Raw genomic sequence first — 230686 nt, 5'->3', positions numbered from 1 at the left:
GGCCAAGAAAGATGCGCCGTCAGCACCCGTGCCGCCGAATGAGCGGCCACCACCAGCACCACCGCCATCCCAGCCGCAGGGCAAGCCGGTGCCGTCAGAAGTCGCCAGGCAGCACATCGAGCGGCTGCGCAACCTGCTCGCCAGCAAGTGAGCGGGCCTGCAAGGCGGTGAAGTGGATGCCAGTGGCTTCCAGTAGAGCTATCCCCAGGGGATAGTTCTACTGACGGCTACACGTCGAACCGCTGCACGCCAAGCCCCGATCGCCTGCGGCGGGATCGGCCTTGTCCGCGCTTGATCCGGGCGTGCAGCGTTCCTTGGCGCTCCATGGAACTATCCCCTGGGGATAGCTCGCACCACATGCACCCGCCGCGCCGTGAACCGGGGACTGGCGGGTTTCGGTTTGTTGACTGACTGCCTTCCGCCACCTGCCGAAGCTGTCCGCTCTTTTCCAACAACGAGCGGACACCATGGCAACCACCAACGAACCCCTGCAACTGAATCTCGGCTCCTTGCGCAGCGCGATGTCGCTGACGCTGCACACGCACCACGCCTCTCGCATCTGGCACGGCCGCGCCGCCGCCGAGGGGCGACCGGGCATCGTCGGCCTGAACGGCTACATCGCGCAGATGAACAAGATGCGGCGCGGCTCGGAGCAGGACGACCCGTACAGCGACTTCTGGATGCTGCGCATCGAGGACAAGCTCGACCAGACGAAGGCCACGCTGCAATCGCTGCGCGAGCAGGTGGACCAGGCCCTGGCAAGCGTGCCGCCGGCACTCACCCTGGGCGAGAACCTCAACGTGCAGCCCGTCAAGCTGCCGCTGTTCGTCAATGCGCAGTTGGGTTTTGCCGCGGTGTACTTGCTGGCCGACTACGACGACATCGCCCGCAAGCTGATCCTCGCGCACCACACGGCGTTGATCGATCGCTCGACGCTCGAACGCTGGCTCAACGAAGGCGCGCATGCGCTGCGCAGTCTTTTCAGCCTGGCCCACCAGTACCGCTACTCGGGCTGCACCCGCGACGACTTCGCTTCCAAGAATGCGGCAGCGCGGGCGGCGCTGGAGAAGTACGGCGAGTTGCCGCAGGACGTGCTGGAGGGCACGCGCCGCTCGAAGTTCGCGCCGCCCATCGTGCGCCGTGGCCTGCAGCAGCGCGGTGACGGCCCTGCCGCAACCGCATCGCCCAGCGACGAGGCCGCCACCACCCAGGCACCCGAGACCACCGCGGGCGAGGACGCGCAGGCATGAGCGACCCGAACCGCGACACCCGCTATTTCCGGCCGCTGCAACAGACCGCCTTCATGCGGCTTGAACACGCAGGCTCTCAAAAAGGCCTTTTAAGGCCTTTTAAGGGTAAAGGGGACTTGGAGGCCTGGGCCAGTCAGTGCTTCGCCATGCGCGACGAGTTGATTGGCTTGGCGCAGCGACAGGTGCTGCCACAGGCCCTCGGGCATCCCTTCCACCTGCTGCCCATCGAGTTAGCCCAGCAGACCACCGGCGCAGGCACGGTGTTTTTGCGCTGGCGCAAGCACGACAGGTCAGCCATGGGCGTGGCCCTGTGGCAGGAGCTGATGGCGAGTACCAGCACGCCGGTCAACCTCCTGGCCGACCTGCACGCGATCGAGCTTCAGCGCATCACGCTGAACATGCAGATCAGCCTGTTGCACACCTTGGGCAGGCAGGCCCAGGAGTGCGCCAGCAAGGCCGCCGAGGCGGAAGACGCCTACCTGCGCCGGCTCAAGTCCACACCGCCCACCCTGCGCGATCGGTAATCGCGCAGGGCACCCCAGCACGCGCCCGCCGCCAACCAGGTGCGGGTATTCAACCACCACGGAGATTGCAACATGAGCACGCATTTTTCTGGCGAGGGCAACATCGGTTCGCCCCCCGAGTACCGGGAGTTCCCCAACGGCAACGACGAGCCCAGCCGCCTTCTGCGCCTGAACGTCTATTTCGACAACCCCATTCCCAAGAAGGATGGCACCTTCGAGGATCGCGGCGGCTTCTGGGCGCCGGTGGAAATCTGGCACCGCGACGCCGCGCACTGGAAGGACCTGTACCAGAAAGGCATGCGTGTGCTGGTCGTCGGCCGCATGGAACGCGAACCCTGGACGGACAACGAGGATCAGCCGCGCGAGACCTGGCAGATCAACGCGCGCAGCGTCGGCATCCTGCCGTTCCGCATCGAGTCCGTGACCCTCAGCCCCAGGCAGCAGGAGACCGCGCAGGAGGCGCAGCCGAAGCCCCAGGCCGCCCAGGAACCGACCGCGCCGAAGGAGCCGAAGCGCAGGAAGTGATCCGGCATGGGGCGGCGGCAGTCGTCGGTCGCCCCATGCACTCGCGAGCTATCCCCAGGGGATAGCTCCATCAACGTCCACCGGCTTCCACGCGCTCCCGAAAATCGCGGCTCCCGGCCGGCACACGCCCGGCCGCACGCCACTTCCGTCCCGACCATTCCATCCCGTGAAAGTGGTCGCCACCGCATGCGGCTTGTTTGCTGCTGCCCCTGGTGGTTCTCGGCATCCTCGATTCCAGCAACTCAATGAACCACGGAAATCGGATGGACGGACATGCGGCTGTTCTTGTGCGAGAAGCCCTCCCAGGGCAAAGACATTGGCCGGATTCTCGGCGCGACGCAGCGCGGTGAAGGCTGTCTCAGCGGCTCCGGTGTCACCATCACATGGTGCATCGGCCATCTCGTAGAAGCGGCAGCCCCCGAGGTCTATGACGCGGCACTCAAGCGCTGGTCGCTGGAGCAGTTGCCCATCGTTCCCCAGCAATGGCGGGTCGAGGTCAAACCGAAGACCGCCACGCAGTTCAAGGTCGTCAAAGCGCTGCTGGCGAAGGCGACCCATCTGGTCATTGCAACCGACGCCGATCGCGAGGGCGAGCTGATCGCCCGCGAGATCATCGACCTGTGCGGCTACCGCGGCCCCATCGAGCGCCTATGGCTGTCGGCGCTCAACGATGCGTCGATCCGCGCCGCGCTCGGCAAGCTGCGGCCGTCGTCCGACACGCTGCCGATGTACTACTCGGCGCTGGCGCGCTCGCGCGCCGACTGGCTCGTGGGCATGAACCTCAGCCGGTTGTTCACCGTGCTGGGCCGGCAGGCAGGTTACGACGGCGTGCTGTCGGTCGGGCGCGTCCAGACGCCGACGCTCAAACTCGTCGTGGACCGCGACCGCGAGATCGCGGCCTTCAAGTCGGTGCCGTTCTGGGCCATCGATGTGTCCTTTTCCGCAGGTGGACAGACTTTCAGCGCGCAGTGGGTTCCGCCCGATGGCTGCACCGACGACGCCGGCCGCTGTCTGCAGCAGCCCATCGCCCAGCAAGCCGCGCAGCAGATCCGCACTGCGGGCAGCGCCCAGGTGGTATCGGTCGAGACCGAGCGCGTGCGCGAAGGCCCGCCGCTGCTGTTCGACCTGGGCACGCTTCAGGAGGTTTGTTCCAAGCAGCTTGGGCTGGACGTGCAGGAGACCCTGGAGATCGCCCAGGCCCTGTACGAGACGCACAAGGCCACGACGTACCCGCGTTCGGATTCCGGCTACCTGCCCGAAAGCATGTTCGCAGAGGTGCCCACGGTCCTGGACAGCTTGCTCAAGACCGATCCCTCGCTGCGCTCGATCATGGGCCAGCTCGACCACTCGCAGCGCTCTCGCGCCTGGAACGATGGCAAGGTCACGGCGCACCACGGCATCATTCCGACGCTCGAACCCGCGAACCTCTCTGCCATGAGCGAGAAGGAACTGGCGGTGTACCGGCTGATCCGCGCGCATTACCTCGCGCAGTTCCTGCCCCACCATGAGTTCGACCGCACTGTCGCCGAGCTGTCCTGCGGCCAGCAGAAGCTGGCGGCCACCGGAAAGCAGGTCGTCGCCCAGGGTTGGCGGCTGGTGCTGGCCGAGCCGCAAGCGGACGAGGATGGAGAAGCCACGGCGCGCAGCCAGGTGCTCCCCGCGCTGCGCGAGGGCATGGCGTGCCAGGTGGCCGAAGCCGAGATCAAGGCGCTCAAGACGATGCCGCCCAAGCCCTACACGCAGGGCGAACTGGTCAAGTCCATGAAGGGGGTCGCCAAGCTGGTGACGAACCCGCGCCTGAAGCAGAAGCTCAAGGATACGGTCGGCATCGGCACCGAGGCGACACGGGCCAACATCATCAGTGGGCTGATCGCCCGCGGCTACATCGTGAAGAAAGGACGCTCCATCCGTGCATCGGATGCGGCATTCACGTTGATCGACGCCGTGCCCGCGGCGATTGCCGACCCCGGAACCACCGCCGTGTGGGAACAGGCGCTCGACATGATCGAGGCCGGACAGCTCACCCTGGACGTGTTCCTCGGCAAGCAGACTGCATGGATTTCGCAACTGATCGTACAGTACGGCAGCACCTCGCTGTCCATCAAGGTTCCCCAGGGTCCCGCTTGCCCGCAGTGCGGCGCACCGACGCGCCAGCGCACCGGCAAGACCGGCCCCTTCTGGTCGTGCAGTCGCTACCCCGACTGCAAAGGCACGCTGCCGGTCGATTCCGGCACGTCCAAGCGCGGTGCCTCGCGCCCGCGCAGTAGCGGCCGCAAGGGCTCCTAACCGACCCCGCTCCCCGAGAGCCGTGCCCGCCATCGGCGGCGTGGCCCATGTCCCGCACGCCCTGCGGGACGCCCAGCGCGCAACGCCTTCTCTTGTCCGTGTGCGCGTCCCGCTCGGCCGCCCCCGGCCGCGGGGCCTGAAGGTAGCTTCTCCGCGAACCGTGTCCGGGGTTTCCCGGCGCATTCTGCTGATCTGCATTTTTCCGCCTCTGCGAAGGGTCCCCCGATGGCTTGCCAGGCTGCGAGCCACCCGGAGACCCTTCGTGGTCAGCGGTATTCGATGCCGTGCCCAACGGCGAAAAACTGGGCTCCTTTTGTGCGCGGATGTGCGCCAGAAGATGCCGGCGCCAACCACGATATGCGCCGGGTGCGATTGCTTGATGAGCAGACGGTTCTAGCGACGACCGGGCCTGCCAATCAGCCCACGGGTGGTTCCGTCCTCCCGAGCCGGAGGCCGCAAGGCCTTCGGCGCCTTTCTCCTGCCGATCAACGGCCCGGCAGGATCACACCTGCAGGTGACCTGACATCTTCATCTCCTTATCCTCGACACCTCACAGCAATGCAGTTGCTCTCCAGCAGCGTACGCAGCGACATCGAGGTGATGAGTCCACTTGATAACCCCTCACGTCGAAGCTGGGGGATAGCACACCGAATGGCTACTTTGCAGCGGAAGCCGTCAGACGCCTCCAATTTCAACTGGTCCGCATAGCCGGCTCCTGCCAGCTATGACCAGCAGGCTGAGCGATCAATCGGGGCTCGGCCAGATGCCGTTTTCCAACTGACGCGGCGCGCCCCGCGCACGAAGCTGCCCGCATGTTCGCTGATTCGTCAGCACATGCCAGCAGCCAGGGTTCCAAGCTGCCGCGGATCTCTTCCGCGTTGCCCGCCAGTCCGCATCGCATCAGGTCTGCGGACGCGCGTCCCCCGTGACGTCGATGCTTTTTATCAACCGCGTGCGGGAGCTGCCATCCCGCGAGGGACGAGGCCCCGCTTTTCCAAGGAGCCCGTCCATGTCCCAGCAAGCATCTTTCGGCCAATTGGCCTCGACCTACTGCGGCAAGTTCCTGCCGCTCGAAGTCCTGCAAAGCGCCGCCGGTCACTACATCGGCACGCGCGATGCCGAAGGCCCCGTTTCGCGGGAATCCCGCGAGTACTTCCGCAGCTACGCCGCGGCTCAACGTGCCCTCGATAGAGGCGGCTGGTCCCAGCTCGCCGTTCCTTGATCCAAACTGGAGGAATCACGTCATGAACCAGCTACTGCCGCAGGAAGTCGTCGATCAGATCATGCGGGAAGAGCAGCATTTCGCCGCCGCGCCCCAAGCCTTTTTCGAGGCATGGAAGCGCGGTGTCGAGATCGCTGGCCCCGAGTGGTTCGGCAACGGCACCCGTGAAGGTCTAAACCTGTCCAAGAGCAAGTGGGATCTGCGCCCCAACATGCTGCGGCTCAACGACGCCCTCGGCGTCCTGAGCAGCGGCGAACGCATGTTCCTGTCCGCCATGGTCAGCTTCTACAACGCGCGCGAGGGCGGTGCCATGCTCAAGCGCTGTCACTTCAACGGGCTGTCGGACTTCGACGGTCTCGACCTGCAACGCCGCAAGGTCATCGCCGACCTGCTCGTGAACTACAACGGTTGGTGATCCGGTCTCCGGCACACCACCACGTCTTCGTTCACTCCCCACGAGGGGCATGCGCCCACGAGGCCGTGCCCCTCATTTTATTTCCCGTAGTCCAGAGCAGTGCTGACAACGCCATGGTCGGCGCTGCCTGACACTTTTTCCATTTTTCAACCCACCGGGTCCAATTCCCGGTGGCGGGAATTGGCTCCATTATTCAATCTGGAGAGTTCCCATGTCTCAGAAACCTAATCCCTTTCTTCGCGGCTACTGGAATCTGAAAATCGTCCGCACGCTGTGCATCAGCTACGAGGACGGAAGCCCGCATGTCTGGCGCAACATCCATGCGAGCCAGCAACACCTCTCCGACGAGGAACTGGTTTCATCGTCCTGCATCGTCGCCAGCGATTTCGCCGTGGTCAGCAATGGCCGCGAAGCCGTGAGCGCCGAGGTACTGGCCGAATGCGATGCCGGTGAAGGCGTCAGCGGCGAAGGCGTGATCGGAGCCGTGGTCTATGCCATCCATGGCGAGGACTTCGACGGCCGCCCAGTCCACGTCGGTGATGCCTATTCGGCCGAGGCCGCGCGGGAAGCCGTGCAGCGCCTGAGTTTCGAGACCGGCAATTACAGTCGGTGCTGGGAAATCAGCCGTGAGCACATCACCGTCGATACCTGGCACTACCTCGCCAACCTGGCGGACCTCGCCACGCCGGAGGCCTTTCTCTTCGTTGCATTCCGGGTGCCGTACAGCCCGGCGATCGGCGTCAAGCTGATTTCCACGCCCTGGACGGACCAGAACCTGGAGCACGCCGAAGGCATCACCGCCGAGCAGCTTCGACAGGAGCATCGGAACAAGGGCATGCCGGATGATCTGGCGAACATCCTTGATCTGGCTGGCCGGGCCGATGTGCGCATCCTGATCCTCGACGCCGACGCACCCGCGCTGCTGGGCCTGCCACTGGCCGAGTCCTAGCAGCCGCACGACGCGCCAACCTTCCTCTTTGTCTCCCCCAAGCCGGCCCGTCTCCCGCCAGGAGCCGGGCTGGTCCATTTTCATAGGAGCAACCTCATGTTCCCCGACCTCATCTCACGCGCACCCGACTTCGAGCACCAGCTTGGAGCCTGCGTCAACGCCATGGGCCAGGACGACGCCATCGGCCAGATCCTGGTATTCGAGCGCACGCACGGCACGCTGCACATGCGCCATATCGCCGGCGCCGACTTGGTGGACACCGACATTGACGACTACGAGATGGTCGTCTTCGACGGTGGCAACACCAGCGGCGACACGTGGAAGCATGTGTTCTTCCCGCGTCAGCGCGAGCACTACTTCGTGTACGAAGCCTGACCCAACCAGCCCCTTTCGAGGGGCTTCTTCTTGCCCGCAGCGCAGGAAAACCGGGTGCGGCGAAGTGCCGTTTCATGCGGGCGGGTAGCCCGGCCCAGGGCCATCCTTGCCCCCATGTTCGTCGGCGTTGCCGACACATGCCCAGGCAGCCGAGACCTTCGAGGCTGCAAGTGCGGAAAACCGTGCTGGTCGTTTTTTCCTGTGGACGTACCGCGTCCATCCACCCACAAGGGGTCTCTCCCTTGCGGGCCGGGATTCCCTTGTTCTTCCCCAAGGAGATTCCCATGGATCGCTCTCTCATCAAGACCCTGATGCCTTCGCTTGTCGCAGGCCATGTGCCCCGCAACGTGCGGTCGTTCAAGTACCGTGTGTTCGATGATCAGCCGCAGTCCTCGACACTGGGCTTCGTCATCGATCCCCAGCCCTTCAACGGCAAGGTGGTCGCGGCCAACGACAACGCCATCGTCGTCAAGCTCAAGCCCAGCGAGTTCGCGGTACTCGATCCCAGCCTGGTATCCATCGTTCCCAGCGAAGGCGCCAAGGTGCATGTCCAACCGTATGCCCGCCGCCGCTTCGACGGCCTGCGTGCGGACACCCCGGAAGAGCGCACGGAGATGACGTCCGATGGCACTCCCTACACCGTCAAGACGCACATCCTCGGCTCCGCACCGGCCAAGCTGCCCATCCCCGAGCCAGAGTGCCTGGAGTTGGGCCAGCTCATCCAGCAGTTGGAAGAAATGCCAGCACCCGACGGGTTCCGTCGCATCACTCACATGCTGGTCGATGCGGGCGCCCGCGACTTCACCTGGGTCGATCCCACGCCGTCCAAGATCATCGAAACGCCTCCGGCAATCAGCTTCACGGTTTCGACCACGAAGTTCGAGGGCCGGGTGACGATCCTGTACGACCGCGCGGGCGACACCTACGTGGTGGAGCTGCGCCGCGACGGTGAACTCGATCGGCACGACGAGGTGTATTTCGACATGCTCGGTGACGTACTGGAGCGGCTTATCGACGACGGGCGCTGGCGCCTGATCGACGTGAGCGTGATCAACGCCAAGGCCAACCGGCGACGCCAGGCGGTTGCAGCATGACGTCCAAGGCAAATGACTGCTGGGTGGTGTATTCGCCCAACGAGTCGGCCACCAGCGACAGCGCCGGTTTCTGGTCCAACGAGTTCGGCTGGGTCCAGTTCGACCAGGCGACGCGCTTCTCGCTCGAAGAAGCCTTGTACGCAGAGATTCCGGTCGCAGTCGGTCGGGATACGCGCTTCGTCCCGTGGCAGGAAGCCCGGCAGCACTACGGCTGAGTCCGCAGCCTACCGGCGACTTGCCCCATAGGCCTTTCATCCGTTCGGGTGGAGGGCCTTTTTTTCAGGAGATGAACCATGTCACTTCGATTCAAAGGCAGCGACCTGCGCCCCGTGCTGGCCGAGGCCGTCGCCAACCAATGCCGCGTCGTCCTCGCCAAGGACCAGGGCGTGTACTTCCTCGCCGAGCAGGGAGAGCGCCGTCCCGATGGCCGCGTGAAGCTGCTGGCCTATGCCGTCGGCTGCAACCCGGATACCGACCCGTTTGACGACTGGTGGGAGCTGGCGCGCGCCGAGCTGGGCGGCGACGACTTCGGCGAATTCTTCGACCCGAAGGAAGGCGTCTTCGCACGCATCCTGCACGGCACGGACGATCTGATGCTGTCCGCCACCACGACGCACCTGTCGCTGGAGGTGGTGCCATCGGCGTAGCGCGGCTACTGCCGTCCCCTCACGGCGGCTGGCCCGGTCGAAGTCCAGCAGCGTGAAGCCCGGCTCGATGGACAGGTATTCCAGCCAGTGGATCGGCACCTGCCAGTGCGCAGCGCAGTCCCGCACGAAGCGCAGGGTCGCTTCCACTTCCTTGCCGGTGTTGGCGAAGCAGACCACGGTGTCGGCAGGCAGGCCGCCATTGGCCTGCAATACGCGCCAGAGCATGTAGGCACTGGTGCGCCCGCCCGAGAAGCTGATGCAAGTCGGTTGAGTGATCTTGAACGGGTCGTGCATGCGGTCGTCTCCGTGGGCATGTCGGCGGGCATGCCGACGAGGCGGGCCAAGGCGGCCGGAGACGAGCGCGCACACGCAGCAATGGCCGCGGTGCGGAGAAAAGAAAGCCCCCATGAAGGGCGCCAGGGCGAGCCGTTCGAGGCTCTGATCCGCAAGCGCCAGTACCTGCCCAACCCCGTCGCGCGCGGCTGCACGACCAGCCTGAAGATTCGCCCGATGCACGGCTACCTGCGGCATCTGGGCTGGACGGACTGGGACCAGATGATCGGCATCCGCGCCGACGAGCAGCGCCGCGTCGCCAAGATTCGCGCGCGCGGCCATTCCACCGAATCGACCCACGAGACCATGTGCATGCCGCTGGCGGACGCCGGCGTCACCGTGCGCGACGTGGGCACCTTCTGGCAGGCGCAGCCGTTCGACCTCGACCTGCTGACGGTCAACGGGCGCACGCTCGAAGGCAACTGCGACCTGTGTTTCCTGAAGCCGCGCGGGCAGCGCCTGGCCCTCATCAAGGCGCGGCCCGAGGCCGCCGTGTGGTGGGTTCGCATGGAGTCGCTGAACCTGGCGAGCAAGCCCAGCGGCGCCCGGTTTCGCGCCGATGGCCCGAGCTACGCCGACCTGGCACGCTTCGCCGCCGACCAGGGCGATCTGTTCGACACCGCCGAGGAACCGATCGCCTGCTTCTGCGGCGATTGACGCACATGGGCGGGCCATCGACTTCGCCATCGCTGCAACTGCTGCCGGTGTCCTTGCGCTGTGCCAATGCCTTCGTGCAGGAGCACCACCGCCACCACCGGCCGGTTCAAGGGGCGAAGTTCGCCATCGCGGTCGCGCTGTCCGGCAGCGACGGCATCTGCGGCGTGGCCATCGTCGGTCGCCCGGTCGCCCGCCACCTGGACCATAGCTGGACGCTCGAAGTCACTAGGCTCTGCACCAATGGCGCACCGAACGCCTGCAGCAAGCTCTACAGCGCGGCCTGGAAGGCGGCCAAGGCCTTGGGCTACACGCGGCTGATCACCTACACCTTGCCCGAGGAAGGCGGTGCCAGCCTGCGCGCCGCCGGCTGGCGGCTGGTCGGCATGCGCGGCGGCGGTGCCTGGAGCCGCCCCAGCCGTCCCCGCACCGACACCCCCGAGCACCTGCGCGGCCCCAAGTGCCTGTGGCAGGCGCCAAGCGGCGCGGACAAAGGGAAGCGCCCGGATGCCGATTGATTGCTGCCGCGCGCGCGAACCCCGCCCATGCTGCCCCCATGCCTCGCTGACAGCCGTCAGCAGCATCCCAGGTAGCCACGATCTTCAAGGCTACGGCGCGGTTCCACCGCGTTGATCACCCAGCTCGCACCGCATCCGTCCGCGAGCGGCCACCAATCTTGGTGGCGGATGCTTTCGCCTTATCAACCCACCGCGGGGTTACGCACCTTTCCCCGCATGCGTGGGCCGGTGTGTCTCCGCTTCATCCCTATGGAGATTCACCATGAACACCACGTCCAACGAGAAATCGTATTTCGACATCCACACCTCGGGCATCGGATATATCCAGCGTGCTCGCGAGGTTCCCGTCCGGGGCGGCCGCCGCGCGCAGCCCTTCCTGGCATGCACCATCGCCGCGCTGGTCGGTTCCGCCAAGGACCCGACCTACCGCTATTTCGACGTCAAGGTGTCCGGTGCGGATGCCAAGAAGCTGGTCGAGCGCTACATCGGCGTTGACGATCCCAAGCAGCGCCCGCTGGTGCGCTTCCGCCTCGGAGACCTCTGGGGCGATGCGTACATCCGCGACAAGGGCGAGCACGCCGGCAAGCCGGGCGCCAGTCTCAAGGCGCGTCTGCTCAAGGCCGAGCCGCTTGACCGGGCCGAACTGGCTTCGATCAGGCAGCACGAGCTGATCACGCGCGGCATCGGCTACCTCAGCCGTCCGAAGGACGTCACCCCCAAGGATGGCGATCCGTTCCTGTCGTGCTGCGTCGCGGCACTGGCCGGGCCTGTCGGTGAACCGGAATATCGGTACATCGACACCATCGTCGCCACCCCCGAGGCCGAGCACCTGGTTCGCCGGTGCGTGCAGGCCATCGAAGGGGACCGAAAGGTGCTGATCGGCTTCAAGTTGAACGACATGAAGATCGATCCGTACATCCGCACCAAGGGCGAGCGCGCCGGGGAACCGGGAGCGAGCCTGGAATCGACGCTGATCCACATCGGTCTCATCAAGATCGACGGCAAGACAGTCTATTCGCCGAGCCAGGCGCAAGCCGAAGCGCCGCAAGCCGAGGACGCACCCGCGCCCGAAGCCGAGGTTGCCGCCGACACCGCTGCCGACCAACCTGTCGAGCCCGCCGAGCGCGAGCCCGCAGAAGAAGTCGAGGAGCAGGAGCCGGCGATGGCCGAGTCGTTCTGATCCGGCATGGCCCCTCACGGGGCCTTGCTTTTTCCTATTTCCCAAGGAGAACCATCATGGCAGCCACATCGGCACCTGCGAGATCAGTCCTGCCCATCGTCGTCCCGGGTCAGCTCACATTGCGGACCATCCGCGGCAAGAACGGCCCGTTCACGGTCGGTCGCCTGACCACCCCCATCGGCGAGTTCGCCGTCAAGGACGCGGAACTGGAGCAGTACCCCGAAGGCAAGTACGACGGGGAGTTCGTCATCCGCTACATCTTCGCGAAGTCCTATCCGGTCGCGGGTGGCGCGCGGTTTGAAGTCCGCGCCAACCTCGATGGCATGACGCTCAACGGCATCGAAAAACTGAGCCGTGACGAGGCCCGCAGCTTCGCCACCCAGGAAATCGATCCGCTCGATGAAGAGTTGGGAGCGCAGCCAGCGGCAACGCCGGCCAAGCCCGCCAGAACGTCCAAACCCGCGAAGCCCGCACCCGTGCAGGCATCTGCGGACCCGCTGGTCGATACCACGCCCTTCGGTGTGGATGCGCCGACGCCCACTGCGGCTGCTGCCACCGGCAGCGCCGAAGATGGCGACGCCGTACTGTTCGGCATCCTGTGGCCGCTGGGCGAATCCGTCCGACTGGATTCGACCATTGACCGTCGCACGTTGCGCGCGCAGGTCGCCCGTCTGGGCGAGTTGGGCTACAGGCACCAGTACCAGACGCAGGAGTGGAGCCGTCAGGCCGCACTGGAACCTGCGTGATCGCAAGCACCGCATCCGCGGTGTTCTTCATCCACCCGCCGGGGTTCCTTCCCCATGCGGGGGATGCTCCGGCATTTTTCTGGAGGTCTCCATCATGTCCACCATCGCTTGCGATACCCCCCGTTCTACGCTGGACGAATCCGCGTGGCAGGCTGTCTGCAAGACGGCTGCCGAGCACGCCCAGCGTGGTTGCGGCCTAGCCTGGGAACACTGGGTCACGCTTTTCAGTTCCGAGATCGACGCGCAAGTCAGTCGGTTGCCGGAGAGCCAGCGCGTTCATGCACTGGAAATCGCTGCCCAGGAATGGGACTACGCAACACCTGCCGAACGGCAGGAAACCCAGGAGTGGCTCGCCGAGAACGGCTGCTGCTCGCACGGGATCGAGTTCGGCTACTGCCCGGCCGGTTGTGATCGTGACGATGACGACTGGGACTAAGGGCAGAGCATAGGTTCCTTCGCCGCAATTGCGGCTTTTCATCACCCGCTGGGGGTCTTCCCCATGGGGAGGCCTCCGGCTCCACTTTCCAGGAGGCCTCTCATGGGCTGGTATTTCTCTTCCCAATCGCGATCCGAGCTGATCGCGGAACTGGTTGCACCCCAGGAGACCGAGCGCGTCAGCGCCAAGGTCATCGCCCACACCCTGCGCGGCAACGTGCTGTGGTCTGTGGTCGAAATGACCGCCAAGGTCGAAGGCGTGCATCGTGATCTCTCGCCGGGTCAGTCCCTGCGCTACATCCGCTGCGATCTGCTCGAATGCAGCGGCGGCCAGTGGGGCTACAAGCCGCTGGACGAATCCATGCACCCGTACTACTACTCGTGCCCGCTGTCCTATCTGGATCTCGCACCGGAGCAATCCGCCGACTGGCGTGCAGGCGTTCGCGCCTACCACGCACGACGGCGTACCCCGACCGCCGCCATGGCATCCGCTACGGCGCTGACGGTCTGAATCTCTTCCTTCCACCCGCCAGGGCAGCACTTGCCCATGCGGGCGGTGCTGTTCCAGCTCATCCAAGGACACCTCCATGAGCCAGCACCACTTCGAGACCCATCACAAAGGATTTCCCATCACCGTCATGCTCGGCTGGGATCGGCCACTGCGCTATTTCTTCATGACGATCCGCAAGCCTGCCGAGCTGATCGACAGCACCATGAAGGTCGAGGACGAGGATTTCCTGTACAGCAACCTGCACGAGGAAGACCCGTTCGGCCACGGTCTGGACTACTACCGTGCAGTCCTGGGCCATTTCCACATCGACGTGCCGAGCAGCATGTTCACCGAAGTCCAGAAGGACTATGCGGGGAACGTCGGCAATCGCGTCGTCAAGCATGAGGCCGATGGTTCGTTCGCCGAACTGAGCGCCTGACGTCACCTGCGACGCAGCCGAGGCATTCGCCCTGGCACTACGCGTTTTCATCCCTAACGGGGCATTCACTGCCCCTGCGGGCGGTGCGCCCCTCACATCGAGGAAACCACCATGCCTGCCATTTCATCCGACCCGCAGCCCTTGTACCGCATTGACGAATGCAGCGACCTCATGGCCGATGCCTGCGTCTGCGGCGACCAGGGCGATCTGATCTTTCTCTCGGTCTGGGCGCGCGACACCGCCATCCAGCAGTTCATCGGGCGGCTCACCCTGGGCCGAAGCGAGGACGGCCTGGACCAGTTCCACGTCGTCACCGACCAGGGCGGTTCGCTGCCTGTGTTCGTCGGCTCGGTCGAGCGCCTTGAAAAGCGCCTGACCCGCAGCTATCGCCGCACGCTGTTCGGCTCGATGGTCAATCTCTGGCTGTTCGACCGGCGCTGCATCCGGCCCGACAAGAGTTCGGCCAGCGCCTTGGCGCTGCTGCCGCGCTCCGCGGCCGATCCCACGTCACGCCTGTGGCACCTGGTCAAGGACACGTGCCCGCTGCCGCTGCTGGACCACTGGCAATCGCCAGTCCTGGCGCTGCTGCGCGAGCGCGAAATGCTGTGCTCCCTGCGCATGGCCCTCGGGCCGCTGCAAGGGTTCCGGCTCGCCATCGACGTGCCCGCGCTCACCGAAGCGCTGGGCGACCTCATCCGCCAGGGCGTGCTCACCGCCTATCCCTATCCGGCCAGGATTTGGACGCCGGAAGTGGAATCGGTTTGACCCACCGCGGAGGCATGCATTGGCGTGCTTCCGTCCTTCATCCCCGCCAGACAGGAGACTTCCCATGGCACTCATGTTCCCCAGGCTCGCTCGGAATTTCGCCAAGAACGGGTACTACCCGACCGACGAAGCCTCCCTCGAAAGAACCCTCAGCGCGCTCGCGCCCAGCGATGGGCCCATGTGCATTTGTGATCCCTGCGCTGGCGAAGGCGTTGCCATCGCCGAAGCCGCCCATGCCCTCGGGCCTGAGCTGACCAGCGCCTATGCCGTCGAGTTCGATCAGGAGCGGGCCACCCACGCCCGGCTGCTGGTCGATCACTGCATCCACGGTGACCTGATGGACACCATGATCTCGCGGCAGGCCTTCGGCCTCCTGTGGCTCAACCCGCCCTATGGCGATCTCGCAAGGGACACCAGCGGCAACCTGGGCTATGAAGGCAAGGGCCGCGCCCGTCTGGAAAAGCTGTTCTACCAGCGCACGCTGCCCCTGTTGCAGTACGGCGGCATCCTGGTCTTCATCCTGCCGTCCTACGTGCTGGATAAGGAGATGGTCGGCTGGCTGACACGCCATTTCGCGGACCTGTCCGTATTCCAGGCGGTGGACAAGCAGTTCAAGCAGGTCGTGGTGTTCGGACGTCGTGTCCGGCAGCGCGACCAGGCGGGCGATGACGTGAAAGCGTCACGCGCCCGGCTGCTGCAAATCGGCCTGGGCGAACAGGAGGCGGACGAGTTGCCGCCCGAATGGACGCTGCTGCCGTATGTGGTCCCCACGGCCCCCGCCGAGCCGGAGCATTTCTACCGGATCAGCATGGAGCCCGAGCAGTTCGCCGACGAAGTACGGCGCCTCAAAGGCCTGTGGCCCGCGTTCGAGACCCATCTGGGCGCGACCCAGCAGACCTTGCGTGCTCCGGCACGCGCCTTGTCCCAGTGGCACCTGGCACTGGCCCTCGCGGCCGGCGCGATCTCCGGTGTCGTGCAGTCACCCACCGGCCGCACCCTGGCCGTCAAGGGCGACACGTTCAAGCAGAAGTCTTCCGCCGTGGAGTACCGCGAGCGCGACGACGGCTCCTTGGCCGAGACCCGAATCCTGACGGACAAGTTCGTGCCGGTGATTCGGGCCTGGGACCTCACACTCAGCTCTTCCACGCTGGGACAGGTTCTCACCATCCACTGACCCCGCAGGCGGCCTGCCGCCTGCTCTTCAACACCTGCAAGGAGTATCCCCATGCTGTCCATCTTCCAGGGGCGCAAGCCCCAGGTTCCACCGCTCTTCGCACTGGGCACGCTCAAGCTGAGCGAGAAGGTGCATTGGCTGGCAAGCAAAAGCCTCATCGACCCTTTGCCCTACGTGCAGCGCCATGTGCGCGGCGACTGGGGCGAGGCCAGTGAGGCCGAGTGCCAGATGAACGACGTCGCGCTGGAACAAGGCGCACCCATGACGTCGCGTTTCAAGATCACCCCGAGGCTGTTCCTGCTCGTCATCACCAGTGACGACCAGTGCACCACGGTCGTGCAACTGCCGGAAGAAAAGTCTTGATCTGACGGTTGTAAATCACCTATCCATTCACCCTGTCGGGAACGATTCCCGATCGGGAGATCGCTCCCGCCAATAGAGAAGGAGCATCTCCATGGCTACCGTCCATCCCAACGGGTACCGCCGCACTCTGCTGTTTCCTATTGGGGCACTGGTCTTCAGCGAAGGCGTCGATCGCCTGATGCGCGAAGGCCGCCTCGATCCCATGCCGTACTTCCAGCGCCATACCCGTGGCGACTGGGGCGAAGTCGCCGACTACAAATGGCAAGCCAACAACGCTGCCCTGATAGCTGGCGAGCGGCTCGAATCCATGTACTTGGTCCATCGGGAACTGCGCATCTGCGTGGTCACCGAAGCCGACCGCAGTGCTACGCACATCCTGCTGACGACCGAACGCTAGTCCGGCGTCTTTTCTTCCACCCACCGGGGTACTTCGCCCCGATGGGGCGAGGTGCCTCTTTTTCTGAAGGAGCCATCTCCATGTCCACGCCTGCACAGCACGCTTTTCCCAGGTTCAACCCCGGCCAGGTCGTCATGACCTCGGGCGTCGCCAGCCTGGTTCAACAAGGCCAGCTCAATCCCCGTCCGTACCTGTTGCGGCATCTGTCCGCCGACTGGGGTGACCTCGACGACAGCGACCGGCGCCAGAACGACGCCGCGTTGAAGTCGGGAGAAGACCGCCTGTTTTCGTCCTACGAGGTCGGCCCGAGCCTGAAGGTCTGGGTCATCACCGAATGGGATCGCAGCGTCACCACGGTACTGCTGCCCAGCGAGTACTGATCGTCTCCACCACCGGCACGCGCGCCGGAATTTCCTTCCCACCCGGGGGCATGTCACCGCCCTTTGGGGAGTGGTGCATGCCCCGTTCTTCTTTTCGGAGCATCACCATGAACGCACAAGTCATCGACGCGGCCTCGGCCGCTGATACCTCGTCCCCGATGGACGACCTGCTCGAACAGGAACCGTCCGAGCTGTCCATGAGCCTTCAGGACTTCGTTTCCGAGTTCGGAGACGAGCTGCTGGAATCCCTCAACCGGGCGAACCCGCCCGTCTATAGCGGCACGCCGCGCCCGCACCGGCAACTGGTGCTGGCCGGGCTGAAACGCCAGTTGTTCCCCGCCCAGGCCGAGGTCGTGCATGCGGCCTCAGAACTGCTCGTCAACCAAGGCGAGCGGGCCGTCTTCGTCAACGGCGAGATGGGCACCGGAAAGACCACGATCGGCATTGCGCTGGCCGCGGTCCTGCATGCCGAGGGCTATCGCCGCACGCTCGTCCTGAGCCCGCCGCACCTTGTTTACAAGTGGCGCCGGGAAATCCTCGAAACCGTCGCGGGCGCAAAGGTCTGGGTGCTCAATGGCCCGGATACTCTGCTCAAACTGATCAAGTTGCGCGAGCAGCTTGGCGTGCCTTCGCCGGCGCAGGAGTTTTTCGTCCTCGGTCGTGTCCGTATGAGGATGGGGTTCCACTGGAAGCCCGCCTTCGCGCGCAAGCACACCCGTCACGGCGACGTGGGGGCCTGCCCGCACTGCGGAGAGGTCGTCACCAACCTCGACGGTGAGCCGATCACTGCTCAGGAGCTGGAGGCGGAAGAGTTTCGCCGCAAGTGCAATGGCTGCGGCGGCGCGCTGTGGACGCTGATGCGTCCGCGGTCACTGTCCGGCAGCGACCAGTCCTCGGCTGTGCTGCGTGCCTTGAAGCGTATTCCCACCATCGGCGAAGCCACCGCGCAGAAGCTGATGAAGACCTTCGGGGACAGCTTCCTGGCCTCGATGCTCGGCGACAACCTGCACAACTTCATCAACCTGATGGACGCGAGCGGGAAGCTGGTCTTCTCCGACCGCCAGGCGCATCGCATGGAGCGGTCCATGGCGAACATGGAGTTCGGCTTCGGTGAAGGCGGCTACCAACCCAGCGAATATGTGAAGCGGTATCTGCCGCGCAGCACGTTCGACTTGCTCATCGCAGACGAAGCCCACGAGTACAAAACGGGCGGTTCGGCGCAAGGCCAGGCCATGGGCGTCATCGCGTCCAAGGTCCGCAAGACGGTCTCGCTCACTGGCACGCTGATGGGCGGCTACGCCGACGATCTTTTCCACTTGCTGTTCCGCGCGCTTCCGGGCCGCATGATCGAGGACGGCTACATCCCCGGCCGCAACGGCAGCATGAACGCCGCCGCCATGGCCTTTATGAGGGATCACGGCGTCCTCAAGGACATCTACTCCGAGTCCGACGGTCCGGCGCACAAGACGGCCAAAGGCAGCAAGGTCACGGTCAGAACGGTCAAGGCCCCCGGCTTCGGCCCCAAGGGCGTGCTGCGGTGCATCCTGCCGTACACCATCTTCCTGAAGCTGCGAGACATCGGCGGTGTTCTGCCACCGTATGACGAGGAGTTCCGGGACGTGGCGATGAGCGCCGAGCAAGGCGAGGCGTATCAGAAGCTGGCTTCCAGCCTGACGCAACAGCTCAAGGAGGCCCTGCGCAAGCGGGACACCACTTTGCTGGGCGTGGTCCTCAACACGCTGCTGGCGTGGCCCGACTGCTGCTTCAGGGCAGAGACGGTCCGCCATCCGCGCACGCGCGAGGTGCTGGCATTCACACCGGCTCAGTTCAACGAGCTGGAGGTGATGCCCAAGGAACGCGAACTGATCAACATCTGCCGCGAGGAGAAGGAAGCGGGTCGCAAGACCCTGGTGTATTCGGTCTATACCGGCACGCGGGACACCACGAGCCGGCTGAAGATGCTGCTGGAGCAGGAAGGTTTTCGGGTGGCGGTACTGCGCGCGAGCGTGGATGCCAGCCAGCGCGAGGACTGGATTGCCGAGCAGATCGACCGGGGCATCGACGTGCTCATTACGAACCCCGAACTCGTCAAGACGGGGTTGGACCTGCTCGAATTCCCGACGATTGTTTTCCTGCAGTCGGGGTGGAATGTGTACACGTTGCAGCAGGCTGCACGCCGCTCGTGGCGGATCGGCCAGAAGCTCGCCGTGAAGGTGATCTACCTGGGGTACGCCGCCTCTTCGCAGATGGCGTGCCTCGCGCTGATGGCCAAGAAGATCCTCGTGTCCCAAAGCACGTCCGGCGATGTACCCGAATCCGGGCTGGATGTGCTCAACCAGGACGGTGATTCCGTCGAGGTCGCACTGGCCCGGCAACTGGTCGCCGCCTGATCCCACGCCAATGCCGGCCTCGCGCCGCCGGCTTTCCGTTGTTCCCACCTTGCAGCCACGCCCACGGTCTCCGTGGACGTGGCTGCGCCTTTTTATCCCAAGGAGATTTCCATGAACACCCATACCCAAGCCACGTCCGAAACCGTGAAGGCTCGCATGACGCTGGACGTGACCTGTCTGCTCGACGACGAGGCCGCGTCGGAAGTACTGGCACGCCTACAACGCATGTGGGTACGCGCCATCGGCGAGAGGTTGCTAATCGATGAGACCGCCGCGAAGGTGGATTCATGGTCGATCGAGGTGACCGAGTTGCCCTCGGCGCCTAACAGCGATGCGCTCGAATCCGAGATCGCCGCCTTCATGCAGCAGCGCATCGAGGACGGCAACCTCGGTGCAGAGGACATTCCCTTGCGCCTGGCGCGCTATGGCCTGATGGCCCCCGAGGATTTCATCGACGAAATGCGCGAGCGCATGGGCATGGCCGACGAAGTGCCCTCGGGCCAAGCCATCATCCCCTCGACCGAACCTGCCGACGGCGGTGAGATCGAGATGCAAGTTGCGGTCGCCTGCGTCGATGCCTCCGGCAGTCCCGACATGCCGATCTTCAAGGTCAGGATCACCCAGGAGGAATACGACCTGGGTATCCACTACGACAAGGCCAGGGAACTGGCCGAAGAAGCCCGGTACGAAGGGCCGTTCGTCTGCTTCGACGCTGCCGAATATGTCCCCATCCTGTCGGCCGCCCGCGAACTGGGCCTTGTCCCGCAGGTCGTCGTGGTCGATATGACCGACGGCCAGATCCACTCCATCCGCTGCGACAGCGGCGAGATCAAGGTCATCTGCTACGACACCAGCGACACCGCCGAGTATTCGGCGGCGGTGGCGAACCGGCCGCTCGGCGAGAACGGGCAGTTCGTGCGCTGCTGGTCGCACACCCAACTGGCACAGGTCGATCCCGGCCTGAAGCTGGCTCGGGAGTGAGCTGGCGAAGTCCGATGCGTCTTCACTGGCCCCTTCGGGGGCCTTTTTCTTTGGTGGGAGGCTGTCGGGAAATCGGGCGCTGCCTGGTTCGCATTGTTTGCTGCCGCTCGTGGCCCGAGCGGCGATGGTGAGGGCTCGATGTTTCAGGACGACGCGCCATGTGCCCCTCTCCACCCTGGTTTCACCATCCCGAACGCCGCCTGCTGGCGGGTTTTCTCGGCCTGCTTTGGTCGGTGCTGGCTGGCGGCTGCGCCACGACCAGCGCGCCGGTCGCGCCAGACACCATCGAGGAAATCTCGGCCGCGCCTGTACCCGAAGCGCCCGAGTACATCCCCGTCGTGCGCTACGGCCGCTACACCCTCGTGGAACTGGCACCGACAGCAGCGCAGCGCGACCTGCTGTTGCAGACCATCGATGTCGCCATGCCGGAGGACGCCCGCGCCACGGTCGGCGACGGGCTGCGGCATGTGCTCAAGCGCAGCGGCTACGGCTTGTGCCAGACGGCGCACGCGGTGATCGAGCTGTACGCACTGCCGCTGCCGGCGGCGCACTTGCACCTTGGCCCCATGACTTTGCGCGATGCGCTGCTCACCTTGGCTGGCCCGGCCTGGGAACTGCACGCGGATGACCGCGCGCGGCAAATCTGCTTCCAGCGTCCCGGCGACAGCATGACCGCCGACAACACACCCGCGCCGCCCGCCACCGAGGCGGCGCAGACGTTCCCGCTGGCGCCCGCGGCATCGGGAGGCCAGCCATGAACGCCCCGCAACCCGCCCAGCGTTCAACCGCCGCCGTGGTGGTGCAGAGCCTGATGTGGCTCTGGCTGTTCGGCCTCAGTGTCTTCGTGGCCCTGGGCTACCAGGCCATGAACGACCAGGCCGACCAGGAGCGCCTCGAATCCCGCCTGCAACGCCTAGAAGCGCAGGCAACAGGCCTGGCCGAGACCGTCGAAGCCATCCAGCAGCGTCCGGCCGTCGCCACGGCGGCAGACCTCAAAGACACCCGCCAAATCCTGGAAGCACGCGCGGCCCAGGTCGAGAAATCGCTGAGCGCCTATGCCGCCGCCGACGACCTTCAGGCACTGCGCGCCGAAGTCGAGCAGGTCAAGGCGCGGCAGACCGCTGCGCGCGCCGCTGCACCCGCCCAGCCGCGCACCAGGAACAAGCCCGCCGCCAAGCCCGAACCGCCGCCGCTCCCGTTCCGCATCGTCGGTGCCGAACTGCGTGCCGGCGAGCGCAGCGTGTCCGTCGCGCCGAGCAGTGGCGACTTCACGCCCGACCAGCTTCAGGTGCTGCTACCCGGCGATGCGGTCGGCCCGTGGCGCTTGCAGGCCGTCAAGGGCAACACCGCGGTGTTCCAGGCCGGCGACCAGACCCGCCGCGTGGCGATTCCCTGACCGGAGCAGATCGCATGAAGCCATCGATCATCCTTTCCGTGCTCCTGCTGGCGTTCGCCCAGTGGCCCGTCTGGGCGCAGCAGCCGCCTGCGGCTCCCGCCCGCAATGCGCAGAGCCAGGAGCGCCCGCTGGTCGCCCGCATCCTGGACGACCGGGTGGCGAGCGACTGGGGCCTGCAACCGCAGGAATGGGCGCGCTACCGCGAACTGATGGACGGGCCGCTGGGAATTTATTCGCCCAACCTGGACCCGTTGTCGGCCTTGGGCATCGAAGCCCGCACCGACGAGGAACGGCGCCGCTACGCCGAGCTGCAGGTGCAGGTCGAAGCGCGCCGCGTGGAGAAGCTGCTCGCCTACCAGAGGGCTTACGACGAGGCCTGGCAGCGTCTGAACCCTGGCATGCAGCGGGTGAACTTGCCCGACGACAAGCCGATCGCCGGAGCTACGCGCGGCTCCGGCCGCACGGCGGTGTTCGTCAAGGACGGCTGCGAAGCCTGCGGACAGCTCGTACAGCGCCTGCAATCCTCGGGGACCGAGTTCGACCTGTACATGGTTGGCAGCCGCCAGGACGATGCGCGCATCCGCGACTGGGCCAAACGCGCGAACGTCGATCCGGCGCGCGTGCGCAGCGGCACCATCACGCTCAACCACGACGGCGGCCGCTGGCTGTCGCTGGGCCTGCCCGGCGACTTGCCCGCGGTCGTGCGCGAGGTGAACGGCCAATGGCAGCGCCAGCCGTAGTCGCCACCTCTGTTTCGCAGTTCTTGCGCGCACTGACGCTCGCCGCTGGCCTGTGCGCCTGCGTCGCCCAGGCCCAGGAGGTTCCGCCACCGGCCTACCAGCTCGCCGCACAGCGCGCAGGCATCCCCTCGACGGTGCTCTACGCAGTGGCCTTGCAGGAAAGCGGCATCCGGCGCAACGGGCGCATCGTCCCGTGGCCGTGGTCGCTCAACGTCGCCGGCCAGTCGCGCCGCTATGCGACCCGCGCCGACGCCTGCGCGGGCTTGCAGCAGGTGATGCGCTCCACGCCGCACACGCGCATCGACGCGGGCCTGGGCCAGATCAACCTCGGCTACCATCAGCAGCGCTACGCCAGCGCGTGCGACCTGCTGGACCCGTACCGCAACCTCGCCATCGCTGCCGAGATCCTGCGCGAGCAGCACACCCCCGGCGAGGACTGGTTGCTGGCGATCGGCCGCTACCACCGTCCTGCGGGCGGCGAGCCTGCCGCCCGCTACCGGCGCAGTGTGTCGCGCCACCTCGCCCGGGTGCAGGGCGCGCGCCCAACCGCCGCGGTCCTCGCCGCGCGTCAGGAGACATCCCCATGACGACATCCCATCTGGCCTTTCGGGGTCTGCTCGTGCTGCTGGCAGGTCTGCCGCTGGCCTCGCGTGCCGGCGAGCCGCTGATCGTGGTCGAAGACCGTGGCGGCACGTCGGCGCTGCCGTATTACGAAGCCCTGAACCTCCAGCCGCGCGCCAACGCGCCGGCCCGGCCGCCGATCCCGACACCCCAGGGTCCCGCCACGCCGGCGGACGAGGCCGCGATGCTACCCGTGCGCAGCGCCAAGCTCACGCCCGGCACCGTCGCGCGGCGGGTCATCGAGGCTCCGGGTCTGCGGCCTTTCGTGGTCGTCGGCGACGACGAGGCGTCCCATGCCTGGCTGCGCCGCCAGGCGGCAGCGCTGCGCGAGCGCGGCGCGGTCGGTCTGGTAGTCAACGTCGAGACCATGCAGGGCCTGGCGCGGCTGCGCAGCCTGGTGCCCGGTGTGCCGCTCGCGCCTGTGTCCGGCGACGACCTGGCCGAGCGTCTGGGCCTGCGGCACTACCCGGCGCTGATCACGGCCACCGGCATCGAGCAATGAAGCCATGTCGGGGAAACAGCCGGTCGAGGTACTGCTACGCCCAGCGGTGGAGCTATACACCGTTGCCGCATGCGCGGGCGCCGCGTTCCTGTGCCTGGTGGCCCCGTGGTCGCTCGCGCTGAGCCCGTCGATGGGCGTCGGCAGTGCCCTGGCGTTCGGGGCCTACGGTGCCATCCGCTACCGCGATGCCCGCGTCATCCTGCGCTACCGGCGCAACATCCGCCGCCTGCCTCGGTACGTGATGACCAGCAAGGACGTGCCGGTCAGCCAGCAGCGGCTGTTCGTGGGGCGCGGGTTCCTGTGGGAGCAGAAGCACACCCATAGGCTGATGCAGACGTACCGGCCGGAGTTCCGCCGCTACGTCGAGCCGACGCCGGCCTACCGGCTGGCGCGTCGCCTGGAAGAACGCCTGGAGTTCGCGCCGTTCCCGCTGTCCCGGCTGTCCGCGCTCACCGGCTGGGACGTGCCTTTCAACCCGGTGCGGCCGCTGCCGCCTGTGGGCGGCCTGCCGCGCCTGCACGGCATCGAACCCGAAGAGGTGGACGTCAGCCTGCCGCTCGGCGAGCGCGTCGGCCACTCGCTGGTGCTGGGCACGACGCGAGTCGGTAAGACCCGGCTGGCCGAACTGTTCGTGACGCAGGACATCCGGCGCGTGAACGCTGCGGGCGAGCACGAGGTCGTGATCGTCATCGACCCCAAGGGCGACGCCGATCTTCTGAAGCGGATGTACGTCGAGGCCAAGCGCGCGGGCCGCGAAGGCGAGTTCTACGTCTTTCATTTGGGCTGGCCGGACATTTCCGCGCGCTACAACGCCGTGGGCCGTTTTGGGCGAATCAGCGAGGTGGCGACTCGCGTCGCGGGGCAGCTTTCCGGCGAGGGCAACAGCGCGGCCTTCCGCGAGTTCGCCTGGCGCTTCGTCAACATCATCGCCCGCGCCTTGGTGGAACTGGGGCAGCGCCCGGACTACATGCTGATCCAGCGTCACGTAATCAACATCGACGCGCTGTTCATCGAGTACGCCCAGCACTACTTCGCGAAGACGGAGCCCAAGGCCTGGGAGGTGATCGTCCAGATCGAGGCCAAGCTCAACGAGAAGAACATCCCGCGCAACATGATCGGGCGCGAGAAGCGCGTGGTGGCGCTGGAGCAGTACCTCTCGCAGGCGCGCAACTACGCCCCGGTGCTGGATGGCCTGCGCTCGGCCGTCCGTTACGACAAGACGTACTTCGACAAGATCGTCGCCAGCCTCTTGCCGCTGCTGGAGAAGCTCACCAGCGGCAAGATCGCGCAGCTCCTGGCCCCGAACTACTCCGACCTGGCCGACCCGCGCCCGATCTTCGATTGGATGCAGGTCATCCGTAAGCGCGCCGTGGTCTATGTGGGCCTGGATGCACTGTCCGACGCCGAGGTCGCCGCAGCGGTCGGCAACTCCATGTTCAGCGATCTCGTGTCGGTCGCCGGGCATATCTACAAGCATGGGATCGACGACGGATTGCCGGGCGCATCGGCAGGCACGCGCGTGCCGATCAACGTCCACGCCGACGAGTTCAACGAGCTGATGGGCGACGAGTTCATCCCATTGATCAACAAGGGTGGTGGCGCAGGCCTCCAGGTCACCGCGTACACGCAGACCCTCTCGGACATCGAAGCCCGCATCGGCAACCGCGCGAAGGCCGGTCAGGTGATCGGCAACTTCAACAACCTGTTCATGCTGCGCGTGCGCGAGACGGCCACCGCTGAACTGCTGACAAGGCAGTTGCCGAAGGTCGAGGTCTATACGACCACCATCGTCAGCGGCGCGACGGACAGCTCGGACATTCGCGGGGCGACGGATTTCACGTCGAACACCCAGGACCGCATCAGCATGTCCAGCGTGCCGATGATCGAGCCGTCGCATGTCGTCGGCCTACCCAAGGGCCAGTGCTTCGCGCTGCTGCAGGGCGGTCAGCTTTGGAAAGTGCGTATGCCGCTGCCGGCGCCGGACCCGGACGAGGTGATGCCGGCAGACTTGCAGCAACTGGCCGGGTATATGCGCCAGAGCTACAGCGAAGCGACGCAGTGGTGGGAGTTCACCAGCGCCCCGGCCTTGCAGGACACGGGCTTGCCCGATGACCTGCTTGATGACGTCGCTCCAGCCGAACCTCTCACGGTGACCCCTGCCACCAGCGATGGCACGGGCGACGAGGCCTCGCCATGAAGGACGCCGCCTCGACTGCGCAACGGGAGCAGAACCAGCGCCAGGGCCTGATCGTCGGCACCATCACCTTGCCGTTCCGGCTGCTCGGGGTGCTGATCGGCTCGCTACTGTTCTCGATCGTCGTGGAGTGCATCGGCATGCACCTGTTCTGGAAGGACCAGGGCTGGCGGCACTCGCAGCAGATGTTGCAGTACGAACTTGGGCACCTGTCCAGCCACTTCACGCGCAGCGTGGTCGTGCAGGAGCCGGGGCGCACTGCGCACGAACTGGTGGATACCGGCTACGAATGGGTATTCGTTCGCTCCGGGCTGCTGGAGCGCATGAGCCAGACCGCCGAGCGCGCCCGCGCACCCAGCCACGGGCAGACGCGCAACTTCCGCTACCACATCAGCCAAGTCTATGTCTGGGCCGAGAACTACCTGATTGCCGCGGCCTTCACCACGCTCACGTTCCTGGTGCGCCTGCTGGTTCTGGTGCTCACGTTGCCACTGATCTTCACTGCGGCGTTCGTCGGCCTGATCGACGGTCTTGTGCGGCGGGACGTGCGCCGGTTCGGCGCGGGCCGGGAATCCGGCTTCATCTACCACCGCGCGAAGGCGAGCCTGATGCCGCTGGCCGTGCTGCCGTGGATCACGTACCTGGCCTTGCCGATCTCGGTGCATCCACTGCTGATCCTGCTGCCCAGCGCCGCCTTGCTGGGACTGGCCGTGAGCCTGACTGCGGGTAGCTTCAAGAAGTACTTATAACCACACACAGCACCGAATATCGACGTTCGGTGCATATTTAGAACCGAAGGAGATCAAGAGCTCTCCGTCCGGAGCAGCCACTCAATCTGTCGCCGTGCTGTGGAGATGATCTGTCCAAAGATTCGCTCCTCAACATCCGGCTCACGATTTCCAGTAGGAAAGTCGGCAGACCTGCCTCCACCGACCAACAAAACCTGAACAGCAGAGCCAACGTACTTTGTCAGTTCATGCCTATAGCCGATTGCCTGTACGTAATCACCGTGATTCAGCGCGTGGCTTGGCCGTTTGAATTCGATCAATAAGTACTTGCCGCTCAGATTCTCGTTGAGAAGCAGGTCAGGACGTTTGTCGGCCTTGTCTCCCGTATAGACCTTCCCAAGAACATCTTCCACTTGTCGCCGCAATGTGCTGTTTGAGCTGAACAGGGAATACTCCGGACCAAACACCCACAAGTTACGTTCCAGGGCTTTGTGCAAGACGGCCTCGGTAGTTGTTGCGTCACGAACAAGCAGTTCCAGTTGATCAAGAAAAACTTGGCGCGCTGCGGCTTGCTGAACCAGGAATGCCATCTCTGCCAAGCCAAACTCATCCAGCCGCTCGGCTACCCCTGCAACGTCGCTCGAAGTTGCTTCCGCAATGTGCTCAAGAAGAATACGGTAATCGGATCGTTCCATTGCCTCCAGCAACACATTCACCACCGGCTCGACCTTGCTCTCCGGTTCGCCGTAATACTTGTCGAGGATTTTCTTGATCGCCCGATCTGCAAAAACCCTTTTGTGTTCCGGCAGCGCTGAGAGTCGAGTAAGGATCGCTTTTTGCAGTCGAGCCTGTGCAAGCTGGATCTCTTGCCGGTACTGCTGCTCATACGCCTCCCGGAGAATGGGCTGGACGTATGCCTCAACCTCCTTCAAAAGTTCACTATTCTCAACGGCAGCATCCCAACCAGCCGTGATGTGATCGCGCAGTCCGTCCGCCTCGACTTCGCCGTAGAGCTTGCGAAGTAACTTGCGCGGGAAGTCATCCCGTTGATCCAAGCCAAAGAATCCTGGCCGCCCCACGGCCTTGCCATCCACGCGCAAGGTAATGCCAGGCTGACGCAATCCTGACTTGCCATCGCTGATAGAGAACCGCAGTTTCACCTTGCCCACATTTGGCAAGGACTGATCCTGCTCTGCATAACGCCCTGATACGTCGTCAACATCCAGACGCTTGTCGTCAACCGTGATCGCGAAGTCATCCTGCCGACCGTAATCCTGTAACAGGATCTGGCGTAGGCGGTTGGCATCCGGGTAAGCCAAACCCTGGTGCAAGTCGTTGAGCGTAATGGTTGTCCCGTGGAGTTCGGGCGCGCACGGTTCGCTGTGCAAGCTGATATCCAACTGCTCGATATCTTCAACGCGCGCAAGGTCATCCAAGCGCAGCGAAATCCGGCACAGGCGGCCGCGCGCACGCGTTTCGAGCATCATGGTGGCCGCCGCCATGAGGCCAGAAAACTTGCCGATGCCTTTTCTGCCCTTGACCGGGCGGCTCTTCCCGGCGGTACGTTCTCCGCGCCGTGAGCGGCGATCGGATGCAATGGCCAAATAATGCCGCCGCAGCTCCTCTTCGGTCATACCGCTTCCATCGTCCTCAATGTCGATGGAGCCACCGCTCAGTGGCTTCGGGAGAGTGACAGATACGTGCTCGGCGTCGGCATCCCACGCGTTATCGACGAGCTCCTTCAACGCCCGCTCTGATGACGGGTATTCCTGACTCAGCAATGTGGCGAGTCGGGAATCAACCTGAAAACGCAGCTGGGCACGGCTCATATCAACGCTCCTTCAAATCAGTCCTTCACTTCGAACCGCAGGAAATCGGCCAGCCGCTTCGACTCTGCGATTTCATCGTGTGGCACCAGGATGTATTTCCACGGCTTGCCACCGACGTTTCTGGCGTGATCTGAAGCGTATTTGCACCAGCGCAATGCCGCCGCAGCCTTGGCGACGACTTCATCCGATTTCAGATCGTCGCGCTTCTTGGTCTCGGCCAGCAGGATGAACGCATCCATTTCCACCACGAAATCCGGCACGTACTCCGGCTGCTCGGTGCCGAGCTTGTAGTAGATCTGGAACTGTCCCTTCGCGGGCTTGAACCACTTGTTCGCGTCGCGTTCGAGGATGACGGCGAAGCGGCGCTCGGTGTCCGAGTCGAACTTTTGCAATGGGTAAAGGCACTTGGTGAACCCGCCGAACAGCATCTGCTTGATGCGGCCCACGTCCTCCACCGTTTCGCGGAAATGGCGCGGGGCTTGTCCCGCCGTAGCGGTGTAGTTGCAGGCTTTCAGTTCCGTGAAGCCGCGACTGACCTGCACCTCGAACTCGGTCGCTTCCTCGAAGAAGTGCGCCATCATCTGCGAGTGGATTTCCTTTGCGATGGTCTTGCGCTGCCCATTCAGCACGTTGACCGCCTCGGATTCCGAGAGGTAGCTCTGCAGGTGCCGCACCATCTGGCCCGCCAGGTCATAGAGCAGGTCGGCGTGGGTGAAGTAGTCGATGTCGTCGAAGTCCACCAGCGCGTGGACGATGTAGTCCTCCGGGCGCTGTTCTTTCAGGCCGATTTCCGCCGCCAGCGTAAATTGTTCGTTGGTGCGCAGCATCTGGCCGACGATCTCGCGCTCGCCCGGTTGCAGGCGAAGCTGGCTCACGTCCAGCAAGAACGGGCGAAAGCCGGTCGTGACCTCACCCTTGGGTACAACGGCAATGCGCGGGATGTCGATAGTCTGTTGCACCACGATCTCGGTGGTCTTGGCTACCACTTTGGTCAGATCAATCACCGGTGCCGCATCGTCCGCGCCTGCCAGCAGGTTGCCCTGCATCGGCTTCAGGCGTTCTGCCACCTCCGCTTGAATGACCTTCTGCACCTCGGGCGTGAGCAGTGCGCCACTGGTCGGCACTAGATCACGCTGCGTCTCCAGCTTGCCGATGACTTCGATCACCACGCGCGCCGCTTGCTTCTCGGCCTCGGTGGTGAACACCGGCGTCGGCGCGGGTTTTGCCTCGCCACCATCCGAGTCAGAGTAGGCAGCCGCCGAGGCTGGATCAACTGCGGGCGCGGCATCCGCCAGTCCAAGCCGCGCTGCAGCACCGGAGCCGACCTGCACGCTTACCTTCTTGTCGTCGGCACTGGGCGCGTCGAGGATGATCTGCTTCAGGCGAATCGGCGAATCGCCACGGTTGGCCTCGTCGATGATCTCCTGAAACTTGTCGTGGGCAACGATGTTCAGGCGATCCACCGCCGCCACGCCGGTGCGCTTGCCATAAGGCAGGCGCAGGCCGCGCCCGATGCTCTGCTCGATCAGCGTGCGCGCGTTGGCGGCGCGCAGCGGCACGATGGTGTAGAGGTTGGTCACGTCCCAGCCCTCCTTGAGCATGTTGACGTGAATCACGATCTCGGTCGGCTCGTCCACACTCTCCACAGCCAGCAGGCGCGAAATCATCTCTTCCTCTTCCGCGCCGGTGCGGCTGGAATCGACCTGGATCACCTTGCCCGCGTAACGCCCTTCGTAGAAGGCTTCCGATTCCAGAAGTGCCAAAAGACTCGCAGCGTGCGTGGTGTCGCGTGCGATGACGAGCATGAAGGGCTTCACCGGCTTGACACCGTTCTCGCGGGCATAAGTGAGCAGCTCGACCTTCGTGGTTTCGTGCAAGCGCACGCCGTCTTCCAGCTTGGTCTTCTCCACTTCTTCCGGCGTGTGGTCGCTGGCCTTGAAGTTGCGTTGGGTGACAACCGCAGGCTCCTTGACGAAACCATCCTCCATCGCCCGCGCCAGCGGGTAGTCCATCACCACGTTCTTGAACGGCACCGGCCCCTTGCTGCTTTCGACGAACGGCGTCGCCGTTACTTCCAGGCCGAACAGCGGCTTCAGCTCGTTGATGGCACGCACGCCCGCGCTGGCGCGGTAGCGGTGCGATTCGTCCATCAACAGCACCAGATCGGGCAGGTTCGCCAAGTGGTTGAAGTAGCTGTCGCCCAGCACTTCCTTCATCCGCTTGATGCGCGGCTCCTTGCCGCCGCGCACTTCGGAGTTGATCTTGGAGATGTTGAAGATGTTGACGCGCACGTCGTGGGCGAAACCCTGCGGTTGGTCGTCCACCGCTGCGCCAGTCTGGTCGTAGTTGTCACCGGTGATGATCAGCGGTGGCTGCTGCGCAAACTCGGCAATGCCCTTGAACACGTACTTCGGCATGTTGCGTGTGAAGTCCGTGATCAGCTTGTTGTAGATGGTCAGGTTGGGCGCGAGCACGAAGAAGTTGTTGATGCCATGCGCCAGATGCAAATAGGCGATGAACGCGCCCATCAACCGCGTCTTGCCGACGCCCGTGGCCAGCGCGAAGCACAGCGAGGGAAACTCGCGCTCAAAGTCCTCCAGCGTGGGGAACTCGGCCTTCAGCGTGGAAAGAACGGCGGCGATATCCCGCTCATGGCCCAAGAGGTCAGGCGAGGTTTCGAGCGCGCGAACCAAGCGTTTGAGAGATTCCTCCTGCGGCGGGCGCAGCGACAGACGACCGGTGACGGCGTGCAGGACACGGCTGTTCATTACTCGTTCTCCCCAAACAGACCGCCCTGATTCAAATGCGCAGCGGGCACTTTCCTGCTCTTGGTTTTCTTGTTCGCTCCGGCGGCTGCCGAGGCATCAACGGGATCGGGCTTGGCCATCGGCAGGTTCGCCACGTTGAGGCTGTAGTCGTCGTGGCCCCATTCGCAGCGGGCCAGCACCATCTTCGGAATCTTCTTCAAGGTCAGGTTCGGCCAGCGTTCTGCCGCCTTCGCCGCTGTCACGCCTCGGAAGGCAGAGCAGCAGACCAGCAGGCTCCGGTCGGAACCCACTTCGTCGGAGAGTGCCTGCAACTGGTCGGCAGACAAGTTCTGCGTGGTGACGTAGATGAAGTCGCGCTCGCTGGAGTGGCCGTGCTGCCACCACTGCACCTCGGAGGGTGCGTAGGTAAAACCTTCCACTTTCGCCAGCGCTTCGGCTAGTTGCGCGGCGTTGTATTCAGGATTGATGACCGGGTTGCCCCAGCGGTCGTTGACGATCAGGCTGGGCGCGAGGCTGTAGTAGCGGAAGCCGCCTCCGCCTTGCCAGTTCACGCTTTCCGTGACGCCGCCTTTGTCTTCACCGGCGATGACTTTCTGCAGGCGCGGAATGATGTGCGTGTGACAGTGCTCTCCCAGTTCCACCATGATCCAGCGAAGGCCCATTTTGTGCGCGACCGCGCCAGTGGTTCCAGAGCCGGCAAAGGAATCGAGGACAAGATCCCCGGGGTTAGTAGACATATCAAAAATGCGCTTCAGCATGTCTTCTGGCTTTGGAGTATCAAAAACATCTTCTCCAAACAATGTCTTTTGATGCGCCTTGGTTTGCCGTGTTGTGTCGAGGTCATTCCATATCGTTGGATAAGGCCGCGATGGACTATCCGGTGCAAACTCTCGGGTATACGGAATCCAGCCGGTTTCGCGCTTTTTCCAAATCAACTCGTTTTTTTCAATCAAATCCTCAACAGAGGTTTTCCCCATTGCCCATCGTGCCTCCCTGCCATCATCGTGAATCGGCAGTACTTCCGTTCCGTCAGGAGCGGTTAATGGAAAGAACATCGACGGACGGTCAGAGCGAAGGCTATTCTTGCCGTTCTTTTTCAAGAGACGGTCGCGATACGGTCTGTCAGATTCGGCATCTGGCTTACGGTACGCCGCCAATATCGAATCATCGTATTTCTGTCTGAATGGGCGAGATCCAGGAGTTTTCGTAAAACACAACAAATACTCGTGATCTGGCGTGATTGGTACTTTGTTATCGTTCGGGCTATCTACCTTTTTCCAGATAAACGTCGTGACGAAACAAGCTCGTCCAAACACCTCATCGCACAGCACCTTCAGGTATTGCGCTTCGTTGTCGTCAATAGTGATCCACAGCGAACCATCATCTGCTAGCAATCGCCGAATGATCTCCAGCCGGTCGCGCATCAGCCCCAGCCAAATGGAGTGTTCTAATCCATCGTCGTACTGCTTGAACGCGCTGCCTGTGTTGTAAGGCGGGTCAATGAACACGCACTTCACCTTCCCCGAGAACTCTTGCTCGAGAGCCTTCAGCGCCAGCAGGTTATCTCCGAAGATCAGCCTGTTATCGAAGATATCGTTCTCTGTAACGCGATGCGGGGCGTGGTACGACTTGTCCGGGTCTTCGAGCAGAATGCGCGGCTCCAGCTTGGGGCGCTTTTCCTTGCCGATCCATGTCAGTTCTAGTTTTTGCTTGCTCATGGCATCGCTCTCATAGTTGGGGGGCCTTGCCCGACAAGTAGTCGAGCAGGCGCTTGCGCGGATAGGCATCCGCCGCAGTATCGATATTGCGCAGAGTGGGTAGCGTTGGATCGGCGGTCAGCGCGAAATGCGTTTCCATCAGGTCGGCCATGAACGAGGCGACGCTGCCCTGATTGCGGAAGTAGGCCAGTGGCCCCTCGCCGAGCAGGCGTTGCCGCCCGAGGTCGAAGGTCTGCTGCCGCAACTCGTCGAGCGGCTGGCTGATCAAGCCGGGAATTGCTGCGGCGTCCATGACCGTCGCCGCGCCGATGCGTTGGCGCAGGCGCTTCATCATCACAGCCGTGATGACATGAGTGGCGTGGCGGTAGATCAGCTTTTCTTGGCTGCGCGCCGCCGCCTTCTGCTCGTAGTCGACCACCAGCGTGCGGATGGCCCGGTGGCACAGCACGGCGTTGAGCAGGGCCACGCCGGTCAGGGTGGCCGGGAACAGCGCCTGGTATTCGGCGGATTCCGGATTGGCCAGCCGCGCCGGTTCGCTTTTGAGCCAGACCGCGTAGCGCGGATCGTCCTGGCGCGAGGCGAGCGCGCGCAGCGCCTCGTCGAGCGAAATAGCCTGGAGGCCGGTGGCCGAGGCTTCCGGACGGTAGTGGTAGGCGAAGCCGAGATGCGCGATTTCTTGCCGCAACCGCTCCTGGTTTTCGTCCAGCGAAGCGAAGTTCGCTGTCTGCACTGGGTTCTGGTGGTTGCGCGCCTTGGTGACGCGCTTACCGAACGGGCCGTCCGCCGGGGCCTTGATCAAGGTGAGCATCACCTTGGCATCGTCGATGTTGCTGCCTGGATGCTGGGCCACGAACTCGGCGGCGGACGCGACCGTCTGCGCGCCGTTGATGATCGACAGGCCACGAACCTTGAACTTCCGGAACCCACTGCTGGGGTTCTTTCCCTTCAACTCAATCTCGTCGCAGACCGCCGTCACGCCGTTGTTGAGGTAGAAGAAGCTGCCGGGATCGTCGCGCAGGGTCGTCTTGATGGCCTTGTTGACGTCGGATCGGCTGCTGCCGAGGAAGTAGCGGATGTTGCGCTCGTACAGCGCCTTGCCCTTGTCCTTGTGCAGCGCGACCAGGTCGGTCAAACGGGCGATGCCGTAGTACGTCGTGCGCGGGTTCTCGACCTTCGCGTGCTTCTGCAAGGCGATGTCGGTATGAACCGGCGGATAGGCTTGCTCCGCCAGCAGGTCGCGGGTGATGTCGACTGCCGCGTAGTAGTCCACCTGCTTGTCGAGCCGCTCTTCGTCGAGATCATCGTCGTCCAGCAGCACTTGCAGCGCATCGATGGCCGACTGCGACACACCGTCCCCAGTGTAGGGCACGACCAGTTTGATGCGACTGCACGCATCGAGCGCGCCTTCGATCTCGGCCTTGCGGTTGTGGACGTTCCCATTGAACCCGGTGAAATCCTGCTTCAGCAGCAGCCGGATGCCGGTGCAGAACGATTGTGCTTCATCCTGCTTGAACTGCTCGGATTCCTTCAGCTTGGTTTGCAGGAGGTAGAGCGTTTCCGTGGGGGCGTGGTAGTGGATCGCATCCAGCCCCTTGTCGTTGAAATCGTCCACCACGGAAGCGGCGGCGTCCTTTGGCGTGATGTTGAGCAGCTTGTTCAGGGCGAAGGCGCTGAAGGCACGCGAGAGCTGCTTGGCAGCCTGATCCTCCGGCTTCGCCGCACCCAGGAGGGGCGGAAGGAACGGCACGAAGCGCTCCGCCAGAATCTTCTTCAGGACGGTCATGTGCTGTGGTTCAAGGGCCGCCATGTCAGTGGTACTTCCCGTAGCGGTTCTCGAATGCGGGTTTCGTCCCCTCCAAGATGGTCACGACAGCTTCGTTCAGCCCCGTGTTCTCGATGGCTCCCGATTCGTAGCGGATAGTGGAGTCCGATGCGCGGTCGAATCTTGCGTGGATGATTTGTTCGGCGTCGCACACAACCGCCAAATTGGGGTTGTGCGTGACCATGATGATCTGCCGCTGCTTTTTGGCTTCGGAGAGAACGGGAACGAGCAGACGGAACACCGTCTCGTTGTCAAGATTCTCTTCCGGCTGATCAAGAATGATGGGGGTTTTTCCCTTGTCCACCAGCAAGTAGAAGATCAGCAAGAGCGCGCCACGTTGACCAGGGGACAGTTGCTCGATCTGCGTGTCCTGGAAGAGGAGCGAGTAGCGAGGCTCAAGGAAGTTCAAGCCAAAGATGAGGTCATAGACGGCCGCGGCCGGCTGCCCCTTCTTCAGCAAACTGAATATCCCGGCATCCGAGCCGGAGGCCTTCGCCGCTGCCAAAACCTTCTCCTGCAAGGAGGCAATGAAGGCTAGCGCCCCATCCTTGCTGTTCAGGTCATGGCCATCGAACAATCTTCTGATGGTCGCCGGTGCTTCGTCCTGCCCGCGAAAGTCACCTGCGGTCTGCTTGATCAGAGCAAACAACTGGTCGGCGATGGCGTCGGCGGATGCCGCCAGCGTTGCCTGGAACTGCAGCCTGTAGTCCTCGCGTATCAGGACATTTTTCTGAATCAGGTCTTGCACCGGCTTGAACAGTTCCGCACGTGCACGCCGCTGTGCATCGAGGGTATCGAAGATTTCCCCGGACAACTGCAAACGCCTCGCTTCCAAAACCTTGAGCTGCTGCGGAAGCTCCTCGATCTGCTCGATTCTGGTTTCCAAGCCGACCTTGGTCTCAGGGTCGGTGATTGAGCCGATGAGTTCGTCGCGCTTCGTGTTCCATTCCGCAAGCTGGCGCTGGTAGGCCTCATATTGCTGTTGCGGCGCGTTCAACTTTGCGGTGAAACCTTGCTGGGTTGCAGTGGCGGAATTGAGGACTTCCGCCAGTTTTTCAGCCTCGATCTTTATCTCGCCTTGCTTCGTCGCCAACTCGGTCGATTTTTCTTCCAGAACGGCGGTCTTGATGTCGATGGCGGCAAGATCGGACCAAGCGAAGCCAAGAAGATTGAGATCGTCGGAGACGGTTTTTTCGGCTTGATCGAAAGCACGTTGCAGCAATCTCAACTGCTCACGAATATTTCCTATGGCCTTTTGACGTTTGGCCAGTTCAGTGGTCTCGCCAGCGATCTCTTGGCTGCGCTTTCTGGCAGCGTCCACCTGTTGACTTGCTGCCGCCAAGCCTTCAGCCGCTTGTTTCTGCTCGGGGCTCATAGCTTCGGTCGGCACCGCAACCTCCGCAGGCTTCAGCTTGTCGTGTTCCTCGATCTGCTTGCTCTTCAGCAGGAGCAGATCAGTGAGTTTTTTCAGTTCAATGGGTTGAAGCTGCTCCTCGATGCGAACGATGGTTGCGTTGGTCGATGTCAGTTCCTTGCGGTATTCACCCAATCGGTTCCTGAGCGATTGCTCCTGCTGCTCGGTCAACTGATCGAAGTCGAGTGCGCCAAGCCTCATTTCTTCGCTCGCATGGGAGAAGATCACTGACCTCAGCTCTTTCTCAAATGCGTTCGACTTACCCGATACGTGCTCATTGCAAAGCTCTTCGAAATAGCCCTGCGGGATGTAGCGAACAAGCTCGGCCTTCTCCTCTGAAGGTGACTCATTCAACGGCCTGGACTCGGTGCTTTCGTCTCGCCAGGTTAGCGTTCCGGTGAAGTGGCGAGCGGGCTCGCCGGTCTTGCCCCAAAAGCGATCCCTCTTCAAGAAGCTGAAGTGCTTGGACTGCTTGGAGTTGCCGAGCGTCGCGATGACATCCGCCAATGCACTCTTGCCACTTCCCTTGTTCCCAATAACGGCGACAAGATCGGGGTTCAGCAGGATGTCACAGCCATGCAGCCACCGCCCAACGCCAGCCTTGTCCCCTGTTTTGGTGATCTCGATCGACTCGATGTAGAAGGTCTTGTTGGACTCGACTTCTTGAACCTTGGGCGGCTTGTCACCAATGAAGGAGCGTTTCGCTGGCTCAAGAATGGCTTGCTTGAGGCCGTGGAACGTCGGGTCGGCTTTGATCCACGTCCTTTTCCCGGAGGGGAAGTCGCCATAGCCCCGCTTGTTGTTGTCGCCAGGTGTTCCAACGAAGCAGTGGGCGTCGCTTCCTGAGACTGCCAAGCGCGGAATATTATTCAGACCTGCTTGAAAATTCTTGAACCACTTGGCGTTGCCGGCTGTCTGCTCGCCAACAAATGCGCCACGCAGGTCGGTGTCTCGTGTCTCGAAGATCGGAGAAGTTTGAAAGAGGTTCATGGCATAGGCGTAGTGCTCTTGCCACCCAACCTCGGCCAGTCCGTCATTCGTATCAAACGGCATAAGGCCAATCGCGTGCTCGTTCGGGACCTTCCGAATCGCTTCCCTGTATGAGTCAGCGTTGATCTCCGCAATCACCGCCCCAGCAAGCAGAGCCTTCTCGTCGGAAGCATCTACATCGGCCTTTTTGAAGCCGTGATGCTTCAACTTGTCCTCGCCGACCTTCCTGGCAAGCTCTCTCAACGCAGGCTCGGAAAGTGGCCTGTCCACTAACTCAATGCGCAAGGCAGATATGAAATCCCTGAGCACCTGTTCATCGACCTCGTTCGAGAACAGTACGTGTGCATTCAGTCGCCCCTTCATTGGCGCGGCAAGCCGAAGTTCGATCCCTGGAAGGACGGTTTTTTTCAGGACGGGGGCGTCCTCGTCCTTGAGGCGCTTTCGTAGTGCAAGCCAGCCGTCAAAGGTCCAGTAATCCATGATCGCGAACACAGCCGGTTCTGCCTTGTTCATGGCTTCGATCATTTCATCGACCAGCTTCTTGCTCTTTGCAGAAGAGAGATCGACATCGAACCTATCTCCCGACCAATGAAACGATGCTGGTGTATGGACATGCAGATCCCACTGCCGCCAAATTGCACCCCGAGAAATATCTCTTTTTGTCATCATGTCAGCCCCCACTCGATAGTGAACAGCGTGCGCTCTTCCACCCGTTGATGGAGCTGCACCTCCAACTGACTGATCAAGTCGTTGCGCTGCGCTTCGACCTCATCCTGCCGATTGAACAGTTCCCGCCGCAGCTTGCTGCGCTTGCCTTCCAGTTCGCGCTGCTTCTTCTGCCATGACAGTTTTTCTTCCAGCGTGGGCGAGGTGGCTGCCGTGCGGCGAACTTCCTTGATCTCGCGGTCGATCTCCTTGATTTCTTGCTCAAGGCCGAGTTTCAGGTCATCGGCCCAGGCGTCCAACTTCTGCACTTCCTGCTCGAAGTAGCCAAGGTTGCGTTGGTTGATGTCGCGCAGCAGCTCCGTCTTGCGCGTTGCCACGTTGGCTACCAGCGTGGCATCGCCTGCGTTATTGAACAGGCTCGCTGCCTGCGTGGTCGCGGGCAGACGCAGCAGCTTCTCCGGGTCTTCTTCGTCCAGCGACACACCGTCAGTGGTGGTGGCTGCAACCAAGAGATGCTGCTCCTGATTGCCCAGGGCTTCGACGACAAGCAGCTTGAGCGTGAGCCAACCAGCCTTGCCGCGATACGGCTCCAGGGTGCTGACCTTGCTGCCGTAGCCGTCGTAGTCGAACACCAGCTTGGCCCCGCCGAGCGGGCGGGTCTTGGCCTGCTGCGCGATCCACAGCGCCAGCGGATGATTGATGCGGTACAGGTGCGCGTCGCCGGAGCGGCGTGGCAGTTCATAGCGCCCCAGTTCGATGCCTTCAATGCCGCTGCCTTCGATGCCATCCGGCGCGCGCCGCAGGTGAAAGCCGTCGTCATCGAAGCTGGCGCAATCGCCCAACTCTGCCCGACTCAAGTCCATCAGCATCCGCTCGAAGCGGCTGCGGGCGCTGCGGCTGTCCTCGGCGCGGACGCGGAGTTTGTCCTGCACTTCCTCGTCGAAGTTCTCCAGCAAAATCTGCCGGGTCTTGACCATCGCTTCGCTGATCTCGCCGGAGAGGTCAAGTTGGAGCTGTTCGAAGCTGGCCTTGATTTCGCTCGGGTTGCGGCAGTTCTGGTAGATGTCAGCGATGCGGCGTTCAAAGTCCACGCCGGAGCCAATCGTGCCGAGCACTTCATCGCTGGCCCCGAACACGCCGTCGAACAGTTGGAATTTCTGCTCCAGCAGTTCGTACACGCGGGCGTCGGCCTCGTTGCTGCGATCCACAAAGTTGACCACTACCACGTCGTGCTTCTGCCCATAGCGGTGGCAGCGCCCAATGCGCTGCTCAATGCGCTGCGGGTTCCACGGCAGGTCGTAGTTGATGACCAGTGAGCAGAACTGCAGGTTGATGCCTTCCGCGCCCGCTTCGGTGGCAATCATCACCGTGCCGCGTTCCTTGAAGTGCTCGACCAGTGCGGCGCGCGTGTCGGCGGTCTTGGAGCCGGTGATGTGGTCAGTGCCTTCGTGGCGTTTGATCCAGTCCTTGTAGATGGCCTGCGCGCGGGCGTCGCTGTTGGTGCCGTTGAAGAGGACGATGCCGTCGCCGTAGGACGTGTCCGCCAGCAGGCTCAGTAGGTAATCCTGCGTGCGCCTGGATTCGGTGAAGATGATGGCCTTCTTGGCCGCGACCAGCCGATTCAGTTCGGCGAATGCTTTGTCCAAGGCGGTGAGTAGCGCCTTGCCTTTGGCGTTGTCGCGGATGCTGGTGGCCAGCGTTTTGAAGTGGCGCAGCTCGTCGATCTCGTTGGAGATGGCGGTGCGCTCCTCTTGGCTAGGCCCGGCAGCATCCGCTGCCGGGTCGTCCTCGCCGTCGGCGAACTCCTCGGCGCCGCTTTCGTCAGCAACCTCATCGAGCGACTCGTAGTCTTCGTCCAGCTCGTCCGTCAGATCGACCACCGGCGATGCATCGAGCACGCCTTGCAGGCGCTTGGCCATCGTTTCCAGCGCGCCCGCAATGGCGTGCGTGCTGGACGCCAGCAGCTTCCACAAGACGAGGGAGATCAGTTGCCGCTGGCTTTGCGGCAGCGCTTGCAGGTTGGGGCGGCGCAGGTAGTCGGCGACGAGGCGGGACAGTTCCTGCTCCTCGTTTGACGGGGTGAATTCCTGCACGATGGCCTTGCGCGCCGTGTAGGAGACGTAAGGCTGCACCTGCTTGCGCAGGGTGCGTTTGCAGACGGTGGCCAGCCGTTCGCGCAATGCTCCGAAGGCTTGATCGCGCCCGCTGGAGGTGAATTGCGCGCGGAAGCTGTCGAGGTCGCCGAATACACGATCATCGATGATGCTGACGAGACCATAGAGTTCGACCAGCGAGTTCTGCAAAGGCGTGGCAGTGAGCAGCACCTTGGAATGGACGTGCGCCATTGCGTCTTTCAACGTCTTGGCGATGACGTTGCTGGTCTTGTAGACGTTGCGCAGGCGATGGGCCTCGTCCAAGACGACCAAGTCCCACTCGATCTCCTTGATGTCCTTGGCCTTCGCCTTGGCGAACTGGTAGGAGCAGATGATCGGGCCGGAGGACATCAGAAACGGGTTTTTCCGCTCCTGCTTGCGGATGGCGTTGTAGCTCTTGGCTTCGAGGATCAGCCCTTGCAGGCTGAACTTGTCCTGCAACTCCTGATGCCACTGTTTGCGCAAGTTGGCCGGGACGATGATGAGCACCTTGCGCCGTCTCTCCGCCCAGCGCTGTGAAATCACCAAGCCTGCCTCGATGGTTTTGCCAAGACCCACTTCGTCGGCCAGTATGACGCCACGCGAAAGCGGGTTGCGGCAGGCAAAAAGGGCGGCGTCAACCTGATGCGGGTTGAGATCGACCTGCGAATCGACCAGTGTCGAGGCCAGCGATTCAACGGTGTCGCCCGCCGCGCGACGGGTGAGCAGCCACGCGACGTACTGGCTTTGATACGGCGTCAAAGGTTGCTGCGTCGTCAACGGTGATTCTCCCCTTGTCCTGTCCCGGACTTGATGTGGTGGCAAGTGTGGCAAAAACTCACTCAAGCCCCCGGCTTCTGCTTGTTGGTGCTTTCGGCAATCCAGCGCTCAAGATCAGAACGACAGAAGCGCCAGGTTCCCCCCAGCTTGAACGCGGGAATCTCTCCCTTTTGAGCCAGGCGATAGACCGTCCTTTTTCCTGCTTTGAGGTAAACCGCCACCTCTTCAAGTGTGAGGATTTCGTTTTCGGCATCAGTCATCTGCAAACCTTCTCGGTTGGTCTTTCATAGCCTTAGTTTGCCAAGTCTGCTCAATTCTACTAACGAACACTTGTTGCAGGCCACTATTCAGTTGGCGAGTTTCGAAGCTCTCGATAACCCGGTTACCGCGCAGTTCCTATTGTTTGCAGCATGAAGTCGCCCTGATCTCCACGATCAAGCCATTGCTGATCACACAGGAATGGCGCGATGTTGGCTCCGGTCTGGCAGCGCGCCGCGCATCGCGGCGTGCCCATTTTTCTCGTGACGGCCCTGCTGCTGGGTCAGTCCCCGATGGCGTTGGCCGAGTCCCCCGCACAGCGCCAGGAGCTGGTCGCCGCGCTGCGCCAGCTCGATGCGCTGGAGCGCACCGTAGCCGACAGCGCCGCGCGTGCCCCCATCCAGCCGGGCGAGCGCTACCACTTCGATTACCCGCGGCTGCTGGCTGACCTGGCGCGCGTGCGCGCCGGCATCCAGGCCCATCTCACACCGTCGCGTGCCCAGCCGCGCGACCCCTCCGAACTGGCCGGCGACTACCGCACCGAGCGGGCCGCCTCGCCATCGCCGACGACTACGGAAGCCAAGCAATGAACGGCGCCCAGGTCTCGGCATTTCAAGCCAACAGCGGCATCGCACCTTCGGCGATGGCGACCGTCCTGGTCGGCGTCGTGTTCGCGGTCCTGCTCGTGTGGGGCGTCTGGGCCATCCGAACGGCCTACGTGGGGTGGTCCGAGAGCCGCCTCAACCAACGCCAGTTCCTCGGAGTCTGCATCCGCTTCGTCGCGATGTACCTCGTCCTGAGCTTCTTCCTCCTCTCCTGACCTGAAAGGCACGACCATGCAAAACCGCATCCTCCATTCCCGTCTTGCCCAGCGCGCCGCTGTGGCACTGGGCGCCGCCGCGCTGCCCGCGCTGTCGTTTGCGCAAGGCTTGCCGCAGTTGGAGAACCCGACCCGCGGCACCGGCAACGGCATCATGGAAACGATCAGGAACTACGGCTACGACATCATCATGCTCGTGGCGCTCCTGGTCGTGGCGTCGATGTTTATCGGCGTCTGCTACCACGCCTACGGGACCTACGCGGAAATCCACACCGGCCGCAAGACCTGGGGCCAGTTCGGCCTCACCGTCGCGATCGGTGCCGTGCTGCTCGTGATCGGCATCTGGTTGCTCACCGAAGCCACCGGCATCCTGTAAGGCGAGGCCGGTATGTCCGAGCAGCAGCACGTCCGTGCGGACGGGACGGTCACGTTCCTTCCGCACCGGCTCAACCGCCATCCCGTTGTTGTGCGCGGCCTGACCGCCGACGAGCTGTGGATCTGCTGCGGCCTGTCCGGCGCCGCCGGCCTGCTGGTCGGCGCGCCGCTGTCCTGGGCGTTCCGCACGATCGCCATCGCGCCGACGTTCGTCGTCCTGGGTGTGGCCCTGGGCGTCTTCATCGGCGGCGGCATCCTGCGCCGGCTCAAGCGCGGGCGTCCCGACACCTGGCTGTACCGGCAACTGCAATGGCGCATCGCCACGCGCCATCCGCTGATGGCGGGCTGGGTGAGCGGCCACGTGCTGATCTCGCGCTCCGGCTTCTGGACCACCCGAAGGTCTGCCTCAAGGGGGACACGATGAGCCGCTTCAAGAACGAGATCACCCACCTGCAGGCGCACATCAAGACGCTTCGCCTGGGTGCTGGCGCGCTTGTCATCGTCGCCCTAGTCATGGGCGGTGGATGGTGGAGCGCGCCGCGCGACCTGACCATCCACGTCCCGCCCGACCTGCGCTCCGGCAGTACCCGCAAGTGGTGGGAAGTGCCGCCCGAATCGGTCTATGCGTTCACGTTCTACGTGTTCCAGACCCTCAATCGCTGGCCGACGAACGGCGAAGAGGACTACCCGCGCAACCTCCATACGCTCTCGCCGTATCTCACCCCGTCCTGCCAGGCCTTCCTGCGCGCGGACTACGACTACCGCCGCAGCACGGGCGAACTGCGCCAGCGCGTGCGCGGGATTTATGAAATCCCCGGCCGCGGCTACGGCGACGACCCCACGGCGCGCGTGCGCGTGGTCTCTGACCGCGACTGGGTGGTGACGCTCGACATCACCGCCGACGAGTACTACGGCGCCGAGCAGGTCAAGCGCGCGCTCGTGCGCTACCCGGTGAAGGTCACGCGGGTGGACGTCGATCCCGCCCGCAACCCGTTCGGCCTGGCGCTGGACTGCTACGACGGTGCGCCCCAGCGCATCAGCGCCCCGGAGCCGACGCGCCCGGCGCCTGGCGGCCTGTCTCCGCAAGCGCCCCAAGGAGGAAACACCCCATGAAGCATCCTGTACTCGTGCTGCTGGGGCTGCTGGCCGCGGCCGCGGCACCCGTCTCCCATGCTGTGGAGATTCTGCGCTGGGAGCGCATGCCGCTGGCGGTGCCGCTGAAGGTCGGCCAGGAGCGCATCGTGTTCATCGACCGGAACGTCCGCGTGGGCGTGCCTGCGGGCGTGGGCGAACGCCTGCGCGTGCAGAGCGCGGGTGGCGCGGTGTACCTGCGGGCCAGCGAGCCGATCGAGCCCACACGGCTGCAATTGCAGGACGCCGACACGGGCGCGCTGATCCTGCTCGACATCGCGGCCGAGCCGCCCAAGGACGGCGAAGCCGAGCTGGAGCCGGTGCGCATCGTCGAGGGCAGCAGCACCCTGACGCGCTATGGCGATCAGGCAGGCGGTGCCGATGAGGCCCCGGCGCGCGCCCAGGGCCAGGCAGTCGCTCGGGCTGCGCGGCGCGAGACGCCGATTCCGGTCGTCCTGACGCGCTTCGCTGCGCAGAACCTCTACGCGCCCCTGCGCACCGTGGAGCCGCTGCCCGGCGTCATGCGGGTGAACCTGCGCCGCGACCTCGACCTCGGCACGCTGATCCCGACGCTGCCGGTGCGCGCGGTCGCGCTCGCGTCGTGGCGTCTGGAAGACCAGTGGGTCACCGCCGTGCGTCTGATCAACAGCAGCAGCGGCTGGGTCACGCTCGACCCGCGCGTTCTGCAAGGCGATTTCCTCACCGCCACCTTCCAGCACGAAGCGCTCGGCCCCCGCGGGACGCCCGAGGACACGACCGTCCTGTACCTGGTGACGCGCGGGCGCGGCCTGGCGCAGTCAGTGCTGCCGGCGATCCACCGCTTCGACCCGGCTGCGCACCTGCCACAGCCGGAAGCTGAAGCCGGCGACGGCAAGGAGACCCGCCATGCGCAGTAACGGCTTGCTCAAGTGGCTGATGATCCCGGTCGCCTTGCTGGTGCTGTTCGTTGCCATCCGGCTGTTCTCCGGCGGAAGCACGTCGGCACCGCCCGCCGCGGATGCCGGCTCCAAGCTCACGCCGGAGGAAATGAAGGCGTTGGGCATCGAAGGCGATACCCCCCGCGATACCGTGGCAACGCTCGTCGCCCAGGTGAAGCAGTTGCGCACCGAGCTTCAGACCGCGCTGACCGACAACAAGTCGCAGCGCGAGGAAAACCAGCGGCTGCGCCAGCGCGAGAATTCCATCGATCAGCGCATCAATTCGGCCCTCGAATCCGAGCGCTCCAACCTGCGCCGCGACCAGGAACAGGCGGCCAGTGCGCGCCAGCAGACCGAAGGGCTGCTCGCCGACCTGCAGCGGCGTCTGGACAGCATCGGTGGGCGCGGCGGCGGCCATGCCGATCTGCCCGTGGGCCTGGGGCTGCGCGATGGCGACGAGGCCGGCATGGAAGGCGGCATGCGCTGGGTCGAACCGGATGATGCGAAGAAGGCCGAGGGCCGCAACAACGGTCGTGGCGCGGGCAGCGGCATGAGCTTCCCGACGAGCTTCGGCCCGGCGCAAAGCACGCTGGAAACCACCGCGGAAACCGTGGCGAACGCCGGCGCACGTACGGCAGGCGTCAAGAGCGCCAAGCCGGTCTATACCGTGCCGACCAACTCGACACTGATGGGGTCGGTCGCGATGACGGCGCTGATCGGCCGCGTGCCGATCGACGGGACGGTGAACGATCCGTACCCCTTCAAGGTGCTGGTCGGGCCGGACAACCTCACGGCCAATGGCATCGACATTCCCGACGTGGCCGGTGCCGTGTTCAGCGGAACCGCCTCGGGCGACTGGACGCTTTCATGCGTGCGCGGTCAGGTGCGGAGCATCACCTTCGTCTTCCACGACGGCACGATCCGCACGATCCCCGAAGACCGCGAAGGCAATCAGCAGAACAACCAGCAGCGCGACGGCCTGGGCTGGATCAGCGACCCGCACGGCATCCCCTGCGTCAGCGGCGAGCGGCGCAGCAACGCCCAGCAGTACCTCGGCTCCCAGGCCCTGATCACCGCGGCCGGCGCCGGCGTGGCCTCGCTCATCGAAAGCGACAGCGGCCGCATGTCCTACGTCGGCCCGGACGGCGCCATCGGCACCGTGGGCATCAGCGGCCAGGAAGCAGTCGGCCAGATCCTCGCGGGCGGCGTGCGGGACATGTCGGCCTGGGTCAACAAGCTCTATGGCCAGGCCTTCGCCGCCGTGTATGTGCAGCCTGGCGCCAAGGTCGCCGTCCACCTCGAAAAGCCGCTCGCCATCGATCACGACCCCGAAGGCAGGCGCGTCGATCACCGTGCAGGAGAAAGCCATGCGCTCGAACTCGATTAAGGGCCTCGCGCTGGCCCTCGCCGTCGTCGTGCTCGGCGGCTGCGCCACCAGCAAGGAAGAGCTGCTGACCCATAGCGACCGCACCATGATGGACGTCTGGCAGCAGGAAACGGGTGGCGGCGGCAGTGGCACCGGCCAGGTCGCCCGCCGGCAGTTGCTCGACGCGCGCCAGAGCCTGCGCCGGCCGCTGACCGACGCCAATGTGCAGGCCGCGCCCGCCGAGCAGATGCGCTACACGCGCACGGCGCAGAGCGAGGTCTATCGCCAGTTCCAGCGCCTGCCCAATCCCGATCTCGTCATGTACGTGTACCCGCACCTGGCGGGCACGGACCCCGTGCCGGTTCCGGGCTACACGACGGTCTTCCCGCTGTACCAGCGCGTGCAGTACGCCATGCCCGGTGAACGGCTGGAGGACTATTGATGCGCTGGAAACTTCCCTGGCCGAAGCTGGCCGCATCCGGCACCGGCGACGAAGAGAAGCCGGACGGCTGGCAGCGCCACGTCGAGGCCTTGCGCCAGGCCGGCGTCCCCGAACCCGGTGCAGCGGTCCAGGGCCGCAGGCCGGCGACGGTAGCCGACGAGCAGGCGCTGTACGACGTCGCACCGTCGTTCGCGGAACTGCTGCCTTGGGTGGAGTTCCTGCCGCAGTCGAAGTCCATGCTGCTGGAGGATGGGCAGTCGGTCGCTGCCTTCTACGAGCTGGTGCCGCTGGGCACCGAGGGCCGGGAACCCGGCTGGCTCGCGCATGCCCGCGACGCCTTGGAGAACGCGCTCCAGGACTCATTCGATGAGCTGGACGAAAACCCCTGGGTGCTCCAGCTCTACGCCCAGGACGAGCCCAGCTTCGACCAGTACATGCAGACCCTGCGCGACTACGTGCAGCCGCGCGCCCGCGATACCGCGTTCACCGAGTTCTACCTGCGCTTCTTCGGCCACCACCTGCGCGCGGTCGCCAAGCCGGGCGGCCTGTTCGAGGACACGGTGGTCACGCGGCTGCGCTGGCGCGGCCAGACGCGGCGGGTGCGCATGGTGATCTATCGCCGTGCCACCGGGCAGGCAAGCCGCCGCGGCCAGACGCCCGAGCAGATGCTGAACATCGTTTGCGACCGCCTGTGCGGCGGCCTGGCGAACGCCGGCATCCAGGCACGGCGCATGGTCGCAGCCGACGTCCACGACTGGCTGCTGCGCTGGTTCAATCCGCGCCCCGCGATGCTCGGGCCGAGTGCAGAGGACCGGGAGCGCTTCTACGCGCTGGCGCGCTACCCCGACGAGGCCGAGGACGGCGAAATCGAGCTGGCGAGCGGGCGGGATTTCAGCCAACGCCTGTTCTTCGGCCAGCCGCGCTCCGACGTGGCGCACGGCACCTGGTACTTCGACGGCATGCCGCACCGGGTTCTGATCACCGACCGTTTGCGCATGCCGCCTGGCACCGGACACCTGACCGGTGAGACCCGCAAAGGCGATGCCATCAACACGCTGTTCGACCAGATGCCAGAAGACACCTTGATGTGTCTTACCATGGTCGCCACGCCGCAGGATGTGCTGGAAGCGGATCTCAACCACCTGGCGAAGAAGGCCGTGGGCGAGACGCTGGCGTCGGAACAGACGCTCAAGGACGTGCAGGAAGCTCGCTCGCTGATCGGCAGCGCGCACAAGCTCTACCGCGGGACGCTGGCGTTCTACTTGCGGGGGCGTGACGAAGCCGAGCTAGACCGGCGCGGCCTGGACCTGGCGAACGTGATGCTCAACGCCGGCTTGCAGCCGGTGCGCGAGGACGACGAGGTGGCGCCGCTCAACAGCTACCTGCGCTGGCTGCCGTGCTGCTACAACCCCGGCCAGGACCGGCGCAAGTGGTACACCCAACTGATGTTTGCCCAGCACGCGGCGAACCTGGCGCCGGTGTGGGGCCGTGCCCAGGGCACGGGGCACCCCGGCATCACGATGTTCAATCGCGGTGGCGGGCCGATCACCTTCGACCCGCTCAACCGCCTGGACCGGCAGATGAACGCCCATCTGTTCCTGTTCGGCCCTACCGGCTCGGGCAAGTCAGCGACCCTCAACAACCTCTTGAACCAGGTCACGGCCATCTACCGGCCGCGGCTGTTCATCGTGGAGGCCGGGAACTCCTTCGGCCTGTTCGCAGACTTCGCCCGGCGCCTGGGCCTGACCGTGAACCGCGTCAAGCTGGCTCCTGGCTCGGGCATCAGCCTCGCGCCATTCGCCGATGCGCGCCGGCTGATCGAAACGCCGAGCGACGTGCAGACCCTCGATGCCGATGCGCTGGACGAGGACCTGCCGCCGGATGCTTCGGCCATGGAGGCGGACGAGCAGCGCGACGTGCTCGGCGAACTGGAGATCACGGCACGGCTGATGATCACCGGAGGCGAGGACAAGGAAGAAGCCCGGATGACGCGCGCAGACCGCTCGCTGATCCGCCAGTGCATCCTCGACGCCGCCGAGCACTGCGTGGCCGAGAAGCGCACGGTGCTCACGCGCGACGTGCGCAACGCGCTGCGCGCTCGGGGCCAGGACCCGACGCTACCCGAGATGCGCCGCGTACGGCTGATGGAGATGGCGGACGCGATGGACATGTTCTGCCAAGGCACCGACGGCGAGATGTTCGACCGCGATGGCTCTCCGTGGCCCGAGGCAGACATCACCCTGGTCGATCTGGCGACCTACGCGCGGGAGGGCTACAACGCGCAGCTCTCCATCGCATACATCAGCCTGATCAGCACGGTGAACAACATCGCCGAACGAGACCAGTACCTGGGCCGGCCTATCGTCAACGTCACAGACGAAGGACACATCATCACCAAAAATCCATTGCTTGCGCCCTACGTGGTCAAGATCACAAAAATGTGGCGCAAGCTCGGGGCCTGGTACTGGCTGGCTACACAAAATATCGACGATCTGCCGCGCGCTGCAGAGCCCATGCTCAACATGATCGAGTGGTGGATCTGTCTCAGCATGCCCCCCGATGAGGTCGAGAAGATCGCGCGGTTCCGCGAACTTTCGCCCGCGCAGAAGGCGCTGATGCTGTCGGCACGCAAAGAAGCGGGGAAATTCACCGAGGGCGTCATCCTCTCCAAGAGCATGGAAGTGCTGTTCCGCGCCGTGCCGCCGAGCCTGTACCTCGCGCTCGCGCAGACCGAACCCGAAGAGAAGGCCGAGCGATACCAGCTCATGCAGCAGTACGGCTGCACCGAACTCGAAGCCGCCTTCCGGGTCGCCGAGAGGATCGACCAAGCGCGCGGCATCGAGTCGCCGGCCTTGGAACTGTCGTAAGCCGGAGAGTGCCATGGAGCAGAAACGTCCTTCCATCCCGATGCAGGTCCAAGCGTTCCGTCGCCGCCACGTGCGGCCCCGCTGGCCTTGGGCCTTGGCCGCTGCACTGGTCGCGCTGCTGCTGATCTGGGGCGTGTCCCGGTCGCCCGACGAATCCTCGCCGCAGCCGTCCACGCCGGTCAGCACGGCCCAGGTCGCCGGGCCGCCCTGGCAGATGGGCAACGCCGAAGGCCGCTTCACGCTGACGCTTTATGCCGACCTGGAATGTCCGTTCTGCCGGGAGTACTTCCCGCAGCTCAAGCGCTGGGTCGGCAACAACACCGACGTGGCACTGCAATGGCACCACCAGCCGCTGGCCGCGCACGAGCCCGCCGCGTCGGCCGAGGCGCGCCTGGTCGAGTGCGCCGCCGAAGCGGGCGGACATGCCGCGTTCTGGCAAGCCGTCGAGTGGGTCTATGCCCACACGCGCAGCGATGGCCAGGGCCTGCCCGATGGCCTGCGCTACCCCGAATCGACGCCGGCCGTCGAGCAGTGCCTGGCGAGCGAGCGGGCCGATGCGCTCATCCGCGCCCAGGCCGCGGAAGCCACCAAGAGCGGCGTGAACGCCACGCCGTCGCTGCGGCTGCTCGATCGCCAGACGGGTCAGGCCATCCTGCTGCAGGGGCCGATCGAGGGCGATGCCTTGCTCTCGGCCATGGACATGCTGGCAGCCGAGGACCCGACCAGTGACGTGGCGGCCTCGCCCGCCACCCCCACATCCGAAATGCCTGCCGACGCTGTCGGCGACATGCCCAGGTAGCCCTCGGTCTTGGAGGCTACGGCGCGGCTTGCCACGCTGACCGCGACCCGTTCGCTTCGCATCCTGGCTGCGGACAATCACCGCTGCGCGGTGGTGGATGCACCTTGTTCCGCTATTTCCATCCCCAGGAGGGCTTGCCCTCCCAGGGGGGGCGCCCTCCGTTCACATTCTGGAGGTTTGCCCATGTCTCTCGTCGCCAATGACTCCTGCGTGGAGCCACGTTTTGCACCAGCGTCCCAATCCGATGACTGGATCATCCGGCAAGCCATCGCGCTGCTGGAGCAGCGTGTCTTCAAGAAGGGGCCATCCCTCGAACGGCCCGCCGCCGTCAAGGACTACTTGAACCTGAAGCTGGCAGCCGAGCCCAACGAAGTCTTCGCCATCGTGTTCCTCAACAGCATGCACGAAGTGCTGGCCTACGAACCGATGTTCAAGGGCACGGTCCATTCGACCACGGTGCATGCGCGCCCGATCCTGCAGCGCGCCTTGGAACTGAACGCCGCCGCGGTCATTCTTTCGCACCAACACCCTTCGGGCTGCACGGAGCCGTCAAGCGCGGACCGCGCGTTGACCCAAACGCTGAGGGCTGCGTTGTCGCTGATCGACGTGAGGGTGCTGGATCACCTCATCGTCGGCCAAGGCACGCCGTACTCGTTCGCGGAATCCGGCCTGCTGTAGCAACGGCATCGGCTCCTTGATCCACGCGGAGGCTTCGGCCTCCGCTTTTTCATGGGCGCGAGACAAGCAGGTATGCGGGCGGTGCGCGATGCGCATTGTTTGTTGGGGCCGCATCGGCTTCGCGTTTGACTACTGCTCTGATCAACTTCAAGGGCGCGCGACATGCCAGCATCTCTTTCCAGGTTCGCGTCAGGCTGGCGAACTCTCGGCCTGGCCGTTGCGCTGCCGGCCGCGCTGGCCGTTTTCAGCCCGGCCGCCTTCGCCGCAGACGTGGTGGTCGTCACCGACAGCCGCCACCCGTTCAAGACCATGGGTGGCGAGCGGCTGATCGAGCTGGACGAGCCCCACCGGATTGAAGCGGAGCTTTCAGCGGAGCTGCCCAACGACCCCGAGCAGGCGACGGCCATCGTCAAGCGCCGGCTGTCCAGCGGCGGCACCGACCTCCAGCGCCGCCTCGCTTCCGCGTACCAGGGCGTCACAGACGCTTGGAGCCTGGGCATCACCAGCCTCCCGGCCGTCGTGGTGGACCAGCGCTACGTGGTCTATGGCGAGCCGGACGTGGCCCGCGCCGTCGCGCGCATCGAACAGCACCGGAGGCCTCAGCCATGATCCGAGCATTCGACCTGATGCGCCGCCTGCGCGCTGGCGTGGCGTCCGTGCTGCTGCTCAGTGCCACCGGCAGCTACGCCCTCAACACCGCCACCATCGTCGGCTCGGTGGCGTCGCCCGACTGCCTCGAATACCGCGTCGTCGGCATCTGCTACTGGCTCTACTGCACCTGGACCGGCTGCACGGTGCGCACATCCATCAAGGTGCGCCACTACATCCCCGATGCGGTGGTGTCGTCGTACTCGAACACCGGCGAAAACCCCTGGGTCGAAGTCCGGGCGATGAGCACGCCCAACCCGTCTGCCCAGGCGGGCGGCGACGGGACGACGAACGAGGACCACGAAAACAACCTCGCCAAGTTCAAGAACGCCGACGTGATCGGCCACCCTGGTGTCGAGGTGTTCAACCAGTTTGTCTCATCGTCGGGCTACTTCTGCGAGGGCGCGGGTACGGCGTTCATGCCGTACTTGCTCAGCACCTTGGACACGCTGGCCTGGCGCTACAACGTGCCCGAGATGGCCTACCCGGAAGCGCTGATTCCGGGGCTGCGCGAGGTCGGCGCACGTACCACGATGAACCTCTGGGGCAATGTGTATCCGCGTGGCGGCTTCCTGCACCAGACCGACGACCACAAGGCCGGTGCAGTCGTCGCCCAGCGTGCGGGTGATGTCGTCACGCGCCGCGGGCAGATCCACGTCTATCAGCCGCTGCTCGCCAACTCGCGGCCCGGCTACTGGCCGGCCGGCGCGCTGATGGAAGGCGATGCCTCGACAGGCAAGTGGCAGGAACTCACGCCCGTCCTGTCTTCCTCCTGCACGGTCTTCCCACGCAGCGGCTTCCTGACACAGGCCCAACAAGGCGACTACGCCTGGGCGTTGTGGCGGCCCTATGCGTGCTGCGAACGCCGCGGCCAGGTGTTCCTCGGCAGCGTCGATTTCTATTGAGGGTACGGCAATGAAACGTCCAGAACTGATGAACCTCCCCGCCCAAGCTCGTCGTCTGCTGCGTCCGACAGCGCTGGCCGGGGCGCTCACCTTGGGCTGCGGCCTCGCATGGGCGCAGGCTGGATTCCAGACCAGCGGCCCCATCCTCGGCGACGAGGTGATGTATTCGATCGGCGGCGGCAGCGCGGTGTCGATGGGGCGTGCGGCCGGCATGCGCTCGATCGGTGTCGGCGTTGGCTGGAACAGCAACCTGATCTGCGGCGACATGAGCATCCAGACGACGTTGCGCAACCAGCTCAACGGCATCACCAACGGCTTTCAGCAGATCATGAGCAACGTGATCCAGAGCGCCACAAGCGCCGTGGCGTCGCTTCCCGCACTGATCATCCAGCGGGCCGATCCCGGCCTCTACAACCTGCTCACCAATGGCGTGCTGCAGGCACGGCTGGACTTCGACCGCTCCAAGCTGGCGTGCCGCGCCATGGCCGAGAAGATGGCCGACATGGCAGGTGGCCAGTTGGGCTGGAGCCAGATGGCTGAGGGCATGGCGCTGCGCGACGCGGTGTCGAGCACTGACGCCGTGTCGGCGATCGAACAGGCCGAGACGCGGCGCGGCAACGACGGCGTGCCCTGGGTGGGCGGCAGCAATGCCGGCGGCGCGGGCCAGCGTGCGATCCGGGTGGTCGGTGACGTGACCCGCGCCGGCTACAACCTTGTCAACGGCCGCGGCGTGACGGACACGTCGTCCATCGCGCCAGCCAGTTGCGCAAGCCTGTCCTGCCAGACCTGGACGTCGCCCCAGCAAGCGGTTGAATGGGCGACGCGGGTGCTCGGGGAACAGGAGCAGCGCACCTGCGATTCCTGCACAAAGACCGAGACGGTGCCCGGGGTCGGGCTGACGCCGCTGATCCAGGAGGAATACGAGACGAAGCTGGAAGCCCTTCAGGAGCTGATCTCGGGGACGCGCAACACCACGTTCGAGAACCTGCGCGCGGCCGGCAGCGCGTCGCTGCCCATCACGCGCGGCGTCATCGAGGCGCTGCGCGACGAACCGGATCAGGACCTGCTGGCACGCCGCCTGGCGTCGGAGGTCGCACTGTCGTCCGTCTTGGAGAAGGCATTGCTGCTCCAGCGGACCCTGTTGACCGGGAAGAAGGAACCCAACGTGGCGGCGAACCAGTTGGCGGTCGATGCGGTGAACCACGAGAGCGACACGCTCGACCAGGAGATCCGCAACCTCAAGACCGAACTGGAGTTGCGGCGCGAGTTGGCGAACAACTCGCCGATGGCCATCATCCAGCGCCACGGCACGCGTGCGGCGGGCTCGCGCGGCATCTACGAGGGCGATCCGGTTCCCGACCGCCTCGACCGGCTCCAGAGGGGCAATCCGGGAGGCAACCCATGACCCCGGTGAGTTCCAGTTGGCTGCGGCCGCGCTGGCTGTTCAGCCGGCGCGCGGCGAAGACGCTGCTGTGGACGGCGGTACTCGTTGCCGCTGCCGTGGGCGCCAACATCGTCGGCATCTATCTCGTCGGCAGCGTGGCCGGCTGGGAGCAGTGGCTGGCGGCCGCGTCGGGCTACTTCCTGGTATGGCGGCTGTGCTTGTACGGCGCGACGGCCTGCGGATGGATGTGGATGCGCCGCCGGCTCCTGGCGCGCGAGGGCGACGACGCCCAGGCACGGCGCCGTCTGGTGCGCAGCGAGATCGCCGGCGGCGTCGCCATCGTGGCGCTGGAAATCAGCCTGCTGATGCAGGGCTGAGGGGAGATTGGTGCCATGACGCTTTTTACGACCGACTACCTGGAGTACTACCTGACCCTCGTGTCCTGGATCGTCAACAACGGCATCTGGGCGGTGCTGGTGTCCAGCGGGGTATTCGCGCTGCCTTTCGTCGCCATCATCGTGCAGGAGTGGCTGAAGGCCCGTGCGGAAGGTGCCGACGAAGGCAACAAGGGCTTGCTCTCGGCCGTCCGCATCGAGAACCGGGTCTTCGTCGCCATCGTGGTGGTGATGTTCGCGGGCATTCCGTTCATCGACGTGGACCTCAACACCATCCAGTACGACAGCTCGCGCTCGGCCCAGTGCCAGGTCAGCGTGCCACAGCCCACGGATACCGGCTGGTCACAGTCCTTCAGCACCATCAACAACCAGTCCGCGAAGGTGCCGGTCTGGTGGGCCTTCATGCACGCGCTCTCGCGCGCTGTCACGAGCGCCTCGGTGGCGGCGATCCCATGTGGTACGGACCTGCGGCAAATGCGCATGGAGATCGACGCGACCCGCATTGACGACCCGGTGCTGGCCCAGGAAGTGGCGGACTTCTCGCGGGATTGCTATGGGCCTGCGCGGGCCAAACTGTTCATGCAGCGCCCTCAGCTCGATGAGCAGCAGATGCACGACGTGACCTGGATCGGATCGAGGTTCTTCACCGACACCAACGGCTACTACGACACGTACCGTTCCAGCACGCCGCGCGACGACTGGCCCTACGACAGCAACCGCGATGCCGGGCTTGCGCAGGTGGCCAGCGGCGGCGGCTATCCGAACTGTAGGCAGTGGTGGGCCGATGGCAGCAACGGCCTGCGGGCACGCCTGCTGGGACAGGTGGACCCGAGCCTGCTGAATCGCCTGGCGGGCTGGGCCGGGTTCCTGAGCCGGGCCGAGGTGGACGACTCGGTGATCCGCGCCATCGCCTCCCCGCGGCAGCAGAAGTTGAACCAGGGCAGCGTCTATACGGACTACGGCGGCCAGATCGACAAGACCCTGCCGAACATCGTGACGCGCGCCACGGGCGACGTCGGCATGGCAGTCGGCGCGATTGCCGCGTTTCCTGCCATGGACGTCGTGAGACAGGCTCTGCCCATGGTCCTCGCCTTGCTCAAGATGGCGCTGGTCATCTGCATCCCGCTCGTGCTGGTCATCGGCACCTATGACCTGAAAACGGTCGTCACCGTCAGCGTCGTGCAGTTCGCGCTGTTCTTCGTGGACTTCTGGTTCCAGCTCGCCCGCTGGATCGACAGCACCATCCTCGATGCGCTTTACGGCTGGGGCTTCGGGTGGAATCGGCCGCACACCAACTTCGACCCGCTGGTGGGATTGAACAATGCCTTTGGCGACATGCTTCTGATGTTCGTCATGGGCACCATGTTCATCGTCCTGCCTACGTTCTGGATTGGCGCACTCACCTGGGTCGGTGTACGTGCCGGTGCAATCGCCAACACCTTCGCCACTGCCACAAAGGATGCAGGAAGCGCTGGCGGCAAAGGAGCAGGTGCTGTCTCAGGCGGCAAGCTCAAATGATCGAATGACCTTCGGCGTCAGTCGTCTTGGTACATCTCGTGGGAGGTATCGTTGTACAGGTTGGGATCGTAGCCAGGCGTGGCCCGCAGTTCCTCAATGGTTGGGTACTGCAGTTCAAACCCTTCTTCATCGGGATGGTGCTGATTCATAGCCCATCCTGCCACCACCACGCCCAGCAGCACGAGTGCGAACCAGAAAGCAACGTAGAGCAGCACCCCGAGCACAGCCAGCTTGAAGACCCACACAAGTGCGGTAGCACCAGCTCGCGGCACACCCCTGAATACCAGCCAATTCGACGCCCGCCGTTCGCCGCGCGCATAGGCGCGCCATCCGCGGCCAAAGGCGCGGCCGAGGCGTTCTGCGGTGCTGGTGCGGGTCGTCGTGTTCATGGTCGTATCCTGCTGTTAAGGAATGCCTATTCCAGTTTGCTCCACTTCATTCGGTTTGCGGCTTCAATGTGTTTTCTTGCTGCTTCAGGACGCTTCGTCATCCGGCCCCACCGGGCCGGGGTCAGGTTCAACGCCGATGCGGTAGGTGGCAACAAAATGCGGCCAGTCCACGTGGTCCACCAGGTCGATGTCCTCGATGACGCCAACCTTCGCTCCCGCACGCTCGAACAGGGCGATGCTCTTAGCGGGATAGTTGTTGCGCGACGGATAGAGCACCCCGTCGAACAGCGCCTGGCCGTCATCTGCGAGCATCGCATGCACCTGGGCGGACACCTGCTGCGTGTGCGTGTAGTCGCGGCTGGCCAACTGCTCTAGGTTCAGGCCGAAGTAGCCCGCCATGACGCCCGGCGTCGTGATATCGGCCAGAAGCACGTCGTCCATCACGCCTACTGCGCGCACCATCCGGGCTTGGACTTCTTTCAGCGCGATCGAGCGTTGCGTGTCCGCAAGCCACTGGTGCTTGTGAAACACCGACTCCATCAGCGCCGTGGGCAGGTCGCGCCCCAGGTAGAGCACGCCGTAGGCCCCCGCCGGGTCATCGTAGCGATTCGTGCTGCTGCGGCCATAGTACAGCGGGCTGCCCCGATAGACGACGCGGCTCACATGCTGGAGCAGTTCACCGTCATCGATCAGGAACGAAGGCAGCTCGTGGCTCATGGCGATCTCGCTTCAATGCACCTGGACGCCCAGCACGTTGAACACGGCCTCGGCCACGTCATCGATCGTGCCATGCGTCACCGCATCCACCGGCGAGCGACCGCCCAAGCCTTCGAGCGGCTCGGACAGCGCGCTGTAGATCGTCCAGTGGTCGATGCCCTCGACCTCCTGGAGCACGGTTTGGGTCAACTGCTGCTTCACCGGGTCGAGCTGCCAGTCGGGCAGCTTCTGGCCGCGCGGCCCCACGTTCAGCGCCAGTAGCCGACGGGCGAGGATGTCCTTGTAGATTTGCTGGCGCGACTTGTCCGCCAGCTTGGCGAACTCGGCAGGCGGCAGGTTGTCCGGCTGATTGAAGGCTTCCAGCAGCACGGCGCGGCCTCTCTGGACGTCGGTTTCAGTCGGTGCCCAGCGCGTGTCGGAGCGCAACGCGGCCGCCTTGCGCTGCAAGGCCTGCGCCACCGTTTCACCTTCCAGGTTAGCGGGCAGCGTCACAGCCTCCACGCGCTCGTGGATGAACGCCTGCAACTCGGCCGCGAAAGCCGGGGCATCCCGGATTTCGACGGTATCGGCGAAGCGTCGCACATCCTCCACCGTGACGCGCGGCAGCCGGTCGGCAATGAATTCGATCGCAGTGGGCATGGTCAACTCCCAGGTAGGTTTGAGACAAGACTCACTCTAGTCGCCTTTGTCGCCTTTGTCAACTTGATCGCCTGAGTGGGAGCCCACCTGGCGGTGTAGCGTCCCGGCAGCATAGGCCGGGGCCAGCGCCAATTCGCCGTCCAATCCATTCGTGCGGGTTCCGCATTGACGCTGGAGCCGCAACTCAGGCCCAGCTATACCGAAACGGTGAAAGGCCAAAGGGTCGAAACGGCAAGGGAATGGGATGCAAGGGGAAAGGCCCTATCCCGAAAAGGCAAAAAGGCCTCCCGCCCGGCCCGCTATCAGGACATCGACATGCTCTCCCTGTTCCAGCGAAAACGGCCCCCGGTCGCTGCCGCGCCGTCGCCAGCACCCGCCACCGACCTCCCGAAAGGGTTGATGCGGCCGGAGTCGGCCGCATCGTTGCTCGCCACCCCGCGCCGGCAGAAGCTGCTGGAACACATCTGGCAGCGCACCTCGCTTTCGCGCAAGCAGTTCGCCTCCCTGTACCGCGCGCCGCTGGAGCGCTACGCCGAGCTGGTCCAGGCCTTCCCGGCTTCCGAAGCGCATCACCATGCCTACCCGGGCGGCATGCTCGACCATGGCCTCGAAATCGTCGCCTACAGCCTAAAGCTGCGGCAGTCCCATCTGCTGCCCATCGGGGCCAGCCCCGAAGACCAGGCGGCGCAGGCCGAAGCCTGGACTGCGGCCGTCGCCTATGCCGCACTGCTCCATGACATCGGCAAGGTGGCCGTCGATCTGCACGTCGAGCTGGCCGACGGCAGCACCTGGCACCCATGGCACGGCCCGCTGCGCCAACCGTACCGCTTCCGCTACCGCGACGACCGCGAGTACCGGCTTCATAGCGCCGCGACAGGCTTGCTGTACCAGCAATTGCTCAATCGCGATCTGCTGGACTGGCTCAGTGGCTATCCATCCTTGTGGGCGCCGCTGCTCTACGTCTTGGCTGGGCAGTACGAGCACGCCGGGGTTCTGGGCGAGCTTGTCGTGCAGGCCGACCGCGCCTCCGTCGCCCAGGAGCTGGGCGGCGATCCCGCGCGCGCCATGGCCGCGCCCAAGCACTCGCTCCAACGCAAGCTGGTCAACGGGCTGCGCTACCTGCTCAAGGAAGAGCTGAAACTGAACCAGCCGGAGGCCTCCGATGGCTGGCTCACCGAGGACGCGCTGTGGCTGGTGAGCAAGACAGTCTCGGACAAGCTGCGCGCGCACCTGCTGTCCCAGGGGGTCGATGGCATCCCCGCGAACAACACGGCCGTGTTCAACGTGCTACAGGATCATGCCATGTTGCAGCCCACCGCCTCCGGCAAGGCCATCTGGCGCGCAACTATTACCAGTGAGAGTGGCTGGTCCCATGCCTTCACGCTCCTGCGCCTGGCCCCGGCGCTGATCTGGGAGCCCTCGGAGCGACCCAGCCCATTTGCGGGAACCGTGACCGTGGACAACGCCGGCGAGGCCGAGGACGGGCCGCGCCCGTCCGCACCCGACGCTGCATTGCTACCTGGAGCAGCGGTGGCAACGGAGAAGGAGCCCGCAGCAAGCAGCCGTCCAGATCAGTCGGGCGGAAGTCACGCCATACCTCCCAGCACGCAGCGCAATCCGGCCGACCCACTGGAAAGCATGCTGGCGATGTTCGAGACAACGCCTGAGCCGGAGCAGTCCGTCGAAGCCCCGCCAGAGGGTGCCGACGATGCAGCGGTGCCGCTCGACCCTCCCGCATCGGCCCCAGGTCCTTCGGCGCCGACCGCCGCGCCTGCGCCGCACGATTTCGCCTCATTTACCGGGCGGCCATCGGGCGAGCATTTCATGGCCTGGCTGAAACAGGCCGTCCAGACCCGCAAGCTCATCATCAATGACGCCAAGGCCCTGGTACATACCGTGTCCGACACGGTTTACCTGATCAGCCCTGGTGTTTTCCAGCGCTACGCACAAGAGCATCCAACCATTGGGCCGCTTGCGAAGGACGCGGCCCTGCAGGACTGGCAGTGGGTGCAGAAGCGCTTTGAAAAACTCGGACTCCACAGGAAACAGCCATCGGGTCTGAACATCAGGACGTGCGAGGTCATGGGACCGCGCAAAACGCGCCAGGTGCATGGCTATTTGCTCGAAGACCCATCGCACATATTCGATGCCGTTCCACCGAACAATCCTTATCTGTCGCTCAAATAGCCGACTAAGAGGGGAAGTGCCACACGTTCTGTTTGAACGGGTGGCAAGCTTCAGTCGATCCGAAGAGGCTCGAACGACTTGACGAGTTGGTCCACCGCCTTGACCTGCCGCAGCAGCGGTTCGAGCGTGTCCAGTGGCAGAGCGCTGGGTCCGTCACAACGTGCATGCGCCGGGTCGGCGTGTGCTTCGAGGAACAAACCGCCAATGCCGACCGCCATGCCGGCCCGCGCGAGTTCGGGCAACTGTTGGCGACGCCCACCCGAAGCCAACGCATCCGCTTCTCGCCGCTGCAGGCTATGGGTTACGTCGAACACCAGTGGCAGGCCACTGCTGGCAACGCTCATTTCGCGGAAGCCCAACATGTCCACGACGAGATTGTCGTAGCCGAACTGCGTGCCACGCTCGCACAGCAGGACGCGCGGGTTGCCAGCCTCGTGCAGTTTGTGGACGACATGCCTGATCTGGCCCGGGCTGAGGAACTGCGGCTTCTTGACATTCACTACCCGACCGGTGCGGGCAATGGCGGCCACCAGATCGGTCTGCCGGGCCAGGAAGGCCGGAACTTGCAGTACGTCGGCAACGGCAGCGACCTGCATGGCCTGCTCAACCTCATGCACGTCGGTCAAGACTGGGCATCCGAACCGCGACTTGACCGCATCGAGGACCCGCAGCCCTTCCTCCAGGCCGACACCTCGGAAAGAATGGATCGACGAGCGATTGGCCTTGTCGAACGACGCCTTGAAAACGAAGGGTATCCCCAGCTTGCGCGTCACCTCCGCGAAGTGCTCAGCCGCAGCCAGGGTCGTATCGAGATCCTCGATGACGTTGATGCCGCCGAACAGCACGAACGGCAGGTCGTTGGCGACTGTGATGCCCTCGGAAATGGCGACGTGCAGGGAGGTGGCTGATGATGTCGATCGCATAAAAATTCCTCTCGTGATGTCAACGACCGCAGGCGAAAGCGCCGAGCGTCGTCGGCGAAGAATGCCTCACGGTCTTGAGCTTTGCGTGCAGACGCGTCCACAACAGCGCTTACAGGGTCCGACCGGGGTCCGCACCGGCGACTCCGCCCGTGACCACGGTCTTCCTTCAGCGGCTCACTGAAGACCGAGCGCCTTCATCAGCCTCGGCTTCTGGCTCGCGAAGGTGCCATAGAAGACCTCGTCGCCGACGATCGTGATCGGGGCCACGCGCACGCCGGTTCGTGACTTGGCCTCCGCGGAAATCTTCGGGTCGGTCAGGTCGCGCTCTTCAAACGCGATGCCCTGCTGGGACAACCACTCCTTTAGTGCCCGGCAGTCCGGGCAAGTTGGAGTGCTATAGATGAGGATGCGCGGGGTGTTGGCTTGGTTCATGGTCGTGCCTTCACTTGCCCCGAGCGACAAGCCAACTCTTCATCATGGCGATCTCGCCTTCCTGCGCGGAGATGACCTCCTGAGCCAACTTGCGGACCTCCGGGTTCTTGCCGTACTGCAGCGCCACCTTGGCCATGTCGATCGCACCCTGGTGGTGCGGGATCATGCCGCGCATGAAGTCCACATCGGCGTCGCCGCTGAAGTCGATCATCATGTCCGCATGCATGCGGTCGTTGCCGGCACGGTAGGCGGCCGTCGAGGCATCGCCCGAGCTGCCGGCCGCCGCCTGCTGGCCGTTGTCGCCCAGCCACTTGTTCATCATGGCGATCTCGCCTTCCTGCACGGTGATGACCTCCTGGGCCAGCTTGTGAACCTCCGGGTCCTTGCCGTACTGCAGCGCCACCTTGGCCATGTCGATCGCGCCCTGGTGGTGCGGGATCATGCCACGCATGAAATCGACGTCGGCGTTGCCAGTGAACTGCGCTCCCATCCCGGCGTGCATCTGGTCGTTCACGGCGCGATACGCGGTCGTGGAAGGACTGTCATTGGCCGAGGCGCTGGAGGGCATCGCGTGCCCTTGGTGACCTCCGCCCGCACTGGCCTGCATCGCTTCACCCGACGGGACGACCACCTTCTTCTGGACGGCCATCAGGCCGGCGGCGACCACGACGGCGCCCGCAATGAACAAGAGGCTGAACTTGTTGACCTTCATGAAAAAACTCCTTGAATGAGGTTGATGGGTTCACTGTAGGGCCTCCCATTGTTGGAAGGTCAAGCCCTTATTTCGCCCGTCACTTGGCGCTGCACGGCGGTGTGCCCATGCCCATTTCAGTTGCAAGTAATTCTCAACAAAGGTAGGATGTTAGGACGTTAATAGCGAGAGTCCAGGATCATGTCCCAGCAACCGAAAGTTCACGACACCAGCGATTTCCCCATCGTCCGCTTCGACGGCGCAAGCATCTACAACGGATACAGCAGCGCCTGGTGCGCGGAAATGGATGAACTCGTCGCCTGCGGAAAGCCCTTCGTGCTTATCTACGTCGCGGGAGGGCCAGAAGAGACTCTCGACGATCGCGCTCAGCGCGGCGTCTGGCTGAAGACTCACAAGGAGACGCTTGGCGGCACATTGCTCGCGCTCATCCACGTCGAACCGGATTCGGATAAGCGAGCCCAGTTGGAGGCCATGCTGCCAAAGCTCGTCCAGGCTTTCGGTACACCGCAGTCCACCCGGGCCACCCACGCCGATGCCGAGGCGCTGGCCCGGTATGTCCTGGCGGGTGGTCGCGTCGAAGATTCGATATGAACAGCACCGTCCGGTCGCTGTAGCGCACCAAGGGCCTATCCATGAGGACCGGCTACCGCGTGCTCTCCGGGAAACAACCCGCGTTCCGATCAACGGGGCCGGCGACCGGCTGCTCGATGGAAAGCGGCATTGCCAGCGCGGGAGTCGCGCTCGGATCAACCCGATTTCTCAAGTGCCGCAATCAGCGGAGCGACCACGTTCCGCACAGCCGCCGCAGCTGCTTCTCCATCCTGGCGCTCGATAGCATCCACGATCGCCTCATGGGTCGCGAGACCCGGCTCGGGCAGTTCCTTGTCCTTCAGCGCAGTCAGCGTGTTCATGCGGACCGAGTTCGCGAAGTAGCGGTACAGCTCAGCCAGCGCGCCGTTGCCGCACATCCCGGCGATCGCGCAGTGGAAAGCCGTATCGGCCTCGGCAAAGGCCGCGCTCGATGCGTGTTGCTCCTGCTCGCCGCGGGCCTTCAACAGTCGGCGCAGCAGCCCAACGTCCGCCTTGGACCGATGCACCGCGGCCAACCTGGCCGCCTCGGTTTCCAGCATGCAGCGCAACGCGAAGTGCTCTCGCAAGCCGGAACGCCCGACACGGCGCATGACCTCGGCCGGATCGATATTGGTTCGCACGTAGGTGCCATCACCCTGGCGGACTTCCAGGACCTGGCCGTGCGAGAGCACGCGAATGGCTTCCCGCACCGTGTTGCGGCCAACCTCCAGCATCTCGGCCAGTTCCTGCTCCCTGGGGATGCGCTCGCCGACCTTCCAGGCGCCTCCCTCGATCTGGCCGCGGATCAGCTCAATCGTCGAATCGACGAGCGAACGCCGCGGCGCCTGTGGGAGTGTGAAGCGGTTATTCATCGCGGTTCTCAAATGACGTAGAGACGGGAGCCCATCGGACCTCGATTGTAGCAACTCAGGCCTTATACATAGGATGATTCTATGTATTTGACAAAAGAGCAATTGCCGACGGCCTGTGCTTCGTTGCGCGCGACATGCGATTTTCCACCACGCCCGTGCGAGCGGGATTTTTTTCAACACCTTTTGGAGTATTTCGACCATGAACAACATGCAGCACGCCCTGTCATTCAGGCCCCTTCGTTCTTCAGACGGCTTGCGCTGCCGTCCGGTGCAGGCTTTGGGAGCGATATTCCTCGGGCTGGCTTCACTCGCCTATAGCGTCACGTCGCAGGCGGCAGATGAGCCAGAGAACGTGAAGGTGGTCCGGCAATACCTTGACGCCTGGAATGGCGGGCGAACCGACGCGATGGAAAAAGTGCTCGATTCCAACGTCGTCTATTTCAATACCAGCAATGAAGCGTCCCGCACTGGGCCTCAAGCCATTACCGAAGTCTCGCAGTTTCTGATGAAAATCCTGCCCGACCGAAAAATGAAAATCCGTTCGCAGCCGGTTGCCTCCGGCGATGGTGTGGCGATCGAGTGGGAATTCACCGCCACCAAGAACAGCAATGGCGGGACGTCGCCCTCCAGTTCGACCATCAGTTATTTCGGCGCGAGCTTCTTCCGTGTTTCGAACGGAAAGATTGTCTATGCCAGCGACTACTACAACCACAACACCATGCAGAAGCAGCTTCAGCAGTAACGTAAATCCGCAAACAGGAAATCACCGACATGTCCCGCTTCATCATGCACAAGCCCTCGGCGCCGCCAGCGCAGCGGTGAGGCAAGCGCTTTTCCTCAATCCAAGGTAATTGCGCTGGTGACTTGATGAATATCTGACACGCCGGTTATCGAGCCTTGTCTCGATGAAATAGAAATCCCGAATGAAACTACCAACCACGAAGCAGGAACTCCTTGACAAGGTTCGCGCCAGCCACCGAAAGCTCGGGGTAGAAGCTGCCACCATTCCCGCCAGCCACTACCGGCACACGGCCATGATCTGGCAGGAGCCGCGCCTGCATACCAACGCTGCGATGGTCCTGGTGGACGTCATCGTCTGGAACACGATGATCCTGCAGTTCGCGCATGATCGGACGCCTGGACCTTCGGCGTCCTTTTACTCGCCGAGTGCGATGGCGCAGCGGGCCGAGCGTCTTTCTGCCGGCTTCCAGCGCCGTTTCGCGGGCAGAGACCTTCGCGAGCTGGAAGCCATGCTCACGGAGGGACAGGACCGGGTGCTCGACTGCGTGGCGCACCATTCGAACGCCTCGCTTTTCGATCCCGCGTTGAGCCCGATGAAGACCCTCGGGCGCAAGATCCAGTTCTTCACCTCCACCGCCTACGACGACGCGCTGTCGAGGCTGCGCCAGTGGAAGCAGGTGCTGTAGCGGCCGAGGCGACCCACTGCGCGGAGCGCCTCTTGCACCGCTCCGATCAGACCGGAGCTGGCAGCGCCGGCTTTCGCGCGGCCTGCCACAGCAGCGGCACCAGGATCAGCGCCAGGGCCGGGAAGATCATCCAGTTGACCGCCTGCCAGCCCGAGCTGTGCAGGATCGATCCCGCGAGGAACGACACGGCCGCCGTGGCGGCGAAGACGAAGAAATCGTTCATGCCCTGCGCCTTGCTGCGCTCGGCCGGGGTGTGGCAATCGGTGACCATCGCCGTCGCGCCGATGAAGCTGAAGTTCCAGCCGATGCCCAGCAGCGCCAGCGAGCCCCAGAAGTGGGACAGGCCGAGCCCGCCCAGGGCCACCACCCCGGAGGCGGCGAGCAGCACCATGCCGACGGCGGTCACGCGCTCCTTGCCGTAGCGCACCATCAGTCGTCCTGTGAAAAAGCTCGGCCCGAACATCGCCAGCAGGTGCCACTGTATTCCTAGGGCGGCGTTGTCCACCGAATGCCCGTGGTTGACCATCGCCACCGGCGCGGCCGTCATCACGAACGCCATCACCCCATAGGACACCACGCCCGCAGCCACGGCCAGCAGATAGCGCGGCATCGCCAAGAGCTGCAGCACCGTCCGACCGCTATCGGCGACTGCTTCGGCCTGGGTCTGGCTCGGCGTGCGCAGCATCAGCAGGATCGGCAAGGCGATCAGCGGCAGCAGCGCCTGGCTGAGGAAGCTGCCAACGTAGGGCGTGCCCGCTACCGCATCGCGCGTGAAGATCACCAACTGCGGCCCGATGATGGCGCCCGCGAGACCGCCCACCATGACCCAGGAAATGGCCTTGGCCTTAAGCGCGTCCTCGGCGGTGTCGGCGGCTGCGAAGCGGTAGCTCTGCACATACGCGCCGTAGAAGCCCGCCAGGAAGGTGCCGGCGCAGAAGATCCAGAACGAGGCCAGCATGATGCCCAACGCGGCGATCAGGCCCGAGGCCACGCCGAAGCCGACCCCCACCACGTATCCGTTGCGGCGGCCATGGTGCCGCATGATGAAGGCGGCAGGCAAGGTGCCGATGGCAAGACCCAGGCCGAACAGACTCACGGGCAAGGTGATCCAGGCCGAATTCTTGGCAAGCTGCTGGCCGACCAGCCCACCCAGCGACATCACGATGGGCGCGCTGGCGCCGCCGAGCGCCTGCGCGGCGGTGAGAACGCCGATGTTTCGGCGCGTGATGCTCTGGTCGGTCATGGGCGTCTTTCTTATTCGTTTGTCTGGCCGGAAATATTACACGCATGAATATATATTCAGTTATATGGACATGCGATGCTCACGAACCATCGCGAGCCGGTCCATCCTCGGAAGCCCCGGCGGAAGCAGCACCGTGCAGGGCCAATGCGAGCAGGTGCTCTTTCACCTGGATCAGTTGCTCCATGCGTTCCTCAACACAGGCGAGATGGCCTTGGACAGCCTGCCTTAGCAGCTCAGGTTCCAGGAACCCCTCATGTGCCCAACCCAGTAGGCGGCGCACGTCATCCAGGCCGATTCCCGAGGCACGGTAGTTGCGAATCAGGTGAAGCCGTTCGACATGGGCCGGGCCATAGCGCCGATAGTTGTTGCGTGACCGCTCCGGGGCTTGCAACAGGCCCTCCCGCTCGTAGAACCGAATGTTCTCCGGGGGGGTGCCCGTCAAGCGCGCAAGTTCACCGATCCTCATCCGGTTCTCCGTGCGCAACGATGGGGAACGCCGCCGTTGCGCATAGCCCTTATCCCGGCGACCGGGCGGATGGTTGCCCGGTGGCGCCCGATTGCACCGTGTGCTCAGTCCAGCCGCCACCCAGCGCCTTGTAGAGGTGGATGAGGTTGTTCAGCCGCGTCAGGCGCGTGCGCACCAGGGTCTGCTGCGCACCGTACTGTGTGCGTTGCGCATCGAGCAAGGTGAGGTTGTCGTCCACGCCTTCCTGGAAGCGTTGCTCGGCTAGTTGGTAGGCTTTCTGGCTAGCCGCTACCAGGAGCTGCTCCGAGCGGATCTGCTCATCAAGCGTGCGCTTGCCCGCCAAGCCGTCAGCCACCTCAGCAAAGGCCGCCTGGATAGACTTCTCGTAGTTGGCGATTTCGATCCTCTTTTGTACCTGTGCCACGTCCAGATTGGCTCGCAACGCGCCGCCGCGGAAGATGGGCAGCGTGATCTGCGGCAGGAAGCTCCAGGCCCGCGAGCCCGAATCGAACAGGCCGTCCAGCGAAGCGCTGGCCGTGCCCGCCGAGCCCGTGAGGCTAATCGTCGGGAAGAACGCGGCCCGCGCCGCGCCGATGTTGGCGTTGGCGCCGATCAGCATCTGCTCGGCGGCGCGGATGTCCGGCCGACGCGCGAGCAGTTCGGACGGCAGGCCGCTCGGCAGGTCGGTCGGCACGATGTCGTCCGGCAGCGCCACGGCCTCGTCAAGCTGCCGGGACAGCTCCGGCGTCAGCGGCTGGCCCAGCAGCAGCACCAGCGCGTTGCGGTCCTTGGCCGCCTGCCGCGTGTAGGCGGCGCGGTTGGCCTCGGCGGTGCGCAGCGCGATCTCCGCGCGGCGCAGGTCGAGCTGCGTGGAATTTCCCGCTTCCACCAGTTGGGTGGTCAGGTCATAGGAGCGCTTCTGTGTGGCGAGGGTGTCGCTCGTCAGGCGCAGCAGTTCCTGGTCGGCGCGCAGCGTGAGGTAGGCGCTGGCCACCTCGGACACCAGGCTCATCTGCGTGGCGATGCGGGTCTCGTCGAGGGCCAGGTAGGACGCCAGCGCCCGGTCGTTGAGGCTGCGGATGCGGCCCCACAGGTCCAGCTCCCAGGCGGCCGTCACCCCGGCCACGTCGTAGCGCCGGAGCACGTCGCTTTGCCCCGTGGTACTGAGGTCGGCCGGTACGCGCTCTGACGCGCCGCGGGCGGAAACGCCCAGGTTCGGCAGCATCTCGGCACGCTGGATACGGTACAGCGCCTGAGCCGCCTCCACGTTGAGCGCGGCCTTGCGCATGTCGCGGTTGTTCTCCAGTGAAATGCCGATCAACTGCTGCAGCAGCGGGTCGCGGAAGAAGTCCCGCCAGCCGATCTCGGCCGTGATCGCGTCGTCGGGCGTCGCGGCCGCCGGTTCCACATAGGCCGCGCCCAAGGGATAAGCCGTGTCGATCGGCGCTGCGGGCCGGTCATACTTCGGTGCCATGGAGCAGCCAGTCAACGCCGCCGCGAGGGCGAGCGGCGCCAGCGTCCTGGCGGGTCGTGTGAATGCGAAAGATGTTTTCATGTCGTATGTCCTCCTGGCCGTCATGCGTGCTGGTCGGTCATGCCGCCACGGGCATGGCGCGCTTCGCGGCGCAGCGCCAGCTTGCGCACCACAACGTAGAACACCGGCGTCAGCACCAGGCCGAATACCGTCACGCCCAGCATGCCGGCGAACACCGCGATGCCCATGGCGTGGCGCATCTCGGCGCCCGCACCGCTGGCCAGCACCAGCGGCACCACGCCAGCGATGAAGGCGAACGACGTCATCAAGATCGGGCGCAGCCGCAAGCGCGCGGCTTCGAGCACGGCTGCCAGCGGATCGGCCCCTTCGCTTTCCTTCGCGCGGGCGAACTCCACGATCAGGATCGCGTTCTTGGCAGCCAGGCCGACCAGCACCACGAAACCGATCTGCGTGAAGATGTTGTTGTCGCCCCCAGAGAGCCAGACGCCGGCGATCGCCGAGAGCAGCGCCATGGGTGCAATCAGCAGCACAGCGAACGGCAGCGACCAACTGTTGTACTGGGCCGCCAGGAACAGGAAGGCGAGCAGCACCGCCAGCGCGAAGATGTAGATCGCCGTGTTGCCAACCCGTTTTTCCTGGAAAGTCAGGTCCGTCCATTCGTAGGTCATACCGTCCGGCAGCGATTCGCTCACGATCTTCTCAATCGCGGCGGTGGCCTGGCCGGACGAGTAGCCCGGCGCTGGCCCGCCGCTGATGTCGGCCGAGGGAAAGCCGTTGTAATGCATCACCCGGTCGGGGCCGGAACTGCGCTCGATGGTCGCGATCGCGCTCAGCGGGATCATGTCGCCCGCTGCATTGCGCACCTTGAGCATGCCTATGTCCTCAGCCTGCATGCGGAACTGCGCATCGGCCTGGGCCATGACCCGGTAGGTGCGACCGAAGCGGTTGAAGTCGTTGACGTAGAGCGAGCCAAGGTTGACCTGCAGGGTGTCGAACACCTCGGTCAGCGATACGCCCTGCGACTTGGCCTTCACCCGGTCGATGTCCACCTGCAACTGCGGCGCATTGGTCTGGAAGCTGGCGAGCATGTTCGCCAGCTCGGGCGCCTGCATGGCCTTGCCCATGATCTGGCCCTGTGCCTGCGCAAGCGCCTCGGGACCCAGGCCCGCCCGGTCCTCGATCTGCAGCTTGAAGCCGCCCATCGAACCCAGGCCCGGCACCGGCGGCGGCGGGAAGATGCCAACGAAGCCGTCCGGGATCTGGCTGAACTTGCCCATGAGCTTGCCCTGGATGGCGAAGGCCGACAGCGACGGGTCCTTGCGCTCATCGAAGGGCTTGAGCATGGCGAACATCAGCGCGGTGTTCGGCTGGTTCACCGGTCCATTGACCGACAGGCCCGGGAAGGCCACCACGCTCTCGACGCCCGGCTCAGCCAGTGCGATCTTGGTCATCTCCTTGACGACCGCCTCGGTGCGATCCAGCGAGGCGCCGGTCGGAAGCTGGGCGATGCCCACGAGATAGTACTTGTCCTGGGCCGGCACGAAGCCCGCAGGCACCTTGTGGAAGCCCAGCCAGGTCAGGCCCAGGAAGCCGACGTAGAGCAGCAGCACGATGGCGCTGCCGCGCACCGCGCGGCGCACGCCCCCGACGTAGGAATTCGAGGCGCGATCGAAGAAGCGGTTGAAGCGGCGGAAGAAGCCGCCGAACACGCCGTCGATGATGCGCGTGAGACGATCGGGCTTGGCCGCGCCGTGGTGCGGCTTGAGCAGGATGGCGGCCAGCGCTGGCGACAGCGTAAGCGAGTTGATCGCCGACAGGATGGTCGAGAACGCGATGGTCAGCGCGAACTGGCGATAGAACTCGCCCTGCAGCCCCGACAGGAACGCCGAGGGGATGAAGACCGCTGCCAGCACCGAGGTGATGGCCAGGATCGGGCCAGTCACTTCATCCATCGCCTTGCGCGCCGCATCCTTGGGCGATTCGCCCAGCGCCATGTGGCGCTCCACGTTCTCCACCACCACGATGGCGTCATCCACCACGATGCCGATGGAGAGCACGAGGCCAAACAGCGACAGCGTGTTCAGCGAGAAGCCGAACATGTGCATCACCGCGAACGTGCCGACCAGCGAGACCGGCACGGCGATCAGTGGAATGATCGACGCGCGCCAAGATTGCAGGAACAGCACCACCACGATCACCACCAGGAGGATGGCCTCCAGCAGCGTGACGGCGACGGACTGGAGCGAGGCGCGCACGAAGACTGTGGGGTCGTAGGCGATCTTGTACTCGATGCCTTCGGGGAACTTGGCCTGCAGCCGCTCCATCGTCGCGCGCACCGCGCTGGACGTGTCCAGGGCATTGGAGCCGGGCGTCATCAGGATTTGCAGGCCGACCGCGTTCTCGCCGTCGAGCTGGCCGCGCATGGTGTAGTTGTCCGAGCCCAGTTCCAGGCGTGCGACGTCGCGCAGGCGGGTCACCTGGCCGTTGGCGCCGGCCTTGATCACGATGTCGCCGAACTGCTCTTCGGTGGTCAGGCGCCCCAGCGCATTGACGCTGACCTGGAAGGCGGCCGACGCATTCGGCTGCTGGCCGATCGAGCCGGCTGCGACCTGCACGTTCTGCTCGCGGATGGCGGCGACCACATCGCTGGCGGTCATGCCCCGCGATGCGACCTTCTCGGGGTCGAGCCAGACGCGCATTGCGTACTCGCCTTCACCGCCGATGATCACGTTGGCGATGCCCGGCAGGCGCGCCAGTTCGTCGCGCACGTTGAGCATCGCGTAGTTGGACACGTACAGCGGGTCGTAGCGGTCCCCCGGCGAGAGCATATGCACCACCATGAGAATATCGGGCGCGGTCTTGTCGGTGACCACGCCGATGCGCTGGACCTCGGGCGGCAACCGGGGCAGCGCGCGTGAGACGCGGTTCTGCACCTGGATCTGCGCGACGTCGGGGTCGATGTGCTGCTCGAACGAGATGGTCAGCACCATCCGCCCGTCCGTGGACATCTGGGACTGCATGTACATCATGCCTTCCACGCCGTTGACCGCCTGCTCCAGCGGCGATGCCACGGTGTCGGCGATCACCTGCGGGTTGGCGCCGGGATAGCTGGCGGTGACCTGCACCGTCGGCGGCGTGACCTGGGGGTACTCGCTCAGGGGGAGCTGGAAATAGCTGATCGCGCCCGCGATCAGCATCAGCACCGACAGGACGATGGCGAAGATCGGCCGGTTGATGAAGAAGCGGGGGAAATTCATTTGCGGGCCTCCGCCGAGCCGGCCGCGCCGTCAGCCTTGGCGGGGTCCGCGCCACCGGCCTTGGCAGGCGCCGCAGCGGGAGCCGGAGCGTTTGCCGCAGCCTTGGTCGCGCCGGTCGCGCCGGCGGCCGGTGCCGCGGGCGCCTGCATGGGCACCATGCGCGGCGTGACCGCCATGCCGGGGCGCACGAGGCCCTTGATGATGATCTTCTCACCGGCCTGCAGGCCGCCGTTGATGACGCGCAGCCCGTCCACCACCGGCCCCAGTTCGATGGGCCGGTACTGGGCCTGGTTGTTCTCGCCCACGACCAGCACGTAGTTGCGCCCTTGGTCGGTGCCCACGGCCTGATCGTCGATCAGGACGGCCTCGCGCGCCGCGCCGGTGGACAGCTTGGCCCGGGCGAACATGCCGGGTGCCATGCGCCCATCCGGGTTGGGCACAACGGCGCGCGCGCGGATCGTGCCGGTGCTTCGGTCAATGGTGTTGCCCACGAAGTCGAGCGCGCCCCTGTGCGGGAAACCCTTGTCCGTGGTCAGCCCGACCTGCACGGGCAGCGAAGCCTTGCTACCGGCGCCCGCAGCGGGCCGCGAGCGGCTGACGACGTTGAGATAGGTGGCCTCATCAATGTCGAAGTACACGTGCAACGGGTCGATGGATACGATCGTGGTCAGCAGCGTGGCCGCGCCGGCGCCGCCACCGCTGACCAAGTTGCCCTCGGTCACGAGCACGCGGTCGACGCGCCCGGCGATGGGCGCAGTGACGCGGGCGTAGGACAGGTCCAGCTGAGCCGCAGCAACGGCGGCCTTAGCCGCCTGCACCTGAGCCTGGCGCGCGTTGCGTGCGGAGGCGGCATCGTCATAGGTCTTGCGCGCGACGGCGCCGGTCGCCACCAGGCGCTCGGCGCGGTCAAAGTCGGCCTGGGCCTGGCTGGCCAGCACCTCGGCCTGACGCAGTTGCGCCACGGCCGTGTCGAGCGCAACCTGGAACGGCCTCGGGTCGATCTGGAACAGCAGTTGGCCCTTGCGCACGAGGCTACCTTCGGGAACGCTCACCGCATCGACGGCGCCGCCGACCCGCGAGCGCAGCTCGACGGTCTTGGGCGCGGCCAGGAAGCCGGTGTACTCGGCCGATGGCGCGACCGTGCGGGTAATGACCTCGGCCACGGGCACCTGCGGCGCCATCGGCGCGCCCGCCGGGGGCGCCGCGGCCTTGCCCTCGTCCTTGGCGTCGCGGGCAGCGATCGCTATCCCCCCGACGGCTGCGATGACGCCTGCCACCACAATGATTCTGATTTTTTTACGCATGGAAGTGACCCTTTCTTGGATGCAGGACTCCGGCCCTTCCGAAGCGCTCTGCAGACATTTGTGTGGAGGCTAGGCGTTACAACGACGGCAAGGTCAAGCCCTCTTGTTGCCTCAGCGGGCAGACGGCACGGACAAGGTGGTGGGACGCCCGGCGTCGTCGCCGTGGTTGGCCTCCGGCGCGCCCTTGAAGCGCAGCAGGCGCAGTGCGTTCAGCGTGACCAGGGCCGTGGCGCCGGTGTCGGCCAGCACGGCAACCCACAAGCCGGTGATACCCAACACGGTGGTGACCAGGAACAAGCCCTTGAGGCCAATGGCGAATACGACGTTTTGGTGAATGTTGGCCATCGTCGCCCGCGACAGGGCCACCAGGTGGGCCACGTCCGTGACGCGGCTCTTGAGCAGCGCGGCATCGGCGGTTTCCAGCGCCACGTCCGTGCCGCCGCCCATGGCGATACCCACGTCGGCGGTCGCCAGGGCCGGCGCGTCGTTGATGCCGTCGCCGACCATCGCCACCTTGGCATCACGCTTCATCTCGTTGACCAAGCGCAGCTTGTCCTGCGGCAGCAGCTCGGCCTCCCACTCGATGCCCAGCTTGCCGGCGATCGCCTGCGCGGTGCGGCGGTTGTCGCCGGTCAGCATGACCGAGCGCACGCCCATGGCGTTGAGCTGGGCCACGCCTTCGCGCGCGTCGCGGCGGGGCTCGTCGCGCAGGGCCAGCAGGCCCAGAACGTTCTTGCTGGCTTCGTCGAACAGGACCACCACGGTCTTGCCGCCATCCTCCAGCTTGTCGATTTCCCTGCGGTGCGCGGCTGTCAGCGTGGCCGTCTGTTCCGCATGGGCGGGCGATCCGACAGCGAGCGCACTGCCGTTCACGGTGGCGCGCACCGCCTTGCCGGCAATGGCCGATGCGCCCGTGGCCTGGGGAATCGCCACGTCCAGGCTCTTGGCATGGGCGACAATGGCCTTCGCCAAGGGATGGTTTGAGCCGGACTCGACAGCGGCGGCAAGCGCAAGGACCTGTTGATGCTTGAACAGCCCGAAGGGCAGGACCTCGGTGATGCGCGGCTTGCCCTCGGTCAGCGTGCCAGTCTTGTCGAAGGCAATGGCGCGCACGCGGCCGATGGTTTCCAACGCGTTGCCACCCTTGATCAGCAGGCCCCGTCGCGTGGCCACCGCAAGGCCCGAGGCGATGGCCGCCGGTGTGGAGAGCACCAGCGCACATGGGCAGGCAATCAACAGCAGTGCGAGGCCGCGGTACAGCCAGGTACCCCAGTCGCCACCCATGGCAAGTGGCGGAACCACCACGATCAACGCCGCGATGGCCATGACGGCAGGGGTGTAGTAGCGGCTGAACTTTTCGATGAAGCGAGCCGTGGGCGCCTTGGAGGACTGCGCCTGCTCCACCAGTTGGATGATGCGAGAAATGGTGTTGTCCGATGCCGTCTTCTCGACTTGTACTTCGAGCACGCCATCGACGTTGATGGAGCCGGCGAACACGTCGGCACCGATAGCCTTTTGACGCGGTACGGACTCGCCGGTGATAGGCGACTCGTCCAGGCTGCTTTCACCGCGGAGGATCTTGCCGTCCGCAGGCACCCGGTCACCAGGGCGCACCAGCACGCGGTCGCTCACGCGCAGGGAAGCGGCGGGCACTTCGCGCTGCCCGCCCGCGGCATCGAGCAGTACCGCCGTCTTAGGCACCAGGGAGGCCAGCGCCTTGATGCCGGCGCGCGCGCGGCCGGCGGCCACGCTTTCCAGCAGCTCGCCGATCGCGAACAGGAACACCACGGCAGCAGCTTCCTCGGCCTCGCCTATCACGAGCGCGCCCAGCGAGGCGACGACCATCAGCGTTTCGATAGAGAACGGCGAGCCTGACACAGCCAGCGCGAAGGCTTTGCGAGCGAACGGCAGCACGCCCGCGATCACCGCAGCGGCGAAGATCCATTCAGCGTAGCCAGGAACGAACTGCGCGATCGCGTAGGCCGAGCCCATCAGGCCGCCCAGGCCCAGCACGTGCTTGCCTTTCTTCGTCTGCCACCAGCGCTGATGGCGCGCCGTCGATGCTGCTGCTGGGGCCGCGGGTGCTGAGCCATCATGGCGGCGCACGTCGGAGACGCCGAAGCCCAGGCTCTTGATGGTCTTCTCGATGTGGCCGAGCTGCGTGGGGCCGCCAGACGCGAGCGTCAATTCCAGCGTTTCTGCGGTGAAGTTTATGCGGGCATCGGACACGCCATCCATGCGAGCGAGCGCCGTTTCGATCTTGCCGACGCAACTGGCGCAGTCCATGCCCTCGACGCGCATGGACACGTTGGGGGGCGTGCTGGGTGCTCCACGGGAGGCAGAGGCCGGCGCATGGTCATGCCCGCTGCAGGCCCCGTGATCGTGACCGTGGTCATGGGCATGGGCATGGCCGTGAGCATGGCCATGCCCATGGTCATCACCGCACGCTTTGCCGTGCGAATGATCGTGCCCGTGGTCGTGGGCATGCCCATGGTCATGGTGGCCGCCGCAGCCGGCGTGGTCATGCGCGTGGGCCGCATGGCACGGTGCAGGTGCTGCGGACATTTCGGACGCGGGCAGTGCCTGCACGTCGAAGCCCAGGGACCGGATTTTCTTGGCAATGTCGCGTGCAGTATTTCGGCTACTTGTGCTGCGCGTCAACGTCAGCGTCTCATTTGTAAAATTAACCTGTACATTTGATACGCCATCAATTCGACCAAGCGCTGTTTCAATCTTGCCGACGCAACTGGCGCAATCCATACCTTCGACCCGAAAGCCCAGTTGTTCGTCCTGCGCTCCTGTGCCGTCCAATGTTTCCAAAGACATATCAATCTCCTGGTTCTCTGAGTAATCGCCGTGGCAGGACGCACAAATCAGCGATCGGAATGTTATGCAAACAAATGAACACTTGTTTGTATGTTTATTCAAAAAAAAGAAAGAATCTCTTTCTGGCTGAACCATCCGACCGCTGCTTTATGCAGCTGCCATTAAGTCATTTTTTGTTGCGCAGCATCTGGTAGGTTTCAAATGCGGTGCGGTAGGCATCACTATAGGTATCAGGCGTCTGCTCACCAGCCCAGAATCCAGCCATTCCCGCAACCTGCCAATCTGCCAAATCACTCTTTACTTGAGCACGAGTCAATGCCACCGGAGCCTTGTAAGCCGCACCCAGCTTGAGCTGGAGATAGCTCTCGTAGGCTTGTTGGTAGGCTTGGGTGTGCGAAGCGGTGGTGATTCCGCGCGAGGTGAACGCGTGCATGCCGGAGATTTTCCACAGTTCCAAATCAGCCATCACTTCAGCACGAGTCTTTCCTGCTGAGGGCGCCTGATACATATCACCTTGGGTCAATTGCAAGTAGCGCTGAAAGGCAGCCTGGTATTGAGGGCTGAACGTATCCGGGCCGCTTTCGCCGCGAGACAACGCTTCCAACCCAGATTGCCTCCAAGCAGCCAGATCCTCCTGGACCTGTTGCCGTGTCATATCTGCGGCGAACGGTTGAGCGTTTACTCCAGCAGCAAAAAGTGCGGAAAGCAGAACAGCAAAGCGAATTTTCTTGGACATGGTCAATACTCCTTGACGTTAAAAATAATGGCGTGGTCCTTACGCCTTTCGGATACCCCGTAGACAAATAATAACACACATGAAGATATGTTCAAGTGTTTATTTTTAGAGTGCTTTTTGCTTGGGGTCTTCTAGGCATTCAGCAAGGCGCGCCGGTGTCTCTCTAGATTAATAGCCAAAAAAAGCCTACCCCTTGAAGGCGTAGGCCGGCGCGCACTCACATGTTCAGTCAATCGTCGTGTCTGTCCTCCGAAATGTGAACCGCCATGTCCTGGAGTACCTGGCTGACGTGCTGGTCGGCAATGCCGTAGAAGATGTGCTTGGCTTGGCGCTCGCCGCGCACGAGGCGCGCGCCGCGCAACAGGCGCAGGTGATGGCTGACCAAGGACTGCGACAGGTCTAGCGAGCCAGCAATGTCGCCCACTGCGACCGATCCGCGCATGCACTGCAACAGGATTTTCAATCGCGATTGGTCGCCCAGCAGGCGGAAGGTCTCTGCCAGAACAGCGACGTCACTTTGCGATAGTGCGAGGACATCAGTGGTCGTGCCGTGGTTAGAGGTCGAACATTGCACAATAGCGGCGCTGGTGGTTTTGCGGGATGTCATGGATTCAAACCCTCAAGTGAACTGCGAACCGTCTAGCACGGCCTCAATGCTTGTGACCGGGAGCGGAGTGGTCATGGTCATGATTGTGCTCACTGTGGTCGTGGCCGCTGTGGTCCTGACGGCCTGTCGTGGGTTGCAGGCTGCAGATGTTCTCGTCAGCCTCCGAGTTCCAGTCGATTCCGACTGTGGCGTGTTCGATGCTGAACTGCTCTCGCAGCACCGCCTCGACGCGCTTGACCACAGCTCGCGCCTCCTCGTCCACGTTGGGTCGAACGTGTAGCGTGGCCATCGTGCGACCGGAAGTGAGTTGCCACACGTGAACATGGCTGACAGCCGCCAGGCCGGGCACAGTGCTCATCAGGCCTTGTTCCACCTTTTCCGGCGAAGCGTCCTCTGGCGCACCCTCCAACAGGATATGGATCGACTTGGCCAGGAGCTTCCAGGCGCTGCGCAGAATCAACGCCGCTACTAGAACCGACAGGATGGGGTCGATCGGAGTCCAGCCGGTGAAGTAGATGACGATCGCTGCAACGATGGCGCCGACAGAGCCGAGCAGGTCACCCATCACGTGGAGGATGGCACCTTTCACATTGACGTGATCGGTTTCGCCGCGGGTCATGATCCACAGCACGAGGACGTTGATCAGTAAGCCGAGCACGGCGACGATCATCATCGGGCCGGCGAGGATGACGGGCGGCGCCTGCAGCCGCTCCCACGCCTCGTAGGCGATCCATGCGACGATCGCGAACAGGGTCACGGCGTTCAGGAAGCCGGCGATGACCTCGAAGCGCAGGTAACCGAATGTGCGTTTGCTGTCGGCTGCGCGGCGACCGAATCGGAAGGCAGCGTAAGCCAGGGCAAGTGCCACGGCGTCGGTCAGCATGTGGCCAGCATCGGCAAGTAGGGCTAGCGAGCCCGACAGCACGCCGCCGACAGCTTCCACGAGCATGAAGCCGAAGATCAGGAAGAAGGAAACCAGAACCTTGCGCTCGTTGGCGCTCGTCACTGTGGGGGTGTGGTCGTGATCATGGTCGTGACCATGGTCATGTGCATTGGATTGGGACATGGGCGCCTCTGCTGGTTGAGTGTTTGACTATGGCGAAATATAACACATGAATATGTGTTCATGTGATATATTTTCGCTCACCCTTCTCAGCCTCCGAAGCCATGCGTTGTGATGCCGCAACGAGAAAATGTGCCTATCCTTTCGGCCAGATACGGTGCAGGTCATCCAGAATCAGCTGGTGATGGTGCCTGCCTTGGTCTGCGTGTGTGCGTAAATGAGGGTGATCCGGCGGCAAGCTGGGGTGGTCATGCGCCACGTCAGAAGGGTCGCTGGCCGGCCACAGCCAGAGCGTCAGCGCCACGCCGGCCAAGCCGACCAGGGACATGACAATGAAGGTCGATGGCAAGCCCATGACCGCGCCGAAGCGGCCGGCAAGTGGGTAGCAGATGAGCCAACAGGCGTGCGACAGCGCGAAGTGTGCCGCGAAGATCGCAGGACGGTCCTCGGCATGGGCCGAGCGGCGCAGAAGACGGCCGGATGGCGTTTGCGCCACGCTGTAGCCAAAGCCGATGATCAACCACAGCGGCAGCAACAATGCATAGCTCGGCAGCAGTGCGCCGATCCCCGTGCCCACGACCAGTACGGTAGCGCCGGTGAGCATCGCGGTTCGGTCGGCCACCTTTTCCAGTAAGGATGGCAGAACGAAGGCTGCCACCATCGAACCGCCTCCGAATGCCGCCAGTGCCGACGCCACTTCGACCTCGCCTAGGCCAAAGCGCGCCTTCACGAGAACCACCGTGTTCACGATCACCATGGCGCCCGCCGCCGAGACGGCCAAGCTGATCGCCAGCAGGCCCCGCAGGCGTGGCGTAGCGAGATAGATGCGTGTGCCGCGGGTCGTGCGATCCCAAATGCCGCGGCGCGGTCCGGGAATAGTTGTGGGCAACCGCACGCTGACCACGAGCGCGGCTGAAACGAGGAAACCGAGCACTGTTCCCGCGAACAGGTTGTGAAAGCTGATGACGGTCAGCAGCGCAGCAGCCAGCATCGGGGAAATCAGGCTTTCCAGGTCATAGGCCAGCCGGGACAGCGACAGCGCCTTCGTGTAGTCCTCTTCATCGGGAAGGATGTCCGGGATAGTGGCTTGGAAAGTCGGCGTGAAGCCGGCGGATGCCGCTTGCAGGACAAAGATCAGCAGATAGATCTGCCAGACCTCGGTGACAAAGGGCAAACAGATCGCGACAACCGCTCGTACCAGGTCCAGCGCTACGAGCAATGACCGTCGCGGGAACTGGTCGGCGAAGGCCTGTGCGACTGGAGCGACTCCCACATAGGCCAGCATCTTGATAGCCAGCGCCGACCCGAGCACCGCACCTGCATCGGCCCCGGCCAGCTCGTAGGCAAGTAGGCCGAGCGCTACCGTCATCAGGCCTGTGCCGACGAGTGCGATCACCTGCGCGGTGAACAGGTGGCGGTAGGTGCGGTTCTTTAGGACGGAGAGCATCGAGAGACCTCAGAGCAGTCTGGTTAGCGCCTTCATTTCGGCTAGAACGGAGTCCTCATCATGAGATAGGCAGTGGTCGATGTGGTCATGGATCAGGACGCGCTTGGCCGCTGTGACGGCGCTCTCCACCGCAGCGAGCTGGCGAGCGATGTCCAGGCAGGTTTCTTCTCCTTCGATCATCCCGATGACGTGTCGCAGATGACCCTCGGCGCGCTTGAGCCGTTTCACGAGATCTGGGTGGCTGGTGTGCTTGTGCATCTCTTTCATGCAGCAATCATATCCCCCCCCGGGGGATATGCTCAAGGAGTCTGCATAGCTGTTTGCGCAGTGGATTAGCCCCACCTCGCCTCTCGATGTCTTGCGCCCGACGCCCTCTCTAAGGCGATTGGTGCTCAAAGGATGTAAGGTTTTCTTTCCCATTCATATGAATAGATATACAATTGTTCATATCTAAGCCAGTGAACAGTGGCTTTTCAACGACAAGCACTTGCTCGGAAAGAGAACACCCAGCCGGGGGTAAGTACTGATGCAACACCGATGGAGAATTGAATGCTTCGCAAAGACATACGCAAGGGATGGATATGGGCGGTATCCACGCTTTGGGCCGGCACCGTGCTAGCCCAGCCAGTAGCCGCCCCTCACGTCCCATCCAGACCAGACAGCCACATGGTCGCCCAATTGTGGGAGTCAGCTTGGCAGCGGCAGCCAGAAGCCGCTGGAGAAGGCGCCTGGCAGCAGGCCGCCCAAGCACGCCAAGAGACGGCCGGCAGTTGGGTGGCAGGTCCGATGGCGCTGGAAGCCTCCACCAAAACTGATCGGTTCAACAACCGCAACGGACAGCGCGAATATGAAGTCGGGGTGGCTATTCCCCTTTGGATGCCTGGTGAGCGCGCCTCGTCGGCACGCTGGGCGGACGCGGAAAGCCTCGCGCTATCCAGCCGGATGCTGGCCGCCAAGCTACGCACGGCCGGACAGGTTCGCCAGGCATGGTGGGCATGGCAGCGTGCCCAGGCCGAATTGGTGGCGGCGCAGGATCGCACCCGCAGCGCGGACGAGTTGGCGCAAGATGTGGCTCGCCGGGTTCGCGCGGGCGACCTGGCGCAAGCCGACAGAAACCAGGCCGATGGCGCCTTGGCGTCGGCTCGTAGTGCCCTGGCCATTGCTCAGGCCGAAGAAATCACGCAGCGCGAGGCGTTGTTGGCACTGACCGGCATCGAGAGTATCCCGTCGCAGGCCGATTCCGCGCAGCCGGAGCAGTCAGGTGTCCGAGTTCAACCGGCATCGGCACAGCCGTCCGGCGCGTTGTTGGGTAACCACCCTGCGCTGCTGGAACTGCAGCACAAGGCGCTGGCGGCCCGCCGCTCTGCGGAACTGGTGTCCCATCAGAAGTACGCCAACCCCGAACTGACCCTGGCGACCACGCGGGATCGGGGCGGCTACGGCGAACGCTACAACCAGACGATCACGGTGGGTGTGCGCATTCCCTTCGGTACGGGTAGCCGTCATACCGAGCAATTGTCCAGCGCCAATGCGCAGGCACTGGAGGCTGAGTCGGCACTCGCGGCCCAGCGCACCCGGCTACTCTCGGAAATTCGAACTGCCCAATCGCGCGAACTGGCAACCAGCACCCAGATGCAGGCCGCTTCGGAGCGCCAGCGACTAGCCCAACAAACGCGCACCTTCTACCAAAAGTCGTTCGCGATGGGCGAGACGGACATGCCGACACGCCTTCGCATCGAGCAGGAGGCCACCGAGGCCGAGCGCGCGGCGCTGCTCGCCAAGGTGGAGCATGCCGCGGCCATCTCGTCCCTGTTGCAGGCACAAGGCACGCTGCCGCAGCCGACCGAGACTTTCACTGACATCTCCGGCACGCGCTGATCGGCGCGCGCTCAACCATCCTGGAACCTTAGAAATGTCGCAATCCTCTTTCTGGCGTGCAGCTGCCTTGTCCAGCCTCCTGCTTGGCAGTAGCGCAACGTGGGCCGGCGACGGCCATGACCATGGCGAAGCCGCTCCTGCCCCCGCAGCGGCCGCGCTTCCGCGCTTTGCCGCAGTTTCCGATGACTTCGAACTGGTGGGTGTGCTGAACGGCCAGCGTCTCACACTCTACCTCGACCATGCTGCCGACAACCGGCCGGTGACCGATGGCGAGCTGACCCTCGAGCTGGGTGGTCAACAGGTAAAGGTCAGCTCACACGGGGTTGGAGAGTTCGAGGCCGATCTGACTGAGCCGCTATCCGATGGCGAGACCTCAATCATGGCCACTATTACTGCGCAGGGCCAATCGGACCTGTTGACGGGCGTTCTCGATGTTCATAGCGAAGACGCCGAACACGAGCATGCCGTCGCATCCGGCCGTGTGGTCGTACTAGGTGGCGGTGCCGCAGTCCTCGGCGTCGGTGTCCTAGCGTGGGCGCTGCGCAGACGTACACGCACCAACGGTGCACTGCGAGGTGCAGCATGAAGCGCAACTTCCGTTTCCTAATGACGACGGCCATGGCGGCTGCATTGGCTCTGGCTGCTCCCGCGTTCGCTCACGACGGCCATGACCACGGCGACGAAGCGCCGGCTGCGTCTTCCAATGGCCCCCAGCGCCAGCCTGATGGCAGCGTGTTTCTTCCGAAACCGTCGCAACGTCAGATCGGTGTACGCACCCAGCTGATCAAGCAGGAGCCCTTGGCCCGCAGCCATGAACTGGCTGGCAAAGTAATCATGGACCCGACGACAGGCGGCAAGGTCCAGGCAATGGTAATGGGCCGGCTGGTGCCCGGGCCGGATGGTCTGCCGCAGATCGGCCAATCCGTGCGCAAGGGCCAGGTGCTGGCTTACATCGAACCGGCCAGCGGTGTGCTGGAGCGCTCAGGCCAGATGGCCCAGGTTGCCGAGCTGCGTGCGGGCCAAGCGCTCGCGCAGAAGCGCTTGGCCCGGCTGCGCGAGCTGTCGGAGACCGTGCCCCGCAAGGAGATCGAAGCAGCCGAAAGCGAAGTGAACAGCCTGACCGAACGCGCCCGCGCCTTGAGCGGGGGCCTCGCCGGCAGGGACGTACTGAAGGCCCCAGTCAGCGGCGTCATCGCATCCAGCCCCGCAGTTGCCGGGCAGGTCGTGGATGCGCGCGAACTGGTGTTTGAGGTGGTCGATCCGACCCAACTGCGCATCGAGGCGCTTGCCTACGATCCGGCAATGGCACAGAACCTGGCCGGTGCTGCACTCGCAGTAGGCGGTCAGAAGGTGCCGCTGAGCTTCGTCGGTGCCGCCAGCAGCCTGCGCGAGCAGGCCCTGCCCATGCTGTTCAAGGGCACCAGCGAAAGCCTCTCGCGCTTGGCGGTCGGTATGCCGGTGGTGGTCTTCGTGCAAGAGGCGACGACGGTACCTGGCTACCGCGTGCCTTCCGGTGCGCTGATGAAGAACCCTGCCAACCAGAACATCGTCTGGGTCAAAGACCAGGCCGAGCGCTTCGAGCCGCGTGTCGTGAACATCACTCCTTTGGATGGTGCATCCATCGCTGTCACTTCGGGCCTGGCGGACGGCGACCGCGTGGTTGTCGAGGGCGCGTCCCTGATCAATCAAGTTCGTTGAGGGGCACCATTCCATGTTCAAGTGGCTTCTCGAAAATAGCTTACGAAACCGGCTCCTGGTCATCATCGGGGCGCTGGTGCTGATGGCGTATGGCGCGTTCACCCTGACGCGCACGCCGGTAGATGTCTTTCCCGATCTCAACAAGCCGACCGTCACTCTCATGACGGAGGCTGGCGGCATGGCTGCCGAAGAAGTCGAGCAACTCATCACGTTCCCGCTCGAAACGGCCATGAACGGCCTGCCCAGCGTCGAAAGCGTGCGCTCGGTCTCCAGCGCCGGGCTTTCCTTCATCTACGTGACATTTGACTGGAAGACCGACATCTTCCGGGCGCGCCAGATGGTCTCCGAACGCCTGACGTCCATGGAGGAAGGGCTAGCCCCGGGCGTGACGCCCACTATGGGGCCAATCAGCTCAGTGATGGGCGAGATCATGCAGATTGCAATCCCCATCGGTGCCAAGCCCTCAGGGCAGAAGAACGCAGCCCCGCCGCTGTCGGCCATGGACACTCGCGAGTACGCGGACTGGGTGCTACGCCCCCGGCTGATGGCCATACCTGGTGTTGCCCAAGTCATCCCGATCGGAGGCGAGGTCCGTCAGTTCCAGGTCCAGCCCAACACCACGCGAATGTCAGAGCTGGGCGTGACTGCGTCCGATCTGGATGCGGCTCTCAAGGGCTTCTCCGCGAACACTTCCGGCGGCTTCCTGGAGATCAATGGCCGCGAGTACCTGATCCGCAACCTGGGCCGCACGTCCCGACTCGACGACCTGCGTAACCTGCCTCTCGCGGTGCGTGCGGGCCAACCCATCCTGCTCCACCAGGTCGCCGATGTTCAGTTTGCGCCAGCCATCAAGCGCGGCGATGCGGGCTTCGAGGGCCTGCCAGCCGTGATCCTGGGCATCCAAAAGCAGCCCACGGCCGATACGATTGCACTGACCCGCTCGATCGAGTCAGCGTTGGCGGACATGAAGGGCTCACTGCCGGCTGGCATGGCCGAGCCACAGGTGACCTTCCGACAAGCCAACTTCATCGAGGCGTCCATCAGCACGCTGCAAGGCAAGCTCATCGGCGCATCGGTCTTCGTGGCGGTGATCCTGTTCTTCTTCCTGGGCACTTTGCGCCCCCTGGTGATCGCGTTGACCGCGATTCCTGCCTCGATCTTCGTGACCGGGCTGGTGTTCCACTATTTCGGCCTATCAATCAACACCATGACGCTCGGTGGGCTGGCGATCGCCATCGGCGGTCTCGTGGACGATGCTGTGGTCGATGTGGAGAACATCATGCGGCGGCTCAAGGAGGACCGCACCCGCCACCCTGAGAACCGGCTGACGCCCCTGGTCATCGTTGCCAGGGCCTCGATGGAGGTTCGCTCGGCGATTCTCTACGCCACGATGATCATTGTGCTGGTGTTCCTGCCCCTGTTCGCGCTGCCGGGGATGGAGGGGCGCTTGTTCGTGCCGCTGGGCATCGCCTTCATCGTCTCCACGCTGGCCTCGCTGCTGGTCTCTGTGACGGTCACTCCGGTGCTTTCGTACTACCTGCTGCCCAAGATGAGGACGCTGGACCATGGCGACACTCGGCTTCTAGCCTGGTTGAAGACGCGCTATCAGGGCGGCCTGCAGCGGGTCTTGCAGCGGCCGCGTGCCGCCCTTGGCATGGCCGCTGTGGCTGTCACACTGGCTGTCGCCGCGGTGCCATTCTTCCCGACCACGTTCCTGCCCCCGTTCAATGAAGGAACGTTGCTGGTGGGCCTGCGCCTGAATCCCGGTGTGACGCTGGCCGAATCTTCGGCGCTTGCCCAGCAAGCCGAGCTGCTGGTCGCGCAGGTGCCAGAGGTGCAGCACGTGGGCCGGCGCAGCGGACGGGCCGAGCTGGACGAGCATGCCGAAGGCGTGCATGTCAGCGAGCTGGACGTGGGCCTGCTGCCCGCCTCGGAGCTAAAGCGCTCCATGGAGGAGATCACCGCCGACATCCGTTCGCGTCTGGCTCACTTGCCCGGCTCCATCGGCATTGGCCAGCCGATCTCGCACCGCATCGACCACATGTTGTCGGGGGTGCGCTCGCAGATCGCCATCAAGGTGTTCGGCGAGGACCTGGACGTCCTGCGCGGGCAGGCGGATCTGCTGCGCGCCAAGCTGGCCGGAATTCCGGGGCTTGCTGACCTGGAGATCGAAAAGCAGGTCCTAGCGCCGCAGATCAAAATCCGCGTGGATTATGCGGCGGCGGGACGCTACGGCGTGGCCGCACCGCAAATTCTGTCCACGCTGCAAAGCCTGGTCGAAGGCGAAAAGATCACCGAGGTCATCGAGGGCAACCGCCGCTTCGCGCTGGTGGTTCGCCTGCCCGAGCAGGCGCGGTCGATTGAGGGCTTGAGCCGCATCCTCATCGACACGCCCATGGGTCGGGTCCCGTTGTCGCGCCTTGCCACCATCGAAGACAGCGACGGCCCCAACCAGGTCAGCCGCGACGATGGCCGTCGACGCATAGTTTTGTCGGCCAACGCTCAGGGACGGCCGCTGTCCGAAGTAGTGGCCGACATACGCAGCGTCGTCCAAGAAGTGCGCTTGCCCGAAGGCTACTTCATCACGCTGGGCGGCCAGTTCCAGGCACAAGAGGAAGCCTCGCGACTGGTGGGCCTGCTGTCCATCGTCTCCCTGACGCTCATGTTCGTGGTGTTGTACACGCGCTACAAGTCGGTCGTCCTATCAGCGCTCATCATGGTGAACATTCCATTGGCCCTGGTCGGCGCCGTGTTGGGGCTGTGGCTGTCTGGCCAGCCGTTGTCCGTGGCCGCCCTGGTCGGCTTCATCACGCTCGCGGGTATTTCTGTGCGCAACGGCATCCTGAAGGTGAGCCACTACCTCAACCTCATGCGCATGGAGGGCGAGGACTTCGACCAGAAGATGATCGTGCGTGGCTCGCTCGAACGGCTTTCCCCGGTTCTGATGACCGCGCTGGTCACGGCCTTCGCGCTGGCCCCGCTGCTGTTCGAGGCGTCCCGACCCGGTACTGAGATCCTGCACCCCGTCGCGGTGGTGATCTTCTCGGGGCTGGTCAGCTCCACGCTGCTAGACACCTTCCTTACACCCGCCATGTTCTGGCTGTTCGGCCGCAAGCCTGCCGAACGCCTGCTGGACGACCGCGACGCGGAGGCATTCTGATGCAACGCCTTCTGTCACCCGATTTCAACCACCGTAACCCTATAGGAGCTTTCATGTCTGTTCGATTTCGTTCCCTCACGGCCGGCACCGCCCTCGCCCTGGCATCCGTCACCGCCTTCGCCGCAGGCGACCATGACCACGCGCATGACCACAAGCCGCTGCATGGTGGCGTCGTGACCGAAGTCCGGGACGTGGACTACGAGTTGGTCGTTCAGCCCGCAGCAGCGCAACTCTACCTGCGCGACCACGGCAAGCAGGTCAATGTAAGCAACACCAAAGCCAAGCTCACACTGTTGACCGGCTCACAAAAGCAGGAGGTGCAACTCACGCCTGCCGCGGACGGAAGCCGCCTCGAAGGCAGCGGGACCTTCGCCGCAGCCAAGGGCACGAAGGCCGTCGTCCAAGTCGAACGTGGGGGCAATACCGCGAGCGCCCGGTTCGTTCTGCCGTAGTGTTCAACGTGATCGTCAGGGAACGAGCTGTAATCTGGCGACCACCTGACAAAAGGCGCGACATAGGCGCTCACTATTTCCTCAAAAACTTTGGAGATGTAAATCATGGAAATGCATTTCGACGTCATTGTTATCGGTGCCGGCCCAGGCGGATACATCGCGGCCATTCGCGCTGCCCAATTAGGCATGAAGGTCGCTTGTGTAGATGCCTGGAAGAACAAGGACGGAAAGCCAGCACCTGGCGGCACCTGCAACAACATCGGTTGTATCCCTTCGAAAGCGCTACTGCAGTCGTCAGAGAACTTTGAACAAGCCAAGCACCACTTTGGCACGCACGGCATCTCCACGGGTGATCTGCGCATGGATGTGACCACGATGTTGGAACGTAAGAATCAGGTCGTGAAGTCCAGCAACGAAGGCATCCTTTATCTGTTCCGCAAAAACAAGGTCCAGTTTTTCAACGGCCTGGCGTCTTTCACCAGGACTGTCGATGGTGGCTTCGAGGTGAGCGTCGCCGCCGATGAGGCTGTTACCTTGGTGGGCAAGCAGATCATCGTTGCCACAGGCTCCAACGTGCGGCCACTCCCCAACCTACCGTTCGATGAGCGGGTCGTGCTCTCCAACGACGGCGCGCTGGACATCGCGGCCGTGCCCGATCGGTTGGCCGTCATCGGTGCCGGCGTGATCGGCCTGGAGCTGGGCTCCGTTTGGCGCCGCCTGGGGGCGGATGTCACGATCCTCGAAGGCTTGCCCAGCTTCCTGCCAATCGTCGACCAAGCCATCGCCAAGGAGGCGAAGAAGGCGTTCGACAAGCAAGGCCTGAAGATCGAACTAGGTGCGAAGGTTCGCGAAGTCAATGCAACCGAGGCTGGCGTGACTATTCACTACACCGACAGCCAGGGCCAGACGCAGTCCTTGCAGGCAGACAAAGTGATCGTGGCTATCGGCCGTGTGCCCAACACCGAAGGCCTGAATCCGGCCGCCGTGGGACTCCAACTGGATGAGCGCGGCGCCGTGCTGGTGGACGATGAATGCCGCACCAGTGTGCCCGGCATCTGGGCCATCGGTGACGTGGTGCGTGGCCCGATGTTGGCGCACAAGGCGGAAGAGGAAGGTGTCGCAGTGGCCGAGCGCATTGCCGGCCAGCACGGTCACGTCGATTTCAATACGATCCCCAACGTCATCTACACCAGCCCAGAGATTGCCTGGGTAGGCCGCACCGAGCAGCAGCTCAAAGAGCAGGGCACCGCCTATCGAATCGGTTCCTTCCCGTTCATGGCCAATGGCCGCGCGCGTGCGCTGGGCGACACGCCGGGCCTCGTCAAGGTGATCGCCGATCCTGCCACTGATGAGATACTCGGCGTGCATGTGGTCGGCCCGCAGGCCAGTGAACTGGTGGCCGAGGCCGTGATCGCCATGGCGTTCAAGGCCAGCAGCGAAGACATCGCCCGCATCTGCTTTGCCCATCCGACCCTCTCCGAGACGTTCAAAGAGGCCTCGCTGGCCGTGGACAAGCGCGCGCTCAACTTCTGATTGATCGGAAGCGGCATCCAAACCACCTCACCGAACGCAGCTGCGGGCGGTGGGGCGCATATCGCCATGGAACGTAGGCCACGCCGCAACGGCATGCTATGCCCAACAGTTACTCGTCGTTGTGGTCTTCCGCGATGTGGGTGGCCATATCCAGCAGCACCTGGTTCACGTGCTTGTCCGCCACCTCATAGAAGATCTGTTTGGCTTGGCGCACGCCCTTGACCAGGCGAGCACCGCGCAGCAGCCGCAGGTGGTGGCTCACCAGCGACTGCGAGAGTTCGAGGGTTTCAGCGATGTCCCCGACCGAGGAAGAGCCTTTCATGCAGCACAGCATGATTCTCAGCCGGGACGGGTCACCCAGGAGGCGGAATGTCTCAGCCAAGATGGTCACGTCATTCTGTGACAGCGATTCCAAATCGGCGCTGGGACCCTTCGGTGGGGTACTGAATGGCTTACTTGTATTCATTTTTAAAATATTTCCTAACCTCGAATGGCTGTTTTCGCCCTTCAGAATTAACAAGGCAGCGGCCGCTTAGGCGCGCGCAGCAAAGAACCAGTGCGAGCCTGGCAGGCAAGGCCTCCGTTCCCCGTGCACCGGGTCATTTCTGAAACCTGACAGCATCCGAAAAAGCGCTTGACCTTCCCACGATGGTAAACCCTAAGCTCCCTCCATGTCGAATTTCAACTATGGGAAGCACACCATGAGCATGGCAACAACGAGTAGTGCTGGCGGCCAAGCAGCGGCAATCAGCCTGCCCATCGAGGGCATGACCTGCGCAAGCTGCGTCGGCCGAGTCGAGGCCGCCCTTGCCAAGGTCGAGGGCGTGGCAAGCGTGTCTGTCAATCTCGCCACCGAGCGAGCGGACATTCGCCTGAACCGTGCTGTCGATCGCATGGCGCTGATCCAGGCGATCGAGAAGGTAGGGTACGACGTGCCTCAGGGCACCATCGAGCTGGCGATCGGAGGCATGACCTGCGCTTCGTGCGTGGGCCGCGTCGAGAAGGCGCTCAAGGCGGTGCCGGGCGTCACTGAGGCTGTGGTCAATCTGGCGACCGAGCGCGCTACCGTGCGTGGTGTGGCATCCGTGCAGGATCTAATCGCGGCTGTCGATAAGGTCGGCTACGAGGCCAGCCCTGTCGATACCAGCATGCAGGCCGACGAGGAAGCCGCCGAGAAAAAGGACGCCGAGCGCGCCGAACTCAAGCGCGACCTGACCCTGGCCGCCGTGCTGGCGCTGCCTGTGTTCGTGCTCGAAATGGGCTCGCACATGATTCCCGGCATGCACGAGTGGGTGGCTTCCACCATCGGCATCCAGCAGAGCTGGTATCTGCAGTTCGTGCTGACCCTGCTGGTGCTCGCCATTCCGGGCTGGCGCTTCTACGAGAAGGGCTTCCCGGCGCTGTTCCGCCTGGGTCCCGACATGAACTCGCTGGTCGCGGTCGGCACGGCCGCGGCCTTCGGCTATTCGATGGTCGCCACGTTCGCGCCCAGTCTGCTGCCGGCCGGCACGGTGAACGTGTACTACGAGGCGGCCGCCGTCATCGTGGCGCTGATCCTGCTGGGCCGCTTTCTTGAGGCACGGGCCAAGGGCCGCACCTCCGAGGCCATCAAGCGCCTGGTCGGCCTACAGGCCAAGGAGGCGCACGTGCTGCGCGACGGCCGCATCGTGGACATCCCGATCAACGACGTGGCGCAGGGCGACATCGTGGAAGTGCGCCCCGGCGAGCGCGTGCCGGTCGATGGTGAAGTGACCGAGGGCCGCAGCTTCGTGGACGAGTCGATGATCACCGGCGAGCCGATTCCCGTCGAAAAGGCGGAAGGCAGCACCGTGGTCGGCGGCACCGTCAACCAGAAGGGTGCGCTGACGCTGCGTGCCACCGCCGTGGGCGGTCAGACCATGCTGGCGCAGATCATCCGCATGGTCGAGCAGGCGCAAGGTTCCAAGCTGCCGATCCAGGCCGTGGTGGACAAGGTGACGCTGTGGTTCGTGCCCGCCGTCATGCTGGCCGCCGTGCTGACCTTCCTGGTCTGGCTGGTGTTCGGCCCGTCGCCCGCGCTGTCCTTCGCGCTGGTCAATGCCGTGGCGGTGCTGATCATTGCCTGCCCGTGCGCCATGGGTCTGGCGACGCCGACCTCCATCATGGTCGGCACGGGCCGGGGCGCTGAGATGGGCGTGCTGTTCCGCAAGGGTGAAGCCCTGCAACTGCTCAAGGACGCCAAGGTGGTGGCCGTGGACAAGACCGGCACGCTGACCGAGGGCCGCCCGGTCCTGACCGACCTGGAGATTGCCGACGGCTTTGACCGCAACCAGGTGCTGGCGAAGGTCGCCGCCGTGGAATCGCGCTCGGAGCATCCGATCGCACGCGCCATCGTCGAGTCGGCCGTGGAAGGTGGCATCGCGCTGCCGACGATGACAGACTTCGATTCGGTCACGGGCATGGGCGTGCGCGCCACCGTGGACGGCGCGCGTGTCGAGGTCGGTGCCGATCGCTTCATGCGTGAGCTGGGGTTGGACGTGGGCGGCTTCGCTCGCACGGCCGAGCGCCTAGGCAACGAGGGCAAGTCGCCGCTGTACGCCTCGATCGACGGCCGGCTGGCCGCCATCATCGCGGTGGCCGATCCGATCAAGTCCAGCACGCCCGCGGCCATTGCCGCGCTGCACCAGCTCGGCCTGAAGGTGGCGATGATCACCGGCGACAACGCGCGTACCGCGCAGGCCATCGCCAAGCAACTGGGCATCGACGAGGTGGTGGCCGAAGTGCTGCCCGAGGGCAAGGTCGAAGCCGTGCGCCGGCTGAAAGCCAGCCACGGCCAGATCGCCTACGTGGGCGACGGCATCAACGACGCCCCGGCGCTGGCCGAGGCCGACGTGGGCCTGGCCATCGGCACCGGCACCGACGTGGCGGTGGAGTCGGCCGACGTAGTGCTGATGTCGGGCAACCTGCAGGGCGTGCCCAACGCCATCGCGCTGTCCAAGGCGACCATCGGCAACATCCGCCAGAACCTGTTCTGGGCGTTTGGCTACAACACGGCCCTGATCCCGGTGGCCGCTGGCGTCCTGTACCCCGCATACGGTGTGCTGTTGTCGCCGATCTTCGCGGCTGGCGCGATGGCGCTGTCCAGCGTGTTCGTGCTCGGAAACGCGCTGCGCCTGCGCCGCTTCCAGCCGCCGCTGGCGGCGGATACCGCTCATTGAGAAAGGAGGAACACCATGAACATCGGTGAAGCATCCAAGGCCTCGAAGGTCTCGGCCAAAATGATCCGCTACTACGAGCAAATCGGTCTGATCCCTCCGGCTGACCGCACCGATTCGGGCTACCGCGCCTATACCCAGGACGACGTTCACCGGTTGCATTTCATCCGGCGTTCGCGCGACCTCGGCTTCTCGGTAGCCGAGATCACGGACTTGCTGGGACTGTGGAATGACAAGTCGCGCCAGAGTGCTGATGTAAAGCGTCTGGCCCAGCAACACATCGACGAGTTGGACCGGCGCATCGAGAGCATGCTGGAGATGGCCGCGACGCTCAAGGCGCTGATCCGGTGTTGCGCCGGCGACGAACGGCCCGACTGCCCGATCCTGCACACGCTGGAGCAGCCCGATACCAGTGACAACAAGCCCGAAGCGCGCACTGGCGCAGTGCCGCGCCGCGCGCGAGCCAACGCAGCAGGAAAAAAGCCGCGTGCGCACTGAGCAGCCAGGAGAGATATGCCCAAAATCACAGTCTTGCCCCATCCTGAACTGGCTCCCGAGGGAGCCGAACTGAACGTGCCAGCAGGCACTTCGATCTGCGAGGCCCTGCTGGACAACGGCATCGAGATCGAGCATGCCTGCGACATGAGCTGTGCCTGCACGACCTGTCACTGCATCGTGCGCAAGGGGTTTAATTCTCTAAACGAAGTCGAGGAGTGCGAGGATGATCTGCTCGACCGGGCCTGGGGACTGGAGGCGCAGTCGCGGCTGAGCTGCCAGGCCATCGTTGCGACCGAAGACCTGACCGTCGAGATCCCCAAGTACACGATCAACCATGCCAAGGAGAACCACTAGGAGCCTGCGTGCTGCCTCAGGCGCACCGGCCTGCGGCAGGGTTGCTCTGGCAGATGGAGGACTGACGGCATTGCAGCCAGATAACCAACCCGTGGGCCAGACCAACCCGCGAGCCAGGTGTCTACACTCCCTTTGCACGGTCGTCGGTTAGGCTGGAAAGGTCATCAACGTCCTTAAATCCGTGACGGCCGGCCCATGGAAAGTCACACAGGAGAAGTCCTGCATGTCTGCGCCCAAGCTAGCCACGCTCTACCGAATGGTCATGCCCGGCCATACCTGCCCCTACGGGCTGAAGTCGCTCGATCTGCTCAAACGCAAGGGCTACGAGGTCGAGGACAAACACTTGGCGAGCCGCGAGCAGACGGATGCGTTCAAGAAGGAGCATGGCGTCGAGACCACGCCCCAGGTCTTCATAAACGGGCGGCGCGTGGGCGGCTACGACGACCTACGCAAATTCTTCGGCATGTCCGTGAAGGACAAGAACGCCGTGACCTACACCCCTGTGATCGCGCTGTTCGCCATGGCGGCCGCGATGGCGCTGGCGGCGAGCTGGGCGGCCTTCGGCCAGCTCTGGAGCATTCAGGCGGCAGAGTGGCTCGTGGCCTTTGCCATGTGTCTCCTGGCGCTGCAGAAGCTCAAGGACGTGGACGGCTTCGCGACGATGTTCCTCAACTACGACCTGCTGGCCAAGCGCTGGGTTCGGTATGCCTATTTCTACCCGTTCGCGGAGGCCATCGCAGGCGTCCTGATGGTCGCGGGCGTGGGGATGTGGGTGTCGATTCCGTTGGCGCTGTTCATCGGGACCGTCGGGGCCGTGTCGGTTTTCAAGGCGGTCTATGTCGATCGCCGGGAACTCAAGTGCGCCTGCGTGGGCGGGGACAGCAACGTGCCGCTGGACTTCGTGTCCCTGACCGAGAACCTGATGATGGTGGCGATGGCCCTGTGGATGTGGGCCAAGGTCGCCTACCTTGGGATGCACTGAGCGCCGCGCCAGATATGGCGCAGCGCACGTGCTCGCATCGGCCGTCCTGTGTGCATGCCGGCCACGACGCGGTGTTACTGCGCGCGCGGCGGGAAGCCAGCTTCGCTCAGGGCCGCGGCGATCTGCTCTTGCGAGGCCGAGGTCTGGACCTCGACACGGCGGGTCGGCGGGTCCGTAACGATCTTGGCGTTGGGGTCGATCGTTTGGATCGTTTTCGTCACAGTGCGGGCGCAGCCGCCGCAGGTCATGTCTTCGAGATGGAATTGCATGGAAAACTCCTTTCGGGTTGGGATGCTTAAAGTTTGATCCTTGCCACGGTTGGAAGGTCAAGCGCTATTTGCATCCCCGCCACACCAACCTGCCGAATGTTCATAGGGGCAAGGCCGTGGTGCTCTTCACGCGGTCCAGCACGAAGCTGGTCTTGCAGTCTTGCACGCTGGGGTGCTTGAGCAGCGTATCGAGCACGAAGCGGGAGTAGTGGGCCATATCTCTGACGACCACCCGCAACAGGTAGTCCATGTCGCCGGTCAGCGCGTGGCACTCCACCACCTCGGGCCAGTTCTGAACCGACGCGCGGAACACGTCCATGGGGTTGCGCTTGTGCGAATCAGAGTGCTTTTCGAGGCGCACGTTCAGGTAGGCCGTGAGGGTGAGGCCGATGCGTTCGGGGTGCACCAGGGCCACATAGCCGGCGATGACGCCAGCCTCTTCGAGGCGGCGCACCCGCCTCAGCGTGGCCGAGGACGACAGGCTTGCGTGTTCGGCCAGTTCGTCGAAGGTGGACCTTCCATTGCGTTGCAATGCATCAATAAGGCGTCTATCCGTACCATCAAGGACTATTTCTGTGCTCATTTCTTTCACCACGCAGGAATCAGGCATCAAGAAGTCTATTTGCAATTGATTTTGCAGAAATGATGTGCGGGCTTTTTCTTACCATCTAGGGTGTCCAGATTTCCACCCCAAACCCAAGAGAGACACCCCTGATGACCGACCTTTTTGACAACCCGATGGGCCTGTGCGGCTTTGAATTCGTCGAGTTCGCCTCGCCGACGCCCGGCGTGCTGGAGCCGCTGTTCGAGAAGCTCGGCTTCACCGAGGTGGCCCGGCATCGCTCCAAGGACGTATCGCTCTACCGCCAGGGCGACATCAACTTCATCGTCAACCGCGAGCCTAAAAGCCAGGCGGCGTATTTCGCGGGCGAGCACGGCCCCAGCCCCTGCGGGCTGGCGTTCCGCGTCAAGGATTCGCACAAGGCCTACCACCGCGCGCTGGAGCTGGGCGCGCAGCCGATGGACATTCCCACTGGCCCGATGGAGTTGCGCCTACCGGCGATCAAGGGCATCGGCGGCGCGCCGCTGTACCTGATCGATCGCTTCGAGGACGGCAAGTCCATCTACGACATCGACTTCGAATTCCTACCCGGTGTGGATCGCCGTCCCAAAGGCCACGGCTTCTCGATCGTCGATCACCTCACACACAACGTCTATCGCGGCCGCATGACGTACTGGGCCGACTTCTACACGAAGTTCTTCAACTTCCAGGAGATCCGCTACTTCGACATCAACGGCGAGTACACCGGCCTGGCTTCCAAGGCGATGAGCGCGCCGGACGGCCTGATCCGCATCCCGCTGAACGAGGAAGCACGCCAGGGCGGCGGCCAGATTGAGGAATTCTTGATGCAGTTCAGCGGCGAGGGCATCCAGCACATCGCCCTGCTGTGCGACAACCTACTCGATGCGCTCGACCGCGTGCAGATGGCCGGTATCCCGCTGCTGACCGCCCCCAACGACATCTATTACGCAAACTTGGAAAAGCGCCTGCCCGGCCATGGCCAGCCCGTGCCCGAGTTGCAGGCGCGCGGCATTCTGCTCGACGGCACGACCGAAGGCGGCCAGCCCCGCCTGCTGCTGCAGATATTCTCCGAGCCGCTGCTTGGCCCGGTGTTCTTCGAGTTCATCGAGCGCAAGGGCAACTACCGCGAGGGCTTCGGCGAAGGAAACTTCGGCGCCTTGTTCGAGTCGATGGAACGCGACCAGATCAACCGTGGCTCGTTGGAAATCAACCCGGCCTGATTTGGGCTTTTCCATGAAGGCAGAGCGCCTTCGGTCCTACATCTCGCGAGCCCCTCTGTGGGCTCGCGCTACTTTGGCGTCAGTACGGCCTTAGCCGCTCAAGCATTGAGCGGGTTGGGTTCGGCGTCACGTTCCGAAACAGTTGCTACCACTCTTGACTTGAGTTAATATATGAACATATGTATTCTTATTCAGATACACCGATGGCCTTTTTCCTCGCCCTGAAGAGGGACCCAGCACTACCTCGCCCCCTCTAAGCGCACTTCGGCAGCAATGCGCCGTGGCCAACCCAATGACCAGGATTGCTGAAGGACGTGCCCATGGAACTTCGTCATTTGCGCTGCTTCGTGGCTCTCGCCGAAGAGCTGCATTTCACCCGTGCTGCGGAGCGCTTGCACATCGAGCAGCCGCCGCTGTCCCGCACGATCAAGGAATTGGAAGACGAACTGGGGGTGCTGCTCTTTGACCGCGATCGGCGGGGAACGCGGTTGACGCCAGCGGGTACCACCTTCCTTCAGGACATTCGCCGGCTGTTCACCAACCTGGAGCAGGCACGAGAAAACGTCAGGGCGATCGCCGCAGGCCTAAGAGGCAGCGTGCGCATCGCCATCTCCGATGGCGCCATCGACCCGCGGCTGTCTGCACTTCTTGCCCTGTGCCGCCAGGAGGAGCCGGAGATCGAAATACGGCTCTCCGAGGTCACCCTGGCGGAACAGTTGCGGGGGCTGCGATCCGGCGACTTCGCGATCGGTTTCGCACACACTGCGGACGTCGGCGACGGACTGGTGACGGAGCCCATCTGGCAGGACCCGCTGGTGGTGACCTTGCCGATCCGGCACCCGTTGCTGGCCCACAAGGAAGTGTCGCTACGTGAACTCGTGAGTTACCCGCTGGTGATGTGCGATCCGCAGCTTTGCGAGGGCTACTGCCGCGAATTGACCCGGCTGCTACATCCCCTGGAGCGCGAGTCCACCATCGTTGAGCATGTCTCGTCGCTGGACATGATGCTCACGTTGGTCGGAGCTGGTTACGGCATCGGCTTCGCAACGGCGACCCGAATCGCGGTATGCCAACGTCCCGACGTGGTGATCCGGCCGTTGGCGCTCGATTCGGCCGTCATCATCACCTACCTGCTTCGGCCCGAAGGCGGTAGCGGACTATCCGTTCCCGTAGAGCGCTTCATCGAGCGTTTGCGTTCGCCAAAGAGCGATTAGCTACGGCGCCTGCGCCACACCCGGCGTCACGCATCGCCCTGAAGGTAGAGGTTGCGCTCCGTGGCCGTCATCAGTTCGGCCGAGCTGATCTTGAGAGCCAGGGAAATTTTTAGAATGAGAGCGAGTGTCGGCATGTGCTCGCCGCGCTCAATCTTGCCCATGTGCGAACGCGCGATCCCCGCCAAGCCCGCGAACTCATCCTGAGCAATCCCCTGATCCAGGCGAGCGGCTCGCACCGCTTGCCCGAACGCCAACGCCGGTGCGGACTCATAGGTGGTTACTCCGGCGGGCCGTCCAGGCCGAATAGTGCGCTTCTGCATTCGCAGAAGCGTCATGGAATCACTGATCTTTAACCACGTTAAAGATATCTCTTTAGTATGATGTCGGTAGATCTTTTCGATCCCCTCCCGCCGCCTCTTTGGGGGTATCCATGCATGACGTCATCAGTCCGCCCCCGAATTTCACACTCGCCATAGCGCCAGGTGTACCGTCTTCACGGCTGTCGGCGCTGCTTGCACTGCAGCGAGCGCAGGAGCCGGGCGTCGCGATGGCCGTGCGTGAAGTTTCGGATCAAGAGTTGATGACGGGCCTGCAGGAGGGCCGCTACGACGCGGGACTATCTCTTAGCGGTGCGGGGGATCACCTGACGAGTAGCCGGAGGCTATGGTGCGAAAGCATGGCCGTTGCGATACCACCGCGGTCCCGCTTAGTTAACCAGGCGAAGCTCACCATCTCAGATCTTCAGGATTATCCAATCTATCGCTGGCGGGTGGAGGCTTGCCCCTTGCTGGACGAGAGGTTGGCCTCCCTCATGCCAGTGGACCAAGAGAACATCCTGTCTGCAACTTCATTCGAGATGATGGCGCTGTGGGTCTCATCCGGCTACGGCATCGGCGTATGCGCGCAATCGCGCATCGAGCGTGCCCATCAATGGGGGATCGGCATGCGACCGCTCGCCGATGGCCCCTACAATATCGTGACGTACCTCCAACGGCCCCACGCGCAAGCCGATTCTGCTGCCAAGCGGTTCGAGCGTAGAGCGCTACAGATTGCTGGGGAAGGTGCAAGGTGATGGGCCTACGGCCGGAAGCGTCATCCCGGCCATAGGCTGACCCGTGGATTAGGTTCCCTCGATCACCACAGCGCTGTCCACTAGCCTACGAACGCTCTGCCGCACATCTTCCGGGACGGGCTGCGGGGCGACGGCCTTGGGCACATCCTCGTGATGCTGGTAGTCGCCCATGATGACCCGTACGATCGCCGGCACGTTGGTCGGCGTGACCGCATCGATGGCGGCGCGATCGCCCAGGTCAGGGTGCGGCTGGGTCAGCATGCGGTAAAGTCCCCAAGAATCCGCGTGCGGGCACTGGTTCATGAGCACCTGGGCCAGCCTGTGTTTGAGCGGCACCAGTTGCCAGTCCGGAACACGCTGTCCCCGATTGCCAAGGCTGATAGCCAGCAACTTTCCGGCTTTCAGTTCGCGGTTGATCTGGTCCTTGGACTTCCCGGCCAGCTTGCCGAACAACGGGACCGGCAGGCTGTTCGGCGACTCATAGATAGCCAGCATTTCCTCGCGCTCGCGCTGGATCGCGGACACTTCCGGCTCTGGGACATGCACCGGAGGCGGCGGCAGATGCGACAGTCTCCGGAACGTGATTCCGCCGCTGCTCGAAGTGACGACAATGGGCGTTGCGACAAGGGACTGCACGCCGGGCACAGGGGGCTCGGCCACGATGGGGGCCGCACCCACCGCCTCTTCCACTTCTGCCATCGCAGGCACCCCATCGATGCGGATGGTCAGGTGTGCGCTCGCAGCTTCTACCTCGCCCTGTTCGAGCAGGTCGAGGCGATCGGCCCAGTCCTGCATCATCCGGCGCCTCGGCTCCACGTATTTGGCGTGGTTGTAGGCCGAGCTGACCTTGTTGGGGTCGGAGTGCGATAGCTGTGCATCCACCCAAATTTTCGGATAGCCGATTTCGTTGAGCGCCGTCGAGATGGTGCCGCGGATGCCGTGCCCGGTCAGGCGCCCCTCGTAACCCATGAGCTGCAAGGCCTTGTTCAGCGTATTTTCGCTGATGCGCTTCTTGAGTTCGCTGGTATGAGCCAACAAGTACTTCTGCGCCGGCCGCATCGCGCTCAGAAGATAGCGCACGATCTCGATGGCCTGCAGAGAGAGGGGCACGATGTAGGGCGGCACGTCCTGCGGCCGCTTACCGGCCTTGCGCATTTCGTCCTGGAGCTGCTTGACGAATTGTGGCGGGATGATCCACAAGCCGCGGTCGAGGTCGAACTGCTCAGGCTCGGCCAGCCGCAATTCGCCCGTCCGCACCCCAGTTAACAACAGCAGCCGCACACCAAGCTGGGTCTGCCAGCCGCGGGGGGTGTAGAGCCGAAGCTTCTGAAGGAACTCGGGCATCTCGGGCAGGTGCAGATAGGGATTGTGGGTCACCGGGGGCTTGGGTTCGGCCACCACATCCAGGTCAGCAGCAGGGTTGACCTCCAAGCCCTCGGCAACGACCAAGGCATAGCGGAACATCTGGTTGAACCAGGTGCGAACCTTCTCGGCGGTGGTGAACGCTTTGCGCTTCTCGATCGCCGCCAGAACTCCCAGGAGCTGAGGGCGGCGAATGTCGTAGATCGACATCTTCCCTAAGGCGGGCAGCACGTCCTTGTTGAAGATGCGCAGAATCTGCGACAGGGTGCTCTGGCGGCCTTCCTTGAGTTCCTTGCGGCGATGCTCGACCCAGGCATCAAAAACGTTCCTAAAGGTGTATTCACCCGCCAATTTGGCCGCGTGCCGGCGCTGGTCACGCTCGATTTGCGGATCAACCCCCCTGGCAAGCAGGGCTTGGGCCTTATCCCGCTCGGCGCGGGCCTCGCGCAAGCTGAGGGCAGGATATCCGCCCAGGGACATACGTTTTTGCTTGCCCAGCCAGTAGTAGCGAAACATCCACGACTTACCGCCTGCAGCAGAGACCATCAGGCCCAGGCAGTCATTATCGGAGAGGGTGTAGCGTTTTCCGGTGGTTCTTGCCTGCCGGACGGTCAGATCAGAGAGTGCCATTTCGAGGCTCCTAAGTAATGACTTAGGCCCTATGCTCGTCATGGTTCCCGCTCAGCCCCAGCAACTATCCGGTAGCCGTCCCACCCGTATTCTTGTGCCTCAATTGGTCACTCAAAAACGGTAGCTGTGGGTGGATTTCCGTGGCGCTCGCTGGAATGGAAAAAGGGGCCGAAGCCCCTTTTTTCAATGACTTACAGACGTCAGTAGAAGTCTGTAGATCATAATTTGGAGCGGGAAACGAGACTCGAACTCGCGACCCCGACCTTGGCAAGGTCGTGCTCTACCAACTGAGCTATTCCCGCGTTGTCTTGGTGACGGGCGCCATTCTATACGATCGAATGCTGCCGTCAACCCCTTGATTAAAAAAGTTTTATTTCTTTTCTGAGGTGCTCAGGTGCGGCCAGGCAGCCATCAGGTAATTGATCATCGACCAAAGCGTCAGCCCCGCCGCCACGATCAACAGCGCATAACCCAACCCGACCCAGATTGTTGGCTGCGGCGGATTGGCCAGCAGGATCACCAGCGCGACCATCTGTGCAGCGGTCTTCCACTTGCCCAGGTTCGACACCGCCACCTGCGCGCGAGCGCCCAGCTCGGCCATCCATTCGCGCAAGGCCGAGACGACGATCTCCCGACCGATGATGATCGCTGCCGGCAACGTCAGCCAGAGATTGGAGTGCTCTTCGACCAGCAGCACCAGTGCTACCGCGACCATCAGCTTGTCGGCTACCGGGTCGAGAAAGGCACCGAACGGCGTACTTTGTTCCAGGCGGCGGGCCAGGTAGCCATCGAGCCAATCGGTCAGCGCGGCCACGGTGAATACTGCACTCGCGGCCATATAGCTCCAGTAGAACGGGAGGTAGAACAGCAGAATGAAGATGGGTATCAGCAGCACGCGTAGAACGGTGAGCAGGTTCGGGATATTCATCGGTACCACTGATCGGCGGAATTCGGGGACAGTTTACTCACTGTGCAGGGCGGCATAAATCGACTCGGCAAGCTTTTTACTAATGCCGGGAGCCTTGGCGATCTCGTCGAGGCTGGCTCTGCACAGCTCCTGAAGACCGCCGAAATGCGTAAGCAGTTCGCGACGGCGCTTCGGGCCGATTCCCGGAACCTCCTCAAGCGTCGAGGTTCGACGCGCTTTTCCGCGTCTGGCACGGTGGCCGGTAATGGCGAAACGGTGCGCCTCATCGCGCACCTGCTGGATCAGGTGCAGCGCCGGCGAGTCTGCGGGAAGCGTGAACTCGTGAGCCGCATCGTTGAGGTAGAGCGTTTCCAGCCCCGGCTTGCGCGTCACACCCTTGGCCACGCCGAGCAGGATCAGATCCGGCACGGCCAGTTCTTCGAGCACTTCACGCGCCATGTTCAGCTGGCCCTTGCCGCCATCGACCAGCAGGATGTCCGGTAGCTTGCCCTCGCCCTCCGCTGCCTTGCGGAAACGCCGGGACAGCGCCTGGTGCATCGCCGCATAGTCATCGCCCGCGGTAACACCCTCGATGTTGTAGCGTCGATAGTCCGACTTCAGCGGTCCCTCCGGCCCGAAGACCACGCAGGACGCCACCGTCGCCTCGCCGCTGGAATGGCTGATGTCGAAGCATTCCAGGCGCATCGGCGGTTCGTCGAGTTCCAGCGCTTCGGCCAGCGCGTCGAACCGTGCGGACAGATGCTGACGATTGGCCAGGCGTGCAGCCATCGCCTGTTCCGCGTTGGTCAGCGCCAGCTGCTGCCAGCGCGCACGCGTGCCACGTACGCGATGGGTAATGGTCAGATCGAAGCTGCGCAGCTCGGCGATGGCACTGATCAGCGTCGGAAAGTCCTCGTGCACGGCGTTGACGATCAGCTCTCCCGGCAGATCGCGTTCGGCGGCGCCCAGGTAGTACTGCTCGAGAAACGCCTGCAGCACCTCGGCGACACTTTCCTCGATAGCCACCTGCGGGAAGAAATTCTTGCTCCCCAGCACCCGGCCGCCACGCACGGTGATCAGGTGAACGCAGGCGCCGCCCGGGCTGACCACCGCGGCGACAATATCCACGTCGCCAGTGCCGCCCTCCATGCTCTGCTGATCCTGCACGCGACGCAGGATGCCGATCTGATCGCGAATCTCGGCGGCACGCTCGAAATCGAGGTTCATCGCCGCCTTTTCCATATTGCGTGACAGCTCTTCGGCCAGCGCATTGCTACGGCCTTCGAGGAACATGACCGAATGTCGTACGTCCTCGGCGTATTCCTCCGGCTCGACCAGATTTACGCACGGCGCCTTGCAGCGCTTGATCTGGTACTGCAGGCAGGGACGTGTGCGGTTGCGGTAGTAGCTGTCTTCGCATTGGCGTACGAAGAAGGCCTTCTGCAGCAGGCTAAGGCTTTCGCGGATCGCGCCAGCGCTCGGATAGGGGCCGAAGTAGCGTCCCGGCTCCTTCTTCGCACCCCGGTGAATACTCAGTCGTGGAAACTCACCGGCCGAGAGGAACACATAGGGATAGGACTTATCGTCCCGCAGCAGGATGTTGTAAGGCGGTCGCCATTGCTTGATCAGGGTCTGCTCGAGCAGCAGCGCCTCGGTCTCGTTGGCGGTGATGGTGGTTTCGACCTGCGCGATCTTGGCCACCAGGGCGGCGGTCTTCGGCGCCTGGCCCGTCTTGCGGAAATAGCTGGCCAGACGCTTCTTGAGATTCTTGGCCTTGCCGACGTAGAGCAGTTTGGCCTGCGCGTCGAACATGCGGTAGACGCCCGGCCGGCCGCTGCAGGCGGCCAGGAACGCCGATGGGTCGAAGGTTTCGCTCATCAGTTGACGGTGTCGACCATCCCGTGGCGAACCGCCAGCAGGGCAAGCTCGACATCACTGGTAATCGACAGCTTTTCGAAGATGCGATAACGGTAGGTGTTGACTGTTTTCGGCGAGAGACAGAGCTTGTCGGAGATGCTTTGCACCTTCTGGCAGTTGGCGATCATCAATGCGATCTGGATTTCCCGCTCCGAGAGCAGATCGAATGGCGATTCGCTGAGCTGCGGCTGGAAGGATTTGAGCGCCAGTTGCTGGGCGATCTGCGGGCTGATGTAGCGCTGACCACCGAATACCATGCGAATGGCCTGCACCATTTCTTCCAGCGCCGCACCTTTGGTCAGATAACCCGCCGCGCCAGCCTGCAGGAGGCGCGTCGGGAAAGGGTCTTCTTCACATATGGTCACAGCGATGACCTTCAGATCGGGGTAGCTGCGCAGCAGCTTGCGGGTCGCCTCGAGGCCACCGATGCCCGGCATCTTGACGTCCATCAGCACCACATCAGGCTTCAGTTCCCGCGCCTTGCGGATGGCGTCTTCGCCGGAATCCGCCTGGCCTATCACCTGAAGACCGGAGATGTCCGCCAGCATGCGACTGATGCCCGTGCGAACCAGATCGTGGTCATCGACCACCAGCACCCTAATCAAGCAGACACCTCATTGACCGTACTAAAAGCTGGCTGGCTGCTCGCTTTTTCAGGAGCGAACTCTATCAAAAAAATCATCGGCCTGGCCGATCACGACGCAGGTAACTGATCGAGATCATAAGTCCATCCCCTCTGCCGACGAATTGCATGCTGAACGCCGATGAACGGCCAAAGTCACAAACCAGATGGCCACTTCCCTGGATTTCCCATGCTTACCCTGATCGCCGCACTGGTGCTGACGGCCACTCACATGCTGGCCGGCAGACTGAGCAAACTCCACCAGTTACCGCGTAGCCGCTGGCTATCCGCAGCCGGCGGCGTCGCCGTTGCCTATGTCTTCGTCCACCTGCTCCCCGAGCTGGCCGATGGGCAGAGGGTGATGGAGGATAGCGGGTTCCACCCGCTGCGCTACCTGGAACACCATGCCTATCTGCTGGCACTGGTCGGCCTGGTCTGCTTCTACGGGCTCGAGCGGCTGATCAAGCAGCACCGCGACGAGCGGCCTGAAGGCGCACCTTCCCACGCGGGCGTGTTCTGGCTGCACATAGGTGCGTTTGCCGGTTACAACGCACTGATCGGCCATATCCTCGCCAACCGTGATTCCGGCCAGGCGCTGGAACTGGTCTGGTACACCGTGGCCATGTCGCTGCACTTCATGGTCAACGATGTGGCCCTTCAGCATGATCACCAAGACCTGTTTGCCCGACGCGGCCGCTGGATCCTGGCGGGGTCAACCCTGATCGGCTGGGCGTTCGGCTCGGTCATCGAGCTCTCGGAGCTGGGTGTGTCGGCCGTAACCGCCTTCATCGCCGGCGCGATCATCCTCAACGTCCTGAAGGAGGAGCTGCCGACGGAAAGGAACAGCCGATTCGGTGCATTTCTGCTCGGGTCGCTCGGCTACTCCTTGCTCCTATTGTTGATGTAGCCGAGCCTACCGCGTCTGTGTTCCTCTCCTGGGCCTGCGCATCAAACGATAGGCGGCCGGGATGACGAACAGCGACAGCAGCGGCGCACTCAGCATGCCGCCGACCATCGGTGCCGCGATGCGGCTCATCACTTCGCTGCCGGTGCCCGCTCCCAGCAGGATCGGCAAAAGACCGGCGACAATCACTGCAACGGTCATCGCCTTCGGGCGTACCCGCTGCACCGCACCTTCGCGGATTGCTTCGCACAGCGCGGCCTCGCCGTTCAGCCCGTCGCGCTGCTGATCGGCCCAGGCGTTCTTCAGATATAGCAGCATGATCACGCCGAATTCCGCAGCGACTCCCGCCAGTGCGATGAAGCCGACGCCGGTGGCCACCGACAGGTTGTAATCCATCAGATAGAGGAACCAGACGCCGCCGGTCAGCGCGAACGGCAGGGTCAGCATGATCAGCACGGCCTCATCCAGCCGGCCGAAGGTCAGGTAGAGGAGGAAGAAGATGATCAGCAATGTCGCGGGCACGACCAGCTTGAGGCGCTCGTTGGCGCGCTCGAGAAACTCGAACTGGCCCGAGTAGGCCAGGCTCATGCCGGGCAGCAGGCTGACTTCGCTGCTCACCGCATCGCGCAGATCGGCGACGACCGACGCGATATCCCGGCCGCGCACATCGACGTAAACCCAACCCGCCAGCCGCGCATTCTCGCTGCGCAGCATCGGCGGACCGTCGCTTATGCGCACTCGCGCCACACTGCCCAGGGTGATCTGGCTGCCCTGCGGCGTGAGGATCGGTAGCTGCTCCAGCCGCTGGGGGGTATCGCGCCATTCACGAGGATAGCGAACGCTGATCGGATATCGCGCAAGGCCCTCAATGGTCTCACCGACGGTTTCGCCACCGATGGCGCTGGAAACGATGGACTGGACATCGGCGATGTTCAGCCCATAGCGGGCGGCGTCCTGACGATCGATATCGATATCGACGTAACGCCCGCCGACCAGGCGCTCGGCCAGCGCTGAACTGACACCCGGCACCTTTCTGGCAACGGCCTCGACCTGCTGGCTGACACGGTCGATCTCCTCCAGATTGGCGCCGGCGATCTTCACACCGATCGGGCTCTTGATGCCGGTGGCAAGCATGTCGATGCGATTGCGGATCGGCGGAATCCAGATATTGGTCAGGCCTGGCACCTGCACAGCCCGGTCCAGCTCGTCGATCAGCTTTTCCGGCGTCATGCCGACGCGCCACTGCTCTCGCGGTTTGAAGCGGATGGTGGTCTCGAACATCTCCAGCGGCGCCGGATCGGTCGCCGACTCGGCGCGGCCGGCCTTGCCGAACACGGTTTCGACTTCCGGAACCGTGCGGATCATGCGGTCAGTCTGCTGCAGCAGCTGGGCTGCCTTCTGTGCCGACAGGCCCGGCAGCGCCGAAGGCATGTAAAGCAGATCGCCCTCGTCCATGGGCGGAAGAAACTCACCTCCCAGGCGCGACATCGGCCACAGCGTCGTAGCCAGGACCAGCACGGCTACCGCAATGGTGATCTTCGGGTGTTCGAGAACGGTGTTCAATGCGGGGCGATAGACCCGGATCAGCCCGCGATTGAGTGGATTACGCGCCTCGTCCGGCAACTTGCCGCGAATCCAGTAGCCCATCAATACCGGCACCAGCGTCACCGAAAGCCCGGCCGCGGCCGCCATTGCGTAGGTCTTGGTAAACGCCAGCGGTCCGAACAGACGCCCCTCTTGTGCCTCGAGGGTGAATACCGGGATGAACGACAGCGTGATGATCAGCAGACAGAAGAACAGCGCCGGGCCGACCTCCTGCGCTGCGCTGGTCATGACCTGCCAGTGCTCTTCACCCTCCAGCTCCTTGCCCGGATTGGCGTGGCGCCAGGCCTCGGCCTTCTTGTGCGCGTTCTCGATCATCACCACCGCCGCGTCAACCATCGCACCGATGGCGATGGCAATACCGCCCAGCGACATGATGTTGGCGTTGATGCCCTGGTAACGCATCACGGCGAAGGCGATCAATATGCCGATGGGCAGCGAGACGATCGCCACCAGCGAAGAGCGCAAGTGCCAAAGGAAGATGCCGCACACCAGTGCGACGACGACGAATTCCTCCAGCAGCTTGAAGCTGAGGTTCTCCACCGCGCGGTCGATCAGCTCGCTGCGGTCGTAGGTGGTGACGATTTCGACACCCTCGGGCAGGCTGCTTTTCAGCTCTTCGAGCTTGGCGTGTACGGCGGCCAGGGTTTCCCGCGCGTTCTTGCCGCTGCGCAGGATCACCACCCCGCCGACCGTTTCCCCTTCCCCGTCGAGCTCTGCGATGCCCCGACGCATTTCCGGGCCGAGCTGGATATGCGCCACATCGCCCAGCGTGACCGGCACGCCCCTGGCGCTCAGCTGCAGTGGAATCTGGCGAAAATCCTCGAGCGTCTGCAGGTAGCCGGAGGCGCGGACCATGTATTCGGTTTCGGCCAATTCGAGTACTGCGCCGCCAGTTTCCTGGTTGGCCATGCCGATGGCCTCGATGACCTGCGCCTGGGTGACGGCAAGGCTGGCCATCTTCAGTGGATCGAGCACGACCTGATACTGCTTGACCATGCCACCGATGGTCGCCACCTCGGCCACGTTGGGCAGCGTGATGAGTTCGTACTTGAGGAACCAGTCCTGCACACTGCGTAGTTGCGCGAGATCGTGCGTGCCGCTGCGGTCGACCAACGCGTACTGGTAGATCCAGCCGACCCCGGTAGCGTCCGGCCCGAGAGATGGCTTGGCGCTGGCGGGCAGCCGGCTCTGCACCTGACTCAGGTACTCCAGCACCCGCGAACGCGCCCAGTAGAGATCAGTACCGTCCTCGAACAGCACATAGACGAAGCTGTCGCCGAAGAACGAATAGCCGCGCACCGTCTTTGCCCCAGGCACCGAAAGCATGGTGGTGGTCAGTGGATAGGTCACCTGGTTCTCGACGATCTGCGGCGCCTGCCCCGGATAGGGCGTGCGGATGATCACCTGCACGTCCGACAGATCAGGCAGCGCGTCGATCGGCGTGGTACGCACTGCCCAGATGCCCACGGCAGTCATCAGCAATGTCGCCATCAGCACCAGGAACCGATTGAGGACGGACCAGCGAATCAGCGCGGCGATCATGGCTGCCTCTCCAGCGGCTGAATTCGCTCGACCAGCAGGCCTGCATCGGTTTCCCGAACGGCGAAACGGACCCCGTCTTCGACCTCGATGTCCTGCAGCAATGCCGCATCGGCCACCGCGAACGCCATGGTCATGCCGGGCATGCCAAGCGTGTGGAACGGGCCGTGTGCGATCTTCACGCGGGCATCGGCGAGCTCCATGACGCGGCCTTCGGATTCATGCAGCGTCGGTGCCGGCTGAGCATGGCCGTGATCATGATCGTGCTGCGTATCACTGGCCGCGGGCGGCGCGACGATGCCGCGCAAGCTGGCTTCGGAGTCCAGCAGGAACTGGCCGGATGCGACCACCTGCTGACCCTCCTCCAGGCCGCGGAGGACGACGGTCTGGCTGCCGCTCTCCCGCCCGGTCTCGACTTCCACCGGGCGATAGCGGCCGCCGGGCTCGGCCAGCATTACCAGGCTGCGACGCCCGGTTCGAATGACCGCCTCGCCGGGAATCAGCAGAACCGACGCATCGTCGCCACCGGCCAAGCTGGCCTGAGCCGTCAGCCCGGGCCGCAGCAGCCCGTCCGGATTGGGCAGCTCTACCCGCACACGCAGGGTACGGCTTGCAGCATTGGCTTCCGGCAGCACCGCGGTGATCTCACCCTCGATGAGCTGGCCCGGCAGCGCCGGCAGCCGCGCAGTGGCGCGCTGGCCGACGCGGATACCCTGGCTCTGCGCCTCTGGCACCGCCACTTCCAGCCAGACGCTGTCCAGCCCATTGATCCGCGCGAGCGGCGCACCAGCCGCAAGCGTCATCCCTTCGCGAACATCCAGCTCCTGCAGTACGCCGCCGATCGGGGTGGAAATGGTAACGGACGCGTTGACCTTGCCACTGCGTTCGAGCTGGCTGATGGTCGATGCCGGCATGCCGGCCAGACGCAGGCGCTGCCGTGCGGCCGCCAGCAGCGCTGGTTCTCCGATTCGCCGCAGGGCCAGGTATTCCTCCTGAGCGGCCGACCACTCGGGAATCAACAGGTCGGCCAGCGCTGCGCCCTTGTCCAGCACATCGCCTGGCGCATGCCGATAGACGCGCTCGACGAACCCGCCGGCTCGAGCCTGAACCAGCGCGACATCACGCGCGTTGTATTCGAGCACGCCGACCGCTTCGATCACATTCACCAGCTGTCCGCGGCTGACGGTTGTCAGGCGAATACCAAGGTTCTGCGTGATGCCGGCATCGATACTGATGGTGGCGACATCGCCGTCCTCATTGGCGTAGCGCGGCACCAGGTCCATATCCATGAACGGTGACTTGCCGGGCTTTTCGAAACGGTGCTGCGGCACCATCGGGTCGTACCAGTACAGCACCTGGGCGTCACTCTCGACCGCGGATGCGAGTGGTTCGGAAACCTGGTCATCAGAGCTGGCCAGCCAGTAGCCGGCACCCGCGCCGATCAGCGCCGTCACCCCGGCCAGCGTGACGCTTGCGAGAACATTCCGGCTCATTTGGCTTCTCCGTAAGCGAAGTGCAGGCGCGCAGCCGCGATGGCTACCAGACCCTGCAGGTCGATGTGTTCAAGGCGGGTCTCGATCAGTTCGTTGCGCGCTGCCAGCACCGCTTCCAGTTCGCTGGTCCCGGCGCGATAGCCGGCCATGGCCAGCTCCACCTTTTCCTCTCCCAGCGGCAGCAGCACCTCTGCGTTGCGTTCAAGTGCGCGCTGCAAGCGATCCAGCTCGGCCAGCTCGACGTCCAGCCGCTCCACGAATTCGCGCGTCATGGCTTCGCGTTCGGCTTCCAGTTGATCGAGCTCTGCGTAGCGGGCGGCGATCCGCGGGTTCTGCCGCGAGCGCTGAAACACCGGCAGGTCGAAACTGAACTGCAGGTTGACCATGTCGCCGTACTCGCGACCGCGCTTGAGGTAACTGACCTCCCAGCTCCAGTCGACCTGTTTCTCGGCGGTCGCCTCACGGATGCGTGCCTGCGCCGCCTGGGTCATCGGCGCATAGGCGGTCAGTTGCGGGTGCTGGCCGACCCGCTGCGCCAGTTGTTCAGGGGCAATCGCCCAGCGCGGCGGTTCGCCGAACAGCGGTCGATTGCCATCGCTGCCAACCCAGCGCACCAGCGCCGCGCGTGCCTGGCGGCGCTGCTGCTCCAGTTCGCCCTGGCGATCAGCCAATAACGCCGCCTGTTGCTTCGCCGCGACGCTGTCGGTCAGCTGCCCGCGCCCGCCAGCGATACGCGCCCGAATTGCTTCGGCGAGCAGGCGGTTCTCCTCGAACAACTGGTCGAACAGCCGAATCTTGCGTTCCACCGCGTGGGTGGCGATCCACGCCTGGGCAGTCGCCAGACGCACCCTGAGGGCTTCCACCTCGCGCGAGGCACCTGCGCGCTGGACAGACGCCTGTGCCGCATCGCTGCGTGCCTTGCGCTTGTCGCGGTTCGGAACTTCCTGCATGAGGCCAACCATGCGCATGGTCATGCCGTCCTCATCGAGGCTCCAGCGCTCGGCGCCCTCAATCGGCACGTTCTGCAGGCCCAGCAGCAGTTTCGGGTCGGGCAGCTCGCCCGCAGCGACGGCTTCGCTACGCGCGGCTTGCAGCCTCGATGCCTCGGCACGTAGCGACGGCGCCTGCTGTTGCGCGAGGCTCAGGGCATCGTCGAATGTCAGCCCGGTGGCTGCGCCGGGCAGGCCGAACGCGGCGACAAACACCACGCCCGCGAACGGCCGGTATTTCCCTATCAATCGGGAGATCATGGATTGGATTCCTCGGTTTCCTGCATACCGCAACGGCATGCCTACAGCGCCTCAACGCATGAGCGTGGGGCGAGTCAGGTCAGCGATGGAATCAGTAACGCGGAGGACGCCAGACGTCGGCGTTGGAGCGGGCGGGAAAGAACTCGGGGTAATGAACTGCGAGTTGCGGCAGCGAGGCGGTCAGATGCGGCTGCGCTATGCCCGCCTGCAACATGCTGCCGGTCTTGCACTGGTGGCCGCTTTCCCACAGTGGATTGCCATCGTGCGAATGCGCGTCCTCGTGCTGAGCTTCAGCCTGGTGTGCGAGATGCCCGGAGCTCTCCATGTCGCTTTGCATCTGGCACGGTTCTGCGCTCTGTTCGAGCGCAGCCATGCTGCTCACGGGGAGCGCGAGGCTGATCAACAGGACGAGTAGCAGACGCAGATGGGCTTTCATGGCGAGGAGTCTAGCCGAGCCGGCGCCCGCTAAAACTTGATCCAGATCGTGTCAGCCCGAATCCTGTCCGCCGCCATTGCCATTGCCATTGCCATTGCCATTGCCGGCGAGCAGATGGCTGAGCACCGAACGCATCTTGCCGGGCTTGACTGGCTTGTTCAGCACAGGCACGCCGCAGCCCTGCAGTTGCTGGCGGCATTGGTCACTGCGATCGGCGGTGATCATCACCGCCGGCAGCGCCTGTGCGAAGCGTCCTCGCACCGCGAGCACGACGTCCCAGCCGGTCAGACCGCGATCCAGATGGTAATCGGCGAGGATCGCGTCCGGCGCGACTCCATCCAGCGCCGTCATTGCGCTTTGCTCATCGGTGGCAGTCACCACCGTGCAGCCCCACTGTTCGAGCAAGGCAGCCATGCTCAGCAGGATGCTCTCCTCGTTGTCGATCACCAGCAGGCGCCGCCCGGGCAGTGGATCGCCCAGCTGCGGCACGACCGTCGGAGCCGCAACCCGCTCGCGGGGCATCGCTTCGGCCAGCGGTACGTCGATACTGAACACCGAACCACGTCCCGGTTTCGAGCGCACCAGCACCTGGTAGCCGAGCATGCTGGCGATACGGTCGACGATGGCCAGCCCCAGCCCTACCCCACTGCGTTTCGCGGATCGGCCGATCCCGAGCTGATTGAATTCGAGAAAGATCGAACCCAGCTCCTCCTCAGGAATGCCCCGACCGGTGTCCCAGACCTCAATACGCAGCGCCCCGGCGCGCGTGCGCGCACCCACCAGTACAGAGCCCTGATCGGTATAACGGCAGGCATTGCTGAGGAAATTTCGTAGGATTCGCGTCAGCAGGCGGAAATCGGTCTTGATGGCGACTCGCGGGATGTAGTGCTTCAACTGCAACCCCGCGGCAGCAGCGACCGACTGGAACTCCGACACCAGCGGCAGCAGGACATCGTCCAGCGAGTAGATATCGATGTCCGGTTCAATCGCGGCCTGATCGAGCTTGGAGATATCGAGCAGATCGGTCAGTAGGTCTTCGGCGCCTTCCAGGGCCTGGTGGGCCCGCTCAACCAGATGCAGCTCGTTCTGCGGCAATTGGCGTTCACGCAAGGTCGAGATCAGCAGGCGCGCGGCGTTGAGCGGCTGCAGCAGGTCGTGGCTGGCTGCGGCGAGGTACTTATCCTTGCTCAGATTGGCGGCTTCCGCCGCATCGCGGGCTTCACGCAGTTCACTGGTGCGCTCGGCGACGCGCTGCTCAAGCTCTTCGTTGAGCTGCAGCAGACGCAACTGCGCCAGCTTGCGCTCGGTCACGTCGGCGACGAAGCCTTCCACCAGGCCGTCTTCGTCCGGCTTGAGCAGCAGGTTCATGATCACGTAGATGGCGCTGCCATCCTTGCGGCGCAGGCGCGTCTCGTAGCCGAACAAACCATGCTGCTGGCTCAGGATATGGCGGATCTGCCGCAGCTCCTCCTCACCGCCGATGAATAGATGATGGGACAGATCGGTCAGCGCCCACAGCGCCTCTTCCGGGGTGTCGTAATTGAGCATGCGCGCCAAGGCGGGGTTGGCGGCACGAATACCTTCGTGGATGCTGGCCTGGAAGATGCCGTGCACGGCGTGCTCGAACAGCCATTTGTAGCGATTGCGCTCCCCTTCCAGCTCTTCCAGGCGCGCCACCAGTTCAGGGTAATGACTCTTGCGTGCGGAATGGCTGCCGAAGCCGAGCAGTTGCGCCAGGGCCTGATGCTGGTCATCAGAGGGCTTCGGCATAGACGACCTCGACGTCCCGCTGCGTCGACGAGCGTGGATTGGTCAGGATGCAGGGGTCCTGCATCGCATGTTGCGACAGGAACGGAATATCGGAAAGGTTCACCCCGTGCAGGCTGAGCGTTTCGCGGAAGCCGATCTGCTGCTTGAGATCAATCAGATGCTGCACCAAGCGCTCGCGAACCTGACGGTGATTCAGCCCGCGCGAATCGATGCCCAACGTTTCAGCGACCTTGCGGTAGCGGTCCGGCGAGGCGTCGTAATTGAATGCGACGACATGTTCGACCAGCACGGCGTTGCAAACGCCATGGGGCAGATCGAGATAGCCGCCGAGGCTGTGGGACATGGCATGCACCGCACCGAGGATCGCGTTGGAGAAGGCCAGCCCGGCCTGCATGCTGCCGAGCATGATCTGCTCGCGCAGCGCGATATCCGCCGGATTGGCGATCATTTGCGCAAGATTGCCGTTGATCAGTCGCATGGCTTCCAGCGCGTGCGGGTCGGTCAGTGGCCCATGACCAGTCGACACGAATGCCTCGATCGCGTGCACCAGCGCATCAATACCGGTACAGGCCGAAAGAAACGGGTCCATGCTCAGCGTGGTTTCTGGATCGATCAACGAGACGTCCGGCACTGCCGCCTTGCTGACGATGGAGAACTTCATCCGCTCTTCCTGGTTGGAAATGATCACGAACTGCGAAACATCCGCCGAGGTCCCGGCAGTCGTAGGAATCAGGATCAGCGGTGGGCTGGGCACGCGCAGCGTATCCACCCCTTCGAATTCATAGATATGGCGCCCATGCGCCGCGACGATGCCGATACCCTTCGCGCAGTCCATTGGGCTGCCACCGCCTACCGCGACGATCACGTTGCAGCCTTCGCTGCGATACAGCTCGGCGCCGAGCATCACCTCTTCGCAACGGGGATTGGGCGAAACGCCGGTGAACAAGCAATGTTCGATGTTCTGCCGGTCGAGACTGGCCTGCACGTCAGCCACCCAGCCTGCCTTCACGACGCCGGGGTCGGATACCACCAGCACCTTTCGCGCGCCGAAGTTGGCCGCACAGGTGCCGACACTGTGGCGACAGCCGGCACCGAAGATGATTTCTGGAGAGACGAACTTGCGCTGGAGGCTGATATTCGGGCTCATGACTACGGCCTTTTTTATTTTTTGTAACTAACGGGTGCAAGCCTACTGCATTGATCAGGTAAAGCAATGCATCAAATGGCTGGCCGCGCCACCCGTCCGGCGAAACGCTTCAGAGCAGCTGTTGGTAGAAGCGCAATTCCCCTTGCAGCGCATCCGCAAGGTTGGCTGCCTGTCGAAACCCGTGGCGCTCATCGGGGTACAGGCGGTACTCCACCTCGATGCCACGATCACGCAAGGCCGCGACCATCGATTCGGTCTGCTCAGGTAGCACCACCGCGTCCTGCCCGCCCTGCAGGAAGATGACCGACGCACCGATTCGGTCGGCATTGTGCAGAGGGGCGCGCTCCCGAAAGCGCTCCGGCACCTGCTGCGGATCGCCAATCAGCCAGTCGAGGTAATCGCCTTCGAACTTGTGCGTTACCCGCCGCAGTGCCAGCGGATCGCTAACGCCGTACAGACTGGCGCCGCCGCGAAACAGCGCTGTCGCAGCCAGCGCACTCAAGGCCGTGAAGCCACCGGCACTGGAGCCACGGATGAACAAGCGCTGCGGATCGACCGCGCCCTGTTCCACCAGTGCTAGTGCGGCCTGGCAGGTATCTTCCACGTCGACAATCCCCCACTGCTCGCGCAATCGCTGTCGATAGACCCGCCCGAAGCCGCTGCTGCCGCGATAGTTCACGTCGACCACGGCGAAGCCGCGTTGGGTCCAGTACTGAATGCGTGGATCGAATACCGGATAGCTCGCCGAAGTCGGCCCGCCATGGGCGAATACCACCAGCGGTGGCAAGGCCCCCGGCTCGCCGCGGCAGTTCGCATTGGCGGGTGAGTAAAAGAAAGCATGTGCGACCTCGCCATCGCCGGTCGGAAAGCGCATGGACTGCGGGCGCGACAAATGACTGGCCGACAGCGGCTGCACTCCGCCGGCGAGAATCTGCACCGCTCCACTGGCCCTTTCGATGGCAAGTACCGCTGGCGCTCGTTCCGGAGCGCCAGCGATACAGAATACGTGGGTCTGGCTGGCGGCCAATTGGCGGCAACGGGTGAAATCCGCTGCCAGTTGTCGCCGGCTGCCATCGGCAGCGTGCTCGAACAGCCAGCCATAACCATCGACCATATGCGTCAACAACAGGCCGCCACCAGCCAGTGGCAGGTAGCTGGTGGTGCCCAGCTGCCAGGGCGCCGGTGCGCAGTCGAAGTCCTGCGCCTCGTCCGCCTCTCCGCATGCCGTCAGCGAATACCGACGCAGCTGGCCGTCTGCCTCATAGAAAGGCTGCCAGAAACCCAGACGATCGCTGAGGCAGAACAGCCGTCCGTCGGAGGCGAAGCGTGGCTGTTGCAAGGACTCGCCTCCATCCGCGCCTGCCAGGCATTGCCTGTTGCCCCAACGCTCGTTAGGCAGGCGTTCAGCTGCGCACAGGCGCGACGAAGTCCAGGGCTGCTCGGGACGATCCCATTCGATCCAAGCCAGCCGTGCACCGTCCGGACTGAGCATCGCAGCGGCATAGAAGTCGGCGCCCTCCACAACAACGCGACGCGCACCATCGACCATGGAGATACTCACCAGACGATGCACGACGCCAACGGTCTCACGGGATTCCTCCAGCGCCAGAATCGCATCACTGACGGGATCATGTTGCAGATCGCCATAACGGCGTTCAGGCGCCGCGGTCAGCGCGATTGGCGGCGCGGTCTCGGCGTCATCGGTCAGCTGCAAGTAGATCTGCTGATCTGCCTCGTTGACGAAGGCGATGCCCTGACCGGTCAGACAGAACGCGCCGCCGCCGTATTCATAGACGCGACTGCGTACCGAGAAGCCGTCCGGGGTCAGGCAGCGTGCGCTGCCGGCCTGCCAGAACCACAGCGTGCAGCGCCCTTGAACGGGGTCGTACTCGACCCAGAACAGCCCCCCGTGACCGGCCCGCAGCTCGGCATAGTCCTGGCTGGCGGCCGCGGCGGCCTCGGCGCTCCAGGCGCTGGGCCAGAAGCCATAGGGCAGCACCGCGGCGGATGGATGAAGCATTGACGAATCGTTGCGGGGCGATTTCATACCTTGAGGATGAGCTTGGAAGCCTTCTCGTTACGATGCTGCAGCTGATCGAGCCCCAGCGCGCCGTGGTCTGCCTGATCGCGAGCCGCAAGTATCTTGCCGTGGTGCGCCGATTTGCTGCACACGGGATCGGCATTGGCGGCATCGCCGGTGAGCATGAAGGCCTGGCAACGGCAGCCGCCGAAGTCGCGTTCCTTCTCGTCGCAACTGCGGCAGGGTTCGGGCATCCAGTCGTAGCCGCGGAACTTGTTGAAGCCGAAGGAGTGTCGCCAGATGTGCTCGATGCTGTGCTCACGTACGTTGGGGAATTCAACAGGCAGTTGGCGCGCACTGTGACAAGGCAACGCCGTGCCGTCCGGCGTGATATCGAGAAACAGGTTGCCCCAGCCGTTCATGCAGGCCTTCGGGCGTTCTTCGTAGTAATCGGGCGTCACGAAGATCAGCTTGCACGGATGGTTTTGGGCGGCGAGCTTGTCGCGCCACTCGTTGGTGATGCGCTCGGCACGTACCAGCTGTTCCTTGCTCGGCAGCAACCCGGCACGGTTCAGTTCCGCCCAGCCGTAGAACTGGCAGGTGGCGAGTTCGACAAAATCGGCTTCGAGCTCGATGCACAGCCGAATGATCTGGTCGATGTTGTCGATGTTGTGCCGGTGGGTGACGAAGTTGAGCACCATCGGGTAGCCGTGCTTCTTCACCGCTCTGGCCATTTCCAGTTTGTGAGCAAAGGCCTTCTTCGAGCCGGCGAGCAGGTTGTTCACTTCCTCGTCGGCAGCCTGGAAACTGATCTGGATATGGTCCAGGCCGGCCTCGGCGAAGCTGGCGATCTTCTCTTCGGTGAGGCCGATGCCGGATGTGATCAGGTTGGTGTAATAGCCGAGTCCCCGTGCCGCCTCGATCAGCTCGGCCAGGTCCTGGCGCACCAATGGTTCGCCGCCGGAAAAACCCAGCTGGGCCGCGCCCATCTCGCGTGCCTGGCGGAACACCTCGATCCACTCGGCGGTGCTCAGTTCTTCATGACTACGGGCGAAGTCCAGCGGATTGGAGCAGTACGGGCACTGCAACGGGCAACGATAGGTCAGCTCCGCCAGCAGCCAGAGCGGCGGGCCGGGCTCGTAGCCGGGTTTAGCGAAGCTCGATCCAGAACCGTTCAACGGCAACCTCCAGGAACGCAACGATATCTTCTTGAATCCCTTCGGCCTCGGGAAAGCGAGCCTGCAGATCGGCAACGATCGCACCGACGCTACGCGTCCCGTCCACTTCGGTCAGTACCGCCGCAGCGCTCTCGTTGAGCTTGATCATGCCTTCCGGGTAGAGCAGCACATGGCAGTTCTGCGCGGGCTCCCACTGGAAGCGGAAACCACGGCGCAACGCTGGAATCTGGGTCAGTTGAATATCGCTCATCATCATTGTCTCGCCAGTGGGCAGGTTGCTGCCTGGCCACGTGGTCATGGTCGTCAGGCGGTCCACTCTACAGGGGCCGAATGCCTCATGGGTGGGCAGGATCTGCCCACGGAACGCGTGCCTACAGGCTGATGCCCTTGTGCCAGATACGCTCGCGTGTCACGGTGTGGTACGGCGGGCGATCCAGTTCGTAGGCCATGCTCATGGCGTCGAGCATGCTCCAGAGCACGTCGAGTTTGAACTGCAGGATCTCCAGCATACGCTCCTGCGCCTCGCGGGTGCGGTAGTGCTCCAGGGTGATCCGCAGACCGTGCTCGACATCGCGTCGGGCTTCCTTCAGGCGCTTGCGGAAGTAGTCGTAGCCGGAGGCATCGATCCAAGGATAGTGCTGCGGCCAGCTATCGAGGCGCGACTGGTGGATCGTCGGGGCGAAGAGCTCGGTCAGCGAGCTGCTTGCGGCCTCCTGCCAGCTGGCGCGACGGGCGAAGTTGACGTAGGCATCCACGGCGAACCTCACACCGGGCAGCACCAGTTGCTGCGACAGCACCTGCTCGCGATCCAGACCTACGGATTCGGCGAGTCGCAACCAGGCTTCGATACCACCCTCTTCCCCCGGCGCGCCGTCGTGATCGATGATGCGCTGGATCCACTCCCGACGGGTGTCGCGATCCGGGCAGTTGGCCATGATCGCCGCATCCTTCACCGGAATGCAGACCTGATAGTAGAAACGGTTGGCGACCCAGCCCTGAATCTGCTCGCGTGTCGCCTGCCCGGCGTACATGGCCCGGTGGAACGGGTGATGGATATGGTAGTACTCGCCCTTGGCGCGCAGCGCCTGTTCGAATTCCGCGGGGCTCATGGCTGGCAGGATCATGGCAGTGTCTTTCCTTTTCTTATCGTTCCGATGTTCGTATCGCAGCACCAGGCGGCTGAAGGCCGCGATTCGGGTGCTATAGCTCGATGTTCATGCCATCGAAGGACACTTCGATTCCATGCTCGCCGAGGATTTCGCGTTCGACGGAATCTTCATCGAGGATCGGATTGGTGTTGTTGATGTGGATGAGGATCTTGCGAACCGCGGGCATGCCGTCGAGCACCTCGATCATGCCCCCCGGGCCGCTCTGCTGCAGGTGTCCCATCTCGCTGCCGAGCTTGGTGCCGACCTCGCGCACGAGCATTTCGTCATCACGCCACAGAGTGCCGTCGACCAGCAGGCAATCCGCCTGGCGCATGGTTTCCAGCAGTTCGTCGCTGACCTTGCCCAACCCCGGCGCATAGAACAGCGTGCCACCGGTTTTGCGGTCCTCGATCAGCAGGCCGATGTTGTCACCGGGATGCGGGTCATTGCGGTGCGGCGAATATGGCGGCGCGGAGCTGCGCAACGGAATCGGCGTGATGTGCAGGTTCGGGCAACAGGGAATGGTGAAGCTGCCGGTCAGGGCGATGGAGTTCCATTTCAAGCCGCCGTTCCAGTGTTCGAGCATGTTGAACAGCGGGAACCCGGTGGTCAGATCCTGATGGACCATCTCGGTGCACCAGACCTCATGCGGGCAACCTTCACGCAGCGTCAGCAGGCCGGTGGTGTGATCGATCTGGCTGTCCAGCAGAACGATGGCACCGATGGCGGTATCGCGTGGCGCACGGGCCGGCTGCAGCGTCGGGAACGACTCCAGCTGAGTGCGGATGTCCGGCGAGGCATTACACAGAATCCAGTCGACACCGTTATCACTGATGGCGATCGACGACTGGGTACGCGCCTTCGCATTGAGCGTGCCGGCGCGCAGGCCGGCGCAGTTGGCGCAATTGCAGTTCCACTGCGGAAAACCGCCGCCCGCAGCGGAACCAAGAATACGGATGAACATGGACAGCCCCCAAAAGCGAAGCCCCGGCCGGAGCCGGGGCTGATCGATCAACGATTTGCGAAGTACATGGTGACTTCGAAACCAATACGCATGTCGGTGAAGGCGGGTTTAGTCCACATAGGTCGGTCCTCTTTTTATGGTGCCGGAAGATTCCGACAGCCCAATTAAGCCCCCTGTTCTGCCTCGAGCAGAATGGTACTTTGGAAGGAGACAGCGCCGTGCCTTGGTAGTGCCCGACAGACGGCTGTCATTGCTGCGTTTCGTTTACCAGCTAACGCCCGGCCCTGGTGCGCTGTCAACTTGAACCCAGCGCCGACCGACCATTGGCATTACGCCAGGCCAGTTCATTGGTGATGGTCGCCATGGGTACGAACATCGTGCCGTCGAATTCGTTGAGCGGCAGTCCCTGCGCGATTCGCTGCGGCCAGTCGTTGTTCGCCAGCGCGGCCTTTCCGACCGCGACCAAGTCCATGTCTCCCTGAGTCAACAACTTTTCAGCTTGCTCGCCCGTGACGATGCCGCCGTTGCCGATAACCGGGATCGATACGCTGCCCTTTGCGATCGCAGCGAAGCTCGGCCCGTCGCCAAACGCCGGCGCAGCGACGTCCGGCTCGGTAACGTGCAGATAATCAAGGCCAGCATCAGCCAGTGCGCGGAAACGCTGCCGGGCTTCGTCCACCCCACCCTCCCATTTCAGCTGGCTGTCGCTCACCATGCTCTGCGACAGGCGCATGCCAACCACGAAGTCATTGCCGACCGCTGCCCGCACCGCAGCGATGACGGCCAGCGGCAACCGCAGTCGACCGAGGTAATCGCCTCCCCAGTGATCATCGCGCCGGTTGAACCCGGCGCTGATGAACTCGTGCAGCAGATAGCCGTTCGCGCCGTGCAGTTCGACACCGTCGAAGCCGGCCTCACGGGCATGGCGCGCGGCCTGGGCAAACCCGGCGATGGCTTCCTGAATCTCGTCCTCGCTGATCTGCGCGGGCGTCGCATAGGGTCCTTCGCCACCGTAGAAGGTCAGCTGCGACCCGCCGGGCTGCACCGCCGATGGCGCAACGTGCCGGGCATGATGGATGTTGCCCTGGGTCTGCGCGCCGCCATGCATGAGCTGGGCAACGAAAGCGGCGCCAGCGTCGTGCACGGCGTCGACTACCAGCCGCCAGCTGTCCCGGTGCGCTTCCGTAGCAAGCCCCGGCTGGTTGAAGTAACCCTGGCTGTAGGCCGTATCGGTATAGATGCCTTCGCTGATGACCATGCCGAAGCCACCCTTGGCGAACGAGGCGTAGTAGTCGCGCATCAATTCATTGGCAGCACCCTCAGCTTCGGCGCTGACGCGGGTCATCGGCGCAACGGCCGCGCGATTGCGCAGCTTCAGGTGTTTTAGCGAACAGGGTTCGAGCAGTTGCGACATGGGGTTCTCCTCATCTTCGGCACAGGGCATGTTGATGGGAGGCGTATCGGCGGCGGGGAGTTCGATGCAAGCGATGGCTGGTTCGCCACCGGGCAAAAAAAAAAAAACGCGGCCGGAGCCGCGTTGCGATAGGAACCTTGCGCTCGGTTCGAGGGGGATTACAGCAGAAGCGGCGCAGGTCCCTGCACATGACGTGCGTAGCAAAATAAACCGGCGCGCTGGAGCTCACACGCCGGGGCCCTCATCAGAAGAATCCGAGTGGATTGATGTCGTAGCTGACCAGCAGGTTCTTGGTCTGCTGGTAGTGGTCGAGCATCATCTTGTGGTTTTCGCGACCAACGCCGGACTTCTTGTAGCCACCGAAGGCTGCGTGCGCCGGGTACAGGTGGTAGCAGTTGGTCCAGACGCGACCGGCCTTGATGGCGCGGCCCATGCGGTAGGCACGGTTGATGTCGCGGGTCCAGAGGCCGGCACCCAGGCCGAATTCGCTGTCGTTGGCGATGGCCAGCGCTTCGGCTTCGTCCTTGAAGGTGGTCACGGCCACCACCGGTCCGAAGATTTCTTCCTGGAATACGCGCATCTTGTTGTGACCCTTGATCAGGGTCGGCTGCACGTAGTAACCGGTCGCCAGGCCACCTTCGAGCTTCTCTGCCGCGCCACCAGTGAGGATCTGGCCGCCTTCCTCGCGCGCGATATCCATGTAGGACAGGATCTTGTCGAACTGCTGCTCGGACGCCTGGGCGCCGACCATGGTGTCGGTATCCAGCGGGTCGCCGCGCTTGATCTGCAGGATTTTCTTCATCACCACTTCCATGAAGGGCTCGAAGATCGACTCCTGAATCACCGCACGGGACGGGCAGGTGCAGACCTCGCCCTGGTTGAAGAACGCCAGCACCAGCCCTTCAGCGGCTTTCTCGATGAACGCCGGCTCAGCATTCATGATGTCTTCGAAGAAGATGTTCGGGCTCTTGCCACCCAGCTCCACGGTGCTCGGAATGATGTTCTCGGCGGCGCAGCGCATGATGTGCGAGCCGACCGGGGTCGAGCCGGTGAAGGCGATTTTGGCGATGCGGGTGCTGGTGGCCAGCGCCTGACCAGCTTCGCGACCGAAGCCCTGGACGATGTTCAGTACGCCCGGCGGCAGGAGGTCACCGACGACTTCGATGAATACCATGATCGACAGCGGGGTCTGCTCGGCCGGCTTGAGCACGATGCAGTTACCGGCAGCCAGGGCCGGAGCCAGTTTCCAGGCGGCCATCAGCAGCGGGAAGTTCCACGGGATGATCTGGCCGACAACACCCAGCGGCTCATGGAAGTGATAGGCCGCGGTGTGCTCGTTGATCTCGGCGGCGCTGCCTTCCTGGGCGCGGATGCAGCCAGCGAAGTAGCGGAAGTGGTCGGCAGCCAGCGGCACGTCGGCGTTCAGGGTTTCACGGACGGCCTTGCCGTTGTCCCAGGTTTCAGCGACAGCGAGTTTTTCCAGGTTGGCTTCGATGCGATCGGCGATCTTCAGCAGAATCAGCGCGCGGTCCTGCACCGAGGTCTTGCCCCAGGCATCGGCAGCGGCATGTGCCGCGTCCAGCGCCTTCTCAATGTCTTCGGCGCCCGAACGCGGGAACTCGGCAATGACTTCACCATTTACCGGCGAGGTGTTGACGAAGTACTCGCCTTTGACCGGCGGGAGGAATTCACCACCGATGTAATTGCCGTAGCGCGGCTTGAAGGATACGACGGCGCCTGCGGTACCGGGCTGGGCGTAGATCATGATGGGCCTCTCTTCTTCTGCTTGTCGGAGCCTGTGCCGGAAGGTGCACAGGACATGGACCGATCTTAGGCAGTGGGGTCTTCGCTCCGGTATGCACCCATGGCAGCGGAGGGCTCCTCATTTGGTAGTAGATGGCAAGGCGCAGAGGCAGCGTTGATGGCGGTTTGCGATTGGTTCGGGCAGGCCGAAGCGGGAGAAAAAAGCCGAGCAGAATAGGCCTTGAATAGCACCTTAAAAATGACGCTGAACAAGGACACCGACCCACAGCGCAAATTCTCCCGCAACGCAAGAAAAGCGCGACCAAAAGGCGGCAAAACCAACCCCAAAGTCTTATTAGTCGCCGTGGCAAAGCGCCTTAGCTTCGGGGTGCGACATTGCTTTTCCTGACTCCAACCAATGAGGAGATACGCCATGCAGTGGATCAATCCGGACTTCTGCGACCTGCGTCTGGGCTTCGAAGTCACTGCGTACGTCTACGTACGCTGAGCCCCTGACCGGCGTGATCGCACATGGCTTCACGCCGGTCGAGCGAGGATGGACATGATGACAACGACAAAAATTTTGCCCGCCAGCTGTTACGAGATCCGCCCGCCCTTCCTCTTTCGCTGGGAAGACTCACAGCATGCCCACGTACTGTTGTACCCCGAAGGCATCGTCAAGCTGAACGCCACTGGCGGCGAGATTCTGCAGCGCTGCGACGGCAAGACCAGCGTCGCCGAGCTGATCGACCAGCTGGCCCTCAGCTACAACGCATCCGACGTCGACACGATTCGCAACGGCGTCCTGAACTTCCTGGAGGTGTCCCATGGCAAGGGCTGGATCCGAGTTAAGGCTTGACGGCAGCGGCAACCCGGTCTGGCTGCTACTGGAGCTGACCTACCAATGCCCGTTGCAGTGCGTGTTCTGCAGTAATCCACGCAACTTTGCCGATTACCGTCAGGATGAGTTGAGCACCGCCGAGTGGATCGACGTGATGGCCCAGGCCCGCGCCATGGGCGCGATGCAGATCGGCTTCTCCGGCGGCGAGCCCACGCTACGCAAGGACCTCGAAACGCTTGTCGCCGAGGCTGACCGCATGGGTTACTACACCAACCTGATCACTTCCGGCATTGGACTGACCGAGGCGCGCCTACGCGCCCTGAAGGATGCCGGACTACGCCACATCCAGCTCGGTTTCCAGTCCACCGACCGTGACGTGGCACGTCAGCTGGCCGGCGTCGATGCCCTGGAGCGCAAGCTCGGCATGGCACGCCTGATCAAGTCAATGGACTTCCCCATGGTGCTCAACGTACCGATGACCCGGCAGAACATCGCTCAGGTGCCGGACATCATCGAGTTCGCCGTCGAACTGGGAGTCGAGTACCTCGAGCTGGCGAACGTGCAGTACTACAACTGGGCACTGCTCAACCGCGATGCGCTGATGCCGACCCATGCCGAGTTGCAGAGAGCCGAAGACGAGGTGCACAAGGCGCGTGAGCGTTATGGCAATCGCCTGACCATCTTCTTTGTCATCCCCGACTATTACGAAGGTCGCCCCAAGGCCTGCATGAATGGCTGGGGCGCCATTCACGTCACTATCGCGCCGAACGGCAACGTGCTTCCCTGCTCCCAGGCCAGCAACTTCAAGAACCTCGCCTTCCCCAACGTGCGTCAGCAACGACTGGAGCAGATCTGGCACGACTCGCCGGTGTTCAACCTCTACCGCGGCGACGCCTGGATGCCCGAACCCTGCCGCAGCTGTGACGATAAGGAAAAGGATTTCGGCGGGTGTCGCTGCCAGGCGCTGCTGCTGACCGGCAACGGTGCCAACACCGACCCGGCCTGCAGTAAATCCCCACATCACCAGCTGATTCGCCAGGCCGTTGAACTGGCGCAGGATGCCACGCGCCCGCAAGGCACGCTGATCGCCCGACAGGCCAGTCAGGGGGTGGAACTTGAAACTGCCCCATGACTCGTTCGGCGGCACCGTCAGCGCCGGACTCGCGCTGACGCTCGGCTGCTACCTGTTACTGCGTTACTGGCTGGTGACGTGAGCATGCAGTTGCCGATCCTCGATCTGCTGGCCCGCTATGCGCACCTACTGTTCGCACTGGTCTGGGTCGGGCACAACTATGCCAACTTCATCCAGAACCCGCGTTTCGTGCCACTGCAGAACGGCATCGACACCGCTACGCTGAACAGCGATCTGGAAGCGCGGATGAAACGTGAGCATGGCATCTTCCGCTACGCTTCAGCGGTGGTCTGGGCGTCCGGCATGCTCATGCTCTGGCAGCGCGGCTGGCTGGTCGACGCGCTGCTGCTGCAGGGCCCACTGGCGGTGATCGGTCTTGGTGCCTGGATTGGCACGCTGATGCTGCTCAACCTCTGGCTGGTGCTCTGGCCGCATCAGAAGAAGCTACTCGGCTTCGTCCCAGCGACATTGGAGGAGCGTGTGCGCTGCTCGCGGATCACCTTCCTTTCGTCGCGCAGCAACACGATCCTGTCCTTTCCCCTGCTGTTCCTCATGGCGAGTGGTAGTCATGGCCTGCATCTATTCTGAGCGGTCCGGGCACTACAATTTCGCTGCCGGCCCGGCGATGCTGCCTACCGAAGTGCTAGCGCAGATCCGCGAGGAAATGCAGGACTGGCGTGGCAGCGGACTCTCCATACTGGAGCAGCCCTTCACCAGCAGCGCCTTCAAACAGCTGATGGCTGAAACCGAAGCCGACCTGCGCGCACTACTGGAGATTCCGAGCAACTATCGCGTGCTTTTCATGCAAGGCGGCGCATCGGCTCAGCTCGGCCTGTTGCCGCTCAATCTGCTGCGCCCGGGACAAGGCGCGGACTACCTGGAAAGCGGCCACTGGGCTCGCAAGGCAATTGCCGAGGGCCGCCGTCACGCACCAGTGAACGTCATCGCCAGTGGGGCGGATCAGGACTTCACCGCCCTGCCCTCACCAGCGCACTGGCGGCTCGATCCACTCGCTGGCTACTGCCATATCACCAGCAACGAAACCGCCAATGGACTGCAACTGCAGGAGTTTCCCGCGCTCCCGGTGCCCCTGGTTGTGGACATGACGTCGGATTTCCTCACTCGCCCCGTTCCAGTCGAGCGCTTCGGAGTGATCTACGCCAGCACGCAGAAGAACCTGGGTGCAGCCGGGCTGTGCGTCGTCATCGTGCGCGACGATCTTCTGCAAGCACCGCCAGCTGGCCTCCCAGCCGCATTCAGCTATGCGGTCCAAGCCGAGCAACAGAGCCGTTTCAATACACCACCGACCTTCACCCTGTATGTCGCTGCATTGATGCTGCGCTGGATCAAGCAACGAGGCGGCGTAGAGACGATGGCAACGGCTGCTCGACAAAAAAGCGCGCTGCTGTACCGCTACATCGACAACAGCGATCTCTACCACTGCCCGCAGAAAATCCAGGATCGCTCGTCGATCAATGTCTGCTTTCAACTGGCCGACGCAGGGCTGACCGAGATCTTTCTTGACCAGGCCGAGCAACGCGGCCTGACCCATCTGCGCGGGCATGCCGCCTTTGGCGGCGTGCGGGCCAGCCTATACAACGCGATGCCAGTATCGGGTGTGCAACAGCTGGTGGGGTTCATGGCGGACTTCGAGCAACGCCATGGATAAGCCGATGGTTTGGCAAGCGCTGCGCGATCGTATCGCTCTCAATCTCACCAGCGTCGCGTGCCGCCTGAGCGCGGAGCCGCGCCACCCGGTCACGGTAATGGGGCTGGAATTCCCGACGCCGTTGGGTATTGCGGCGGGCTTCGACCGCCACGGTGCACTGGGACGGCGTGTCGCGCCGCTGGGATTCGGCTTCAACGAGATCGGCAGCCTGACAGCGGCTCCGCTCGCCCGGCTGCAGCCAATCCCGCCAGGCGATGCACGCCTAGGCGTGAATCTGACCATGGACGCCAGATGCTCCACCGCCGAGACCTGCGCGTTGCTACGCGGTGCCTGGCGGCATGCCGACTATCTCGTGTTGAACCTGATCGGCCCGTCCAGCGCCCCGCTGCTTCATCAGGGCGCACGGTTGCACAACCTGCTGACCGCGCTTCGTGAAGAACAGCATCAGCTTAATCTGAAAGGTAAGCGTTGGGTTCCGCTGATAGCCAAGCTGCGCTGCCTTCCTGAGCAGATTCCCTTCTCGCTTGCCGGGCTGCTACTTGAGCTTGGATTCGACGGACTGCTCGCTGCCCATGACCCTGGGCCACCGGCGACGCGCGAACGTTATCTGGCCTGGCAAGACCCACAACGACAGGCGCAAGCCTGCGAACAGATCGAGCACCTGCGTCAATTCTGCGGAAATAACATGGCTTTGCTTTCGGTTGGCGGCATCCAGACCGCAAGCCATCTGCAGGCACGCATGCGTGCAGGCGCCGAACTGGTGCAGGTTCACGCGGCATTGCTCCGCCAAGGGCCTTGGCTGGGGCGCAAACTGCTCCGCTGACACTCAACAGCTTCAAACGAAAACGCCCCGAACCAGTCGGGGCGTCCTCTCTGTTTGACAGACGAAACCGAGTGGTTTCGTCTGTCAGTTGGCAGTCAGAATCTTTCGATTTCCGCCTCAGCCTGCAGCTTCTGCCGAAACGCTGCGAAGTCCTGCTGGCCGACGCGAGATGCAAGGAAGCGTCGATAATTCAGCTTCTCTTCATCGGTCAGCGCCGCTTCCGGCTCATTGACGCCGTTCAGGCGTACAACCGCGTAATCGCCGTTGCTCAGCGCCACGCCGGAATAGCTCGGCTTATCCTGCTGTTCCGGACGCGGCATGCGGAATACCGCCTGCAATAGGGCTGGTGCAACGCCTTCCTGGCTGCGCGTGGCAGCCTCTACGGCCTGCCATTGGGCGTCATCAGGCTGCTGCCCTTTACGCAGGTCCGCCAACAACTGTTCGCCCTTGGCGCGTGCCGCTTCGGCAGCCAGGCTGCGCTGAAGCTGCTGAACGATATCCTCACGCACATCCGCAAGCGGGATAGCCGCAGGCTTCAGGTGTTCCTTCACGCGCAGTGTAATGGAGGTATCGGGATCGAGCTCGATGACGCTGCTGTTGGCGCCATCCACGAGTACTTCGTCGCTGAAAGCAGCCTGGATCACCTGACGATTGGCCGTGATGCCTTCGCCACCGTCACGCCCGAAGGCTTCTGTGGTCTGCACCATCAAGCCGAGCTCCTGAGCGGGCTGGGCCAGGTCGGATGCTTCGAATGCCGAATCTTCCAGCTGCTTGCTGCTCTCGACGAAGCGCTGCTCAACCTGCTGCGCCTTGAGCTCGCGTACCAGCTGGGGCTTCAAGCTCTCGAAGGCAGGAACCTCCGGCGACTGAACACCCAGCAGCTTGATGATGTGCCAGCCGAATTCGGATTTGACCGGTGCCGAGACCTCGCCCTCATTCAAGGCATAGAGTGCATCTTCGAATGCCGGGTCATATACGCCCGGTCCGGAGAATCCAAGATCACCACCCTCGTTCGCAGAACCTGGATCCTGAGAGGCTTCCTTGGCGACTGCAGCGAAGTCGTCACCGTTCTTCACCCGGGTAGCAATTTCATCGATCTTGGCTTTGGCTTCGTCGTCGCTCAGCTCACCGCCGGTCTCGATGAGGATATGCGCAGCGCGACGCTGCTCGGCCAGATTGGCGATCTGCTTCTGATAAAGCTCCTGCAGCTCCTCGTCAGACACTTCGACCTGATCGAAGAATGAATCTTTCTTCAACTCGACATACTCGACGATGACCTGCTCAGGTGTACGGAAACGGTCAGCGTTTGCCTCGTAGTATTCCTTGATCTGTTCGTCACCGACCTCAATTGCCTCCTGCTGAGCAGGCAGGGTGAGAGTGGCGAAGTCGCGGGTCTGCATTTCGAGACGCGCGAAGTTATCAACCTGCTGATCGGTAACGAACCCGGTTCCGGAGATGCCGGCCCGCAGCTGTCCGATGAGCATTTCCTGCTCGAGCAGTTGGCGGAACTGGAGACGGGAATAGCCCATCTGCTGGATGACCTGATCGAAACGTGCAGCGCTGAAAGCGCCGTCAACCTGAAATTCGGGGGTTTGCAGAATCAGCTGGTCGAGTGCTTCGCTGGAGAAGGCGAAATTGGCGTTCTTGGCACTCTGCAACAGCAACATGCGATCAATCAGCGAACCGAGCGCGGAATCACGAAGCAGACGATCATCCAGCAACGAAGCATCGAAATCCTGGCCAAGCTGTTGCGCGAGCTGGCGCCGCTGCATGTTCATTGCCTGGTCAAGGTCGTAACGGGAAATCTCCTCGCCGTTGACCTCCGCGGCATTCTGGTTGTTGCTCGCGGCATTGAAGATAGCCTCGAAGCCAGTCAACGCCAGCAGCATTACGATGATGCCGATGATGGTTTTGGCTATCCAGCCTTGCGAATTGTCCCTGATGTTCTGAAGCATGCGACCCCCAGGAGTCTGCGGCGCGATCGGATGCGCAACGCGGGTGGAAACCGGATAAAAGAAAGGCGCATCCAGGGATGCGCCTTCTCGGAGCTTTTGGAGCGGTTGGGCTTATTCCCCAAGCCAGATTGCAGCAGGCCAGGCCTGCTCGACAACCGCCCCGTGCCAGTGCAGCGCGAGCTGACTGGCCGGGTAGAAAGACGCTTAGTTGACAGCGTCTTTCAGAGCCTTGCCAGCTTTGAAGCCCGGGATCTTGGCAGCAGCGATGTTGATCGGCTTGCCAGTCTGCGGGTTGCGACCAGTGCGCGCAGCGCGCTCCTTGACAGCGAAAGTACCGAAACCAACCAGTACCACGGAGTCACCAGCCTTCAGGGCACCGGTGACGGATTCGATCACTGCATCCAGCGCGCGGCCAGCAACAGCTTTTGGGATATCAGCAGATGCAGCGATGGCATCGATCAGTTCCGACTTGTTCACTCTAAGTCCCCTTATTTCTGTTGAGTCGTATCTTTAATTTTCGGGTGTAAGCAAAGCGGTGCTAGATGGCTATGACACAAGAGGCCGATTAAACAAGGGCGCCTGAAGTGTGTCAACGTGGCCTTCCAGACTAATGCGTGCTGATTCGCTCCTTGGAATCAGGCTCGCGCTTGTCGTCCTTTGCAACAATCTCGGGAGCCGCATCGGGCAAGGGCTCCGGCGCGTATTGCAGCGCAATTTGCAGGACCTCGTCAATCCACTTCACCGGTTTAATCTGCAGGTCTTGCTTAATATTTTCAGGAATCTCTTTCAGATCACGCTGATTTTCTTCCGGAATGATCACCGTCTTGATCCCACCCCGATGAGCAGCCAGAAGTTTTTCCTTCAATCCGCCAATTGCAAGCACTTGCCCGCGCAATGTTATTTCGCCGGTCATTGCGACATCTGCGCGCACCGGAATTTGAGTCAGCGCGGAAACCAGTGCAGTGCACATGCCGATACCGGCGCTCGGGCCGTCTTTCGGAGTCGCACCTTCGGGCACGTGGATGTGAATGTCCTGCTTCTCGTGGAAATCAGCCGCCATGCCCAGGCTCGCGGCACGGCTACGAACCACTGTAAGAGCCGCGGTGATCGATTCGCCCATGACCTCGCCCAGCGAGCCGGTCTTGGTCAGGCGCCCCTTTCCGGGCACCACAGCAGCCTCAATGGTCAGCAGTTCGCCACCAACCTGGGTCCACGCCAGACCCGTCACCTGCCCTACTTGGTCCTGCTGCTCAGCAAGGCCATAGCGGAACTTGCGCACGCCCAAGAAGTGCTCCAGCGAGTCCGCATCCACCACAACGTGGAAACGCTTCTCTGCGGCATGCTCCTTCACGACCTTGCGGCATACCTTGGCCAGCTGGCGCTCCAGGCTGCGCACACCCGCCTCGCGGGTGTAGTAGCGGATGATGTCGCGAATCGCCGCCTCCTGAAACTCCAACTCGGTTTTCTTCAGGCCGTTGGCCTCGATCTGCTTGGGCGCCAGGTAACGAATGGCGATGTTGACCTTCTCGTCCTCGGTGTAGCCCGGCAGCCGGATGACCTCCATACGGTCGAGCAGCGGCGCAGGAATATTCATTGAGTTGGCGGTGCAGAGGAACATCACGTCCGAAAGATCGTAGTCGACCTCAAGGTAGTGATCGTTGAAATTGTGGTTCTGTTCGGGGTCGAGCACTTCCAGCAGAGCCGACGCCGGATCACCTCGCATGTCGCTGCCCATCTTGTCGATCTCGTCGAGCAGGAACAGGGGGTTGCGAACCCCTACCTTGGTCATCTTCTGAATCAAACGACCGGGCATAGAGCCGATGTAAGTACGGCGGTGACCTCGAATCTCGGCCTCGTCCCGTACGCCGCCCAGTGCCATGCGTACAAACTTGCGATTGGTCGAGCGTGCAATGGACTCGGCCAGCGAGGTCTTACCCACGCCCGGCGGGCCTACCAAGCACAGCACCGGCCCCTTGAGCTTCTTCACGCGCTTCTGGACGGCAAGATACTCAAGGATACGATCCTTGACCTCTTCTAGGCCGTAATGATCGGCATCCAGTACCTCTTCAGCCTTCGCCAGATCCAGGCGCACCTTGCTGGCAGCCTTCCACGGCACATTTACCAGCCAATCGATATAGGTACGAACCACTGTCGCCTCGGCCGACATCGGAGACATCTGCTTGAGCTTGTTGAGTTCGGCGTTGGCCTTGGTGTAGGCGTCTTTGCTGAGGCCGGCGTTCTCGATGCGCTTCTTCAGCTCGTCGACTTCGTTGTGGCCCTCGTCGATATCGCCGAGCTCCTTCTGAATGGCCTTCATCTGCTCATTCAAGTAGTACTCGCGCTGGCTGCGCTCCATCTGCTTCTTCACGCGACCGCGAATGCGCTTTTCGACCTGCAGCAGATCGATCTCGGCATCAAGCAGCGCAAGTACGTGTTCGACGCGCGCCGGGAGGTCGGTGATTTCGAGAATCTGCTGCTTCTGTTCGATCTTCAGCGCCATATGCGCAGCCATGGTATCGACCAGACGCGCGGGCTCATCGATGCTGCTCAGCGAGGAAAGAACCTCGGCGGGAACCTTCTTGCCCAGCTGCACGTACTGTTCGAACTGGCTGAGCAGGCTGCGCGTGAATACTTCGGATTCGCGCGCGTCGACCTCAGCTTCTTCGATCAAGGAAACTTCGGCGCGGCAGTGGTGATCCACCTCGACGAAGCGCTCGATCACACCACGTTGCTCGCCCTCGACCAGTACCTTGACGGTTCCGTCTGGCAGCTTGAGAAGCTGCAGCACGGTCGCCACCGTGCCAACACGGTACAGCGCATCTTCACCTGGATCGTCATCAGCGGGGTTCTTCTGCGCCAGCAAGAGGATCTGCTTATCGCCGGCCATGGCGGATTCGAGTGCTTCGATGGATTTTTCACGGCCAACGAAAAGCGGGATCACCATGTGCGGGTAAACCACCACATCGCGCAGCGGCAAAAGGGGCAATTCGATGGTTGTCTTCATAATTCAGCTCTACGGCGGCCATTCGGCGGTAAACGGATGGGCGATGCCCTTGCAACAAAGATGAGGGCACACACCGTAAAAAACAAGGCGGCGGACCAAATGCAAAGGGGCCCGCAGGCCCCTTTGTTCGATTACGCCTCAGGCGCCGCCTTGGCTGGCGGCTCGGTGTTCTCGTAAATCAGCAACGGCTGAGATGTGCCTTCGATCACGCTTTCATCGATGACAACCTTGCTGACCTCCTTCTGCGAAGGAATCTCGTACATCGTGTCGAGCAACACACCTTCAAGAATCGAACGCAGACCACGTGCGCCGGTCTTGCGCTCAAGAGCGCGCGAAGCGACTGCCTTGAGTGCATCCGGGCGGAACTCCAGATCCACGCCTTCGAGTTCGAAGAGCTTGGCGTACTGCTTGGTCAACGCATTCTTCGGCTCGGTCAGAATCTGGATCAGCGCAGCCTCATCGAGTTCATCGAGCGTCGCGATCACCGGCAGACGGCCAACGAACTCAGGAATCAGGCCGAACTTAACCAGATCATCAGGCTCCACGGCACGCAACGCCTCGCCGATCTTCTTGCCCGGGTCCTTACTGCGAACCTCGGCATTGAAGCCGATACCACCCTGAGTTGAACGACCCTGGATGACCTTCTCCAAACCGGCAAACGCACCACCGCAGATGAACAGGATGTTGCGCGTATCCACCTGCAGGAATTCCTGCTGCGGATGCTTGCGACCACCCTGTGGCGGGACGGACGCAACGGTGCCCTCGATCAGCTTCAGCAGTGCCTGCTGCACGCCTTCACCGGATACGTCCCGAGTAATCGACGGGTTATCGGATTTGCGGGATATCTTGTCGATTTCGTCGATGTAGACGATGCCCATCTGGGCCTTCTCAACGTCGTAATCGCACTTCTGCAAAAGCTTCTGGATAATGTTCTCGACATCCTCGCCCACATAGCCCGCCTCGGTGAGGGTAGTGGCGTCGGCGATGGTGAAGGGCACATTGAGCAGGCGTGCCAGCGTTTCGGCCAGCAACGTCTTGCCCGAGCCGGTTGGACCGATCAGCAGAATGTTGCTCTTGCCCAACTCGACTTCTTCTTTCTTGTCGCGTTGGTTCAAGCGCTTGTAGTGGTTGTAAACGGCCACCGCCAGGATCTTCTTGGCGCGCTCCTGACCAATGACGTACTGGTCGAGAATGCCGCTGATCTCCTTCGGCGCAGGCAGTTTGTGCGCGTTGCTCTCGGTCTGCGCTTCCTGCACCTCCTCGCGGATGATGTCGTTGCACAGGTCGACGCACTCGTCGCAGATGAAAACGGAGGGCCCGGCGATCAACTTGCGTACTTCATGCTGGCTTTTGCCGCAAAAAGAGCAATAGAGCAGTTTGCCGGAGTCCTCGCCGTTGCGGGTGTCAGTCATTCGATCGATCCAATCGGGAAGGCTTGAAACACAAGATGAAGGCAATCGTGGGCTTTTTCAAGCCCACGGAGCAGCCACATATCGCAGGCTGCAGGGATCAGACCGCCAGTTGGCGCTGGGTCAGAACCTGGTCGATCAAGCCGTACTTGACGGCGTCTTCACCGCTCATGAAGTTATCGCGGTCGGTATCGCGGGCAATCACTTCCATCGGCTGACCGGTATGGTGAGCCAGTACTTTGTTCAGGCGCTCGCGGATGGTCAGAATCTCACGTGCGTGGATCTCGATATCCGAAGCCTGACCCTGGAAGCCGCCCAGCGGCTGGTGGATCATCATCCGCGAATGCGGCAGGCAGTAACGCTTGCCCGCGGTGCCACCGGTCAACAACAGAGCCCCCATGGAACAGGCCTGGCCGATGCAGATGGTCGACACATCCGGCTTGATGAACTGCATGGTGTCGTAAATCGACATGCCTGCGGTCACCGAGCCGCCCGGGGAGTTGATGTACAGGTGAATGTCTTTCTCGGGGTTTTCGGCCTCGAGGAACAGCATCTGCGCGACGATCAGGTTGGCCATGTAGTCTTCGACCTGGCCGACCATGAAAATCACCCGCTCCTTGAGGAGTCGGGAATAAATGTCATAGGCGCGCTCGCCGCGAGCGGACTGCTCGATCACCATCGGGACCAGACCACCGGCGGCCTGAATGTCCGGAGCTTGCATAAAAGGATTGCGGGACATGTTCCAACGATACTCCCTATGTCATGCCTCAAAAGACATAAGCCAGCACGAGGCTGGCTTATGTTTGTGCACTCGAATATATGAAGAAATCAGGCTGCTTGCGGGGCTTCCGCAGGCTTGACAGCTTCTTCGTAGGAGACCGACTTATCGGTCACTTTAGCCTGCTGCAGGACAGTATCTACAACTTGCTCTTCGAGCACAACCGAGCGAACTTCGTTCAACTGCTCGGCGTTCTTGTAGTACCAGGCGACGACCTGCTCCGGCTCCTGGTAGGCCGAGGCCATTTCCTCGATCAGCTCGCGAACGCGAGCCTCATCAGGCTTGAGCTCCTTCTGCTTGACCACTTCGGCCACGATCAGACCCAGAACAACGCGGCGCTTGGCCTGCTCCTGGAAAAGGTCGGCCGGCAGCTGCTCGGGCTTGATGTTGCCGCCAAACTGCTGAACGGCCTGCACGCGCAGACGGTTCACTTCATTGTCGATCAGCGCCTTGGGCACCTCGATCGGGTTGCCAGCGACCAGCCCTTCCATGACCTGATTCTTCACCTTGGTCTTGATGGCCTGACGCAGCTCGCGCTCCATGTTCTTTTTCACTTCAGCACGGAAGCCTTCGACGCCACCTTCCTGCACGCCGAACTGGGCGAAGAATTCGTCATTCAGCTCGGGCAGTTGCGGAGCGGCGACGGCATTCACGGTGACGGTGAACTCGGCAGTCTTGCCGGCCAGGTCGAGGTTCTGATAGTCCTCGGGGAAGGTCGGGTTGATCACGAGCTCTTCGCCGGCCTTGGCGCCAACGAGCGCGTCTTCGAAACCAGGAATCATGCGACCGGAGCCCAGCACCAGCTGAGTGCCCTTGGCCGAACCGCCAGTGAAGGTCTCACCGTCAATCTTGCCGACGAAATCGATGGTCAGCTGGTCGCCGCTCTCGGCAGCGCGCTCGACGTTCTCGAAACGGGTGTTCTGCTTGCGCAGGATTTCCAGCATGTTGTCGACGTCGGCATCGGCGACTTCGGCCTGCAGGCGCTCGATCTCGATGGCCTCGAAACCGGCCACTTCGAACTCGGGGAACACTTCGAAGGTGGCGACGTATTCCAGATCCTTGCCCTTTTCGAACACTTTCGGCTCGACGGACGGCGCGCCGGCCGGGTTCAGCTTCTCGGCAACGACGGCTTCATAGAATGTCGACTGGATCAGATCGCCCAGCGCTTCCTGACGGGCGGCTTCTTCGTAACGCTGACGGATCACGCTCATCGGCACTTTGCCGGGACGGAAACCAGGGATCTTGGCACGGCTGGCGGTCTGTTGCAGACGCTTGTTGACTTCGGTCTCGATGCGCTCGACCGGCACGCCGATGGTCATGCGGCGCTCAAGAGCGGAGGTGCTTTCAACAGAAACTTGCATGGATTTTCCTCGTTGCACAGACATAAGCCGGGCGTTCCGGCCCCAGAATGGGCAAGCATTCTAGTGGCTCGATTGACATAAGTCACCCTGCCCGTCGCGCCGAGCAAAAGCCGAGCCGCGCCCGGCGAATCACTACTTACGTCAGCCCAGCCGAAAATCGAGGACATATGCTGGCCAACTATCCCTGCACCAGACGCTTCATCCAGTCGAGTAGAACGGTAGGCAGGAGCTCAGGGCGTGGTAACAGTGCATAACGGGTTGCGCCAAATATGCGCGGCAGGTAGGCGCTGGCCTGCCGGTCGATGGTCAGGCAGAACGGCGATATACCTTGCAGCACGGCTTCCAGAACCGCCTGGCGGGTGTCCTCGACTCCGTATCGCCCTTCGTAGTCATCGTTGTCGCTAGGCTTTCCATCGGACAACACCAGCAGCAGTCGACGGGCCGCCGGCTGGCACATGAGATTGGCGCTGGCGTGACGGATCGCCGCGCCGCAGCGGGTGTAATGCTCCGGCTCCAACGACGCTATGCGTAGCGCTACCTCCTGGCCATAAGCCTCCTCGAAGGTTTTGATATCGCGGACCACCACCGCTTCCCTGCCCTGCCCTGAGAATGCCTGAATCGCATAGGGCGCACCCAGGCTCTGCAGCGCGATGCTGACCAGCAACAAGGCTTCGCGCTCGACGTCTATCACGCGTCGCCCCTGGGATATCCAGCTGTCCGTCGATCCGCTGACATCGATGAGCAGCAGGATGGCCAGGTTCCGCTCCGCGCAACGCTGCGTGCGGTACAGACGATCGGTCAGCCCGCTGCCAGCCCGCAGATTCGCAACCGCATCCACATAGGCATCCAGGTCCAGCTCATCGCCATCGACCTGACCGCGCAACCAGGCCCGGTGGGTGCGCAGCAATTCGAAGCGGCGGCGAATCCCCTCGAGCAATCCCTGATGGGACTCGAGCGTTTCCGCTACCCAGACTGGATTACCCGGCGGGGCCGTGCGTACCTGCACGAGGGCGTTCTGCTCGCGGTAATGCTGCCTGCGGTAGTCCCATTCGGGATAGGCGATGCCTCGCTGCAGAACCGAAACGCCGGGCGCAAGCGCGATAGCAGAGGCATCCGGAGGATCATCAGCCAGCAACACCTCTTTGGGTCGCCCTGGTGACGCCACCAAACGCGCCTGAGGAAGATCGCCGAGCATTTCACCGAACAGCTCCGCATCCGCATCGTCCCGATCGATGGGCCGCTGCAAGCCCATCGGGTCCTCAGCGTGGGGATGTGGCTCGTCCAGCTGGATCATCAGCGGTCCGCTTTCCTCCGATTCATCCTCATCGGGGCGCGCCTGGCGAATGTCGGGGCGTCGTTCGAGGCGCACGCTCTGCGGCACTGCCTGAGTGGGGTCGAACTGACTCTGAGCGCCGGCGGAGTGTTGATGGTGCGGCGAAGGTGCCAACAGCATGCCGGTCCACCAATCAGCGAAGAGCGGCTCCTGACCGATGCGTTCTCCAGAGGCAGGTTCCAGCCCCCATTCAGCCAACAATCGCACGGCCAGCTCGCACGACGCTTCAGGCGTAGGTGACTGCGGAACACAATCAGCTTCGCCAACCAGCAATGCACGCACGCGAGCCTCCAGAGGGCGTCGTGCCGCACCGAATGCACTCAGCGGTGGACGACGCGTGAATGCGCAGGCCCGCAATGCCCGCACCGATTCAGCAAACCCTGGCATTTCCTCCAGCATTTCACGCTCGGCCGCTTGGACTTCAAGTAGGTGGTACAACGCCCCGGCAAGTGGCGGGAGGCTGCGCCAGAGGCTCAGTGCACTACCGCGGCGGATGCGCATTGCCTGCTGCAAGGCCATCACTTTGTAGAGATTCGCCGCCAGTGCTCGATCAGGGATATCCAACGAGCGAGGAAGCCAGATGCTTGTGCCATCGGTTGCCGGTACTGCCGCCAATCGCTGCGGCCTGGGCGTGCGGCCGAACCAGTTGCCCAGCAAGGTCGGTCGCGCCGGCGGCTGGGCGATGCGCAGCCGATAGCTGTTGCCGAACACCGCCGACAGCAGCAGTTCCAGACGCTCCGCCACCTCGCTCAGCGATAGACTTGCCGGTGCGTCCGGCGCGGGACTGTAGCGACGCCAGAGGCGCTGGGCGAAGACCGTGGCATGCCGCGCAGCGTCGGTAAGAACCTCCTCGGCTTCGGCCATGGTCTAGATGAAGGTTCCGTCGACCAGATCGCGCATCGCTCCGACCAAGGATTCGTCGTCCGAAAGTGGCGAGACGATTGCCGCCAGGCACGCTTCCCGAACGGGTATGCCATCGACGCAGAGTGCACCCGCGGCGATCAGCAGACGAGTACTCGGCACCTCGGCCAGGCCGCGGTCCCGCAGCGCTCGCAGCCTGCGGGCCAGCGTGACTAGGGCACGCGAAGTCGGTGCGTCGACACCACTCTCGCGCTCGACGATCTTCGCCTCCGCATTTTCGCCCGGGAAATCCAGGTCCATGGCCACGAAGCGCTGGCGGGTGCTCGGTTTGAGATCCTTGAGCATGCGCTGGTAGCCCGGGTTGTAGGAGATCACCAACTGGAAGCCCGGCGCAGCCATCAGCAACTCACCGGTCTTGTCGATTGGCAGCAGGCGCCGGTGATCGGTCAAGGCATGCAGGACGACCACGGTGTCCTGGCGCGCCTCGACGACTTCATCCAGATAGCAGATGGCCCCCTCACGCACGGCGCGGGTGAGAGGGCCATCCTGCCAGACGGTACCGTCATGGCGAATAAGGAAACGCCCGATCAGGTCGCTGGCCGACAGATCATCGTGGCAAGCCACCGTGATCAGTGGCCGGTCCAGTTTCCAGGCCATATGTTCGACGAAGCGGGTCTTGCCACAGCCGGTCGGCCCTTTGAGCATGACTGCCAAGCCACGCGCATGGCAGCGCTCGAACATCGCGACTTCATTGCCGCACGGTACGTAGAACGGCTCCCCCTCACTTGCTTTCGCCAGTGGCGGGTATTCGGGCAACGTCACGTCGGGTGTACCTCCCTCTCTGCAAGCACCGGCTCCGTATCATCTAGGACGAAGCGTGGCGTGTAGCGGAAGAAGTCGTAGATGAACAGGGCAACGCCCACGGTGAACAGCGACGCGGTGGCAATGAGCATCACGAAATGGATCTGAATCTTCAGCTGTGCATCCAGATAGCCCATGCCCATGATTCGCTCCAGATAGACCTGCGCAATGCCTGCTGTGGCAAACGACAGCGTCATGCCGAACATGCCGGTGATTTGCAGCCAGAACGCCCAGTAGCCCAGCGCCGTGCCCTGCTCCCGTCGTCCGGCAGTCAGTGATGGCAAGGCATAGCTGATCATCGCCATGACGATCATTGCGTAGGCACCGTAGAACGCGGCATGGCCGTGCATCGCGGTGATTAGCGTGCCATGGGTCCATTTGTTGACGCTCGGCCAGGTATGAGCCAAGCCCAGTAGCCCGGCACCGAACAGCGAGAACAGTGCACTGCCGATCGTCCAGTGCAACGCCAGCGTATTCGGGTGCGCCAGCCCCGAGCGGCGCATGGCGCCGTAGGCATAGGCGGCCATGCCGACGAGCGCGAGCGGCTCAAGCGCGCTGAAAAACCCGCCAATCGGCAGCCAGTAAGTGGGTACGCCGACCCAGTAATAGTGGTGCGCCGTGCCGAGGATGCCGGCGAGAAACACCAGGCCGACGATCACGTACAGCCATTTCTCCATGACTTCCCGATCCGCACCGGACAAGCGGATCAGCAGGTAGGCCAGGAAGCCGCCCATGATCATCATCCAGACGCCTTCGACCCACAGATGAATCGTCCACCAGCGATAGAAAATGGAAACCGTGTAGTTCTCGTAATGCAGCAACGCCGGCAAGTACAGGAGTGCGGCACTGACAAAGCCGATCATCAACACAGCTTCGGTCGTGGTGAAACGCCCCGCTTTGCGGATCGTCATGCCGATGTTGTAGAGGAAGATCAGCATGCAGATGACGATGACGATCTTGTGCGGCAACGGCTGCTCGAGCAGCTTGTTGCCGGTGCCGTAGCGGAACAGGTAGCCGATGATCGCCGTGACGCCCATCAGCGTCCAAAGCACCAGCTGTACATAGGCCAGCTTGGTGCTATGCAGCTCGGCGCGCGACTCTTCCGGAATCATCCAGTAGGTCGCCCCCATGAAGCCGGTCAGTACCCAGACGATCAGCAGGTTGGTGTGAATCACCTTGGTCACGTCGAAAGGCAGGATATACAACAGCGGGTCCGGCCCGATGTACTTGGTTGCCGAGAGCAGGCCGAACACCAGCTGCAGGCCGAACAACACCATCGCGACCGCGAAGTACCAGTAGGCGACCGATTGGGACTGATAGCGCATCGTAGTTTCCCCTTGAAGCGAACGTGGGTCGGCTTGGCCGTCGTGTCACTTGAGCGTTTCGAGATAGGCCGTCAGCTGATCGATCTGCTCATCCGTCAGGCTGCCGTCGTAACCGGTCGGCATGAACGAGGTGCCGTCTGCCGAATACATCGCGCCGGGAACGATGTGCGCGCTGGGTGACACGATCGACTCGCGGATATATCCGCGCGCATCCTGCGCCTGCCCTTGGTAGTCGGGCGACGCGACGATAGCCGCCGCCCGAGTTGCAACACCGGCGAGCGTGGGGCCAGCCATATCAGCGCCGGGTGCGGTGGAGTGGCAGGCATTGCAGGCAGGCACTGCGCCTCGGAAAACCTGCTCACCCAGCGCGCGCTCGTCATCCCCGGAATCCACCGGCCGGGCACCAGGCGGTAAATCACTGCGCTGCTCGCCGCCTGTCTTCAGTGTGTCTGCGCCCGGCACGAAACTGCCGGTCACCAGGATCGGTCGCGGCGGCCAGCCCTGGTTGTCCACCTTGCTGACCCAGTCGAGAAAGGCGATCAGGTCACTGATTTCGTCTTCGGCCAGGTCCTGTTTCGGCATCAGACGCCGATGGATCTTCTCGTCGTAGAACTTCGAGGGATCGCGCATATAAGCCTTCAGATACGGCTCGCCGCGATGCTGGGTGATCTTCGTCAGATCGGGCGCGTAGTACGCGCCCTCGCCGAACAGCGTGTGGCAGTTGATGCAGTTGTATTTGTGCCAGACATCCATCCCGTGCTTGACCTCCGCCGTGATGCTGTCGGCATTGGTCAGCTTGGGAAACTGCCGGTGGCTATCCACCGTCAGCCCGATGAACACGAGCGTCGCCACACCGGTTGCAGCAATCGCGAAGAGCCTCGCTTGACGGTTGTTCATGGCGTGCCCTCAGACATTGATGCCTGTCCAATGAATGAGCGTCATCGTGAATGCATAGAGCATCGCGCCGAACATCAGCGCCAGCACGACCACACTCAGGATCTTCAACGGGCCGTAGAGCTTTCGAGCCTGCATGCTTTCTCCTTCGCAGCGTTAGCTGCCGTATAAGCAAACCGCGCTCAGTGCCCGGAGTGCGGATCAATCGGTTCGGGGCTGGAGAAGATCGAGGAATCCGCGTCGCCCTTCACCGTCAGCACACCGCTCAGGCCTTTCTCGGCGCGCGACAGGGCGTGATCAACGAGGATGTATCTGCCCGGGTAATCCGCGACGAATTCGACCATGGTCGCTCCGCCGGCAGGCACGAGGGTCGTCTGGACATCCGTCAGCGGCGGGCTGGTCAGCGAAGCCTGGTCGAAGACCTTGTCGAAGATTTCACCGATGACGTGAAAGCTGGAGATCAGGTTGGGGCCACCGACTCCGAAGAAGATGCGCACGCTGTCGCCTGCGTTGACTTCCATCTTGTGAGTCTTGGTCAGCGCATCGGTCGCGCCATTGAACATCATGTGTTGCGGCGTTTCACCCAGCAGCATGTCCAGCGAGAACTCATGCAGACCGCGCGCCCCCCTGGGGCTGGCGGTGTACAGCTCACCCTGCATTACATAGAACTCGTGATCGACCTTCGGCAGTCCACCCTCCGGCTCGACCAGAATCAGTCCGTACATGCCGTTACTGATGTGCTGAGCAACCATCGGCGTAGCGCAGTGATAGACGTATAGCCCCGGCTGCAATGCCTTGAAGGTGAAGGAGCGTGTTTGCCCCGGTGCCACCTGGGTAACCGCCGCACCGCCACCCGGGCCGGTCACGGCGTGCAGATCAATGGAATGGATGTGGGCGCTGTCAGGCTCGTTACTGAGATTAAGGGTGACGGTATCGCCCTCGCGTATCCGCACCATGGGGCCGGGCACCGTGCCGTCGAACGTCCAGAATTTGTAGGTACTCCCGTCGGCGAGGCGGCCCTCCTCCTCGGTCGTGCGAAGGTCAAGGGTGATGCTCTTCGGTTCACGGTCACCAACCGGCTCGCCTACCTGGGTTGGATCCTTGGACAGATCCTTGCCTTGTTCGACGACCGCCGCCGGTCCATCGCCCACAATCAGCTTGCCGACCATTCCCGCAGCCTTGTGGCCAGGCAGTGTGCAGTAGTACTCGAACGTCCCGCTTTTGGTCGCACGAAACACGATTCCGGTCGCTGCGCCTTTGCCGGAAATTTCGCTGGACGCAGCGTCGAATTCAGGTATGGCGATATCATGCACTGCGCCGTCGCCATTGATCAGATTGATCTGAACCACCGCACCTTCGGGCACCCGCAATTCGGGATTCACTTCGCCACGCGTCGGGCCGGACTCACTGACATAGACGAGTTTTCCATCTGCGATGTCGGTCCTAAGTGTAATCGTGACATCTGGGCGGTAACTTACATCGCTACTGGATTTCGCTTGCGCCCAAAGGACACTTGGTAAAACCAGCAACAAGAGCAGCAGAACTCTAGAACAATGGCGCATGCCGACCCTCTTAACACCGAGTTGATCTCGACCATCAGTTTAGTCACGAGAAAACTATCCGTCGGAGTAAAAACTTGCGGTGCACCCTATCAATTCAAAAGAAGCTTATTAAAAGCGCAGAATAATTGATCTGGTATTAAACCCAGACAGGGAAAGAATTGATTCGAGTCAAGCTTGGTGCAGGCATGGCAGCCAGCGTATACGGCGCGGAATTAATACCAGTATTGGAATGTGCTTGAGTCTTGGCGACGAGACTGCCGACAGGCGGTCATAGATCGTCCTCTACCCCCGCGGTTACCGCCAACGTCGGTATCGGCCAGATCCCTGGCGGGTTCGGCCTCGAGATCGAGCTGCAGATCAGCCTGCCAGGCCTTGACCGGGAGCTGGCCCAAAGCCTGATCGACGCTGCACATCAGGTTTGCCCGTACTCCAATGCAACCCGCGGGAACATCGACGTCCGGCTGGTTCTGAGCTGATAGCTTCGGACTTCTGACCCGTTGGCGGAGCCCCACCCCGCGTCTTGTCCCTGGCGACATCATGTAGCCCTGCATTGATCGCGCATCAGCTCAATGCAGTGCCATTTCGTGCTTCGTGGGCAAAGACAGGTACGTCCAGCCCTCACGACGGTCGAAGGCGAGAACGACCCGCCCACACGCCATCATCTGCTTCAACTCCGGAAAAAGAGCACTGTCATGACAGATCCGGTGATGATCACGACCGCCCGAACGAAGCTCGAAGGGAGCCGGCGACCGACGCGTGCCATGACATAGCCGCCGACAGTCGCCGCCAGCATCATCACCAGCGCTTCGCGCCACAGGATCGCACCGCCGAATGCATATACAGACACGGCGATCGCGGTCAGTACAGACGAAACCAGATTCTTGAGCCCCTGCATCGAGTTGATGTCTCGATGGCCGAGCAAGCTGAATGCAGCGAGTAGCACGATGCCCAGACCGCCATTGAAGTAGCCGCCGTATACGCTGACAACAGCCAGAGTGAAACCCTGCACCAGTGCATTCGCCTCATTTTCGGTCGAATCGCGCTTGAACCTGCGCAATAACCAGGGCCCGAAGGCGAACAGCAGCGTCGCGATAAGCAATAGCCAAGGCACGATCGCACGGAATACGTCATCGGGCGTGGTCAGCAGCAACCCCGCCCCTACTGCACTGCCGCCGAGGCTAATGGCAACGAGCGTCCCCATCGACAGCGTTGCTGGCGGGCGCAGGTCCTCTCGATAGCCCCAGGTACTTGCAAAATAGCCAGGTAGAAGCGCGAGCGTGCCTGAGGCATTGGCCGCCACAGCAGGCACGCCGGCGTAAACCAATGCCGGGAACGTGAAAAAACTACCGCCACCGGCAATGGCGTTCAGCCCGCCGCCAAGAAAAGCGGCAACCAGCAGAATTGCCCACGTTGTGATCGAATGATCCATGAAAGTTCTACTCCCTTGTGTCCACGTTTCGAGAATCGGTTTCCAGCGTACTGGCCAGCGTTTCGAGCGCCGGAGTCAATAGCTCGCTGGCCGCTATGGCAGCCTGCTCGGGACAACCGCGGGCTATGGCGTCATAGACAGCTGCGTGTGCTGCATAGGTGGGTTCCGGGAGCTGCTGCTCGCCCTCCGTCTTGGCGATGGTGTTCTGCAGACCCGCCCAGAAGAACTGATACATTTCCAACAGCGTGGCGTTGTGGCTGGCGCGGACGATGCTCAGATGAAAATCGGCATCTCGTTCGACGAACGCTTCAAGTGAGGCGTCATCGGTCCAGGTCCCTCGCGCTCCGAGAGCGTCACGTATCGTTTGCAGGTCCTCAACCGTGCGCCGCGACGCAGCCAGACGCGCAGCTTCGACCTCCAGCGCGCGTCGGACTTCGAGCTGGTCATGCAGCGCGGCGTGATCTAGGCGCTGGAGTAATCCAGACGGGTCTCGACTGGAGAGTACGAACGTCCCCGCACCCTGGCGGACCTCCAGCACCCCGGTATGAACCAGCGCTCGCACTGCCTCTCTGACGGTATTTCTGCCAACACCTAAAGAGTTGCTGAGCTGGCTTTCGGTAGGAATTCGCATACCCGGCGTCCATTCGCCAGCATTGATCTGCGACCGCATTTGCTCGATTACCCGTTCTACAAGTGACGAGCGCGAGGTGTACTGCAGCGACATATGATCACCTTCCAATTCATCCTATGTTTCAATCATAGGATGAATTTTATCCGGTACACAATTAGATGCTTCAATCGATCATTTCGTTGTCATCCGCGGCTGCCGTAAGCCGCGGCAGACGAGCGTGTTGCCCGGAGTGCAGCGAGGGCGCTGCGGTGGCTAGCAGACTTGCGAATGCGGCGAGCAGTTATCCTCGCGTTGTTGCATAGCCTGGGACAGGTAAAAGGGGCTGTGCGCAAGGCTTCCCGGCAGAGCCGTGCTCAGGCAGAAGCCAGCCTCGCGTACCTGCTAGCAAAGCTTGCTAAGCTGGCCACGTTTTATTGTCATTTGGGGGTTCCGTGTTTTCGCTCAAGCGCAAAGGTGATTTCCGCCTGCAGCTGACCCGCACGCTGAAGCAGCCTGGACGGCACAAGATCGAGCTGTATCTGTTCACCCCGCACGAGAGCAACCTGTCGGCCTGGACCCTGTCGGAAGAGCAGTTTTTCTTTACCACCCTAACGCACAGTTTCGGGCTGCTTGGCATGCCATCGAAGGACCGCATCAGCAAGGCTGACCAATCCTTCGTGCTGCTCTCACCGCACTACGAAATCATGTACGGCTCCTGGTTCTTCCAGTACCAGGCTTCAATGGAGCGGTTGCGCCAGCAGATGCTCACGTCCGAAGCTGTGGCAGAGCCCGTAGCGCGCGCCCTGCGGCTCAGCCAGAACTTCGCGCAACGCCTGCGCAAGTCCAGCCCAAAGCAGAGCAACCAACAGCGCTACTTCCGCCAGATGGACATCTATTTCTCGTGGCATGCCGAGCAATTCTTGCTGGAAAGCATGACCCTCGAGGGCTACGCGGCCCTCGACGAGGAACTCAAGCAATCAGTGGCGGAGTTCCTGCACCAGGAACACAGATACCGTAAGGAGCGCGAGTACCTGAGCGACTTCCACGGCACCCCGACACGCATATGGAACCGCATGGCGCTATATCACCGGCTGCTGGAGTACCCAGTACTGCTGCGTTCGAAGGTTACGCAGTTGGGCGCCGGCACTCACAAGCTGGTCAAAGCGGCGTCGACGATGCTGATCATGTCGCTCTTCACCTACTTCCTGTTCAATGCGCGCGACGCCAGCGAGAAACTCTCGCTCACTCTTCTGCTTGTGATAGCGCTGGTCTACGCCGTCCGTGATCTGCTGCGCGACGACATGATCACCGCCATCACCCGCAGACTACGCAAAGGCAAGCCGCGCTGGAAGATTCGCCTGTTCATGCCCTACACCCGGAAGTTGCTCGCGCAGCAACGGGTCTGGCTCGACTACCGCAAGCTGGCGGATCTACCGCCCCTGGTTCGGGAACACTCCGGCAAATGGGCCACCAACGAGGAGCGGCAGATCATCTGCTATCGCGTGCTGCTGAGTCTGGACAACGCAGCATTGGAGCACGACGAGATTCGGGAGCGGCTCACGCTGGATTGCGAACAGCTTTGCGCGATGATCCAGGCGAGGGACAACAAATTGTTTGTCCTGGCCGACGAAGATGATTCCGCCAGCGATGGCAGCAAAGGTTCAGTTCAAGCCCACCCCATCGAGAAGCAGCACGACTACAACCTGCTGCTGTTGCACACCAATCCCGGTGAGCATTTTCCATCGGCCCAGCGCTGGCGCCTGAGGCTCGGTACCAACGGCATCGTGCAATGCGAAAGCAAGAAGGCCCACTGGCCTGAACCACCTGAGCTACAACGCCCCGCATGGCATCGATTGAGTCGTCTGTGGCGGCGAGGATGATCAGTACCATCAACCTCCGCCGTCTGCGCTGCAAGGCATCGTGCGTAGCCTCACGTGTTACAACAGCAGACACAAAAAAGCCCCTGTTACGGGGCTTTTAGAGATTTTCGATTCTTCTTGCAAAGCTTCGAAATCATGAAATGGTGCGGACGGAGAGACTCGAACTCTCACACCTTGCGGCGCCAGAACCTAAATCTGGTGTGTCTACCAATTTCACCACGTCCGCCAAGCAGGGCTTAAACGAAAACGCCAGGCAATGCCTGGCGCTTTCTGGAATATGGGGTGGACGAAGGGGATCGAACCCTCGACACCAGGAGCCACAATCCTGTGCTCTACCAACTGAGCTACGCCCACCATATTGCATTTGCTTGTGCCAGAGCCCGAAATGGCGCACCCGGCAGGACTCGAACCTGCGACCATCCGCTTAGAAGGCGGATGCTCTATCCAGCTGAGCTACGGGCGCTTTGTCTGCATTCTGTTCGGAGCGCAGACTTGAAGCTCCGGCTATTGAAGAAGTAACCCTCTTCGAAAGCCATCTTACCCAGCAGCAGGCTGTGCTCGACAAGCGGGGCGAATGTTATAGAGGCTCCAAACACTCGTCAACAGCAAATTCAAAAAAATTTCAGTTAGATAAAGGAGTTACAGGTGCCGGTAGCTGCTTCGCCTTTGCCACATCGCTGCGACATGCGAGAATACGCGCCCTTTCCAAGTCCTCTCCAATGGTTAACCAAGCGTCATGACCGCAAAACTGATCGACGGTAAAACGATTGCTGCCAACATTCGCCAACAGATCTCCGGTCGTGTTGCCGAACGCCGCGCCCAAGGGCTTCGCGCTCCCGGCCTCGCCGTAATTCTGGTAGGCAGCGACCCAGCCTCCCAGGTTTACGTGGCGCACAAGCGCAAGGATTGCGAGGAGGTGGGCTTCAATTCCGTGGCCCATGACCTGCCGAGCGATACTCGCCAGGAAGATCTTCTTGCGCTGATCGATCAGCTCAACGACGACGCCTCCATCGACGGCATCCTTGTGCAACTGCCGCTGCCAAAACACCTCGATGCTTCGCAATTGCTCCAGCGCATCCGTCCGGACAAGGATGTGGACGGCTTCCACCCCTATAACGTCGGTCGTCTCGCGCAACGCATGCCGCTGCTACGCCCCTGCACGCCAAAGGGGATCATCACGCTGCTGGAGAGCACCGGTGTCGATCTGCACGGTCTGGACGCGGTCGTCGTGGGCGCATCCAACATTGTCGGTCGCCCGATGGCGCTGGAACTGCTCTTGGCTGGCTGCACCACCACCGTGACCCATCGCTTCACCCGCAACCTCGAAGAGCACGTTCGCCGAGCTGATCTGGTCGTGGTAGCGACCGGTATCACCGGCCTGGTAAAGGGTGAGTGGATCAAGCCTGGGGCGATCGTCATCGATGTGGGCATCAATCGTCAGGCCGACGGGCGCCTGCTGGGCGACGTTGAATTCGGACCAGCCAGCGAACGCGCCGCCTGGATCACTCCGGTTCCGGGTGGAGTAGGTCCGATGACCCGAGCCTGCCTGCTGGAAAATACACTGCACGCCGCCGAACATTTGCATCGATAACTACTGCGAGTAAAACAAGAACGGCACCTTTCGGTGCCGTTTTTGATTACGCCGTCCCTTTTATTCAGCAAGACGCCATGTCGTTCCGCCTTTGCCATCCTCCAGCACCACCCCCATCGCGGTGAGCTGGTCGCGGATACGATCGGATTCGGCCCAGTTCTTTTCAGCTCGAGCCGTGAGGCGCGCAGCGATCAACGCCTCGACCTCGGAGGCATCGACCTTGCCCGCCGCACCAGCTTGCAGGAAGGCTTCAGGCTCAAGCTGCAGCACGCCCAATACGCCCGCCAGCTCCTTGAGACGTGCAGCCAACGCCGCAGCTGCGGCCAGATCAGACTCACGCAGACGGTTCACCTCACGGATCATCTCGAACAGCACCGCGCAGGCTTCCGGCGAGTTGAAGTCGTCGTCCATCGCCACGCCGAAGCGCGCGATGAACTCGTCGCCACCGCCCGGCGTCGCCTCAGGCAGGCCCTTGAGGCCGTTGTAGAAGCGCTCCAGAGCGCCCTTGGCCTCGCGCAGGCTGTCTTCGGAGTAGTTGATTGGGCTGCGATAGTGGCTGGAAACCAGCAGATAGCGCACGACCTCAGGATGGTACTTTTCCAGCACTTCCCGAATGGTGAAGAAGTTGCCCAGGCTCTTGGACATCTTCTCGCCATCGACACGCACCGCGCCGGCGTGCATCCAGGCATTGGCGTACTGCTTGCCAGTGGCTGCTTCACTTTGGGCAATCTCGTTCTCATGGTGCGGGAACACCAGGTCCGGACCACCGCCATGAATGTCGAAGGTCTCGCCTAGGCAGCAGGTCGACATCACCGAGCATTCGATATGCCAGCCCGGACGACCGGCACCCCAGGGCGAATCCCAGCTCGGCTCACCCGGCTTGGCACCCTTCCACAGTACGAAATCCAGTGGATCTTCCTTCGCCTCATCGACCTCGATGCGCGCGCCGATCTTCAGGTCCTCGATCTTGCGCCGCGACAGCTTGCCGTAACCGACGAACTTGCCGACCCGGTAATAGACATCACCATTGCCCGGCGCATAGGCGAAGCCCTTGTCGATGAGCGTCTGGATCATCGTGTGCATGCCGGCGATATGGTCAGTCGCACGTGGCTCGATATCCGGACGCAGTACGTTGAGGCGGGTCTCGTCGTCGTGCATGGCGGCGATCATCCTCTCGACCAGCGCCTGGAACGGCTCACCGTTCTCGCTGGCACGGCGGATGATCTTATCGTCGATGTCGGTGATGTTACGCACGTAGGTCACGTCGTAGCCGCGGTGGCGCAGCCAACGGGTGACCACGTCGAACGCGACCATCACGCGTGCATGACCGATGTGGCAGAAGTCATAGACCGTCATGCCACAGACGTACATACGCACCTTGTTGCCTTCCAGCGGGCGGAACGCTTCCTTGGTCTTGGTCAGCGTGTTGTAGATCGACAGCGCCATCATTGACCCCAGGAGTCACGCAGCGTGACGGTGCGGTTGAACACGGGAGCGCCCGGCTTGCTGTCCTTCATGTCGGCGCAGAAATAGCCTTCGCGTTCAAACTGGAACCGCTCTTCAGGTTCGGCACTGGCCAGCGACGGCTCGGCACGGCACCCCTTGAGCACAACCAGCGACTCCAGATTGATGTTGTCGAGGAAGCTACCGCCCTCCTCGTCCTTTTCCGGATTGGCCGAGCGGAACAGGCGATCGTACAGACGCACCTCGCACTCGACGCTCTCGGCGGCCGGCACCCAGTGGATGACGCCCTTGACCTTGCGCCCCTCCGGATTCTTGCCGAGGGTGTTCTCGTCATAGGAACAGCGCAGCTCGACGATATTGCCCTGATCATCCTTCACGGCTTCATCGGCACGAATGACGTAGCTGCCGCGCAGGCGCACTTCGCCGCCCGGAATCAAGCGTTTGAACCCAGCCGGAGGGACTTCCTCGAAGTCGCCGGCGTCGATGTAGAGTTCCCGGCTGAATGGCAGCACCCGCACACCCATATCCTGCTTGGGATGGCGCGGCAGCTCGAGGTTCTCGACCTGGCCTTCCGGGTAGTTGGTAATCACCACCTTGAGCGGCTTGAGCACGCACATCGCACGGGCTGCATTGGCATCAAGATCTTCGCGGATGGCGAACTCCAGCATGCCGATGTCGACGACGCCACCGGCGCGATTCACACCGATCATGTCGCAGAAATTGCGGATCGACGCCGGGGTGTAACCTCGACGACGAAAGCCAGAAAGCGTCGACATCCTCGGATCGTCCCAGCCGTTCACGTGCTTCTCATCGACCAGCTGCTTGAGCTTGCGCTTGCTGGTGATGGTGTAGTTCAGGTTGAGGCGGGCGAATTCGTACTGACGCGGCTGCGCCGGCACCGGCAAGTTGGCCAGGAACCACTCGTACAGCGGCCGGTGATCCTCGAATTCCAATGTGCAGATCGAATGCGTGATGCCCTCGATGGCATCCGACTGACCATGGGTGAAATCGTAGCTGGGGTAGATGCACCACTTGTCGCCGGTCTGGTGATGGTGCGCATGGCGAATACGATAGAGGATCGGGTCGCGCAGGTTCATGTTGGGCGAAGCCATGTCGATCTTCGCCCGCAGCGCACGGGCACCATCCGGGAATTCACCGGCTTTCATGCGCGCGAAGAGATCGAGGTTTTCCTCCACCGACCGCTCGCGGAACGGACTGTTCTTTCCGGGCTCGGTCAGGCTGCCGCGATACTCACGCGCTTGCTCAGGCGTCAGATCACAGACATAGGCCTTGCCCGCCTTGATCAGATGGACGGCCCACTCGTGCAGCTGATCGAAATAGTTGGAGGCATAGCGCTCCTCGCCCGCCCACTGAAAGCCCAGCCATTCGACATCACTCTTGATGGCGTCGATGTACTCCTGGTCTTCCTTGGCCGGGTTGGTGTCATCGAAGCGCAGGTTGCACTCGCCACCGAACTCCTTCGCCAGGCCGAAATTCAGGCAGATCGATTTGGCGTGGCCGATATGCAGATAGCCATTGGGCTCAGGCGGGAAGCGGGTGACGATCTTGGCGTGCTTGCCGGAGTCCAGGTCGGCCTGGACGATCGGACGGAGAAAGTTGCTAGCGGCGGGAGTCTCGGGCTTGCTCATGATGTCCTTAACGATCAGCGAGTGCGGCTCAGGGTAGGCCGACCAAATCAAAGCGCTTATCATAGCGGACCCGTCAACCCCCTGACAGAGCAATGCGCCCAAGGCGGCACTGCCATCAGCGCCTGACGGCATTCGGTACGACGACCCTTGCAGCGGCCTGTCCCGCACTTGGCCAGCCCCACGAAAACGGAATCTCTCCCCGATGATCAAACTGCACACCAACTACGGCGTCATCACCGTCAACCTGTTCGAAGACAAGGCACCGGAAACCACTGCCAACTTCAAGGAATACGTGAAGAGCGGTCACTACGACGGCACCATCTTCCACCGCGTGATCAGCAACTTCATGATCCAGGGCGGCGGTTTCGAGTCTGGCATGAAGCAGAAGCCGACTCGCGCCCCTATCAAGAACGAGGCCAACAACGGCCTGTCGAACAAGACCGGTACCCTGGCCATGGCCCGCACCATGGAGCCGCACTCTGCCTCCGCGCAGTTCTTCATCAACGTGAAGGACAACGACTTCCTCGACCACAGCGCGCCAACCGTTCAGGGCTGGGGTTACGCCGTGTTCGGCGAGGTGACCGAAGGCATGGACGTGGTCGAGAAGATCAAAGCCGTGGCGACCACCATGAAATCCGGTCACCAGGACGTTCCAGTGGAAGACGTGGTGATCGAGAAAGCGGAAATCGTCGAGTAATCGCGAGTGATCCTGCTGATCTCCGATCTGCACCTGGAAGAGGAACGCCCGGACATTACCCGGGCGTTTCTGCATTTTCTCGCCACTCGCGCGTGCCAGGCCGAAGCGCTGTACATACTCGGCGACTTTTTTGAGGTCTGGATCGGCGACGATGCCATAACACCCTTCCAGCAATCGATCGCCGACGCGTTACGCGCCCTGAGCGAACGCGGTACGCGCATTTACCTGATGCACGGCAACCGTGACTTCATGCTGGGCAAGGGCTTCTGCCGCGCGGCTGGCTGTACGCTGCTGGGCGACCCGAGTGTGGTCGAGCTCGGCGGTGAGCGCGTCCTTCTGATGCATGGCGACAGCCTGTGCACCCGCGACGAAGGCTACATGCGGCTACGGCGTTTGCTGCGCAATCCGCTCAGCCTGTTCATCCTGCGTAATCTGCCGCTGTCCACTCGCCGAAAACTCGCGCGCAAGCTGCGCAATGAAAGTCGCACCCAGACGCGCATGAAGGCTTCGGACATCATCGATGTCACCCCGGAGCTGATCCCTCGAGTACTCGCCGAGCATGGCGTGCGGACCCTGATCCATGGCCACACCCATCGCCCCGCGACACACGAACTGGAAGTCGACGGCCGCCCGGCACGGCGCATCGTGCTCGGCGACTGGGACCAGCAAGGCTGGGCGCTACAGGCCGACGAGAGCGGCTTTCAGCAAGCCCCGTTCGATCTGAACTAAGCCGCCAGCGGCACGCCGCTGTGAAAGCGAAACTCGGCGTCCGGGCTTTCGATGAGTTCGCGCTCGCGTTCACGTACCCGAATGATCGCCGCATCGACATCGGCCGCATCGCCATATTGGTACGCCAGCTTGAGATAGTCCTGAAAGTGCCGCGCTTCCGACTTGAGCAGCCCGTGATAGAACTTGCCCAGCTCCTCATCCAGATGCGGCACCAACATGGCGAAACGCTCACAGGAGCGTGCCTCGATAAAGGCACCGATCACAAGCGTATCAGTCAGCCGGTACGGCTCATGATTGCGTACGAGTTCACGCAGGCCGGCTACATAGCGTGACGACCCAACGTTCCGCAGCTGGATCTCACGTCGGCGAACGATTGCCAGTACCTGCTCGAAATGACGCAGCTCCGCACGGGCGAGGCGCGACATCTTGTTCTGCAGGTCCGGTTTGTCAACGTAGCGGAACATCAACTGGAACGCCGCACCTGCCGCCTTCTTCTCGCAGTTTCCATGATCGATGAGCATCACATCCTGATTCTGCAACGCTGCATCCACCCATGCGGCGGGTGTGGCACAACCGAGGAATTCGTTGAGATCAGGAAGCATGTCTAGCCTTGCATATTCAGGAACTTAATAAGCCGACAGTTAAATGGCACCGCCGGACACCGGACGGGCATTATTGCGAATGCCGCGCGGAGCAGCCAGCCTTGCTTGATATACATCACGGCCGGCATCGCAGGCTTGTCTATAGTTGACCAACCTGAATCTGGAAATGGAGCCGATCATGCAAGCCATTCGCTGCATCCTCGTGGTAATTGACCCGAACCAGCCGCAAGAGCTGGCACTCAAACGTGCGCGACTGATCGCAAGTGTCAGCCAGTCCCGCCTGCACCTGCTGGTGTGCGATACCAAGCACGACCACGGTGCCCACCTGACCGCACTGAGCGAACAGCTGGCTAGCGAGGGCCATCAGGTGTCCACCCAGCAGGCGTGGCACGAGAGCATCCATCAGACCATCATCAACGTGCAGCAGGCCGAAGGTTGCGGGTTAGTCGTCAAGCAGCACGTGCCGGACAACCCCCTCAAGCGCGCCCTGCTCACTCCCGAGGACTGGAAGCTGCTGCGTTATTGCCCCAGCCCGGTGCTGATGGTGAAAACCGACAAGCCATGGACAGGTGGAAACATTCTCGCCGCGGTGGACGTCGGCAACGCCGATCTGGAACACCGCACGCTGCACGCGACCATCATCAATCACGGCTACGAGATCGCCAGCCTCGCCGACGGCAAGCTGCACGTCATCAGTGCGCATCCTTCAGCGATGCTTTCCGCCGCCGACCCGGCGTTCCAACTCAAGGAAACCATCGAAGCTCGGTATAGAGATGCCTGCAAGCAGTTCCAGGAAGAGTTTCAGATTCCTGACGCTCAGCTACATGTCGAGGAAGGCCCTGCCGATGCGCTGATTCCGCGCGTTTGCCACCAGCTCAAGGCCGTCGTCACAGTGATTGGCACAGTGGCAAGGACCGGATTCTCTGGCGCACTGATGGGTAACACTGCCGAGGTGGTGCTCGACACGCTGGAAAGCGATGTCCTGGTACTCAAGCCCAACGACATCATCGATCACCTCGAAGACCTGGTTCGCCACTGAGTCAGACCGCTCCGAACGAAAGCGCTGGCCCGCGGGCTTCATCAGACTCTAAAGTCGATACCTTCCGCTAGAAAGCGTGGCGCGATGTAGCGCTCGTAATGAGCCTCGGAAAGCAGGAAGAACTCCTGATCGATCGCGTCGCGCAGTTCAGGCAGCGGTCGATCACGGAATTCGGGTAGCAAAGCAACGCCATAGGCTTCGAGCTGCTGAATCAGCCGCGCACCGCGCGCGATCAACTGATAGGCCCAGCAGTAGGGAGACTGCTCCACTACAAAGCGGATCTGCCGAGCCTCCAGCTGCTGGCGCAACAGCTGAGCATCGAACACTTCGAGTTTGGCCGTCATGACCTGCGCCAGGAGGATTTCCAGACGCCGCCATACCGCCCGCTTTTCCTCTTCGCCATAGGCGTTCCAGTTAACCACCTCATGATGGAATCGCTTGCACCCACGGCAGACGATATCGCCGTACACCGTCGAGCACAGACCAATGCAAGGGGTTTTGATGCGCTGTGAGGACATGACCAAAGCAGGTTGATGGCGGGCCGAGCATCTTAGACTTTTGTCCTACCAGGGTCATCCTTGTTTCAAGCGTGGACCCCTCTTGCGCCGCCGCAAGCCCAGGCCCCGCGGGCCCGAGCGAAATCTTTTCACGCAAGCTCACGAAGCCTTGGCGGCGGCCGCCGCTGGCGCTCGACTTAACTTTTGGGGCCATTTCCAGTAGTATCGGCCCGCCGTTTTTGGCGCCACATTCCATACGAAGCTGTTTTCAAAGCGTCACGAGCACAGTTGAACCGGCTGCGTACCGGATGCGCAGATTTATCTTTACCCTGCCCATCCGGCCTCGCCCGCCCGGCGTAAAACTTTGAAAACAGCTTCCGGATGCGCGTCCCGAAACACCCAAGGGACCAATGATGAGGGTAAAAACTGTGCTTGAAGCCTATCGCAAACACGTAGAAGAGCGTGCCGCCCAGGGCGTCGTGCCCCAGCCGCTGAACGCCGAGCAAACCGCAGGCCTGGTTGAGCTGCTGAAGAATCCGCCAGCCGGCGAAGAAGAATTCCTCGTTGACCTGATCACCAACCGCGTCCCCGCTGGCGTCGACGAAGCCGCCTACGTCAAGGCCGGCTTCCTGTCCGCCCTAGCCAAAGGTGAAACCTCCTCGCCATTGCTGAGCAAGCAGCGCGCTGTCGAACTGCTGGGCACCATGCAGGGCGGCTACAACATCGCCACTCTGGTCGAGCTGCTGGATAACGCCGAACTGGCCGCTGTTGCCGCCGAGCAACTGAAGCACACCCTGCTGATGTTCGACGCTTTCCACGACGTGGCCGAAAAAGCCAAGGCCGGTAACGAGCATGCCAAGGCTGTGATGCAGTCCTGGGCCGAAGGCGAGTGGTTCACCAACCGCCCGGCAGTTGCCGAAAAAGTTTCCCTGTCCGTATTCAAGGTCACTGGCGAAACCAACACCGACGATCTGTCGCCTGCTCCAGACGCCTGGTCGCGCCCTGACATCCCGCTGCACGCGCTGGCCATGCTGAAAATGGCCCGTGAAGGCATCAACCCGGACGTACCGGGCTCGGTCGGCCCAATCAAGCAGATGGAAGAACTGAAAGCTAAGGGCTTCCCAGTTGCTTACGTCGGCGACGTGGTTGGTACCGGCTCCTCGCGCAAGTCGGCCACCAACTCCGTGCTTTGGTTCTTCGGTGACGACATCCCGAACGTGCCGAACAAGCGCGCTGGTGGCTTCTGCTTCGGCACAAAGATCGCCCCGATCTTCTACAACACCATGGAAGATGCCGGTGCCCTGCCGATCGAATTCGACTGCAGCAACCTGGCCATGGGCGACGTGATCGACGTCTATCCATACGCTGGCAAGGTTTGCAAGCATGGCACCGATGAAGTCGTCACCACTTTCGAACTGAAGACCGACGTCCTGCTGGACGAAGTCCGTGCTGGCGGTCGTATTCCGCTGATCATCGGCCGCGGCCTGACCGAGAAGGCCCGCGCCGAGCTGGGTCTGGCACCGTCCACCCTGTTCAAGAAGCCGGAAGCGCCGACTGACAGTGGCAAAGGTTTCACCCTCGCGCAGAAGATGGTCGGTCGCGCCTGCGGCTTGCCGGAAGGCAAGGGCGTTCGTCCGGGCACCTACTGCGAACCGAAGATGACCACCGTCGGCTCCCAGGACACCACTGGCCCGATGACTCGCGACGAGCTGAAGGATCTGGCTTGCCTGGGCTTCTCCGCCGATCTGGTCATGCAGTCGTTCTGCCACACAGCTGCATATCCAAAGCCGATCGACGTCAACACCCACCACACCCTGCCGGACTTCATCATGAACCGCAGTGGCGTTTCCCTGCGCCCAGGTGACGGCATTATCCACAGCTGGCTGAACCGCATGCTGCTGCCCGATACCGTTGGTACCGGCGGTGACTCTCACACCCGCTTCCCGATCGGCATCTCGTTCCCGGCCGGCTCTGGTCTGGTCGCATTTGCTGCTGCCACCGGCGTTATGCCGCTGGACATGCCGGAATCGGTGCTGGTGCGCTTCAAAGGCCAGATGCAACCGGGTATTACCCTGCGCGACCTGGTTCATGCCATCCCCTACTACGCCATTCAGCAAGGTCTGCTGACTGTCGAGAAGAAAGGCAAGAAGAACATCTTCTCCGGCCGCATCCTCGAGATCGAAGGCCTCAACCAGCTGACCGTCGAGCAAGCGTTCGAACTGTCCGACGCCTCCGCCGAGCGTTCAGCTGCCGGTTGCACCATCAAGCTGCCGGAAGACTCGATTGCCGAGTACCTCCGCTCCAACATCACCATGCTGCGCTGGATGATCAGCGAGGGCTATGGCGATGCGCGCACTCTGGAGCGTCGTGCTCAAGCGATGGAAGCCTGGATCGCTGATCCGAAGCTGCTCGAAGCCGACAAGGACGCCGAATACGCTGCCGTGATCGAGATCGACCTGTCCGAAGTCAAAGAGCCTGTGCTCTGCGCTCCAAACGATCCGGATGACGCTCGCCTGCTGTCCACCGTAGCTGGCGAGAAGATCGACGAGGTCTTCATCGGCTCCTGCATGACCAACATTGGTCACTTCCGCGCTGCAGGCAAGTTGCTGGACAAGGTCAAGGGCGGTATCCCGACTCGCCTGTGGCTGGCTCCGCCTACCAAGATGGATGCCCACCAGCTGACCGAAGAAGGCTACTACGGCATCTACGGCAAGGCTGGCGCGCGCATGGAAATGCCGGGTTGCTCGCTGTGCATGGGTAACCAGGCTCGCGTGCAAACCGGTTCCACCGTGGTCTCTACCTCCACTCGTAACTTCCCGAACCGTCTGGGTGATGCCACCAACGTCTACCTGGCTTCGGCCGAGCTGGCGGCAGTAGCGTCCATCACCGGCAAACTGCCGACCGTCGAGGAGTATATGGAGTACGCGAAGAACATCGACAGCATGGCTGCCGACATCTATCGCTACCTGTCTTTCGATCAGATCGCTGAATTCCGCGACGCTGCGGAGAAGGCAAAGATCAAGGTCGTCGAAGTCTGATGACGCGGTAAGGCAATCAGAAAACCCCGCTTCGGCGGGGTTTTTTATGCGCGACTTTCCTTCGACCTTGCCTTTAACCTGTTGCCAGCGCGACTGCTAATAGCCAAGCACCGCCACGCGTGCTATCGGCCGGACAGCCTTTCATTACAGCACCGCAGCAGCAAGCCATCATCGCGCTGAAGGACAGCCACACACCTATTACTTTTCTGCGGGCAAAGAAAAGCCCGGGCTAGCCGGGCTCTTCTCGGTGTAGCTAACTCAGATTACTGAACCTGAGCTTCTACTTCGGCTTCAACGCGACGATTGATCTGACGACCTTCCTCGGTAGCGTTATCGGCAACCGGACGGGACTCACCGTAACCTACGGAGTTCACGCGACCACCTTCAACACCGTACTCGTTGACCAGAACGTTGCGGACTGCTTCGGCACGACGCTCGGACAGACGCTGGTTATACTGGTCGGTACCGACGGAGTCAGTGTGACCTTCAACGGTAGTGTTGGTCTGCGGGTACTGCTGCATGAAGTCAGCGAGGTTTTTGATGTCGCTGTAGCTTTCTTCACGAACGCGGGATTTGTCGAAGTCGAACTTGACGTCCAGCTCAACACGCACCAGCTCCGGGGCGGGTTCCGGCTCAGTGTCGACGATCGGAGCCGGGGCCGGCTCTGGAGTCGGCTCGACTGCCGCAACCTGACGAGCACCGCCGCCGAAGTTCAGACCAACGCCGACGCCAGCCATCCACTCGCCTTCGTCTGCATCAATGTTGTACATGCCATCAACGCTAGCCTTGGCGAAGAAGTTCTCGGTGAAGTAGTACTTCAGACCGGTACCAACGTTTGCGAAGGTGCTGCGATCACGACCGCCACGGTCAGCCTGGCCGATGCTCTGGTGAGCTACGCCAGCGGAAACGTAAGGACGCAGACCCACACCCGGAGCACCGAAGTGGTAGGCAGCATCAAGGGAAGTCAGGCTGCCCTTGATTTTCTTGTGGCCGCCACCATCAACCGGATCCTTGGAGGTCAGGTCGTGATATTCGCCATAGGAGAGACCCAACGAAACGTCGTCGGTCAGGAAGTAGCTGACGCCAGCGCCGTAGAGCTCGCCGTCACGCTGAACATCACGCGAGCTATCGGTGAAGTAATGCTTACCGAACGCTTCCACCTCTACGGCACCCTGTCCTTGGGCCAGCGCGCTAAAAGAAGTGGCGGCAACCATCGAACCGATAACGACGCCTAAGGTGTTTTTAAGTTTCATCCGTAAATCCCCATCTGGTGGTTAGAATCAGAACAATCTAAGGAAACCGGCTGTCTGTATGCCCAAGCTGTTCGCAAGGTATAAGACAATTTTCCTAGATTAAGTTTCAGTTTGATCGGAAAAATTTTCCCGCAGCTTATCCAGTGCCCGCTTGTAGCGCATCTTCGTAGCGCTCAAACCCATGTGCATGATATCTGCGATTTCTTGGAACTCTAATTCGGCAACAAAACGCAACACCAATATCTCTCGATCAATCGGGTTGACATGTACAAGCCAACGATCAAGCCCCGCCTTTTCTTCAACCTTTGGTGCCTTGTCCTCAGACGCTTCCTCAAGCGGATCCAGGCTCAGGGCATCCAACAGGCGTCTCTTACGGCGTTCTTTGCGATATTGAGTAATACATTCGTTATAAGTGATGCTGTATAGCCAGGTTTTGAATTTAGATTTGCCTTCAAAGTTCTTTAAGCCATAAAGAACCTTGAGCATGACCTCCTGACATACATCATCGGCGTCTCGCTCGTTTCCCAAATAGCGTGAGCATACGTTGAACAGTGTACGCTGATATCGCCGCATGAGTTCTTCATAAGCGCGCGTTATATGAAATAGCTCGACATGGGCGTGCTGCACCAGCTCTTCATCGGTGAGCTGGCGAGGGTCGTAGCGCGAAATGGACGATGAGGTTTTAGTCAAGACGCTTCGAGCCGGCAGTCAAAATCACGGCCGCCATTTATGGAAACCGGAAAAAAGGCGTCGTACTTTACCAGAAACGCACGCTTAACGGCTGCCAACGCGCTGCTCGAGCAGCACTTTGTTGGCCACCGAAGTCAGCTCTCCGTCATCGGTAAGCAGCAGTGTTTTGACTGTTCCGATCTCCTCGATCTGCCCTTCGACATCCTCCAGCCGCACTCGCTGCCCTACTTCGTAAAGCTCTCGAACATAAACCCCTGCCAGTATTTGTGCCACAAGCTCACGGCTGCCGAGACCGAAGGCCAGCGCCACGGCCAGACCAACAGTAATGAGCACGATGGCAATGACGTAGTTGAGTAGCTCGGTCTTGACCTCAAGCTGACCAATTGCGACGGAGATACTGATGATGATCACCAGCCCCTGCGCCATGCGCGCAAGACCGTTGGCGTAGTCGAGTCCAACCCCTTCTGCCGCGCCGCGAACGAGGCCACTTAGCAACTGAGCCAGCAAGACACCGGCCAGCAGAATCAGCGCGGCGCCAAAGACCTTGGGCACATAAAGCGCCAACATATCGAGCGTTGCAGACACTCGCTCCAGCCCCAGCGATTCAGCGGCCGATACCAGAAATATCAGTAGAACGAACCAGTAGACGACCTTACCAATCAGCGCGGAGACGGGAATGCGTATTCCAGCCCGGCTCAACAACTTGGTCAGACCGGTGCCCGCCATCAGGCGATCCAGACCCACTTTGGCCAACACTTTGGACAGCAACGTATCGAGTAACTTGGCCACAATAAAACCGAGCAGAACGACGACCAATGCGCCGAACAATCTCGGAATGAAGGCCGCGACAGAAGCCCAGAGCGAGCTCATCGCCGAAAGAAGACTTTGGGTCCAGGGATTGAATTCCATGATCAATCAGCCTTATCGAACGAACGAATGGGATCTTCGCGGCGAGAGACCGGGGCGAGGTGCCGCGAACCGCTGTTTATGGCAATCATTAATGCTTCCAGCCAGTGCCCAATCAGGGAGAACAGGTCGCCAGCGCCCACTTGGCGGTTGGCAGTCTTGAGAACGCGACCCAGACAAGCGTCATCGTCATGGACAGAGGGCTTGTTGAGCAGGTCGCGCAGGGATTCTTCAAAGGGATCGCGCATGCAAACCTCGCTAAAGTATGTCGGCTAGACGGTCTATGCCCCGGTGTAAGTCACATTCAGAGCCAACGCATACGGCGCAGAATCCACCACTGCAGCAACGCAATACCGCCGATCAGCAAGCAAGCCACGACAAAACCGTAAGGGAATTCGGAGCCTGGGATACCTCCGACGTTTATTCCAAGCAGCCCTGTCAGGAAACTCAGCGGCAGAAAAAAGCCGGTGATGATAGCAAGTAGATACATCGTACGATTCATCCGCTCGTTGAGCCTGCGGTGCTCCGACTCAAGTACCAGATTGACTCGTTCTCGAACCATGTCGAGCTCTTCCAGATAGCGGATGAGCCGGTTGCTGAGCTCATTCCAGTACTCTGTGTCGTCGTCCGCGAACCAGCTCAACCGGTTGCGGGTCAGCTGCCCGTACAGCTCGCGTTGAGGCTGCAGAAAGCGTCGCAGACTCGCTGCCTGTCGCCGCAGGGATAGCAACAAGTGGTGCTCGGGGGCATACCGCTCATTCGCATCGATCTCCTCCTCTTCCGCATCAATGCGCTCGGCCAGTTGCGTGACAAAATCATCGACACGATCAGTCATGGCTTCGGCTAGAAACAACAGGAGCTCAGAAGCAGATTTAGGCCCCCTGCCTTCCAACAGCTGCTGGATCACTACTTCCGTGGAGCGTAATGGCCTGAGCCGCAGAGAGATAACTCGCTGTCGATCAGCGAATACGCGCACGGACACCATATCCTCTGGCTCTGCCTCAGGATTCAGGTTTACCCCGCGAAGAAACAGCAGCAGCTCTTCCTGTGGCAAGGCCAGCATGCGCGGCCGCGTATTTTCTTCGAGCAACACATCACAAGCGAAAGCACTCAGGCCGCTTTGTGTTCGCAGCCAATCCTGTGCGTGCGGCTGGCTACGATCCCAGTGCAGCCAAAGGCTTTCGTTACCAGCAAGCCGCAAGCTCGTCAGGCCGCCATAGCTGATTTGCCGGGCTCCACCGCTGCCGTCAAGGACGAACGCGTGGATAAGGCCACGCTGCTCGCTTTCAGTTTCCTGCATCAATCTGTTCCGTCGTAGCCCATAAAAAGCCCGGCATGGCCGGGCTCAGAAGAATGACAAGGCATCCGTCAATTGCAGCCTGCATCACTCCGGCATGCTGAGAGGCTCGGGAGAGACAATGATGCCGTTGTTATCGGCATACACATATTCACCAGGACGGAACGTCACGCCACAGAACGTGACTGGAACATTGAGATCACCGATGCCGCGCTTGTCGGTTTTCATCGGATGACTGGCTAGTGCCTGAACGCCAAGGTCTGTCTGCGCAAGGACATCGACATCTCGCACACAACCATAGATGACCAGACCTTCCCAGCCGTTGCGTGCCGCTTTCTCTGCAAGCATGTCGCCCAGCAACGCGCGACGTAGCGAACCGCCACCATCGACCACCAACACCTTGCCGGTTCCATCGACATCGACCTGGTCCTTGACCAGTGAATTATCTTCGAAGCACTTGATAGTCACGATCTCTCCACCGAAGGAGTCGCGGCCACCGAAGTTGCTGAACAACGGTTCGACAACCTGCACCAGGTCCGGGTAGGCATCGCACAGATCAGGCGTGACGTATTGCATGGGAAGCTCCTTCTGCTTGGAAATTACGGGCGAACGTCCAGTCTTAAAGCCATTGGCGCGACATCTTAGCCGCTACGCGTAAACCACGAAAACGGGACTGCCGAGCCGACGATGATTAAGCACCAACGAAAACGGGGCTTGCGCCCCGTTTTGCCACAGCCTGAGCCGTCAGATCTCGCGGTCAGCCAGGAAGAACCAGGTATCGAGAACCGAGTCCGGGTTCAGGGACACGCTTTCAATGCCCTGCTCCATCAGCCACTTGGCCAGATCCGGGTGATCCGATGGGCCTTGCCCGCAGATGCCAATGTATTTGCCGGCCTTGTTGCATGCCTGGATGGCATTAGCCAGCAACTTCTTCACCGCCGGATTACGCTCGTCGAACAAGTGGGCGATGATACCGGAGTCACGGTCCAGGCCTAGCGTCAGCTGGGTCATGTCATTCGAGCCGATGGAGAAACCATCAAAGAATTCCAAGAATTCATCGGCCAACAGGGCGTTGGACGGCAGCTCGCACATCATGATGATGCGCAGACCATTCTCGCCGCGCTTGAGACCGAATTGCCCAAGAATGTCGATGACCTGCGACGCCTCGCCCAGGGTGCGGACGAATGGCACCATAAGTTCGACGTTCGTAAGGCCCATCACATCGCGTACCTTGCGCATCGCACGGCACTCGAGCTCGAAGCAGTCACGGAAGGAATCGCTGATGTAGCGCGATGCACCGCGGAAGCCCAGCATCGGGTTCTCTTCTTCCGGCTCGTACAGCTTGCCACCGATCAGATTGGCGTATTCGTTGGACTTGAAGTCCGACAGGCGCACGATGACCTTTTTCGGCCAAAAGGCAGCGGCCAGGGTACTGACGCCCTCAACCAGCTTCTCGACATAGAAGTTGACCGGATCGTCATAACCGGCAATGCGCTTCTCGACGCTGCTCTTCACGTCGGCGGGCAGGCCGTCGAAGTTCAATAGCGCCTTGGGGTGCACGCCGATCATTCGGTTGATGATGAATTCGAGGCGGGCCAGGCCGACACCCTCGTTCGGCAGGTGCGCAAAGTCGAAGGCGCGGTCCGGGTTGCCGACGTTCATCATGATCTTGAACGGCAGTTCCGGCATGGCGTCGATGGAGTTCTGACGAATGTCGAAGCCCAGCTCCCCATCGAAGATCAGACCGGTGTCGCCTTCGGCGCAGGAAACGGTCACGCGCTGACCGTCCTTCAGCAACTCGGTGGCATTACCGCAACCCACGACCGCCGGAATCCCCAGCTCGCGGGCGATGATCGCCGCGTGGCAGGTGCGCCCGCCACGGTTGGTGACGATGGCGCTGGCGCGCTTCATCACCGGTTCCCAATCCGGGTCGGTCATGTCGGAAACCAGCACATCACCCGGCTGAACCTTATCCATTTCGCTGACGTCGTGGATGACCTTGACCGGGCCGGCGCCGATTCGCTGACCGATGGCACGACCTTCGACCAGCACGGTGCCTTTTTCCTTCAGCAGGTAGCGCTCCATGACATTGGCGCTGCTGCGGCTCTTAACGGTTTCCGGACGTGCCTGGACGATATACAACTGGTTGTCGTCGCCATCTTTGGCCCACTCGATGTCCATCGGGCGCCCGTAGTGCTTCTCGATGGTCATGGCCTGCTTGGCGAGGCTGGTCACTTCTTCGTCGGTCAGACAGAAGCGCATGCGATCGGCCTGGTCGACGTCGACCGTCTTGACCGACTTGCCGGCGCTGGCCTCGGCGCCGTACACCATCTTGATTGCCTTGCTGCCCAGGTTGCGGCGCAGGATTGCCGGGCGACCGGCTTCCAGCGTGTGCTTGTGGACATAGAATTCGTCCGGATTGACCGCGCCCTGAACGACAGTCTCACCCAGGCCGTAGGCGCCGGTGATGAACACCACGCCGCGGAAGCCGGATTCGGTGTCCAAAGTGAACATGACACCTGCAGTGCCGGTTTCCGAACGCACCATGCGCTGCACGCCGGCGGACAGAGCAACCAGCTTGTGATCGAAGCCCTGGTGCACGCGATAGGCAATCGCACGGTCGTTGAACAGCGAGGCGAACACTTCCTTGGTTGCGCGGATCACGTTGTCCACGCCGCGTATATTGAGGAAGGTTTCCTGCTGGCCCGCGAAGGAGGCGTCCGGCAGGTCTTCGGCGGTGGCCGAGGAGCGTACCGCGACCGCCATGTTGTCATTGCCGCCAGACATTTCCGCGAATGCGGTGCGGATGTCGGCATCCAGTTGAGGCGGGAATTCAGCTTCCATCACCCAGCCGCGAATCTGCGCGCCGGCTTTGGCGAGGGCATTGACGTCATCCACGTCCAGCGCATCGAGAAGCGCATGGATCTGCTCGTTGAGACCGCTGAGCTCCATGAAATCACGATAGGCCTGGGCCGTAGTGGCGAAACCGCCAGGCACCGAAACACCCGCGCCAGCGAGGTTGCTGATCATCTCGCCGAGGGAGGCGTTCTTGCCCCCTACACGCTCGACGTCATGATTGCCGAGCTTATCGAGGGAAACTACGTACTCTACCAAGGTGATCTCTCCACATTAGTGTTGGAAACTCAACCGGAGCCTGGCCGCACGACTGTGGCCCGACCCTGCAAAATAAGTAACAATGCCCGCCAACCGGGCTCGGCGAAGGGCCTACTATAGCTGGGAACCGTTCTCGACTTAAGGCCCAAGGCACATGAAACGAACTGCTTTCTTCATTTCTGACGGCACAGGCATCACCGCGGAAACCCTGGGCCAGAGTCTTCTGGCACAGTTCGAGAACATTACCTTCACGAAGCTGACCCGCCCATACATAGACACCGCCGAAAAAGCGCGGGCCATGGTACAGCAAATCAATAATGCCGCGGAAAAGGACGGTGGCCGGCCGATCATCTTCGACACCTTGGTGAACCTGGAAATCCGTGACATTCTGGCCGAATCCAATGGCTTCATGATCGACATCTTCTCTTCCTTTCTTGCGCCGTTGGAACATGAGCTGATGTCACGTTCCTCCTACTCCGTTGGTAAATCCCACTCCATCAGCCACAACGCCAATTACATGGAGCGTATCGAGGCGGTTAACTTCGCCCTCGATAACGATGACGGCGCCCGCACTCGCTACTACGACAAGGCGGACCTCATCCTCGTCGGCGTTTCCCGCTGCGGCAAAACACCGACCTGCTTGTATATGGCGATGCAGTACGGCATCCGCGCTGCCAACTACCCCTTGACCGAGGACGACATGGAGCGCCTGCAGTTGCCGAGCGCCCTCAAGGAGTACAAGGACAAACTGTTCGGCTTGACCATCGACCCGGATCGCCTGGCCGCCATTCGCCACGAACGCAAACCCAACAGTCGTTATGCCAGCTTCGCTCAGTGCGAATTCGAAGTCCGCGAGGTGGAAAGCCTGTTCCGCCGCGAGAACATCAACTACATCAACTCGACCCATTTCTCCGTCGAGGAAATCTCTGCAAAGATCCTCGTGGAGAAAGGCGTCGAGCGTCGACTCAAATAAGTGCCGCTTCGCTAGACAACAAAAAGTCCGCTTGGTGCGGACTTTTTGCGTTTTTCAGCCGGAAGAATTCGATTTCCGGCAGTTGAAGCGCATCAGAAAGTGTCACCTGGCACACGTACCCAGCCTTCCATCAGCACGCGCGCGCTGCGGCTCATGATCGCTTTGGTAACCGTCCACTGACCGTCTATCTGCTTCGCCTCAGCACCGACCCGCAGCGTGCCGGACGGATGCCCGAAGCGCACGGCCTGACGCTCGCCACCACCTGCCGCGAGATTCACCAGCGTGCCAGGCACCGCCGCCGCCGTACCGATGGCCACCGCACAGGTGCCCATCATGGCGTGGTGCAGCTTGCCCATGGACAACGCCCGCACGAGCAGATCGACCTCACCTGCATCGATGTTCTTGCCGGAAGACGCCCGATAGCTTTTCGGCTGGGAAACGAACGCAACCTTCGGCGTGTGCTGACGGGTCAGCGCCTCGTCCGCGGTCTTGATCAAGCCCATTCGCAGAGCACCGGCCACACGAATCGACTCCAGACGAGCCAGAGCCTCCGGATCGCCATTGATGTCCTCACGCAGTTCTGTGCCCTGGTAGCCGATGTCCTCGGCATTGACGAACACAGTGGGAATGCCGGCGCTGATCATGGTCGCCTTGAGCGTACCGATGCCCGGGACCTCCAGCTCATCGATCAGATTGCCGGTGGGAAACATCGAACCGCCCTCTTCGCCGTCGTCGGACGGATCGAGGAATTCCAGCACGATCTCGGCGGCCGGAAAGGTCACGCCGTCCAGCTCGAAGTCGCCGGTTTCCTGCACTTGGCCGTCGGTGACCGGTACATGAGCGATGATGGTCTTGCCGATGTTGGCCTGCCAGATCCGCACCACACAGGTACCGTTCTGCGGAATACGCTCGGCATCCACCAGGCCGGCATGCAGCGCGAACGCGCCGGCGCCGGTTGAAAGGTTGCCGCAGTTGCCGCTCCAGTCGACGAAGGGCTTGTCGATCGACACCTGACCATAGAGATACTCGACGTCATGATCAGGTCGAGTGCTCTTGGACAGGATGACGCATTTGCTGGTGCTGGACGTGGCGCCGCCCATGCCGTCGATGTGCGCCGAATAAGGGTCGGGACTACCGATCACGCGCAAGAACAGCTTGTCGCGCGCAGCGCCCGGCACCTGGCAGTTTTCCGGCAGGTCTTGCAAGCGGAAGAACACGCCCTTGCTGGTGCCGCCACGCATGTAGGTCGCGGGAATTCTGATCTGGGTTTGATGAGCCATGAGTGAGTCCTGGCTGGAAGATGAATGGGTTGTAGGGTGGATCACGCTTGACCGATCCACCGCGCGGGCTGGTGCGGTGGATGGAAAAGCGCCATCCACCCTATGAGGACGGCCGGTCACGCCTGCCCGAGGAAGTCCTTGGCGAAACGCTGCAGCACGCCGCCGGCCTGGTAGACGCTGACTTCCGCCGCCGTATCGAGGCGGCACGTGACCGGAGCGTGGGTTTCTTCACCGCTCTTGTGATGAATGACCAGTGTCAGGTCGCAGCGCGGCGACAGCTCGCCTTCGATATCGAAGGTTTCGGTGCCATCGAGGCCAAGGGTCAGGCGCGTAGTGCCCGGTTTGAACTCGACCGGCAGCACGCCCATGCCCACCAGGTTGGTACGGTGGATACGCTCGAAGCCTTCGGCGACGATCACCTCGACACCCGCCAGGCGCACGCCCTTGGCCGCCCAGTCACGCGAGCTGCCCTGGCCGTAGTCGGCACCGGCCACGATGATCAGGTTCTGCTTGCGAGTCATGTAGGTTTCGATGGCTTCCCACATGCGCATCACCTTGCCTTCCGGCTCGACGCGCGCCAGCGAACCCTTCTGCACCTTGCCGTCGACCACCGCCATCTCGTTGACCAGCTGCGGGTTGGCGAAGGTGGCGCGCTGGGCGGTCAGGTGGTCGCCGCGGTGGGTTGCGTAGGAATTGAAGTCCTCTTCCGGCAGGCCCATCTTCGCCAGGTATTCACCGGCCGCCGATTCCAACAGGATGGCATTGGATGGCGACAGGTGATCGGTGGTGATGTTGTCCGGCAGGATCGCCAGCGGACGCATGCCTTTCAGTGTGCGCTCGCCAGCCAACGCGCCTTCCCAGTACGGCGGACGACGGATGTAGGTGGACATCGGACGCCAGTCGTATAGCGGGCTCTTGGCTTCCTCGATGGTGCCCAGATCGAACATCGGGATGTAGATCTGCTTGAACTGCTCGGGCTTCACCGAGGACGCGACAATGGCGTCGATCTCCTCGTCGGACGGCCAGAGGTCTTTCAGGGTGATCGGATTGCCGTTCTTGTCGGTGCCCAGCACGTCCTGCTCGATATCGAAACGCACGGTACCGGCGATGGCGTACGCGACCACCAGCGGCGGCGAGGCAAGGAAGGCCTGCTTGGCATACGGGTGGATGCGGCCATCGAAGTTGCGGTTACCGGAGAGAACTGCAGTGGCGTACAGGTCGCGCTCGATGATTTCCTGCTGGATCACCGGGTCCAGCGCACCGGACATGCCGTTACAGGTGGTGCAGGCGTAGGCGACGATGCCGAAACCGAGTTTTTCCAGCTCGCTGAGCAGCCCAGCTTCTTCCAGGTACAGCTTGGCGACCTTGGAACCCGGCGCGAAGGACGTCTTCACCCAGGGCTTGCGCACCAGGCCCAACTCGTTGGCCTTTTTCGCCAGTAGGCCGGCGGCCACCACGTTGCGCGGGTTGGAGGTGTTGGTGCAGCTGGTGATAGCGGCAATGATCACCGCACCATCGGGCAGCAGACCTTCGGCCTCTTCGGCGCGCGCAGCAGCCAGCTTGTCTTCGTCGGCGATGCCACGCTCGTGCAGCGCCGAGGTCGGCAGACGCTTGTGCGGGTTGGACGGGCCGGCCATGTTGCGCACCACGCTGGACAGGTCGAATTCGAGCACGCGCTCGTATTCGGCGCCTTCCAGAGCCGTCGCCCACAGGCCCGTTTCCTTGGCGTACTGCTCGACGAGCGCAACCTGCTCCGGCTCGCGACCGGTCAGCTTGAGGTAATCGATGGTCTGCTGGTCGATGTAGAACATCGAAGCGGTGGCACCGTATTCCGGACACATGTTGGAGATGGTCGCGCGATCGCCGATGGTCAGGCTGTCGGCGCCTTCGCCGAAGAACTCGACCCAAGCTCCGACCACACGTTCCTTGCGCAGGAACTCAGTCAGCGCGAGGACGATATCGGTCGCGGTGATGCCTGGCTGACGCTTGCCGGTCAGACGTACGCCGACGATGTCAGGCAGGCGCATCATTGAAGGCAGACCGAGCATCACGGTTTCGGCCTCCAGGCCGCCAACGCCGATGGCGATCACACCCAGCGCATCGACGTGCGGGGTGTGCGAGTCGGTACCCACGCAGGTGTCCGGAAAGGCCACGCCGCCACGGGCTTGAATCACCGGCGACATCTTCTCCAGATTGATCTGGTGCATGATGCCGTTGCCGGCCGGGATCACGTCGACGTTCTTGAACGCGGTCTTGGTCCACTCGATGAAGTGGAAGCGGTCCTCGTTGCGGCGCTCCTCGACGGCACGGTTCTTCTCGAACGCATCCGGGTCGAAGCCTGCAAATTCAACCGCCAGCGAGTGGTCGACGATCAGCTGGGTCGGCACCACCGGGTTGACCTTCGCCGGGTCGCCGCCCTGCTCCGCAATCGCATCGCGCAGGCCGGCGAGATCGACCAGCGCGGTCTGGCCGAGGATGTCATGGCAGACTACACGAGCCGGATACCACGGAAAATCGAGGTCGCGCTTGCGCTCGATGATCTGCTTCAGCGAATCGGTCAGCGCTTCGGGCTCACAGCGACGCACCAGCTGTTCGGCCAGGACGCGGGAGGTATAGGGCAGCTTGTCGTAGGCACCCGACTGAATGGCTTCGATCGCCTCACGGGTGTCGAAGTAGTCAAGCCCAGTACCTGGCAAAGGTTTGCGGTGTTCTGTATTCATGCCGGAAGAACTCAATTCAGTAATGTTCTGTGGGGCAAGGTGCGGGGAGCCCGACGATGAGCCCCCTCGCTCCGATCAACGCTGGGCGATCGGGGCAACCTTGCGCTGCTCCGGACCGATGTACTCGGCGCTCGGCCGAATGATCCGGTTGTTGCTGCGCTGTTCGAACACATGGGACGCCCAGCCGGTGACGCGCGAGCAGACGAAGATCGGCGTGAACAGCTTGGTCGGGATGCCCATGAAGTGATAGGCGGACGCATGGTAGAAGTCGGCGTTCGGGAAGAGCTTCTTCTGCTCCCACATGGTTTCGTCAACGGCGACCGAGACCGGATAAAGCACGGTGTCGCCCACCTCATCCGCGAGCTTTTCGGCCCAGACCTTGATCACCTCGTTGCGCGGGTCGGAAACGCTGTAGATCGCGTGGCCGAAGCCCATGATCTTGTCCTTGCGCTCGAGCATGCCGAGGATCGCTTCGCGGGCTTCTTCCGGACTCTTCCATTGCTCGATCATGTCCATCGCCGCTTCGTTGGCGCCGCCATGCAGCGGACCGCGCAGCGAACCGATGGCACCAGTCACGCAGGAATAGAGGTCGGAGAGCGTCGAAGCACAGACACGGGCGGTAAAGGTCGAGGCGTTGAACTCGTGCTCGGCGTAGAGGATCAGCGAGACGTTCATCACCTTGACGTGCAGGTCGCTCGGCTTCTTGTCGTGCAGCAGCGCGAGGAAATGGCCGCCCAGGGTCTCTTCATCACTGGTGCAGTTGATGCGAACACCGTCGTGAATGAAGCGATACCAGTAGCACATGATCGCAGGGAACGCGGCCATCAGCCGCTCGGCCACGTCGCGCTGCTGGTCGAAGCTGAGCTCCGGCTCCAGCGTGCCAAGTACGGACGAACCGGTACGCATGACATCCATCGGGTGCGCGCTCGCCGGGATGCGTTCCAGCACTTCCTTCAGTGCCTGCGGCAAGTCACGCATGGTCTTCAGGCGATTCTTGTAATCGGCCAGTTGCTGGGTGTTCGGCAGCTCACCATAGAACAGCAGGTAGGCCACTTCCTCGAAATCGCACTCGGCCGCCAGGTCGCGCACGTCGTAACCACGATAGGTCAACCCGGCACCGGTCTTGCCCACGGTACACAGGGCGGTCTGTCCAGCGATCTGTCCGCGCAGGCCCGCGCCGCTCAAAACTTTTGCTTCAGCCATTGCTATCTCCTTCTTGGATTTGTTCTGGATACTGCAAATCACGTTGAAAAATGGATCGCAAAGGCCCCATTGGCAAACCCAATGGGGCCTTCTCGTCAGCTCTTCTTCTGAGCGAACAGCGCGTCGAGGTGCTGCTCGAACGTGTGATAGTTGATTCGATCGTAGAGCTCCATGCGGGTTTGCATGGTGTCGATCACGTTCTTCTGCGTGCCGTCACGGCGCAGCGCGGTGTAGACATTTTCCGCGGCCTTGTTCATGGCACGGAACGCCGACAGCGGGTAGAGCACCAGGGAGACGTCGACGCTGGCCAGCTCTTCGGTGGTGTAAAGCGGCGTGGCACCGAACTCGGTGATGTTGGCCAGAATTGGCGCCTGCACGCGGTCGGCGAAGGTCTTGTACATCGCCAACTCGGTGATGGCCTCGGGGAAGATCATGTCGGCACCCGCTTCGATGCAGGCCGCGGCACGATCCAGCGCGGAGTTCAGACCTTCCACCGCCAGCGCATCGGTACGCGCCATGATCACGAAGCTGTCGTCGGTGCGCGCGTCCACGGCCGCCTTGATGCGGTCGACCATCTCCTGCTGCGAGACGATTTCCTTGTTTGGACGATGGCCGCAACGCTTGGCACCGACCTGGTCCTCGATGTGGATCGCCGCGGCGCCGAACTTGATCATCGACTTGACGGTACGCGCCACGTTGAACGCGGAGGAGCCGAAGCCGGTGTCGACATCCACCAGCAGCGGCAGATCGCAGACATCGGTGATGCGGCGCACGTCGGTCAGCACATCGTCGAGCCCGGTGATGCCAAGATCCGGCAGACCCAGCGAGCCGGCAGCAACGCCGCCGCCGGACAGATAGATGGCCTTGAAGCCGGCACGCTTGGCCAGCAAGGCGTGGTTGGCGTTGATCGCGCCGACGACCTGGAGCGGATGCTCGCTGGCGACGGCGTCACGGAAACGCTGACCGGCAGAAGGAAGAGTCATGCATTACCCCTTTCATGTGGTGTTTGCTCAAGAACGCCCGTGAAGTGACGTTCGACATTGCGCTTGGAAGCGGCGATATGGCGGCGCATCAGCAGCTCCGCCAGTTCGCCATCGCGTTCGGCGATGGCATCGAGAATCCGGTGGTGTTCGGCGAAGGCCTGATGCGGACGGTTCGGCGTGGTGGAGAACTGGATGCGGTACATGCGCACCAGCTGATAGAGCTCGTCGCACAGCAGCTTGGCCAGTGTGCGGTTACCGCTGCCCTGAATGATCCGGTAATGGAAGTCGAAATCGCCTTCCTGCTGGTAATAGCCGACACCGGCCTGAAACGCCTCATCGCGCTCGTGGGTGCTCAGTACCCGGCGCAGGTCGTCGATTTCCGCCTCAGTCATGCGTTCGGCCGCCAGGCGGCAGGCCATGCCTTCCAGGGATTCACGAATCTCGTAAAGCTCGATCAGCTCGGCATGACTGAGCGACACAACCCTCGCTCCAACATGCGGCACGCGGATCAGCAGCTTCTGCCCTTCCAGCCGGTGGATCGCCTCGCGCAATGGCCCGCGGCTTATGCCATAGGTACGCGCCAGCTCCGGCTCGGAGATCTTGCTACCCGGGGCAATCTCGCCTTTGACGATGGCAGCCTGGATCAGACGAAACACGTGCTCGGCCAGCGTGCCACTGTCGAGCTGTTGCGCGGATGAGTGAAGCTCAACGGTATCCAGCATGATTGTCGACAATTCAGGTTTTGATGCGGCGAAAGTACGCCTGCATTGCCAACCAGTCAACAGCCCGCCTACGCAGATTGTCGACACCTTTACTAAAGTCGTAAAAGCGGCAACCTGATCGAGATTAGCTTGAGCCAGGGCAGAGCGCCTTGTAGCGCCGTGAAACCAGCATGCTAGAATGCCAGCCTTTCGCGCCCACCGGCGCTTGCCCGCAATGCCTGTCGCCACTCGATCTCCAGTCATCCCTTCCTTAAGACAACAGGTTCCATGAGAGTAAAAGCCCACTTCCTGCTGTTCTGTACATTACTCCTGCCCGCGATCGGCACCGCTGCCGACAATACGATTTACGGTCTGAACGAACACGTTGGAATCCCCGACTTCGATCTGGAAGTGGACGCCAAGCTCGACACCGGCGCCCAGACCGCGTCGCTCAGTGCGCGTGACATCACCCGATTCAAGCGTGAAGGCGAGTCGTGGGTGCGCTTCTACCTTGCCGTCGACAGCGCCCACGCACACCCCATCGAGCGTCCGCTGGCACGCATCAGCAAGATCAAGCGCCGGGCTGGCGACTATGATCCGGAAGAGGAAAAAACCTATACGGCGCGCCCGGTTATCGAACTCGATCTGTGCATGGGCAAGGCCAAACGCACAATCGAAGTGAACCTCACGGACCGTACCGCTTTCCAATACCCACTTTTGATCGGTTCCGACGCACTCACCCGCTTCGGCGCCCTGGTCGACCCAAGTCGCACCTTTATTGCCGGCAAACCCGGTTGCCTCAACGAATCTGACGCTGACGAGTAATACCCATGCGCGCTCTCACTCTGCATCTGAAAGTCCTGATCTTCATCCTCGTCGCTCTGGGAATTTCGATCACCGCCTACCAGATCTTCATACTGGGCATCCCGGTTACCGAAGACGAAACCGATGACCTGTGGAATATCGACGCCAAGGTCGAGTTCCAGGCCAGCCCACGCGAGCCGGTCAAGCTGCAGATGTACGTGCCGCCACTGAATCAGGAATTCGTCAGCCTCAACGAAAGCTTCATATCCAACAATTACGGCGTCAGCATCAACCGGGCCGATGGCAACCGCCGCGTCACCTGGTCTGCACGCCGTGCGAGCGGAAACCAGACGCTCTATTACCGCCTCGTGCTCACCAAGCGCTACAGCGGTGAGCAGACCAAGGCCACCGGGCCGATCTTCCGCGACAGTCTTCCGGTGGAAGGCGCCGAGAAGATCGCTGCCGAAGCGCTGCTTTCTCCGATTCGTCAGCATTCCGCTGATGTGGAAACCTTCATCAGCGAAGCCATCAAGCGGGTCAACAATCCCAACGACGACAACGTCAAGCTGCTACTGGGCGGCGATGCATCCATCCCGAACAAGGCACGCGTCATCGAATTGCTGCTGTCCATCGCTCACGTGCCGATGGAGCGCGTGCATACCATTCGCCTGAACGCAGACCAGCCGCAAACTCCGGAACTCTGGCTACGCAGCTTCAACGGCGACAAGTGGCTGTTCTTCAACCCCGGCACCGGCGAGCAAGGCCTGCCGAATGACCGCTTGGTCTGGTGGACCGGTGACGAGCCGCTGATCAATCTGGAAGGCGGACGCAATCCGCAGGTGACCTTCACGCTCAATAACAGCGAAATGAACGCCATCCGCCTGGCCAAGCTGACCGACGAGAACACCGACGCCGACTTCCTCGAGTACTCGCTGTATGGCCTGCCCCTGCAGACCCAGCAGACCTACCAGATCATGATCATGATCCCGATCGGCGTGCTGGTGATCCTGATCCTGCGCAACCTCGGCGGCCTGCAGACTCTCGGCACCTTCACCCCGGTACTGATTGCCCTGGCATTCCGCGAAACCCAGATCGGCTTCGGCATCATCCTGTTCACGCTGATCACGGCGCTGGGCCTGTCGCTGCGTTCGTACCTGGAACACCTGAAACTGCAGATGCTGCCGCGCCTCTCGGTGGTACTGACGTTCGTCGTGGTGCTGATCGCCGTGATCAGCCTGCTCAGTCACAAGCTCGGCCTGGAGCGCGGCCTGTCGGTCTCCCTGTTCCCGATGGTGATTCTGACCATGACCATCGAGCGCCTGTCGATCACCTGGGAAGAACGTGGCGGCGGCCATGCCTTCAAGGTGGCGGTCGGCACCCTGATCGCCGCGAGCCTGGCCTTCATGCTGATGAACATTCAGGAGCTGACCTACTTCATCTTCACCTTCCCGGCGGTGCTGCTGATCATGGTGGGCTTCATGCTGGCGATGGGTCGCTACCGCGGCTACCGCCTGACCGAGCTGTTCCGCTTCAAAGCCTTTCTGAAGGATTGAGCCATGTTCGGTCTGATCAAGACGTGGAAGGCCCTCGAGGCCAAGGGAATCATGGGCATCAACCGCCGCAACGCGGACTATGTGCTCAAGTACAACAAGCGCAACCTGTATCCGATCGTCGATGACAAGATCATCACCAAGGAGCGCGCCATCGAGGCCGACATTCATGTGCCGGAGATGTACGGCATCATCGAAACCGAAAAGGACATCGACAAGCTCAAGGATATCGTCAAGGATCACACCGATTTCGTCGTCAAGCCGGCGCAGGGCGCCGGCGGCGACGGCATCCTGGTGATCGCCGACCGTTTCGAAGGCCGCTACAGGACCGTCTCGGGCAAGATCATGACCCATGAAGAGATCGAGCATCAGATCTCCAATATCCTCACCGGGCTGTACTCGCTGGGCGGCCATCGTGACCGCGCACTGATCGAATATCGCGTCACGCCCGACCCGATCTTCAAGAGCATCAGCTACGAAGGTGTGCCGGACATTCGCATCATCGTGCTGATGGGCTACCCGGTCATGGCGATGCTGCGCCTGCCAACCCGTCAATCTGGAGGCAAGGCCAACCTGCACCAGGGCGCCATCGGCGTCGGCGTGGATCTGGCCACCGGCATCACCCTGCGCGGTACCTGGCTGAACAACAAGATTACCAAGCACCCGGATACCACCAACGCGGTGGACGGCGTGCAGCTGCCGAACTGGGACGGCTTCATGAAGCTCGCCGCCGGCTGTTACGAGCTCTGCGGGCTCGGGTATATCGGTGTCGACATGGTGCTCGATCAGGAAAAGGGCCCGCTCATTCTCGAGCTGAACGCGCGCCCTGGCCTGAACATCCAGATCGCCAACGACTGTGGGCTGACGCACCGGGCCCATGCAGTCGAGAACCGCCTGGCGGAACTCAAGGAGAAAGGCATCCAGGAAACGCCGGAGGAACGGGTGAAGTTCTCCCAGGAGCTGTTCGGCCATGTCCCGCCCCACGCCTGAATGACGCAAGCCGGGTAGCCCGCGTATCCTCTCGGGCTGCCCCCTCATCGACTCGACCCATGTCCATCTGCACGCTGCATGCCCTGCCCTACCAGGCCGATCCCGCCTATTGGTTCGAGCACATCCGCCATGCCCCAGGTGCGGTGCTGCTCGATTCGGGCAGGCCGAAGGCCGAGCGCGGGCGCTTCGACATTCTCAGTGCCTGGCCACTGGCTGTGCACGAGCCACGCGACGATGAATCAGGGCGTGATTACTTCCACCGTTTGCGCCAGGCGTTGCGCGGACTTGGCTCCGCCGAGCTGCCCGAGAGCTGTGAGCTGCCGTTTGCCGGAGGCCTGATCGGCCTGTTGAGCTACGACTTCGGTGCCCGCCTCGAGACCCTGCCCCAGCGCGCCCTCGACGACAGCGGTCTGCCACTGGCACGTTTCGGCCTTTATGGCTGGGCGCTGATCAGCGATCACCAGAGGCGCACCAGTCAGTTGGTGTTTCACCCAGCAACGACTTCTTCCGAGCAGATGCGACTGATCGCGCTGTTCGGTTCAACGACCACCGTCGAAAGTGCTCCATTCAGGCTGCACAGCCGTTTCGCTGCCGATCTTTCTGTCGACACGTACCGGAACGGCATCGAGCGCATTCAGACCTACATCCAGGCCGGTGACTGCTACCAGGTCAATTTCACCCAGCGTTTTCGTGCCGGCTGCTCGGGCGACCCATGGAGCGCCTATCGCGCGCTGCGAGAAGCTTGCCCAACGCCGTACGCCGGCTTCGTCGCACTGGAAGACGGCGCTATTGCCAGCCTCTCGCCGGAGCGCTTCCTGCGCCTGCAGCAGGGCCACGTGGAAACCCGCCCGATCAAAGGCACCCGTCCACGCGGTGCGGACGAGCGCAGCGACGCCGCACAAGCGCAAGCGCTGCTCGCCAGTGACAAGGATCGTGCCGAGAACCTGATGATCGTCGACCTGTTGCGCAACGACCTCGGCCGCAGCTGCCGCATCGGCAGCGTGCGCGTTCCGCAGCTGTTCGCACTGGAAAGCTACCCCAACGTGCATCACCTGGTGAGCTGCGTGACCGGCGAACTGGCCGACGGCCACGACGCGTTCGATCTGCTGGCCGGCAGCTTTCCCGGCGGCTCGATCACCGGAGCGCCGAAGATCCGCGCCATGCAGATCATCGACGAGCTGGAACCGACGCGCCGCGCAATCTATTGCGGATCGTTGCTGTACGTCGATGTCAGGGGGGAAATGGACAGCTCCATCGCCATTCGCACACTGCTCATCCGCGATGGGCAAGCCAGCTGCTGGGGCGGCGGTGGCATAGTCGCCGACTCGGACTGGCAGGCGGAGTACCAGGAATCGATCGACAAGGTGAAGGTGCTGCTGCAGACACTGGAGCAGCTACCAGACTGAAGCGACCGGCCATGCACCGGTCGCTTCCTCACTCACTAGAGCGCGAGCTTGCGGTTCGATGCCTTGAGGAATTCCTGCTTCAGCTCGTCGAAGGTGTGCACTGCCGGGAACTGCGGGAACTCGGCGATGACGTTGTCCGGCGCATGGAACAGGATGCCGGCATGGGCCTCGCTGAGCATGGTGGTGTCGTTGTAGGAATCGCCCGCGGCAATGACGCGGTAGTAGAGGCTCTTCAGCGCAATGACCGACTGACGCTTGGGGTCCTTCTGACGCAGCTGATAGTCCACGACGCGATCGGTTTCGTCAGTGATCAGGCGGTGACAAAGCAGCGTCGGGAACCCCAACTGGCGCATCAGCGGCTGCGAGAACTCGTAGAAGGTGTCGGACAGGATCACCACCTGGAAGCGCTCGCGCAGCCAGTCGACGAACTCAGGTGCGCCTTCCAGTGGCTTCAGCGTCGCAATCACCTTCTGGATGTCGGCGAGCTTCAGGCCGTGCTCATCGAGGATGCGCAGGCGCTGCTTCATCAACACGTCGTAGTCGGGAATGTCCCGCGTGGTCGCCCGGAGCGATTCGATTCCGGTGGCCTCGGCAAAGGCGATCCAGATTTCCGGAACCAGCACACCTTCCAGGTCGAGACAGGCTATTTCCACGGGGCCACTCCTCAATGCAGAAAATTGAAGGCGGCACTCTAACGGCAGCTCGCCACCGAAGCAACGCAAGGCTTATACCCGAAGCAGCTGATAAGAGTGCCTAAACGTTATTTAGCGGCATAAACGCCTTTTGCTACCATCCGCTGCCTCAGAGCGCCGAAGCGCCAATGCCATCTATAAGGAAGCCGCCCGATGAGCCCCTCTATCGACGTCGCCGCGTTGGCCACAGCCTACGCCGAGAAATCCCCGCAAGACGTTCTAAAGCTCGCCTTCGACCTGTTCGGCGATGATCTGTGGATTTCCTTCAGTGGCGCCGAAGACGTCGTGCTGCTGGACATGGCCTGGAAGCTGAACAAGCACGTCAAGGTGTTCACCCTTGATACCGGGCGACTGCATAGCGAAACCTACCGTTTCATCGAGCAGGTACGCGATCACTACGGCATTGCCATCGAAATCATGACCCCCGATCCGGCATTGCTGCAGCCACTGGTAAACGAGAAAGGCCTGTTCAGTTTCTATCGTGACGGTCACGGCGAATGCTGTGGAATTCGCAAGATCGAGCCATTGCGACGCAAGCTGGCCACCGTCCGCGCCTGGGCTACCGGGCAGCGCCGCGATCAGAGCCCCGGCACACGCAGCCAGGTATCGGTGCTGGAGCTGGATACGGCCTTCTCCACAGCGGATAACGCGCTGTACAAGTTCAACCCGTTGGCGCAGATGACCAGCGAGGAAGTCTGGGGCTACATTCGCATGCTGGAAATCCCCTACAACAGCCTGCACGAGCGCGGTTTCATCAGCATCGGCTGCGAGCCCTGCACCCGCCCGGTACTGCCCAATCAGCACGAGCGCGAAGGTCGCTGGTGGTGGGAGGAAGCCACTCACAAGGAATGCGGGCTGCATGCCGGCAATCTGATCGCCAAGAACTGAAACTCAGCCAGGGCCGGCAGCGAAGCAACGATAAAAGGACAGCAGGCTGGGCTCCCGGCGTGCTCGACATGGCTCAGTAAGTCGGCAGTTCCATGCCGTCGAACAGCTCATCCAGTTCCGCCTTGTTACGGCACTGGATCGCCTTCTCCAGCATGTCCCTATCCAGGTGCGGAGCAAACTGCTGGATGAAGTCGCACATGAAGCCGCGCAAGAAGGTGCCGCGGCGAAAGCCGATCTTGGTCACACTGGATTCGAACAGCTCGCTGGCATCCAGTACAACCAGATCGGAGTCGAGCTTGGAATCCACAGCCATTCGCGCAACGATCCCAACACCCAGCCCAAGCCGCACATAGGTCTTGATCACGTCGGCATCGGCAGCGGTGAAGACCACTTTCGGCGAAAGCCCGCGATGCCCGAACGCCTCGTCGAGCTTGGAACGGCCGGTGAACCCGAATACGTAGGTCACGATCGGATGCTCGGCGAGTGCTTCGAGCGTGAGCTTTTCGAGCTTTGCCAGCGGATGCCCCTGAGGCACGATCACACAACGGTTCCAGCGATAGCAGGGCATCATCACCAGATCACCGAACAACTCCAGCCCTTCGGTGGCAATGGCGAAGTCGACAGTGCCGTCGGCGGCCATCTCGGCGATCTGCATCGGCGTACCCTGGTGCATGTGCAGGGAAACGTCAGGGTATTGCTTGATAAAGCTGCTAATAACCTGGGGCAATGCGTAGCGCGCCTGGGTATGGGTGGTGGCGATACTCAGGGCGCCCTTCTTTTCGTTGGAGAACTCCTGAGCGATCTGCTTGATGCTCTCGCATTTGCGCAGGATCTCGCCTGCCGTCGTGATGATGCGCTCCCCCGCTGGCGTGACACGGGTCAGATGCTTGCCGCTGCGGGCGAACACCTCGACGCCGAGCTCGTCTTCCAGCAGTCGGATCTGCTTGCTGATCCCGGGTTGCGAGGTGAACAGACTCTGCGCCGTTGCCGAAACGTTGAGGTCATGGTGCGCCACTTCCCAGATGTAACGCAGTTGTTGAAGCTTCATAGAAATCCCTCAAGGCAAAGGCACCACTGCGCCTGCCGCAACACTTATAACCTTATGAACGACGCGCCAACGGATGATAGATGTTCCGCCTGGCGTTTGCTGTGCGACCTTTGGTCTGACTCGCCGCGACTGCCGTTGAGCTTAGCAGCGCGGCGAAAACCGGGCCCGGCGTTTGCTCAGCCACCAGTGCGCTGCTCCAGAAAACGCAACAGGTGATACAACATCTCCGTCCTGGGCATCGAAACGCCAGTCTGCGCTGGGGCAGCGAGCGGTGCCGCATAGATCGCTTCAAGCTCCATCGGCCGGTTCTGAAAACGATCGTGATACATGCTGGGCAGGTAATCGGGCATACGCGCAGTGCCCATCAGCAGCTTTTCCGGAAAGTCCTCCGGCAGCGAACAGCCCAGCGCGTGCGCCGCCGTGCAGACCTCTTGCATGATCGCCTTGACCTGCGCGCGCGCGTGATCGCTACTGAGCAGTGACTCGGTGCCCGCGTCAAGCAACGCCGACAGCCCGTTGAACGGGACATTCCACACCAGCTTCATCCAGCGCGCCTGGGCCAGGCTGGGCATCGGCGACGAGTCCACGCCTGCCTGACGGAACATCTCGACGATCGCGTTCAGCAACGCAAGTTGTGCCTGCTCGTCGCCGCCGGCCGGTCCAGAGTGGTAACCGAGATTCACCCCGCCCAGTGCCTGATGCTCCACCACGCCGGGCGCCGAGCGATGGGCACAGATCGCACACAAGCCACCGAGCAGATGTACGGTGTCAGGGAGGAATGGCCTGATGGCATCTTCCACCCCCAAACCATTCTGCAGCACCACGACCTTGCAATCAGGAGCGGCCAGCTGCGCGATGATCGGCGCGAGTGCCTCATTGCTGGTGCTTTTGGCACCGACCAGCAACCAGTCGCACGCCGGCATCTTTGCCGCATCGCGATAGACCTGCGGCCGCTCCAACAACAACGATCCATGAACGGCACTGTTTACCTGTAGCCCGCGCTCGTGCACCGCGGCGTATTCGCTACGCAACAGAAAGTGCACATCGTAGCCGGCACGCGCCAGCATCAAACCGTAAAAACCGCCGATGGCCCCGGTGCCGATGATGCCGATACGTGGACTCACTGCAGACATAAGCACTCCAGATCAGTGGACCGGCCGCGCTCGTTGGGCCAGCCGGTAAAAGGTCGAACGATAGCAGTCCGGCACGCAACGTCCCAGTGACTGGCGTGGCAGCGTGATGGGTGCACTGGGGGCAAGCCTCAATAGGCCATCAATCTCGTTGTCGAGTGCGGCCTTTAGCGATAAGGTTCCGTTTCCCCGCTGCGCCCTCAGGCTGTGTTCCGCCGCACCGGGATCGCTGGCGGACGGCTCCCGTGATTCCTGACGAGTAACAAATGGCTGATTTACCAATCGACGACCTTAACGTTGCCTCCAACGTGACCCTCATCACGCCAGAGCAACTGAAGCGTGAAATTCCGCTGACCGCCTCGGCACTGCAGACCGTCTCCCACGGGCGCCAGGTGGTACGCGACATTCTCGACGGCAAGGATCACCGCCTGTTCATAGTGATCGGTCCTTGCTCCATTCACGATCTGAAGGCCGCCCACGAGTACGCCGAGCGTCTCAAGGTGCTGGCAGAAAAGGTGTCCGACAGCCTCTTCCTCGTCATGCGGGTGTATTTCGAGAAGCCACGCACCACCGTCGGCTGGAAAGGCCTGATCAACGATCCGTATATGGACGACTCCTTCAAAATCCAGGACGGCCTGCACATCGGCCGCAAGCTGCTGCTCGATCTCGCCGAGATGGGCCTGCCCACCGCGACCGAAGCGCTCGATCCGATTTCGCCGCAATACCTGCAGGACCTGATCAGCTGGTCGGCCATCGGCGCCCGTACTACCGAGTCCCAGACGCACCGTGAGATGGCCTCGGGCTTGTCCTCGGCGGTCGGCTTCAAGAACGGTACCGACGGCAGCCTGACCGTGGCCATCAATGCCCTGCAATCGGTTTCCAGCCCGCACCGTTTCCTCGGTATCAACCAGTCCGGCGGCGTTTCCATCGTCACCACCAAGGGCAACAACTATGGCCACGTCGTGCTCCGCGGCGGCAACGGCAAGCCTAACTACGACTCGGTCAGCGTCGCGCTGTGCGAGCAGGATCTGAAGAAGGCGGGCATCCGCCCCAATGTGATGATCGACTGCAGCCACGCGAACTCCAACAAGGACCCTGCCCTGCAGCCGCTGGTAATGGACAACGTCGCCAATCAGATTCTGGAAGGCAACAACTCCATCGTTGGCCTGATGGTGGAAAGCCACCTTGGCTGGGGTAACCAGTCCATTCCGAAGGATCTGAGAGATCTCAAGTACGGCGTATCGATCACCGATGCCTGTATCGACTGGGAAACCACCGAGAAGGCGGTGATGAGCATGCACGACAAGCTAAAGGACGTACTGCCAAGACGGCAGCGCGACTGAAACGAAAAACGCCGGTCTCCCGGCGTTTTTTTATGGGGTCGGTTCCACCCTGCCCGAGGTCGGTCGATTGCGCTCGATGTAACGTTCGACATAGGAACACGACGGAATCACCTGGTACCCCTCGCGCTCGGCATATTCGAGCGCGTGCTGCGTCAGCACAGCAGCGATGCCTCGCCCACGCAGCGCATCCGGAACGAAGGTCCGGTACATGTCCAGCGTCTGCTTGCCCAAATCCATATAGGCCAGATAGGCACAATGACCGTCGATCACGGCCTCGAAGCGATGCCCCGCCAGGTCATGGTGAACACGCACCGTATCGCTCATTTTGACTCCTCAGCAGGATTGCCCTGTCTTCTTGTTCTCGATCACGCTGCGGTCCATGACGCAGAACTGGCAGCCGAAACATACACAGGTGTCTTTTCTACCTGTTTCGCATCCGTTCGAACAGCCTCAGCTGATCAATATTTGTGCGCGGGATTGAAGGAACTTTCGATCAAACAGAAGATCAGGCAACTATGAGTGCATGTATTCCCGGCGAACACTGGATGTTTTTTATCCAACTTTCGCAAAGGGGTGGTAAAGCAAAAGGCCATTTGAAAAAAAACCTGTGGCTCCGAGGCTCGCTCCGTTTACTTAAGCTAAGTTCTAGGTAGTATGTGCGCGCAAACTTTCCATAACGGAAGTTGCTTATGGATTTCCACCTTAAGGGGAACAAGATGAACAACGTTCTGAAATTCTCTGCTCTGGCTCTGGCCGCAGTTCTGGCTACCGGTTGCAGCAACAGCATGACCAAAGAAAGCGAAGCTCGCCTGACCGCGACCGAGGACGCCGCTGCCCGCGCCCAGGCTCGCGCTGACGAAGCGTACAGCAAGGCCGACGAAGCTCTGGCCGCCGCTCAGAAGGCTCAGCAGACCGCTGACGAAGCCAACGAGCGTGCTCTGCGTATGCTGGAACGCGCCAGCCGCAAGTAAGCTTGTAGAAATAAAAAAGCCGACCTTCGAGGTCGGCTTTTTTTATGCGCGCAGATCAGTAGTCAAAACAACTGGTCTTCCTGTACGGCCACTTCCGTACGTTGTTCGGCAATCTGGATCGGCAGGCCGTCCTCGCCTGCGATGATCTCCCGCACCATTTCCCAGTCGAGATGCAGCTTGCCTGCAGCATCGTCACGCTTGAGTAGCGTATTGATGACGACCGCATGCTTATCCATCAAGGTGAGCGTTTGCTGATCACCCTCTTCCAGCGGCGCATGGGCCTCGAGATAAACCTTGCCTTCGCTCACGCCGAATTTGTAGGGCTCATCGACGATGCGGACCGGCGTCCCCACCTTCACCATCTTCGCCAGCTCCAGCACATTGTGGTTGAGCATGCGGAAGCAACCGTGACTGACGCGCATGCCAATACCGAACTTCTTGTTCGAGCCATGAATAAGGTAGCCAGGCAGTGCCAGACTCATCTTGTACGGCCCCAGCGGGTTATCCGGCCCCGGCGGCACCACCTTCGGCAGCGGGTCGCCATCAGCGGCGTGCTCGTCACGGATGGACTGCGGAGGGTACCAGGCGGGGTTGCTGGTCATTGCCGAAATCCGCGTATTACCTACCGGCGATCCCCAACCCTCGCGCCCGATACCGAGGGGGAAGGTATGCACGACATTCTTTCCTTCCGGGAAGTAATAAAGGCGGTACTCGGCAATGTTGATCACCACGCCTTCACGCGGGCCCGGCGGCAGAATGAAACGGGTCGGCAGAATGATGTCCGTGCCCTCGCCTGGCAGCCAGGGATCGACGCCCGGGTTTGCCGCTACCAGCTCCAGATAGCCAAGGTCATGGGTTTCACCGATGGCCGCGAAGGTGTCTTCGTACTTGGCCTTGATGACCTGAATCTGGCCGACGATGTCGTCGCCTTCGGGCGGCAGCGGCAGCTCGAGCGCCGCGCTGGTGCCTGCTGAAAGCAAAGCAGCGAGTGACAAACAGGAGGCGACTGCAAACGCGCGCGAGAGCATTCAGAAAATCCTTGAGAACTTGGTGTGATGGAATGGTGCGATTGTACGTGAACCGGGCTAACCGTGAGCTACCAGGCAGAAGCGGCAGACGGAAGGCCCTTGCGTCGGGCCTCCAGCAACTGCCTGCAGTTCGGACATAGCTGTCGGTCCTTCAGCGTGGCGCGCTCGAGCTCCCTCCAGCGAGGCTGCGCAGGCAGCAGACCGCCACACAGGGTACGGTCCGCATTGCCGCTCAGCTCAAGCTGGCGCAACGCCAGGTGCAGTCGATTCTCGCGGCAGGCGAACATGTCGTACTGTTCGTCCGGCACGATGATCCGATAAGCGTAAAGGGTCCTGGCTGAGCGCGACATCTGAGGCTCCAATCGAGGGCGCGACAGTAGCTGCGCGCACGCTTCAAAGCAAGGGCTCGAGCACCGGCCAGACGGTATCCAGCAGCTGGGTCTGGGCCTCTGCGGTGGGGTGAATGCCATCGGCCTGCATCATCCCCGCGACGCCACCAACCCCCTCCAGCAGAAACGGCACATAAGCCACCGGTTTCTCCGCTGCCAGCGAGTCGAAAGCGTCAGCGAACGCGCGGGTGTAACGCTGCCCGAGATTGGGCGGCATACGCATTCCAAGCAACAGGACCTCTGCACCCGCCTCGCGGCTGCGATCGATCATCTCGGCAAGATTCTGTTTCAATTGCGCTGGCGACTGCCCACGCAGACCGTCGTTGCCTCCCAGCTCGAGAATCACCACCTCGGGAGCATACTCCTCGAGCAACGGATCAAGCCGCGCGAGCCCGCCAGACGTGGTGTCGCCACTGATCGAAGCGTTCACCACGCGCCACGAATCATCCGCCCCGACCAGGCGTTCCTGCAGCAGATGCACCCACCCCTGGCTGGTTTCCAGCCCGAAAGCCGCGCTGATACTATCGCCGACCACCAGTACGGTTCCGGCCAGGGCTCCCTGAGTCCAGCACAGCAGCGCCAGAGCCCCGCATTTCAGCCACTTTCGCATCGGATCCCCTCATGAGCGGCAACATTCTCGACGCCCGGAACCTTAACAAAGTGGTACCCAGCGCGGAAGGCGAGCTGAGCATCCTGGCCGACCTCTCGCTGCAGCTGGCCAAGGGCGACAGCCTCGCCATCGTCGGCACCTCCGGCTCGGGAAAGTCGACCCTGCTCGGTCTGCTCGCCGGGCTGGATCTGCCGAGCTCCGGGGAAGTGCACCTCGCGGGCCACGCGTTGGCCGCGCTCGATGAGGATCAGCGCGCACGCGTACGCGCCGAACACGTCGGCTTTGTCTTCCAGTCGTTCCAGTTGCTGGACAGCCTGAACGCGCTGGAGAACGTCATGCTGCCCCTTGAGCTGGATGGCCGTCGCGATGCCCGCGAGCGCGCCACCGAACTGCTTGGCCGCGTCGGCCTCGGCGAGCGCCTGCACCACTATCCGCGACAGCTTTCGGGAGGCGAGCAACAGCGGGTTGCGCTGGCCCGCGCCTTCGCCGCCGAGCCCGACGTACTGTTTGCCGATGAGCCCACCGGCAACCTCGACACGCATACCGGCGCGCACATCACCGAGCTGCTTTTCGAACTCAATCGCGAGCGTGGCACCACGCTTGTGCTGGTGACCCATGACGAGCGCCTGGCCAAACGTTGCCATCGCATGATTCGCCTCGAGGGCGGTCGGCAGATCGCTGCCGAGGCGGCTGAATGATGCGCATGCCCAAGGCCCGCCTGTTCGCCCTGGCCTACCGGCAGTTATTGCGTGACGCTCGCGCCGGTGAGTTGCGCGTGCTGTTCTTCGCGCTGGTCATCGCCGTGGCCGCCAGCACCGCGATCGGTTATTTCGGCGCACGCCTGAACGGCGCCATGCTGCTACGCGCCAGCGAATTCCTCGGTGCTGACCTGGTGTTGAGCGGCAGCGCGCCGGCAGCGCCAGCGCAGATCGAAGCGGGCACGGCGCAAGGCCTCGTGCATGCCCAGGTCGTCGAGTTCTCCAGCGTCATCGCGACCGATGAGGATCTGCAGCTTGCCAGCGTCAAGGCCGCCAGCAACGGTTATCCGTTGCGGGGCACCCTGCGCAGCGCTGCGCAGCCCTATGAAACCGAGCAGCCCGGCGGCGCTCCTGCACCCGGCGAAGCCTGGGCCGAGGCGCGGCTGTTTGCAGCACTTGACCTGGAGATCGGCGACAGCATCGAGGTCGGCAACAAGCCGCTGCGCCTGACCCGCGTGCTGACCTACGAGCCGGACCGGGTTGGCGATTTCTACAGCCTGACGCCTCGGGTGCTGATGCACCTGGAGGACCTGGCCGCGACCGGTGTCGTGCAACCCGGCAGCCGCGTCCGTTATCGCGAGCTGTGGCGAGGTGAAAGCGCGGCATTGGCGGCCTATCAGCAGTCACTGCAAAGCGATCTGCAGGCGCACCAACGCATCGAAACGGCCAACGACAGCAATCGCCAGATCGGCGGTGCCCTTGGTCGGGCCGAACGCTATCTGAATCTGGCCAGCCTTGCCGCCATCCTGCTGTCCGGGGTGGCGGTCGCGCTCTCCGCCGCCCGCTTCGCTGCGCGCCGCTTCGATGCCAGTGCACTGTTGCGCTGCCTGGGCCTGTCGCGTCACGACGCCCTGCTGCTCTACGCCCTGCAACTGGGCATGCTCGGCCTGCTGGCGAGCATCGCCGGTGCGCTGCTCGGCTGGGCCGCGCAGCACGGACTGTTCTTTTTGCTGCGCGATCTGCTCGCCCAGGAAATACCACCTGGCGGCATCTGGCCGGCCTCGGCAGGCATCGCAACCGGGCTGGTGGCCCTGGCAGGCTTTGCCCTGCCGCCGCTGGCGGGGCTGGGGCGCGTGCCTCCGCTGCGCGTGCTGCGCCGCGACATGCTGCCGGTACCACCTAGCGCGTGGCTGGTCTATGGGACCGCGATTTTCGCCCTCGGGCTGATCATGTGGCGGCTGAGTCTGGATCTGAAGATCACGCTGGCACTGCTTGGCGGCGGCCTGCTCGCCACGCTGCTGCTTGGCGGTGTGCTTCTTATGGGGCTCAAGGCCATGCGCCGCCTGCTTGCCGGTGCCTCGCTGAGCTGGCGCCTGGGCCTCGGCCAGTTGCTGCGCCATCCACTGGCTGCCGCCGGACAGGCCCTTGCCTTCGGCCTGATCCTGCTGGCCATGGCACTTATCGCGCTGCTGCGAGGTGAGCTGCTCGATACCTGGCAGGACCAGCTGCCGAACAACGCACCGAATCATTTCGTGCTCAATGTTCTGCCGGCGGAAAGGGATGCCTTTGCCGAGCGCATCGCGGCCATCTCGGACCATGCCGCGCCACTGTATCCGGTCGTGCCAGGACGCCTGATCGCGATCAACGGCGAGCCGGTGCGCCAGCTGGTCAGCAAGGAATCCCAGGGTGAGCGCGCGATCCGCCGCGACCTGAGCCTGACCTGGGCCGCCGAACTACCGAAGGACAATCACATCGTCGCGGGCACCTGGTGGGGCAATCAGGGCGACGCTGACATTCCCGGGGTATCCGTCGAGGCGGAACTTGCGAAAAGCCTGCAATTGAAGGTCGGTGATCGACTGTCCTTCACCATAGGCGGGCTGACCCGCGAGGCCAGCGTCACCAGCCTGCGCGAGGTCAACTGGGACAGCTTCCAGCCCAACTTCTACATGATCTTCGAACCGGACACCCTGCAGGGCATGCCGGCCACCTACATGACCAGCTTCCACCTGCCGCCTGGCAAGGAACGCGAACTGGTTGAGCTGGCCCGCGCGTTTCCTTCGGTCACCCTGCTGCAGGTCGAGGCGCTGCTGGCTCAATTGCGCAGCATCCTTGCGCAGGTATCACTGGCCGTGGAATACGTACTGCTGTTCGTCCTGGCCGCCGGACTGGCGGTTCTATTCGCCGGGCTGCAAGCGACGCTGGACGAGCGCATTCGTCAGGGCGCGTTGCTCAGGGCGCTCGGTGCAGAGCGGGGCTTGCTGCTTCGTGCGCGCCGAGCCGAGTTCGGCCTGTTGGGCGCCGCCAGCGGCCTGCTCGCCGCACTCGGCTGCGAGCTGGTCAGCGCCCTGCTCTATCACTACGCATTCGATCTGCGCTGGCAGCCGCACCCATGGCTGCTGGTACTGCCCTTGATAGGTGCTTTGCTGGTCGGTGGCGCCGGTCTGATCGGTACTCGACGCGCGCTGAATGCGAGCCCGCTGACCGTACTGCGCGAGAGTTGAAGCGCTACAATCGGCGACTTTTCAGCGAGGACGCAAATCCATGAGTCGCTATCGCCCACCGCGCCCGGCCGGCACGCCCCTGATCACCCCAGAAGGCGAGGCTCGGCTGCGTGCCGAGCTGCACGAACTCTGGCACGTCAAGCGCCCGCAGGTGACCCAATCGGTGAGCGAAGCGGCGGCGCAGGGTGATCGTTCGGAGAATGCTGAATACACCTACGGCAAGAAGATGCTGCGAGAGATCGACAGCCGCGTGCGATTTCTGACCAAGCGTCTGGAAAAGCTCAAGGTCGTAGGCGACCGGCCCAGCGACCCGAACAAGGTGTATTTCGGCGCATGGGTGACCCTGGAGGACGAGGATGGTGAGGAGTCGCGCTATCGGATCGTCGGTCCTGACGAACTGGACCTGCGCCAGGGTCTGATCAGCATCGATTCGCCCCTGGCGCGGGCGTTGGTGGGCAAAAGCCTGGATGCCGAAGTCCAGGTGCAAACCCCGACCGGGATAAAGCTCTGGTACGTGGTCGCTGTCGAGTATCAGTGACCGGCAGGTCAATATCAGACGGACTGGTCATGATCTTCGGCGATTGTGCTGACTTCTCAAAGCGATTGGCGGCTAAAAAGAAATATCATCACTTTCTTACCCAGGCGCCGTTTCGCTCGGTAACAACGGCCGCACGCCGCACAGATATCACCGCAATATCACCTCCCGTCGTAATTGCCCGACTAGAGCGGACGCGCCCCCGCTCGGCACTTATGGCACGAATGCTGCGCTCTTCAGCGCGCAGTACGCGCCATGCGCGGTGAACGGCAATGGACTGCCCACAGCCCGATTCACATTCGAAGAGTGCGTCCATGAACAAGAACAAAACCTTGCTCGCTCTCTGTCTCGGTAGCGCCATGGCGCTTGCCGGTCAGGCTCATGCTGCTACTGGCAGCGGCTACACCGCTACGAAGTACCCGATCGTGCTCGCCCACGGCATGCTCGGCTTCGACAGCCTGCTGGGCATCGATTACTGGTACGGCATCCCCAGCGCGCTGCGCCGCGACGGTGCGCAGGTCTACGTCACCGAAGTCAGTCAGCTCAATACGTCCGAATTGCGCGGTGAGGAACTGCTTGCGCAGGTGGAGGAAATCGTCGCCATCAGCGGCAAGCCAAAGGTCAATCTGGTTGGCCACAGCCACGGCGGCCCAACCGTGCGCTATGTAGCCGGTGTCCGGCCGGACCTGATCGCCTCGGTAACCAGCGTGGGCGCACCTCACAAGGGTTCGGACGTCGCCGATCTGATCCGCAAGATCCCCGAGGGCTCCTCTGGCGAGGCGATCATCGCCGGACTGGTGAACGCCATGGGCAGCTTCATCAATTTCGTTTCCGGCAGCTCAAGCACGGCCCCGCAGGACTCTCTCGGCTCGCTGGAGTCACTCAACAGCGAAGGCGCCGCCCGCTTCAACGCCAAATTCCCGCAAGGCATTCCCACCACCGCTTGCGGCGAGGGCGCCTACAAGGTCAATGGCGTGCGCTACTACTCCTGGAGTGGCACCAGCCCGCTGACCAACCCACTGGATATCAGCGACGCCATGATGGGTGCCGGAGCCCTGGCATTCAGCGGGCCCAACGATGGACTGGTCGGGCGCTGCAGCTCGCACCTGGGCATGGTGATCCGCGATAACTACCGGATGAACCACCTGGACGAGGTCAATCAGTTCATGGGGCTGACCAGCCTGTTCGAGACCGATCCGGTCAGTGTCTATCGCCAACACGCGAACCGCCTGAAGAACGCGGGCCTTTGACGCGCGACTCTTCGTGAACCAGGCCGGGATCGTCGATCCCGGCCGCTATCACCGAGCACCCCATGAGCAAATACATAATTCTTCTGGTGCTGGCCGTGGCGCTAAGCCTGACCATCATGCAGAGCCGATCGACACCCAGTCCGGCTGCAGTGGCCGAGTCGCCATCGGCCACCTCACCCGCCACGGCTGCCCCAACACCACCCCGGAAGCCGCTGAAAACCCAACCGGCACCGCAAGGCGCGCCGCAGTTGCCGACGTCGTTCAAGGGCACCCAGGTCGATGGGCAGTTCCGTCTGGATGAAGCCGGCAACCTGCTAATCGGCGCCGAACTTCGGCATCTGTTCGATTACTTTCTCGCCGCAGCCGGAGAGGAGCCGTTGAAGAACAGTATCGAACGCTTGCGCCGATACATCGTCGCCGAGCTGCCGGAGCCGGCCCAGAGCCAGGCATCAGCAGTACTCATCCAATATCTCAACTACAAGCGCCAACTGCTTGATCTGGAAGCGACTTATTCGCGAACCACGGACATCTCAGCGCTACGCCAGCGCTTGAGTGCCGTGCAGGCGTTGCGCGCACGCGTGCTGGAGCCGGCTGTTCACCAGGCGTTCTTCGCCCCGGACGAGGCCTATGATCGCTTCAGCCTGGAGCGCCTGGCCATTCAAGCCGATTCAGCACTGGACAGCGAAGCCAAGGGCCGCGCCATCGACCAGCTGCGCGTCGAATTGCCCGGCGACCTGCAAGAGCTGCTCGTGCCGCAGCTGCAAAGCGAACTGCGAGAGCAGACTGTCGCCTTGCAGGCCCAGGGCGCCGATGCACAGCAGATCCGCCAGCTGCGCCAGCAGTTGGTGGGCAGCGAGGCTGCCGCCCGACTCGAGGCACTGGATCGACAGCGCGCGCAGTGGCAGCAACGGGTCGCAGTCTATCAACAGGAACGTCAGCGTATCGAAGCCACTCGCGGCCTGGACGATGTCGAGCGTCGCAGCGCTATCGAGCGGCTGGAGGCCGAGCAGTTTGACGAGGGCGAACGCTTGCGGCTTGTCGCTGCCTTTCAGCAGCAGGAAGTGGCGGAGCGCTGAGAGCGGTCAGTTGGCCGCGGTCTTGCGGTCGGCCTCGAGCAGATAGCGCTCGCGCTGGTAGGCCAGGTAGTACTTGTTGACGCTGTTGACGTATGCCACTACGCCCATGCCAACGCTTTCCATGGCAATTCGCTCGACCTGGAAGAACCACTGATCCGGGTTCAGACCGCGCCGACGGGCTTCGGCGCGCATGCTCTGCACCCGCTGCGGGCCGAGGTTGTAGGCGGCGAGAATGAACGCCATGCGCTCACGCTCGTTCAGTCGCGGGCTGGCGAAAAAGTTACGACGGATGTTCGCCAGATACTTCGCACTGGCCTGCACGTTGTTGTCCAACTGGTGGATGTTGCTGACACCCATCGCACGAGCCGTGGCCGGCGTCACCTGCATCAACCCCGTGGCACCGCCGGCGCCCCGCGCCGCGGGGTTCAGGGTGGACTCCTTGAACGCCAGGGCGGCGAGGTTCAGCCAGTCCAGCTCGATCTGTTCGGCATAGCGCTGCAGGGTCGGACGAACCTTTTCCAGACGCTGGCGGCCCACTCGGTCGAGCGGGTACTGGACCTTGTACAGACGCCGGTAGACGCGCTCGAAGGCCGCATCCTGGTTGTCTGGCAGGTCGAAATCCTTGAGAAAGCGATCAGCACTGGCGCGCAACATGCTGGCGTCGTTCCGCACGAACCAGTGCATGCTGGCCTTGTCGCCCAGGCTCAGGTGCTGCTCGATGCGCAGTTTCGGCATGACCTTGGCCCAGCGCTCGGCGATGGTCTGCTCGACCACGGTCGCCGGATAGACGCCGGCCTGCACCATCTCCAGCACATCCTCGACGGCCAACGTGGGGTCGACCCACTCGGCAACGATCGGCGCCAGCTTGCGCTCCATCAGTTGCTTGTTCAGCCGCGCGAGCGCCGGCCCTGCGGCGCTGCCAGGTGGCAACGCAAGGCTGCGCCCGGATAGCTGGTCCAGACGCTGATAGCGTGGGCCGCCCTGGCGGCCGACCAGCACCAATGACACGTCGCTGACTACCGGCCGGCTGCGGCTGATGCCTCTCATGCCCGCCAGCGGCAGTAATTCGCCGGGCGCTACCAGATCCCCCTCGCCGCGCTGCAGCGCGCCAAGCAACTGATCCTTGGCTTTGGGGATGATCTTCAGGGTAATCGGCCGCGCGGATGCAGCATTGCGATTCAGGTACTGCTCGAAGGCCCGCAGCCGCGCGTACTCGACGCCAATCGCTTCGCCTTTCACCTCACCGGAGCTGTTTCGGCTCTGATTGACCAGCACGCGCAGTACGCCACTACGGCGAATTTCGGCGAGATCACGTACCTTGTCGTTCGCTTGCCACGCCTCGGGACCCGCCACGCGCGCAGTCGCCATCGTTGGCATCAGGGCCAGCAGCAGGCAGAACATGAGTGGCAGCAATCGTGGCATCGGGATGCACCGGTGTGAAGACGCAGAGAACGCTGGTGCGGTGCTCCCTGCCCGCAAAAGGTGGCAAAGGTTCTCACAGGTTGGCTTGTTCCGCCAGTTTACTCTCCAAACCGGTTTAGCTATAACTCCTATATTATTGATTTAGTTAGTTTTTAATTTCGAGGTATCCATGCAGCTTATCGACATTGGCGTCAATCTGAGCCACCCGACATTCGCCTCCAGCGTACCTGCGGTCGTCGAGCGCGCCAGAGCGGCCGGCGTCGTGCAGATGGTGCTTACCGGCACCAGCCTCGAAGAAAGCGAAGCTGCTCTCAAGCTCTGTCGCCAAGTGGACGAGTCCCGCCTGCACCTGTTCAGTACCGCGGGTGTGCATCCGCATGATGCGAGCCACTGGACGACTGACAGCGCCAGCCAGTTGCGCGGCCTTCTCGCCGAGCCCGAAGTGCGCGCAGTCGGCGAATGCGGCCTGGACTTCAATCGCGATTTTTCACCGCGACCGCTACAGGAGCGCGCGCTGGAGGAACAGTTGCAACTCGCCGTCGAACTGCAGGTGCCGGTCTTTCTGCACGAACGCGACGCCAGCGACCGGTTGCTGGCGATTCTGCGACCGTTTCGAGACCACCTCCCTGCGGCGGTGGTGCACTGTTTCACCGGTGAAAAACAGGCGCTGTACGGCTATCTCGACCTGGACCTGCATGTCGGCATCACCGGCTGGATATGCGACGAACGCCGCGGTACCCATCTGCATCCCCTGGTGAAGGACATCCCTACAGGTCGTCTGATGCTCGAGAGCGACGCGCCGTATCTGCTGCCACGCACCTTGCGACCGAAGCCTAAGAGCGGCCAGAACGAACCGGCCTACCTTACGGAAGTACTGCGCGAAGTCGCGCTCCATCGCGGCGAGAGCGAAGCGTCGCTGGCGGCTCACACCACACGCTGCGCGCGCGCGTTCTTCGGCCTGCCGGACCTCGACTGAGTCACAGAAATTTCTCAAGCTCTGCCTCAGGCGGCCGTTAAATGTTCAGCCGCAGTGCAAGCAAGCGTTCCGCTACGCGCGCGCAACCTCCTATAGAAGAAGAGCAGTCATGGCCGTTTGGATTCGCGATCTGTCGCTCAAGTACAAGTTCTGGGCACTGAACATGGTGACCTTCGTCATCGCGTTGCTGCTGGTGCTTTACGCCGTACAACTGGAGCAAAGCGCCCGTAGCACCGACGCCGTCGCTGCAGCGCAGGCGCGTGCGTCGCTGCTGGCGAGCTGGCCGGCCGATGCTGCGCTGCCGCAGGGTGCGGACCTGATCGCGTTCCAGGCAGATCAGCGCGCCGCGGTCGAGGGTCAGGCTATCGCCGAAAGCGGCTGGACCACCCTCGCCCACGACCGACTGTTCTCCAGCAATCCCGTGGTCGGCGCCCACCTGATCTCCGCGACGAATGGTCAGAAGCTGGCTGTACTGGCCCGCGCGCCCAGCGCTGTTCAGGTACTGAGCCAGCACTTTTTCAGCTACGCCGTGGCGGTCGCAGTGCTGATGCTCGGCCTGCTCGGCGCTTCGCAACTGCTTATCCGCTTTCTGCTCAGCCACCTCAACACGCTCAAGGACGTCATGCTGCACGTGGAGCGCAGTGGCGACCTGCAGGCACGGGTTCCGCTGGACAGCCGTGACGAAGTCGGCCAGATGGCCAGCGCATTCAACGCCATGCAGGGCGGCTATCAACGCGTGGTCAGCACCGTCGCCCAGGCTGCCGCGCGTCTCGACGAGGGCGCCAGCCGGCTCGCCACGAGCATGAACGACGTGCACAAGGGCATGCGCGGTCAGCAGGGTGAAACCGACCAGGCAGCCACGGCCATCAACGAAATGAGCGCCACGGTGCACCAGATCGCCGAGCATGCACGCGAAACTCGCGATCAATCACAGAACGCCGACCGCCTTGCGGGCGATGGCCACCGGGTCGTCGGCCGCGTGGAGAAGTCCATCTCCAGCCTATCCCAGGGCGTGCAGCAGACCGGCGAGATGATCGAGCAGCTCGCCGCTGACAGCCAGAAGATCAACGGCGTGGTCAACGTGATCCACAGCATCGCCGAGCAGACCAACCTGCTGGCGCTCAACGCCGCAATCGAAGCAGCCCGGGCCGGTGAACAGGGCCGCGGATTCGCCGTGGTTGCCGATGAGGTACGCAACCTGGCCAAGCGTGTGCAGAGCTCCACCGATGAGATCACCCAGATGATCTCCGGCCTGCAGGCGATGACTCGCGACGCCGTGGAGTTCATGCAGGAGAGTTCACTGAAAGCCGACGATTGCGTGCGCGAGGCCCATGAAGCAGCGCAGGCACTTGAAGCCATCGCCGACGCGGTAGCACAGATGCGCGAAAGCAATACGCAGATCGCCGTTGCCGCCGAGCAGCAGAGCCAGGTCGCCGAAGAGCTCAACCGCTCGGTTACCGGCATCCGCGACGTCACGGAACGCACCGTGGAGCAGACCGTAAGCTCAGCCAGCACCAGTGCCGAGCTGGCCGCGCTGTCCACCGATCTGAGCCGGGCCATCGGCCAGCTCAAGCTCTAGCTTCCTGCCAATGCGGCGTTGCGCTCGTGCAACGTCGTCCGCGCTCGAAAAGCATGCACCGCCTCGAGCGCAGCCCCAAAACAGGGCATCCCCCTAGTGCCACCCTTCCCCACGACGCCTGCAGCGCGCGATTTTTGTGCATTGGCATCGCTCTTGCTTTGCATCCTTTGCGAAGAAAGCTGCTGCACCTGCGAAGACAATTTGAAATAGCTGACTAGGGTTCCGACTCGTTGACGTGAGTGGCTGGTCCGAGAGTTGGCGACCTCCAGCGAGGTTACACGGCGGGATAAAAGCCCGGGAGACAGCGTGATTGCACGCAGCTCCTGCGCTATTCCCAACACTGGAGGGTTTGCCATGTGCCCGCTCGAAACGGCTTTGCCGTTCTCCGCTCTGCCTTGTGCCAGGGCCTCTGCCGCACCCGAACTTCACAGTATTCCACCTGTTGCCGCGGCCGTTGCACGGGGCATCTGCCCATGCGTCTGATCAACCGCACTCCCGGACGTAGCGGCTGGTTGGCACTGGCAATTCTGCCCTTCGCCCTGCTGCTGGCGCTGTACCTGACCAACTCGGCCCAGCGCCTGGAACTGAACCCCAACGACAAGTTGCTGCCCAGCTTCGGCCAGATGAGCGCAGCCGTCGAACGCCTCGCTTTCACCCCCGACAAACGCTCCGGCGACTATCTGTTCTGGCAGGACACCGCCTCCAGCCTCAAGCGCCTCGGCACCGGGCTTGCCATCGCGGCAGTGGCCGGCCTGTGCCTGGGTATCGTTGCCGGCACCCTGCCGCTGTTCAGCGCGCCGCTCTCGCCGTTGCTCACGGTGCTGTCGATGGTGCCACCGCTGGCGATCCTGCCGATCCTGTTCATCGTCTTCGGCCTGGGTGAACTGTCCAAGGTGATGCTGATCGTCATCGGTATCACGCCGATCCTGGCTCGTGACCTTGAACACCGAGCACGAGAAATCCCCCACGAGCTGCTGATCAAGGCGCAAACCTTGGGCGCCAACACCTGGACCCTGATCCTGCGCCTGGTCCTGCCGCAGCTGATGCCGCGCCTGCTGATCAGCCTGCGCCTGGTGCTCGGTTCGGCCTGGCTGTTCCTCATCGCCGCCGAAGCCATCGCCTCCACCGATGGCCTGGGCTACCGCATCTTTCTCGTGCGTCGCTACATGGCGATGGACGTGATCCTGCCCTATGTCGCCTGGATCACCCTACTGGCCTGGGCCATGGACTACCTGCTGCGGCGCCTGACCCAGCTGCTGTTCCCCTGGTATGAAGGAGCCAAGGCATGAGCGAGAACAACGCCAAGGCACCCGTTGCCGCACAGTCGAGCCAATGCACAACGCAACCAGGGACTCGCGCAGGCGGCGACCCCGGCTCCTTCATTCAGGTGAAGAACGTCTGGCAGCAGTACGGCGATCAGGTCGTGCTGGAGCGCCTGAAACTGAACATCGCCGAAGGCGAGTTCTGCACGCTGGTCGGTGCCTCCGGTTGCGGCAAATCCACCTTTTTGCGGCTGCTGCTCGGCCAGGAAGCGCCCAGCCGCGGCGAGATCCTGCTTGATGGCCAGCCGCTGGCAAACGAACCGGATGCCAGCCGCGGTGTGGTCTTTCAGCGCTATTCGGTATTTCCGCACCTGACCGTACTGGACAACGTCGCCCTCGGCCTGGAACTGCCGCGCGCCCCGCTGCTGGGTCGTCTGCTCGGACGCCGCAAGCACGATGCCCGTGAGCAGGCCGCGCAGATGCTGCACAAGGTCGGCCTCGGCCATGCGCTGGACAAGTACCCGGCGCAGTTGTCCGGCGGCATGCAACAGCGACTGGCCATCGCCCAGGCGCTGGTGATGAAGCCCCGCGTGCTGTTGCTGGACGAGCCCTTCGGCGCCCTCGACCCCGGCATTCGCAAGGACATGCATGAGCTGCTGCTGGAGCTGTGGCGGGAAACACGGCTGACGGTGTTCATGGTCACCCATGACCTCTCGGAAGGCTTCACCCTCGGCAGCCGCATCCTGGTGTTCGACAAGCCGCGCATCGACCCCCACGCCCCGGGCGCCTATGGCGCACGAGTGACCTACGACATTCCCTTGCATGAGGGCCGCCACGCGGCCGGTGCGGCCGCTCCCCTGCCGGCCACCCTCAGCGAGAAATTCCGAACTGCCTACCAAGGAGCCTGACATGAGTGCTTCACTCGCGATCCGCCCCACGCTGTACGAGGAAACCGTTCCCGGCGGCGGCCACACCTCCTTCGTCCTCAAGCGGGGCCAACTGCTGCGTCTGACCGATCTCGAAGGCGGCGCCAACGTCAGCCTGATGCTGCTCAACGCCCAGGAGAAGAGCGAGCGGCTGAACCTGCCGGATACCCTCAAGGGCCAGCACACCGCCAAGCTCACCGCCGGGCATTGCCTGTACTCGGACATGGGCCGCGTACTCGCTGCCATCACCGCCGACACCTGCGGCTGGCACGACAGCTTTGGCGGCGTGCTGAACGCCGATGAAGTCGCCGAGAAATACGGCCAGGGCCGCTATCAGGAACTGCGCAACGGCTTCTTCCGCAATGGCACCGACAACCTGCTGGTGGAAATGGGCAAGTGGAACCTCAACCTGCAGGACCTGCTCATGGTGCTCAATCTGTTCAGTCGGGTGGACGTCACCGCCGACGGCACCTTTGCCTTCCACAGCGGCAATTCCAAAGCGGGCGACTACATCGAACTGTACGCGCCAATGGACACCCTGGTGATCCTCACCGCCTTGCAGCATCCGCTGGACCCCAATCCGCTGTACGCACCCAAACCGGTGCAGCTGAGCTGGCACAAGGTCGAGAGCGATGGCATCAGCGTGCTCTGCCGCACTTCGCGTCCGGAGAACGGCCGCGGCTTCCACAACACCGAACGACTCTACATCTGAGGAGGTTGCCGACATGACCATCGTAGAAAGCAGCCTGCCCCCCGAAACCGCCAGCTTCCGCCACCTGATCCCGGCTGGCGAGCCGTACCTGTTCGAAGTGAAGGCCGGACAGACCCTGCGCTTGCTGGATGTCGAGGGCAATCAAGCCATCGACACGTTGTTCTTTAGCGCGAAGAACCCGCGCGAACGCTTCGACCCGCAGCGCACCCTGCGCCGGCAGAACAAGGTCTACCTCACCGCCGGCACGGTGTTGTATTCCAACCTCGGCAACCCGTTGCTGACCATCGTCGCTGACACCTGTGGTCGCCACGACACCCTCGGCGGTGCCTGCGCCCAGGAGAGCAACGTGGTGCGCTACGCCCTGGACAAGCGCTACATGCACAGCTGTCGTGACAATTTTCTGCGCGCCAGCCTGCACGACGGCCGTCTGGAGAAGCGCGACATCGGCGCCAACATCAACTTTTTCATGAACGTTCCGGTGACGCCAGAGGGCGGCCTGACCTTCGACGACGGCCTTTCCGCACCGGGCAAGTACGTGGAGCTCAAGGCCGATCAGGACGTGATCGTGCTGATCTCCAACTGCCCGCAACTGAACAACCCCTGCAACGGCTGGAACCCGACGCCTGCCGAGGTGCTGGTGTGGGACTGATGGCGCTGTTACGACGCCACCTGCTGCCGCTGCTGCAGGCGCGCGCCGGGCAGCGGCCCGAGCTGCCGACAGCGAAGCAACCCTCCCCAACCACGGACGGCCGTGGCGCAGATGAATAAAGGCGGGACGGCCCGCCAGCCCTTCGAGGGTTACTGAACATGTTCGACAAACTTCTGATCGCCAACCGCGGCGCCATTGCCTGCCGCATCCTGCGTACGCTGCGCGCCTTGGATGTGAAAGGCGTGGCCGTCTACTCCGAGGCCGACGCCGCCAGCCTGCATATCCAGCAGGCCGACGAGGCCCACAGCCTGGGCGAAGGCCCGGCAGCGCAGACCTATCTGGTGGTGGAGAAGATTCTCCGCATCGCCCGGGAAACCGGCGCGAAAGCCATTCACCCCGGCTACGGCTTTCTCTCCGAGAACGCCGCCTTTGCCGAAGCCTGTGAAGCCGCCGGCATCGCCTTTGTCGGCCCGACGCCAGAACAGCTGCGGGTGTTTGGCCTGAAGCACACCGCCCGCGCCCTGGCCAAACAACGCGGCGTACCGATGCTGGAGGGCACTGAGCTGCTCGACAGCCTTTCCGATGCCCTCGGCGCAGCCGAGCAGGTCGGCTACCCGGTGATGCTGAAAAGCACCGCCGGCGGTGGCGGCATCGGCATGCGCGTGTGCCGCTCGACGGCGGAACTCGCCGAGGCCTTCGACGCGGTCAAGCGCCTGGGGCAGAACAACTTCAGCGATTCGGGCGTATTCATCGAGAAATACATCGAGCGCGCCCGCCATCTGGAAGTGCAGGTGTTCGGCGATGGTGCCGGCGACGTCATCGCCCTCGGCGTGCGCGACTGCTCGGTGCAGCGGCGCAACCAGAAGGTGCTGGAGGAAACTCCGGCACCGAACCTGCCGGCCGGCATGGTCGAGGCACTATGCGAAGCGGCTATCACGCTGGCCAAGGCCATCGACTACCGCAGCGCCGGCACCGTCGAGTTCGTCTACGACGCCGAGGCCCAGCGCTTCTACTTCCTCGAGGTGAACACCCGCCTGCAGGTCGAGCACGGCGTCACCGAGCAGGTCTGGGGCGTCGATCTGGTGCGCTGGATGATCGAGCTGGCCGCCGGCGACCTGCCGCCGCTGGCGGAGCTGACCAGGATGCTGAAGCCCAGCGGGCATTCGATCCAGGCGCGCGTCTACGCCGAAGACCCGGGCCGGGATTTCCAGCCGAGTCCCGGCTTGCTCACCGCCGCGAGCTTCCCGGCAGCCGACGGCAAGGCCCTGCGCGTCGATACCTGGGTCGAGGCTGGCTGCGAGATCCCGCCGTATTTCGACCCGATGATCGCCAAGGTCATCACCTGGGCGCCGAGCCGCGAGGAGGCTCGCCAAGCGCTTGACGAGGCGCTCGGCGACACCCTGCTCTACGGCGTGGAAACCAACCGCGATTACCTGCGCCAGATCCTTGCCTTTACCCCGTTCGCCAGCGGCAACCCCTGGACCCGCTGCTTGGAGGGTCTCAGCTACAAGGCCAATACCTTCGAGGTTATCAGCGCCGGCACCCTGACCACGGTACAGGACTTCCCCGGCCGCCTCGGCTACTGGGCGGTAGGCGTGCCGCCGTCCGGCCCGATGGACAGCCGCGCCCTGCGTCTGGGCAATGCCCTGCTCGGCAACGCCGAAGACGCCGCCGGGCTGGAAATCACCATGAGCGGGCCGATCCTGCGCTTCAACACCGACGCGGTGGTGGCGGTGACCGGCGCGGAAATACCGTTGAAGCTGGATGACGTGCCGCAGCCGATGAGCACTGCGCTGTTCATCCCGGCCGGCAGCACCCTGACGATCGGCACCATTGCCGGCGCCGGTGCGCGGTCGTATCTGTGCGCGCGCGGCGGTCTGCAGGTGCCGGAGTATCTGGGCAGCAAGAGCACCTTTACCCTCGGCCAGTTCGGCGGCCACGGCGGCCGCGCCCTGCGTTCCGGCGACGTGCTGCATCTGGCACCACTGACCGACTCGTCTGCCGGCGCCACGCTGGCCGCCGAGCTGTGCAGCGCCCTGCCGGCGGTGCGCGAAATTCGCGTGATCTACGGCCCCCACGGTGCGCCGGAATACTTCACCGAAGGCTATATCGAGCGCTTCTTCGCCACCGACTGGGAAGTGCACTTCAACTCCAGCCGCACCGGCGTGCGTCTCATAGGCCCGAAGCCCGAGTGGGTGCGCGAGAGCGGCGGCGAGGCCGGGCTGCACCCGTCGAATATCCACGACAACCCCTACGCCATCGGCGCGGTGGACTTCACCGGCGACATGCCGGTGATCCTCGGCCCCGACGGCCCGAGCCTGGGGGGGTTTGTCTGTCCAGTGACCATTATCGAGGCGGACCTGTGGCAGCTCGGGCAGCTTAAGGCAGGGGACAAAGTGCGCTTTGTCCCGGTTGATATCGCCACAGCGCGGGAGCTGGCAAGAGCCCGGCGCGAAGAGTGCGCGCTTGTCTCCCCTCTCCCTCCGGGAGAGGGGCCGGGGCGGCCCGCGATCGTGGTGAGGGCTGTTTCAACCGACAGCAAAAGCCCCTCACCCCAGCCCTCTCCCGGAGGGAGAGTGGGCATTTACGCGCAGTCTGCGGAATATGCGCTCACCTCCCCCATCGTCCTCGACCTCGGCCAGGACGACACCCGTCTGGTCGCCCGACTCTCCGGCGACACCCATCTGCTGCTAGAAATCGGCGCGCCGGAACTGGACTTGGTGCTGCGCTTCCGCGGCCATGCGCTGATGCAGGCGTTGGAAGCCAAGGGACTCGACGGCGTCATCGACCTCACACCCGGCATCCGTTCGCTGCAGGTCCACTACCTGCCGGAAACCCTGCCGCTGGCCGTGCTGCTGGAGACCGTCGCCGGGCTGTGGGACGCAGTGTGCGCCGCGCAGGATCTCAAAGTCCCCTCGCGCATCGTCCACCTGCCGCTGTCCTGGGACGACCCGGCTTGCCAGCTGGCGATCGAGAAGTACATGACCACGGTGCGCAAGGACGCGCCCTGGTGCCCGAGCAATCTGGAGTTCATTCGTCGCATCAACGACCTGCCGAACCTCGACGAGGTGTACCGCACGGTGTTCGAGGCCAGCTATCTGGTGATGGGCCTGGGCGACGTCTACCTCGGCGCGCCGGTGGCCACCCCGCTCGACCCGCGGCATCGCCTGGTCACCACCAAGTACAACCCGGCGCGCACCTGGACCGCCGAGAACTCGGTGGGCATCGGCGGCGCCTACATGTGCGTCTACGGCATGGAAGGCCCCGGCGGTTACCAGTTCGTTGGCCGCACCCTGCAGATGTGGAACCGCTACCGCGCGCTCGAGGCGTTCGGCGGCCAGCCCTGGCTGCTGCGCTTCTTCGACCAGATCCGTTTCTACCCGGTCTCGGCCGAGGAGCTGACGCAGATTCGCCGCGACTTCCCGCTGGGCCGCTACCCGCTGAAGATCGAGGAGACCGAGCTGTGCCTCTCCGACTACCAGGATTTCTTGGTCAAGGAAGCCGAAGGCATCGAGGCCTTCCGCAGCCAGCAGCGCGCCGCCTTCGACGCCGAGCGCCAGCGCTGGATCGAATCGGGGCTGGCGCATTTCGAGAGCGAGGAAGTAGCGGCCGATCTCGGTGAAGACACCCCGCTTGGCGCCGGTGAGCACGGCATCGAAAGCCATATCGCCGGCAATCTCTGGCAGGTGTCGGTGGCCGAGGGCGCGCGCGTGGCTGCCGGCGACGTGCTGGTGATCCTTGAGAGCATGAAGATGGAAATTCCGCTCATCGCTCCGGTCGCCGGGGTGGTGAAGGACATCCGTGTGCAACCCGGCTCTCCGGTGCGCGCCGGCCAACGGGTGGTGGTGATCGAGGAGGTTTGAGAGCTGTGGTCTTTGCCGACCATTTCCCCCTCACCCTAGCCCTCTCCCTCAGGGAGAGGGGACCGGTTCGGCGCGGGCGCGGGGGTCTGGACATCGACGCAGCTCGCGCATTGCCATGAGCCGCGTAACGAACTCTCAGCGCCTGCGGTACGAAAGCAACGCCGGACCAAAAGACCATCAGCAACACCGGACCAACCCCTCGCACTTTTGGAGAGAGGGCTGGGGTGAGGGGAAAGGGCCGCCAGCCTGACCTGAATCCCGACCGCCCGAACAGACCAGGCCCGCCACAGAGGAAGCCCACCATGACGACCCATTTCGATCTTCGCCTCGACACGCTGAGCAATGCCTATGAAGCCGGCACCACGACCCCGCGCCAGCTGATCCTCAAACTGCGCGCCAAGGCCGCTGAACTGAACGGCGAGTTCAACGCGTTTATCCACCTGCTGAACGCCGAAGAACTCGAGCCCTACCTGGCCGCACTGGAGAGCAAGACGCCCGCCGAGCTACCGCTCTACGGCATCCCCTTCGCCATCAAGGACAACATCGACCTGGCCGGCATCCCCACCACCGCTGCCTGCCCCGCCTTTGCCTATACACCGGAAACCAGCGCCACCATCGTCGAGCAGCTGATCGCCCTCGGTGCCGTGCCGCTAGGTAAGACCAACCTCGACCAATTCGCCACCGGCCTCAACGGCACCCGCTCGCCCTACGGCGAGTGCCGCAACTCGGTGCACCCGGACTACCCCTCCGGCGGCTCCAGCGCCGGCTCGTCGCTGGCCGTGGCGCTGGGGCTGGCGAGCTTCGCGCTGGGTACCGATACCGCCGGCTCTGGCCGGGTGCCGGCTGCGCTGAACAACCTGGTTGGGCTGAAGGCGAGCAAGGGGCTGATCTCCACCGCCGGGGTGGTGCCAGCCTGCCGCACGCTGGATTGCGTGACCTTCTTCACTGCCAGCGCCGCCGAAGCCAGTCAGCTGCTGGCGCTCACCGCCAGGCTCGATCCGCGCGACGAGTACAGCCGCGCCAACCCGCTGTGGAACGACGGCTCGGCCTTCGGCCGGGTGAAAGCCTTCCGCTTCGGCGTGCGGAAGAACCCGGAGTTTCTCGGCTGCCAGGAAAGCCCGGCGCTGTTCGCCGCCACCATCGAAAACCTGAAAGCCATTGGCGGCGAGCCGGTGGAAGTGGACTTCGCCCCCTTCCTCGAAGCTGCACGCCTGCTCTACGAAGGCCCCTGGGTCGCCGAACGCTACAGCGTGGCGGGCGAGCTGATCGAGCAGCAACCCGACGCCGTCCTGCCGGTGATAAAGGCGGTACTGGAAAAGGCACCGGGCACCACCGCCGTGCAGCTGTTCGAAGCGCAATACCGCCTGCAGCAGCTGAAGGCCATTTGCGACCGGATCATGACCGAGGTCGATTGCGTACTGACGCCCGCGTACCCGCGCCCGGTGACGCTCGCCGAGCTTCACGCCGAACCGGTCAAGCGCAACTCGGACCTGGGCTACTACACCAACTTCATGAACATGCTGGATTACGCCGCCGTGGCTGTACCTGCCGGCGTTATGGAGAACGAGCTGCCCTGGGGCGTGACGCTGTTTGGCCGTGTGTTCACCGACCAGTACCTGCTGAGCCTGGCCGATGCACTGCAACGCCGGACCGGCCTGGCCCTGGTGGGCAGCAATGCGATCACAACACCTGCCCCGCAGAATCCGGCGCGCAACGACCGGACGAGAGTGGTGGTCTGCGGCGCGCACCTCGATGGCCTGTCGCTGAACTGGCAACTTCGCCAGCGCGGCGGTCGGCTGCTGGAGGCAACCACCAGCAGCGCCGCGTACAAGCTCTACGCCCTGGCCGGCGGCCCGCTGTTACGCCCGGGGATGGTGCGCGTCGCCGAGGGTGGGGCGGCCATCGCCGTGGAAGTCTGGGACATCCCCAGCAGCGAGCTGGGCTCGTTCCTCACCGGCATCCCAGCGCCGCTGGGCCTGGGCAAGGTGGAGCTAGAAGACGGGCGCTGGGAAACCGGGTTTATCTGCGATGCTTACGGCCTTGACGGCGCCGAGGACATCACCCACTTCGGCGGCTGGAAGGCCTGGCTGGCCAGCCGCGACTGAAGCACTGCCACGCAGCTTTCTCTTCTGGTGATCACGACTGTTCGGGCGGATCGTCCAGAAGCCTAACGGTACTAGTGCCCGGGTCCGGTAATGCCACGGCTGCGTCGCGCAGAGCACGTATGACACGGATACGCACCCGCGAGGCAGTCTGCATGAAGTCGGACCGCCTCGAGTCGCACCAGAAATTGAGCTGGAACGTCAGGCCATCAGCACGCAGTTCCAGCAATACAACGAGGGGTGGCGGCGTATCGATCACCCCTTCGGTTTCCAGGGCCGCCGCGTTCAGCAGTGCCATCACCTGAGCCACCTCGACCTCATATCCCAGGTGACACAACACCTTGGCACGGCGCACCGGAGCAGCTGTGTTGTTGGTCACCCGCGAGGTGAAGGTCTCGGCATTGGGCACCAGCACACGGCGACCATCGTAGGTGCGTATCTGGGTGGCACGCAGTTCGATACGTTCGACGGTGCCCTCGGTTTCGCCGATGACGATCTGATCGCCGAGTTTGAACGGCCGCAGCGTGAGGATCAGCAGGCCGCTGACGAAGTTGGAGAGAATGTCCTTCAGCGCAAAACCGAGGGCCAGACTGGTCAGGCCGAGGCCAGTCGCCAACGTGCTGGGTTCCAGTCCGAAAGCGGTGGCCGCGACGATCAGGCCCAGCAGCCAGACGGTGTAGTAGCTGACCTGCTTGATCAGGTTCTCGACCGTACGATCGCGCACCAACCGCTCGGAAATGATCCGCGTCAGCCCCCGCACGCCGGCCGCCAGGGCCCAGAACACGCCGATCACCAGAAGCGCCGCCAGTGCCCGCGGCACGATGCTGATGGCCGCTTCCAGCAGCCGGGCGAAAGCGGTGTCGACACTGCCGCGCACATCGGTCACAAAGCGCGCACGCTCGGAGGTCCGCCGTGTGCTGGCCTGCACCAGCGCAGTTTCGAGAACCGACGCCCACTCGCGCGCCTGCGCCTCCAGCGTTATGCCGTTAGCCTCGGCATCCTCTTCGGTGACCAACATCAGGATGCGCCCGGCCATGGTCACCTCGCGCGCATCGTCGTTCTCCGCGGCCGGAGTGATGCGCGCCCTGCTGATGCCCTGCGGGGTTTCCAAGACCGTCAGCAATTGCCGCTCTATCTGCCGAGCCCGCAGGCGCGCCTCCAGCTCCTCGGTTCCGCCAAGACGAAACAGCGCGCGGCCGTCGAGCCGCACCGTCGCCAAACCATCATCCACCTGCGCCATTGCCGGCAATGGCAAGGACAGCACGAGCAGCGCCATTAGCAGGGCCAGCGGCAAACGCATCAGTCGAGTCATGGGAAGAGATGTTGCGAGAAGAGCGCAGCCCTGGGCCGACCGATGTGCAATCTGCGACCCAGGGTGCGTCCGCGGTTTATCAGAAGACCAGCGCGAACAGGCCGATCACGACGATCAGGCCGATCAGAAAGATGATGCCAATGGTGCTACCTAGAAACTTCAGCATGTGATGGCTCCCGTTCTTCGTGAGTTCATCAGTTCCGACTGGCAGGTACCTCCATCGTTCAAGGTTTTCGCCGACCAGTACATCTCGCGACTCTATCCCGATCATCATTAAGACGCGCCGCAGCACCATTCGGGAGCGCCCTTTCAGAAATTGACCTGCATCCGAGCATGCCCGCCGCTCAACGAAAAGCCTCGTGCCGCACCGCACGCGCCGTACCACGCTGGCTTGCCGAGCTTGCACGGCAACTGGCACGCAACCTGCTCTATCCCAAGTGAACGGGATGAGTCGCCACCGGCACTCATGACGCTTGGCACAAACACAGGAGCAGCTTCAAGGAGAACTAGGGTTCCGGCTCACAGGGAGTGGGCGCTGGTCCGAGAGTTCTCCGGTCCCAGGGACGGGACTACACGGAGGGATAAAAGCCCGGGAGACGCGATGTCATCCCGTGCCTTGTCATTCCAATGTGTAGGGAAATCACGCCATGTCCACACTGCGCTCGCTGAACAAGACCCTCCTCGCCGCCGGCCTCGCCGTTGCGACCTTGATTTCACCGTTGGCCAGCCAGGCCGCCGAGAAGCTGAAGATCGGCACTGTGGTCTGGGCCGGTTACGGCCCCTTCTACGTCGCCGACAAGAAAGACCTGTTCAAGCCCCATGGCCTGGACGTGGACCTGCAATTCTTCAACGACCCGGCGCTGATCCCCACCGCCATGCTCAGCCGCGCGCTGGACGGCGGCATGCTCACCTACGACCAGGTTGTGGCCTCGGTCGCCAAGGGCTTGAAGCATCGGGTGGTGATGCCCATCGACTTCTCCAACGGCGGTGACGCCATCGTCGCCGATGCTTCGATTCAGTCGGTCGCCGACTTCAAGGGCAAGAAGGTCGGCTTCAACCCGCTGTCGCCGTCGGACTTCCTGCTGGCTTATGCGCTGCAACAGAACGGCATGAGCGACAAGGACATCGACGCCGTCAACATGACCCCGGAAGGCATTCCCGGCGCCATGGCCTCGGGCAATCTGCCGGTCGGCGTGACCTACGAACCCAACGTCTCGCAGATTCTCTCCATGGGCGGCGGCGACAAGTTCAAGGTGGTCTATTCGTCCAAGGACGCGCCAGGCCTGATCACCGACGTTCTGGCATTCGACGAGGCGGTGATCGCCAAGAAGCCCGCTGCCATCAAGTCAATGATCCAGGGCTATCTCGACGGCCTGGCCTACATGCAGGCGCACCCCGAGGAGTCGGCTGAGATCATCGGCGAGGTGCTCGGCGTCAGCGCCGAAGAAGCCGTCGAGCAGATGGCCGGCGCCTACAACATCCCACTCGACGAGATGGGCAAGAGCTTCACGCCAGGTGACGACACCCATTCCTTCCATGGCAGCGGCGCGATCATCGCCAAGCTGCTCAAGGACAACGGGCAGATCCCGAGCATCCCCGATTTCAGCCACACCTACGACGCCCAGTTCACCGAAGCGCTCGCCCAGTAAGCCGACGCCGGGCGGGCCGGAGCCCGCCTGTGCTGGAGAACACCATGACTGCCAAACCTCTGTACCGCTACGCCGATGGCCGCGTCCCAAATACCCTGGCGATCCTCTATACCGCACTCGCCTACGGCGGCGGCCTGGCCCTGCTGCTCGCCCCGAATGGCTGGCTGAACGCGCTGGGCACGTTGCTGCTGGCCCACGGAATGATCATCGCGGCCTACCTGATCCACGAATTCGCCCACGGCGCCATTTTCAGCGTGCCCAAGCACAATGAATGGGCCGGCAACGTCTGCAGCTGGCTGTGCGGCAGTTGCTACGCCGAGTTTCAGGACCTGCGCAAGAAACACATGCGCCACCACGTCGACCGCGCCGACGTGATCACCTTCGACAGTAAGGCCTTCCTCAAGGCACGCCCCTTGTGGTTCCAGAAGCTGGTGCTGGCGCTGGAATGGGCCTATGTGCCGGCGGTGGAACTGATCATGCACTTCTACGTGATCGCCCTGCCCTTTATCACCGACAACGACAAGCACCGCGCCCGCCGTGGCAAGGTAGCCGCTGTGCTGGCCATCCGCACACTGCTTTTTGCCGGGCTCGCGGTGTTCTCGCTGAAGGCCGTGCTGCTCTACGCAGTGGCCTGGATGATCATGCTCAGCGTGCTGCGTTTCGCCGATGCCTATCAGCACACCTACAAAGCCTTCGCCGTGCTGGAGGACGGTGGCAAGCTGCCGGAGGACAAGCGCCGCGACCGCAGCTACGAGCAGCAGAACACCTACAGCAACGTGGTTTCCGAGCGCTGGCCGGCGCTGAACCTGCTGCTGCTCAACTTCTCCTTCCACAACGCCCACCACGAAAAGCCGGTGGCGCCCTGGTATCGCCTGCCCAAGCTGCACGCCGAGCTGTACGGCAGCACCTACAACCAGGTGATTCCGATGCGCAAGCTGCTCGGCAGCTTCCACCGCTACCGCGTACGCCGCGTGCTGGACGATGACTACGGTGTGGTCAGCGAAGGGCCGCACAAGGCCGACAACTTCTACGGCGCCGTGGGCGTCTCCTTCCTGACGGCGGTGTGATATGCACAAGGCACTGGATTACCGCGGCCGCTGCGTGGTCATCACCGGCGCCGCCGGGGGCATCGGCCGTGGCCTGGCGCAGAGTTTCGCCGCTGCCGGCGCCACTCTGGAGCTGCTCGATCGTGACGCCGAAGACCTCGCCCGGCTCGCCGACGAACTCGCTGACGAGACGCCGCTGCACTGCACCGCACTGGACCTCGGTGATCGCCAGGCGGTGCAGCAGTACGCCGATGACCTCGCCTGCCGCGGCCTCAATGCCGATGTGCTGGTCAACAACGCCGGCGTCGAATACGCCACGCCGCTGGATGAGTGCAGCTTCGAGGCCGATCAGCGCTGGTCGACCCTGCTGGAGAACAACGTCGGCTCCATGCAACGCCTGACCCGCGCGTTGCTGCCACGCCTGCGTGCCGGCGCCAGCGTGATCAACCAGGCCTCGATCTGGGGTCTGAAAGGCGTGCCGGGCTTTTCCGCCTATGTCGCCAGCAAGCACGCAGTGGTCGGCCTGACCCGCTCTCTGGCCTGGGAACTCGGGCCGCGGCGCATCCGGGTGAACGCGGTATGCCCCGGCTGGATCGCCACCGATGCGGCCATGCGCTCGCTGCAGCTGATGGCCGACGCCAACGGCCGCAGCGACAGCGCCGAACTGGCGACGATCCTCGCCAACCAGGCCATCCCGGAGCTGCTGACGCCTGCGGATCTGGGCGGCACCTTCCTGTTTCTCGGCTCGCCACTGGCCGCCGCCCTGACCGGCCAGGCGCTGTCGGTCAGCCACGGCGAGGTGATGCACTGATGGCTGCCATCCTTACCGGGCAGACCGCTCTGGTCACCGGCGCAGCGACCGGTATCGGCCGTGCCACCGCACTCGCGCTGGCCGCCGAAGGCGCGCGGGTCTGGATCAACCATCGCGATCAACACGATTTGGCGGAACGAGTGGTCGAGCAGATCATCGCCAACGGCGGCTGCGCCTGGGCCATCGAGGCCGATGTCAGCGATCCGGCCGCAGTCGCGGCAATGTTCGAGACCATCGAGGCGCAGGGACCGCTGGATCTGCTGGTCAACAACGCCGGGGTGATCCTGGAAAAGCCCTTTCTCGAAACCAGCGAGGCCGACTGGGCAAGGGTGCTGGGCGTCGACCTCGCCGGCGTCTACCGCTGCTGTCGCCATGCGCTGGCACAGATGCAGCCGCGGCGCAGCGGCGCCATCGTCAATGTCGCCTCGGACCTCGGCTTTCTCGGCCGCGAACAGTACGTTGCCTACTGCACGGCCAAGGCCGGGGTGATCGGCCTGACCCGCTCGCTGGCCCGCGAATTCGCTGCAGACGGCATCCGCATCAACGGCGTCGCGCCCGGCCCCATCGCCACGGCGATGGTCAGCCCGGAGCATATGAGCGACGAGTGGATGGCCAAGGAGCTGGCGATTCCCATGGCGCGCCTGGGTACGCCGGAGGAAGTCGCGGCGGCCATCGTCTTCCTGCTTTCGCCGCAGGCGAGCTATTTCACCGGACAGCTGCTCGGGCCCAATGGCGGCTCCTGGATGGGCGCATGAACAGCCTTATGCCACAGGGGATGCTGATCGGCGGCGCCATCATGTGGGGCCTGGGCTGGCTGCCACTGCAGTTCTTCGCTGCCCGCGGCCTGGCCGGCATGCCGCTGGTGCTGCTGACCTATTCTCTACTCAGCCTCCTGGCGCTACCGGTGCTCTGGCAGCAGCGCCGGCAGTGGGCGAGCCAGTATCGCCAGGTCCTCACCATGGGCCTGTGCGGCGGCTGGGCCACCGCGGCACTGGTCACCGCCCTGGCCGACGGAAACGTGGTGCGAGTGATGCTGCTGTTCTATCTGGCGCCGGTGTGGGCGATGGTCGGCGGCTGGCTGCTGCTCGGCGAACGCCTCAGCGGCACACGGCTTTTCGCTCTGGGGCTGGCAATGCTCGGCATAGGCCTGACCCTCGGCATCACTGGCGAAGCCCTGGACGCGCCAGGCGCGAATGACTGGCTGGCGCTATCCGCCGGCCTCGCCTTCAGCCTCAACAACCTGGCCACCCGCGCCGCCGACCAGGTGCCGCTGGCGAGCAAGGCGCTGGTTAGTTTCATCGGTAGCGCGCTGCTTGGCGGACTGTTCTGCCTACTGTTTCGTCAATCAATACCAACGCTGGATCTGACCCTGACCTGGCAGATCGCCCTGCTCGCCCTCGGCTGGCTGGTCAGCATGGCCGCCGTGCAGTACGGCCTCACTCATCTTGAGGCCGGCCGCGCCGCGGTGCTGGTGGTGTTCGAGCTGATCGCCGCGGTGTTGTCTTCGGCCTGGTTCGGCAACCACGCCATCGGCCCGAACGAATGGCTCGGCGCCGCCCTGATCACCACCGCCGCGCTGATCGCCGGCTGGCCCGAACGTCCCCTTCCCAATGCAACAAGGAGCAGCTGCGCATGAGCGTGCACATGGATCAACTGAGCTGGGTCGATTACGAGCGTCGCATCGGTGAAGGCGCCGTGGTCTTCCTGCCCTGCGGCGCCACCGAGCAGCATGGCCCGCACCTGCCGCTGGGCACCGACGCGCTGCTGGCCAGCGCCATCAGCGCCGACGTGGCGGCGCGGGTCGGCGGTCTGGTGGCACCGGCGCTGTCATACGGCTACAAGTCGCAACCGAAATGCGGCGGCGGCCAGCACTTCTGCGGCACCACGAGCCTGGATGGCGCGACCTTGAGCGCTCTGGTGCGCGACGCCGTGCGGGAGTTCCACCGCCACGGCGTGCGCCGCCTGGTGCTGGTGCTCGGCCATTACGAGAACCAATGGTTCGTCGCCGAAGGCATCCAGCTGGCGCTGCGCGACCTCGGACCGGGCGCCGGGCTGGAAGTGATGCGTCTGGAACACTGGGACTTCTGCCGCGAGCAGACCCTGACCGATGTCTTCCCCGATGGATTCCCCGGCTTCGCCCTGGAGCACGCTGCGGTGATCGAGACCTCGCTGATGCTGTACTTCCATCCGCAGCTGGTCGCGCTGGAGAAGATTCCAGACGACGCCCCGGCGGACTTCCCGCCCTACGACATGTATCCCACCCGTACCCAGTGGGTACCGCCTTCCGGCGTGCTGTCCTCGGCCAAGGGCTCCAGCGCGGCGAAAGGCCAGCGGCTGGCCGAAGACATCGTCGACGGCATCGCCACCGCGGTGTGCAAGGAGTTTGCCCTGTGAGCCTGAAAGACCTGCACCCCCAGCGCACGGCGCTGCTGGTGATCGACATGCAGCGCGACTTCTGCGCCCTGGGCGGTTACGCCGACCAGGCCGGCATGGACGTCAGCCGCCTGCGCGCGCCGATCCCGGCGATCCAGGCGCTGCTGGATCGCGCGCGCGGCGTGGGCATGCTGGTGGTGCACACCCGTGAAGGCCATCGACCGGATCTTTCCGACCTGCCCGAGCCCAAACGCCGCCGCGCCCAGGCCACCGGCGCTCCCATCGGCAGCCCCGGCCCCCTCGGCCGCCTGCTGGTGCGCGGCGAATTCGGCCATGACCTGATCGACGAGCTGCAACCGCGCGCCGGCGAGCCGGTGATCGACAAGCCGGGCTACAGCGCTTTCGCCCATACCGATCTCGAACTGATCCTGCGCCGCCGCGGCATCGAGCGGCTGATCCTGACCGGCGTGACTACCGAGGTCTGCGTGTCTTCGACGCTGCGCCAGGCCATCGACCTTGGCTTCGACTGCCTGACCGTCAGCGATGCCTGCGCCTCGTCCGCCCCGCAACTGCATGCAGCTGCGCTGGCGATGATCGAGGTCGAAGGTGGGCTGTTCGGCAGCGTGACCGACAGCGCCAGCCTGCTCCGGCGTCTGGAGCGTGCCGCATGACCGATGTGCTGAAGCTCTGGCCACTGCTGACCGCCACGCATCGCTATGACAAGTCGATTTCCACCCGCAATCGCGGCCAGGGCACGCTGATCGATGCACCGATCCTCGCCTTCCTAATCGAAACCCGACAGGGTCGCGTGCTGTTCGACGTCGGCTGCGACTACGCCAAGCTCAGCGATCCGCAACTGCGTGCGCGCTGGTTCGATCCAGTGGAGTTTCCCATGGGACCGCCCGAGATGACCGAGGAGCAGCGTCTGCCCGCCCATCTGGACCGACGTGGGCTGTCCCCCGCCGATATTGATCTCGTGTTCCTCAGCCATCTGCATTTCGATCACGCCGGTGGCCTGTGCGAACTGTGCGGCTGCGATGTGCATGTGCATGAAGCGGAGCTCGCCGCCGCCCGCGCCCAGGCGGACGACGCCTACTTCACCGATGACTTTGCCGGCGAACATCGCTGGAAGCTGCAGCGCGACGAGTACGAGCTGCTGCCCGGACTGCGGGCGATCAATACCCCCGGGCACACCGCCGGCCACATGTCGCTGCTTATCGAACTGCCGCACGGCAAGCCGGTGATTCTCGCCGGGGACGCTGCGGACCTGAGCGAGAACCTGGTCGACGAAGTCGCGCCCGGCCTCTGCTGGCAGGACCGCGAAGACCTGGCGTTGGCCAGCATCCGCAAGCTCAAGGCCACCGCTGCCGAAACCGACGCCGCAATCTGGCCGAATCACGACATGGCCTTCTGGCGCACCCTCAAACGCTTTCCGGAGTACCACGCATGAAGAGCGTTCCCGATGCCTATCTTGGCGTGTGGCGCCGGCGCCTGCTGACCACCACGGCCGGCTTGCGTGACGAAACCAGCGAGGTGTACTGGCTGCAAACCGCCAGCCTGCACGCCGACCTGCGCCTGCCGCGGCCGCAAGCGCTGCCGCCAGCCGCCTCGCTAGAAACCTGCAGCCATGCCCAGCAGCTGGCCCTGAGCGAGCAGGCTGGCTTCGCCGGCGTCACCGAGGTCAACGGCGATATCTGCCAGTGGCATCGGCTGATCGACTTCCAGCCGCCGGGCGGACATGCGGATATCGGCCTGATGCACTTCGAGACCCCGGAGCGGCTGCTGGAGGACGGGCTCGACGGCAGCTACCACGAAATCTGGCAGCGCCTACCGGAGTCGCAGGGGCGCAGCTGGGGCATCTGGCTGCGCGCAGCGGAGCAGCCAGCCCGCCAGGCCTGTCTGCTGGTAGCGGGCGACTACTTCCTGTTCGCTGCCGAGCGGCCGATTCTGCTGCCGGCCAGCACAGGATATCTGCGTGACCAACTGGCCGCCGTCAGCCCCGCGCTGCGGCCACAGTTGCTGGCGTGCGAGCTGTCCTTCGGCCACCACCGCAATGGCGCAACACCCTGGCAAATCACCCACTCGACGCTCCCCGGCCGCGTCGGCGACGCCCTGTTGTCGAGCTACTGGAACTTCGCCGACCCCACCAGCTTGCCGACTGCTGACCTCGCCGCGCTTGGTCGTTATCCGGCAGCTGGTGGCTGGCAACGCGTTGAACTCGATGTGCCCACCGTTTCACAGGAGGTTCCCGCATGACAGCGCAGATCAGCATTTCCTCCGCTGCCACCGCCGCGCAGCAGCGACACACGGCAACACCGGCCGCAACGGCCGAACAGGTGGTGCGCAAGAGCAGTTTCTGGCGCATTCGCGGCGAGATATCCCGGCGCAGCGCCTGGCTACTCACCGGCGCCGGGCTGAGCCTGCCCTTCGTCATCTGGTGGCTGTGGACGGCGCTCGGCCTCGCCGACCCAATGTTCATGCCCAGCCCCGGCGCGGTGCTCGAACGCATCGGCCGCTGGTGGACAAGCGAAGGGCTGCTGGGGGACATCGGCATCAGCGTCTGGCGGGTCATGGCGGGCTTCGGCGCCTCGGCGCTGATCGCCTTGCCGCTGGGGCTGTACATCGGCACCTACCGGCCGGTGCAGGCCTTTCTCGAACCGCTCACCGACTTCATCCGCTACATGCCCGCAGTGGCGTTCATTCCGCTGGTGATGCTCTGGGTCGGCATCGACGAAGGCTCCAAGGTGCTGATCATCTTCATCGGCACCTTTTTCCAGATGGTGCTGATGGTCGCCGAGGATGTGCGCCGCGTGCCCATGGCGCAGATCGAGGCGGCGCAGACCATGGGGGCCAACCGCAGCGAGATCGTCAAGCTGGTGATCCTGCCGTCGGCCAAACCGGCGCTGCTCGACACCCTGCGCATCACCTGCGGCTGGGCCTGGACATACCTGGTGGTGGCCGAACTGGTCGCGGCCAACTCCGGCCTCGGCTACGCCATCCTCAAGGCGCAGCGCTACATGCACACCGACAAGATCTTCGCCGGCATCCTGCTGATCGGCCTAATCGGCCTACTCACCGATCAGGCCTTCCGCTGGTTGCACCGCCGCGCCTTTCCCTGGATGAGGAAATGACCATGTCCGATGCCAAGATTCGTGTCCGTCAGGTCGGCAAGACCTTTGTTAGCGAGCGCCGCGAGGTGCAGGCGCTGCAGTCGATCGACCTGGACATCCAGCCCAACGAGTTCGTCACCTTCGTCGGCGCCTCGGGCTGCGGCAAGTCCACCCTGCTGCGCATCATCGCCGGCTTGGAGACGCTGAGTCGCGGCGAGATCCTGCTCGACGGCAGGCCCATCGACGGCCCCGGCGTCGACCGCGCCATGGTCTTCCAGCACTACAGCCTCTACCCCTGGCTGACGGTGATGCAGAACATCAAGTTCTGCCGCCAGCTCAAGGTGATCGGCGATACCGTGCGCCACGATGGAGACGTGGAGTCCGCCGCCGGCCGCGCCGATGCCCTGCTCAACCTGATGGGTCTGACGCGCTTCGCCGATGCCTACCCCAGCCAGCTCTCCGGCGGCATGCAGCAACGCGTTGCCATTGCCCGCGCCTTGCTGCCCAAGCCCGCGACGCTGCTGATGGACGAGCCGTTCGGTGCGCTGGATGCGCAGACGCGTGAGGTCATGCACGACCTCATCCGCCATGTGCACAGGCTGGAAAAGAGCACCATCCTGTTCGTCACCCACGATGTCGAGGAAGCCATCTATCTGGGCAGCCGCATCGTGCTGATGGCGCCGAGGCCCGGGCGCATCGACTCCATCTACGAGGTGCCGCTGCCGGCCCAGCGCCATCAGGACATGAAGCTCGCGCCCGAATTCACCGAGCTCAAGCGCGAAATCCTCGCCCGCATCCGCGAGACGTCCGGCATGCAGACCGACCTCGAGCAACTGGCCAAACTCAGCGCCGTGGCCGGCTGAAGGCTAGCGGCCGAGCAACTCGGCCATTACCGCGAACACCTGCTGCATGGCCGGCGCGCTGCGGCCCGGCCCACCGGCGCAATGGCCCCAGTCCGATTCGAGCACCCGCAGCTCAGCACCTGGGCTCAGCGATGCCTCGTGCCGCGCGTCCTCGACGGTGAAATACAGGTCTGTACTGCCGGGCATTAGGATGGACCGCGCGCGGATGCGACCCAGCGCTTCGGCCAGCGAGCCACCGCCGAAACTGCGGGCCGGGTCGGCCGATTGCCAGGTGTTCAGCACGCAGAGCAGGTCGTTGGCGTCCTGCTCCAAATGGTCCCGCTCCCAGTAGTCGAGCAGCGCCTCCAGGCTCTCGAAGCCCAGCTCGCGCCAAAGCTCGTGGCGATAGAAAGCCTGGGAATAGGCCCAGCCGGCATAGACGCGGCCAAAGGCACGCAGGCCGCGTTCCGGCGGCGTGGCGTAGCGACCGCCCTGCCAGGCCGCGTCGGCACACAGCGCCGCCTTCACCCCTTCGAGAAACACCCGGTTGTGCGGCCAGCAGCGCGCCGTGCAGCAGAACGGCAGGATGGCGCGCATCCGCTCGGGATAGGCCATCGCCCAGAACAGCGTCTGCATGCCGCCCATGGACCAGCCCGTCACCAGGGCGAGCTGCCAGTCGTCACCGAACAGCCGGTCGAGCAAGGCCTTCTGTGCGTGCACATTGTCCAGCAGGCTCACCTGTGGAAAGTCCGCACCTTCCTGCCCTGGCGCCGCGTTGCTCGGCGAAGTCGACCAGCCGGCGCCGAACAGGTTGGTCAGCACCACGCAGTAATCGCCGCCTGCCAGTGGCCCCTCCGCACCAAGCAGGGGCAGGCTGCCCCAATGTGTGCCGCCGTAGTAGCTCGGAATCAGCACCAGGTTGTCTCGCGCCCGGTTCGGCGTGCCTATTACCTGATAGCAAATGCGTGCATTACGCAATCGCTCGCCGCTTTCCAGGCTTATTTCGCCCAGCGCGAAAAATTTCTTTTCCCTTTTTATTTCAAGCATCTGCATGACTCCCACATCGGCGAAACGGGCAAGCAGTGGCACCAGACGTAGCCCGTTTCTATACACGCTGGCATGTATATTGGATGAAGGAATCGTGCCAGCGGTGCCAAGCGCCGCCACTCATGACTCCAAGGAGCGCAAGCAGATGACCAGCTTCCCACTCTCCTCCGTCGAGGAGCTGAAACAGCGGCTGCAGGACAAGGGCGTGAAGTACGCCATGGCCAGCTACGTCGACATGCACGGCGTGATCAAAGGCAAGTTCGTTCCGCTCGACCACCTGGGGCAGATGCTTCGCGGTTCCGAGCTGTACACCGGTGCTGCGTTGGACGGCGTGCCGCAGCAGATCAGCGATAACGAAGTGGCGGCGATGCCCGATCCAGCCAGCGCCACACAGTGCAGCTGGAACCGCAGCCTGGCCTGGTTCGCCAGTGACCTCTACCTGGACGGCAAGCCGTTCGACGCCTGCTCGCGCGGCATTCTCAAGCGCCAGACCGACGCTGCGGCCGAGATGGGCTACAGCTTCAATCTGGGCATCGAGACCGAGTTCTTCCTCTACAAGGACACCCCGGACGGCGGCTTTGCCCCGCTCAGTGATCGTGATACCGCGGCCAAGCCCTGCTACGACCCGCGCCTGTTGATGGACAACCTGCCGGTGATCGATGAGCTGGTGGAAGCCATGAACGAGATGGGCTGGGGCGTGTACTCGTTCGACCATGAAGACGCCAACGGCCAGTTCGAAACCGACTTCAAGTACGCCGACGCGCTGACCATGGCCGACCGGTTCGTGTTCTTCCGCATGATGGCCAACGAGATCGCCCGCAAGCACGGCGCCTTCGCCACCTTCATGCCCAAGCCCTCGGCGCAACGCACCGGCAGCGGTGCGCACTACAACATGTCATTGGCCGATCTGGCCTCGGGCAAGAACCTCTTCGAAGTGGATGGCGAAGACCCTCATGGCTGCGGCGTCACCCCGCTCGCTTATCACTTCATCGCCGGCGTGCTGAAACACGCCAAGGCGATCTGCGCGGTCATCGCGCCAACGGTGAACAGCTACAAGCGGCTGATCCGCAAGGGCGCCATGTCCGGCTCGACCTGGGCGCCGGTGTTCGTCTGCTACGGCAACAACAACCGCACCAATATGCTGCGCATTCCGTCCCAGGGCGCGCGGGTCGAATGCCGCGCCGCGGATATCGGCTGCAACCCCTATCTCGGCGCCGCGATGATCCTTGCCGCCGGCCTTGAAGGCATCCGCGACAAGCTCGAACCGGGCCAGCCGCACCGCGAGAACATGTACGACTACAGCGAAAAGGACGTCGCGGACATGGGCATCGAGACCCTGCCGCGCACCCTCAGCGAAGCCATCGACGCGTTCGAGGCCGATCCGCTGTCGCGCCAGGTGTTCGGCGATGCGATGTATGAAGCCTTCGTCGACTACAAGCGCGACGAATGGAATGCCTACCACACCCATGTTTCCGACTGGGAAATCCAGCGCTATCTGAAATTCTTCTGACTCGATGAAAAGGAGATTCACCATGCAAGCCAATACGTTCAAGCGGGCACTCTGTGCCGGCGCCGTGATCTTTGCAGCCCTTTCGCCTTTTGCCGCGCAGGCCGAGGAAAAGAAAAGCTTCGATATTGCCTGGACCATCTACGCCGGCTGGATGCCATGGAAGTATGCGGATGAGTCGGGAATCATGAAGAAGTGGGCCGACAAGTACGGGATCGAAGTGAACATCACCCAGGTCAACGACTACGTCGAGTCGATCAACCAGTACAGCGCCGGCCAGTTCGACGGGGTGGTCGCCACCAGCATGGATGCGCTGTCGATTCCGGCAGCCGGAGGCATCGATACCACGGCACTGATCGTCGGTGACTATTCCAACGGCAACGACGGGATGGTGATGAAGGACAGCGCCGACCTGAAGAGCCTCAAGGATCAGCAGATCCATCTGGTCGAGCTGTCGGTTTCACATTACCTGCTGGCCCAGGCGCTCGATAGCGTCGGCATGAGCGAGCGCGACGTACAGGTGGTCAACACCTCGGACGCCGATCTGGTCGCCGCATTCAGTACGGACGAGGTGCGCAATGTCGTGACATGGAACCCTCTGCTCGACGAAGTCGCCGCCACGCCCGGTGCGCACCGCACCTTCGACTCCAGCCAGATCCCCGGCCACATCAAGGACCTGACCATCGTCAACAGCGAAACCCTGGCCGACAACCCTGATTTCGGCAAAGCCGTGGTTGGCGCCTGGTATGAGGTGATGGCGATCCTGGAAAGCGACACCGAGGAAGGCGCCAAGGCGCGTGCCTCGCTGGGCCAGGCCTCCGGAACCGATCAGGCCGGGTACGAAAGCCAGCTCAAAGGCATGAAGATGTTCTGGAAGCCTGCCGACTCGCTCGCGTTCATCAACAGCCACGAGGCGTATCAGGCCATGGACAGCGTGCGCAGGTTCTCCTTCGACCACGGTCTGCTGGGCGACGGTGCGGACTCGGTAGACTTTATCGGCATCGCCATGCCTGGCGGCAAGTTGATGGGCTCGGACGCCAACGTCAAACTGCGCTTCGATACCACCTACATGCAAATGGCCGCGGACGGAAAACTCTGAATCCTCAGCCCCTGACGGGCGCCACGCGCCCGTTTCATCAGCCACGGCGCGCTGTCGCACAGCGCGTTCTGGCTGAGCCACCGCGCATCATCTGAGGCCCCACATGCGCCGGACCAAAGAAGACGCCGAACAGACCCGTCTGAAGATCATTGCCGCAGCGCTGGAATTGTTCAGCCGCAACGGTTACTCGAACACCACGCTGGCGATGATCGCCGACAGCGCCGGCTTCAGCCGCGGCCCGATCTACTGGCATTTCAAAAGCAAGGACGAACTGTACGAAGCGGTCCTGGCCTACTCCCAGGCACCGCTGGAGCAGCTCATCGCCCGCAGCCGAAAGCTGGCCGACGAGCCGCTTGTCGCGCTCGAGCACTTCATCGACGACTGGTTTCGGCTGTTGCTCGAGGACCGCTGGTATCGCCAGTCTTTCGAGATCCTGCTGAACAAGACCGAACTCACGACACAGATGGCCAGCACATTGAAGCGTGAACGCAAGCTGACCCGCGACATGGTCCAGCTGCTGGAGGCGCTCGTCGAGCGAAGTCAGCAAACCCCTGGCACCGGCAACCGCCAATCCCCACGATCGCTAGCGCTGCTGCTCTATTCGAGCCTGATGGGCATCACCCACACCTGGTTGCTGTCACCCAAGCTGTTTTCGCTCAGGGAGCAGACGCCCTTCATGGCGAGCAATCTGTTGGCGCTGGTGACGTCGCACGCTCCATCCTCAGTGACTAGCCAAGCAAGCGAGGGCGCTTGAGCTTGCTCAGCAGTGCCGGCCGCAGCGCGGCGGCGTCCAGATCGATGGTATTGATCAGCCCGGTGATCTCGGCGCGGGAAAGCGATAGCCGGCACGGCAAACCGGTGAGCAAGAGCGACTCGCCTGCCGCTTCATCGACTAACAGCACGCGGATGGTCGAGGGCGAATCCATCCGCGCGCTGAACAGCAGCGGTTCGAAATATTGTTGAACCAGGGCAAATGCCTCCGGTTGCCTGAATCGCTTCATGATGACAACTCCATTTGTCAGGCGGCGGATTCTAGCAGTGGCTTTCGCCATCGCTCTGGCTGGCAAGTGCCAACTGCAGCACAACGTGCGTCGACACTGTCAGAGCAAAACTTGCCCTACGGATGTTGCAGGAAGTCGCGCGGGCAGCCTACGCAATGGAACTGCAGCCTGACATTCGCCGGTCCTGGCAACATCCGCACTCGTTTTCCGTACCGCAGAAACGCTGAAGGCCCCGTAATCGGGGCCTTCAGGATTGCAGATGGCGGAAGCGCAGAGATTCGAACTCTGGGAAGGGTCTCCCCTTCGGCGGTTTTCAAGACCGCTGCCTTCAACCACTCGGCCACACTTCCGGATAAAGCGGGCGCAATAGTACCGGATAGAAATACACTGTCAAACACTGATGCTAGGCATCCAACTTGCCTCTGTTATGATCCGGGACAAATCGTCTCAGGCTTGAATTCATCCAAGGAGTGTCGCCATGCACGAACACGAATACGCGCTTAGCCACACGCAGGTCGAACAGCGTGAGGTCAGCAAGGTCCTGCGCAACACCTACGGGCTACTGGCCATGACGCTCGCGTTCAGCGGCCTGGTTGCCTATATGGCCATGCAGGCCAACGCGGCCTACCCGAACATCTTCGTGGTGCTGATCGGCTTCTATGGCCTGTTCTTCCTCACCGCCAAGCTGCGCAACTCGGCATGGGGCCTGGTTTCCACCTTCGCTCTGACCGGCTTCATGGGCTACACGCTCGGGCCGATCCTCAATAGGTATCTGGGTCTGGCCAATGGCGGTGAGCTGATTAGCTCGGCGCTGTCGATGACCGCTCTGGTGTTCTTCGGACTGTCGGCCTACGTGCTGATTACCCGCAAGGACATGAGCTTCCTCAGTGGCTTCATCACCGCGGGTTTCTTCGTGTTGATCGGCGCCATGCTGGCGGGCTTCTTCTTCCAGATCACCGGGCTGCAACTGGCGATCAGCGCAGGTTTCGTGCTGTTCTCCTCGGCCTGCATTCTGTTCCAGACCAGCGCCATCATCCACGGCGGCGAGCGTAACTACATCATGGCCACCATCGGCCTGTTCGTTTCGCTGTACAACCTATTCATCAGCCTGCTGCAGCTGCTGGGCATCTTCGGTGGCGACGACTGATCCGGCATCGCCTTGAACGAGCCCGCTTCGGCGGGCTTTTTCATGCCCGCAGCTGGCGTATCATGTCAGCTGTTCTGCCATGGTGCTCCGATGAAATTCGTAATCGCCCTGTTCGCTCCGCCCCATTCACCCGCTGCCCGCCGCGCGTTGCGCTTTGCCGAAGCCGTGCTCGCTGGCGGGCATGAAATCGTCCGGCTGTTCTTCTATCAGGATGGCGTGCACAGTGCTTCAGCGAACGTCGTGGCGGCACAGGACGAACTGGACGTGGCGGCTGAATGGAGCCGTTTCGTCAGCGCCAACCAGCTGGACGGCGTGGTCTGCATCGCCGCCGGCCTGCGTCGCGGCGTACTGGATGCCGGCGAAGCGCAGCGCTACCAGCGTCCGGCAGCGAACCTTGCCGCTGGCTGGGAGCTGTCGGGGCTGGGCCAGTTGCATGAAGCCGCGCAGCAGGCCGATCGGCTCGTCTGCTTCGGAGGCCAATGATGGCGCGTTCCATGCTTATCATCAGCCGTCAGGCGCCTTGGGCCGGCCCCTCTGCGCGTGAGGCACTGGATATCGTTTTGGCCGGTGGCGCTTTCGAGCTGCCGCTAGGGCTGCTGTTTCTCGATGACGGCGTGTTCCAGCTTACGAAGGCGCAGCAGGCCGCATCGCTCGAGCAGAAAGACCTGACAGCGAATCTACAGGCGCTGCCGCTGTTCGGCATCGACAGCCTGTTCGTCGCTCGCAGCAGCCTGACCGAGCGCAACCTGGATGAATCCTCTCTGGCGCTGCCGGTCGAAATCCTCGACGACGCTGGCCTGAGCACCCTGATCAACCGCTATGACCATGTGATCACGATCTGATGGCGACTCTGCATCTGCTTTCCCATTCGCCCTTCAGCGACGGCCGCTTCAACAGCTGTCTGCCGCTACTAGGCGACACCGACGCCCTGCTGCTGGCCGGCGACGCAACCTACGCCCTGACAGCCGGAACCAAACCCGCGACCGAATTGGAGCAACTGCCAGAGCAGGTCGCGCTGTTCGCACTTGAAGAAGACGTGCAGGCCCGGGCACTCGGCATGCTGCCGCCGCGCGTGCAATTGCTGGACTACGCGGGCTTCGTCGAACTGACCTGCCGTTACGAACGGATCAACAGCTGGCTATGAGCAGCCTGGTCGTGGATGGGCGCGAGATCGCGCTGGACAAGGACGGCTTTCTGGTCGATCTGAGCGACTGGAACGAAGCCGTTGCCGAAGCGCTGGCGCGCCGTGAGGAGTTGGAGCTGGAAGACGAACATCGGGAAGTGCTTCGACTGCTGCGCGAGTTCTATGCTGAATTCCAGCTGTCGCCGGCCACACGCCCGCTGATCAAGTACACCGCACTCAAGCTGGGGCCTGAAAAGGGCAACAGCATGCACCTCAACCGCCTGTTCAAGGGCGCCCCTGCCAAACTGGCCGCCAAGCTGGCCGGGCTGCCAAAACCGAGCAACTGCCTATGAGCCTCGAAACACCTGCAGAACATCCTTTCGCCGCCTTCGTGCGCATCCTTGGCAAAGGCAAGCGTGGCGCCCGCGACCTGACACGCGAAGAAGCCCGCGAAGCCATGGGCATGCTGCTCGACGGCAAGGTGGAGGACGCTCAGCTGGGCGCCTTCCTCATGTTGCTGCGGCACAAGGAAGAAAGCCCCGACGAGCTGGCGGGCTTTACCCAGGCCGTGCGTGAGCGCGTGCAGGCACCGACTATCCCGGTCGATATCGACTGGCCGACCTATGCCGGCAAGAAGCGCCACCTGCCCTGGTATCTGCTGGCAGCCAAGTGCCTGGCAGCCAATGGCATACGCATCCTCATGCACGGTGGCGGTGCCCATACTGCTGGGCGCACCTATAGCGAACAGCAGCTTGAGCTGCTGGGCATTCGTCGATGCGAGAACTGGCAACAGGTCAGCGTGGCACTGGACCAGAGCAATCTCGCGTTCATCCCGCTGGGAGCCTGGATGCCGGTGCTGCAGCGCATGATCGACATGCGCAACCTGCTCGGCCTGCGCTCGCCAATCCACTCGCTGGCGCGCCTGCTCAACCCGCTGGGCGCACGCTGCGGCCTGCAGAGCATCTTCCACCCCGGTTATCAGGATGCCCATCGCCAGGCCAGCACCCTGCTCGGCGACCACGCCATCGTCATCAAGGGCGAAGGCGGCGAGATCGAGATGAACCCGGACAACATCTCCCATCTCTACGGCACCACTGGCGGCACGCCGTGGGACGAGGAATGGCCGGCACTGTCCGAGCGGCGCCACGTGAAGCCCGCACAGCTCGACCCGCAGCAGCTGCTTGCCGTCTGGGCTGGCGAGCAGGAAGACGCCTACGGTGAACTCGCTGTGATCGCCACCATGGCCCTTGCCCTGCGAGGCCTTGGCGCGACGCGGGAGGCAGCTTTCGAGCAAGCGCAAAGCTACTGGCGCGCCCGCCATTCATCGATTTAAGCGATAGGATTAACCCGCCATTCGGTCACATCGATCGAACGATGGTTCCTAGACTGGCCTCCTATGCCGTAACAGGAGGGCACCATGGGATTACTGATCGATGGCCAGTGGCACGACCGCTGGTACGCAAGCCGCGATGGCAAATTCGAACGCGAACAGGCCAAGCGCCGGCACTGGGTCACGCCCGACGGCGCGCCCGGGCCTTACGGCCAGGGTGGCTTCCAGGCTGAGGCCGGTCGCTATCATCTCTATGTTTCGCTTGCCTGCCCGTGGGCGCATCGCACGCTGATCTACCGCAAGCTCAAGGGGCTCGAGCCGTTGATCGACGTGTCCGTGGTCAGCTGGCTGATGGCCGAGCACGGCTGGACCTTCGACAAGTCCACCGGCTCCAGCGGCGATGCGCTGGACGAAATCGACTACCTGCATCAGCGCTACACCCGTGACGATCCGAAGTACTCGGGCCGGGTCACCGTTCCCGTTCTTTGGGATCGCGAACGCCAGTGCATCGTCAACAACGAGTCTGCCGATATCATCCGCATCTTCAACAGCGCTTTCGACGAGCTGACCGGCTCTACGCTGGATTTCTACCCAGAGGCGCTGCATGGCGAAATCGATGCGCTAAACGCGCGGATCTATCCGGCGATCAACAACGGGGTCTACCGAGCAGGTTTCGCCACGACCCAGGAGGCCTACGAAGAGGCCTTCGACGAGTTGTTCCGTGAGCTCGACTGGCTGGAGCGACGCCTGGGCAAGCAGCGCTACCTGACAGGGGAGTACCTGACAGAGGCCGACTGGCGCCTGTTCACCACAGCCATTCGCTTCGACGCGGTTTACCACGGCCACTTCAAGTGCAACCTGCGCCGCATCGAGGACTATCCGAACCTGTCGAACTGGCTACGCGAGCTGTACCAGTGGCCGGGAATTGCCGAAACGGTGGATTTCACACACATCAAGAACCACTACTACGCCAGCCATCGACAGATCAACGGAAATGGCATCGTGCCGAAAGGTCCGCTTCTTGGACTGGATCGACCACATGATCGCGAGCGCCTGCGAGGCAACGGCATCTGGGTGAGATCGGAGCACAGCTAGCCTGAAACCCATACCATCGCCCAGATGTCGTGCTTCTACAAAACACCAGGTCCTGTGGGAAGCGCGCCCGCGGCGATGCGGTCACATCCGACGGCTGCCGGGGCCAGCGGATCAGTCATCCAGCTGTACCATGCTCGAGCATATGGCACATGGCAGTCTTCAGCTTCATCGGCCGCACCGGCTTGTGCATCAGCATATGGCCCAGCTCGCGGACCTGCTGCTTGAGTTCGTTGCTGTAGTTGGCGGTGATCATCAGCGCCGGTAGCGGGCTGGCGCGTCGCGCATTGACGGTGGCGACGACATCGATGCCGGTGTGGCCATTGTCCAGGTGGTAGTCGGCAATCATCAGGTCGGCCTCGGCATGGAAGTTGTCCACCTGCCGCGCCAGGTCCTCCTCGGACAGCGCCGTGATCACCTTGCAGCCCCAGCCTTCCAGCAGCGTGCGCATGCCCGCACAGATCGCCGTGTCGTTATCCAGCACCCAGACCCGGGCGCCCTGCAGCCGCTGTAGCACCAGCTCCGTGGTGCTCGGCTCAGGCCGCGCCTTGGGTGCGCGCTTGGCCAATGGTACGTCGATGGCGAAACACGAGCCGCGTCCCGGGTGCGAGCTGACCCGGATACGATGGCCCAGCATGCGCGCGATCTTCTCGACGATGGCCAGGCCAAGGCCGAGACCACGATCCTGGTTGGGACGCACGCCCTCCCCGCGTTTGAACTCCTGGAAGATTTCCTCGAGCTTGTCCGAGGCGATGCCCACGCCGGTATCCCAGACTTCGATGGACAGACTCTGCCGATGCCGACGACAACCCAGCAGTACGCGTCCTTTGGGTGTGTAGCGAATCGCGTTGGTCAGCAGATTGCGCAGGATGCGCGCGAGCAGCTGGATATCGCTGCGCACCAGTGCCGAACAGGGAATGAAGTCCAGCTGCAGCTGCTCGGCCCCGGCGATCTGGCGAAACTCCATGGCCAGGTTTTCCAACAGCTCACTGACGGCGAACGGGGCGATATCCGGTTTGATCACGCCGGCATCCAGCTTGGAAATATCGACCAGCGTGCCGAGCAGGTTCTCCACGTCTTCCAGCGAGTTGCTGATGTTGCGGATCAGCCCGCCGTTGGGCGCGCCCGGTTGTTCCAGCAAGGCGCTGGTGAACAGCCGCGCGGCGTTGAGCGGCTGCAGCAGGTCATGGCTGACCGCGGCAAGGAATTTGGTCTTGGACAGGTTGGCCACTTCCGCCTCGCGCTTGGCTTCGCGCAGCCGCGCCTCGACGTGGCTGCGCTCGTCGATCTCGCGCAGCAGCTGGTCGTTGAGGCTGGTCAGCTCGGCAGTGCGCTCACGCACCCGCTGTTCGAGATTCTGATAGGCCTGGTGCAACGCCTCGGCGGTCCGCCGGCGATCAGTGATGTCCTGAATCAGCACGAAAATGCCGGCCACTTCGCCATTGGCCTGCCGGTTCGGCACATAGGAGCGCAGCATATAGCGCTGCTGGCCGGCATGGTTGCGCTCGGCCATCTCGAAGCTGACACTCTCGCCCGACAGTGCGCGATCAATGTAGGGCTCCAGTTGCCGCCAGTGCTCGCCGCTGTGGACCTCGCGCAGCGACTGGCCGAGCATGCCGTCGCTGGGCCAGCGATACCATTCCTCGTAGACCTTGTTGGTGAACTCGTAGGTGAGATCGGCCGAGACGTAGGCGATCAGCGCCGGCACATGGTCGGTGATCAGGCGAATCCAGCGCTCGCTCTCGCGCAGCGCCTCGGCATGGCGGTAGCGCTCGGTGATGTCAGTGAAGGTATTGACGAAGCCGCCGGTGGGCAGCGCATGGGTGCGAATTTCCAGCACGCGGCCATCGAAGAGGCGCTGCTCCAGCTCGCGGATCGGCCGGCCGCGGGCGTCACGACTGTTGGGTGTGAGCAGGGTCAGCTCGCTGTCGGCCATGACCTCCTCGAACGGTCGATGTGCCTCGATCGGCGCCAGCCCGCAGAGTTCGAGAAAGCGCCGGTTCCACAGCTCCAGCGCACCCTCGGCGCTGACCATCGCAACACCCTGGGACAGGTTGTCCACCGCGCGCTGCAACAGCCTCGACTTCTGCGCCAGCGCCTGCTCGCGACGCATGGTCTCGCTGACTTTCACCTCGGTGATGTCGGTGTAGAGAATCACCAGCCCGCCTTCACGGGTCGGTCGCTCGCTGACCTGCACCCAACGGCCGTTGTTCAGTCGATACACCGTGGGCTCATCGCCCTTGCCGCGGTGTTCCTCGACGATCAGTCCGGTGCTTTCCGCCAGCCGGCGGACCTCGGCCAGCCGCGTGCCGGCGTTGATGCGCGCGCGCGTGCGCGTCCATAGCGACTTGAAGCGACGGTTGAACAGGACGATGCGCTGATCCCGGTCGAACAGCACGAAGGCGTCGGAAATGCTTTCGATGGCGTCTACCAGGTGCTGGTGCGCGGTTTCCGCACGCAGCCGCGCATCGCTGAGCAACTGGTTGCTGCCCTTGAGCTCGGCCATCGCCTGGTTCAACGCGTCGGTGCGCTCGCGCACCTGCTCGGCCAGTTCCACCGAATGCTGGAACGCCGCATAGGATGCATCCCGTCCGGCGCCACTGGATTCGACGCGCTCGATCAGTGCAGCGTTGATGCGTTTGAGCTTGAGGTTTTCGCGCTCGAGTTCGGCCTGGCGCGCCAGCAGCTCAGCGACCTGCCCGGCCTCCGGGTCGGCCAATGGCGACACCGGTGAAGGTCTGGTTGATGTGCATGCCATTGAACTGCTCTCCGTAGGTGTTGAAGCCGATCACCTGCTGGCGTCGGAGAAAAGCCGAGGTCTGTTCGCTGGTGTCGTTGCCCTCGATTTCCAGCCGGCGCAGAAAGCAGTCGCAACCAATGGTCAACAGCGGCGGCCCGAGGCGCTGTTCCAGCCGCTCGAACAGGGCTTCCAGATTCGGCATCAGCGGACCGGGTTCCATGGCGGTGAGCACGATGCCGTTCTCCACCGCGCAATAGAAGGTCAGGCTCATGTCCTCGTTGACCTTCTGGATCGAGCGCACGTAGTAATGCTCGTTGATCCGCACCGCCAAGGGATGGGCGGCGAACAGACGGTGATCGAGATCGCTGACCGGCACACCGATCAGCCGGGCGTATTCCTCGGCGGCCGGCTCGGCGTTCAGCTCGTAGACCCGCCTGCTGTTGCTGTCGGCGCGGGTCACGACCAGTTTGTCTTCGAGTGGCAGGATGTGATGGGTGGTGAACACCTCGAAATCCAGCCAGGTGTTGATCAGCACCACGATCGCCGCACCGCTGTAGAACCGGCCGTCGTAATAGACGTAGGTATCGCTGAGGTGATTGTCGTCGCCAGCCGAACCGCCGAAATGCGGAATGCTGCCGAACGCGGCGCTAAGCGCAGACAACACGATCTCCTCACGGCTGGACAGCCCGTCGAGCAGCGTCAGCGCAAAGCTGTGGTCCTTGATCGGCGCCAGCGAGTTGCTGCGGCAGTCGCTACCCAGGCGTTCGACCAATTGCTGTGCCTCGATCAGGCTGAAGCGATCCATCTCGTCGATCAGCTCGCAGGCGATGGAAAAGCTTCGATGGTCGAAGCCGACTGCCGTCACGCAGCTGCGCCCATAGCCCTGAGAGGTGATCTCGCCCGCCGAGGTGCAACCGACCAGACGCACGCCACCGAAGTATTGGCGCAGCGCATCGCCCAGCGCCGGCAGGTCGTATTCCGCCGAACAGAAGAACAGCACGAAGCCCAGATGCGGGTGCATCAGTTGGCGCGCCAGGTCCTGCGCCACCGTTTCGGGTAGCCGGGCCTCGGACATCGCCGTGCGGATCACTTCGCCTTGTTCATCGGTCACGCACGATACCCCGCACCACTTGAATCGGATGACCCCATTCTTGGGCAGGGCATATGGGACGAAAATGCTACTTGAGTACCGGTAAAGGCCTGCCTAGGTAGTATCGCGACGAAACAACGCAGCGCTGCGATGCTAGTTCAGCTGAAGTGGCCACAGTGTCGGTTCCCGTCCACCAGCCATCCTCTGCACCGCGAACCAAACGGTGTCCATCCCGATCAGGCCTGGCCTCGACGCACGCTGGCCATGTCAAGTGATGCACAGATGCAGAAAGGCCGGCCCCTTACGGGTGCCGGCCTTTCTCGTGGTTGCGCAGAGATCATCACTGCGCACAGGGCGTGGGATACGCTCAACGTACGTCCCACTGCCGATGCAACGGATGGAGCGACCTACGGTTCGACGTCCATCCGCGCCCTGCTGATCGCCTCGCTTAGAAGCTCAGCGCCGCGCCCACTGCGAAGGTGCGGGTTTCTTCGTCCAGTGCCGGGCTGTCCTTGCCTTCGATCTCGAACTGGTTCAGTTCGGCGACCAGGGTCAGGTTGTCGTTGATGCTGTGGAACAGGGCGATACCGCGGGTCTCGTAATCGGCCTCACCGCCCAGACCGTTGCCATCATCCTTGGTCTGACCGTAGGACAGCGCCACGCGGTTCTTGCCGAAGCGGTAGGAACCCTGCAGCAGGTAGCCGTCGCTATCCACCTCTCGCAGTAAAGCCTTGTTGGCGTTGTTGGTGAAAAACGGGTTGATACCTTCGGCCTGGAAGCCCGAGGCGGTCAGCGACAGGTTGCCCATCTTGGCCTGTACGCCATAGCCCAGGCCTTTCGAGTCAACTTTCTCGATGCTGCTGTCGGTATTGTCCGAGCTCTGCTGCATGCCGTTGATCCAGGTGTAGAACTGGGTGCCGCCCAGCTCGAACTCGTATGTCACCTCGGTCTCGAAACGCGGTGCGTCCTGGTAAGCCTTGTCCAAATCGCTTCCCGGCACCGTTGGGTCATCCGCCACTTCAGTCGTATCGACAGGATCCATGATGCCCGCAGCGATGCGCAGACCATTCATCTTCGGCGAGCGGTAGGTGATCTGCGAGGTCGGGAACGGGTACGGGTAACCGGTACCGATGTTGCCGAAGGACACGCCGCCGCCATCGACCAGGCCCAGGGTATCGCTGACCTGACCGTAACCGCTGAGCAGTTCGTCGAGCAGGATGTTGGAACGACCGAACAGGCCGAAGTCCTTACCGAACAGCACTTCACCCCATTGCTCGTTGCCAGCAGTGGCATAGAACTGACGAACATCGATGCCGGTTTCGGTGCCGTTGGTGTCACTGTCGTTGATCGTTACCCAGAAGGAAGAGCGGCCGCCCAGCTTGAGGTCGCCGACCTGCTTGCCGAAGTTGAAGCCGATCCAGTTGGGCAGGAAGCCCATCTTCACCCGCGACTGCTTGCGATCGAACTGCTCGCCGGCACGCTCTACGTCGCTGTGAACGTAGAAGGTGTTGAAGTAACCATCGGTGGAAAAGGTGGTGTCGTCCTGATCGTAAAGCACGATTTCGGCGACAGCCGACTGGCTTACGGTCATGGCGACGGCACTGGCCAGGACCAGTGGCAACAGGGTTGATACGGCTTTCTTGTTGTTGTGCATGGCGCTCTCCGCGGTTTTGACGACAAGCAGTCGTGACGGGAGCGATTATCGAAAGGCCATCCGAGCGCACATACGCTGCGATGGCGGCGAAAGGCTAGTACTTTCGCCCGGGGTGTCGTCTTGCATGTAAAGCATCTCATCCGACCGCCAGACGCACGAGGCTTAGGTCGTACACCCAAAGCAGCGCGCCACCATACCCCGGCACAAGCCACGGCAGCCCGCCGTAAACGGCTGGCCATCGAGTTGCATTGTCGGGGTTGAATGGGCGGGTGATGTGGGACGCTGAGGTACCGTCAGCAACGATGCCAACGCGTGTCGGGCGCTTCAGCATTGGCGACCACATGCCAGCCGCCTTCGGCATCGCGCAGCGCCTGTAGCTGAGTACGGATAGCTCGGGCATCGAGGTTGGCCGACGCCGCAGCCACCGCCTCCGGGTGATCACCATCGAAGCCGGCCAGGTGCGCCTGCCATAACGACTCGGCGCGGTGGCGCAGGTCGCCGTCGTGGTCGCCGGTCGAGGGATCAGCTGCAGCGACTTCAACCAGAGTGCCGGCAAAGCCGTCGAGGAAGGTTTCGATATGGGCGAGGATCTCACTGGCAGATGCGCTGGGAGACTGCACCGCGAAAACGATGCCTGGGCACTCGCCGAACTGACGATAGCCACAGAACACCGCATAGCCGAGTTGCAGTTCGCTGCGCAGTCGACGGAAGAACGCGCCTTCCATCAATCGCGCCAGGCGGCGCCAGCTCGCCTCGATGAAGACTGTCCGAAGCGGTAGCGGACAGAACAGCACCAACGCGGTTTCCACGCCAGGCTGACCGAAGCGCGACCAGCAATAACGCGGTGTGCTTTCGTGGTACTGACCGGCACCGGGTCCGGCCAGCCCAGGCAGCTCAGCCAGTACCCTCTGCAACGGGCCACTCAGATGCCGAGGCAGCCCCACTGCCAATGCATCCCAATGGGACTGATGCCAGGCTTGATCGAGTGCGTGCTGGTCCAGCGATGCATCACCGTCTCGTGCGGCTCCCGCGAGCAGGAGCGGCAGGCGGCGCAGCAGTTGCCGTATCAGTATCTCGTCGGCACCTGACGTCACGGACTCGTAGCGCAGGCGGTGTCCTTCATTGAAAGCAGCCGGCGACGGCGCTTTGAGGATGTCGGTCAGGTCACGAAGAATTACTGGCAACGCTTCGGCATAACCGCACAGCCTCAGGCACCAGCTATGCCCATGGTCATCGAAATGCAGCTCGAGACCGGCTTGCGCCGCAGCGATGGTATGCCTGCGTAGCGCCGCGTGCAGCGTATGCCAGAGCCCTGCCGGCGGCCGGCCCGCGGCAAACCGCCAACGCAGGTATAGCG

General features: G+C 62.9%; 214 protein-coding genes, 5 tRNA genes, 1 pseudogene and 2 riboswitches (2 of these 222 running past the window's edge). Of the genes and pseudogenes, 122 read left to right on the top strand and 98 right to left on the bottom strand.

Going from position 1 to position 230686, the window contains the following annotated elements; all coding sequences use genetic code 11:
* The 33 genes from BM275_RS06885 to BM275_RS06720 form a co-directional block, all read left to right on the top strand.
* Positions 1–151, top strand: the 3' portion of a protein-coding gene (locus BM275_RS06885; RefSeq protein ID WP_090520174.1) for an STY4528 family pathogenicity island replication protein. It extends 1109 nt beyond the left edge of the window; 151 of the gene's 1260 nt are visible here — the last part of the coding sequence; the start codon falls outside the window, past its left edge; its stop codon occupies positions 149–151.
* Between the two features lie 316 nt (positions 152–467).
* Positions 468–1250: a PFL_4669 family integrating conjugative element protein gene (locus BM275_RS06880; protein WP_090520172.1), complete on the top strand. Its 783-nt coding sequence runs from the start codon at positions 468–470 to the stop codon at positions 1248–1250.
* A complete protein-coding gene (locus BM275_RS06875; protein ID WP_090520170.1) occupies positions 1247–1774 on the top strand; it encodes a DUF3158 family protein in 528 nt (175 codons plus the stop codon). The genes BM275_RS06880 and BM275_RS06875 overlap by 4 nt, the downstream gene beginning before the upstream one ends.
* A gap of 72 nt (positions 1775–1846) precedes the next feature.
* Positions 1847–2299: a single-stranded DNA-binding protein gene (locus tag BM275_RS06870; RefSeq protein WP_033947983.1), complete on the top strand. Its 453-nt coding sequence runs from the start codon at positions 1847–1849 to the stop codon at positions 2297–2299.
* 273 nt (positions 2300–2572) lie between these two features.
* Positions 2573–4585: a DNA topoisomerase III gene (locus BM275_RS06865; RefSeq protein ID WP_090520168.1), complete on the top strand. Its 2013-nt coding sequence runs from the start codon at positions 2573–2575 to the stop codon at positions 4583–4585.
* A 1009-nt stretch (positions 4586–5594) separates the two neighbouring features.
* A complete protein-coding gene (locus tag BM275_RS06860) occupies positions 5595–5807 on the top strand; it encodes a hypothetical protein (protein WP_090520166.1) in 213 nt (70 codons plus the stop codon).
* Between the two features lie 22 nt (positions 5808–5829).
* Positions 5830–6222, top strand: a complete 393-nt coding sequence (locus BM275_RS06855) for a hypothetical protein (protein WP_090520163.1) — start codon at positions 5830–5832, stop codon at positions 6220–6222.
* Positions 6223–6433: 211 nt separating this feature from the next.
* Entirely contained in the window at positions 6434–7171 is a 738-nt protein-coding gene (locus tag BM275_RS06850; protein WP_090520161.1) for a DUF5983 family protein, read from the top strand.
* A gap of 96 nt (positions 7172–7267) precedes the next feature.
* Complete coding sequence (locus BM275_RS06845) at positions 7268–7546, top strand: uridylate kinase (RefSeq protein WP_090520158.1); 279 nt, start codon at positions 7268–7270, stop codon at positions 7544–7546.
* Between the two features lie 284 nt (positions 7547–7830).
* Complete coding sequence (locus BM275_RS06840; RefSeq protein WP_090520155.1) at positions 7831–8640, top strand: GTPase; 810 nt, start codon at positions 7831–7833, stop codon at positions 8638–8640.
* Positions 8637–8855 carry a hypothetical protein gene (locus BM275_RS06835; protein ID WP_090520153.1) on the top strand — a complete coding sequence of 73 codons (219 nt, stop codon included), beginning with the start codon at positions 8637–8639 and terminating at the stop codon, positions 8853–8855. The genes BM275_RS06840 and BM275_RS06835 overlap by 4 nt, the downstream gene beginning before the upstream one ends.
* A gap of 78 nt (positions 8856–8933) precedes the next feature.
* The gene (locus tag BM275_RS06830; protein WP_021264238.1) at positions 8934–9287 is read left to right on the top strand and encodes a DUF3085 domain-containing protein; all 354 of its coding nucleotides are present in this window, start codon (positions 8934–8936) and stop codon (positions 9285–9287) included.
* A gap of 267 nt (positions 9288–9554) precedes the next feature.
* Positions 9555–10277 carry a hypothetical protein gene (locus tag BM275_RS06820; RefSeq protein ID WP_236301352.1) on the top strand — a complete coding sequence of 241 codons (723 nt, stop codon included), beginning with the start codon at positions 9555–9557 and terminating at the stop codon, positions 10275–10277.
* 5 nt (positions 10278–10282) lie between these two features.
* Positions 10283–10792, top strand: a complete 510-nt coding sequence (locus tag BM275_RS22405; RefSeq protein ID WP_139229570.1) for an XF1762 family protein — start codon at positions 10283–10285, stop codon at positions 10790–10792.
* Positions 10793–11054: 262 nt separating this feature from the next.
* The gene (locus tag BM275_RS06810) at positions 11055–11972 is read left to right on the top strand and encodes a DUF3577 domain-containing protein (RefSeq protein ID WP_090520150.1); all 918 of its coding nucleotides are present in this window, start codon (positions 11055–11057) and stop codon (positions 11970–11972) included.
* Positions 11973–12028: 56 nt separating this feature from the next.
* Positions 12029–12718 carry a DUF3275 family protein gene (locus BM275_RS06805; RefSeq protein WP_090520148.1) on the top strand — a complete coding sequence of 230 codons (690 nt, stop codon included), beginning with the start codon at positions 12029–12031 and terminating at the stop codon, positions 12716–12718.
* 94 nt (positions 12719–12812) lie between these two features.
* The gene (locus BM275_RS06800) at positions 12813–13154 is read left to right on the top strand and encodes a hypothetical protein (protein ID WP_090520145.1); all 342 of its coding nucleotides are present in this window, start codon (positions 12813–12815) and stop codon (positions 13152–13154) included.
* Positions 13155–13256: 102 nt separating this feature from the next.
* Complete coding sequence (locus BM275_RS06795) at positions 13257–13664, top strand: hypothetical protein (protein ID WP_090520142.1); 408 nt, start codon at positions 13257–13259, stop codon at positions 13662–13664.
* A 76-nt stretch (positions 13665–13740) separates the two neighbouring features.
* Positions 13741–14082: a hypothetical protein gene (locus BM275_RS06790; RefSeq protein ID WP_090520139.1), complete on the top strand. Its 342-nt coding sequence runs from the start codon at positions 13741–13743 to the stop codon at positions 14080–14082.
* A 111-nt stretch (positions 14083–14193) separates the two neighbouring features.
* Positions 14194–14847: a hypothetical protein gene (locus BM275_RS06785; RefSeq protein ID WP_090520136.1), complete on the top strand. Its 654-nt coding sequence runs from the start codon at positions 14194–14196 to the stop codon at positions 14845–14847.
* A 64-nt stretch (positions 14848–14911) separates the two neighbouring features.
* Positions 14912–16021: a DUF6094 domain-containing protein gene (locus BM275_RS06780; protein ID WP_090520134.1), complete on the top strand. Its 1110-nt coding sequence runs from the start codon at positions 14912–14914 to the stop codon at positions 16019–16021.
* 51 nt (positions 16022–16072) lie between these two features.
* Positions 16073–16384, top strand: a complete 312-nt coding sequence (locus tag BM275_RS06775; protein WP_090520132.1) for a methyltransferase — start codon at positions 16073–16075, stop codon at positions 16382–16384.
* Between the two features lie 91 nt (positions 16385–16475).
* Positions 16476–16781, top strand: a complete 306-nt coding sequence (locus BM275_RS06770; protein WP_090520130.1) for a hypothetical protein — start codon at positions 16476–16478, stop codon at positions 16779–16781.
* A gap of 80 nt (positions 16782–16861) precedes the next feature.
* Positions 16862–17161, top strand: coding sequence for a hypothetical protein (locus BM275_RS06765; protein ID WP_167362150.1), 300 nt, complete (start codon positions 16862–16864; stop codon positions 17159–17161).
* Positions 17162–17319: 158 nt separating this feature from the next.
* Positions 17320–19551: a helicase-related protein gene (locus BM275_RS06760; protein WP_442962803.1), complete on the top strand. Its 2232-nt coding sequence runs from the start codon at positions 17320–17322 to the stop codon at positions 19549–19551.
* Positions 19552–19662: 111 nt separating this feature from the next.
* Positions 19663–20532 (top strand): hypothetical protein, encoded by an 870-nt coding sequence (locus BM275_RS06755; RefSeq protein ID WP_090520124.1) that lies wholly within the window; start codon positions 19663–19665, stop codon positions 20530–20532.
* A gap of 158 nt (positions 20533–20690) precedes the next feature.
* Positions 20691–21290 carry a PFGI-1 class ICE element type IV pilus protein PilL2 gene (gene pilL2 / locus BM275_RS06750; protein WP_090520121.1) on the top strand — a complete coding sequence of 200 codons (600 nt, stop codon included), beginning with the start codon at positions 20691–20693 and terminating at the stop codon, positions 21288–21290.
* Entirely contained in the window at positions 21287–21928 is a 642-nt protein-coding gene (locus BM275_RS06745) for a hypothetical protein (RefSeq protein WP_090520119.1), read from the top strand. The genes pilL2 and BM275_RS06745 overlap by 4 nt, the downstream gene beginning before the upstream one ends.
* A 14-nt stretch (positions 21929–21942) precedes the next feature.
* The gene (locus BM275_RS06740; protein ID WP_090520116.1) at positions 21943–22668 is read left to right on the top strand and encodes a TIGR03759 family integrating conjugative element protein; all 726 of its coding nucleotides are present in this window, start codon (positions 21943–21945) and stop codon (positions 22666–22668) included.
* Complete coding sequence (locus BM275_RS06735; RefSeq protein ID WP_090520114.1) at positions 22650–23255, top strand: transglycosylase SLT domain-containing protein; 606 nt, start codon at positions 22650–22652, stop codon at positions 23253–23255. The genes BM275_RS06740 and BM275_RS06735 overlap by 19 nt, the downstream gene beginning before the upstream one ends.
* Positions 23252–23791 (top strand): integrating conjugative element protein, encoded by a 540-nt coding sequence (locus BM275_RS06730; RefSeq protein ID WP_090520111.1) that lies wholly within the window; start codon positions 23252–23254, stop codon positions 23789–23791. The genes BM275_RS06735 and BM275_RS06730 overlap by 4 nt, the downstream gene beginning before the upstream one ends.
* A gap of 4 nt (positions 23792–23795) precedes the next feature.
* The gene (gene traD, locus BM275_RS06725) at positions 23796–25988 is read left to right on the top strand and encodes a type IV conjugative transfer system coupling protein TraD (RefSeq protein WP_090520109.1); all 2193 of its coding nucleotides are present in this window, start codon (positions 23796–23798) and stop codon (positions 25986–25988) included.
* A complete protein-coding gene (locus BM275_RS06720; RefSeq protein WP_090520108.1) occupies positions 25985–26734 on the top strand; it encodes a TIGR03747 family integrating conjugative element membrane protein in 750 nt (249 codons plus the stop codon). The genes traD and BM275_RS06720 overlap by 4 nt, the downstream gene beginning before the upstream one ends.
* Before the next feature lie 53 nt (positions 26735–26787).
* Here the strand turns inward: BM275_RS06720 and BM275_RS06715 are convergent, their stop codons facing one another.
* The 7 genes from BM275_RS06715 to BM275_RS06685 form a co-directional block, all read right to left on the bottom strand.
* Entirely contained in the window at positions 26788–28542 is a 1755-nt protein-coding gene (locus tag BM275_RS06715; RefSeq protein ID WP_090520106.1) for an ATP-binding protein, read from the bottom strand.
* 17 nt (positions 28543–28559) lie between these two features.
* A complete protein-coding gene (locus BM275_RS06710; RefSeq protein WP_090520104.1) occupies positions 28560–31310 on the bottom strand; it encodes a DEAD/DEAH box helicase family protein in 2751 nt (916 codons plus the stop codon).
* Positions 31310–33028 carry a site-specific DNA-methyltransferase gene (locus BM275_RS06705; protein ID WP_090520103.1) on the bottom strand — a complete coding sequence of 573 codons (1719 nt, stop codon included), beginning with the start codon at positions 33026–33028 and terminating at the stop codon, positions 31310–31312. The genes BM275_RS06710 and BM275_RS06705 overlap by 1 nt, the downstream gene beginning before the upstream one ends.
* A gap of 10 nt (positions 33029–33038) precedes the next feature.
* Positions 33039–34811 carry an AIPR family protein gene (locus BM275_RS06700; protein ID WP_228383604.1) on the bottom strand — a complete coding sequence of 591 codons (1773 nt, stop codon included), beginning with the start codon at positions 34809–34811 and terminating at the stop codon, positions 33039–33041.
* A gap of 25 nt (positions 34812–34836) precedes the next feature.
* Entirely contained in the window at positions 34837–37923 is a 3087-nt protein-coding gene (locus BM275_RS06695; RefSeq protein WP_090520101.1) for a TrlF family AAA-like ATPase, read from the bottom strand.
* The gene (locus tag BM275_RS06690) at positions 37920–40814 is read right to left on the bottom strand and encodes an SNF2-related protein (protein WP_244153862.1); all 2895 of its coding nucleotides are present in this window, start codon (positions 40812–40814) and stop codon (positions 37920–37922) included. The genes BM275_RS06695 and BM275_RS06690 overlap by 4 nt, the downstream gene beginning before the upstream one ends.
* An 80-nt stretch (positions 40815–40894) precedes the next feature.
* Positions 40895–41092: a helix-turn-helix domain-containing protein gene (locus tag BM275_RS06685; RefSeq protein WP_023095491.1), complete on the bottom strand. Its 198-nt coding sequence runs from the start codon at positions 41090–41092 to the stop codon at positions 40895–40897.
* 207 nt (positions 41093–41299) lie between these two features.
* On the opposite strand from BM275_RS06685, the gene BM275_RS06680 reads away from it, so the two are divergent.
* From BM275_RS06680 to BM275_RS06605, 16 genes are all read left to right on the top strand, one after another.
* Positions 41300–41680, top strand: a complete 381-nt coding sequence (locus BM275_RS06680) for an integrative conjugative element protein, RAQPRD family (protein WP_033999109.1) — start codon at positions 41300–41302, stop codon at positions 41678–41680.
* Positions 41677–41910: a TIGR03758 family integrating conjugative element protein gene (locus tag BM275_RS06675; protein WP_003050225.1), complete on the top strand. Its 234-nt coding sequence runs from the start codon at positions 41677–41679 to the stop codon at positions 41908–41910. The genes BM275_RS06680 and BM275_RS06675 overlap by 4 nt, the downstream gene beginning before the upstream one ends.
* A gap of 16 nt (positions 41911–41926) precedes the next feature.
* Positions 41927–42286 (top strand): TIGR03745 family integrating conjugative element membrane protein, encoded by a 360-nt coding sequence (locus BM275_RS06670; protein ID WP_023095489.1) that lies wholly within the window; start codon positions 41927–41929, stop codon positions 42284–42286.
* Positions 42287–42298: 12 nt separating this feature from the next.
* Positions 42299–42709, top strand: a complete 411-nt coding sequence (locus BM275_RS06665) for a TIGR03750 family conjugal transfer protein (protein ID WP_023095488.1) — start codon at positions 42299–42301, stop codon at positions 42707–42709.
* Positions 42706–43398 (top strand): PFL_4703 family integrating conjugative element protein, encoded by a 693-nt coding sequence (locus BM275_RS06660; RefSeq protein WP_003821110.1) that lies wholly within the window; start codon positions 42706–42708, stop codon positions 43396–43398. Before BM275_RS06665 ends, BM275_RS06660 begins: the two co-directional genes overlap by 4 nt.
* Positions 43395–44312, top strand: coding sequence for a TIGR03749 family integrating conjugative element protein (locus tag BM275_RS06655; protein ID WP_033999106.1), 918 nt, complete (start codon positions 43395–43397; stop codon positions 44310–44312). Before BM275_RS06660 ends, BM275_RS06655 begins: the two co-directional genes overlap by 4 nt.
* Positions 44302–45720, top strand: coding sequence for a TIGR03752 family integrating conjugative element protein (locus tag BM275_RS06650; protein WP_033999105.1), 1419 nt, complete (start codon positions 44302–44304; stop codon positions 45718–45720). The genes BM275_RS06655 and BM275_RS06650 overlap by 11 nt, the downstream gene beginning before the upstream one ends.
* Positions 45701–46141 carry a TIGR03751 family conjugal transfer lipoprotein gene (locus BM275_RS06645; RefSeq protein WP_033999104.1) on the top strand — a complete coding sequence of 147 codons (441 nt, stop codon included), beginning with the start codon at positions 45701–45703 and terminating at the stop codon, positions 46139–46141. The genes BM275_RS06650 and BM275_RS06645 overlap by 20 nt, the downstream gene beginning before the upstream one ends.
* Positions 46141–49008, top strand: coding sequence for a conjugative transfer ATPase (locus tag BM275_RS06640; RefSeq protein WP_056930805.1), 2868 nt, complete (start codon positions 46141–46143; stop codon positions 49006–49008). The genes BM275_RS06645 and BM275_RS06640 overlap by 1 nt, the downstream gene beginning before the upstream one ends.
* A 13-nt stretch (positions 49009–49021) precedes the next feature.
* Positions 49022–49807, top strand: coding sequence for a DsbA family protein (locus tag BM275_RS06635; protein WP_056930806.1), 786 nt, complete (start codon positions 49022–49024; stop codon positions 49805–49807).
* A gap of 183 nt (positions 49808–49990) precedes the next feature.
* Positions 49991–50485, top strand: coding sequence for a JAB domain-containing protein (locus tag BM275_RS06630; protein ID WP_056930807.1), 495 nt, complete (start codon positions 49991–49993; stop codon positions 50483–50485).
* A 162-nt stretch (positions 50486–50647) separates the two neighbouring features.
* Positions 50648–51094 (top strand): TIGR03757 family integrating conjugative element protein, encoded by a 447-nt coding sequence (locus tag BM275_RS06625; protein WP_056930808.1) that lies wholly within the window; start codon positions 50648–50650, stop codon positions 51092–51094.
* Positions 51091–52038, top strand: coding sequence for a TIGR03756 family integrating conjugative element protein (locus BM275_RS06620; protein ID WP_056930809.1), 948 nt, complete (start codon positions 51091–51093; stop codon positions 52036–52038). Before BM275_RS06625 ends, BM275_RS06620 begins: the two co-directional genes overlap by 4 nt.
* A 10-nt stretch (positions 52039–52048) precedes the next feature.
* Positions 52049–53443 carry an integrating conjugative element protein gene (locus tag BM275_RS06615; RefSeq protein WP_056930810.1) on the top strand — a complete coding sequence of 465 codons (1395 nt, stop codon included), beginning with the start codon at positions 52049–52051 and terminating at the stop codon, positions 53441–53443.
* Complete coding sequence (locus tag BM275_RS06610; RefSeq protein ID WP_056930811.1) at positions 53440–53799, top strand: hypothetical protein; 360 nt, start codon at positions 53440–53442, stop codon at positions 53797–53799. Before BM275_RS06615 ends, BM275_RS06610 begins: the two co-directional genes overlap by 4 nt.
* A 15-nt stretch (positions 53800–53814) precedes the next feature.
* On the top strand, positions 53815–55335 hold the full coding sequence (locus BM275_RS06605; RefSeq protein ID WP_047219618.1) for a conjugal transfer protein TraG N-terminal domain-containing protein: 1521 nt from the start codon (positions 53815–53817) through the stop codon (positions 55333–55335).
* 17 nt (positions 55336–55352) lie between these two features.
* On the opposite strand, the gene BM275_RS06600 is transcribed toward BM275_RS06605, so the two are convergent.
* From BM275_RS06600 to BM275_RS06590, 3 genes are all read right to left on the bottom strand, one after another.
* On the bottom strand, positions 55353–55724 hold the full coding sequence (locus BM275_RS06600) for a DUF3742 family protein (protein WP_058130706.1): 372 nt from the start codon (positions 55722–55724) through the stop codon (positions 55353–55355).
* 84 nt (positions 55725–55808) lie between these two features.
* The gene (locus BM275_RS06595) at positions 55809–56441 is read right to left on the bottom strand and encodes an RES family NAD+ phosphorylase (protein WP_058130708.1); all 633 of its coding nucleotides are present in this window, start codon (positions 56439–56441) and stop codon (positions 55809–55811) included.
* Between the two features lie 12 nt (positions 56442–56453).
* Complete coding sequence (locus BM275_RS06590) at positions 56454–57080, bottom strand: hypothetical protein (protein WP_047219624.1); 627 nt, start codon at positions 57078–57080, stop codon at positions 56454–56456.
* Positions 57081–57395: 315 nt separating this feature from the next.
* Between BM275_RS06590 and mobH the strand changes: the two genes are divergently transcribed.
* Positions 57396–59267, top strand: coding sequence for a MobH family relaxase (mobH, locus tag BM275_RS06580; protein ID WP_003821130.1), 1872 nt, complete (start codon positions 57396–57398; stop codon positions 59265–59267).
* Positions 59268–59317: 50 nt separating this feature from the next.
* Here mobH and kdsA read toward each other — a convergent pair whose 3' ends face one another.
* From kdsA to copM, 3 genes are all read right to left on the bottom strand, one after another.
* The gene (gene kdsA, locus BM275_RS06575; RefSeq protein ID WP_003821131.1) at positions 59318–60190 is read right to left on the bottom strand and encodes a 3-deoxy-8-phosphooctulonate synthase; all 873 of its coding nucleotides are present in this window, start codon (positions 60188–60190) and stop codon (positions 59318–59320) included.
* Between the two features lie 174 nt (positions 60191–60364).
* A complete protein-coding gene (locus BM275_RS06570; protein ID WP_003821132.1) occupies positions 60365–60622 on the bottom strand; it encodes a glutaredoxin family protein in 258 nt (85 codons plus the stop codon).
* Between the two features lie 10 nt (positions 60623–60632).
* Complete coding sequence (gene copM / locus BM275_RS06565; protein WP_003821133.1) at positions 60633–61334, bottom strand: CopM family metallochaperone; 702 nt, start codon at positions 61332–61334, stop codon at positions 60633–60635.
* A 180-nt stretch (positions 61335–61514) separates the two neighbouring features.
* Here copM and BM275_RS06560 point away from each other — a divergent pair, with 180 nt between their 5' ends.
* Positions 61515–61925, top strand: coding sequence for a hypothetical protein (locus BM275_RS06560; protein WP_012614065.1), 411 nt, complete (start codon positions 61515–61517; stop codon positions 61923–61925).
* A gap of 155 nt (positions 61926–62080) precedes the next feature.
* Here the strand turns inward: BM275_RS06560 and BM275_RS06555 are convergent, their stop codons facing one another.
* Positions 62081–62776 carry a FadR/GntR family transcriptional regulator gene (locus BM275_RS06555; protein WP_003821135.1) on the bottom strand — a complete coding sequence of 232 codons (696 nt, stop codon included), beginning with the start codon at positions 62774–62776 and terminating at the stop codon, positions 62081–62083.
* A gap of 199 nt (positions 62777–62975) precedes the next feature.
* Here BM275_RS06555 and BM275_RS06550 point away from each other — a divergent pair, with 199 nt between their 5' ends.
* Positions 62976–63518 carry a nuclear transport factor 2 family protein gene (locus tag BM275_RS06550; RefSeq protein WP_015912832.1) on the top strand — a complete coding sequence of 181 codons (543 nt, stop codon included), beginning with the start codon at positions 62976–62978 and terminating at the stop codon, positions 63516–63518.
* Positions 63519–63699: 181 nt separating this feature from the next.
* A complete protein-coding gene (locus BM275_RS06545; RefSeq protein ID WP_003821138.1) occupies positions 63700–64203 on the top strand; it encodes a ClbS/DfsB family four-helix bundle protein in 504 nt (167 codons plus the stop codon).
* A gap of 46 nt (positions 64204–64249) precedes the next feature.
* On the opposite strand, the gene BM275_RS06540 is transcribed toward BM275_RS06545, so the two are convergent.
* The 11 genes from BM275_RS06540 to BM275_RS06490 form a co-directional block, all read right to left on the bottom strand.
* Positions 64250–65446 (bottom strand): MFS transporter, encoded by a 1197-nt coding sequence (locus BM275_RS06540; RefSeq protein WP_021204989.1) that lies wholly within the window; start codon positions 65444–65446, stop codon positions 64250–64252.
* 79 nt (positions 65447–65525) lie between these two features.
* On the bottom strand, positions 65526–65912 hold the full coding sequence (locus tag BM275_RS06535) for a MerR family transcriptional regulator (protein ID WP_015912830.1): 387 nt from the start codon (positions 65910–65912) through the stop codon (positions 65526–65528).
* Between the two features lie 49 nt (positions 65913–65961).
* Positions 65962–67467, bottom strand: a complete 1506-nt coding sequence (locus tag BM275_RS06530; RefSeq protein ID WP_090520095.1) for an efflux transporter outer membrane subunit — start codon at positions 67465–67467, stop codon at positions 65962–65964.
* Positions 67468–67487: 20 nt separating this feature from the next.
* A complete protein-coding gene (locus BM275_RS06525; protein ID WP_012614062.1) occupies positions 67488–70664 on the bottom strand; it encodes an efflux RND transporter permease subunit in 3177 nt (1058 codons plus the stop codon).
* A complete protein-coding gene (locus tag BM275_RS06520) occupies positions 70661–71968 on the bottom strand; it encodes an efflux RND transporter periplasmic adaptor subunit (protein ID WP_003821145.1) in 1308 nt (435 codons plus the stop codon). The genes BM275_RS06525 and BM275_RS06520 overlap by 4 nt, the downstream gene beginning before the upstream one ends.
* A 111-nt stretch (positions 71969–72079) precedes the next feature.
* Positions 72080–74794, bottom strand: a complete 2715-nt coding sequence (locus tag BM275_RS06515) for a heavy metal translocating P-type ATPase (RefSeq protein ID WP_012614060.1) — start codon at positions 74792–74794, stop codon at positions 72080–72082.
* 166 nt (positions 74795–74960) lie between these two features.
* Positions 74961–75530, bottom strand: a complete 570-nt coding sequence (locus BM275_RS06510) for a DUF4148 domain-containing protein (RefSeq protein WP_003821150.1) — start codon at positions 75528–75530, stop codon at positions 74961–74963.
* 229 nt (positions 75531–75759) lie between these two features.
* Complete coding sequence (locus BM275_RS06505; protein WP_003821152.1) at positions 75760–76137, bottom strand: ArsR/SmtB family transcription factor; 378 nt, start codon at positions 76135–76137, stop codon at positions 75760–75762.
* A gap of 43 nt (positions 76138–76180) precedes the next feature.
* On the bottom strand, positions 76181–77203 hold the full coding sequence (locus BM275_RS06500) for a cation diffusion facilitator family transporter (RefSeq protein ID WP_003821153.1): 1023 nt from the start codon (positions 77201–77203) through the stop codon (positions 76181–76183).
* Between the two features lie 133 nt (positions 77204–77336).
* Complete coding sequence (locus BM275_RS06495; RefSeq protein WP_003821155.1) at positions 77337–78647, bottom strand: MFS transporter; 1311 nt, start codon at positions 78645–78647, stop codon at positions 77337–77339.
* 9 nt (positions 78648–78656) lie between these two features.
* The gene (locus BM275_RS06490; protein ID WP_003821156.1) at positions 78657–78914 is read right to left on the bottom strand and encodes a metal-sensing transcriptional repressor; all 258 of its coding nucleotides are present in this window, start codon (positions 78912–78914) and stop codon (positions 78657–78659) included.
* 519 nt (positions 78915–79433) lie between these two features.
* Here BM275_RS06490 and BM275_RS06485 point away from each other — a divergent pair.
* The 6 genes from BM275_RS06485 (at position 79434) to lpdA (ending at position 87368) form a co-directional block, all read left to right on the top strand.
* Positions 79434–80525, top strand: coding sequence for a TolC family protein (locus BM275_RS06485; RefSeq protein ID WP_017642566.1), 1092 nt, complete (start codon positions 79434–79436; stop codon positions 80523–80525).
* A 34-nt stretch (positions 80526–80559) separates the two neighbouring features.
* Positions 80560–81111 carry a hypothetical protein gene (locus tag BM275_RS06480; protein ID WP_015912829.1) on the top strand — a complete coding sequence of 184 codons (552 nt, stop codon included), beginning with the start codon at positions 80560–80562 and terminating at the stop codon, positions 81109–81111.
* Positions 81108–82223: an efflux RND transporter periplasmic adaptor subunit gene (locus BM275_RS06475; protein ID WP_003821159.1), complete on the top strand. Its 1116-nt coding sequence runs from the start codon at positions 81108–81110 to the stop codon at positions 82221–82223. Before BM275_RS06480 ends, BM275_RS06475 begins: the two co-directional genes overlap by 4 nt.
* A gap of 13 nt (positions 82224–82236) precedes the next feature.
* Positions 82237–85383, top strand: a complete 3147-nt coding sequence (locus tag BM275_RS06470) for an efflux RND transporter permease subunit (protein WP_012614056.1) — start codon at positions 82237–82239, stop codon at positions 85381–85383.
* Positions 85384–85436: 53 nt separating this feature from the next.
* Positions 85437–85835, top strand: a complete 399-nt coding sequence (locus tag BM275_RS06465) for a hypothetical protein (RefSeq protein ID WP_015912828.1) — start codon at positions 85437–85439, stop codon at positions 85833–85835.
* Positions 85836–85940: 105 nt separating this feature from the next.
* A complete protein-coding gene (gene lpdA / locus BM275_RS06460) occupies positions 85941–87368 on the top strand; it encodes a dihydrolipoyl dehydrogenase (RefSeq protein WP_015912827.1) in 1428 nt (475 codons plus the stop codon).
* A 109-nt stretch (positions 87369–87477) separates the two neighbouring features.
* Here lpdA and BM275_RS06455 read toward each other — a convergent pair whose 3' ends face one another.
* Positions 87478–87834, bottom strand: a complete 357-nt coding sequence (locus BM275_RS06455) for an ArsR/SmtB family transcription factor (protein ID WP_015912826.1) — start codon at positions 87832–87834, stop codon at positions 87478–87480.
* Between the two features lie 235 nt (positions 87835–88069).
* Here BM275_RS06455 and BM275_RS06450 point away from each other — a divergent pair, with 235 nt between their 5' ends.
* The 4 genes from BM275_RS06450 to BM275_RS06435 all read left to right on the top strand — a co-directional run bounded on the left by BM275_RS06450 (position 88070) and on the right by BM275_RS06435 (position 92396).
* Complete coding sequence (locus BM275_RS06450) at positions 88070–90565, top strand: heavy metal translocating P-type ATPase (RefSeq protein ID WP_033471058.1); 2496 nt, start codon at positions 88070–88072, stop codon at positions 90563–90565.
* A gap of 15 nt (positions 90566–90580) precedes the next feature.
* Positions 90581–91060 carry a Cu(I)-responsive transcriptional regulator gene (cueR, locus tag BM275_RS06445; protein ID WP_003821164.1) on the top strand — a complete coding sequence of 160 codons (480 nt, stop codon included), beginning with the start codon at positions 90581–90583 and terminating at the stop codon, positions 91058–91060.
* A gap of 15 nt (positions 91061–91075) precedes the next feature.
* On the top strand, positions 91076–91414 hold the full coding sequence (gene fdx, locus BM275_RS06440) for an ISC system 2Fe-2S type ferredoxin (protein ID WP_003821165.1): 339 nt from the start codon (positions 91076–91078) through the stop codon (positions 91412–91414).
* A 223-nt stretch (positions 91415–91637) separates the two neighbouring features.
* Entirely contained in the window at positions 91638–92396 is a 759-nt protein-coding gene (locus tag BM275_RS06435; RefSeq protein ID WP_017642570.1) for a MauE/DoxX family redox-associated membrane protein, read from the top strand.
* Positions 92397–92470: 74 nt separating this feature from the next.
* Here the strand turns inward: BM275_RS06435 and BM275_RS06430 are convergent, their stop codons facing one another.
* A complete protein-coding gene (locus BM275_RS06430; protein WP_003821167.1) occupies positions 92471–92665 on the bottom strand; it encodes a heavy-metal-associated domain-containing protein in 195 nt (64 codons plus the stop codon).
* A gap of 100 nt (positions 92666–92765) precedes the next feature.
* Positions 92766–93248, bottom strand: a complete 483-nt coding sequence (locus BM275_RS06425) for an Lrp/AsnC family transcriptional regulator (protein WP_033471055.1) — start codon at positions 93246–93248, stop codon at positions 92766–92768.
* 131 nt (positions 93249–93379) lie between these two features.
* On the opposite strand from BM275_RS06425, the gene hppD reads away from it, so the two are divergent.
* Positions 93380–94468, top strand: coding sequence for a 4-hydroxyphenylpyruvate dioxygenase (gene hppD, locus BM275_RS06420; protein ID WP_003821169.1), 1089 nt, complete (start codon positions 93380–93382; stop codon positions 94466–94468).
* Between the two features lie 320 nt (positions 94469–94788).
* Complete coding sequence (locus tag BM275_RS06415) at positions 94789–95682, top strand: LysR family transcriptional regulator (RefSeq protein ID WP_003821171.1); 894 nt, start codon at positions 94789–94791, stop codon at positions 95680–95682.
* A 26-nt stretch (positions 95683–95708) separates the two neighbouring features.
* Here the strand turns inward: BM275_RS06415 and BM275_RS06410 are convergent, their stop codons facing one another.
* The gene (locus BM275_RS06410) at positions 95709–96017 is read right to left on the bottom strand and encodes a helix-turn-helix domain-containing protein (RefSeq protein WP_017642573.1); all 309 of its coding nucleotides are present in this window, start codon (positions 96015–96017) and stop codon (positions 95709–95711) included.
* A 95-nt stretch (positions 96018–96112) separates the two neighbouring features.
* Here BM275_RS06410 and BM275_RS06405 point away from each other — a divergent pair, with 95 nt between their 5' ends.
* Positions 96113–96754 carry a substrate-binding domain-containing protein gene (locus BM275_RS06405; RefSeq protein ID WP_023110687.1) on the top strand — a complete coding sequence of 214 codons (642 nt, stop codon included), beginning with the start codon at positions 96113–96115 and terminating at the stop codon, positions 96752–96754.
* Between the two features lie 48 nt (positions 96755–96802).
* Here the strand turns inward: BM275_RS06405 and BM275_RS06400 are convergent, their stop codons facing one another.
* The 5 genes from BM275_RS06400 to gacA all read right to left on the bottom strand — a co-directional run bounded on the left by BM275_RS06400 (position 96803) and on the right by gacA (position 102175).
* Positions 96803–98746: a tyrosine-type recombinase/integrase gene (locus BM275_RS06400; RefSeq protein ID WP_017642575.1), complete on the bottom strand. Its 1944-nt coding sequence runs from the start codon at positions 98744–98746 to the stop codon at positions 96803–96805.
* A 226-nt stretch (positions 98747–98972) separates the two neighbouring features.
* Positions 98973–99048, bottom strand: a tRNA-Gly gene (locus BM275_RS06395).
* Positions 99049–99116: 68 nt separating this feature from the next.
* A complete protein-coding gene (gene pgsA, locus BM275_RS06390; RefSeq protein WP_014820260.1) occupies positions 99117–99674 on the bottom strand; it encodes a CDP-diacylglycerol--glycerol-3-phosphate 3-phosphatidyltransferase in 558 nt (185 codons plus the stop codon).
* A gap of 33 nt (positions 99675–99707) precedes the next feature.
* On the bottom strand, positions 99708–101531 hold the full coding sequence (uvrC, locus tag BM275_RS06385; protein WP_045665706.1) for an excinuclease ABC subunit UvrC: 1824 nt from the start codon (positions 101529–101531) through the stop codon (positions 99708–99710).
* Entirely contained in the window at positions 101531–102175 is a 645-nt protein-coding gene (gacA, locus tag BM275_RS06380; RefSeq protein WP_003284948.1) for a response regulator transcription factor GacA, read from the bottom strand. Before gacA ends, uvrC begins: the two co-directional genes overlap by 1 nt.
* A gap of 207 nt (positions 102176–102382) precedes the next feature.
* Here gacA and BM275_RS06375 point away from each other — a divergent pair, with 207 nt between their 5' ends.
* Positions 102383–103099, top strand: coding sequence for a hypothetical protein (locus BM275_RS06375; protein WP_090520091.1), 717 nt, complete (start codon positions 102383–102385; stop codon positions 103097–103099).
* Between the two features lie 6 nt (positions 103100–103105).
* On the opposite strand, the gene BM275_RS06370 is transcribed toward BM275_RS06375, so the two are convergent.
* The 14 genes from BM275_RS06370 to exaC form a co-directional block, all read right to left on the bottom strand.
* Complete coding sequence (locus tag BM275_RS06370) at positions 103106–106243, bottom strand: efflux RND transporter permease subunit (RefSeq protein WP_090520087.1); 3138 nt, start codon at positions 106241–106243, stop codon at positions 103106–103108.
* Positions 106240–107733 (bottom strand): efflux RND transporter periplasmic adaptor subunit, encoded by a 1494-nt coding sequence (locus BM275_RS06365; RefSeq protein ID WP_090520085.1) that lies wholly within the window; start codon positions 107731–107733, stop codon positions 106240–106242. The genes BM275_RS06370 and BM275_RS06365 overlap by 4 nt, the downstream gene beginning before the upstream one ends.
* Positions 107730–108983 carry a TolC family protein gene (locus BM275_RS06360; RefSeq protein ID WP_090520081.1) on the bottom strand — a complete coding sequence of 418 codons (1254 nt, stop codon included), beginning with the start codon at positions 108981–108983 and terminating at the stop codon, positions 107730–107732. The genes BM275_RS06365 and BM275_RS06360 overlap by 4 nt, the downstream gene beginning before the upstream one ends.
* A 91-nt stretch (positions 108984–109074) precedes the next feature.
* Positions 109075–109419 (bottom strand): hypothetical protein, encoded by a 345-nt coding sequence (locus BM275_RS06355; protein WP_090520079.1) that lies wholly within the window; start codon positions 109417–109419, stop codon positions 109075–109077.
* A gap of 51 nt (positions 109420–109470) precedes the next feature.
* Positions 109471–111189, bottom strand: coding sequence for a PAS domain-containing hybrid sensor histidine kinase/response regulator (locus BM275_RS06350; protein ID WP_090520075.1), 1719 nt, complete (start codon positions 111187–111189; stop codon positions 109471–109473).
* Positions 111173–112336, bottom strand: a complete 1164-nt coding sequence (gene ercA, locus BM275_RS06345) for an alcohol dehydrogenase-like regulatory protein ErcA (RefSeq protein ID WP_023446617.1) — start codon at positions 112334–112336, stop codon at positions 111173–111175. Before ercA ends, BM275_RS06350 begins: the two co-directional genes overlap by 17 nt.
* Before the next feature lie 109 nt (positions 112337–112445).
* Positions 112446–114356: an alpha/beta hydrolase family protein gene (locus tag BM275_RS06340; RefSeq protein ID WP_419723454.1), complete on the bottom strand. Its 1911-nt coding sequence runs from the start codon at positions 114354–114356 to the stop codon at positions 112446–112448.
* A 23-nt stretch (positions 114357–114379) separates the two neighbouring features.
* Complete coding sequence (gene pqqE, locus BM275_RS06335) at positions 114380–115534, bottom strand: pyrroloquinoline quinone biosynthesis protein PqqE (RefSeq protein WP_045666517.1); 1155 nt, start codon at positions 115532–115534, stop codon at positions 114380–114382.
* Positions 115506–115784: a pyrroloquinoline quinone biosynthesis peptide chaperone PqqD gene (gene pqqD / locus BM275_RS06330; protein WP_090520516.1), complete on the bottom strand. Its 279-nt coding sequence runs from the start codon at positions 115782–115784 to the stop codon at positions 115506–115508. The genes pqqE (BM275_RS06335) and pqqD (BM275_RS06330) overlap by 29 nt, the downstream gene beginning before the upstream one ends.
* A gap of 121 nt (positions 115785–115905) precedes the next feature.
* Positions 115906–116658, bottom strand: coding sequence for a pyrroloquinoline-quinone synthase PqqC (gene pqqC, locus BM275_RS06325; protein WP_090520071.1), 753 nt, complete (start codon positions 116656–116658; stop codon positions 115906–115908).
* 76 nt (positions 116659–116734) lie between these two features.
* Positions 116735–117646: a pyrroloquinoline quinone biosynthesis protein PqqB gene (gene pqqB, locus BM275_RS06320; RefSeq protein WP_090520069.1), complete on the bottom strand. Its 912-nt coding sequence runs from the start codon at positions 117644–117646 to the stop codon at positions 116735–116737.
* A 47-nt stretch (positions 117647–117693) separates the two neighbouring features.
* Positions 117694–117765: a pyrroloquinoline quinone precursor peptide PqqA gene (gene pqqA / locus BM275_RS06315; protein ID WP_003284930.1), complete on the bottom strand. Its 72-nt coding sequence runs from the start codon at positions 117763–117765 to the stop codon at positions 117694–117696.
* Positions 117766–117941: 176 nt separating this feature from the next.
* Positions 117942–119060: an oxidoreductase gene (locus BM275_RS06310; RefSeq protein WP_090520067.1), complete on the bottom strand. Its 1119-nt coding sequence runs from the start codon at positions 119058–119060 to the stop codon at positions 117942–117944.
* Positions 119061–119304: 244 nt separating this feature from the next.
* Positions 119305–120825: an acetaldehyde dehydrogenase ExaC gene (exaC, locus tag BM275_RS06305; protein WP_090520066.1), complete on the bottom strand. Its 1521-nt coding sequence runs from the start codon at positions 120823–120825 to the stop codon at positions 119305–119307.
* A 396-nt stretch (positions 120826–121221) separates the two neighbouring features.
* Here exaC and pqqA (BM275_RS06300) point away from each other — a divergent pair, with 396 nt between their 5' ends.
* The 6 genes from pqqA (BM275_RS06300) to BM275_RS06275 all read left to right on the top strand — a co-directional run bounded on the left by pqqA (BM275_RS06300) (position 121222) and on the right by BM275_RS06275 (position 125268).
* A complete protein-coding gene (pqqA, locus tag BM275_RS06300) occupies positions 121222–121311 on the top strand; it encodes a pyrroloquinoline quinone precursor peptide PqqA (RefSeq protein WP_194291615.1) in 90 nt (29 codons plus the stop codon).
* A 57-nt stretch (positions 121312–121368) separates the two neighbouring features.
* Complete coding sequence (pqqD, locus tag BM275_RS06295) at positions 121369–121662, top strand: pyrroloquinoline quinone biosynthesis peptide chaperone PqqD (protein WP_014820276.1); 294 nt, start codon at positions 121369–121371, stop codon at positions 121660–121662.
* Complete coding sequence (pqqE, locus tag BM275_RS06290) at positions 121631–122776, top strand: pyrroloquinoline quinone biosynthesis protein PqqE (RefSeq protein WP_090520064.1); 1146 nt, start codon at positions 121631–121633, stop codon at positions 122774–122776. The genes pqqD (BM275_RS06295) and pqqE (BM275_RS06290) overlap by 32 nt, the downstream gene beginning before the upstream one ends.
* An 84-nt stretch (positions 122777–122860) precedes the next feature.
* The gene (locus tag BM275_RS06285; protein WP_014820278.1) at positions 122861–123364 is read left to right on the top strand and encodes a urate hydroxylase PuuD; all 504 of its coding nucleotides are present in this window, start codon (positions 122861–122863) and stop codon (positions 123362–123364) included.
* Positions 123345–124445, top strand: a complete 1101-nt coding sequence (gene serC, locus BM275_RS06280) for a 3-phosphoserine/phosphohydroxythreonine transaminase (protein WP_090520061.1) — start codon at positions 123345–123347, stop codon at positions 124443–124445. Before BM275_RS06285 ends, serC begins: the two co-directional genes overlap by 20 nt.
* A gap of 4 nt (positions 124446–124449) precedes the next feature.
* Complete coding sequence (locus tag BM275_RS06275) at positions 124450–125268, top strand: beta/alpha barrel domain-containing protein (RefSeq protein ID WP_090520059.1); 819 nt, start codon at positions 124450–124452, stop codon at positions 125266–125268.
* A 95-nt stretch (positions 125269–125363) separates the two neighbouring features.
* Here BM275_RS06275 and BM275_RS06270 read toward each other — a convergent pair whose 3' ends face one another.
* The 12 genes from BM275_RS06270 to nirK form a co-directional block, all read right to left on the bottom strand.
* On the bottom strand, positions 125364–127223 hold the full coding sequence (locus BM275_RS06270) for a SurA N-terminal domain-containing protein (protein WP_090520057.1): 1860 nt from the start codon (positions 127221–127223) through the stop codon (positions 125364–125366).
* A 204-nt stretch (positions 127224–127427) separates the two neighbouring features.
* Positions 127428–127700, bottom strand: a complete 273-nt coding sequence (gene hupB / locus BM275_RS06265; RefSeq protein WP_003282502.1) for a nucleoid-associated protein HU-beta — start codon at positions 127698–127700, stop codon at positions 127428–127430.
* Between the two features lie 130 nt (positions 127701–127830).
* Entirely contained in the window at positions 127831–130227 is a 2397-nt protein-coding gene (gene lon, locus BM275_RS06260; protein WP_090520054.1) for an endopeptidase La, read from the bottom strand.
* Between the two features lie 131 nt (positions 130228–130358).
* Entirely contained in the window at positions 130359–131639 is a 1281-nt protein-coding gene (gene clpX / locus BM275_RS06255) for an ATP-dependent Clp protease ATP-binding subunit ClpX (protein WP_014820283.1), read from the bottom strand.
* Between the two features lie 97 nt (positions 131640–131736).
* Positions 131737–132375 carry an ATP-dependent Clp endopeptidase proteolytic subunit ClpP gene (clpP, locus tag BM275_RS06250; protein WP_014820284.1) on the bottom strand — a complete coding sequence of 213 codons (639 nt, stop codon included), beginning with the start codon at positions 132373–132375 and terminating at the stop codon, positions 131737–131739.
* Positions 132376–132464: 89 nt separating this feature from the next.
* Positions 132465–133775, bottom strand: coding sequence for a trigger factor (gene tig, locus BM275_RS06245; protein ID WP_090520051.1), 1311 nt, complete (start codon positions 133773–133775; stop codon positions 132465–132467).
* Positions 133776–133953: 178 nt separating this feature from the next.
* The gene (locus tag BM275_RS06240) at positions 133954–135972 is read right to left on the bottom strand and encodes a nitric oxide reductase activation protein NorD (RefSeq protein WP_090520048.1); all 2019 of its coding nucleotides are present in this window, start codon (positions 135970–135972) and stop codon (positions 133954–133956) included.
* Between the two features lie 3 nt (positions 135973–135975).
* Positions 135976–136791, bottom strand: a complete 816-nt coding sequence (locus tag BM275_RS06235) for a CbbQ/NirQ/NorQ/GpvN family protein (protein WP_046619361.1) — start codon at positions 136789–136791, stop codon at positions 135976–135978.
* Complete coding sequence (locus BM275_RS06230) at positions 136788–138155, bottom strand: cbb3-type cytochrome c oxidase subunit I (protein WP_023446634.1); 1368 nt, start codon at positions 138153–138155, stop codon at positions 136788–136790. Before BM275_RS06230 ends, BM275_RS06235 begins: the two co-directional genes overlap by 4 nt.
* A gap of 45 nt (positions 138156–138200) precedes the next feature.
* The gene (locus BM275_RS06225; protein WP_046619363.1) at positions 138201–139052 is read right to left on the bottom strand and encodes a c-type cytochrome; all 852 of its coding nucleotides are present in this window, start codon (positions 139050–139052) and stop codon (positions 138201–138203) included.
* A gap of 9 nt (positions 139053–139061) precedes the next feature.
* Complete coding sequence (locus tag BM275_RS22530; RefSeq protein WP_015277086.1) at positions 139062–139187, bottom strand: hypothetical protein; 126 nt, start codon at positions 139185–139187, stop codon at positions 139062–139064.
* 44 nt (positions 139188–139231) lie between these two features.
* Positions 139232–140611 carry a copper-containing nitrite reductase gene (nirK, locus tag BM275_RS06220; RefSeq protein ID WP_244153861.1) on the bottom strand — a complete coding sequence of 460 codons (1380 nt, stop codon included), beginning with the start codon at positions 140609–140611 and terminating at the stop codon, positions 139232–139234.
* A gap of 296 nt (positions 140612–140907) precedes the next feature.
* Here nirK and BM275_RS06215 point away from each other — a divergent pair.
* Positions 140908–141087 (top strand): annotated as a pseudogene (locus BM275_RS06215) (OsmC family protein); the annotation flags it as partial.
* A 191-nt stretch (positions 141088–141278) separates the two neighbouring features.
* Here the strand turns inward: BM275_RS06215 and BM275_RS06210 are convergent.
* Together BM275_RS06210 and BM275_RS06205 are read right to left on the bottom strand one after the other, a co-directional pair.
* Positions 141279–142040, bottom strand: coding sequence for a sulfite exporter TauE/SafE family protein (locus BM275_RS06210; protein ID WP_090520046.1), 762 nt, complete (start codon positions 142038–142040; stop codon positions 141279–141281).
* A gap of 7 nt (positions 142041–142047) precedes the next feature.
* Positions 142048–142764, bottom strand: a complete 717-nt coding sequence (locus BM275_RS06205; RefSeq protein ID WP_090520044.1) for a FadR/GntR family transcriptional regulator — start codon at positions 142762–142764, stop codon at positions 142048–142050.
* A gap of 338 nt (positions 142765–143102) precedes the next feature.
* On the opposite strand from BM275_RS06205, the gene BM275_RS06200 reads away from it, so the two are divergent.
* Positions 143103–144530 (top strand): hypothetical protein, encoded by a 1428-nt coding sequence (locus tag BM275_RS06200; protein ID WP_090520040.1) that lies wholly within the window; start codon positions 143103–143105, stop codon positions 144528–144530.
* Between the two features lie 141 nt (positions 144531–144671).
* On the opposite strand, the gene BM275_RS06195 is transcribed toward BM275_RS06200, so the two are convergent.
* The 3 genes from BM275_RS06195 to BM275_RS06185 form a co-directional block, all read right to left on the bottom strand.
* Positions 144672–144756: transfer RNA gene (locus BM275_RS06195), tRNA-Leu, on the bottom strand.
* A 52-nt stretch (positions 144757–144808) separates the two neighbouring features.
* Positions 144809–144884 (bottom strand) — tRNA-His (locus BM275_RS06190).
* 32 nt (positions 144885–144916) lie between these two features.
* A tRNA-Arg gene (locus tag BM275_RS06185) sits at positions 144917–144993 on the bottom strand.
* A gap of 273 nt (positions 144994–145266) precedes the next feature.
* On the opposite strand from BM275_RS06185, the gene folD reads away from it, so the two are divergent.
* Positions 145267–146121 carry a bifunctional methylenetetrahydrofolate dehydrogenase/methenyltetrahydrofolate cyclohydrolase FolD gene (gene folD / locus BM275_RS06180; protein WP_090520038.1) on the top strand — a complete coding sequence of 285 codons (855 nt, stop codon included), beginning with the start codon at positions 145267–145269 and terminating at the stop codon, positions 146119–146121.
* Positions 146122–146181: 60 nt separating this feature from the next.
* Here the strand turns inward: folD and cysS are convergent, their stop codons facing one another.
* Together cysS and BM275_RS06170 are read right to left on the bottom strand one after the other, a co-directional pair.
* The gene (gene cysS / locus BM275_RS06175; protein WP_046619547.1) at positions 146182–147567 is read right to left on the bottom strand and encodes a cysteine--tRNA ligase; all 1386 of its coding nucleotides are present in this window, start codon (positions 147565–147567) and stop codon (positions 146182–146184) included.
* The gene (locus BM275_RS06170) at positions 147567–149234 is read right to left on the bottom strand and encodes a glutamine--tRNA ligase/YqeY domain fusion protein (protein WP_014820301.1); all 1668 of its coding nucleotides are present in this window, start codon (positions 149232–149234) and stop codon (positions 147567–147569) included. Before BM275_RS06170 ends, cysS begins: the two co-directional genes overlap by 1 nt.
* A gap of 202 nt (positions 149235–149436) precedes the next feature.
* Between BM275_RS06170 and BM275_RS06165 the strand changes: the two genes are divergently transcribed.
* Both BM275_RS06165 and lpxH read left to right on the top strand, forming a co-directional pair.
* Positions 149437–149931 carry a peptidylprolyl isomerase gene (locus BM275_RS06165; protein ID WP_003300175.1) on the top strand — a complete coding sequence of 165 codons (495 nt, stop codon included), beginning with the start codon at positions 149437–149439 and terminating at the stop codon, positions 149929–149931.
* A gap of 6 nt (positions 149932–149937) precedes the next feature.
* Positions 149938–150660 carry a UDP-2,3-diacylglucosamine diphosphatase gene (lpxH, locus tag BM275_RS06160; protein ID WP_090520036.1) on the top strand — a complete coding sequence of 241 codons (723 nt, stop codon included), beginning with the start codon at positions 149938–149940 and terminating at the stop codon, positions 150658–150660.
* Here lpxH and BM275_RS06155 read toward each other — a convergent pair.
* A complete protein-coding gene (locus tag BM275_RS06155; RefSeq protein WP_090520034.1) occupies positions 150657–151262 on the bottom strand; it encodes a MiaE family protein in 606 nt (201 codons plus the stop codon). The genes lpxH and BM275_RS06155 overlap by 4 nt on opposite strands.
* Positions 151263–151440: 178 nt before the next feature.
* Here BM275_RS06155 and BM275_RS06150 point away from each other — a divergent pair, with 178 nt between their 5' ends.
* Positions 151441–152301, top strand: a complete 861-nt coding sequence (locus BM275_RS06150) for a universal stress protein (protein ID WP_041014010.1) — start codon at positions 151441–151443, stop codon at positions 152299–152301.
* 41 nt (positions 152302–152342) lie between these two features.
* Here BM275_RS06150 and BM275_RS06145 read toward each other — a convergent pair whose 3' ends face one another.
* Positions 152343–152819: a DUF1289 domain-containing protein gene (locus BM275_RS06145; RefSeq protein WP_031297307.1), complete on the bottom strand. Its 477-nt coding sequence runs from the start codon at positions 152817–152819 to the stop codon at positions 152343–152345.
* Between the two features lie 407 nt (positions 152820–153226).
* Between BM275_RS06145 and acnB the strand changes: the two genes are divergently transcribed.
* Positions 153227–155836: a bifunctional aconitate hydratase 2/2-methylisocitrate dehydratase gene (gene acnB, locus BM275_RS06140; RefSeq protein ID WP_090520031.1), complete on the top strand. Its 2610-nt coding sequence runs from the start codon at positions 153227–153229 to the stop codon at positions 155834–155836.
* Between the two features lie 263 nt (positions 155837–156099).
* Here the strand turns inward: acnB and BM275_RS06135 are convergent, their stop codons facing one another.
* From BM275_RS06135 to ppsA, 7 genes are all read right to left on the bottom strand, one after another.
* Positions 156100–157089: an OmpA family protein gene (locus BM275_RS06135; RefSeq protein ID WP_058064568.1), complete on the bottom strand. Its 990-nt coding sequence runs from the start codon at positions 157087–157089 to the stop codon at positions 156100–156102.
* Positions 157090–157188: 99 nt separating this feature from the next.
* Positions 157189–157779: an RNA polymerase sigma factor SigX gene (gene sigX, locus BM275_RS06130; protein WP_058064567.1), complete on the bottom strand. Its 591-nt coding sequence runs from the start codon at positions 157777–157779 to the stop codon at positions 157189–157191.
* Between the two features lie 84 nt (positions 157780–157863).
* Positions 157864–158688 carry a mechanosensitive ion channel family protein gene (locus BM275_RS06125; RefSeq protein ID WP_090520029.1) on the bottom strand — a complete coding sequence of 275 codons (825 nt, stop codon included), beginning with the start codon at positions 158686–158688 and terminating at the stop codon, positions 157864–157866.
* 2 nt (positions 158689–158690) lie between these two features.
* Positions 158691–158933 carry a hypothetical protein gene (locus BM275_RS06120; RefSeq protein WP_003284594.1) on the bottom strand — a complete coding sequence of 81 codons (243 nt, stop codon included), beginning with the start codon at positions 158931–158933 and terminating at the stop codon, positions 158691–158693.
* Between the two features lie 56 nt (positions 158934–158989).
* On the bottom strand, positions 158990–159985 hold the full coding sequence (locus BM275_RS06115; protein ID WP_058064565.1) for a zinc transporter ZntB: 996 nt from the start codon (positions 159983–159985) through the stop codon (positions 158990–158992).
* 84 nt (positions 159986–160069) lie between these two features.
* Positions 160070–160558 carry a ribonuclease E activity regulator RraA gene (gene rraA, locus BM275_RS06110; protein ID WP_003284590.1) on the bottom strand — a complete coding sequence of 163 codons (489 nt, stop codon included), beginning with the start codon at positions 160556–160558 and terminating at the stop codon, positions 160070–160072.
* Between the two features lie 168 nt (positions 160559–160726).
* Positions 160727–163096, bottom strand: coding sequence for a phosphoenolpyruvate synthase (gene ppsA, locus BM275_RS06105; RefSeq protein WP_090520027.1), 2370 nt, complete (start codon positions 163094–163096; stop codon positions 160727–160729).
* A gap of 154 nt (positions 163097–163250) precedes the next feature.
* Between ppsA and ppsR the strand changes: the two genes are divergently transcribed.
* Positions 163251–164069: a posphoenolpyruvate synthetase regulatory kinase/phosphorylase PpsR gene (gene ppsR, locus BM275_RS06100; RefSeq protein WP_090520025.1), complete on the top strand. Its 819-nt coding sequence runs from the start codon at positions 163251–163253 to the stop codon at positions 164067–164069.
* A 92-nt stretch (positions 164070–164161) separates the two neighbouring features.
* Here ppsR and prpF read toward each other — a convergent pair whose 3' ends face one another.
* From prpF to BM275_RS06075, 5 genes are all read right to left on the bottom strand, one after another.
* Positions 164162–165349, bottom strand: coding sequence for a 2-methylaconitate cis-trans isomerase PrpF (gene prpF / locus BM275_RS06095; RefSeq protein ID WP_090520024.1), 1188 nt, complete (start codon positions 165347–165349; stop codon positions 164162–164164).
* Between the two features lie 116 nt (positions 165350–165465).
* Positions 165466–168069: a Fe/S-dependent 2-methylisocitrate dehydratase AcnD gene (gene acnD, locus BM275_RS06090; RefSeq protein ID WP_090520022.1), complete on the bottom strand. Its 2604-nt coding sequence runs from the start codon at positions 168067–168069 to the stop codon at positions 165466–165468.
* Positions 168070–168144: 75 nt separating this feature from the next.
* A complete protein-coding gene (gene prpC, locus BM275_RS06085) occupies positions 168145–169272 on the bottom strand; it encodes a bifunctional 2-methylcitrate synthase/citrate synthase (protein WP_090520020.1) in 1128 nt (375 codons plus the stop codon).
* A gap of 95 nt (positions 169273–169367) precedes the next feature.
* The gene (prpB, locus tag BM275_RS06080) at positions 169368–170255 is read right to left on the bottom strand and encodes a methylisocitrate lyase (protein ID WP_014820318.1); all 888 of its coding nucleotides are present in this window, start codon (positions 170253–170255) and stop codon (positions 169368–169370) included.
* On the bottom strand, positions 170252–170977 hold the full coding sequence (locus BM275_RS06075) for a GntR family transcriptional regulator (protein WP_090520017.1): 726 nt from the start codon (positions 170975–170977) through the stop codon (positions 170252–170254). The genes prpB and BM275_RS06075 overlap by 4 nt, the downstream gene beginning before the upstream one ends.
* Before the next feature lie 267 nt (positions 170978–171244).
* On the opposite strand from BM275_RS06075, the gene rloA reads away from it, so the two are divergent.
* From rloA to pabB, 4 genes are read left to right on the top strand one after another with little or no spacing between them, the layout of a single operon-like run.
* Positions 171245–171781 carry a retropepsin-like aspartic peptidase RloA gene (gene rloA / locus BM275_RS06070; protein ID WP_090520016.1) on the top strand — a complete coding sequence of 179 codons (537 nt, stop codon included), beginning with the start codon at positions 171245–171247 and terminating at the stop codon, positions 171779–171781.
* A 5-nt stretch (positions 171782–171786) separates the two neighbouring features.
* On the top strand, positions 171787–173313 hold the full coding sequence (gene rloB, locus BM275_RS06065; protein WP_014820321.1) for an osmotic stress tolerance membrane protein RloB: 1527 nt from the start codon (positions 171787–171789) through the stop codon (positions 173311–173313).
* A gap of 3 nt (positions 173314–173316) precedes the next feature.
* Positions 173317–174300, top strand: coding sequence for an alpha-L-glutamate ligase-like protein (locus BM275_RS06060; RefSeq protein WP_090520013.1), 984 nt, complete (start codon positions 173317–173319; stop codon positions 174298–174300).
* Between the two features lie 59 nt (positions 174301–174359).
* Positions 174360–175706, top strand: a complete 1347-nt coding sequence (gene pabB, locus BM275_RS06055) for an aminodeoxychorismate synthase component I (protein WP_090520009.1) — start codon at positions 174360–174362, stop codon at positions 175704–175706.
* A 35-nt stretch (positions 175707–175741) separates the two neighbouring features.
* Here pabB and thrH read toward each other — a convergent pair whose 3' ends face one another.
* The gene (gene thrH, locus BM275_RS06050) at positions 175742–176359 is read right to left on the bottom strand and encodes a bifunctional phosphoserine phosphatase/homoserine phosphotransferase ThrH (protein WP_003284573.1); all 618 of its coding nucleotides are present in this window, start codon (positions 176357–176359) and stop codon (positions 175742–175744) included.
* Between the two features lie 192 nt (positions 176360–176551).
* On the opposite strand from thrH, the gene BM275_RS06045 reads away from it, so the two are divergent.
* Positions 176552–177286 carry a phosphoadenylyl-sulfate reductase gene (locus tag BM275_RS06045; RefSeq protein WP_014820324.1) on the top strand — a complete coding sequence of 245 codons (735 nt, stop codon included), beginning with the start codon at positions 176552–176554 and terminating at the stop codon, positions 177284–177286.
* Positions 177287–177359: 73 nt separating this feature from the next.
* Here BM275_RS06045 and cysB read toward each other — a convergent pair whose 3' ends face one another.
* Positions 177360–178334, bottom strand: a complete 975-nt coding sequence (gene cysB, locus BM275_RS06040; protein ID WP_090520007.1) for an HTH-type transcriptional regulator CysB — start codon at positions 178332–178334, stop codon at positions 177360–177362.
* Between the two features lie 176 nt (positions 178335–178510).
* Positions 178511–179467: a putative 2-dehydropantoate 2-reductase gene (locus tag BM275_RS06035; protein ID WP_090520004.1), complete on the bottom strand. Its 957-nt coding sequence runs from the start codon at positions 179465–179467 to the stop codon at positions 178511–178513.
* 263 nt (positions 179468–179730) lie between these two features.
* Between BM275_RS06035 and BM275_RS06030 the strand changes: the two genes are divergently transcribed.
* A complete protein-coding gene (locus tag BM275_RS06030; RefSeq protein ID WP_090520001.1) occupies positions 179731–180807 on the top strand; it encodes a 3-deoxy-7-phosphoheptulonate synthase in 1077 nt (358 codons plus the stop codon).
* 30 nt (positions 180808–180837) lie between these two features.
* Here the strand turns inward: BM275_RS06030 and BM275_RS06025 are convergent, their stop codons facing one another.
* Positions 180838–181131, bottom strand: coding sequence for a GNAT family N-acetyltransferase (locus BM275_RS06025; protein WP_046619398.1), 294 nt, complete (start codon positions 181129–181131; stop codon positions 180838–180840).
* 392 nt (positions 181132–181523) lie between these two features.
* On the opposite strand from BM275_RS06025, the gene BM275_RS06020 reads away from it, so the two are divergent.
* On the top strand, positions 181524–181778 hold the full coding sequence (locus BM275_RS06020) for an Lpp/OprI family alanine-zipper lipoprotein (protein WP_003294452.1): 255 nt from the start codon (positions 181524–181526) through the stop codon (positions 181776–181778).
* 62 nt (positions 181779–181840) lie between these two features.
* Here BM275_RS06020 and BM275_RS06015 read toward each other — a convergent pair whose 3' ends face one another.
* From BM275_RS06015 to BM275_RS06005, 3 genes are all read right to left on the bottom strand, one after another.
* On the bottom strand, positions 181841–182806 hold the full coding sequence (locus tag BM275_RS06015) for a L,D-transpeptidase family protein (RefSeq protein WP_090519999.1): 966 nt from the start codon (positions 182804–182806) through the stop codon (positions 181841–181843).
* A 68-nt stretch (positions 182807–182874) separates the two neighbouring features.
* Positions 182875–183156 (bottom strand): hypothetical protein, encoded by a 282-nt coding sequence (locus BM275_RS06010; RefSeq protein WP_090519997.1) that lies wholly within the window; start codon positions 183154–183156, stop codon positions 182875–182877.
* A 43-nt stretch (positions 183157–183199) separates the two neighbouring features.
* Positions 183200–183805, bottom strand: a complete 606-nt coding sequence (locus BM275_RS06005) for an arylesterase (RefSeq protein WP_090519993.1) — start codon at positions 183803–183805, stop codon at positions 183200–183202.
* Positions 183806–183816: 11 nt separating this feature from the next.
* Here BM275_RS06005 and BM275_RS06000 point away from each other — a divergent pair, with 11 nt between their 5' ends.
* The 5 genes from BM275_RS06000 to BM275_RS05980 all read left to right on the top strand — a co-directional run bounded on the left by BM275_RS06000 (position 183817) and on the right by BM275_RS05980 (position 189865).
* Entirely contained in the window at positions 183817–184503 is a 687-nt protein-coding gene (locus BM275_RS06000) for an ABC transporter ATP-binding protein (RefSeq protein WP_003300121.1), read from the top strand.
* Positions 184500–187004, top strand: coding sequence for an ABC transporter permease (locus BM275_RS05995; RefSeq protein ID WP_090519991.1), 2505 nt, complete (start codon positions 184500–184502; stop codon positions 187002–187004). The genes BM275_RS06000 and BM275_RS05995 overlap by 4 nt, the downstream gene beginning before the upstream one ends.
* 40 nt (positions 187005–187044) lie before the next feature.
* Entirely contained in the window at positions 187045–187542 is a 498-nt protein-coding gene (greB, locus tag BM275_RS05990; RefSeq protein WP_090519987.1) for a transcription elongation factor GreB, read from the top strand.
* A 311-nt stretch (positions 187543–187853) separates the two neighbouring features.
* Positions 187854–188789, top strand: a complete 936-nt coding sequence (locus BM275_RS05985; RefSeq protein ID WP_044314780.1) for a triacylglycerol lipase — start codon at positions 187854–187856, stop codon at positions 188787–188789.
* Positions 188790–188851: 62 nt separating this feature from the next.
* Positions 188852–189865: a lipase secretion chaperone gene (locus BM275_RS05980; protein ID WP_090519983.1), complete on the top strand. Its 1014-nt coding sequence runs from the start codon at positions 188852–188854 to the stop codon at positions 189863–189865.
* Positions 189866–189871: 6 nt separating this feature from the next.
* Here the strand turns inward: BM275_RS05980 and BM275_RS05975 are convergent, their stop codons facing one another.
* Positions 189872–191287, bottom strand: a complete 1416-nt coding sequence (locus tag BM275_RS05975) for an MltF family protein (RefSeq protein WP_090519978.1) — start codon at positions 191285–191287, stop codon at positions 189872–189874.
* Between the two features lie 169 nt (positions 191288–191456).
* On the opposite strand from BM275_RS05975, the gene BM275_RS05970 reads away from it, so the two are divergent.
* The 8 genes from BM275_RS05970 to atzF all read left to right on the top strand — a co-directional run bounded on the left by BM275_RS05970 (position 191457) and on the right by atzF (position 203359).
* On the top strand, positions 191457–192263 hold the full coding sequence (locus BM275_RS05970; protein ID WP_090519975.1) for a TatD family hydrolase: 807 nt from the start codon (positions 191457–191459) through the stop codon (positions 192261–192263).
* Positions 192264–192372: 109 nt separating this feature from the next.
* Positions 192373–193842, top strand: coding sequence for a methyl-accepting chemotaxis protein (locus BM275_RS05965; protein ID WP_023445510.1), 1470 nt, complete (start codon positions 192373–192375; stop codon positions 193840–193842).
* A 203-nt stretch (positions 193843–194045) separates the two neighbouring features.
* Positions 194046–194145, top strand: a riboswitch (guanidine-I (ykkC/yxkD leader).
* 170 nt (positions 194146–194315) lie between these two features.
* Positions 194316–195131 (top strand): ABC transporter permease, encoded by an 816-nt coding sequence (locus BM275_RS05960; RefSeq protein WP_090519973.1) that lies wholly within the window; start codon positions 194316–194318, stop codon positions 195129–195131.
* A complete protein-coding gene (locus BM275_RS05955) occupies positions 195128–196012 on the top strand; it encodes an ABC transporter ATP-binding protein (RefSeq protein ID WP_244153859.1) in 885 nt (294 codons plus the stop codon). The genes BM275_RS05960 and BM275_RS05955 overlap by 4 nt, the downstream gene beginning before the upstream one ends.
* A gap of 1 nt (position 196013) precedes the next feature.
* A complete protein-coding gene (locus tag BM275_RS05950) occupies positions 196014–196742 on the top strand; it encodes an urea amidolyase associated protein UAAP1 (RefSeq protein ID WP_090519972.1) in 729 nt (242 codons plus the stop codon).
* 13 nt (positions 196743–196755) lie between these two features.
* Complete coding sequence (locus BM275_RS05945; protein ID WP_090519970.1) at positions 196756–197391, top strand: urea amidolyase associated protein UAAP2; 636 nt, start codon at positions 196756–196758, stop codon at positions 197389–197391.
* Between the two features lie 158 nt (positions 197392–197549).
* Complete coding sequence (gene uca / locus BM275_RS05940) at positions 197550–201254, top strand: urea carboxylase (RefSeq protein ID WP_090519966.1); 3705 nt, start codon at positions 197550–197552, stop codon at positions 201252–201254.
* Between the two features lie 302 nt (positions 201255–201556).
* The gene (atzF, locus tag BM275_RS05935; protein ID WP_090519961.1) at positions 201557–203359 is read left to right on the top strand and encodes an allophanate hydrolase; all 1803 of its coding nucleotides are present in this window, start codon (positions 201557–201559) and stop codon (positions 203357–203359) included.
* Positions 203360–203390: 31 nt separating this feature from the next.
* Here the strand turns inward: atzF and BM275_RS05930 are convergent, their stop codons facing one another.
* Both BM275_RS05930 and BM275_RS22040 read right to left on the bottom strand, forming a co-directional pair.
* The gene (locus tag BM275_RS05930) at positions 203391–204668 is read right to left on the bottom strand and encodes a mechanosensitive ion channel family protein (protein ID WP_244153857.1); all 1278 of its coding nucleotides are present in this window, start codon (positions 204666–204668) and stop codon (positions 203391–203393) included.
* Between the two features lie 79 nt (positions 204669–204747).
* Complete coding sequence (locus tag BM275_RS22040) at positions 204748–204963, bottom strand: small membrane protein YohP (protein WP_139229569.1); 216 nt, start codon at positions 204961–204963, stop codon at positions 204748–204750.
* A gap of 200 nt (positions 204964–205163) precedes the next feature.
* A riboswitch (guanidine-I (ykkC/yxkD leader) is annotated at positions 205164–205266 on the top strand.
* Positions 205267–205315: 49 nt separating this feature from the next.
* On the opposite strand from BM275_RS22040, the gene BM275_RS05925 reads away from it, so the two are divergent.
* The 11 genes from BM275_RS05925 to BM275_RS05875 are packed head-to-tail and all read left to right on the top strand — an operon-like array spanning position 205316 to position 214520.
* Positions 205316–206317: an ABC transporter substrate-binding protein gene (locus BM275_RS05925; RefSeq protein ID WP_090519953.1), complete on the top strand. Its 1002-nt coding sequence runs from the start codon at positions 205316–205318 to the stop codon at positions 206315–206317.
* Between the two features lie 44 nt (positions 206318–206361).
* Complete coding sequence (locus tag BM275_RS05920) at positions 206362–207384, top strand: fatty acid desaturase family protein (RefSeq protein WP_090519950.1); 1023 nt, start codon at positions 206362–206364, stop codon at positions 207382–207384.
* A gap of 1 nt (position 207385) precedes the next feature.
* Positions 207386–208174, top strand: coding sequence for an SDR family NAD(P)-dependent oxidoreductase (locus BM275_RS05915; RefSeq protein ID WP_090519946.1), 789 nt, complete (start codon positions 207386–207388; stop codon positions 208172–208174).
* Positions 208174–208929: an SDR family NAD(P)-dependent oxidoreductase gene (locus tag BM275_RS05910; RefSeq protein ID WP_090519943.1), complete on the top strand. Its 756-nt coding sequence runs from the start codon at positions 208174–208176 to the stop codon at positions 208927–208929. The genes BM275_RS05915 and BM275_RS05910 overlap by 1 nt, the downstream gene beginning before the upstream one ends.
* Positions 208926–209810 (top strand): DMT family transporter, encoded by an 885-nt coding sequence (locus BM275_RS05905; RefSeq protein ID WP_090519940.1) that lies wholly within the window; start codon positions 208926–208928, stop codon positions 209808–209810. The genes BM275_RS05910 and BM275_RS05905 overlap by 4 nt, the downstream gene beginning before the upstream one ends.
* Positions 209807–210568 (top strand): creatininase, encoded by a 762-nt coding sequence (locus tag BM275_RS05900; protein ID WP_090519937.1) that lies wholly within the window; start codon positions 209807–209809, stop codon positions 210566–210568. Before BM275_RS05905 ends, BM275_RS05900 begins: the two co-directional genes overlap by 4 nt.
* Positions 210565–211218 (top strand): cysteine hydrolase family protein, encoded by a 654-nt coding sequence (locus BM275_RS05895; RefSeq protein ID WP_090519934.1) that lies wholly within the window; start codon positions 210565–210567, stop codon positions 211216–211218. The genes BM275_RS05900 and BM275_RS05895 overlap by 4 nt, the downstream gene beginning before the upstream one ends.
* On the top strand, positions 211215–211997 hold the full coding sequence (locus BM275_RS05890) for an N-acyl homoserine lactonase family protein (RefSeq protein WP_090519930.1): 783 nt from the start codon (positions 211215–211217) through the stop codon (positions 211995–211997). Before BM275_RS05895 ends, BM275_RS05890 begins: the two co-directional genes overlap by 4 nt.
* On the top strand, positions 211994–212803 hold the full coding sequence (locus BM275_RS05885) for a hypothetical protein (protein WP_090519927.1): 810 nt from the start codon (positions 211994–211996) through the stop codon (positions 212801–212803). Before BM275_RS05890 ends, BM275_RS05885 begins: the two co-directional genes overlap by 4 nt.
* Positions 212800–213678: an ABC transporter permease gene (locus BM275_RS05880; RefSeq protein ID WP_090519925.1), complete on the top strand. Its 879-nt coding sequence runs from the start codon at positions 212800–212802 to the stop codon at positions 213676–213678. The genes BM275_RS05885 and BM275_RS05880 overlap by 4 nt, the downstream gene beginning before the upstream one ends.
* A 2-nt stretch (positions 213679–213680) precedes the next feature.
* Entirely contained in the window at positions 213681–214520 is an 840-nt protein-coding gene (locus BM275_RS05875) for an ABC transporter ATP-binding protein (RefSeq protein WP_014820355.1), read from the top strand.
* Between the two features lie 3 nt (positions 214521–214523).
* On the opposite strand, the gene BM275_RS05870 is transcribed toward BM275_RS05875, so the two are convergent.
* Positions 214524–215546 (bottom strand): alpha/beta fold hydrolase, encoded by a 1023-nt coding sequence (locus BM275_RS05870; protein ID WP_044314909.1) that lies wholly within the window; start codon positions 215544–215546, stop codon positions 214524–214526.
* Positions 215547–215691: 145 nt separating this feature from the next.
* On the opposite strand from BM275_RS05870, the gene glnT reads away from it, so the two are divergent.
* From glnT to BM275_RS05855, 3 genes are all read left to right on the top strand, one after another.
* On the top strand, positions 215692–217056 hold the full coding sequence (gene glnT, locus BM275_RS05865; RefSeq protein WP_090519923.1) for a type III glutamate--ammonia ligase: 1365 nt from the start codon (positions 215692–215694) through the stop codon (positions 217054–217056).
* 22 nt (positions 217057–217078) lie between these two features.
* Positions 217079–218152, top strand: coding sequence for a putative urea ABC transporter substrate-binding protein (locus BM275_RS05860; RefSeq protein WP_090519918.1), 1074 nt, complete (start codon positions 217079–217081; stop codon positions 218150–218152).
* 103 nt (positions 218153–218255) lie between these two features.
* Complete coding sequence (locus BM275_RS05855; RefSeq protein ID WP_090519913.1) at positions 218256–218906, top strand: TetR family transcriptional regulator; 651 nt, start codon at positions 218256–218258, stop codon at positions 218904–218906.
* Here the strand turns inward: BM275_RS05855 and BM275_RS05850 are convergent.
* Both BM275_RS05850 and BM275_RS05845 read right to left on the bottom strand, forming a co-directional pair.
* Entirely contained in the window at positions 218881–219153 is a 273-nt protein-coding gene (locus tag BM275_RS05850; RefSeq protein ID WP_041013998.1) for a DUF1652 domain-containing protein, read from the bottom strand. The genes BM275_RS05855 and BM275_RS05850 overlap by 26 nt on opposite strands.
* A gap of 260 nt (positions 219154–219413) precedes the next feature.
* A tRNA-Ser gene (locus tag BM275_RS05845) sits at positions 219414–219503 on the bottom strand.
* Positions 219504–219631: 128 nt separating this feature from the next.
* Between BM275_RS05845 and BM275_RS05840 the strand changes: the two genes are divergently transcribed.
* From BM275_RS05840 to BM275_RS05810, 7 genes are all read left to right on the top strand, one after another.
* Positions 219632–220300 carry a Bax inhibitor-1/YccA family protein gene (locus tag BM275_RS05840; RefSeq protein WP_090519909.1) on the top strand — a complete coding sequence of 223 codons (669 nt, stop codon included), beginning with the start codon at positions 219632–219634 and terminating at the stop codon, positions 220298–220300.
* Between the two features lie 90 nt (positions 220301–220390).
* On the top strand, positions 220391–220783 hold the full coding sequence (gene tusD / locus BM275_RS05835) for a sulfurtransferase complex subunit TusD (RefSeq protein ID WP_003284508.1): 393 nt from the start codon (positions 220391–220393) through the stop codon (positions 220781–220783).
* A complete protein-coding gene (gene tusC, locus BM275_RS05830; protein WP_090519907.1) occupies positions 220783–221142 on the top strand; it encodes a sulfurtransferase complex subunit TusC in 360 nt (119 codons plus the stop codon). The genes tusD and tusC overlap by 1 nt, the downstream gene beginning before the upstream one ends.
* Positions 221142–221444 (top strand): sulfurtransferase complex subunit TusB, encoded by a 303-nt coding sequence (gene tusB, locus BM275_RS05825; RefSeq protein ID WP_041014000.1) that lies wholly within the window; start codon positions 221142–221144, stop codon positions 221442–221444. Before tusC ends, tusB begins: the two co-directional genes overlap by 1 nt.
* Positions 221441–221776, top strand: coding sequence for a TusE/DsrC/DsvC family sulfur relay protein (locus BM275_RS05820; RefSeq protein WP_003284512.1), 336 nt, complete (start codon positions 221441–221443; stop codon positions 221774–221776). Before tusB ends, BM275_RS05820 begins: the two co-directional genes overlap by 4 nt.
* Entirely contained in the window at positions 221773–222756 is a 984-nt protein-coding gene (locus tag BM275_RS05815) for a glycosyl transferase family protein (protein WP_090519901.1), read from the top strand. Before BM275_RS05820 ends, BM275_RS05815 begins: the two co-directional genes overlap by 4 nt.
* An 84-nt stretch (positions 222757–222840) precedes the next feature.
* The gene (locus BM275_RS05810) at positions 222841–223848 is read left to right on the top strand and encodes a glutathione S-transferase family protein (RefSeq protein WP_090519898.1); all 1008 of its coding nucleotides are present in this window, start codon (positions 222841–222843) and stop codon (positions 223846–223848) included.
* A 115-nt stretch (positions 223849–223963) separates the two neighbouring features.
* Here BM275_RS05810 and nahK read toward each other — a convergent pair whose 3' ends face one another.
* The 4 genes from nahK to pqqF form a co-directional block, all read right to left on the bottom strand.
* Positions 223964–226564 carry a hybrid sensor histidine kinase/response regulator NahK/ErcS' gene (nahK, locus tag BM275_RS05805; protein ID WP_090519895.1) on the bottom strand — a complete coding sequence of 867 codons (2601 nt, stop codon included), beginning with the start codon at positions 226562–226564 and terminating at the stop codon, positions 223964–223966.
* Positions 226533–227696 (bottom strand): nitric oxide-sensing protein NosP, encoded by a 1164-nt coding sequence (nosP, locus tag BM275_RS05800; RefSeq protein ID WP_003284516.1) that lies wholly within the window; start codon positions 227694–227696, stop codon positions 226533–226535. The genes nahK and nosP overlap by 32 nt, the downstream gene beginning before the upstream one ends.
* Positions 227697–228123: 427 nt before the next feature.
* The gene (locus tag BM275_RS05795) at positions 228124–229329 is read right to left on the bottom strand and encodes a porin (RefSeq protein ID WP_090519893.1); all 1206 of its coding nucleotides are present in this window, start codon (positions 229327–229329) and stop codon (positions 228124–228126) included.
* A 293-nt stretch (positions 229330–229622) separates the two neighbouring features.
* Positions 229623–230686: the end of a pyrroloquinoline quinone biosynthesis protein PqqF gene (pqqF, locus tag BM275_RS05790; RefSeq protein ID WP_090519890.1), read on the bottom strand. It continues 1453 nt past the right edge of the window; the window shows 1064 of its 2517 coding nt (coding positions 1454–2517); its start codon lies beyond the right edge, outside the window; its stop codon occupies positions 229623–229625.

Origin of the sequence: Stutzerimonas kunmingensis, assembly GCF_900114065.1 — a bacterium.
GTDB classification, from domain to species: domain Bacteria; phylum Pseudomonadota; class Gammaproteobacteria; order Pseudomonadales; family Pseudomonadaceae; genus Stutzerimonas; species Stutzerimonas kunmingensis.
The sequence above is the reverse complement of the archived record's forward strand: the minus strand, read 5'-3'. Positions and strand labels throughout refer to the sequence as shown.

Bases quoted from the DNA above. Each gene is read 5' to 3' on its own strand.
- BM275_RS06400 (WP_017642575.1), bottom strand. From the start codon at position 98,746: ATGGCACTCTCTGATCTGACCGTCCGGCAGGCAAGAACCACCGGAAAA.
- BM275_RS05970 (WP_090519975.1), top strand. From the start codon at position 191,457: ATGCAGCTTATCGACATTGGCGTCAATCTGAGCCACCCGACATTCGCC.
- BM275_RS06615 (WP_056930810.1), top strand. From the start codon at position 52,049: ATGAAACGTCCAGAACTGATGAACCTCCCCGCCCAAGCTCGTCGTCTG.
- BM275_RS06675 (WP_003050225.1), top strand. From the start codon at position 41,677: ATGAACGGCGCCCAGGTCTCGGCATTTCAAGCCAACAGCGGCATCGCA.
- hppD (WP_003821169.1), top strand. From the start codon at position 93,380: ATGACCGACCTTTTTGACAACCCGATGGGCCTGTGCGGCTTTGAATTC.
- clpP (WP_014820284.1), bottom strand. From the start codon at position 132,375: ATGTCCCGCAATCCTTTTATGCAAGCTCCGGACATTCAGGCCGCCGGT.
- BM275_RS05860 (WP_090519918.1), top strand. From the start codon at position 217,079: ATGCAAGCCAATACGTTCAAGCGGGCACTCTGTGCCGGCGCCGTGATC.
- BM275_RS06730 (WP_090520111.1), top strand. From the start codon at position 23,252: ATGACGACATCCCATCTGGCCTTTCGGGGTCTGCTCGTGCTGCTGGCA.
- BM275_RS06790 (WP_090520139.1), top strand. From the start codon at position 13,741: ATGAGCCAGCACCACTTCGAGACCCATCACAAAGGATTTCCCATCACC.
- pqqA (WP_194291615.1), top strand. From the start codon at position 121,222: ATGAGGAGATACGCCATGCAGTGGATCAATCCGGACTTCTGCGACCTG.
- pqqE (WP_090520064.1), top strand. From the start codon at position 121,631: ATGGCAAGGGCTGGATCCGAGTTAAGGCTTGACGGCAGCGGCAACCCG.
- pqqC (WP_090520071.1), bottom strand. From the start codon at position 116,658: ATGATCCTGCCAGCCATGAGCCCCGCGGAATTCGAACAGGCGCTGCGC.
- BM275_RS06560 (WP_012614065.1), top strand. From the start codon at position 61,515: ATGTCCCAGCAACCGAAAGTTCACGACACCAGCGATTTCCCCATCGTC.
- BM275_RS05925 (WP_090519953.1), top strand. From the start codon at position 205,316: ATGTCCACACTGCGCTCGCTGAACAAGACCCTCCTCGCCGCCGGCCTC.
- rloB (WP_014820321.1), top strand. From the start codon at position 171,787: ATGCGCGCTCTCACTCTGCATCTGAAAGTCCTGATCTTCATCCTCGTC.
- BM275_RS06700 (WP_228383604.1), bottom strand. From the start codon at position 34,811: ATGACCGTCCTGAAGAAGATTCTGGCGGAGCGCTTCGTGCCGTTCCTT.
- BM275_RS06355 (WP_090520079.1), bottom strand. From the start codon at position 109,419: ATGAAAGCCCATCTGCGTCTGCTACTCGTCCTGTTGATCAGCCTCGCG.
- BM275_RS06230 (WP_023446634.1), bottom strand. From the start codon at position 138,155: ATGCGCTATCAGTCCCAATCGGTCGCCTACTGGTACTTCGCGGTCGCG.
- BM275_RS06410 (WP_017642573.1), bottom strand. From the start codon at position 96,017: ATGACGCTTCTGCGAATGCAGAAGCGCACTATTCGGCCTGGACGGCCC.
- BM275_RS06510 (WP_003821150.1), bottom strand. From the start codon at position 75,530: ATGTCCAAGAAAATTCGCTTTGCTGTTCTGCTTTCCGCACTTTTTGCT.
- BM275_RS06805 (WP_090520148.1), top strand. From the start codon at position 12,029: ATGGCAGCCACATCGGCACCTGCGAGATCAGTCCTGCCCATCGTCGTC.
- BM275_RS06455 (WP_015912826.1), bottom strand. From the start codon at position 87,834: ATGAATACAAGTAAGCCATTCAGTACCCCACCGAAGGGTCCCAGCGCC.
- BM275_RS05915 (WP_090519946.1), top strand. From the start codon at position 207,386: ATGCACAAGGCACTGGATTACCGCGGCCGCTGCGTGGTCATCACCGGC.
- nirK (WP_244153861.1), bottom strand. From the start codon at position 140,611: ATGCGCCATTGTTCTAGAGTTCTGCTGCTCTTGTTGCTGGTTTTACCA.
- tig (WP_090520051.1), bottom strand. From the start codon at position 133,775: ATGCAAGTTTCTGTTGAAAGCACCTCCGCTCTTGAGCGCCGCATGACC.
- BM275_RS06660 (WP_003821110.1), top strand. From the start codon at position 42,706: ATGAGCCGCTTCAAGAACGAGATCACCCACCTGCAGGCGCACATCAAG.
- BM275_RS05980 (WP_090519983.1), top strand. From the start codon at position 188,852: ATGAGCAAATACATAATTCTTCTGGTGCTGGCCGTGGCGCTAAGCCTG.
- BM275_RS06610 (WP_056930811.1), top strand. From the start codon at position 53,440: ATGACCCCGGTGAGTTCCAGTTGGCTGCGGCCGCGCTGGCTGTTCAGC.
- BM275_RS06475 (WP_003821159.1), top strand. From the start codon at position 81,108: ATGAAGCGCAACTTCCGTTTCCTAATGACGACGGCCATGGCGGCTGCA.
- BM275_RS22040 (WP_139229569.1), bottom strand. From the start codon at position 204,963: ATGGTGCTGCGGCGCGTCTTAATGATGATCGGGATAGAGTCGCGAGAT.
- BM275_RS05855 (WP_090519913.1), top strand. From the start codon at position 218,256: ATGCGCCGGACCAAAGAAGACGCCGAACAGACCCGTCTGAAGATCATT.
- BM275_RS05960 (WP_090519973.1), top strand. From the start codon at position 194,316: ATGCGTCTGATCAACCGCACTCCCGGACGTAGCGGCTGGTTGGCACTG.
- BM275_RS06645 (WP_033999104.1), top strand. From the start codon at position 45,701: ATGCGCTCGAACTCGATTAAGGGCCTCGCGCTGGCCCTCGCCGTCGTC.
- BM275_RS06005 (WP_090519993.1), bottom strand. From the start codon at position 183,805: ATGCGAAAGTGGCTGAAATGCGGGGCTCTGGCGCTGCTGTGCTGGACT.
- BM275_RS06405 (WP_023110687.1), top strand. From the start codon at position 96,113: ATGCATGACGTCATCAGTCCGCCCCCGAATTTCACACTCGCCATAGCG.
- BM275_RS06210 (WP_090520046.1), bottom strand. From the start codon at position 142,040: ATGGATCATTCGATCACAACGTGGGCAATTCTGCTGGTTGCCGCTTTT.
- kdsA (WP_003821131.1), bottom strand. From the start codon at position 60,190: ATGCGATCGACATCATCAGCCACCTCCCTGCACGTCGCCATTTCCGAG.
- folD (WP_090520038.1), top strand. From the start codon at position 145,267: ATGACCGCAAAACTGATCGACGGTAAAACGATTGCTGCCAACATTCGC.
- BM275_RS05885 (WP_090519927.1), top strand. From the start codon at position 211,994: ATGAAGAGCGTTCCCGATGCCTATCTTGGCGTGTGGCGCCGGCGCCTG.
- BM275_RS06780 (WP_090520134.1), top strand. From the start codon at position 14,912: ATGGCACTCATGTTCCCCAGGCTCGCTCGGAATTTCGCCAAGAACGGG.
- BM275_RS05950 (WP_090519972.1), top strand. From the start codon at position 196,014: ATGAGTGCTTCACTCGCGATCCGCCCCACGCTGTACGAGGAAACCGTT.
- BM275_RS06015 (WP_090519999.1), bottom strand. From the start codon at position 182,806: ATGCTCTCGCGCGCGTTTGCAGTCGCCTCCTGTTTGTCACTCGCTGCT.
- BM275_RS06120 (WP_003284594.1), bottom strand. From the start codon at position 158,933: ATGCGCGATCCCTTTGAAGAATCCCTGCGCGACCTGCTCAACAAGCCC.
- cysB (WP_090520007.1), bottom strand. From the start codon at position 178,334: ATGAAGCTTCAACAACTGCGTTACATCTGGGAAGTGGCGCACCATGAC.
- BM275_RS06365 (WP_090520085.1), bottom strand. From the start codon at position 107,733: ATGAGCCGGAATGTTCTCGCAAGCGTCACGCTGGCCGGGGTGACGGCG.
- BM275_RS05985 (WP_044314780.1), top strand. From the start codon at position 187,854: ATGAACAAGAACAAAACCTTGCTCGCTCTCTGTCTCGGTAGCGCCATG.
- BM275_RS06000 (WP_003300121.1), top strand. From the start codon at position 183,817: ATGAGCGGCAACATTCTCGACGCCCGGAACCTTAACAAAGTGGTACCC.
- pqqB (WP_090520069.1), bottom strand. From the start codon at position 117,646: ATGTTCATCCGTATTCTTGGTTCCGCTGCGGGCGGCGGTTTTCCGCAG.
- BM275_RS05920 (WP_090519950.1), top strand. From the start codon at position 206,362: ATGACTGCCAAACCTCTGTACCGCTACGCCGATGGCCGCGTCCCAAAT.
- BM275_RS06360 (WP_090520081.1), bottom strand. From the start codon at position 108,983: ATGATCTCCCGATTGATAGGGAAATACCGGCCGTTCGCGGGCGTGGTG.
- BM275_RS06035 (WP_090520004.1), bottom strand. From the start codon at position 179,467: ATGTCTGCAGTGAGTCCACGTATCGGCATCATCGGCACCGGGGCCATC.
- BM275_RS06010 (WP_090519997.1), bottom strand. From the start codon at position 183,156: ATGTCGCGCTCAGCCAGGACCCTTTACGCTTATCGGATCATCGTGCCG.
- BM275_RS05910 (WP_090519943.1), top strand. From the start codon at position 208,174: ATGGCTGCCATCCTTACCGGGCAGACCGCTCTGGTCACCGGCGCAGCG.
- BM275_RS06830 (WP_021264238.1), top strand. From the start codon at position 8,934: ATGTCACTTCGATTCAAAGGCAGCGACCTGCGCCCCGTGCTGGCCGAG.
- greB (WP_090519987.1), top strand. From the start codon at position 187,045: ATGAGTCGCTATCGCCCACCGCGCCCGGCCGGCACGCCCCTGATCACC.
- BM275_RS06145 (WP_031297307.1), bottom strand. From the start codon at position 152,819: ATGTCCTCACAGCGCATCAAAACCCCTTGCATTGGTCTGTGCTCGACG.
- BM275_RS05905 (WP_090519940.1), top strand. From the start codon at position 208,926: ATGAACAGCCTTATGCCACAGGGGATGCTGATCGGCGGCGCCATCATG.
- BM275_RS05795 (WP_090519893.1), bottom strand. From the start codon at position 229,329: ATGCACAACAACAAGAAAGCCGTATCAACCCTGTTGCCACTGGTCCTG.
- BM275_RS06485 (WP_017642566.1), top strand. From the start codon at position 79,434: ATGGCGCTGGAAGCCTCCACCAAAACTGATCGGTTCAACAACCGCAAC.
- BM275_RS06545 (WP_003821138.1), top strand. From the start codon at position 63,700: ATGAAACTACCAACCACGAAGCAGGAACTCCTTGACAAGGTTCGCGCC.
- acnD (WP_090520022.1), bottom strand. From the start codon at position 168,069: ATGAATACAGAACACCGCAAACCTTTGCCAGGTACTGGGCTTGACTAC.
- BM275_RS05815 (WP_090519901.1), top strand. From the start codon at position 221,773: ATGAGCCTCGAAACACCTGCAGAACATCCTTTCGCCGCCTTCGTGCGC.
- BM275_RS05810 (WP_090519898.1), top strand. From the start codon at position 222,841: ATGGGATTACTGATCGATGGCCAGTGGCACGACCGCTGGTACGCAAGC.
- BM275_RS06350 (WP_090520075.1), bottom strand. From the start codon at position 111,189: ATGCCGAAGCCCTCTGATGACCAGCATCAGGCCCTGGCGCAACTGCTC.
- cueR (WP_003821164.1), top strand. From the start codon at position 90,581: ATGAACATCGGTGAAGCATCCAAGGCCTCGAAGGTCTCGGCCAAAATG.
- BM275_RS06275 (WP_090520059.1), top strand. From the start codon at position 124,450: ATGGTTTGGCAAGCGCTGCGCGATCGTATCGCTCTCAATCTCACCAGC.
- ercA (WP_023446617.1), bottom strand. From the start codon at position 112,336: ATGAGCCCGAATATCAGCCTCCAGCGCAAGTTCGTCTCTCCAGAAATC.
- BM275_RS06590 (WP_047219624.1), bottom strand. From the start codon at position 57,080: ATGCCCACTGCGATCGAATTCATTGCCGACCGGCTGCCGCGCGTCACG.
- BM275_RS06030 (WP_090520001.1), top strand. From the start codon at position 179,731: ATGGCTGATTTACCAATCGACGACCTTAACGTTGCCTCCAACGTGACC.
- BM275_RS06570 (WP_003821132.1), bottom strand. From the start codon at position 60,622: ATGAACCAAGCCAACACCCCGCGCATCCTCATCTATAGCACTCCAACT.
- BM275_RS06240 (WP_090520048.1), bottom strand. From the start codon at position 135,972: ATGGCCGAAGCCGAGGAGGTTCTTACCGACGCTGCGCGGCATGCCACG.
- BM275_RS06835 (WP_090520153.1), top strand. From the start codon at position 8,637: ATGACGTCCAAGGCAAATGACTGCTGGGTGGTGTATTCGCCCAACGAG.
- BM275_RS06115 (WP_058064565.1), bottom strand. From the start codon at position 159,985: ATGCAGGAAACTGAAAGCGAGCAGCGTGGCCTTATCCACGCGTTCGTC.
- BM275_RS06500 (WP_003821153.1), bottom strand. From the start codon at position 77,203: ATGTCCCAATCCAATGCACATGACCATGGTCACGACCATGATCACGAC.
- pgsA (WP_014820260.1), bottom strand. From the start codon at position 99,674: ATGAATATCCCGAACCTGCTCACCGTTCTACGCGTGCTGCTGATACCC.
- prpC (WP_090520020.1), bottom strand. From the start codon at position 169,272: ATGGCTGAAGCAAAAGTTTTGAGCGGCGCGGGCCTGCGCGGACAGATC.
- BM275_RS06785 (WP_090520136.1), top strand. From the start codon at position 14,194: ATGCCTGCCATTTCATCCGACCCGCAGCCCTTGTACCGCATTGACGAA.
- BM275_RS06670 (WP_023095489.1), top strand. From the start codon at position 41,927: ATGCAAAACCGCATCCTCCATTCCCGTCTTGCCCAGCGCGCCGCTGTG.
- BM275_RS06715 (WP_090520106.1), bottom strand. From the start codon at position 28,542: ATGAGCCGTGCCCAGCTGCGTTTTCAGGTTGATTCCCGACTCGCCACA.
- BM275_RS06655 (WP_033999106.1), top strand. From the start codon at position 43,395: ATGAAGCATCCTGTACTCGTGCTGCTGGGGCTGCTGGCCGCGGCCGCG.
- exaC (WP_090520066.1), bottom strand. From the start codon at position 120,825: ATGATCTACGCCCAGCCCGGTACCGCAGGCGCCGTCGTATCCTTCAAG.
- BM275_RS06125 (WP_090520029.1), bottom strand. From the start codon at position 158,688: ATGGAATTCAATCCCTGGACCCAAAGTCTTCTTTCGGCGATGAGCTCG.
- BM275_RS05870 (WP_044314909.1), bottom strand. From the start codon at position 215,546: ATGCTTGAAATAAAAAGGGAAAAGAAATTTTTCGCGCTGGGCGAAATA.
- BM275_RS06705 (WP_090520103.1), bottom strand. From the start codon at position 33,028: ATGAGCAAGCAAAAACTAGAACTGACATGGATCGGCAAGGAAAAGCGC.
- BM275_RS05945 (WP_090519970.1), top strand. From the start codon at position 196,756: ATGACCATCGTAGAAAGCAGCCTGCCCCCCGAAACCGCCAGCTTCCGC.
- glnT (WP_090519923.1), top strand. From the start codon at position 215,692: ATGACCAGCTTCCCACTCTCCTCCGTCGAGGAGCTGAAACAGCGGCTG.
- BM275_RS06740 (WP_090520116.1), top strand. From the start codon at position 21,943: ATGAAGCCATCGATCATCCTTTCCGTGCTCCTGCTGGCGTTCGCCCAG.
- uca (WP_090519966.1), top strand. From the start codon at position 197,550: ATGTTCGACAAACTTCTGATCGCCAACCGCGGCGCCATTGCCTGCCGC.
- BM275_RS06860 (WP_090520166.1), top strand. From the start codon at position 5,595: ATGTCCCAGCAAGCATCTTTCGGCCAATTGGCCTCGACCTACTGCGGC.
- BM275_RS05955 (WP_244153859.1), top strand. From the start codon at position 195,128: ATGAGCGAGAACAACGCCAAGGCACCCGTTGCCGCACAGTCGAGCCAA.
- lon (WP_090520054.1), bottom strand. From the start codon at position 130,227: ATGAAGACAACCATCGAATTGCCCCTTTTGCCGCTGCGCGATGTGGTG.
- BM275_RS05930 (WP_244153857.1), bottom strand. From the start codon at position 204,668: ATGACTCGACTGATGCGTTTGCCGCTGGCCCTGCTAATGGCGCTGCTC.
- BM275_RS06880 (WP_090520172.1), top strand. From the start codon at position 468: ATGGCAACCACCAACGAACCCCTGCAACTGAATCTCGGCTCCTTGCGC.
- BM275_RS06165 (WP_003300175.1), top strand. From the start codon at position 149,437: ATGATCAAACTGCACACCAACTACGGCGTCATCACCGTCAACCTGTTC.
- BM275_RS06415 (WP_003821171.1), top strand. From the start codon at position 94,789: ATGGAACTTCGTCATTTGCGCTGCTTCGTGGCTCTCGCCGAAGAGCTG.
- BM275_RS06270 (WP_090520057.1), bottom strand. From the start codon at position 127,223: ATGCTTCAGAACATCAGGGACAATTCGCAAGGCTGGATAGCCAAAACC.
- BM275_RS06600 (WP_058130706.1), bottom strand. From the start codon at position 55,724: ATGAACACGACGACCCGCACCAGCACCGCAGAACGCCTCGGCCGCGCC.
- prpF (WP_090520024.1), bottom strand. From the start codon at position 165,349: ATGGCTCATCAAACCCAGATCAGAATTCCCGCGACCTACATGCGTGGC.
- pilL2 (WP_090520121.1), top strand. From the start codon at position 20,691: ATGTGCCCCTCTCCACCCTGGTTTCACCATCCCGAACGCCGCCTGCTG.
- BM275_RS06855 (WP_090520163.1), top strand. From the start codon at position 5,830: ATGAACCAGCTACTGCCGCAGGAAGTCGTCGATCAGATCATGCGGGAA.
- BM275_RS05965 (WP_023445510.1), top strand. From the start codon at position 192,373: ATGGCCGTTTGGATTCGCGATCTGTCGCTCAAGTACAAGTTCTGGGCA.
- BM275_RS06595 (WP_058130708.1), bottom strand. From the start codon at position 56,441: ATGAGCCACGAGCTGCCTTCGTTCCTGATCGATGACGGTGAACTGCTC.
- BM275_RS06720 (WP_090520108.1), top strand. From the start codon at position 25,985: ATGAAGGACGCCGCCTCGACTGCGCAACGGGAGCAGAACCAGCGCCAG.
- BM275_RS06170 (WP_014820301.1), bottom strand. From the start codon at position 149,234: ATGAGCAAGCCCGAGACTCCCGCCGCTAGCAACTTTCTCCGTCCGATC.
- BM275_RS06755 (WP_090520124.1), top strand. From the start codon at position 19,663: ATGAACACCCATACCCAAGCCACGTCCGAAACCGTGAAGGCTCGCATG.
- BM275_RS06535 (WP_015912830.1), bottom strand. From the start codon at position 65,912: ATGAGGATCGGTGAACTTGCGCGCTTGACGGGCACCCCCCCGGAGAAC.
- copM (WP_003821133.1), bottom strand. From the start codon at position 61,334: ATGAAGGTCAACAAGTTCAGCCTCTTGTTCATTGCGGGCGCCGTCGTG.
- BM275_RS06530 (WP_090520095.1), bottom strand. From the start codon at position 67,467: ATGAAAACATCTTTCGCATTCACACGACCCGCCAGGACGCTGGCGCCG.
- BM275_RS06605 (WP_047219618.1), top strand. From the start codon at position 53,815: ATGACGCTTTTTACGACCGACTACCTGGAGTACTACCTGACCCTCGTG.
- BM275_RS06680 (WP_033999109.1), top strand. From the start codon at position 41,300: ATGTTGGCTCCGGTCTGGCAGCGCGCCGCGCATCGCGGCGTGCCCATT.
- BM275_RS06650 (WP_033999105.1), top strand. From the start codon at position 44,302: ATGCGCAGTAACGGCTTGCTCAAGTGGCTGATGATCCCGGTCGCCTTG.
- BM275_RS06840 (WP_090520155.1), top strand. From the start codon at position 7,831: ATGGATCGCTCTCTCATCAAGACCCTGATGCCTTCGCTTGTCGCAGGC.
- rraA (WP_003284590.1), bottom strand. From the start codon at position 160,558: ATGCAATACGTCACGCCTGATCTGTGCGATGCCTACCCGGACCTGGTG.
- BM275_RS06430 (WP_003821167.1), bottom strand. From the start codon at position 92,665: ATGCAATTCCATCTCGAAGACATGACCTGCGGCGGCTGCGCCCGCACT.
- BM275_RS06775 (WP_090520132.1), top strand. From the start codon at position 16,073: ATGCTGTCCATCTTCCAGGGGCGCAAGCCCCAGGTTCCACCGCTCTTC.
- BM275_RS05975 (WP_090519978.1), bottom strand. From the start codon at position 191,287: ATGCCACGATTGCTGCCACTCATGTTCTGCCTGCTGCTGGCCCTGATG.
- BM275_RS06375 (WP_090520091.1), top strand. From the start codon at position 102,383: ATGCTTACCCTGATCGCCGCACTGGTGCTGACGGCCACTCACATGCTG.
- rloA (WP_090520016.1), top strand. From the start codon at position 171,245: ATGAGAGTAAAAGCCCACTTCCTGCTGTTCTGTACATTACTCCTGCCC.
- BM275_RS06850 (WP_090520161.1), top strand. From the start codon at position 6,434: ATGTCTCAGAAACCTAATCCCTTTCTTCGCGGCTACTGGAATCTGAAA.
- serC (WP_090520061.1), top strand. From the start codon at position 123,345: ATGGCCTGCATCTATTCTGAGCGGTCCGGGCACTACAATTTCGCTGCC.
- BM275_RS06285 (WP_014820278.1), top strand. From the start codon at position 122,861: ATGCAGTTGCCGATCCTCGATCTGCTGGCCCGCTATGCGCACCTACTG.
- BM275_RS06310 (WP_090520067.1), bottom strand. From the start codon at position 119,060: ATGTCGCAACTGCTCGAACCCTGTTCGCTAAAACACCTGAAGCTGCGC.
- BM275_RS06075 (WP_090520017.1), bottom strand. From the start codon at position 170,977: ATGCTGGATACCGTTGAGCTTCACTCATCCGCGCAACAGCTCGACAGT.
- BM275_RS05880 (WP_090519925.1), top strand. From the start codon at position 212,800: ATGACAGCGCAGATCAGCATTTCCTCCGCTGCCACCGCCGCGCAGCAG.
- BM275_RS06045 (WP_014820324.1), top strand. From the start codon at position 176,552: ATGAGCCCCTCTATCGACGTCGCCGCGTTGGCCACAGCCTACGCCGAG.
- BM275_RS06630 (WP_056930807.1), top strand. From the start codon at position 49,991: ATGTCTCTCGTCGCCAATGACTCCTGCGTGGAGCCACGTTTTGCACCA.
- BM275_RS06135 (WP_058064568.1), bottom strand. From the start codon at position 157,089: ATGAAACTTAAAAACACCTTAGGCGTCGTTATCGGTTCGATGGTTGCC.
- BM275_RS05840 (WP_090519909.1), top strand. From the start codon at position 219,632: ATGCACGAACACGAATACGCGCTTAGCCACACGCAGGTCGAACAGCGT.
- BM275_RS06865 (WP_090520168.1), top strand. From the start codon at position 2,573: ATGCGGCTGTTCTTGTGCGAGAAGCCCTCCCAGGGCAAAGACATTGGC.
- BM275_RS06640 (WP_056930805.1), top strand. From the start codon at position 46,141: ATGCGCTGGAAACTTCCCTGGCCGAAGCTGGCCGCATCCGGCACCGGC.
- BM275_RS06480 (WP_015912829.1), top strand. From the start codon at position 80,560: ATGTCGCAATCCTCTTTCTGGCGTGCAGCTGCCTTGTCCAGCCTCCTG.
- BM275_RS06540 (WP_021204989.1), bottom strand. From the start codon at position 65,446: ATGACCGACCAGAGCATCACGCGCCGAAACATCGGCGTTCTCACCGCC.
- BM275_RS06465 (WP_015912828.1), top strand. From the start codon at position 85,437: ATGTCTGTTCGATTTCGTTCCCTCACGGCCGGCACCGCCCTCGCCCTG.
- pqqD (WP_090520516.1), bottom strand. From the start codon at position 115,784: ATGAGCGATATTCAACTGACCCAGATTCCAGCGTTGCGCCGTGGTTTC.
- BM275_RS06225 (WP_046619363.1), bottom strand. From the start codon at position 139,052: ATGAACAACCGTCAAGCGAGGCTCTTCGCGATTGCTGCAACCGGTGTG.
- BM275_RS06635 (WP_056930806.1), top strand. From the start codon at position 49,022: ATGGAGCAGAAACGTCCTTCCATCCCGATGCAGGTCCAAGCGTTCCGT.
- BM275_RS06470 (WP_012614056.1), top strand. From the start codon at position 82,237: ATGTTCAAGTGGCTTCTCGAAAATAGCTTACGAAACCGGCTCCTGGTC.
- BM275_RS06525 (WP_012614062.1), bottom strand. From the start codon at position 70,664: ATGAATTTCCCCCGCTTCTTCATCAACCGGCCGATCTTCGCCATCGTC.
- BM275_RS06550 (WP_015912832.1), top strand. From the start codon at position 62,976: ATGAACAACATGCAGCACGCCCTGTCATTCAGGCCCCTTCGTTCTTCA.
- BM275_RS06205 (WP_090520044.1), bottom strand. From the start codon at position 142,764: ATGTCGCTGCAGTACACCTCGCGCTCGTCACTTGTAGAACGGGTAATC.
- lpdA (WP_015912827.1), top strand. From the start codon at position 85,941: ATGGAAATGCATTTCGACGTCATTGTTATCGGTGCCGGCCCAGGCGGA.
- BM275_RS06695 (WP_090520101.1), bottom strand. From the start codon at position 37,923: ATGATGACAAAAAGAGATATTTCTCGGGGTGCAATTTGGCGGCAGTGG.
- BM275_RS05850 (WP_041013998.1), bottom strand. From the start codon at position 219,153: ATGAAGCGATTCAGGCAACCGGAGGCATTTGCCCTGGTTCAACAATAT.
- BM275_RS06505 (WP_003821152.1), bottom strand. From the start codon at position 76,137: ATGACATCCCGCAAAACCACCAGCGCCGCTATTGTGCAATGTTCGACC.
- pqqD (WP_014820276.1), top strand. From the start codon at position 121,369: ATGACAACGACAAAAATTTTGCCCGCCAGCTGTTACGAGATCCGCCCG.
- fdx (WP_003821165.1), top strand. From the start codon at position 91,076: ATGCCCAAAATCACAGTCTTGCCCCATCCTGAACTGGCTCCCGAGGGA.
- clpX (WP_014820283.1), bottom strand. From the start codon at position 131,639: ATGACTGACACCCGCAACGGCGAGGACTCCGGCAAACTGCTCTATTGC.
- BM275_RS06555 (WP_003821135.1), bottom strand. From the start codon at position 62,776: ATGAATAACCGCTTCACACTCCCACAGGCGCCGCGGCGTTCGCTCGTC.
- BM275_RS06765 (WP_167362150.1), top strand. From the start codon at position 16,862: ATGTCCACGCCTGCACAGCACGCTTTTCCCAGGTTCAACCCCGGCCAG.
- BM275_RS22405 (WP_139229570.1), top strand. From the start codon at position 10,283: ATGGGCGGGCCATCGACTTCGCCATCGCTGCAACTGCTGCCGGTGTCC.
- traD (WP_090520109.1), top strand. From the start codon at position 23,796: ATGTCGGGGAAACAGCCGGTCGAGGTACTGCTACGCCCAGCGGTGGAG.
- BM275_RS05875 (WP_014820355.1), top strand. From the start codon at position 213,681: ATGTCCGATGCCAAGATTCGTGTCCGTCAGGTCGGCAAGACCTTTGTT.
- BM275_RS22530 (WP_015277086.1), bottom strand. From the start codon at position 139,187: ATGCAGGCTCGAAAGCTCTACGGCCCGTTGAAGATCCTGAGTGTGGTC.
- BM275_RS06800 (WP_090520145.1), top strand. From the start codon at position 12,813: ATGTCCACCATCGCTTGCGATACCCCCCGTTCTACGCTGGACGAATCC.
- BM275_RS05890 (WP_090519930.1), top strand. From the start codon at position 211,215: ATGACCGATGTGCTGAAGCTCTGGCCACTGCTGACCGCCACGCATCGC.
- BM275_RS06025 (WP_046619398.1), bottom strand. From the start codon at position 181,131: ATGAGCGATACGGTGCGTGTTCACCATGACCTGGCGGGGCATCGCTTC.
- BM275_RS06620 (WP_056930809.1), top strand. From the start codon at position 51,091: ATGATCCGAGCATTCGACCTGATGCGCCGCCTGCGCGCTGGCGTGGCG.
- BM275_RS05995 (WP_090519991.1), top strand. From the start codon at position 184,500: ATGATGCGCATGCCCAAGGCCCGCCTGTTCGCCCTGGCCTACCGGCAG.
- tusB (WP_041014000.1), top strand. From the start codon at position 221,142: ATGGCGACTCTGCATCTGCTTTCCCATTCGCCCTTCAGCGACGGCCGC.
- BM275_RS06875 (WP_090520170.1), top strand. From the start codon at position 1,247: ATGAGCGACCCGAACCGCGACACCCGCTATTTCCGGCCGCTGCAACAG.
- cysS (WP_046619547.1), bottom strand. From the start codon at position 147,567: ATGGCGCTGTCGATCTACAACACGCTGACCAAGACCAAGGAAGCGTTC.
- ppsR (WP_090520025.1), top strand. From the start codon at position 163,251: ATGAAACGAACTGCTTTCTTCATTTCTGACGGCACAGGCATCACCGCG.
- BM275_RS06745 (WP_090520119.1), top strand. From the start codon at position 21,287: ATGAACGCCCCGCAACCCGCCCAGCGTTCAACCGCCGCCGTGGTGGTG.
- BM275_RS06425 (WP_033471055.1), bottom strand. From the start codon at position 93,248: ATGAGCACAGAAATAGTCCTTGATGGTACGGATAGACGCCTTATTGAT.
- pabB (WP_090520009.1), top strand. From the start codon at position 174,360: ATGTCCATCTGCACGCTGCATGCCCTGCCCTACCAGGCCGATCCCGCC.
- BM275_RS06490 (WP_003821156.1), bottom strand. From the start codon at position 78,914: ATGAAAGAGATGCACAAGCACACCAGCCACCCAGATCTCGTGAAACGG.
- BM275_RS06150 (WP_041014010.1), top strand. From the start codon at position 151,441: ATGCAAGCCATTCGCTGCATCCTCGTGGTAATTGACCCGAACCAGCCG.
- BM275_RS06515 (WP_012614060.1), bottom strand. From the start codon at position 74,794: ATGTCTTTGGAAACATTGGACGGCACAGGAGCGCAGGACGAACAACTG.
- BM275_RS06060 (WP_090520013.1), top strand. From the start codon at position 173,317: ATGTTCGGTCTGATCAAGACGTGGAAGGCCCTCGAGGCCAAGGGAATC.
- BM275_RS06845 (WP_090520158.1), top strand. From the start codon at position 7,268: ATGTTCCCCGACCTCATCTCACGCGCACCCGACTTCGAGCACCAGCTT.
- BM275_RS06710 (WP_090520104.1), bottom strand. From the start codon at position 31,310: ATGAACAGCCGTGTCCTGCACGCCGTCACCGGTCGTCTGTCGCTGCGC.
- BM275_RS06340 (WP_419723454.1), bottom strand. From the start codon at position 114,356: ATGCTTCATCCATCCGCCGCGGTGCTGCCCTATGGCTTCTGGCCCAGC.
- BM275_RS06520 (WP_003821145.1), bottom strand. From the start codon at position 71,968: ATGCGTAAAAAAATCAGAATCATTGTGGTGGCAGGCGTCATCGCAGCC.
- tusD (WP_003284508.1), top strand. From the start codon at position 220,391: ATGAAATTCGTAATCGCCCTGTTCGCTCCGCCCCATTCACCCGCTGCC.
- BM275_RS06020 (WP_003294452.1), top strand. From the start codon at position 181,524: ATGAACAACGTTCTGAAATTCTCTGCTCTGGCTCTGGCCGCAGTTCTG.
- BM275_RS06870 (WP_033947983.1), top strand. From the start codon at position 1,847: ATGAGCACGCATTTTTCTGGCGAGGGCAACATCGGTTCGCCCCCCGAG.
- mobH (WP_003821130.1), top strand. From the start codon at position 57,396: ATGCTCTCCCTGTTCCAGCGAAAACGGCCCCCGGTCGCTGCCGCGCCG.
- BM275_RS06665 (WP_023095488.1), top strand. From the start codon at position 42,299: ATGTCCGAGCAGCAGCACGTCCGTGCGGACGGGACGGTCACGTTCCTT.
- BM275_RS06810 (WP_090520150.1), top strand. From the start codon at position 11,055: ATGAACACCACGTCCAACGAGAAATCGTATTTCGACATCCACACCTCG.
- atzF (WP_090519961.1), top strand. From the start codon at position 201,557: ATGACGACCCATTTCGATCTTCGCCTCGACACGCTGAGCAATGCCTAT.
- uvrC (WP_045665706.1), bottom strand. From the start codon at position 101,531: ATGAGCGAAACCTTCGACCCATCGGCGTTCCTGGCCGCCTGCAGCGGC.
- BM275_RS06155 (WP_090520034.1), bottom strand. From the start codon at position 151,262: ATGCTTCCTGATCTCAACGAATTCCTCGGTTGTGCCACACCCGCCGCA.
- BM275_RS06795 (WP_090520142.1), top strand. From the start codon at position 13,257: ATGGGCTGGTATTTCTCTTCCCAATCGCGATCCGAGCTGATCGCGGAA.
- BM275_RS06685 (WP_023095491.1), bottom strand. From the start codon at position 41,092: ATGACTGATGCCGAAAACGAAATCCTCACACTTGAAGAGGTGGCGGTT.
- tusC (WP_090519907.1), top strand. From the start codon at position 220,783: ATGGCGCGTTCCATGCTTATCATCAGCCGTCAGGCGCCTTGGGCCGGC.
- BM275_RS06735 (WP_090520114.1), top strand. From the start codon at position 22,650: ATGGCAGCGCCAGCCGTAGTCGCCACCTCTGTTTCGCAGTTCTTGCGC.
- BM275_RS06625 (WP_056930808.1), top strand. From the start codon at position 50,648: ATGCCAGCATCTCTTTCCAGGTTCGCGTCAGGCTGGCGAACTCTCGGC.
- BM275_RS06435 (WP_017642570.1), top strand. From the start codon at position 91,638: ATGTCTGCGCCCAAGCTAGCCACGCTCTACCGAATGGTCATGCCCGGC.
- BM275_RS06450 (WP_033471058.1), top strand. From the start codon at position 88,070: ATGAGCATGGCAACAACGAGTAGTGCTGGCGGCCAAGCAGCGGCAATC.
- BM275_RS05900 (WP_090519937.1), top strand. From the start codon at position 209,807: ATGAGCGTGCACATGGATCAACTGAGCTGGGTCGATTACGAGCGTCGC.
- BM275_RS06495 (WP_003821155.1), bottom strand. From the start codon at position 78,647: ATGCTCTCCGTCCTAAAGAACCGCACCTACCGCCACCTGTTCACCGCG.
- BM275_RS05820 (WP_003284512.1), top strand. From the start codon at position 221,441: ATGAGCAGCCTGGTCGTGGATGGGCGCGAGATCGCGCTGGACAAGGAC.
- prpB (WP_014820318.1), bottom strand. From the start codon at position 170,255: ATGACTCTTCCTTCTGCCGGTCAGCGTTTCCGTGACGCCGTCGCCAGC.
- BM275_RS06760 (WP_442962803.1), top strand. From the start codon at position 17,320: ATGGACGACCTGCTCGAACAGGAACCGTCCGAGCTGTCCATGAGCCTT.
- BM275_RS06370 (WP_090520087.1), bottom strand. From the start codon at position 106,243: ATGATCGCCGCGCTGATTCGCTGGTCCGTCCTCAATCGGTTCCTGGTG.
- BM275_RS06770 (WP_090520130.1), top strand. From the start codon at position 16,476: ATGGCTACCGTCCATCCCAACGGGTACCGCCGCACTCTGCTGTTTCCT.